Source organism: Clostridium culturomicium, from assembly GCF_000821305.1.
Lineage (GTDB): Bacteria > Bacillota > Clostridia > Clostridiales > Clostridiaceae > Clostridium_J > Clostridium_J culturomicium.
The window spans coordinates 173,015-403,700 of sequence record NZ_CCXK01000015.1 but is presented as its reverse complement, the minus strand read 5'-3'; the positions used below and the strand labels follow the sequence as shown (position 1 = coordinate 403,700).

The window sequence follows — 230,686 nt, the reverse complement described above, 5'->3', positions numbered from 1 at the left end:
AAATTAAAATTGAGCAGGTAGAAGAAGTTGCAGCAGTATATAATATGTCCTATTTATATCTTGAAATGTCTGTAACAAAAAAGATAATTGAGCTTGCAACAACAAAGTATGATAAATTATCTTTAGATATAGATTTAGAAGTAAGAAACTTTGAAAAAAATGCTGAGTTCAGGTTAGCGCAGTCACAAAGAGAAGCTGTTGAAGGAGCTTTTCTTAATGGGATAGAAGTTATAACTGGAGGACCAGGAACAGGAAAAACGACAATAATTAATTGTATTGTAAGTATATTTGAAAATTTGGGTTTAAAGGTTTTTATGGCTGCGCCTACTGGACGTGCAGCTAAAAGAATGGCTGAGGCAACTGGGCGAGAAGCAAAAACTATACACAGATTATTGGAAATAGGAAAGTATAACGAGGGTGATTTAGATGAAATTGAAAATGAAACCTCAAATATTGAGTGTGATGTATTAGTAGTTGACGAGGCATCCATGATAGATATTAGTCTTATGAATGCACTTTTAAAGGCAATGCAGTTAGGAACTAGATTAATAATAGTTGGAGATGTGGATCAGCTGCCGTCAGTAGGTCCAGGGAATGTGCTTAGAGACATCATAGATAGTGAAGCTGTTAAAGTTGTAAGATTGAATGAAATATTTAGACAAGGGCAAGAAAGTATGATTGTTCAAAATGCCCACTTAATTAATGAAGGAAAAATGCCAATTTTAAATTCTAAGAATAGTGACTTTTATTTGGAGAGAGCAGCCGATAGTAACATTATGATGGAAAAAATAATTGGATTGGTTAAAACAAGGCTACCTAAGTTTAATAAAAGCTGGGATAGTATTAAGGATATTCAAGTTTTATCTCCCATGAGGAAAGGTGATATGGGAATTGACAATTTAAATATTGAACTTCAAAAGGTGCTGAATCCTAAAGGTAAAGAAAAGGCTGAAAAAGAGCTTAGAGAAGTTGTGTTTAGAGTTGGCGATAAGGTTATGCAGATAAAAAATAATTATACCTTAGAATGGTACAAGAAAAATACCTGTGAAGAGGGTAAAGGTGTATTTAATGGTGATGTTGGATACATAACAGATATAGATGAAGAAAAAAATACTGTAACGGTTAGTTTTGAGGATGATAAAGTTGTAGAGTATGAAGAAGCTGATTTAGACGAAATAACTTTAGCTTACGCAGTAACAATTCATAAGAGTCAGGGGAGTGAATTCCCTGTTGTGGTTATGCCCATGTTTATGGGGCCGCCTCTACTAATGAATAGAAATCTTCTTTATACAGGTATAACGAGAGCAAAGAAGCTTGTTGTTTTGGTTGGAAATACTCAAGTCGTAGAGTTTATGAAAAATAATAATAGAAGTTTTGAAAGATATTCCGGATTGAAGTGGAGAATAAGAGAAATAATTCATATGTAGATTGGGAGAATTATTATGTTGTTTTTTAAGAAGTCTAATAAAACTAAAAAAATCTCTAAGAAATCCATTGAGGATAAGATATTAGGCAGTGTTATGAAGAAGGTGCGTAAAATTAATGTAGTATCACCACTTAATAATAGGGCTGCAATATTTAATAAAACATTAGATTACGCAATAGCAGAAGGCAAAAAGATTTTATATATAATAAATAAGGATAAGGATGCGATAGATTTATCTGCAGGTTTAGCAAACTATATTGATGATCCATACTGTGAAGCAGTGGTTGGGAAAATAAATATATGCAGTCATAATGTCGGCATATATCTTGAAGATAAATTTGATTTAATAATTTATGATGAAGTAAATTCAAGGCCTATGTACACCAGAGAATCTATAAGTAAGTTGATGTGTAGTATTTCTGGCAGCTATGGAACAATGATAACTTATTCAATTGAACCTGTTTTTAGAAGTGGTATTACCATTTATAACTTAAAAGAGGATCTAGAATGTCCTATAGCGGAACCAAGATTTATTTCAACTAGAGTAAAGCTTGAAGAAGGAATACCTAACTGTGTATATGATTATCTAAAATGGTCAATTAATACTAATAATAAAGTTATAATATATGTTCCACATAAAGAGCAAGTTGATAAAATATATAAAGGGTTAAAAGATATAAAGGAGAATTTGACCAGCAATATATATAGGGTTAAGAGTGATGATTCTGGAAGAAAGCGATTTATCAGATTTTTACTTGCAGAGGAAGGTATATTAATAACTGATGATTTCAATGAAGAGCATATAGGGCTTAAGCCAGTAAATATTATGGTATTCTTTGCAGATAGTGATGTTTTTACCTATAAAGATTTAGTATATATTTCAAGCCGGGTTAACAGGATTTTGAAAAATACCAAGGAAGAGGTTATGTTTATCTGTAATAATGAAACTGAAGATATGGATAAATGTAGGAGTATTCTAAGGGAGTTAAATAAAAAAGCATGGGAGCAAGGTTATTTCAGAAGATAGGGTATATTTTTCAAAGCATAGCTTCAATTGTTTATAATAAGGGTGAAGTTTGTTTGCTTTGTGAAAATCCAGAAGAAAAAGAGTTAATTTGTGATGTATGTAAAAGTCAGATAAAAATATTAAAACTTAAATATGATGTTGAACAGCAAGGTATAAAATTCCCTTGTTGTTCTTTAGGTATTTATAGTTTTAACCTAAAGAAGTTAGTTTTAATGCTCAAATATGAAAATGAATTTATGGCAGGCAAGATTTTAGCTTCGTATTTATCAAGTTATATTAAAGAAGATTTAGAGGAAAATATAGATTTGATAACATTTGTTCCAAGCAGTAAGGCGTCATATAGAAAAAGAGGTTTTAATCAATGTGAGGTTTTATGCCAATATGTAAGTGAAGAATGTGGTATACCTTACAGAAGTTTAATGAGGAAGAAAAGTGAAGGACGAGATCAAATAGGTCTTGATACCAATAAGCGATGGGAAAATGTTAAAGATTCTTTTATGATGATTAATAAAGAAGAAGTGTTTAATAGAAAGATTTTATTAATTGATGATGTGGTGACTTCAGGTGCTACATCCTTTTATGGAGCGAAATGTCTTAAAGATGGAGGCGCTAGTGAAGTTTACATATTGACAGTTGCAAAAAGTAGAGTATAATAAAATAGTCGGGTCTGTGGTTGAAAGTCGAGGCCAGTCGCAGGCGAAACGATCCACGTAAGTTAGATAAAATGTTTAATGATCATGGTGCGGCTTAGAAGTAAGTCCTACCGTTTTAAAACGAGAGGTCTAGTAGTGAGAGGTTAGTTCCGGGTAGCGAAAAATCCAGTAGGCGAGTGTGGGGGCAAAGATCAGGTCAGCCGACATATATAACATCTTGATTTCAAGGTGTTTTTTATTTTTTTGAATAAAGTTAAGGGAAGCATGTGAGTTTATTTTAAAATGTATTAAGTATAATGAGTAAATAAAAGAAGCTATAAAGCGTTGATAGCCCTATAGCTTAATGTATTAAAAACCCACGTGTAATCTAATTATAGCACAATTTAAGAAAAAAAGCATATAACATATTTGATAGCAATTCGTTGATTGAACAAGAAAGAGGAAGATATATATATGTATAAAAGATAAATGTTCAGAAAATTAAAATTATTGTATTTGCAAATAGGACAAGGGGATATTAAAATAGAATTACAAAACATATATATATATTAAAGAGGAAAAACTTCCTAGTTAATATGAGAGGGGCTGGAGTTATGAATATCAAAGTAGTAGGAAAAAATATTGAGGTTACAGAAGGGCTAAAAGCAGCAGTTGAAAAGAAACTTGCGAAGCTTAATAAGTACTTCATGGATAGTGTTAATGCCACAGCCACATTAAGCGTAGAGAGAAATATTCAAAGGATCGAAGTTTTAATTCCTTGCAATAATGCGATGCTAAGAGCGGAAGTTAAGAGCAATGACTTATATAGTGCTATTGACTTAGTTGTAGATAAATTAGAAGGGCAGGTAAGAAAACAAAAAACAAAGCTTGAAAAAAGAAATGGAAATATATCTTTAAGATTTAATAACATAAAGGAATATGAGAATTTTGATAAGGAGAATGAGCCAAGGATTGTTAAAACTAAGAGATTTGCAATCAAGCCTATGAATGAAGAGGAAGCTGTATTGCAGATGGAGCTTTTAGGACATGATTTCTTTGTATTTATGAATGGAGATACTGATGAAGTGAATGTTGTTTATAAGAGAAAAGATGGAAATTATGGTCTAATTGAACAAGAATTTTAGGATAAATTGTAATAAATAAATGATAAAACTCTATAGCGAAAGCTATAGAGTTTTTTTATAGATGTAAAGGAAAATAGTTATGGTAAAAATTTACTAATTATGGATAAAGTTTTGTTATAATATTGAAGGAATAAGGAATAACTGTTATAATCTAAATTAGTATTTAAATATAGAATTAGAATTTGTTATACTAAAAAAATATAATTTGCATAAAATATCATTTCGGTATAAAGATAAAATAGTAACCCTATGGAAGAAGAGTGAGGATAAGTTTATGAAAATATTTGATAAAATATTTGGAAGTTACAGTGAACGTGAAATTAAAAGAATTATGCCAATAGTTAAAAAGATTAATAGCTTAGAACCTTCAATAAAGGTTCTTAGTGATGATGAATTAAGGGCAAAGACTGAAGAATTTAAAGAAAGAATAAAAAAAGGCGAATCTCTAGATGCGATACTTCCGGAGGCTTTTGCTGTTGTTAGGGAAGCTTCTTCAAGAGTTCTTGGGATGAGACACTATGATGTTCAGTTAATCGGTGGTATTGTTCTTCACCAAGGAAGAATTGCTGAGATGAGAACAGGAGAAGGTAAAACTCTTGTTGCTACATTACCATCATACTTAAATGCTCTTACAGGAAATGGAGTACACATAATCACAGTAAACGACTATCTTGCAAAGAGGGATAGAGATGAAATGGGAAGAATACATGAATTCTTAGGTCTTTCTGTAGGGGTTATTATACATGGTCAAACTCAAGTAGAAAAGCAAATGATGTATAACTGTGACATCACATATGGAACAAATAATGAGTTTGGATTTGATTATTTAAGAGACAATATGGTTGTTTATAAGCAGGAAAAAGTTCAAAGAGACCTTAACTATGTTATCGTAGACGAGGTTGACTCTATCCTTATAGACGAAGCGAGAACACCACTTATAATTTCAGGTCAAGGTAGCAAATCAACTGATTTATATAAGGTTGCAGATTTCTTTGTTAAAGCACTACAAGAAAGTGATTATATGAAGGATGAAAAGAAAAACTCTGTAATTCTTACAGATGAGGGAATAGCTAAAGCAGAGAAGTTCTTCCATTTAGAGAACTATGCTGATGCAGAGAACATGGATATACAACACCATTTAGTTCAGGCATTAAAGGCTAACCATATGATGAGAAATGAAAAAGATTATATTGTAAAAGATGGAGAAGTAATAATTGTTGACGACTTCACAGGAAGACTTATGGAAGGTAGAAGATACAGCGATGGTCTTCACCAAGCTATAGAAGCTAAGGAAGGCGTTAAGGTTGCAAGAGAGTCTAAGACTTTAGCGACAATTACATTCCAAAACTACTTCAGAATGTATACTAAACTTGCTGGTATGACTGGTACTGCTGAAACAGAAGAAGCAGAGTTTAGAGAAATATATGGTCTTGATGTAATTGTTATACCAACTAACATGCCTGTTGTAAGAGTAGATTACCCAGATGTTGTTTATAAAACTGTAAAGGGAAAATACAAGGCTTTAGTTGATGAAATACAAGAAAGTCATGCAAAGGGTCAGCCTGTACTTGTTGGTACTGTAAGCATTGAGAAGTCAGAAGAAATTTCTAATATGCTTAAGAGAAGAGGTATTCCTCATCAGGTATTAAATGCTAAGTACCATGAAAAGGAAGCTGAGATAGTTGCTTTAGCAGGTCAAAAAGGTGCTGTTACAATTGCAACAAACATGGCTGGAAGAGGTACAGACATTAAGCTTGGAGAAGGTGTAGTTGAAGCAGGAGGGCTTAAGATACTTGGAACAGAAAGACACGAATCAAGACGTATAGATAATCAGTTAAGAGGACGTGCTGGACGTCAAGGAGACCCAGGAGCATCTAGATTCTACATTTCATTAGAAGATGATTTAATGAGAATATTCGGTTCTGAAAGACTTAGCGGAGTTGTTGATAAACTAGGCTTAGACGAAGAGGATGCTATTGAGAGTAAAATGGTAAGTTCTGCTATAGAAGGTGCTCAAAGAAAAGTTGAGGGTAACAACTTCGATATCAGAAAGAATGTTGTTAAATATGACGACGTAATGAATAAGCAAAGAGAAATAATTTACAAGCAAAGACAAGAAGTTCTTATGGGAGCTGACATAAGAGACCAAATTCAAGGCATGATAAGTGATGTTGTAACTTCTTCAGTTAGAAATCATATTAGTGGTGTTGAGGATACTTTTGATGACGAGTTAAATAAACTTGTTAAATTCATGGAAGAAGTATTTGTTCCAAGAGGAACTTTTACTGCTGAAGAGTTATCCAATATGTCTGTAGATGAAATATCTAAGGCGTACTTAGATAAAGCTGGTGAGCTTTATAAAGAAAAAGAAGCCGAATTTGGCGATGAGCAGATGAGAGAAATTGAAAGAGTTATACTTCTTAAAATTGTTGACTCTAAGTGGATGGATCACATCGATAATATGGATCACTTAAAGCAAGGTATTGGATTAAGAGCTTATAAGCAGCAGGATCCAGCTCAGGCTTATCAAATGGAAGGTTCAGATATGTTTGCTGAAATGATAGACAATATTAAAGAGGAAACTGTTAAGTACTTGTTCCATGTTAAGCTTGAAAAAGCGCCTGAAAGAGAGCAGGTAGCAGAAATAACTTCTACAAATGAGGACACTTCTGCAAAGAAAGAACCGATAAAAAAACAAAGTAAACCAAACAGAAATGACGCATGTCCATGTGGTTCAGGACGTAAATATAAGAATTGTTGTGGAAGAGGAGAGTAAAAGTGATACTACAATTAGAAGAATATCTAAATGAAGTTAATGCTTTAAGTAACAAATTAAGAGAATTAAAGGTGTCTCTTTGACATAGCAGCAACAACAAGTAAATTATCAGAGCTTGAGTTCAAAATGCAGGAGCAGGATTTCTGGAATGATATAAATAAAGCACAGGAAATTACTCAAACGGCTAAGGGCTTAAAGGATAAATTAGATAATTTTCATAGACTTGAACAACGTGCAGAGGATGTTCAAATATTAATTGAGATGAGCTTGGAGGAAGAAGATACTTCCTCTTCAAGTGAAATCAAGAAAGAAATTAGTGAACTTTTTGAAGCCGTTGAAACTCTTAATATTGAAACGCTTTTAAGCGGTGAATATGACAGAAATAATGCTATTCTAGAGTTGCATACTGGCGCTGGTGGAAATGATGCTCAAGATTGGACGCAGATGCTTTACAGAATGTATACTAGGTGGTGTGAAAACCATGGATTTAAGGTTGAAGTATTAGATTATGTGTCTGCTGATGAAGCAGGGATAAAAGGGGTCACCTTAAAGATAACTGGTGACTTTGCATATGGATATCTTAAATCAGAAAAAGGTGTTCACAGATTGGTTAGGATTTCACCTTATAATGCCAATGGTAAAAGACAAACCTCCTTTGCTGGATGTGAAGTGCTTCCGGAGTTAACAGAAAGTCAGGATATTGAAATAAAACCAGAGGATTTAAAAATTGATACCTATAGATCAGGTGGAGCTGGTGGTCAGCACGTAAATACAACAGATTCAGCGGTAAGAATAACCCACCTGCCTACTAATATAGTTGTTCAATGTCAAAATGAAAGAAGTCAGCATAGCAACAGAGAATATGCAATGAAAATGTTAAAAGCTAAGCTTATTGACATTAAAAATCGTGAGCATAAAGATAAGATAGAGGACATTACAGGTGAGGTTAAGGATAATGCCTGGGGAAGTCAGATAAGATCTTATGTATTCCATCCATATAATCTGGTAAAAGATCATAGAACAGGGGCAGAAACTGCAAATGTTGGAGCTGTAATGGATGGTAATATCGATTTGTTTATTAATGAATATTTAAAGCAGATAAAAGAATAAATTAAAAGGAATATAGAGCTTTCTATATTCCTTTTTTATGTTTTCTTTTTTTTATAACAATAAATGAAACAATTACTACTAAGATAGAAGTTGATAAGGCTGAGGCAAGTATTAAATAAGAGAAGTTAGTGTAAATAAAATTATCACTATAGGCATCTTTTATTATAAATACCTTCATTATTGAAAAGCATCTATCTATGGCAGTTTCACTAATATATTCGATTCTATCGTTTGGAGTGTGAATTCTAGAGGTATCGTTATCACAGAGTGTTATTGCTTCAATCCCTATATTGATGAAAGGGGCATGATCACTGGCATCTTCGAAGAGATAGTTAAAGTATATTTTACTTTCTTTCATTACTGTTGCAACTTCATCAACTAAAGGTGATTTCACTGAAGAACCTGAACCAGACATTATACAAAGAGGAACACCATCATAGCTTCCAATCATATCAAAGTTATATACCCTGCTATCTTTTAATAAATCACCGTATTCTTCTGTAAAGGCTGTGGAACCTTTTAAACCTAATTCTTCACCATTAAAAGCTACAAAAATAATATTTCTATCAGGAGTACCAAGATTCTTGATATATTTTGCAAGCTCTATAAGAAAGGCTGTTCCAGAAGCATTATCTAGTGCACCGTTATAAATAGTACCTGCTAAGTCTGCTCCGACATGATCAAAGTGTGCTCCAAAGACTAATGGTGGCAAGTCAGGGTTAGAACCTTTAATTGTTCCAACAACATTATTTAAGGTTACATCCTGCACTTCATATGGAATATATGTGTATATGGAATAACCCTCGTCCAAATAGGAATTAATATCTGATAGAGTTTCCTTTGTGATAAGAATATATAAGTCAGCATCACTATTTTCAAAGAATGAACCTCTGAAATTAAGTGTATTATCCACAGTTGTTACAAAAATAGCATTGCTATTTATTGATGGATTAGAAACAAATAAACCATTAGTATTTTTATTTTTTATATCAGCACTAGAAAATTCTAGTTCATTAATTCTGAAATTAAGAAGAGTTTCTTTGTAATTCACACCATAATCATATGTTTTTACGATATTACCCTGTTTATCTATTACTGATAAAAGTGGTGTTTTATCTACACGCTGAGGACATTTTGTTGTAAAGCTTTGATAATAATTATTATCATTAAATGGCTCAAGACCTATGGTCTTAAATTCACTCTTAATATAATTTGCAACCATAGAGTTTTCTAAAGTACCGCCCAGACGGCCTTGAAATGCATCACCACAGATGTATTCTATGGTGTTTTTTGCATCATTACTTTTAAAGTTATTTAATTTTATGTATGTGCTAAAACTTATTGAGCACAGTATAATTGAAATTAAAATTAATAAAGATATTCCTATTTTTTTCATACAACCACCTAATATATTACTTTAATATTATATATATGAAAATTTGAGTTCATATATGATAAAAGTACATTGGTTGTGATAGAATAAAATGGTACGATACTTTGTGCATTTAGGAGGAAGGCTATGTCAATCATTAATGAAAAATTATTAAAAGAGTTTCCAATGAATAAAACTCAAATTGAAGATGTTATTGAACTTTTAAATGAAGGAAATACAGTTCCTTTTATAGCTAGATATAGAAAAGAGAAAACCGGTGGACTTGATGATGTAATTTTAAGAAAGTTTTCAGATAGGCTTACATATTTAAGAAATCTGGAAGATAGAAAAGCAGATGTCATAAGACTTATTGAAGAACAGGAAAAGATGACAGAGGAAATAAGAACATCGTTAATAAAGGCAGAGACTTTAACAGAAGTAGAAGATATATATAGACCATTTAAACCAAAGAAGAGAACTAGAGCTATTATAGCTACGGAGAAAGGCCTTGTACCACTAAGCGAATATATATTAGCTGGAGGTGGAGATAAGGATTTAAATAAATTCGCAGAAGAATTTATTTCAGAAGAAAAGGGTGTTAATTCTTTAGAAGAAGCATTCCAAGGGGCAATGGATATCATAAGTGAGAAAATAAGTGATAATGCAGCCTTTAGAAAATGGATAAGAGAATATGTTATTAATACAGGACTTATTGAAACAAAGGGTGAAAGTAAAGAAAGAACCCAATATGAAATGTATTATGAGTATAATGAAAAGGTTAAATTTATACCACCTCACAGAATTTTAGCAATAAACAGAGGTGAAGATGAAAAGGTTCTATCAGTAAAAATTACTGTGGACATGGAGAGAATTCAAGCGTATATAAGAAAATCAGTTATAACTGAGGATGCTCAGTGTAATGGATATATTGAAAAAAGCATTGAGGATTCTTTAAAGAGATTAATTTATCCTTCAATTGAGAGAGAAATTAGAAATATGCTTACTGAAAAAGGAGAGGATGGAGCTATTGTAATTTTCAAGGAAAATTTAAAAGCTCTATTAATGGCACCTCCAATAAAGGGTAAAGTTGTAATGGGCTTTGACCCAGGATTTAGAACAGGATGTAAGGTTGCTGTACTTGATGATACCGGAAAGTTTTTAGAATACGTCGCAGTTTATGCAACAGCGGCTAGTGAAGCTAAGGTTAAAGAAGCTAAAGAGATACTTAAGAAAATGATTATAAAGTATAATGTTGATGTTATATCTTTAGGAAATGGAACTGCGTGTAGAGAATCAGAAGAGGTTTTAAGTGATGTAATAAATCAGGTTAAAGCTGAAACCGGTAAAGAGGTATTCTATGTGGTTGTATCAGAAGCAGGCGCATCTGTTTATTCTGCATCAGAGCTTGCAACTAAGGAATATCCTGATTTAGACGTAACTGTAAGGGGAGCAATTTCTATAGGAAGAAGACTTCAAGATCCATTAGCAGAGCTTGTAAAAATAGACCCTAAGTCTATAGGGGTAGGTCAGTATCAGCATGATGTGGCAGTGAAGAAACTGGATGAGTCTTTAAAAAATATCGTTGAAGATTGTGTTAATAATGTAGGGGTGGATCTTAATATCGCTACACCATCCTTATTATCATATATTTCAGGCATAAACCCATCAATAGCACAAAATATCGTTGCATATAGAGATGAAGTAGGTAAGTTTAAATCAAGAAAAGAATTGTTAAAGGTTAAGAGATTAGGAGCTAAGGCTTTTGAACAATGTGCTGGATTCTTAAGAGTTGATGAAAGTAAGGAACCTTTAGATGGAACTGCAGTACACCCAGAGAGTTATGATGCCTGCAAAAAGCTTATGGCAATTCTAGAATATACTGACGAGGATTTAAGAAGTAGAAATATCAATGATATTGATGAAAAGGTAAAAATAGCAGGTGTAGGTAACTTAGCAAGAGCTCTTGAGATTGGAGAGCCTACTTTAGTTGATATGATTAAAGAACTTAAAAAGCCAGGCAGAGACCCTAGAGAGGAATTACCAAAGCCAATATTTAAGACTGGAGTAATTGAATTATCCCAGCTTAAAAAAGGTATGAAGCTTATGGGAACAGTTAGAAATGTATCAGATTTTGGTGCATTTGTGGATATAGGAGTTCATCAGGATGGCTTAGTTCATAAGAGTCAGCTTAGTGACAGGTTTGTTAAACATCCATTAGATGTAGTTAAGCTTGGTGATGTTGTGGAAGTTACTGTAATTGATATTGATGAGAAGAGAAACAGAATTTCTTTATCTATGAAGAAGGATGTTCAAATAAAATAAACATAAAGAGAATAAAATAAATATTTAACAAAATATCTATTGAAGTGTAATTTTCTTCGTGATAAGATAATAATGTAATAAAAATAAATAATGCACTTCAGGGCGGGGCGTAATTCCCCACCGGCGGTAAAGCCCGCGAGCCGAAAGGCTGATTCGGTGAAATTCCGAAGCCGACAGTATAGTCTGGATGAAAGAAGGTAGTAGTTAACGTATTTTAATGTTGTACATTTTGGTGCCCTGATTTTTTAATCAGGGCATTTATTTTTGTATAAATAAAATATGTAACGGAAACCCTTTGAAGGAGCGACATGTTTTAGGGGGTAAAACAATGAACACATCAAAAAATGTAAACAGATTAGTCAAAATTTCAGTCCTAGTGGCAATGGCATTTGTATTAATGCTATTCGATTTCCCAATACCAGGCTTTCCGCCATTTTTAAAGTTCGATCTTAGTGATCTGCCAGCTTTAATAGGAGGATTCGCTTTAGGTCCAGTTGCAGGAGTAATAGTTGAAGGTGGAAAAGTACTTTTAAATCTATTATTCACAGGAAGTGCAACAGGTGGAGTTGGAGAAGTTGCTAACTTTATAATTGGAGCAAGTTTTGTATGGGTTGCAGCATTTGTTTATCATAGAAACAAAACTAAGAAAAGTGCTCTTATAGGTTTAGTATTAGGAACTATAGCTATGACTATCGTTGGAGCTGTGTTTAACTACTTTATTTTAATTCCGTTATATGCAACAATGTATGGTGGAATGGATGCTATTATAGGAATGTCTGCAGAGGGAAATTCAGCAATAGGTAGTTTTGCTGGAGTAATAATAATAGGGATAACTCCATTTAACATATTAAAGGGAGCTGTTGTATCTGTTATAACCTTTGCGTCTTATAAAAAGGTTGCACCACTGATTAATAAAGAAAATATAAATATGAAGCATCAGACAGTGAGATAATTAGTAAAGAGAATAGAAAAGGGTCAGTCACAAAGTGTGACTGACCCTTTTTAGAGTTAAGGAAACTCCTTCTGAGTGATCTACTAAGTAAATTTGTGTTAGCCAAATCGAAGATGTACTCTGTGGAAGTTCCATTACCCAAATCATAGATTTGGAGTGTAACTTCTGGACATTCACTTATAAATTGTAATTCCACATTATGTGGCCATCTTCTTTAGGATTTTCATAAAAATTCTTACGGGTACCCTCAATGGTGAAGTTATGTTTTTTGTATAAATTTATTGCTGGTGTATTAGATGCTCTAACCTCAAGGGTCATGGATGTGGCACCTAATTCTTTAGCTATTTTAATTAGATTTTCAACAATAATATCACCAAAATTATGACCACGGTAATCGGGATGAACTGCGATGTTGGTTATATCTGCTTCATCAAATAAAGTCCACATACCGCCAAAGCCAACAATTTTATCTCCTAGTTTTATTACTATATAAGCTGCTCGCTCATTGGTTAATTCCTTGTTAAGAGAATCTATGGACCATGGTGAAGAAAAGCTTAAATCACAAATTTCCTTTACACCAAGGATATTTGAAGCATTCATTTTTTCAATACTAATATCAGTCATTTTTATTTACCTTAGCATCATATTCTCTTTCAGCCTGACACTTTCTAAGATAAACTGGGGCAGCACTTAAAACATTATCGCTGTAGCCTTCAAAAAGCCTTTGGTGACCTAAGGCACCAATAGAAGATGCTTTAGCTACGTTAAGGTGGCTTGGAGCAATTGAAGCCGTAGGAAGGGCTTCAAGTAGCTTAGAACTGAATTTGTATGTTCCATCACCGATAAAGGTTACTGCTTCAGCAAAGTTTGAACATTTTTCAATGACTTCTTCAACAGAAAGCAGCTGATCCTCTTCTAATGTGACTAATTTGCCATTTTCAAATTTATAAAAGTTAGTATAAACATTTCCTCTTAAGGCATCTATTATTGGGCATATTATTCCATCAATATTAAATAGGTTATTAGCAAGACCATCTAATGAGCTTATTGCTACAAATGGTTTTTTAGTTGCTTGAACTAAGCCTTTAACCGTTGACATACCAATTCTAAGTCCTGTAAAAGAACCAGGACCGTTTGATATTGCATATCCATCTATATCTGAAATAGATAAACCGCAGTTTTTAATTAAGCTGTCTATCATTGGCATCATTATTACAGAGTGTTGCTTTTTATGGTTAATAACAACTTCTCCAAGCAGCTTATTATCATCAAGAATGGCAGCTGTTGCACATTCGGTTGCTGAATCTAAGGCTAATATTTTCATAGTGTTAACTCCTTTGTATAATTGTAACGTTTGTCTGTATAATTAATAGTAATTTTTCTATAAGTTTCTCCTATATCAGGCAACTTTTCGATGTTGATTGTTAAGCTTTCTTCAGGTATTAAATCCTCAATGTAATTTGCCCATTCAATTACGCTTACCCCATCACCGAAGATGTATTCATCAAAACCTATGGCAGCAATCTCATCAGGGTCATTTACTCTATAAACATCAAAATGGTAAAGTCTTAATCTTCCGTCATACTCATTGACGATAGTAAAGGTTGGACTAGTAATATGGTCCTTTATTTCTAAACCCGTAGCAATACCTTTAGTTAAATGTGTTTTACCTGTACCCAAATCTCCGATCAGGCATATAATATCATTGGAGTTACACAATTTACCTAATTGCACACCTAGGGAATTTAACTCTTCAACGTTCTTAACTATAAATTCCATGTGATTCACCTCATTAATATTTTAGCTTAAAAGAAAAAAAATGCAAAGCAAATAGAAAAATAACATTCATATTTGCTTCGCTTTATATGTGTATAGCTATAAAGCATATATTTTAGCATTAATAATGTAAACTCATTTTCGTATTCATTAGAAGGAGTAAGTACGAGTTACCCAATCAAAGATATACTCTATGAGAATTCTACTAGCCAAATCACAGATTTGGCGTGTCACTTTTGGAGTCTTACTTATATTATTGCCATTTTAATTTAAAATCATAACCTTTAATGACTGCAATGCTTTAGTACAAATAAATTGCTGGTCAACCATTTTATCCATTAGAACAAAGGCTTCTGTAGCAGTCATTCCTTTTCTGTAGGGCCTATCAGCAACTAAAGCTTGGTATATATCGCATACAGCCATAATTCTGCATTCCTCGCTCAAATTTTCACCATGAATACGGTTTGGATAACCAGTACCATTAAGTTTTTCATGATGGTTAGAGGCCCAATCGCAGATATCATCAATATTAGTTATCTTGCTGAGGATGAGCTTAGTGTAATATACATGAGATTTAATTATAGCGAACTCTTCATCATTTAAAGATCCTTCTTTATCTAAAATCTCACAAGGGATGGCCACTTTTCCGATATCATGGAGTAAGCCTGAAATTTTCATTTTTAAAGCTTTTTTATCATCATATTTTAAATGAATAGATACTTTATGAGCTAAATTAGATATTTCTTTTGAATGGGAAGCTGTAAAGGTACTTTTATTATCTATTATGGTTGCAAAGATATTTGATAGTTGTTCAAACTCTTTAAGAGATATAAAAATATCGTCTTTTGGGGCAAGGTCTTTTATAAAATCATCTATATTACTATTATTATATAAATTTAACCAAAAGTTTTCCTTTTGTGCTACCGTTAAAAAGTTATCAACAAGTTCTTGAGAAAATAGTATATTTGCTCTGCCTTCAATCCAAGAAGTGATATATTTCATATTTGTATAGTAGTGTCTATCATATTCCAATTGAGTTTCAATTAAATCTGCTAGTCTAATAATCTGAGCCTCAATAGGTATATCATAACCTTTTAAATTAAAGCAGCCTGATTCATTATAGTTTTCATGGTGGTACTTAATGATTTTCGCTATATAGGACAAGGATGGAATATCCTTTAGCATATTGTATCCTTCCTCACAGTGTTTTTTTATATATAAACTAGAATGATGAGCTAAGTCGAATATATTTTGGGTACCGATGTCATGAATAATGGAAGAGACATATAAGTTAAAATAAGTGTCATTAGTTAAATTTAATTGACGTCCAATTTCTAAAGCAATATAAGTTGTTCTCTTACAATGATTGGAAAATTGATGTAAACAGTAGTTTATTCCAGTAGAAGGATCAATTAAAGAATCGAGTTTATTCCAATTGTTATCTGCTAAGTCTAAAGCTAAGGAAATAGCAGATGCAATACTTTTCATACTAATAGCCATTTCTTTTACGCACACCTTTATATTATACTTCAAGTTATTTTATCATAAGTTGTATTAAAATGTAACAAATAATGGTTTAATATTAAAAAATAGTAAAAGAAAATAATATGTTATATTTGGCTACTTAACTTAAGTTTCTGCATATATTTAAATGTAGAGTGGTATTAATTGACTATAATGTTTTTTATAATATGAATATTTTATTTATAAAGTTTTAATTATTGTAAAAAAGTACTTCATCATATGGCGCTGTTATTACATATTAAGGTATAATAATATAAATCCAATTAAATGGGGAGGGGTTATGTATGTTAATTAAAAATTTAATGTTATCAAGGGATGATTTAACGATTGTAAATCCTAAGGAAAGTGTTAGAAACGCTCTGGATTTAATGGAGAAAAATGGCTTTTTATCTATTCCAGTTGTGGATGGAGATAAGTTTTTAGGTGTAATTTCTAAAGGACAAATATATGAATATTTTTATGAAAAAGCTCTGGAAAGTAAAGCAGTGTTATCAGAAATCTTAGTTGAAAATGTTATGATAACAAACGTTCCAGTAGTTTCACCTGAAGGTAAGATTGAGGATGCAGCTTACTACCTAGCTACAAAAAATACATTTTTCTTAGCAGTTATAGATGCAAAGGGAGCAATGAAGGGAATTGTAACTCATAATGCTATCTTCCAACAGTTCTCAGAGCTTTTTGGAGAAAATCATGGTTATGGAATATCTATAATTGCATATGATATACCAGGACAGATTTCTAAACTATCTAAGGTTATTTCAGAAAATAATGGTCAGATTATCAGCTTTGTAGTTGTTGATCTAAAGAGTATTACTAAGGTTAAAGAAATAATTTTAAGAATACACACAAATGATATAGATTTAATAGTTAAAAAATTAAAGGAAGCTGGCTTTAAAGTAGAATAATTTATTTGATAGCAGTTGAAAATAAAATTAAATCTTATTTAGGTATCTAAAAGATAAAAGTATTTTTCTTTTAAAGGGAGATGATTAAAATTAGCGACGTAATAGATTTTAATGAACTAAAGAATAAAGCAAGTGATAAAGATGTAGATAAGTTTGAGGATTATATATATTCAATGTATTATTCTATGGCTCAAGGAAAGATGTCAATGGCACAAATGAGCAGAGAAATAATGAAGTATATGAATGAGAATAACATATCTCAAGAAAAGTTTATGAATATACAAAAGAAAATAATGGAGAGATATGGAGTTTCTACAGATGACCTTGAAGAGCAAATGAAATCTATGGGAATAGATTCATCCTTACAATCTTTAGGAAATGAATATGAAGATGCCAGAAAGGTAATGGGCTTTCAAGAAAAGTATAAAGGTAAATTAACTGTAAAGACATCTACTAATTACTGCATAAAAAACAGTAAAAACGATGTGGAAATATATACTCAAGATGAAAATATTATTTTAAAAAGTTTTAACAAAATTGATTTAACAGATATTGAATTAAATGAGTTTTTATGTTCATATAAAAAGGTCGTAAGCAATAAAACACTTAATATTTCTATATGTGAGAATGCTTCTACCTATTTATACTAAAATTATTTTGTAGAAATTAAAAAAATAATGAAAAAAACCTCTTGCTTTTCATATATATATATTATATAATGAACAAGTAACGAAGGGGTATAGCTCAATTGGTAGAGTAGCGGTCTCCAAAACCGTTGGTTCCGGGTTCAAGTCCTCGTGCCCCTGCCAGTTAGAAAGTCAGTAAACTAAAAAGTTTGCTGACTTTTTTTATTTTTGATTAACTTGTATTTGGGGAGTAAATGAGAAGTAGAAATTTTGAATAAATAAAAATATATTTTGAAAGAAAAATGGACAAAGTGTGCAGAAGTGGTATTAAAAAAGAATAACTTGGGCAAAATTCTCAATAAGTAATAACAATGATGAGAGGTTTTGAACATGAATATTCTTATTTTATCTGCATCTACAGGTGGTGGTCATATGAAAGCTGCTGAAACATTAAAAGAGTATATTGAAAGTAATGATAAAGATGCAAAGGTTAAATTAGTGGACACTCTTGAATATATAAATCCATTAATAAATAAAATTATAAGCAACGGATATGTATTTCTTGTACGAAATATGAATTATTTATATAGGATATTTTATAATGATACTGATAGAAAAAGTTTAATATCTTTATTTGTAACTAAAACGTTGATGATATTATCTAAAAGAATTACGCCACTTATAAAAAACTTTAATACGGAGGTGATTGTAACTGTTCATCCGTTTTCAACTGAAATTATTTCAATTTTGAAGGAATCTTCAGTGATACAAATACCACATATTTGTTTAATGACAGATTACGCAGCGCATAACACCTGGATAAAGAAGAATGTAGATAGCTATTGCGTTGCTTGCGAAGACATGGTAAGTGAAATGGTCATAAGAGGTGTAAGACCAGACATAATTCATCCTTTTGGAATACCGGTAGCTAAAGAATTCTTTCAACAAGCGAAAGAGGATAAACAAGCTTTTAGAAAGGATTTGCAGTTAGATTCAGTTAAAACTATTTTAATTATGGCTGGAAGTTTTGGAGTTAATAATATTGAGGAAATATATAATTCGTTATTAACTATAAAAGAGGAGTTTCAAATTATTATTATCACAGGAAACAATAAAGGATTATACGATAGGATAAGAAGTATAAAGCAAGTCACTAAAAAAACAAAAGTAGTTAAATATACAAAGGAAGTTGCTAAATATATGAATTTGGCAGATGTACTAATTACTAAACCAGGTGGATTAACGATTTCTGAAGCATTAGCATCTAAACTTCCTATGATTATTTTTGATGCAATTCCAGGGCAAGAAGAATCAAATGCTAAGTTTTTAATAAGGCATGGTATGGCTGTATCCATAGGTAAAGGACGGGATTGTAATATTGTTGTTGAAGAACTGTTAAAAGATAAAGTTAAGCTGAATAAACTTGAGGAGAACTGTGGTAAGTTTAATAAAGAGAAGAGTTGCAAAGAAATATTTGAATTGATAAAAGAGCTGATAAATGAAAATAAAAAGCAAGATGAAACAGCGTAAATAAGAGGATAAGTCTCTTTATTTACGCTGTTTTTTCGACGTGCCATTAACAAAACCATCCAAGAACTTAAAAGAACCTTTCTTTATAAATAGATATCCCATAAATGCAACAATAAGTGCACCTATGCTTCCGCTTATCATATCAGACATTGTATCAACTAAGCTGAAAAGCTGAGAGTCAAATCCAAAGAGCTGATCTCCTGCAAATTCCCAAAACTCCCACAGTGCAGCTCCTGTTACAGAAAATAAGAAGATAAATACACTAACAAGAGCAGGGGGTAATAGGGGATAAACTTTTCTGCCGGCTAACGGTTTTAAGGCTGTTAAAGCAAAAAATCCTAAAATTACGCCTGACAGCCAGTGTAAGAAGAAGTCCCATAAAGGCCAAATGGAATAATATCTATACATTTTACCCATAAATAAGGTCATAAATATAAAGCTTTGTATAAGAAAATCAATGGCAGTTGATATATTAAATTTAAATATTAGGCAGATTATATCAGGAATAAAGGATGTAAAAAGAATTACAATTCCGTTAGAGATAAAGTTGGCATTTGCACCATCTTTATTAGTTAAGATATAATAAATTGTTAGAAAAAGTAAGATTATTCTAAATGACCATTTAAATAATAAACTAAAGGGGAGCTTAGTTTTTTTCATTGAGATGACCTCCGGCAATATCAAAGATTTGGATGGCTATTTTCATTTATTAGTAAAAGCTTTTTATCACGAGATAATTGCTTTATTTCATATTCTCTCTTTAAGGCTGTTGATTTATCTTTAAAAGTTTCGAAGTAAACCAATTCAACGGGCAATCTGCAACGAGTATATTTTGCGCCTTTTCCACTGTTGTGGCATTTTATTCTTTTTTCAATGTTAGTTGTCCATCCGGTATATAAAGTATCATCGCTGCATCGTACTATGTATATGTAACACATTTAATTCTCCCCCAATAATTACATTTTAAACTATTACTATTATAGCAAATATGGTCAAACTAAAGCATAAGGATGATTGAGTGGGTTGTAAAAAAGGTTAATTAAAAAGAAATGGAGCTGATTTGGGGAAATCAGCTCTGCAAGTTTAATAAATATAAAAGATTTAAGGATTTTATAGTAATTGATATCTCTTATCAATGAGTTAATAATACTATATTTATTTTTCGATGTCAATATAAATGAGAATTATTTTCATTTATTCTTTTTAATTAATTAATTAAAAAGAATAAAGACTTAAAAGAGAGGTGCTTTTAAGTCTTTATTTCAATAGTAGTGCATAAGAAGGTGAACAAATGAGCAAAAGAGCTTTAATTAATGGAAGCTTTCTCCTGTGATTTTGGAGAAAGCAAGTTCATATTAGCCAAGTCAAAGGTGATTTTACAAAAGCTGCAGTTTGGATGTGAACTTAACGTTGAAATTAATTTAAGCTATTTCCTCTTAATAATAGTTTGTGCAGTTATAAGGATAACTTACTAGAGAATTAAATCCATAATTAGAAATTGTAATAGTATTTTATAAAGTTAAGTTGAAATATAAGTAGAGAAAAATAGTGGTATACTTAAAAGAGTAAAAGAGTAAAAGAGTAAAAGAGATTAATATAGCTTTTGGAGAGAAAACAATGAAGAAAATTATAGAAATTGGAAGTTTGAAAATCGGAGAAGGAGTGCCCAAAATATGTGTACCTATTATTGGCACCACCAAAGAAGAAATTATAAATTCAGCAAAATTTATAAATGAATCAGATACAGATTTTGTTGAATGGAGAGCTGATTTTTTTAATAATGTTAAGCAATGGGAGAAAGTCGAAGAAGTTTTACATGAATTGAAGTTTTGGTTAAAAGATAAACCACTGTTATTTACTTTTAGGACGTTGCAGGAAGGTGGAAATTTATATATTTCTTCTAAGAAATACTTAGAATTAAATATTAATGTAGTTAGAAGTAAGATTATTGATTTTGTTGATATAGAGTATTATATAGGTAAAAATATTGTTAGGGATTTAGTTGCTGAAGCAAAAATAAATAATGTTTATACAGTTATTTCAAATCATGATTTTAATAAAACGCCAAATAAAGATGAAATAATAAATAGGCTATGTGAGATGCAGAAGCTTAATGGAGATATGCTAAAAATAGCTGTAATGGCTAAAGAAAAAAGCGATGTATTTATATTAATGGAAGCAACAGAAGAGATGGCAAGGATTCATGCTGATAGACCAATTATAGCAATGTCTATGTCAGCAGTAGGTATGATCAGCAGAGTTGCTGGAGAATTTTTTGGTTCGGATGTAACTTTCGCAACAGTTGGAGAACAGTCAGCACCAGGACAGCTTCCAATTGAAAGGGTGAAGAAGTTATTAAATTTACTACATGAATAAAGTACTTCTTCTATTTGGAGAAGAAGTACTTTAAAAAATATTTAAGTTTAAGAAACGTAATAGTTAATTAATCAGTAGATTTTGGCTATTACTTTTTTTATTGAGTCAATTGCGTAATTTATGTCATCTGTTGTATTAAATAATCCAAAGCTAAAGCGTACTGTACCGTATGGAAAAGTATTTAATGTCTTATGAGCTAAAGGAGCACAGTGAAGGCCGCAGCGTACGGATATTCCATAATCCTTATCTAAGTAATAAGCTATTTCACCATTATCGTAATTTTTAAAGTTTAGTGAGACAACTGCAGTTCTGCCTTTTGAAGAAGGTAATCCTATAACTTCAGCCTCAGGTATATCCATTGCTTTATCAATAAAAAGCTGAGTTAAATGTTCCTCATGCCTTTGTATTTCATTTATTCCAATTGAGTTTATGTACTTTATTCCAGCATTTAAACCGTATATACCGGGAACATTTGGTGTTCCACCTTCGAACTTATCAGGCATATAGGAAGGCTGATATTCATATTCAGAGAAGCTTCCAGTACCACCTTCAAGTAATGGTCTGGTAATCTTACTTAATTCCTCAGAGATTAAAAAACCACCTATGCCTTGAGGTCCTAAAAGACTTTTATGACCTGTAAAGCAAAGAATATCAATATTTAAATCTTTCATATCTATAGGAATTGCACCAGCAGTTTGAGCTGTATCAGCAATAAAGTATAGGTGATTATCTCTACAAAACTTACCGATAGATTTAAATGGAAGCAGTGTCCCACATACATTTGAACTATGAGTCATTACTAAAGCCTTAGTATTTAACTTCATATAATTTTTAAGTTGAGCTACATCTAATTCACCGTTAGAATTGCAAGGTACAGCTGTGTACTCAACTCCAAGTTTAGAAATTGAATTTAAAGGCCTAAGGACTGCATTATGTTCCATTGAGGAGACAATAATATGGTCTCCAGCATTAAATAAACCCTTTAAAATTACATTGAGGCTTTCTGTAATGCCTGAAGTAAAGATTACGTTTTCGGGTTTTGAAAAATTAAAAAACTTGCATAACAGCTCTCTTGTTTCATAAACTGTGTTTTCTGCGTCAAATGAATTTTTATAGCTGCCTCTGTTTACATTACCTCCAATTGAGGACATATAGTTAGTCATTGAAGCTATAACTTCTTTAGGTTTAGGAAAAGAAGTTGCACCATTATCGAGATAGGTTTTTTTCATTTAATCCCCCCCTTTAGGCTAATGATTTATTTGAGTGTTCAATAGATTGTGCTTAATCTATTGGTATTTTGAATTTAATCTAAAAAGAAATATATGGTAGACTTTACTTATATTTAAATACTATCAAATTTATAAAGGGGAGTAAAGTTATGAAGGAAAAAAAAGGCATAATATTTGCAGGGGGACTCGTTGGATTAATATCAGTTGCTTTAGTGTATTTCGGAAATCCTAAAAATATGGGAGCATGTATAGCATGTTTTTTAAGAGATACAGCAGGGGCACTAGGACTTCATAGAGCTGAGGTAGTTCAATACATTAGACCAGAAATTATAGGTATGATTTTAGGCGCATTTATAATAGCTTTGTTTACAAAAGAGTTTAAAGTTAAAGGGGGCTCATCTCCATTTTTAAGATTTATACTTGGAGCTATTGTAATGATTGGAGCTTTAATGTTTTTGGGATGTCCATTAAGAATGGTACTTAGAATGGCAGGAGGAGACTTAAATGCTTTAGTAGGACTACTTGGATTTGCAGCAGGAATATTTATTGGAATTCAGTTCCTTAACAGAGGTTTCTCATTAAAAAGAAATTATACAATGAATACAGTAGAAGGCTATGCAATGCCTGTTATTGCAATTATGCTTTTAGTTCTTCTAATTTCTGCACCAGCAGTTATTTTCTTTAGTGAAAGTGGTCCTGGTTCAATGCATGCACCAGTTTCAATAGCTTTAGTAGCTGGCTTAATAATTGGGGTAGTAGCTCAGCGTACAAGACTTTGTATGGTTGGTGGAATAAGAGATTTAATAATGTTTAAAGATACTTATTTGATGTGGGGATTTATTGCAATATTTGTTGTTGCATTAGTTGGTAATTTAGCTTTAGGTTATTTTAAATTAGGCTTTGTAGATCAACCTATAGCATTTAATGATGGTACTTGGAACTTCATGGGTATGTTAGTTGCTGGATGGGGCTCAGTTTTATTAGGTGGCTGCCCATTAAGGCAATTAATCCTATCTGGAGAAGGAAATGCAGATTCAGCCATAACTGTTATGGGGATGGTTGTAGGAGCTGCATTCGCACATAATTTTAAGCTGGCATCATCAGCAGAAGGAGCTACACCAAATGGTAAAATTGCAATATTTATCGCCTTAGGTGTACTTTTAGGAATATCTGTATTGTGCATGAATAAATCATTTAGTATATCAAGCAAAAAAAATGAAAAGGATGGTGTTACAATTGGTTAGAGTTGATGCAAGAGGAATGAGTTGCCCACAGCCTGTACTTATGGCTAAGAAGACGTTAGAAAGCAACAAGAATGGTTTCGAAATTCTTGTTGATAACAATGTAGCAAAGGAAAACGTGTCTAGATTTGTGAAAAATGCTGGTTTAAAAGTGAAGGTGGAAGAAATTGGTGAAGATTTCTTAGTAAAGGCTAGTAAATAATATGGAATATACAGTAGTTTTCTTTACCCATTCAGGAGCAATAAAATATCATAGATATTTAAACTCGATAGGAATTCAGAATGAAACAATGCCAGTACCAAGAAAGCTTAGTTCAAATTGTGGAATAGGGGTAAAATTTAAAACAGATCAAGATATTAATAGTATGATTACAGAAGACATTGAGAAGATTTTTAAAATGGATTGTGGAAGTCATGTAGAATTATATAGTTGTGACTAAAAAGCTGGTTGAAAATGAATTTATTCATTTTCAACCAGCTTTTATTTTAATGTATCATAAATATTTATTCTTTCGTAACCATTATCTTTAAGAATAACAGGACAGTAATTCTTAGACTTGAGGGCCTTTATGAAGTCATTCATAGTTTTAATTTCACAGTTAAATTCTGTAGCGTAGCAGCCAACCTTATTTTTAACATGGCAATCACTTGCTCCCAAAATTCCAAGACTACATTCTGTTGCAGTAGTGTAGGCCATTAAGTTGTGATGAGGAGGAGTACTTCCATTGAAGGCTTCAACGCCATCTAATATGTGTGCCACAGATTTTATATTATCGCCTAAACCTCTATTATTGGTTCTATATGGATGTGCGGCTATGGCAGCACCATTATGGTTATTTACAATAGTTAACAATTCTTCAGGTGTAAGCTTGTTAGGTTCAAAGGTTTCTCTAGGTAAATCCTCAACTCCAAAAACCACAATATCACCTTTAGTTGTAAGTACTTCGGCTCCAACTAAGACTAAGATTCCTTCTTTGTAAAAAAATGACCCGGTCTCTTTTATTAAGTCTGCATTATCATGATTAGTTATACAAATTCCATCAAGTCCAACTTTTTTTGCTTGCTCAAGTATTTCATCGAAGGATACTAGGCTATCAAATGAATATTTATTTTCATGCATATGAGTATCTATTATCATTTTTATCTCCTTAAGAATATCATTAATTAAATAATACCGTATAAAATTCAAAAACAAATAACATATTTAAAATTATAATAGATAAAATATATCTATTATAATTTTAAATAACCATAATAAGTATTTTAAATTATAAGGATAAAATGTTATGATTGAACAGGGATACACATATTCCGACACAAAGTTATATTTGGCAATGAGTTTTATTGCTTTTTATCATAGGAATTAGGAGGAAACATATGTTTAAGAGTATAAGAAAGATATTAACATTATCTTTAGCTACAGTAATGACTGTTGGATTAGTAGCTTGCGGAACAAAAGATAAGGCAAGTGATGGAAGTGAATCAAAAGTAGTAACTGAACCTTTAAAGGTAGTAACTACATCAGAAACTTACAAAGAACTATTTGATAAGTTTACTGCAGAAACAGGTATTAAGGTGGAGTTTTTATCCATGTCTTCAGGGGAAGTTATATCTAAAGTTAAAGCTGAAGGTGGAAATCCTATGGCAGACCTATGGTTTGGGGGTGGAATAGATGCTTTCATGGCTGCTAAGGAAGATGGTTTATTAGAGAAGGTTGAATTCGATGGAGCAAAAGAGTTAGCACCAGAATATAAAGATTCAGAAGGTTATTGGTATTCTAAAGGATTAACGGTGGTAGGATTTATTGTTAATAATGACATATTAGCAGAAAAGAATTTAGAAATGCCTAAAACTTGGGATGACTTAACTAAGCCTGAATATAAGAGTGAAATATTAATGTCTAATCCTGCAATATCAGGAACTAACTATGCCGTTGTGAATGCAATTCTTCAAACAAAGGGTGAAGAATTAGGATGGGAGTACTTTGAAAAACTTAATGAGAATATAGATTATTACTCTAAAAGAGGTAAAGATCCAAATGTAAAAACTATGGCAGGAGAAGTTGCAATTGGTGTAACATATATCGATAAAGGCCTAGAGAAGATGCAGGAAGAAAAAAATGTTACAATTGTTTATCCAGAAGATGGTATACCATACGTTCCTGAGGGAGTAGCTGTATTCAAAAATGCTTCTAATGTTGAAGGTGCAAAAGTATTTATAGATTGGTTATATAAAGATGAGAACTTAAAAGAAGTAATAAGACTTGATAATAAAGATACATTAAAATTAGTTAAGCCAAATTTAGAAGGGGTAGAGTTAACATTCCCTAGAGAAAAACTAATGGAGGAAGATTTATCACTATTTGGGACAAAGAGAACTGAAATTCTTGATAAATGGAATGTCTTAATGGGTGATAAAGCTGAAAATGAATAAGAAAAGCAGGGTATCTAAATTAGATACCCGTTTTTATAATGTAATTGATTATGTTTTAATTGGCTTAATTTCAATTTCTGTTTTAGTTTTCATTCTTTGGCCTATTGTATGTGTAATAAAAACAAGTTTGTTTATTGATGGTGAATTTACTTTAGAGTTATATGAGAAATTATTTACAAGCAATAAAAATTTGTTGTATAACAGTGTGTTTGTTGCCACACTAACTGCAGTGATTTCAACAGTTTTATCTGTAGCAGTTGCTGTAAAAATAAACTTTATGGAAGGAAAGAAAAAGCTTATTTTTATGGGGATTCTTATGGTTACAATGATTTCTCCACCATTTGTTTCGTCTTTAGCATATATTCAGCTTTTTGGAAGAAGAGGTCTTATAACATACAGGTTACTTGGACTATCAATTAATCCATATGGATGGCATGGAATTGTTGCTATGCAGAGTTTATCATTTGCTTCTTTAAATGCATTAATGCTTCTTGGAATTATATCTAAAATAGATAAGAGTCTTATACAATCATCATTGGATTTGGGGTCTAGCCCGTCTTATGCAGTTAGAAAAGTTGTGATTCCATTAATAAAGCCTGCTATTTTGGTATGTTTTTTATTATCATTTGTAAGATCTCTTTCTGACTTTGGAACACCAATGACAATCGGTGGACCATTCAATGTCTTGGCAACAGAAATTTATATGCAGATTATTGGATATGCAAATCTACCATTGTCATCAGCAATGAATGTAATAATTCTTATACCTGCTCTATTAGTTTTTGTTTTATATAGAAGGTTGATGAAAAAAAATGATTTATTGGTAAAGGGAACGAGTAATAAGGGTTCTGTAGAAGAGCTGAATATTAAAATAAAAGGAATATTTAACTGGGTAATAACATCTATATCAGCTGTATTCTTTGTAATGATGATAATGCAGTATGGAATAATATTTATAAGTGGAATAACAAAGTATAGCTATGGAAAAATGCAGTTTACCTTAGACCACTTCAACTATTTAAAGTTATATAGTATGTCTACTTTTATACGAAGTATAATATATGGAATTATTGTAGGGGTTACTGGAACTTGTATAGGAATACTTTTATCTTACTATGTAGAGAGAAGAAAGCTGTTTGGAGGTCAAATATTAGATTTTATAAGTACACTTCCATATATTATTCCGGGAACATTCTTTGGAATAGGATATATATTGGCTTTTAATAAGCCTCCATTACTGATTACGGGTACAGCAGCTATTGTAATTATTAACTGTGTATTTAAACAGATGCCATTAACTACTAAGACTGCAAGTGCTGCATTATCACAAATAAATGTTAATCTGGAGGAAGCAGGGAGAGACTTAGGTGCAGGAAAATTCCATGTAATTAAAGATATAGTTTTACCCAATATGAGAAATGCATTTATTGTTGGGTTTATCAACAATTTTACAACTTCCATGACTACTATAGGTTCAATAATATTTTTAATTCATCCGGGGAAGAAGCTTGCTACTTTGGCGTTGTTTGATGCCATAAACAGTGGTGAATATGGGGTTGGTTCACTTATTGCGACTATAATAATAATAATTACGATGTTTGTAAACTTATTGTTTTCAAAAATCATTTTAGGAAGGAGTGCCATGAAAGATGTTTCTTCAATTGAGTAATTTAAATAAAAGTTTTGGAGAAAAAAGGGTAGTTAAAAATCTATCTATTAGCATAAATAAGGGAGAAATATTATGTCTTTTAGGACCTTCAGGGTGTGGAAAAACAACCACATTAAAAATGATTGGTGGCTTTTTAGAGGGTGATGAAGGAAAAATACAAATAGAAGAGAAGGATATAACAAAGCTATCTCCAGAGGAAAGACCAGTAACAACTGTTTTTCAATCCTACGCATTATTTCCTCATTTGACAGTTTTACAAAATGTAATATATGGCTTAAAGTTTAAAGGGTATTCAAAAAAAGATGCCAAGGAAAAGGGAATTGAGTATTTAAAAATAGTTGGATTAGAAGGCTATGCTAACTCTAAGATCCATGAAATTAGTGGAGGACAGCAGCAGAGAGTTGCATTGGTTAGAGCCTTGATAGTTAATCCTAAGGTACTCCTTCTGGACGAACCTTTGAGTAATCTTGATGCCAAGTTAAGAATCAAAATGAGAGAAGAGATTAAGAATATCCAAAAGAAATTTAATATGACCATGGTTTTTGTAACTCATGATCAAGAGGAGGCATTGGCTCTGGCTGATAAAATAGCTATCATGAATGAGGGAGAATTGATGCAGTTTGGAACTCCAGAAGAGGTTTATAATAATCCAGCAAACATTTTCTCAATGAAATTTCTGGGTAGTGCTAATGAAATAATAGATACGGATGGAAAAACATTTTATGTACGTCAAGAAAATATAAAAATTTCAGCTGATGGAAAGATTCAGGGTAAAGTTATAAGCAGAGATTTTTTAGGATTTTATAATGAATATATTATTGCAGCTGATGAAAATATAATAAAAATAAAGGTGCCTTGCGGTGGAGTGGTTTATAATCCAGGAGAACAAGTAGGATTAGAATTTCAGCATAAGGTATATTTCTAATACATTTGCAGGGATGAAGTATCACCCTGCTTTTTTTATTAAATCAAAGTTAGATAAATAATTTAATAAGAGCAGTAAATAAAAATCCTTTATGAATGAAGTTAAAATATGATTTCTACTAACAGTGATTTATTAGTTGAATAGATAGAGTAATATTAGAAGATAATCATAGATAAAAGATTTGAGAGATTTAAACTTAAGAAAAACAATAGTATAATAGTTTTAAAGATTATTTGATGGAGGTCATCGATGAAAAAGTATGATTTAATTGTCATAGGTGCAGGTATTTCTGGATTAAGTTCAGCAATAGAAGCAAAATCCAGAGGGGTAGAAAAGATTTTATTAATAGATAGAGATACAGAGCCTGGTGGGGCTATGAATAGTTGTGTACATACAGGCTTTTACTATAAGAATATAAAAGAGAATTTATCGAGTCCAGAACTTATTTCGAAGCTTATTGAAGAGGTTCAGGAATTAGGTATTGAGATTTTATGTGAAACTACAGCTATAGAGCTAAAAAAGGATAAGAATATAGTTTTTGTTAACAAGAAACAGGGAATAAAGTCAGTTGAGGCTAAAGCTATAATTTTAGCAACGGGTTCTAGGGAAAAGCCGTATGGATATAAAAATGTACTTGGATATGGTGCTATGTCTGGAATAACAACTGCAGGAACAACCTTAAAATGTATAAATAGAAAGGGAGTTCTGCCAGGTAAACATTGTATAATTCTTGGTTCTGATGATATTGGGGTTTTAACTGCCAGAACATTAGTTCAAGAAGGCGCTAATGTAAAATGTATGATTGAAACTAGCAGTAATATTAGAGTAAACAATGAAGCATCTAGAGATTTTATTGAAGATTTTAATATTCCAATTTTATTTAATCATAGAGTAGTTAAAATTTATGGAACTGCAAGAGTAACAGGGGTTGATATTGTTAAACTGGATGAAGATTATCACGAAATAGATGGAACTTTAACATACATGGAGTGTGATACTTTAGTACTTTGTATGAAGCCAAGACCAGATATTAAGCTTTTAGAAGGAACTAATATTGAATTGAATGATGAAGATGATGGAGCCTTGGTAAATGAGAAGATGGAAACTACCATGATAGGTGTGTTTGCCTGTGGAACTGTTATTGATGGATATAATTCGGTGGAAAATGTCATGAGACAGGGAAGAAGAGCAGGAATTTCTGCAAGTGATTATATTTTCTCTATAAAATAATAATCAACATTTAAAGGAATGAAGAATGAAGATGAATAAAAAACAGGCGATTATAAACTTTGCTAGGGAACTTTCTTTAGACACTATAGGATTTACCAAGTGTAGGAGATTTGAGGAACTAAAATCATGGTTTGAATATCGTAAAGAAAATAATTTATTTAATGAGTTTGAAGAGGCTGATATTGAAAAGAAAATTAATCCAAGGCTGTTGATGGAGGATGGAAAAACTATAATATCAATAGCCTTTCCTTATTATTATGGAAGTAGTGAGGGAAATAATCAGTTTTCAATTTACACTAGGGGTGAGGATTACCATAAGGTTGTACTAAGTTATTTAAATAAAATTTGCAAGCTAATTACAGAGCTTGGAGGAAAAGCATTAGCATTAGTAGATAGTAATCCTCTTCCAGAGAGGTATATTGCGACCTTGTGCGGTATAGGGTTTATTGGAAAAAATAATACATTAATAACAGATAAGTATGGATCTTATGTGTTTTTAGGAGAAATTATTACGGATTTAGAGCTAGAGCCAGACGAACCTAACTATAATAATTGTTATGGATGTAATATATGTATGGAAAAATGTCCTACAAGTGTTATAATTAAAGATGGAAAAAATTTTAATTCAAAGAGATGTATTTCTTATTTAACTCAGAAGAAAGAGCTTGATAATGAAGAGATTACATTGATTAAAGGGAAAATTTTTGGGTGTGATGAGTGTCAAAAAGTTTGTCCTCATAATAATGATATAACGAATTCATGTATAAAAGAATTTGAGCCTAAAAGCTATATGGACAATGTGAATTTAAATGAACTTATCATATTAAATAATGCTGAATTTAAAGAAATGTACAAAAATCATTCCTGTGGCTGGCGAGGAAAAAACATTTTAATAAGGAATGGACTTATTAATTACTATTTTGAACATAAGACTGATAATGACGATATATTAAAGAAAATCACATCGCCATACATAAAAGAATATTATGAGAGATTATTTAACTCGAAATAAAAATCTTAGTTTGGAGGGAAGATTTAAATGAATAATGAAACATTAATAAAATTTTTAGGAAAACTTCCGAAAGGGGTTTCATCAAAAATATCTAGACAATATGTAAAGCAAATGATAAAAAAATATGCTAATTTAAAAGTTGAGGGAGCTGAGAAGCTTAAAGAGGTTAAAGGCCCAACAATATTTATTTGTAACCATTTAAGCAATTCCGATGGACTAATACTTAATGAAATATTAAAAGAAAATGATCCTACATTTATTGCTGGGGTTAAGCTTTCGGATAATGCATTTACTAAGAATGGAATTAGTTATGTAAAAACCATATCAATAAAACCTAATTCAGCCGATAAAGAAGCAATAAGCAAAATAGTTCAAAAGCTTAAGGCTGGAGAAAATATAATGATGTTTCCTGAGGGGACAAGGAGCAGAACAGGGTCAATGATAGAAGCTAAAAAAGGATTACTTCTAATTGCAAGGCTTGCTAAAGCAACCATAGTTCCTATAGCAATTACAGGAAGTGAAGTATTCATGCCGATAAACGATAGGGATATGGGCGGGGAAACTTTTAATCCAGCAAATGTTGTTGTTAAAATTGGAGATCCTATGAATGTTCCTGTAAAGGAAAAGGAAGAAGATAAGAATACTTATAATGATAGAGCTATGTTTGAAATAATGAAGGGAATTGCTGAACTTTTACCAGAAAATTATCGTGGAGTATATAAATAAGCAATATAGATGTATTGAAAAAAATGTTATTTTAAGGTATAAATATACTAGAGTTGATAATTATGTTATTTAATATAATTTTAAAAAGGTGATTATAACTAAAATTTTTTAGTTAATAAAACTTTAATCCTGAAGCTCTCATTCAAATGAATATGAGAATGAGTTTCTTTAGAATATTATTATTTTGGAGGGGATCATATGGGAAGTAAATCATTAGAAAAGTTTCTTAAGGAAGGTTTAAACGACCTAAAAAGCAAGGGTTTATACAATGAGATAAACACAATTACTGGACAAAATGGACCAGTTATTGAAATCGAAGGAAAGAAACTTGTAAACTTATCATCAAATAACTACTTGGGCCTTGCAACTAATAAAAGAATGATAGAAGCAGGACTTGCTGCAACAGAGAAGTATGGAGTTGGAGCAGGAGCAGTTAGAACAATAAATGGTACATTAGATATACATGTTAAACTTGAAGAAAAGCTTGCTAACTTTAAGCATACTGAAGCAGCTATAGCATTCCAATCAGGCTTTAACTGTAACATGGCCGCTATATCTGCAGTTATGGGTAAAAATGATGCTATTCTTTCTGATGCTTTAAACCATGCATCAATAATTGATGGTTGTAGATTATCAGGAGCAAAAATAATAAGATTCGAACATGCTGATATGGAAGATTTAAGAGCTAAGGCAAAAGCAGCTGTTGAATCAGGTTTATATGGAAAAATAATGGTTATTACTGATGGAGTATTCTCAATGGATGGAGATATTGCAAAACTTCCTGAAATTGTAGAAATTGCAGAAGAGTTTGATTTAATAACTTATGTAGATGATGCTCACGGTTCTGGAGTGCTTGGTAAAGGTGCAGGAACAGTTCATCACTTTGGGTTATCTCATAAGATAGACTTCCAAATAGGTACATTATCTAAGGCTATAGGTGTAGTTGGAGGTTATGTAGCAGGTTCTAAAGATTTAATCGATTGGTTAAAGGTTAGAGGAAGACCATTCCTATTCTCTACTTCATTAACACCAGCATCAGCAGGAGCTTGTATTGAAGCTATAAATATATTAACGGAAAGTACTGAATTACACGATAAATTATGGGAAAATGGAAATTACTTAAAAGCTGAATTGAAAAACTTAGGTTTTGATATTGGACATAGTGAAACTCCAATTACTCCATGTATAATCGGTGATGCTGCTAAGGCTCAAGAGTTCAGTAAGAGATTATATGAAGAGGGAGTGTATGCTAAAGCAATCGTATTCCCAACAGTACCACTTGGAACTGCAAGAGTAAGAAATATGCCTTCAGCAGCACATACAAAAGAAATGCTGGATGAAGCTATTGCTAAATATGCTAAAGTTGGAAGAGAAATGGGCTTAATTAAGTAGTAAGTAATAATTTATTATTAGATATATCATAAATTGTATGGTTATTTTATAAGACTCAGGAAATGGGTTTTCTGGGTCTTATAAAGAGGTTTCAATATATTAAAATCTACAAACATAAAAACTTGAGTGGAGGAATTTTTTTATGAAGAAAATTTTAGTTACTGGATGTTTAGGTCAAATTGGAACAGAGTTAGTTACAAAATTAAGAGCTCTATACGGAGTTGAAAACGTTGTAGCTACAGATATAAGAAAACCAGAAGGAAATCCAATCGTTGAAAATGGGATTTTTGAAATTTTAGATGTTACAAATCAAGAGAACTTCTTAGAGGTTGCTAAAAAGTATGAAGTTGATACTATCATTCACCTAGCTGCACTTTTATCAGCTGTAGCAGAAGCTAAACCTCAATTAGCATGGACAATAAATATGGGTGGATTAGTAAATGCGCTTGAAACTGCTAGAGAGTTAGGATGTAAATTCTTCACTCCAAGTTCAATTGGAGCTTTTGGACCAGATACTCCAAAGGTAAATACACCACAAGATACAATACAAAGACCAAAAACTATGTATGGTGTAACTAAGGTTTCAGGAGAATTATTATGCGATTATTACCACACTAAATTCGGTGTTGATACAAGAGGGGTAAGATTCCCAGGACTAATTTCTTACGAAGCACTTCCAGGTGGAGGAACTACAGACTATGCTGTAGATATCTACTATGAAGCATTAAAAACAGGAAAATACACTTCATTCATAGGTAAAGGTACATATATGGACATGATGTATATGCCAGATGCTATCAATGCTATCATTACATTAATGGAAGCAGATCCAAGTAAATTAAAGCATAGAAATGCTTTCAATATAACTGCTATGAGCTTTGAACCAGAAGAAATTGCAGCAGAAATTAAAAAGCATATTCCAGAATTTGAGTTAAGCTATGATGTAGATCCAGTAAGACAGGGAATCGCAAATACTTGGCCAGATTCTATAGATCCAACTGCGGCAATGGAAGAGTGGGGATTTAAGGCTGAATATGACTTAGCTAAAATGACTGCCGATATGTTAGAAAAGTTAAGAGCAAAAGGTATAAGATAATATACACAAAAATTAAGCCATGGGTTAACCATGGCTTTTTATTTATGAATTATGTTCTTTTATGATTTTATTTAGGTAGCGGTAAATTGTTGCTTCAGAACAATGGAGATGCTCAGCAACGTTAGCCACAGCACCTTTTAGATGAAATACACCGTTTTCATAAAGCTTTCCAACTATAGCGATTTTCTCATCTTGAGTGAGTCTGCTAATTGGAATTGCAGATAGATCAACATTTTCCTTAAAGATGGCGTCAATTGTATCAGAAAGATTGTTAGTGAATTTTTCATGATTCAAATTTAAGGAGTCTATAAGCTGTAATGGGGCTTCAGCGTAATTTGAACAAGCAATTTGCGAAACTGCTTTGTTAAGCTGATCATAAGGTGTAACATCTATATTTATACAAAGCATGCCTATTAACTCATTATTATCTTTAATAAAGTAGCTTGAAGAACGTAAATGATTATTATCCTTTGTTAGACCAAGGTAGTTACATTTACTATCTGTTTCCTGCCAAGCGTTAGTGCTTATCACTTGAAGTGCTAAATTGGTTATAGGAGCACCAACGGTTCTGCCACTTATGTGACCATTAACAATAGCGGTGATGCAGTTTTTATTATCTCTTAAATCAAGTAATGCTATTTCACAATTAGGGCTGAGTACATTACCTAAGAAGTGTACAAGCTTTTCGTAATGTTCCATTATATCTCTCATTAATACCTCCAGAAAGAAATATACGTTAAATTATTACAACACATCTCGAGAAAAATTAAGTATTTTTTACATATTATAACACGTAAAAATGAAATTTTCAAATGTAAACGAATCAATTTAGAAAATATTTGTACAATTGAGATAATAATTTATTGTTGCAATAAAAAATTATTGACCTTCAAAAAATGGAATGGTACAATTCTATTATATTATTTGTAATATATTTACGTTTGAAGAAAATATATTTAAAATTTTATATTTTAGGTAAAGGAAGAGGGGAAATTTATGAAAATTAAGAAATTGATGGCTGTAGTTCTATCTGCGGTAATGGTAACTAGTGTTTTAGCTGGTTGCGGTAAAAATGATCACAGTAATCAAGGTTCAGAAAATGGTGGAGACAAAGATACTGTATCAACAGAGATGGCTGGAGATCAAGTACTTAACTTACTATTTGACGAACCAACGACATTAGACGTTAATGATGTAAGAAATGCAAGTGAATTCCAAGTTTTATCTCAAGTTCAAGAAGGTTTATTTAGAACTTATACAGATGAAAATGGAAATGATGAGATTGTTTTAGCTGGAGCAGAAGACTATACTGTTTCAGAAGATAATCTAGTTTATACATTTAAGTTAAGAGACCACAATTGGTCAGATGGACAACCTGTTACAGCTCAGCATTATGTAGATTCATTCTTAAGATTGTTAAATCCAGAAAAAGCATTCTCATATTCATTTATGGGATATGACATTAAAAATGGAGAAGCTTACTTCAATGGAGAAGTAGGAGCAGAAGAAGTTGGTGTTAAAGCGCTAGATGAAAAGACCCTTGAAATTACTTTGGGGCAAGTGACCCCATATTTCTTAAAGAAATTAACTAACGTTTGTTTCTATCCAGTTCGTCTTGATGTAATCGAAGCAGGTGGCGAGACTTGGGCAACTGATGATAAGGTACAAGTTTATAATGGACCATTTACTATTAAAGAGTGGGTTAAAGAAAATAGCATGACATTAGTTAAAAATGAAAATTATTGGGATGCTGAAAATGTAAAATTAACTGAAGTAAACATGAAAACGGTAGATGAAACAGCTACAAGATCATTATTATTTGAATCTAAAGAATTAGATGTTGTTGTTGGTGAAGCTGAATATGCTGATAAGTGGGTAAAAATGGCTGAAGAAGGTAAGTGTCAATTCATATCTGGAAAATACCCAGGAATGACATTCATCGGATTTAACCAGCATACAGGTGGACAATCTGGATTAATGAACAATGCTAAGATTCGTTTAGCGTTATCTTTATCCATAGATAGACAAGAGTTTGTTGACTTAATTTACGGAAGATATACTCCTGCAAATGGCTTAATTCCACCAGGAATTCAAGTTGGTGATTTAGAGTATAGAGATGAAGTTAAAGATGAGCCATTAGCACCATTAGTTGAAAAATATAACAGTCCAGAAAAACTTCAAGAGTTATTTAAAGAAGGATTAAAAGAATTAGGAATAGATAAAGAGTTAAGCGAAATAGAATTAACTTATATTGCTACTGCTAATAATACTGTTGCTAAAAATGTACTTGAATACTATATGCAATCATGGCAAGACAAGCTAGGGATTAAAATAAACATGAATATCCTAGCTGACAGTAGCTTATTTGTAACTGAAAGAAATGAAAATAGATATGATATTCTTGCAAATGGATGGCATGGTGACTACAGTGACCCAATGACATTTATGGATTTATGGTTAACAGGTAGTGGATATGCTAAATTCTTTGGCGGATATAAAAGCGAAAAATTTGATAAGCTTTTTGAAGAATTAGCTGGTGAAATTGATGACGCTAAGCGTGTAGAAACTTATAAAGAACTTGAGAGAATATTAGTAGCTGAAGACGCTGGTGTTGCACCAATATATTATCAAGATTCACAAAGATTTGTACAAAATCATGTACAAAATTTAAGCACACCATTATTTGGACCAGCGCTTGAGTTTAGTAGATCGTATATTTCAGCTAAATAAGCACATTTAGGTGGTAGGGGGAGTAATCTTACTCCCCTAATTTTTATATAAGTACATAAGTGAATGTCTAAATATTTGATTTGAAAATACAAACTTACTTCAGTAAATAGATATGAAGTGAAGATATATATAAACCAAACTATAAAAGGAGGAAATAAAAGGGTATGGTAAAGTATACTATTAGAAGATTTATTGAAATGTTATTTTCCTTATTTATAATTGCAACTGCAACATTCTTCTTATTAGCAGCAGTTCCGGGAGATGCATTAACAGATAGAACTGATAAGCTTCCAGAACAGATTAAGGCTAATCTTTATGAAAAATATGGATTAGACAAGCCTGTTATGGAGAGATATGTAATAACAATGAAGGGGTTAGCTAAAGGTGACTTTGGTGAATCTATTATTTTCCCAGGACAAACAGTCCAACAAATTATAAAGGATAAGCTTCCAGCATCAGCAAGATTAGGTATTCAGCAGATGATTTTAGGGGTGAGCTTAGGATTACTTTTAGGAGTAGTAGCCGCTATGAAAAAAGGAAGTGCTGTGGATTATACAGTAGTAACTTTATCAATTTTACTTATATCCATACCACACTTAGTATTCGGATTATTATTACAAAAGGTATTTGCAGGACAACTAGGATGGTTCCCTGTAATAGGATGGCCTAAAGGGGCTGATTTATGGTTTGGTGGTTGGGAATATACAATATTACCAACGTTAACAGGATGTTTTGCATATGTTGCATCTTATGCAAGGCTTCTTAAGACATCTATGCTAGACGTAATGAATCAAGATTATATTTTAACAGCAGAATCTAAAGGGTTATCAAGAGGAAGAGTTATTAGAAAACATGTAATAAGAAACTCATTCATTCCAATCATTACAAATTTACCTATGACGGTAGCGATGTGTATTACAGGGTCATTTTTTATAGAGAAAATATACTCTATACCGGGAATTGGTCTATATTATGTAAATGCTGTAAATGGACGTGACCTGCCTATTATTTTGGGACAAACTGTAATAATGGCAGCAATATATATTATAGTTGTATTTTTAACAGATATTTTATATACAGTTGTTGACCCAAGAATACGTATTCGTGGTGGAAAACGCTAGAAGGAGGTAAATATGGAAGAATTAAATTTAAAAAGCTTTAAAAATATTGGCTGTGATTATAGTAAGTCAGATGCAATTGTAAGACCAACGGTAACTTATTGGCAAGATGCATGGAGAAGACTTAAAAAGAATCCAATTGCAATGGTTTCTTTAGTAGCTTTAATTATATTTACAATAATGATTATTGTAGGACCATATATTAGAGGATATGACCTTGTAACTATAGTACCAACAAAGAAAAATCTAGGACCGTGTTCAGAATTTTGGTTTGGTAGTGATAGCTTAGGAAGAGATATATTCTCAAGAGTATGGTTAGGTGCTAGAGCATCTATTTTAGTAGCAATAGCGTGTACGGGAATTCAAATTGTAATTGGATGTACTTATGGTGGAGTTATGGCCTATTTCGGTGGTTGGGTTGATGATATTATGATGAGAATCATCGAAGTTGTAACATCAATGCCATCACTTTTAATAACTATTATAATAATGATGGTATTAGGAAACAGTATGTGGGCATTGCTTGTTGCCATGTGTATAACTTCATGGTGCGGAACTGCAAGGCAGATGAGAGGACAAATAATGCAGCTTAGAGAATCAGAATATGTAATGGCTGCTGAAACCCTTGGAGCAAGTCCTTCAAGAATAATAATAAAACACCTTATACCTAATACATTAAGTATATTAATACTTAACGTTGCATCTAGTATTCCAGGATATATATTTACAGAAGCAGGTCTAAGTTTCCTTGGAATAGGTCTTCAGCCACCAGATACTAGTTTAGGTGTACTTATTTCAGCGGGACAAGCAACTATGGAATTTTATCCATATCAGTTATTCTTCCCAGCATTGATATTATGTCTAATTGTGCTGGCATTTAACTTACTAGGAGATGGCTTAAGAGACGCCTTAGATCCAAGACTACGTCAATAGGAGGAGTATAAAAAGATGGGTAAATTATTAGAAGTAAATAATCTGCGTGTTTCGTATCACACATATGCTGGAGAAGTTCAATCAGTAAGAGGTATAACTTTTGATGTTGAAGAAGGAGAAGCTTTAGCTATAGTAGGAGAGTCAGGCTGTGGAAAATCAGTTACTGCAAAATCTATTATGGGACTTATAAAGAAGCCAGCAGGAGAAATCAAAGCTGGAAGCGAAATATTATATAGAGGTCAAAATATTTTAAACTTCTCAAAGAAAGAGTGGAGCGAATATCGTGGCGGTGAGAGTGCAATCATATTCCAAGATGCTCTTGCTGCATTAAATCCAACAATGACTGTTGGTAAGCAGATTGCAGAAAACTTAATCATGCATAAAAACATGTCAAAGGCTGAGGCTTTAAAAGAAGCTGTAAATATGCTTCGCTTAGTTGGAATTCCGAATCCAGAGGAAAGAGTTAAGCAATATCCACATGAGTTTTCAGGTGGTATGCGTCAAAGGGTTATGATAGCAATAGCTTTTGCTTGTGATCCAAAGCTTTTAATTGCAGATGAGCCTACAACTGCCCTTGATGTTACAATACAATCTCAAATAATGGATTTAATTAAAAAACTTCAAAAGGAACTTAATACATCAGTAATTTTAATTACTCATGACCTTGGAGTTGTTGCTAATGTGGCTAAAAGAATAGTTGTTATGTATTCTGGAAATATCGTTGAAAAAGGTAGTTGTGAAGATATATTCTATAATCCAAAGCACCCATATACTTTAGCTTTATTAAGTGCAGTTCCAAGATTGGACCTTAAAAATAAGCAGGAATTAGCATCTATTGAAGGTACACCTCCAGACCTAATTGCACCACCAAAAGGTTGTCCTTTCAGCACAAGATGTAAATACTGCATGGAAATTTGCTGTGAAAAGGCACCTGAATATACTGAGTTTGGGTATGGTCATGTAGCTGCTTGTTGGTTACATCATCCATATGCAGCAAAGGAATTAAATCCATTTGGATATGGAGGTAATGACAATGAGTAATAGTAGAGAAGTTGTGTTAGAAGTAAAAAATCTAAAGAAATATTTTGATATCAACAAAAATGCCGTCTTAAAGGCTGTAGATGACGTGTCTTTTAAAATACATGAAGGTGAGACCTTAGGACTTGTTGGAGAATCAGGTTGTGGTAAAACCACATGTGGAAGAACAGCTATTGGTTTGTACAATAAAACTGAAGGACAAGTATTTTACAGAGGTAAAGACGTACACACTATAACAGGAAAAGATAAAAGGAACTTTAAAAAAGATGTTCAAATGATTTTCCAAGACCCATACGCGTCACTTAATCCTAGGATGACCGTTGCAGATATAATTGCAGAAGGTATTGATATCCATGGACTCGCTAAGAACAAAAAAGAAAGAACAGAGAAGATATATCACTATTTGCAATTAGTTGGATTAAATAAGGAGCACGCAAGCAGATTCGTACACGAATTCTCAGGTGGTCAAAGACAGAGGATTGGTATTGCAAGAGCCTTAGCAGTAGAGCCAAAATTTTTAGTTTTGGATGAGCCTATCTCAGCACTGGATGTTTCAATCCAAGCACAAATAGTAAATCTTCTTATAAAACTTCAAAAGGAATTTGGATTAACATATTTATTTGTAGCTCATGATTTATCAATGGTAAAACATATATCAGATAGAGTTGTAGTAATGTATCTTGGTACAATGGTAGAACTTACAACTTCAGAAGAGTTATATGATAAACCAATGCACCCATATACTCAAGCATTATTATCAGCTATTCCAATTCCAGATCCGAAGGTTGAACTTGAAAGAGAGAAAAATAAAATTAAACTTGAAGGAGATGTTCCAAGTCCAATAAATCCAGCTCCGGGTTGCAGATTTAAAGGTCGTTGCAAGTATGCCATGGAGATTTGTGGTAAGGAATGTCCAACATTAAAAGAAATTGAACCAAACCACTTTGTTGCATGTCATAAATTCAATAAATAAGATTTACATAATAGCATTTACTTAAGAGAGAAGGAAGACAAATACATGAATACATTGAAGAATTACGCGAAAGATATAATAAAAGCTTTATTAATTGCTATAGAAATTAGTAGCGCTATTACCATAGTTTTTGGTATTATAGGCTTATGTATAAAAGGTGGCGAAATTTCAGAGGCGCTAAGAGTGAGCCAACAAGGTTTATTTATAGTCGGTTCATTTGCTTTAATTGTAGTTGCCGCTCTATTTTTAAAGAGAGATGGACGACGAGCCCTATCAGATAAAGAAGGGTGGCGTAGACAATTTAAAGTTATTAATTTTTCAATGGTAATTTTAATTGTAGGTGTTTTTATATTGTTTGTTGGTGGAATGTTAGATTATGTATGATCATTGGAGGAAAATTAGATGGATGTAAATTTAAAAAATGCATATCTAAATATTTTAAAGGAAGAGTTAGTTCCAGCGATGGGGTGTACTGAACCAATTGCCATTGCTTATGCAGGTGCAAAGGCTCGTACGGTTTTAGAAGATCTTCCAGATAAGGTTATTGCAAAATGTAGTGGAAACATAATTAAAAATGCTAGATGCGTTATTATACCAAATTCTGGTGATTTAACAGGGATTGAAGCAGGAGTTATGGTTGGAATTGTTGCAGGAAATTCAGATAAAAAAATGGAAGTTCTTGCAGATGTAGATGAAGAGGGAGTAAAGAAAACAAAAGAATTCTTAAAAAAGGGAATTTGTACTGTTGAATTTTTAGATACACCGATACCTCTTCATATAATAGTTGAAGTATTTAAAGGTAAAGAGCATGCATTAGTAGAAATAAAGTATTCTCATACTAATATAACTCGAATTGAAAAGAATGGTGAACTTCTTTTATGGGAAGTAGAAGATGAAAAATGGACTCAAAACTTACAAGACAGAAGTATGCTTAATCTCATAGGAATTAAAGAGTTTGCAGATAATGTGCCTCTAGAGGATATAAAAAAACTGTTTGATAAACAAATTAAGTGCAATATGGACATTTCAAGTGTTGGAATGAATGGTAAGTATGGTTTAGGAATAGGTAAGATTATAATGGACTCCTATCCAGAAGGCATAGTTAATAAAATGAAAGCTTGCACATCTGCAGCATCTGAAGCTAGAATGGGTGGATGTGATTTACCTGTTGTTATAAATTCAGGTAGTGGAAATCAAGGAATAACATCTTCAGTACCAGTTATAGTTTATGCTAGGGAAAATGGGTTAGGTGATGAAAAGCTTTATCGTACTTTAGCATTCTCAAATTTATTAACTATTTATCAAAAAGAATTTATTGGTAAGCTTTCAGCATTTTGTGGTGCAGTTTCAGCAGCTTGTGCAAGTGGGGCAGCTATAACTTACATTGATGGTGGAAATTTAGATCAGATTAAGAAGACAATAGTTAATACTTTGGCTAATATTTCTGGTATCATCTGTGATGGAGCAAAGGTTTCTTGTGCAGCAAAAATTGCATCAAGTTTAGATGCAGCAATGATGGCTCATTATCTTGCCATGAATGGAAAGACTTATGGAGCATATGAAGGTATTCTTCAAGGAGAAGCTGAAGATACTATCAGCTGTGTTGGACATATTGGAAAAGAAGGAATGAAGGAAACCGACAAAGAAATTATTAGAATAATGCTTGGTGAATAATTTCATAAATATTAAAGGCTATTTCAATATTGAAATAGCCTTTTTATTATAAAAGTTTAGATTACTTAAGTATTATACAATCTTGTACATCATCTAAAGCTTCACCAAATCTTTGGAAGTGAACAACTTCACGTTCTCTTAAAAATTTCAAAATTTCTTTTATTTGATAATCATCGGATTGCTTAATTAGCCACTCGTAAGTTGCTCTAGCTTTTTGCTCAGCGGCCATGTCTTCAGTTAAATCTGCAACAACATCATCTTTAGCTTGAATGTATGCAGCTGTCCAAGGTACTCCATTAGGGTCAGCCCAGAATAGTGCTCTTCCATGATTAGTAAAATGTCCACCGAGACCAACGGCCTCTAACTCTTCCATAGAGGCATTGCTCATGAGCTGATAAATCATAGTACCAATCATTTCAACGTGAGCCATTTCCTCTGTACCTATATCTGTCAAAAGGGCTTTGGATTTCTTAGTTGGCATAGTATATCGTTGATTTAGATATCTTAGAGCCGCACTTAGCTCACCATCAGGTCCACCATATTGAGCAATTAAAAATTTAGCCATTCTTAAATCTTTAGAATTTTGTAGATTTATTGGATATTCTAATGTTTTTACATAATACCACATATATTATTTATCCTCCTTCATTAGTGACATTCCCATGGCCAAGGTGAGTTTACCCAAGCTTTTGGATTCTCGAAAAAAGCTGAGCCGAAGTTAGTTAGAGGACCACATTTCTCTTCAAATTCCTTAAACAATACTTTTAGTTTATAAGATACTTGCTTATAGGCTTCGATAGCTTCTTCACATTCTGGGAAATTATCAAGATATAAATTAAGATCTACGGCGTAGAATTGAAGTTTCATGATTTCTTCTAGAAGATCTTTATCATACATACAAACACCTCCCTTAATTATATCCTGAACGCTTTTCTGGGTGATAAGGTCTATAAAGATCCTTAAAGATTGTACCCATTTTAAAGGCGTCATCGATGCAGAATAAATTTTCAAATGATTGTGGTAATACAAATGCACAAGCGTACTTTATTTTTACACATGGCTGCTTTTCAGTTTTAGTCATTAGTTATTCTCCTTTTAAAATTAAGTTATATGTATTAGTATCATATGATGGAAATGTATAATTGTGATTAATTAGAAAGATAAAAATATGAAATTTACATGTAATATTTTAATTATATATATCGTTGTATAAGGTGAGGAGCAAGTTAAATAAGATTAAATAAAGTAATGCGCTTAATTTAAAAACTTGAGAGGAGGAAGGTATTCATGAATATAGATGAAAATAATTTTATAAGAGAGTTGAAATATAGAAATCCTGATGCTTTGGATTATTTTATAGATTCTTATGGAGCAATAGTTAATGGAATTGCGACAAAAATTTTATATTCCCTAGGAAATAGTGGCATAATTGAGGAATGTATGTCGGATATTTTTATGTTGGTATGGACTAATATAAATAAGTATGATGAAGATAAAGGAAATTTTAAAGGCTGGCTTGGAGCTGTAACAAAATTCAAGGCTATTGATTACTACAGAAAATATAGCAAAGGAATGCAAGTAGAAATAATTGAAGAAACCTTAACCAATGGCAGAAGTGCAGAGGACGAATTTATAAGTGAGTTTGAAAGTAGCGGGCTAATAAGAATAATAGAAGAGTTAGAAGAACCTGATAGAACTATTTTTATAAAGAAATTTTTATTAGGGGATAAGGTTAAAAGTATAAGTGAGGCTGTTAATCTCTCGGTTAGCAGTATTAACACAAGAATAAGCAGGGGAAAAGAAAAAATAAGAAGGCAATACCTTAAATCTTTTAAAGGGGGTGCTGTATAATGGCAAAGAAAAACAAGGATAATAGAGACCTTTATGAATTATTTAACGATATGAGCTTTAATGAAGGAGAATTTGAACCAATTGAAATGAATGAAATTGAGGCTGCAAGGTTGAAAAAATTAGTTAGAGAAAGAATAAGTATAGATGAACCTAAAAAAGAGATGCCTAATGAAAAAATTGCTTTAACTCAAAGTAATAAGAAAAATAGGAATTGGTTAAAGATAGCCAGTATTGCTGCAGTAATTACGATAGCTGCAGGATTTACGCCAAAGGGAAGAGAAGTTTTAGCACAAATTGCAGATAAATTATTTTTTAATCCAAGTCAAGGTATTATGAGTGAAGAGCAGTGGGGGAACACTTACGTGTTAGAAGAGCCGGCAAGGGTTAATATAAATGGAGTAAGTACTCTTATAAAAAATATTATCAACAGTGGGGATTATATTTCTATAGAAATGTGGACAGATGAAGCTATTAACGAGCACAACCCTAATTTTAAGGAAGAATATGAGTCATTAAGTGACAAAAAGTATAAGGATCTAAAAGAAAACTTTAAAATTAAAACTATGACAAATAAAATGCTGCAAGTTGAAGGGGCATCTATGGCTAGTGGAGGATATTCGGCAGTTAGTTTTAAGCAGGAAGAAGATATTATTACAGAGTTTTATTTGTATTATGGAGAAGAAGAGATAGGACATTTTCAATTGAAGCAAATTAGGTATGTAGATGGTTATGATGAGCTAGGTGGAAATGCCACTAATAAAGGAATTTTAATAGGAGCAACCAGCTATTACCTTGAAGGGGAGAGATATTTTAAACTTTGGAGCAATAAGGATGGCTTAGAGCTTCCAGAGTATAGGATGAATATAGACAGCTACAATGATATTGTAGTTAAAGATGAAAATGGAAATACATTAAAGTTTGAAAGTGCTAATGATGGAACTGGCAAGGCTTACAAACTTTTAGAGGACTATAAGGGGGATATCCATGTCAGCATTAAAGATATAGATTTAAGTTATGAGCTAAGAGAAGGCTCAGTTGTTTCATTAAAGCTTCCTAAAGAGGGAGAGACTGATGAGCTTAATAAAGAGATAAAGTTGAATGGGTTAAAAGACAGGGTTGTAATAAAAGCTATAACCAGTAATAATGGTCAGTATGAAAATGGCGACTATAGCATAACTTTAGATTTCTCTAATAATTATGATGACAGCAGATCCATTTATATGGCTACAGAAAGATTTAGAAGTGGTGGATCAATGGGAGATCCAGAAAATAAATGCAGTGAAATATATTTAGATAAGGAAGACTTAAGGGTTAGTGAGAGATTACTTGGAAGAATTAAGTTAAAGATTGATGGGATACTTGTAAAACAATATGGAAATTGGGAATTTGAAGTTAAGTAAGGGACTAAAAGTAGCGCTCATAATATATACGCTTTGGTTAGTGAAATTTTCACAGAGATGGATTTTGATTTGTCGCTCAGTTTTACTTCTTAGTAGGAAGAGTAGAGTTGGTTTTATTAAAAAAATGAGGTGTGTAATAGCACCTCATTTTTTAACGTAAAAATTATAGGAATTTAACATGAATATAAACTTTAAATAAAATAAATATGGTAAAATTAGTATAAAGGAGAAGAAAGAGGTTATTAGGAGGTTACAATATGCCTGCAAGCTATACCCATTATGATTTTGGACAAGCAGTTTATAAGAAGTTATCAAAGGAAGTTAAAGCAGTAATAAATGACAATAAAGAAGCTTATAACATAGGATTAAATGGTCCGGATATTTTATTTTATTATAAACCTTTAAGTAAAAATTTCATCAATAGATTTGGACATGAAATGCATAGAGAAGAAGCAGCAAGGTTCTTTAATAATGCTAAAAAACATATAGTAGAACATAAAGAAGGCATTCCATACATCCTAGGTTTTATATGTCACTTTATACTAGATAGTAATTGTCATCCATATATTGAAGACGCTATATCAAGAAGTGGAGTATCTCACGGAGAAATAGAAGCCGAGCTTGATGGAAGGATAATGAGAAAAAGTAATTTAAGTCCGCAGTCTGTAAATGCAGGAGCACATATAATTCCAACAAGGAAAAATGCAAGGATTATATCACTGTTTTATGAGAAGATTAGTGAGGGAGAAATTTTTAAGGCACTAAAATCAGTTAGATTTTATAATGAATTATTAATGTGCCAAAATGATTTAAAAAGAAAGATGATTAAAGGCGGGCTATCAAAGATTAAGGGTGGTGAAAGCTTTAGTCATATGATAATTAATGTTGTTCCAAATCCAAATTGTAAAAGCATAATTGATAAATTATTGGTGCTTTATGATAAATCTACAGATGAAGCAGTGCAAATGATAGAAGAGTATTATAGGAATCTGACAAGTGATGCTCCAATCAGCGAAAGATTTAATAGAAATTTTGGATAGGAGGCGTAAAATGAGTAAATTCACTAAACTAGAAAAGGACTGGATTTTATATGATGTTGGAAATTCAGCATTTACCATGCTGGTTTCAACTATAATCCCAATTTACTTCAAGAATGTAGCTACAACTGCAGGAATTTCTGCTGCAGATTCAACAGCATACTGGGGGTATGCACTATCTATTTCTACAGTGATTATAGCAATACTTGGACCAGTCTTAGGAACTTTAGCAGATACTAAAGGGTATAAAAAGCCATTATTTTCATTATTTATGATGCTTGGTGCCTTAGGGTGTGCAGCATTATCATTACCAGTGCCTTGGATAGTATTTTTAGCTATCTTTGTTATTGCTAAGGTTGGTTTCTCAGGAAGCTTAATTTTTTATGATGCAATGCTTAATGATGTAACCATTGATAGCAGAATGGATGAAATTTCTTCACAAGGTTATGCATGGGGATATATTGGAAGCTGTATTCCATTTACCTTAAGCTTGCTCTTAATCTTGTTTGCAGGAAAAATTGGCATTTCAGCTAATTTAGCAACTGGAATTGCATTTATAGTAACTTCAGGGTGGTGGATTTTAATTACATTGCCATTATTAAAAAATTATAAGCAGAAGTATTATATTGAAAAGGGCGAAAAGCCAATGGTGGACAGTTTTAAGCGTATATTTCATGCAATTGGCAGCATTAAAAAACACAAATATATCTTTTTATTTCTACTAGCATTTTTCTTCTATATTGATGGGGTTTATACTATTATTGGTATGGCAACTTCATATGGCAAGGATGTTGGAATATCAGATACAAATTTATTATTAGCTTTATTGCTAACACAGGTAGTAGCATTCCCATTCGCAATTTACTTTGGTAAGCTATCTAAAAAAGTTAGAAATGATAAGTTAATCAAGCTTTGTATTATCGGATATATTGGAATAACAATATTTGCATTGCAATTGGATAAAGCATGGGAATTCTGGCTTCTTGCAGTATGTGTGGCTGTTTTCCAAGGACCTGTTCAAGCTCTATCAAGGTCATACTTCTCCAAAATTATTCCAAAGGATAAATCCAGCGAATACTTTGGGTTCTATGACATTTTTGGAAAGAGTGCATCTTTTGCAGGCACAACAATTGTAGGTGTTACAACCCAATTGAGCGGAACTTCTAAGGTTGGAGTAGGTTGTATCGTTATAATGTTTATAATCGGTTATTTTATATTTAGAGCTGCTGTTAAAGCTAATGATTCAGTAGAGAGAGAAGCAACAGTGAGCTTATAAAGAGTGTGAAATATAAATAAGAAGAAGTGATGCATCACTTCTTCTTATTTGCTTTAGACCAATATGCAGTAGCTTCTAGTTCAAGCTTTTTTAATCGGTCATAGTAATCGGGAAATTCAAGTAGATGAGCTAAGGCAATTTTACCGGTAAGTAATGGGTCATTGTTAGTTACATTTGTTTCAGGAAATTTAGTACCATGCTCCAGCTCAACATTAATCCCCATCCAGTATTGTTTCAAATCGAATTTTTCCTTTGAAAAGTCAATGTTTAGTGAAGAAGCAATTTCCCTGGCTTCTTCCATGGAAAATTGTTTCTGTTTTGGATCACCTCTTAAAGTCTGTAATATCAATGGTCTTTGTTTCATTTTATCACCTTATTATAGTGTTTTATAAGTTATTATATTCTTTAGAGGGGGGATGGGTTCATACTATAATTTTAAATATAAAGAGTTAAAATAATTAGAGTTTACATAATAAAATAAGAAGAATATTGTTTGATAATTAAAACTTTAAAATGTTCGCAATTTAAGTATTGTTATTTATGTATAAGAGATGTTAATATATCTTATACGAATTAATTAATTTGTAAAAACAAGGGGTATGTTACCTGAAAGAGACTAAGGAGGAAAAATGATAAACAACATAACAATAAGACAAGTTCAATGGGGAACAGAAGAGTATAGTCAGGCTGTAGATCTTAGATGTAAGGTTTTTGAAAAGAATCATTTGCAGTTAAATTTGGATAGAGAATTTGATGATTATCATTTTGGCGCTTTTTTAGGATCTCAGATGGTAGGATGCTTTATATTAACTGAGCTTAGTGATGAAACAGTTCAAATGAGACAAGTTGCAGTGGACGAGACTATCAGAGGGAAAAATGTTGGCAGACAAATGCTTATTTTTGCTGAAGAATTTGTAAAAGAAGTAGGCTATAATAAAATTATCTTAAAGTCTAGAAAGTATGCAACGGCTTTTTATGAGAAGCATAACTATGTTAAAACAAGTGAAGAATTTGCTGAAGCTGCAATGACAGCTGGTATGACATATATAGAGATGACAAAGGTTGTTTGTTAGATAAATTAAAGTCACTAAGTCTAATATTAGATTTGGTGGCTATATTTTTTATATTAATCTGATATAATAAGTATATAATGGATAATCATTATTAATAGATAAGAAGGTGATTTTAATGAACAAGGATAAGAGAAAGAAGATATTAGAGATATTAGAAGAAACTTATAAGGGCGCTACTTGTGGATTGGACTTTAACAGTCCCTTTGAATTATTAATATCAACGATTTTATCTGCTCAATGTACTGATGAACGTGTTAACATGGTAACTAAAGAATTATATAAGGAGTATAATACTCCAGAAGCTATACTGTCTTTAACAGAAACTGAATTAGGTAAAAAAATTCATAGTTGTGGGTTTTACAAAAATAAAAGTAAAAATATATTAGGCGCCTGCAGGGCAATAGTAGAGAAACATAATGGTGAAGTGCCAAGAACCATGGAAGAGTTAATTGAACTTCCTGGTGTAGGAAGAAAAACAGCAAATGTTGTGCTTTCTAATGCCTTTGGAGTTCCTGCAATCGCAGTTGATACGCATGTTTTCAGAATATCAAATAGAACGGGATTTGCACCAGGTGATAATGTTGAAGTAGTAGAAGAAAAATTAATGAAATATGTTCCTAAAAAGATGTGGAGCGATGCTCATCATTATATAATCTGGCATGGAAGGAAGATATGTGATGCAAGGAAACCAAAGTGTCATGAATGTCCCATTGCTGAGTATTGTGATTACGTAAATAAAAGCAAATAAATTAAAGAGCTGAATTAAACAATTAAGTTTAATTCAGCCTTTGTATTTTATAGAATTATATTTAAAAGATTTTTTTCTATTAAGTCATTGTATTTTCCGGTACGGTATTCAGAAATAAGAGCTTTTCTTTCATCCATAGTTAAAGAAAGCATTTTAGCAGATAGTTCTTGTGGCATTTCAACGTAAGCGCCTTTTGGAGCCATTGAACTGTCAAAGGATATTACAGTTGGGATTCTGCTGTCACCAACGGCTTCATTAAGAAAATCTTCAAAGCCTGTTCTAGGGAATATATGTACCCTTAAGTTTGAATTTTCTTCCTGTAATCTTTGAAGAAATGGCAAAGTAACTATACAGTCTGGGCAGAAGCCTTCAGAAAATACAGCTAAGTGGATTGTTTCTTTTAAATTTTGAATGTTACTTTTTGTGGCATCTGAAAGAATTGTATTCTCATATGCTTTATTTTGGACATCTCCGTATTTTTCCTGCTGTTTCTCTAGATATTCTTCAAAAGTTAGTGACTTTGTAAAATCTAACATGGGATACCTCCGTTTTAACCTTTATATTTTGGTCGTTAAAGTGAATTTAACAGTTTAAAATATGCAAGGTATAAAATATAATTTATTCAAATTAATTATAACAAATATAAAAAGAAAATTATACTATTCATAAATAATTATATAAAATTGAGAAAATATAAAATAGACAGTATAATTATGTTATTACATTTAATGAAAAGGTGGGATATTTATGTCAAGAGTTGTTGAGAGATTTTTAAGTTATGTAAAGTATGATACTCAATCAAGCACAACTACAGGTACGACTCCAAGTACAGAGGGACAAAGAGTTCTAGGAAATGCATTAGTTGAAGAACTTAAAGCTATAGGACTTAGTGATGTTACAATAGATGAAAATGGTTATGTAATGGCTACATTACCTGCAAATACTGATAAAAAGATACCTACAATCGGTTTTGTTGCACATATGGATACAGCGCCAGATTATTCAGGTAAAAATGTTAATCCTCAAAGAGTAGAATATAAGGGCGGGAATATTAAACTTAATGATAATGTTGTATTATCACCAGAGCAATTCCCAGAACTATCTAAATATGTTGGGAAAACATTAATTACTACTGATGGAACAACTCTCCTTGGAGCTGATGATAAAGCTGGTATATCAGAGATTATTACAGCAATGGAGTATTTAATTTCTAATCCAGATATAGCTCATGGAACTATAAAGGTTGGCTTTACTCCTGATGAAGAAATCGGTGAAGGAGCAGATCATTTTAATGTTGAGAAATTTGCTGCTGATTTTGCGTATACAGTTGATGGTGGAGAGTTAGGTGAGCTTGAATATGAAAACTTTAATGCTGCAGGGGTAGAGGTTAAAATTAAAGGCAGAAGTGTTCATCCAGGCAGTGCAAAAAATAAAATGATAAACTCTCAAGATATTGCAATGGAACTTCAAGGGATGCTTCCTGCATCAGCAAAGCCAGAGTTTACAGAAGGTTATGAAGGTTTCTTTATGCTTTCTAATATGACAGGAACCATTGAAGATACAACAATGGTATATATAATTAGAGATTTCTTTATGGATGCCTTTGAAGCAAAGAAAAAGCTAATAAAAGATATAGCAGACTTATTAAATAAAAAGTATGGTGAAGGAACTGTAGAGATAAAAGTAAAAGACCAATATTATAATATGAAAGAAAAAATAGAGCCTGTAATGCATATAGTTGAAACTGCAGAAGCTGCAATGAAAGCTCTTGGAATTAAGCCAATAGTAGTTCCTATAAGAGGTGGTACAGATGGAGCAAGACTTTCTTTTATGGGTCTGCCAACACCTAATTTATTTACTGGAGGACTTAATTTCCATGGTAAGTTTGAGTTTATACCAGAGGAATCAATGGAGAAAGCTGTTGAAACAATCGTGAAAATAATTACTTTATATGCAGAAAGATAATTGAAGTATTAACATAAGTAATTGGTTAAAAATTTTAATTGAATAACCCTACTAAATGAACTCGAATTCAAATGAAAGTGAGAAGAGAGTTCATTTAGTTTTATAATACATAAAACTTTTCTTTTCAATGCAAACTAAGAAAAGAAAAAGAAAAGTTGAGGTGTTATTATGAATAAAGATTCCAAAGCAATTTATCCAACACAAGAAAATGGTAAATTTGAAAATTACATAGCAAAGACTCCGTTTGCTGAAGATTATTGGGAAGATATTGAGGCAGTAGAAGAAAGTAGTGTTAAAAATAAAAATCCTAAACAGGTCGCTCACGATTACAGTATGGAAGTTGGAGAAGAGATAACTTTTGAAGACTTAAATGATGATGATTTAATAAGTGAAAGTCATGTTGATATTGATTCTATAATTAGAAATATGGATATGAGTGATCATAACTATAGAGATAATCTTTGGTAGTTAAGTTGTAAATATAGAGGAAGAGAGGTTCTTCCTCTATATTTATTATCTTATGAATTTATACTTTGAAAATTGTAATTGAAACTGGATTAAAGGGAATAATTTTAATGAATATTTTAAAGCATTAATTGAGTAAAACTATTTAGGTGTTGTGAATAGGTACTTTTACATATACAAATATGGTGGGGGGAAACTAATTTGTACATATATTAAATGAGTTATTTTGAAAATTTAAAGCATAAATAAAGATTCTCACTTAAGAAATCTTTAACTTTTTAGTCACTGAACTGACACATAAGTGTTTATAATTATAAATATAGAAAGAACCGAGAACAAAAATAATTAAGTTTTTTCAAGGGGGAAAATTTATGAATAATGATATAAATAACAATGAAGAATTAAAAGGAACAGGAAATAGCAAATCAGTAAATGACGGAAATAACATAAATTCAAATATAAACACTAACCAACAAAATGAAGTTAGCGGGGAGTCTAATAATGATAAAGGTAATGTTGATTTTGTTATGGTGCCAAATGTAGCAGATAATTCAAGTGAGGATTTATCTCATACTGTTATTCAAGACGCAGACTTCACACAAAATACAGAAGAAAAAAATTCTCATTCTGAAAATGCTACAGAAAATATGCAGGCAGATGGAGATAAAAAAAGAAGAAAAAATAAAGAGAGAAAAAGAAAACCAGCTGTAGGCTATGTTGCTTTAGCACTTGTGTGTGCAATAGCAGGTGGCGGTATTGGAACAGCAGCAACATATAATGCAATGCAATCTAAGATTGAGCAGGCAATAGATGAAATAAAGGAAAGTAATTCTAATGGTAGTTCAGATACACATATATCTAACTTATCAGGAGTCAGCATTCCTCAAATAGTTGATAAAGTATCTTCATCAGTAGTTGGTGTAGCAACAACTTCAGTATCAACAAACGTATTTGGATTTAATATGGGAGAACAGCAAGGAATTGGTTCGGGTGTAATATTCTCTGAAGATGGATATGTACTAACTAATTATCACGTAATAGAAAATGCTAACCAAGTTAAGGTTATTTTTAGCACAGGACAAGAAGTTGCAGCAAAGGTTGTTAACTATGATGCAGATGCAGATTTAGCAGTTGTTAAAATAACAGAAGATGTTGAGATGCCTGGGGTAGCTGAACTTGGAAATTCTGATAACCTTAAGGTTGGAGAAGATGTTATAGCTATAGGAAATCCATTAGGTAAAGAATATTTAGGTTCTGTTACTAACGGAATTATAAGTGCTGTAAACAGAGATGTTGATTTAAGCGGCAATGGAAAGAAAACTAACTTAATACAAACTAATGCAGCAATAAACCCAGGAAATAGTGGTGGACCACTTATTAATGCATCAGGTCAGGTAATTGGTATAAATACAGCTAAGATACAAGCAACAGGAGTAGAGGGAATTGGTTTTGCAATTCCAATAAATGATGCTATTGAAAAGCTTGATATGCTTGTAAAACAGAAGATAACATTAGGAATCTCTGTAATAAATGTAGACGAAAAACTTTCAGAGCAATATAAGCTTCCTGTTGGTGTCTATGTAAAAAATGTTGAAGATTTTAGTATAGCTCAAAAGGGTGGTTTACAGCCAGGCGACGTTATTGTTAAATTTGGAGGTAAGACTGTTAAAACTGTAGATGAGTTAAATGAAATCAAGAATAGTTATAGTGATGGAGATACAATGACCGTAGAATTTGTTAGACAAGGTCAAACTATGACTGCAAATTTAGTGGCAGAATAAAGAATCCTCATAATAACTTAAGAATAAAGATTTTAATTATAAATAAGATAAGGTTAATGGCTTAATAATTATAATTATCCCCTAATTATAATATTAAATATAAAAAGAAATCTCAGAAGGCTTAGCTTTCTGAGATTTCTTATTTTATTTTCTCTCTTTTATAATACCTTTTCTATAAGCTGTAAGGAGTTTTTGAAGGTAATGAATCTGTTTAATTAGCTCTTTACCAACATCGGTGTCTCTTACCTTCATTCTTTTAGCTGTATATTCTACAACAAAGGTTGTGGAAATAATATCTTTTCCTTGAGCTATTGCAGTATGAGTTGACTCGAAAGGTTCATGCTGAATAAGCTGAAGTCCATAGGAGTTGTAAATTAAAGTATAGCCTGCTATCCCAGTTTCTGGCTGGTAGGCTTTAGAGAAGCCACCGTCAATAACAAGAAGTTTTCCATTGGCTTTAATTGGAGTTTCTCCTTTTATGGTTTTAACAGGTACATGCCCGTTAATAATATGAGATTTTTCAGGAGATAATTCAAATTCAGTAAGAATTTTATTACAGATTTCCTCGTTATCTCTATGCTCAAAATATGGGCATTTTATTTCTTTTTGGGGCTCTTTTTCATTTATAAAATATCGTTCAAAGGTTGCCATTTTGCTCTTTCCAAACAATGGAGAATCAGGTCCACACCATAGATACCACATATAATCTAAAGCATATAATTTTTCAGGCGTATTTTTTTCAGTGAAATAAGCCTCTCTGGCAAGTCTATCTACTTTATCTAAGTAGATTTTACCTTTGTAATCTTTATTTCCAACACGAACCTTTCTAAAATCACCATTGGCTTCTATTGGAATAGATGCATGGTATAAAAGGTTGTTATTACTCTTTAAATATAGGCTTCCTTTAGAATAAAGACATCTCATATGCTTTTCAAGTTTTTCACTATTTAAGAAGGAAGACTTTAATCTATCAATAAGGTAAGCTTCCTCTTCAGTAAGCTTATAAGGATCATTTGGATCAATAGTTGGGAAGTTTGTATCGTTAAGAGTATATTCCTTGCCATCAATCATTACAGTTCCCTTTTCAAAGTTGATTTTATCTAACAGGTTTCTATCATCCATCTTAAATTCAGGATGTCTTTTTACTATCTCACCTTCAAGTTTAAATTGAATAATGGAAATTGCCTTTTGCATTTGAGCCATAAGTTTTAGATCCTTTTCCTTGTAGTAATTATCATTTACTCTAGGCTTAAAGGAATTGCAAGGGTCATCACCATATACATCCATAGCAAAACGTGCTAATGGAAGAATGTTTATTCCATATCCATCCTCTAATGTTTCTAAGTTTGCATATCGAGTACATATTCTAATAACGTTACAGATACAGCTCACATTACCAGCGGCAGCACCCATCCAAAGGATATCATGGTTTCCCCATTGTATATCAAAGGAATGATAATTACATAAAGTATCCATTATTATGTGGGCACCAGGGCCTCTGTCATAGATGTCTCCAACGATATGTAATGTATCTATTGTAAGCCTTTGAATAACGTTACAGATTGCAGCAATAAAGTCTTTAGCTCTTCCTGTTGAAATTATGGTATTTAAGATACCATTAAAGTAATCTTGTTTATCAGGAATCAATTGAGATTCATGAAGAAGCTCTTGAATGATATAAGAAAAATCAGGTGGAAGAGATTTTCTAACCTTAGAACGCGTATATTTTGAAGATACATATCTGCAGACTTGGATTAATTGGTTTAAGGTAATCTTATACCAGTCATTTGGATCATCTTCTTTGGATATGGCTAGATCTATATATTCTTCAGGATAATATATTAAAGTACATAAGGCTTTCTTTTCAGATTCACGTAATGTATTACCAAATATATCATTAACTTTTCTTTTTATAACTCCAGAAGCATTTTTAAGAACATGTTGAAATGCTTCATATTCCCCGTGTAAATCAGTTAAAAAGTGTTCAGTTCCCTTTGGCAGATTAAGTATAGCTTCAAGGTTTATTATCTCGGTAGAAGCATCTGCGATAGTAGGGAAGTTATGAGAAAGTAGTTCTAGATATTTTAAGTCACTTTCAATTGTATCAATACTAACTTCACAATGTTTACTCATAATAATCTCCTTATACTAAATATAGCAAATAAAACAATAAATGTAATGCACTATATAGTAATTATAATATACTAATATTATACATTAAATCTATATAGTTTGTTAATAGGTTAGGGTGAAAACAATATGTTACAATATATGCAGTTAAAACATATATATTTTTATGATATAAAATATATATCTAAGAATTTTGGGGGATGAACGAGCCTGAAGTAATTACCTATGGATATATACTATAAATAATGATACTATTGTATATATCTGTTTGAGAGAATTATTATAACGAAAGGTAAATATAAAGGAGGAAATAAAGTGGAAATATTTTTCAACTATATAAACAGTATATTTGAATTTATTGTTCCAATAGCTGATTTTTTATGGGATTTTCCAACTAATATGGCATGGTATAAAAATATCCCCATATTAGGGAACTTTTCATTAGCTATTGTTATTTTAATGGGTGCAGGTTTATATTTTACTTATAAAACTGGCTTTGTTCAAGTAACTAAGTTTAAAAAGGGAGTTAAAATTCTAAGTGAGAAGAAAGCTTGTGAGACTGGTGTAAGTCCGTTAGCATCCTTTTTATTAAGCTCTGCAATGAGAATTGGACCAGGAAACATTGTAGGGGTTACTGGTGCCATTAGTATTGGAGGACCAGGAGCTATTTTCTGGATGTGGATTTCGGCTTTCTTTGGAATGGCAACTGCTTTTGTTGAGGCAGTTTTAGCTCAAATTTACAAAGAAAAGAAAGGCGATGAATTCGTTGGAGGATTACCTTTCTACGGAAAGAAGATTTTAGGCAACAAACATTGGGTAGGAGTTGCTTTAGCAATTCTATTTATTGTGTATGCAATGTTTTGTATTCCAGCTCAAAGCTTTAATGTTGTTACAAGCCTAGGGTCAGTGGTAGAAACTATTACAGGTACTGTGTATGATAGACAATCATTTTTATATTACGGAATTGTTATTTGTTTAATTTTAACAGTAGCGGTAACTGTATTTAAAGGAATAAAAGGAGTTATAAAAGTTACAGATAAGGTAGTTCCTGTTATGGCATTAATCTATGTTGGATTAACAATAATAATAATCTTATTTAACTTAGATAAGGTTCCATACTTCTTTACAGCTGTATTCCAAGGTGCTTTTAAGCCAGAAGCTATTTTTGGAGGAGCCTTTGGAGTTGCGTTAGCACAGGGTATCAAGAGAGGACTTATGTCTAACGAAGCTGGACAAGGTACAATTACAATGGCTGCTGCTGTAGCAGATAATGAACATCCAGTAGAGCAAGGTTTGGTACAAGCTCTAGGAGTATTTTTAGATACAATAGTTATTGCTACAATGACTGGTATAGTTGTTGTAATGGCAAGTCTTTGGACTGGAGAAACTAGTGCAGCATGGGAAGCAGCGAGAGTTTCAAAGTTAAACTTATACCTATCATCAATTCAGTACTTAGTTCCAGGTACTGCCTTTGATACAATAGTTTCAGTTATAATATCAATCTGCTATGGGATGTTTGCGTTCACAACATTACTTGGAATGATTGCATTTGCAGAGATATCAGGAAACTTTATATCAAAAGGCAAGAAATGCATAAACTTCATTAGAGGCTTAGGTGCTTTAGTATTTGTACCATTTGGGTGTTTAACAGTTTTAGCAGGATTAGAACTTGGAAACCTTTGGTATATATCAGACCTAGTTAACATTTTAGTTGTGTATGCAAACGTGCCAATCCTTTTAGTTGGATGTAAGATAGTATTTAAGGCTTTAGATAATTACAACAACAGTAAGGGTGGAAGATTCAATTCATTAGATATTGGAATTGAGACAGATTATTGGAATGATAATTTAAAAGAAAATAAACAAGTAGGTTAATTAAAGTCTTACTGAAGCAGAAAGCTGCATTGAATTTTTACAGAATTCAATGCAGTTTTTTTTATTAATTTGAATTTAAAAATGAAAGTTACTAACACTAAGAAGGTATAAGTTTAAGATTAAAAAATTATCTTAATAAGAAAGTAATTTTGAAAGGAAGAAAGAATATGAGTGATATGCTAGGGTTAAAACGATGGGCATTATTAGGAGCTACAGATGATAAGAGTAAGTATGGCTATAAAATTTTCAGAGCATTAGAAGATAAGGGATATACTGTTTATGGAATAAATCCCAAATACGATACTATTGATGGGATAAAAGTATATAAAGATATAAATGAGGTGCCAGCAGTTGTTGATGGAATTAACATAATAGTAAATCCTAAAATAGCTCTAGCTTCTCTTCCAGCAATAAAAGAAAAAGGAATCAAAAATTTATGGTTTCAGCCTGGATCATTTAATGATGAAGTAATTGCTAAGGCTAAGGAAATGGACTTTAATATTGAAATTGAAAAATGTATGTATGTTGAATTGAATAAGTAAGTATGTTGAAAGATAAAATAAAAAACTCCGTCTGGAGTTTTTTATTTTTAAACTACAACATTAACTTTTATATCTTTAAAGTCAGAATCAGCAAAGATTTCTTTAAGAAGTTGTATTGTATCCACGGTAACTTTATCAAGAAAGCCTTCTTTTATAACTTCAGCTTCAGTTTTTGTTTTTTCATCTAAAATTTCTTTAAGCATATCATCCATGGTAAGGGGATTAAAAATAGAGGTTTTTTCATCATATACATAAATTTCATCTTCATTAATGGTGTGTGATAAGATTGAACATTGAGGAATGTTTATATTTAGAACATCATTATTAATAGTAAAGGTAGCCTTTGTAAGGTCAAGGCCAGCAGTAATATATCCAGTGTATTTAATCACAAAGGATTTTTCAGTAAATGGAATTGAAATATCCTTAAAGTTTAAACTGTCTTTAATGGAGATTACGTTGGAGTAGTCATAACGAGCAGTTGCAAGCTCCGATATGTTAACAAGTTTTTCAGAAACAAAATCACTTTTTCTCTCAATCTCTTTTTTCGTAGTGAAGGAGTTAAGATATACAACTCCACTTATAATTACGACAAGGAGAAGTATCCACTTTATGTTTTTTAAGATAGTAATAAATTTAGTAGATTTGCCTTTTTTCAAAAAATCACCTCGCATAAACTTCCTCAATAATGTTTATGCAAAGCAGAGAATCAATATGTTTTATAGATGATAAATGTGTTTCTTTGTATTGTAAAGTGATATTATGAAATAGGATTATAGTGAGGGGAAAGATTATTATGAATGAAGAAATAAAGATTTTAATTGTAGAAGATGATAATGATATTAATAACTTATTAAAGGATATGCTTGAAGAAAACAGGTATAAAGTGAGTAGTGCTTATTCAGGTACAGAGGCCCTTATATATTTAAAGCACGAAGAGTTTCATATTGTATTACTAGATTTAATGCTTCCAGGTAAAAATGGAGAAGAAGTTTTGAAGGAAATTCAAAATAAGTATGAAGTGCCTGTGATTATAATTTCAGCCAAGGAAGAGTTAGGGATTAAACCAAGGTTACTTAGAGCTGGGGCAGAGGATTTTATTACTAAGCACTTTGATTTAGATGAGGTGTTAGCTCGTATTGAGGTTAATATAAGAAGAAGGAAATGCAAGAGTGTTCCTATAGATGATAATTTGTATAAGTATAAAGAGATAGCTCTTAATTCAAACACAAGAGAAGCTTTTGTAAATGATACTCTAATAACTTTGACATTAAGGGAGTTTGAAATTTTGAGTTTACTAATAAAGTATCCCAACAAGGTATTTTCTAAGGATAATATCTTTAAGAGTGTCTAGGGAGATGAGTTTATTAGTGACGATAACACTATAACTGTACATATAAGCAATATTAGAAGTGAAATAAATAAGGCAAAGGCTAAAGAAGAATATATAAAAACTATATGGGGAATTGGGTACAAGCTAGAGATTTAACTTAAGACTTTCTTAAGAGTTTCTTTGTAGTTATTTAGGAGCTATTTTTTATAATTAGCTTAGTTACAAAAAAGGGGGCTAGATTTATGGAAGATTATATTTTAAAGGCTGTAAATTTAAATAAAAGCTATAATAAGAAATGTGTATTAAAAAATTTAAACATGAACATAAAACGAGGAGATATATATGGTTTAATTGGTAAAAATGGTGCTGGAAAAACTACGCTAATCAGGCTTATTACAGGACTTGCAAATGTAACGATCGGAGATATTGAAATATTTAATGCTGATAATCATAAAGCATTAAATAGTGAAAGAAAAAGAATAGGTGCCTTAATTGAAATGTCAGCATTTTATGGAGATATGACGGCTTATGATAATATGGAATTATTGAGGCTGCAGAAGGGGATTCCGGGAAAAGCCTGCATTAAAGAAAAATTAGAACTTAGTAGGCTTGAAGGATATAGAGAAAAAGAAGGTAAAGGACTTCTCACTAGGGATGAAGCAAAAGCTAGGGTTAACTATGGCTCTTTTAGGAGATCCAGAGTTTCTGATATTAGATGAACTTACCAATGGATTAGACCCAATGGGAATAGTTTATATGAGAGAACTGTTAAAGAGGTTAAATAAAGAAAAAGGAGTTACAATCTTGATTTCTAGTCATTTATTAAGTGAGTTAAATCAGTTAGCCACATGCTATGGGATTCTTAATAATGGAGAATTAGTTGAAGAGTTAACTCAAAAGCAGCTAGATGAAAAGTGTAGAAAAGCATTAGAAGTAAAAACTAATGATTTAAAACAGACAGCTTGGGTGTTAGAAAACATATTAAAAACTACAAATTATAAGGTTTTACCTGGTGAAGTAATTAGAATTTATGATTATATTAATGACCCTGGAAAAGTATCCACAGCCTTAGTTGAAGCCGGAATTACAATTTATCAGGTTGGAGTTTCAGGAGATAACTTAGAAAGCTATTTTATGAATCTTGTTGGGGGAAATGTATAATGATAAATTTATTAAAAGCTGATTTGTTTAGATTGAGAAAAAGTAAAACCTTTAAAAATTCTATGATAGTGATGGGAATTTTAGTTATTGCATATTTCGTAGTGTGCAGTATGAGTGAAGATTTTATATCTATAAATATTACCTTTAGAAATGATAGAATGTATGGGTTTTACATAGGGAGAATTAAAGATAATATAAATTACATTAATATCTTTAGATCATCACTAGGATTTGTTATTTTTACCTGCTTATCTATGATATTTCTAGTTACTGATTCAGTAATTTCAAGATATTCCAATGGGGTGTTAAAAAACACGGTATCCTATGGTCATAATAAGTGCAAGGTGTATTTATCAAGTCTTATTTCAAATTATATTGGGGTGTGTATAATTGGTATTTCCTATATTGTATTTTCTATGATTGGAGCAACATTCTTATTTTCACCAGAGAAAATGATCTCTAAAAATGAATTAAATATTATTCTTGTAGTTACATTAGTGGTACTTATTATACTTGCTGCAATGGTTAGCTTATACACATTAATATCAGTTATTCTCAAAAGTAAGGTTGTCATTTCAACGGCGGCAGCTTTATTTATGACCTTTGGGAATGGTGCTTTATTTGATGTTATAAGCAAAGCAGTTCAAAATAAAATGCCCATATATATGTTAATTGATATTTGTGGACAACCTGAGATTTCATCCATATCTCATGATTTAAGGACACCATTAACTTTTATTCAAGGTTATCTTCAAATGCTAAGAAAGGATAACCTATCTGAAGAAAAAAGGAAAAGGTATATAGAAATAGCAGACAAGAGATCAAAGGATTTGCAGGAGCTGTTAAATCAGTTCTTTATGTTATCTGTGGTAGAAGATCCTAAATATAAAGGAAAGCTAGAAACTATAGACTTGAAGGAGGTTTTAGTTGAAACACTAACAAGCTTTTATGAAGAGTTCACTGATAAGGGGATAGAACCAGATATAGAAATATGTAGTGATGCAATAAACATTGTTGGGGATTATATTGGGAGTAAAAGGGTATTAGAAAACTTAATGATAAATATAGCACGGCATTCTAAAGGTAACGTTAAAATAACATTGGTTAAATATAAGGAAAAAGCGGAACTAAGGATAATAGATAAGATTCAAGATAAAGATGAAATAGACGCTGATAATTTATTCAATAAATTTTATAAGGCAGATAAGGCAAGAAAGGTTAATAGCACTGGATTAGGACTATCAATTGTAAAAGAATTAATGGGGAAGATGAATGGAAATGTAGAAGCTGATATAGTGCATAATAGTTTGGGTATAACACGTAGATGGGAATTGAGTTGTTGAGATAATGTGTAATTAATAAAGAAGTATAGTTAAGGGGGAATTTATGTATTTAGAACAATAAATGATGAACCGTATCACAAACAAATGAGGTTTTATTAAAACTGGATAATTAAATATACGAGATAATGTGTATAATATAAAAGTCCTCAACTGTAATTTTTAATTCGATTGAGGGATTTTTACTTATATTATTTACCGAATAATTAAAGTAAGATATAAACAGCTGTATGATAAATGGAGAGATAGAAAATAGGAGTTTTAAGATGAAGTTGTATGTTTGACAATATCACTAATTAGTGATATATTTAATTCATAAAAGATATAAAGGAATGAAAGTAATGAAAGATATAAAAGATATAATTAAAGAGAATAAATTAGCATTATCTACATTAATCACATTCACAAGAGCGGAGCATACTATCCATAAAAAAGAATTAGAAACTATAAAAGAAAGTGGATTAACTACTGCTCAGTTTGGAGTATTAGAAGTATTATATAATAAAGGTGATTTAAGAATATGTGAGATCATAGAAAAAATATTGACCACATCTGGGAATATAACTGTCGTTATAAAAAATTTAGAGAAGGATGGGTTAGTAAAAAAGAACTTAGATCCTAAGGATAAAAGATCTACTATAATATCAATAACAGATAAAGGAAAACAAATTATTGAAGGTATTTTACCAAATCATATTGAAAATATCAGTGAAATTTTTAGTGTTTTAACTAAAGAAGAGCAAATTACTTTAAAAAATATCTTGAAAAAATTTAAAAACATCTAAGAACAAAAAAATTTATACAAATATCACTAATTAGTGATAAGTTAGGATGAGATAATAATATAATTTCAAATAAAATAGATAGGAGTGATATGTATGAGTAAATTTAGAACAGTAGAGAATATATTTAAAGGACCAGAACCTCATATGGTTGGAGATGGATTTAGAGTGTCACAATATTTACCAGTAGGCATAAAAGATATAAAACGTTTATCTCCATTTATACTATTAGATTATCATGCACCATATTATTATGGCCCATCATCAATTAGGAGGGGTGTTGGAGCACATCCTCATCGTGGATTTGAGACTGTAACAATTTCTTATGAGGGGAAAATTGAACATCATGATAATAAGAGCAATCATGGAGTTATAGGGCCTGGTGATGTCCAATGGATGACTGCTGCATCGGGAATTTTGCATAAGGAATACCATGAAAAAGAATTTAGTGAAAGTGGCGGAATTTTACACATGATTCAACTTTGGGTTAATCTTCCAAAGGATAAGAAAATGTCAGAGCCAAAATATCAAACTTTATTAAAAGAGGATATGGGAGCTTTTAAGCTTGATAATAATCAGGGAGAAGTGAGCATTATTGCTGGAGAGTTTAATGAAATAAAAGGTCCAGCAAGTACTTTTACTGAGATAAATATTTACAACGTAAATTTAAAGAATTATGGTAAAACTATATTAAAAGAACCCAGTGATTTTAATACAGGAATACTAGTACTAAAAGGTGAAGTTAAAATAAATGGAGATCATATAGGTAAGGAAACTGATTTTATTATATTTGATAACATTGAGGGTGAGATTTTAGTTGAATCAATTACTGAAGAATCTTTATTTATTGTACTAAGTGGGCAACCAATCGATGAGCCAATTGTTTCACATGGTCCATTCGTAATGAATACAGAGGAAGAAATATATGGAGCCTATGAAGATTTTAGAAATAATAAATTTGGAACAGAAAACTTCTAAAATAAATATTAATAAATAATAAGGTTAAAAGGAGTGAAAGAAATGAGTAAAGTACTATATATTAAAGCAAATATTAAAAATGAAGGAGAGTCAAGGACTTTTAAAGTATCTGACAGCTTTGTAGAAGAGTATATGAGGAATAATCCACAGGATGAGTTAATTGTCTTAGATTTATATAAGGAGAAAATAGATTTTTTAAGACCGGAGGACTTGGGAGGAGTATTTGGACCTAAGAATGATGAGAGCAAGAAGCATCCAGTATTAAGATATGCATATCAATTTGCAGAGGCAGATAAATATATAATTGCAGCACCTATGTGGAATTTAAGTATACCCTCAATATTAAAGGCTTATATTGATTATGTAAGTGTTACAGGAATAACTTTTAAATATACAGCAGAAGGACCAGTAGGACTTTTAAATAATAAAAGAGCTGTGCATATAGTATCTAGAGGTGGAGAATATGGGGATGCTCCATATGAAATGGGAGATAGATATTTAAGAACTATACTTGGATTCTTTGGTATTAATGATATAGAAACTATAGCAATAGAAAATTTAGATGTTATAGGTGTAGATGTTCAAGGCAAAATTGAAGAAGGAATAGAAAAATCTAAGTTGATTGCACAGAAATTTTAAATATATATTAAGACAAAGATAAAATAGAACAAAGCTTTTACCAATATAAATAATGATAAATTTCAGATTAACTAATAGATGAATATAATGGTATATTAAGAAATATCATTTAATACTGTTATGGATAATCATACCATAAGTTAAAGCCTGTGATACACGTATATCGCAGGCTTTATATATTAAAATAATTTTTTAAAACAGCTTTTGCATATATGGCTTTTACCACCATTGCATGACATGGAATTTCCTCTATCTATAGGTTTATTACATAAATCACATATTTCTAATTGGGATTTTGAAGAAGTTTTAGTCGTCTTTTCAATGATTTCTTTTGACTTTAAAGCTTCAGAAGCTTTAGAATTCATACCTAGATTTTTCTTATTGCTAGGTGGTTCGTAATTGATAGGTTCTTGTTTTTCTTCAAGTTTTACAATTTTATAATCCATGGCATAGGAGCTTTCACCGTATAATTCTAGCTCGAAACGTGGATTATTTTTATCGTAGAATTCCTCAATTATTAATCTTCTTACCTGGGCATCATTGATGATTAAGCCGCTCTTTTCAACTCCGTCCAGGATACTTTTAGTAATGTTATTTGTATCAGGATGACGTTTTTCACTTTTATAATAAACCTTTAAAACGGCGATTAAAGCTTCTGTTAGAACAACTCCAGGATTCTGAATACTGCATTCATAAGCTATTTCTTCTTCATATACGGCATATCTGTCGTGATATTGCCCTGTGTTTGAAGGAAGTATTGCTCTTTTGGTGATTGGATTAAAAAGCTTAAAGTTAGATTTTGATATAGGAGACCCTTTAACAATCACTTTGGCGTAATTTATTTCACTCATGCTATAATTAGCAAACCTTAAATTAGGTATTGATTAAGGTTGCAGCAGCTCACTTCCTTTCTAAAAATATAATATTTATTATACCATAGGAACTTATGTTTGAATAATTGTTAAGCAAATAATTTTGAGGTAGCAAGTATGGCGGGTTTCTAATATTACTTTATATGAGATTAGAGATAAAATTGATGTGAGTTAATGAAGAGAGGGGATATTAAATAATACATTAATAGTATAAAATTAAGATAATAAATAGTGTGTTAAGGGGAATGAATGAAATGGATGAGAGAGATTTAAAATCTTTAAAGAATTTATGTGTAGGGGCATTGTTAATTGTGACAGTGATTACTTTAGTTTTAACAGCACAGCACCTAGGATATGATATAAATATACTTGACGGAATTGAGGTGGAAGGAATAATTCAATTCTTTGCATTTACTTTATTTGGGGTATCTATTGGGGGAATATTAAATACGCCACGAGGGTTATCACGGGAAGAGAAGGATATATTAAGAGAAAAGACAAGGGCACTTATGGCAGGTAACATACTATATCTTGGATATATAATATTTGCTGTAGTTGTGATAAAGAATTTCAACTTTATTGCTTTAGGAGTAATTTTGGAAGGGATTTATATAAATGTAATATTGGTATCTAGAGCCTTACATAATCATGGTTTAAATGACACTCAAAGACAATGGCGAGAAGCAATGAATGGCACTAGTGGTAGTGTTAAGGACACTAGCATATTGTGGAGATTTAAGGTATGGATAAGGCCATTTGAAAGAGTAGCATTTAAGGAGAGGCATTTAAGGTCTTTTAACATTATATATTTTATTTTTTACTTATATTTATTATATAATTCCTTACCTATTAATTTAGTTAATATCATATTTTTAATTATTTATATTAGATGTTGTTTAGCAATTTTAGAATATATTTTAGGATTATATACATCTATTATAGGTGTCTGCACTGGGGTTAAAGGGTATGAAGAAAGTCCTCATCATCATAATCATGGTGATGGTGGAGGGATTAGAATAAGTACTTCGAGGAGAAGACGCTATTGGGAGGTTTATATAACAGATTTTAGGAATAAAAGAGAAATAGTATATAAAACATACAAGCAGCCTTATATATATGAAGGTGATGAGGCAAAGGTTATTCATGGTATTTTTTCGAAGGAAGTTGTTTCACTTAATAACAATAAAGTTCACTAGTTATACTTATTTAAAGTTAGGACATACTCTATAAATAAGTAGGGGTTTGATATAAGAGAAAAGTTAAAGTATAATCTAATAAGTGAAGGAAACTCCTTCTCATATACATTTGATGGCGTAAGTATGTGCAGACCAAATCAAAGGTTTGGACATTTACTTAAAACCTAAAAAATATGAAGGTTATTTTACGAGGTGCAAAATGAAAGAGAATTTTAAGATACTTGCCATAGAATCAAGTTGTGATGAAACAGCAGCAGCGGTTGTGGTTGATGGAAGAGAAGTTTTATCTAATGTCATTGCTTCTCAAATAGATATACATAAAAAGTTTGGCGGAGTTGTTCCAGAGGTGGCATCAAGAATGCACATTGAAGCAATTGGAGCTGTAGTTGAAGAAGCTTTAGAGGAAGCAGGAATGACCTTTGAAGATATAGATGCAGTGGCAGTTACTTACGGACCAGGTCTTGTGGGAGCATTGCTTGTTGGACTTCAATATGCAAAATCCCTTGCTTATGGGTTAAATGTTCCACTTATAGGGGTTAACCACATAGAGGGACATATAAGTGCTAACTTTATTCAACATAAAGAGCTTCAGCCTCCTTTCGTAACTTTAGTTGTATCGGGAGGACATACTTTTATAGTTCATATGAAGGACTATGGGGCTTTTGAGGTTCTTGGAGAGACTAGAGATGATGCAGCGGGAGAAGCTTATGATAAGGTTGCAAGAGCCATAGGGCTTGGATATCCAGGTGGACCTAAAATTGATAAAATTGCTAAAGAGGGAAATGAAGATGCAATAAAATTCCCAAGAGCAAACTTCCATGATAAGACATTAGATTTCTCATTTAGCGGTGTAAAGTCAGCGGTGCTTAATTATCTTAATTCATTACAGATGAAGGGTGAGACCTACAATCAGGCGGATGTAGCAGCGTCATTCCAAAAGGCTGTTGTAGATGTTTTAGTTGATAATGCTATGAAGGCATGCAAGGAGAAAAAGGTTGATAAGATTGCTATTTCTGGTGGTGTGGCATCCAATTCATATCTTAGAGCAAAGCTTACTGCAAGGGGAGAAAAAGAAGGCGTTAAGGTGCTTTTCCCAGCTCCAATCCTTTGTACAGATAATGCAGCAATGATTGGAAGTGCCGCATATTATGAATATAAGGCAGGAAGAGTTGCAGATTTAACTTTAAATGCAGTACCAAACTTAAAACTTGGTCAAAGATAAATTGATAATGTAAGCTCCTTGTCATGTATATTCCAAGGAGTAAGTTCATTTAACCAAAACATAGATTTGGTTATTTACTTAAGTCCCTTAAGGAGAAATTCTTAAGGGATTTTCTGTTAAAATATTGTATTAATATTCTGAATATGGTAGGGTTTTAGTATGGATATTAGTGAAAGTGAGTGATAGTATTGATAAGTGAAGTAACAATAAACAAGATAAAAGAAATTTCTTTATGTGATGACAAAGGGAATGAACTTTTAGTATTTTTCAAGAAACAGGGAAAAAAGCTTTATAACTTATGTACATTAGAGAAAAAGTTAAATGACGAGTATTTTAAGAGTACATCTTTTGAAGAACTGTTAAAGGAAAACCATGAAATCTACGAAGATTTAATAGGTGATAACTACAAGACATGCTATGGAAATCCTGATTATGCTGTGGCAAAGCTGGGTAAAGAATTAGGACAGATTGTTACATATCTTTATGGAAGGTTAAATCAAGTGATTAACTTAGTTTTTGCTCACAAGACAGAATATATAGAGCTACTTTTAAAGCTATTTATTCAAAGCTACAATTATGTTGTAGAATATGGCAATAATGCTGATGTCCTTTTAAATTTAATTAGTGAATTTGAGACTGAAGCCATGGAGTTTGAGTGTGAAGAAAGAGTTAAAAATTTAGCTGTTTACACTGATGGCGGGTATAAAACTATAGTACAGGAAGCTGATACTGAAGATTTAAGATATTTATTTAAGTATGGAAAATATATAACAGAAAATGAGATAAAGACAGCTAAATTCCTTTCAACCTATGAGGGGGTTGAGAAAATTGCTTACACCATGGTTAAAGGATACATGGACAGTTTTGAAAGAGAAAACAAAGATTATAAAATTAAGGATAGAGTAAAGGTTGTTTACTTTGTAGGTCAGGAAGCTATCGTTAAGGAAGTAATAAAAGAGTTTGCGAAGTTTGGATTAACTGCAATGATGACAAATGTTATGACAACCGATGTTAATAAGCAGTACGATTATGATCATAGATTTGATTTTGCTCTTTGCTATGATGAAGCAATGGGTAAATTAAAGGAAGAAAAACTTATGAAGGCCTTTGAAAAGTATAAAGCAGAGTTAAAGGGGTATTCAGGAATTGCTGTATTTGAAGCCTTTGGGGAGATCCCTTTTGCACCAGAGAGTAAGGGGTCAAGCTTAAAGCTTAGTGAGAAGCAAAGTAAGGTATTCCAAGAAGTGTCTTTAAGCATTAGAATAGCTCAAGACAAGTTTATACCATCAACAGAAACTACTTTTACAATTATAGCCTTTCCAACACCTGAAATTGGAGAAAAATTTGAAGAAATTTTTGCTGATACCATGAGAATTAATACTCTTGATTCGGATAAATGGGAGAGAATTCAAAATAGCATTATTGGAGCTCTTGATAAAGGAGAGTTTATCCACGTTAAGGGCTGTAATGGAAATAGAACTGATATTAAAGTGAAAATGCATACGCTTGAAAATCCAGAAAAGGAAACTAACTTTGAAAACTGTATAGCCACTGTTAATATTCCAGTTGGAGAGGTATTTACATCACCAACTCTTGAAGGAACAAACGGAATTCTTCATGTAGAGGAAGTATTTTTAGATGGATTAAAATATGTAGATCTTGAACTTTTATTTAAGGACGGTTATGTAGCGGAATATAGTTGCAAAAACTTTGATGAAGAAGAAAAAAATAAAAAGTTCATTGAAGAGAATCTTTTATTCCCACATAAGACTCTGCCATTAGGTGAATTTGCAATAGGAACTAATACTTTAGCTTATGTAATTGCACAGAAGCATGACATAGTTTCTATTTTACCAGTTCTTATTGTGGAAAAAATGGGACCACATTTTGCGGTAGGTGATACTTGCTACTCTTATAGTGAGGATAATAGAGTTTATAATCAGTTTGATGGGAAAGAGATTGTTGCAAAAGATAATGAAAAGTCTATCTTAAGAAAGACTGATAAAAATAATGCATATACTCAATGCCACACTGATATCACTATACCTTATGATAGTATTGGGTCAATTAATGCTATAACTAAAAATGGGGAAGTTATAGAGGTTATTAAATCAGGAAGATTTGTTCTTGATGGCACAGAAGAGTTGAATGAACCTTTTACGCAGGAAGTTTAGAATAAATTTAAAATAGGGTTTTTAATTAATTAAGCATTACGGAATGTAGAATTAAGAATTATTGAATGAGAATTAAGAATTCAGGAGGTATCTACTCACTGTATTCGGAAAGCTTTAACATATTTTTGAAAAATTAAGGATTTAAATGCTTTTAGGTGTACTAGAGGTATTTAACTCACCTAACCAAATTGAAAATTTGATTAGATAAATCAAATAAAAGAAATCCTGAAGGGATTCCATCCATCATTCTACATTCTTAGTTTTAAATTCTAAATTAACATAATGATCATGGGGGGATTTGTATGATTAGTAACATTGATATTAAAAGCAAGATGACAGTTAAGTTAGATGACGCACTTCCAGAGATGCCTAAATTTCAAGAAGGAATTAGAAGAGCTCCAGACAGGGGATATGATTTAACACCAGCTCAAACAGAGCTTGCTCTTAAAAATGCACTAAGATATATTCCGGAAGAGTTCCATGAAGCTTTGGCACCAGAGTTTTTGGAAGAGCTTATGACAAGAGGACGAATCTATGGATATAGATTCAGACCTGAGGGTAAGTTAAGTGGAAAGCCTATTGATGAATATAAGGGAAATTGTATTGAAGGGAAGGCCTTCCAGGTTATGATTGATAACAATCTAGACTTTGAGGTAGCATTATATCCATATGAGTTAGTTACCTATGGAGAAACAGGTCAAGTATGCCAAAACTGGATGCAGTATAGATTAATTATGAAATACTTAGAGGTTATCACCGATGAGCAGACACTTGTTGTTGAAAGTGGACATCCACTTGGGTTATTCAGAAGTTCTAAAACTTCACCAAGGGTTATAACTACAAATGGATTAATGGTTGGAATGTTTGATAATCCTAAGGATTTTCATCTTGCAACACAATTAGGGGTTGCTAACTACGGTCAAATGACTGCTGGTGGATGGATGTATATAGGCCCACAAGGAATTGTTCATGGAACCTTTAATACCATCGTTAATGCAGGAAGGCTTAAGCTCGGAGTGGCTGATGATGGAGATTTAAGAGGAAAGATTTTCGTAACATCTGGACTTGGAGGAATGAGTGGTGCTCAGCCAAAAGCTGTTGAAATTGCAAATGGAGTTGGAATCATTGCAGAGGTTGATTATTCTAGAATAAAAACTAGACACGATCAAGGATGGGTTACAATGATTTCAGATAATCTTGAAGAAGTCGTTAAGGTGGCTTGTGAATATGCTGAGAAGGAAGAAACAATTTCTATTGCATATCATGGAAATATAGTAGACTTATTAGAATATATTTTAGAAAATGATGTGCATATAGACTTGCTTTCTGATCAGACTTCATGCCATGCTGCTTATGATGGAGGTTATGCACCAGTTGGAATTTCCTTTGAGGAAAGAACAAGATTGTTAAAAGAAGATAGGAAGAAATTCTGTGAACTTGTAGATATGACTCTTCTTAAACATTATGACTTAGTTAAGAAACTGGTTGCTAAAGGTGTTTACTTCTTTGATTATGGTAACTCTTTCATGAAGGCTATTTATGATGCAGGTGGCAAGGATATTGCTAAGAATGGTGTAGATGAAAAAGATGGATTTATTTATCCATCCTATGTAGAAGATATAATGGGACCAATGCTATTTGACTATGGATATGGGCCATTCAGATGGGTTTGCCTTAGTCATGACCATGGGGATTTAGTGAAAACTGACCATGCTGCAATGGAGTGTATTGATCCAAATAGAAGAGGTCAAGATAGAGATAACTACATTTGGATTAGAGATGCTGAAAAGAATAAGTTAGTTGTTGGAACTGAAGCTAGAATTCTTTATCAGGATACTGAAGGAAGAATGAGAATAGCCCTTAAGTTCAATGAGATGGTGAGAAATGGAGAAGTTGGACCAATAATGCTTGGCAGAGACCACCATGATGTTAGTGGAACAGATTCACCATTCAGAGAAACTTCAAACATTAAAGATGGAAGTAACATGATGGCTGAAATGGCAATTCAATGTTTTGCTGGTAATGCAGCAAGAGGTATGAGTCTTATAGCCCTTCATAATGGTGGTGGTGTTGGAACAAGCAAATCAATCAATGGAGGATTTGGATTAGTTCTTGATGGCAGTGAAAGAGTTGATAATATCATAAGGCTTTCCATGGCATGGGATGTTATGGGAGGAGTTGCTAGAAGGGCTTGGGCAAGAAATCCAAACTCCATAGAAACAAGTATGGAATATAATGATAAGAATGCTGCAACAGACCATATTACACTTCCATATATACCAAAGGAAGATTTAATTAAAAAGGTTGTAGCAGAAGCTTTAAAGAAATAAAAGATTAACGGTAACTTATAATATAACAATATAGACATGGTTTGTGATTGAGCTGAAAAGTGTAGATAATCACAGCCATGTTTTTATGTATAAATGAATAAAGTTTACAATAAGTTTATTGATTTTTTGAGGATGTTCACCGTATATAAAGTATGAAGAGATTTATAAGTATTAATACTTAATTAATAGTTCGTGAAAATCTAAAATCTATATTGAATGAGTAAATTCGCAGTAGTATAATTAACTAGGCTATTAAGGGAAATATGAAAGGAGAGTGCATATAAAGTGGATTTTAAAGAGAAAAATAGGAAATTTAACATTATTTTATCGACTGTTATTATGTTACTCTCGCTAATAGTTTTTACTGGCTGTGATAATGGTAAAAAAAGCACTGATGAGTATAGCTTTATTAAAGATGTTGACTATACCAGTGCAATTATCGAAAAAAATAACAATATATACTTATATGATAAAAACTATAGTTATTTAGAGCCAATTGGTGAATTAGCAAAACAAAAGGAATTTTCATCTTTTAATGAGGATTCGCAAAAAGTTGTATTTAAATATATAGATGATAAAAGTAAAATAAATATTTATGATGTTAAAACCATGGAAAATACAGTTTTAGAGATTGAAGATGAAGGTGAAATATCCTATTTGAAATGGTTTGGAAATTTGATAGTAGTTGGTGTATATGAAAATCCAACAACTAATAAATATTTGGTGTATGACAGTGAGACTTTAAAGTTAATTAATAGCTGCAAAGGGATTTTGATAGATGTTCTTGATGAAGGAAAAACCTTAGTATATGGAGCTAATACTCAAGGGGTTACCTCAATTTATTTAAATGATGAAAATATTTATACATTAGAAAAAACTGGTGAGGTTTTATTAAATGGTAAAGTATCATTAGATAGAAAGGAAATAAGCTTTCTAACCTTTGTATTTGATAGAAAAACCTTTGAACAGAAAGAATACTTATATACAGCTAAAATGGAAAAGAATAAATTGAAGGATTTAAAAGTTATCGATAAACCTTATGAAATATATGGAGAGCTTGCTTATGATGGAGATAAGGTAGTTATTTTAAATCAAGATGTCTATGCTGAAGTAATAGATGAGGAATTTGTTGTTAAGGACTTGAGTGAAGTTAACAAAAGCATAGGTGAGAACTCTAGTAAATTAAAAGGTATTTTAAAGGATACTTTTAAAAGTGAAATAACAGATATAGATAAATCTTGGACAGATCTTGGAATAAAAAATATTACCTGGTTTTCTAGGTAATATTTTTGTTTTTCGCTATGCAATTAATATTAAAATCTGTCATATTTTTTCGTTGACAGTGCACTAAGTATTAAATATAATAGTCCGTGGACTTTAAATTTATAGGTAACAACAATAGGAGGATATTTTATGAGTAAAATGATGCTTTCTCCTGACGAAATAACTACTTATGTAGAAGAAGTTGGGTATAAAAAAGCTAATAACAAAAGTGTACAAACTCTTTTCTTAGGTATTTGTGCAGGAATATTTATAGCATTAGGTGCATATGCATCATCAGTTGCATCACACGGAATCAGCGATCCGGGTCTTCAAAAGTTTGTAGCTGGAATAGTATTCCCAGTAGGATTAATATTTGTATTAATATGTGGATCTGAGCTATTTACTGGTAATGCCCTATTAAGTGTAGCATGGGCTGAGAAGAGAATTACAACAGGACAAATGTTTAAGAACTGGGCAATCGTTTGGATTGGAAACTTTATAGGGGCTGCCCTAGTAGCAGTATTAGTTTATGCTGCTGGACTTTTAACAACAGGTACTGTTGGTGGATATGCGGTTAAGGTAGCTGCAACAAAAGCAAGCATAGAATTTGGACCAGCTTTAGCTAGTGGAATACTTTGTAATATAATTGTTTGTTTCTGTGTTTGGGGAACATATGCTGCTAAAGATGTTACAGGAAAATTATTCATGGGATTCTTTCCAATATTAGCTTTCGTTATCGCAGGATTCGAGCACTGTGTTGCTAATATGTACTACTTTACAATTGGATTACTTGCAAAAACTAATCCAGCATTTGTTGAAGCTTCTCACGTATCAGCTGAAAAGCTTGATAATTTAAATTTAGCTGGAGTATTCAGCAACCTATTACCAGTAACAATAGGAAATATAATCGGTGGCGCTGTTATCGTTGGTTTAACATATTGGTTTATTTTTAGAAAATGTAATGCTAAAAATGATGTAAATAAAGCTGCTTAACTAATATATGAAAACACAATGAGATTTTTATAAATTTCATTGTGTTTTTTGCTTATATAAGTAATATGTTATATAAATTTTAATAAATTTCCTTGAAATTGTTAACATATAAGATATAATTAGGATATGACATTATTTTCAAGATTGAAAGTAATGTAAGCTTTAGGAGGGGGTAAAGTGAAGTCTATAAATAGAATAATTAAAGATTTGCCTTTAGGAGCCTCAGCCTTAGTGGAAGAGCGAATTAATCACAAAAATATTACCTTTATAATAATTAAAGATAGATTTAAAAATTTTATGGATGCCCCCTGGACAATGGAGTTTCACATTAAGGGAGGTATTATAAAAAAGAGAAATACCTTATCAGCCCATTTAATGGTTCAGGTAAAGGATAATTTTAATGAAAAGTTCTATCCATTTCATTTTAACTACTTTGATAGTAATTCATTGAAGCTGCTTTACAACCTAATTAAGCAGCGAGAAGTATGCATAGTAGTCAGTGATGGTAATAATGAATATATTTCTAGATCTTTTAGTAATAATCTAGGGCCATTTCTTAGGAAGTATATAAGGATTTCAATTGGATGTGGGCATAGATGGTCAGAGAATGAATATAAGAGAACTTTAATGGAAACCATAGAGACATTTCAAGATATAACAGAGTTATGGGATAGTCTTGGAGAAGAGGTTTATATGGAGATAATAAAAAAATAATGAACAAAAAAAATATTCGAAGAGAATATATCTAATTAAAATTAAAGCGAAGAATGATATCTTAAGAAAAAGCAAATGACTTTTATAGAGGCTGTTGAATAAAAGTTATAGATTTAAATCTCTTAATTATTCTTCGCTTTTAAACTATGATTAGATACAAATAAAAGGTGAGGTTTTTACAAAAGTAAATTTATAATACTTAATTGCAAGTCATTATATCATAATTAGCGATGGTTACTTGAAGAAAGATTCATTATTATAAAAAGAAAAAGGGTATATAGAACAACAAATTTATGAAACGTTTTCATAAATTTAAAATATAATTATACATAAAATAAAAACTTTAAAATAAATTTAGAAAATTACAAAAAATATTTACAAAAATCTATTGCATTTTCAGAAAAATAAAATTATAATCAGATTGTAGGAAGAGTGTTTGAAAAATTCAAACATTTAAAAATTGATATAGTACGAAATAAGTAGAGGTGCTTATAAATTGGTAACCATAAATAATAAGGAGATTACCCTCTGATGTTATGGCGAATTGTTTGTAAGCCGAAAGGATGCACGGGTATTATGCATCGCTTGGGGATAAGGCACAAGGCTTTATCACTGCCATAATTTTGGTGAGCTATTTATATAATGAAGATATTCATTACATTAATAGTTCAGCACATGTTTGTATGTTAATGGTATTGAATATTTTCAATGCCATTTTTATTTTGGCAAAAGATTAATAAATTTATTTTTAAGGGGGAAATGAAAATGAAATCATTAATCAGATTAAGAATGAGTTCACACGACGCTCATTACGGCGGGAACCTAGTTGATGGAGCAAGAATGCTACAACTATTTGGAGATGTTGCCACGGAGCTTTTAATCCTGAATGATGGAGATGAAGGATTATTTAAAGCTTACGACAGCGTTGAATTTATGGCACCTGTTTATGCAGGAGACTATATTGAAGCTGTTGGAGAAATAGTTAAAGTAGGAAATACATCAAGAAAGATGGTTTTTGAAGCTAGAAAAGTAATTGTTCCAAGACCTGACATTAATGATTCAGCATGTGATGTACTAGAAGAACCGATAGTTGTTTGTAGAGCGACAGGGACTTGTGTAGTACCAGCTGATAAAAAAAGAAAGTAAGCAATGAAAAAATTGCAGAAACATGTTAAAAAATTAACTATTTTAGGTTCGAGGAGGCAGTTAAAATGGAAAAACTTATTGTGACAGCAGCTATATGCGGTGCAGAGGTAACTAAAGCTCAAAACCCTGCAGTTCCATATACTGTTGAAGAAATAGGTATAGAAGCTGAAAAGGCTTACAAAGCAGGAGCATCTATAATACATCTCCATGTTAGAGAAGATGATGGTACTCCAACACAAAGTAGAGATAGATTTGAAGCTTGTATAGCAGAAATAAAAAGAAGATGTCCAGATGTTATAGTTCAGCCATCAACTGGTGGAGCAGTCGGAATGAGCAACGAAGAAAGACTTCAACCTGTCGATTTAGCTCCAGAAATGGCGACACTTGATTGTGGAACTTGTAACTTTGGTGGAGACGAAATTTTTGTTAATACAGAAAACACTATAAAAGAATTTGGTGAAAAGATGATTCAGCTGAATGTTAAACCTGAAATCGAAGTTTTCGATAAAGGAATGATTGACATGGCAATCAGACTTCACAAAAAAGGATATATAAAAGCACCAATGCATTTCAACTTTGTAATGGGAGTAAACGGTGGAATAAGCGCTAATCTTAGAGATTTTGTATTTATGAGAGGTAGTATTCCAGAAGGAAGTACTTATACTGTATCAGGTATAGGAAGAAATGAGTTCCCATTAGCAATGATGTCAATCATAGATGGTGGACATGTTAGAGTTGGCTTCGAAGATAACGTTTACTTATCTAAAGGTGTAATGGCAAATAGCAATGCTGAGTTAGTTGAAAAGGTTGTCAGACTAGCAAAAGAGTTAGGAAGAGAAATTGCAACACCAGCAGAGGCAAGAGAAATATTAGGATTAGATGCTGAAACAGTAGCTTATAAAATATAGAAATAGGGACCGAAGGGAGAATTTTATCATGAGAAAAGGATGTAAATACGGAACACACAGAGTAATTGAACCAAAAGGTGTATTACCACAACCAGCTTTAAAAATAGATAACGATATGGAAATATATGATAATGAAATTTTAATAGATGTACAAGCGCTTAACATCGACTCTGCAAGTTTTACTCAAATAGAAGAAGAAGCAGGACATGATGTAGAGAAAATAAAAGCTAAAATCTTAGAAATCGTTAACGAAAGAGGTAAGATGCAAAACCCTGTAACTGGTTCAGGCGGAATGCTTATCGGTAAAATAGAGAAAATAGGTTCAGCTTTAGAAGGAAATATAGATCTTAAAGTTGGGGACAAGATATCTACACTAGTTTCTTTATCATTAACTCCACTTAAAATTGAAGAAATCATCGATGTTAAACCTGACATTGACAGAGTTGAAATCAAAGGTAAAGCAATATTATTCGAAAGTGGAATATATGCTAAACTTCCAGATGATTTAGAAGAAACTCTAGCACTAGCTGCATTAGACGTTGCAGGAGCACCAGCTCAAGTTGCAAAACTAGTTAAGCCAGGTGAGTCTGTTCTTTTATTAGGAGCTGCAGGAAAATCAGGAATGCTTTGCTGCTACGAAGCTGTTAAAAGAGTAGGCCCAACAGGAAACGTAATCGGACTTGTAAGAAATGAAGAAGAAGCTGAAAGATTAAGAAGATTAAATTTAAGAATGAAAATAGTTATCGGAGATGCTACCAAAGCTATCGATGTAATGAATAAAGCTTTAGAAAACAACAACGGTAAAGAAGTTGACGTAGCTATAAACATAGTTAACGTTCAAAATACAGAAATGTCTACAATTCTTCCAGTAAGAGATAAGGGAATAGTTTATTTCTTCTCAATGGCTACAGCATTTACAAAAGCTGCATTAGGAGCTGAAGGTGTAGGTAAAGATGTAACTATGATAGTTGGAAACGGCTATACAGAGGGACATGCGGAAATAACTCTTGAAGAATTAAAAGAGAATGCAGAATTAAGACAAATATTCAAAGAATTATACGTTTAATCCATTTAGACCAAGAAAGATTAAATCTCAATTAAATTTAAAAACTGTTCAAAAAGCTTAAATTTTAAAAAGATAAAATTCAGGGGGTAAAAATAAATGAATACAACACGTAGATATGAATTATTTCCAAATGTAACTGATGAGCAATGGAATGACTGGAGATGGCAGGTTAAAAATAGAATAGAAACTTTAGATCAATTAAAAAAATATATTCCATTAACTGAAGAGGAAGAAGAAGGAGCTAAGAAGTGTCTTGAGACTTTAAGAATGGCTATAACTCCATACTACCTTTCATTAATAGATCCAACAAACCCACACGATCCAGTAAGATTACAAGCTATACCAACAGGATTAGAAGCTCACAGATCAGCTGCAGATCTTGAGGATCCACTACACGAGGATACAGATTCTCCAGTACCAGGATTAACTCACAGATATCCAGACAGAGTATTACTTCTTATCACAGACCAATGCTCAATGTACTGCAGACACTGTACAAGAAGAAGATTTGCTGGTCAAAGCGACGATTGTATGCCAATGGCTAGAATAGATAAAGCTATCGAGTATATAGCAAAAACTCCAGTAGTAAGAGACGTATTACTTTCAGGTGGAGATGCATTACTAGTTGATGACGAAGTATTAGAGTATATCATCAGCAAATTAAGAGCAATACCACACGTTGAAATAATCAGAATAGGTTCAAGAGTACCAGTTGTTATGCCACAAAGAATAACTGATGATCTTGTAAATATGCTTAAGAAGTATCACCCAATCTGGTTAAATACTCACTTCAACCATCCAAATGAAATTACTGAAGAGTCAAAAGCTGCTTGTGAGAGAATGGCTAATGCTGGTATTCCATTAGGAAACCAATCAGTTCTTTTAAGAGGAGTTAACGACTGTGTTCATGTAATGAAGGACTTAGTACAAGGATTAGTTAAGATTAGAGTAAGACCTTACTACATCTACCAATGTGACTTATCTCTTGGATTAGAGCACTTCAGAACTCCAGTTTCTAAGGGAATCGAAATAATCGAAGGTTTAAGAGGACATACTTCTGGATACTGCGTACCAACATTTGTTGTTGACGCTCCAGGTGGTGGTGGAAAAACTCCAGTTATGCCTAACTACGTAATTTCTCAAAGCCACGATAAAGTAGTATTAAGAAACTTCGAAGGAGTTATTACTACTTATTCTGAGCCACACAACTACACTGTAGGATGCCAATGTGACGTTTGCACAGGTAAGAAATCAGTTCATAAGGTTGGAGTTGCAGGATTACTTAACGGTGAGAGAATGGCTTTAGAACCAATGGGACTTGAAAGAAATGAAAGACACGTTCACGAAAAAGAAGTAGAAGAAGTGAAATAAATGAATGAAATTCTAAAAATGTTAAGGTCCTATAGAAGTGTATCAATTATAGGCATGAATAAAAATGTGGGGAAAACAACAACATTGAACCATATTTTGAATGAGGCTAGGGGCACAGTGTCCCTAGGTCTCACTTCAATTGGAAGAGATGGAGAAGAGCTAGACAGGGTAACTGCCACAGAAAAGCCTAGAATATACATTGAAAAGGGCACAACAATTGCTACAGCTAAACATTGCCTTTTAAACAGTGATTTTACTAGAGAAATAATAAGTACTACAGGTATACACACTCCTATGGGGGAGATTGTTATCTGCAGGGCTTTAAGTGATGGATATGTGGATTTGGGAGGACCCTCTGTAAATTCATATATGACCGATATAAAAAATCAACTACTAAAGCTTAACTGTGATTTAGTCATCATTGATGGCGCATTAAGCAGGAAAACCTTCGCTGCTCCCCAGGTATGTGAAGCTACAGTCCTAGCAACAGGTGCTGCTTTATCAAGAAGTATGACTGCAGTTATAAAGGAAACAAAACATACCTTAGATTTATTGAGCCTTCCAAACGAACAGGAACCACAAACTATAAAAGCTGCCACAAAAATTATAGATGAAGGAATCATAGGTACAATAAATAAGGATGGATCTTATAAGATAGTTGAAGTTTTAACGGCTCTTGAAGCTGCTAAAGAAATAGTTGAAACCTTGGATGAAGAGGTATCACATGTGGTAATTAAAGGTGCGGTGTCAGATAAGCTTTTAGAAGGAATAATGACATCTACCAATTTATATAAGAATGTAACCTTTCTAGTAGAGGATGGAACAAAGCTGTTTGTAAGCAGAGATACTCTTTATAAGTTTCAAAAGCAAGGTGGAACAATAAAGGTATTAGGAAAAATAACTGTAGTTTGTATTACTGCCAATCCTAAATCTCCTTATGGATATGAATTTCCTAAGGATAAGTTCTTAGAAGGATTAAGGGCGGCTGTAAACATACCAGTATTTGATGTATTAGGAGGAGAATAGATATGAAGTTTTTAGACAATGAGCAAAGAGTACAAATCGGATTTTCCTTCGTTATGGATGAACTGGGAATTATAACGACCTATGGTGCAGAAGAGAAAAAGAAGTTAAAGCCATATAAAGTTGGAGAAAGTAAGAAGTTGAAAGAAGAGCTTAACAACATAGAAAATATGATTAATCATATGAAGGATTACCCAGATGAATTCAATGATATAGTTAGGATTCTTCATAAAATCAAAGACATCAGAAGTACAGTAAAAAGAATTGAAAAAGTTGAAACTTTAGATGAAGTTGAACTTTATGAAATTAAAAATGTAGCAATGCTGCTAGAGGAGCTAAAGCAAGTATTGGATGGAATGACTTTAGCTATAGATAAAATTAAGCTGTATTCTCTAGAAGAAGTTGTGGACATACTTGATCCGTCAGGAAAAAGGATGTCTACCTTCTATGTTTATGAGGAATATAGTGAAAAGCTTTCTGAAATAAGAAGGTTAAAGGGTGAAAAGGAAAGAGCCATATTTTCCTGTAACGATGAATATGAAATTGAACTGTTAAAGCAAGAAAGATTAAATATTGTAATTGAAGAGGAAGAAGAAGAGTTAGCAGTAAGAAAAGAACTTACGTTAAAGCTTACTTCCTTCAGTAAGACTATATCTCATAACTTAAACTCAGTTGGAATTCTTGATTTATTAATGGCAAAGGCATACTTAGCGGTTAAATATGATTGTGTTAAGCCAACTATAGTTAAAGAAATGGATATAAAAATTGTAGACAGTATTAATCCAGAAATTGAAAGTATCCTTAAGAAAAAGGGGAAGAAGTTCTCACCAGTTAATATTGAACTTAAGGGTGGAACCACAGTAATAACTGGAGCTAATATGGGAGGAAAAAGTGTGGCACTGAAAACAATAGTGCTTAACCTATTCCTTGGACAGATGGGATTCTTTGTATTTGCAAAGGAAGCAAGCTATCCAATACTAGATTTTATACACTTCATTTCAGATGATATGCAATCCATCTCTAAGGGACTCAGCACCTTTGGAGCAGAGATAATAAAACTAAAAGAAGTTGTGGAGTGTGTAAAAAGAGGAGATGGCTTTGTTGCTTTAGATGAGTTTGCTAGAGGTACAAACCCAAAAGAAGGGTTCTTCTTAGTAAAATCCCTTGCAAACTATCTGCAGAAATTTAATACTGCCAGCATAATTTCAACCCATTATGATGGAGTAGTAGAGGAATCAATGATTCATTATCAGGTAGTTGGCCTTAAGAATATTGATTTTAACAAGTTGAAATATAAGATAGATTTAAATAAAACCCATTCTGTTGAGATTATTCAGGAGCACATGGAGTATAAACTTGAAAGGGTATCAAGGGAGAATAAGGTTCCTAAGGATGCTCTAAACATTGCTATGTTACTTGGTTTAGAGAGTGACATAGTTGAGATAGCAAAAACTTATTATCAGGAGGAATACAATGGAAAGTAAATTAAACTTAAACCTAGAAGTAGTTGCTAAAGCAAGAAAATCAGCTGAAAATATAGCAAAAGATACACAAACATTTATAGATAAGCACACTACAGTTGCTGTAGAAAGAACTATCTGTAGATTATTAGGAATAGATGGAGTAGACGAGTTTGGAGTACCACTACCAAACGTAATCGTTGAAAATATTAAAGCTGGAAACGGCCTTTCTGTTGGAGCTGCATACTATATCGGTAATGCAATGCTAAACACTGGATTATCTGCTCAAGAAGTTGCAGAAAAAGTTGGTGCTGGTGAAATCGAGTTAACTAAGCTTCCAATGAAAGATGCTTTTGAAGTTCAAATGGAAGTTAACAAGGTAGCTAAAGAAATGGTTGCAAGAGTTAAAGCTAATAGAGCTAAGAGGGAAGAGTATCTTGCAGAGTTTGGAGACAAAACAGGTCCATACCTTTACGTTATTGTTGCTACAGGAAATATCTATGAAGATATAATTCAAGCTAAAGCTGCTGCTAAGCAAGGTGCTGATATCATAGCTGTTATAAGAACAACTGGACAAAGCTTGCTTGACTATGTACCATACGGTGCTACAACTGAAGGTTTTGGAGGAACATTTGCGACTCAAGAGAACTTCAGATTAATGAGAGCTGCTTTAGACGAGGTTGGAGAAGAGTTAGGAAGATACATCAGATTATGTAACTACTGCTCAGGATTATGTATGCCAGAGATAGCTGCAATGGGAGCTATTGAAAGACTAGACGTAATGCTTAATGACGCTTTATATGGAATCTTATTCAGAGATATCAATATGCAAAGAACAATCGTTGACCAATATTTCTCAAGAATAATCAACGGTTATGCTGGAGTTATCATTAATACTGGAGAAGATAACTACCTAACTACTGCTGATGCGGTTGAGGAAGCTCACACAGTTCTTGCTTCTCAATTCATCAACGAGCAATTTGCTTTATTTGCTGGTCTTCCAGAAGAGCAAATGGGATTAGGACATGCATTCGAAATCAATCCAAACGTTGAGAATGGATTCTTATATGAGCTTGCGCAGGCACAAATGGCAAGAGAAATATTCCCTAAGGCACCACTTAAATATATGCCTCCAACTAAGTTTATGACTGGAGATATATTTAAAGGACAAGTTCAAGATGCTCTATTCAATATGGTTACTATAATGACTGGACAAAAATTACACTTACTAGGAATGATGACAGAAGCTATACACACTCCATTTATGAGTGATAGAGCTATAGCAATAGATAACGCACAATACATCTTCAACACAATGAAAGACCTTGGCGATGAGTTAACATACAAAAAAGGTGGAATAATGGAGAAGAGAGTTGATGAAGTTCTAAACAAAGCAGCTGACCTATTATCTGAAATAGAAAAAGAAGGTTTATTCAGAACTATAGAGCAAGGTAAGTTTGCTGGAATTAAGAGACCTCTAAACGGAGGAAAAGGACTTGATGGAGTTGTTGAGAAGGAAGCAAATTACTTCAACCCATTTATTGAGTTAATGTTAGGAGGTAACAGATAATGAGCGGCGGATTATATTCAACTGAAGTAAGAGATTACGATACTAACCTTGATTTAACTAAACTTAAACCATACGGAGATACAATGAATGACGGAAAGGTTCAAGTTAGTTTTACACTACCAGTAAAAGATGATGAAAGAGGAGTAGAGGCTGCTATACAATTAGCTAAATCTATGGGATTAAAAGATCCAAACTGTGCGCACCACGCAGCTTTAGATAAAGAATTCACTTTTTATGTTGTTTATGGTTCCTTAACTCACACTGTTAATTACGAAGAAATTCACGTTCAAACAGTAGAAGTTGATACTATGGATATGGCTGCAGTTCAAGATTACATTGCAGAAAACATTAAAAGAGATGTTGTAATAATTGGAGCTTCAACTGGTACAGATGCTCATACAGTTGGTATTGATGCTATTATGAACATGAAAGGTTTCGCAGGACACTATGGTCTTGAGAGATATAAGGGAATAGAAGCTTATAACCTTGGAAGCCAAGTTGAAAACGAAGAGTTCATCAAAAAAGCTATAGAGCTTAAGGCTGACGTTTTACTAGTTTCACAAACAGTTACACAAAAAGATGTACACATCCATAATTTAACTAATCTTGTTGAGCTTCTTGAAGCAGAAGGCATAAGAGATAAAGTTATCTTAATAGCTGGAGGTCCAAGAATAACTCACGAATTAGCTAAGGAATTAGGATATGATGCTGGATTTGGTCCAGGAAAATATGCAGATGATGTTGCTACATTCGCAGTAACAGAAATGGTTGCAAGAGGTTTAGTTTAATAGCTAAGCTAGGTAATGAATAGAGGATATGGGGAAACAAATTTATAATTAATAATCTTTCACTGGAAGGGCTGGCGAACAAGTCCTTCACTCTTCTAAAACTTCATGGGGAAAGCACTGTTCACGTATGGTTTACCTCCAATATTCCAAGATAGATATATGTGCTATGAAGTGAAGAAGTTTGGTGGAGATTATAAATTTATAGAGGGAGAGTTATTTACGTAATGTAGATAACTCTTTTTTAATTAAGAATTAAGAATTTAGAAGGATGGATGAAATTCCTACAGAATTTCTTTGATTTCAGTTGTTCTTACCAAATTTTCAATTTTGTAAGAACGGCAAAATACTCCTAGCTCAGCTAGGAGTATTTTGCTTTTAAACATTAGGAAATCTTCAATTTGCCAATTTTAAATTAAGAAAATTAAATTAAAGTTTCTCCGAATACAGTGAGGAGAAATCTCTATAATTCTTAATTACTACGCCATTTCTTCCCACTGTTCATAAAGCTCTGCAAGTTCATTTTCAGCATTTTGTAGCAGCTGATGCACCTCTTTGCTTTTGTCAGGGTTAGAATAAACTTCTTCTAAACATAATTGACCTTGAAGCTCTTCGATTGTTTCTTCAGTTTCAGCAATTTTGTTTTCGATGTTTTTGAGAAGTTTAGCCTGTTCTCTTTCAGCTTTTTCAGCTTCACGTTTTTTCTTTTTATCTAATTTGATTTGAGTTTTAGTAACACCAGAATACTCTTCCATCTGTTCGAATCTATGAGGGTTAGTTTTCTTTTCCACATAGTAAGAGTAGTTTCCTAGGTATTCTTTAACTCCATCTTCATTTAATTCATAGATCTTGTTGATAATTTTATTTAAGAAGTATCTGTCGTGGGATATAAGAATTATTGTTCCATCATAATTTAAGATGGCTTCCTCTAAAGCCTCACGGGACATAATATCGAGGTGGTTGGTTGGCTCGTCAAGAAGCAAGAAGTTTGACTTAGAAAGCATTAGCTTTAAAAGGTTAATTCTACACTTTTCTCCACCACTAAGTGTGGATATCTTCTTAAATACGTCATCTCCTGTGAATAAAAATGCGGCTAAAGCAGTACGAACTTCTGTGGTTGTCATGTGAGGGAAGTCATCCCATACCTCGTCGATGATAGCTTTACTTTCATTCAGGTTAGACTGCTCTTGGTCATAGTAACCTAAAAATACGTTTTTACCAAGGACCTTAACTCCACAGTCAGAAGGTTCTTTATCCATTATTATTTTGAATAAAGTTGTTTTACCACGTCCATTTTCACCTATAAGAGCAATTTTCTCTTCTCTTTTGATGTCTAAATTAAGTCCTTCAAATAGAAGCTTTTCTCCAAAGCTTTTCTTTAAATTTTCAATATAAAGAACATCATTACCACTCTTGATTTGAGTCTCAAAACGGATTCTGGAAGCTTTTGCTTCTCTAACAGGGGCATCTAATCTCTCCATTTTATCAAGAGCCTTCTGGCGGCTTTCAGCAGCCTTTATACTCTTCTCACGGTTGAAGGATTTATATCTTGCAATAATCTCTTCCTGGCGTTTGATTTCAGCTTGTTGAAGATCAAAAGCTTTTTGCTGAACTTCTCTGTTTTTTTCTTTTAAATCTATAAAGGCAGTATAGTTACCATTATAAGTTTCAACTCTTCCGCCTAGCAGCTCTACAGTTTTGTTTGTGATTGCATCAAGGAAAAATCTATCGTGGGAGATTACAACTATTGAACCTTTTACTTCTTTTAAATAGCCTTCAAGCCATTCGATAGCATCAAGGTCAAGATGGTTAGTAGGCTCATCAAGAAGCAGAATTTCAGGCTTTCTTAAAAGAAGCTTACATAGGGCTACCCTTGTCTTTTGTCCACCACTTAAAATTGCGATTGGCTTATCAAAGTCATTTTCAGTAAAGCCTAAACCTTTAAGAACTCTGCTAATTTCTCCTTTATAGGTATATCCACCACGGTTTTCATACACCTCTGTAAGCGTTGTATAATCTCTTATTATTTTATTATGGTATTCGACCTTAGAAGCATCATAAGGTTCATTCATTTTCTCTTCAAGGGTTTTAAGTCTGGCTTCCATCTCCATTAAGCTATCAAAGACTGTTAAAACCTCTGTGTAGATAGTGTTATTTGAATCAAGAGAAAGGTTCTGAGAAAGATAACCTAATTCCTTTGATTTATCAATATATAATTCCCCTTCATCGTATTCCATTTGATTAGTAAGAATCTTGAAAAGGGTAGACTTACCTGCACCGTTAGCACCTATAAGTCCAATTTTTTCACCTTCATTAACGTTAAAGGTTACATCTTTTAATATCATATCTATTCCAAAGTATTTACTTATATTTTTACAACTTAAAACTATCATTCATCTCACCGTCCTATAGGTATTTTAACACAAGTGAACATCCAAATCTATGATTTGGTTATGTGAACTTGCGCCTACGAACGAAGTGAGTAGGCGTTTCTTTTAAAAATAAAATCTACGATTTGGCTAAGTCGAACTTACTCCTATGAACGTAGAGAGTAGGAGTTTCATATTTTCACTGTATTCAGAGAAACTTTAATTTTATTGTTGGTTATGTTAAATTTGAATAATGTAATATTGAAAAATATGTATATGTAGAAAGTGTGAATCTAAAGAATAAAGATGTTAATAAATGTGAAATGGAGATGAAATATGTGTGAAGAGTGCTATGGAGAGAATAGAAGAATAACACTAGTACTAAAGCCATTGGAGTGTTTACAAAATCATATGTAATATATTTGTGGAACTTGTGGACGTTGTATATGTATAGAACATGATCCAAAGCGTGGAGTGCAAAGATGGAATTTCCCTTTTAAGTCTTTAGAAGTTGCAATACTTTATTTAAGAACTGCTGATTATACCATGAAAAAGTCATGTGGTATTTATGAAATAAAGAATGATAAAGGGCGAGTTTCCTATAAAATTTTTGCTGGAAGTGAGGAGTTAGAAGTTTACTTGAAAAAGAATAAGGATAAATTATGTGAGAAGATGACTACAGTTTTTTATGTTAATGAATATAGAGAATATCCAAATACAGAAGTGAGGAAATTAAGTTTCAATGAAATAGCTAGATATATGTCAGAGCGTTAATATTAAAGTGCTTGAAGTTATGAAATATAGAGGTTTTGGTAATAATATAAATGTGGGAAATTTTAAATTTTGAGATAAAAATATGTAACAAATTCGATTAGTGTAGTATAATAAAAAACATGAAGACGAAAGAGACTATTAAAAGATGCTTATATTAGTAAGGATTTAGTAGGAATTGCGAAGTTCGTATATATAATAAAATAAGGAGTGAGGTAATATGGAAAAGAAGAGAAGTATTTCTATGGCGGTTATAAAAAGACTTCCTAAGTATTATAGATATTTACGTGAATTAGATAAAAATGATGTTGATAGAATATCATCAAAAGAACTTAGTGAAAAGATTGGTTTTACTGCATCTCAAATTAGACAAGATTTAAACTGTTTTGGTGATTTTGGACAGCAAGGTTATGGATATAATGTAAAGGACCTATTATATCAAATTTCAGTTATCTTAGGGTTAAACAAAGCTTATAATACTGTTATTATAGGAGCAGGTAATATAGGGCAGGCTATTGCCAATTACACTACCTTTGATAAGATGTCATTTAACTTAAAAGGTATCTTTGATTTGAATGTTAAGCTGATAGGTTTAAAAATTAGAGACATTGAAATCAAGGATATGGATGAATTAGAAGGCTTTCTACAAGAGGAAGAGATCGATATAGCAATTATCTGTGTTCCAAAGAGCAGAGCTCAAGGTGTGGTTGATATGGTAACTAACAAGGGAGTTAAAGCTATTTGGAACTTTGCACCAATAGACTTAAAGGTTGCAGATGATGTAATTGTAGAGAATGTTCATTTAAGTGAAAGTTTAATGACTTTAAGTTACTTAATAAATGAAAGAAATGAAGCGAGAGAGCTTACTGAAGAAGAATAAAATTTTTAAAAAATAGTAATAAAATCAAAAAAAAAGTTATAGGATATGAGGATGAGAATTTTCATATCCTATAATTTTTTTAATTAACTTAGGAAATTTCAAATAAATTGTTAATAATCCTAAAATTCTTGAAAATGATAATTGGTAGGACTATAATAAGAATTGTAGGTACATAGCGACCAAAAACAAATTGTTAAATAAATAACTTAAATTGGGGGATGCCTATAATAAAGTTTCATGGGGGAATTTGTAATGGAATACACTAATGTAATCTTTGAAAAAGATGGTAACTTAGCTATCGTTAAAATCAATAGACCTAAAGCATTAAATGCATTAAATTCTGAAACGCTAAAAGAATTAAATTTAGTCATTGAAGAAATTTCAAATGATAAGGATGTATATGCAGTAATTTTAACAGGGGCTGGTGAAAAAGCTTTTGTTGCTGGTGCAGATATATCTGAAATGAAGGAATTAAATGCTGTACAAGGAAAGGCTTTTGGAACTTTAGGAAATAAAGTTTTCAGAAATTTAGAAAAACTAAACAAGCCTGTAATTGCTGCAGTAAATGGTTTCGCATTAGGTGGAGGCTGCGAACTTGCAATGGCATGTGATATTAGAATAGCTTCAGCTAAAGCTAAATTTGCTCAGCCAGAAGCTGGACTTGGAATAACACCTGGATTTGGTGGAACTCAAAGATTAGCTAGACTTGTTGGCGAAGGAAGAGCTAAAGAACTTATCTTCACTTGTGACATGATAAAGGCTGACGAAGCATATAGAATTGGGTTAGTTAATAAGGTTGTTGAGCCAGAAATGCTTTTAGATGAAGCTAAAGTAATGGCAGGCAAAATTATAAAAAATGCTCCAATAGCAGTAGCACAGTGCAAGGAAGCTATTAACAGAGGAATGCAGATGGATATAGATGATGCTATAGCCTTTGAAGCAGAAGCCTTTGGATTATGCTTTGCAACTGCAGATCAAAAAGAAGGAATGACAGCTTTCATAGAAAAAAGAGATAAAAATTTCCAAAATAAATAGATTCAATAAAACTTAATAGGTAGGGGGTATTACAATGAACTTTTCATTAACAAGAGAGCAAGAGCTTGTAAAACAAATGGTGAGGGAATTTGCTTTGAATGAGGTAAAACCAATAGCAGCTGAAATAGATGTTACTGAAGAATTCCCTATGGAAAACGTTAAGAAGATGGGCAAGTATGGTGTAATGGGTATTCCATTCTCAACCGAGTATGGTGGAGCAGGTGGAGATACCTTATCTTACATTATTGCAGTTGAGGAACTTTCGAAGGTATGTGGAACTACTGGTGTTATATTATCGGCACACACATCTTTAGGAGCTTCTCCAATAGCGCAATTTGGTACTCCAGAACAGAAGGCTAAATACTTACCAGATTTAGCATCAGGAAGAAAAATAGGAGCTTTTGGATTAACAGAGCCAAATGCAGGAACTGATGCAGCAGGTCAGCAAACAACAGCTGTTCTTGATGGTGACCACTACGTATTAAATGGATCTAAGATTTTTATAACAAATGGTGGAGTAGCAGACGTATTTATCGTATTTGCTATGACAGATAAATCAAAAGGAACAAGGGGAATTTCAGCATTTATAGTTGAAAAGAATTTCCCGGGTTTCTCTATAGGAAAAGTTGAGGACAAGTTAGGAATAAGAGGTTCATCTACTACAGAGCTAGTATTTACTGATTGTATAGTTCCAAAGGAAAATTTACTAGGTAAAGAAGGAAAAGGCTTTGGTATAGCAATGAAAACTCTTGATGGCGGAAGAATTGGTATTGCAGCACAAGCTCTAGGCTTAGCTGAAGGCGCTTTAGAGGAAGCTGTTGCATACATGAAGGAAAGAAAACAATTTGGAAGACAAATATCAGCATTCCAAGGACTTCAATGGATGGTTGCAGATATGGATACAAAAATCGAAGCTGCAAGATATCTTGTATATAAAGCTGCTTACAACAAGGATAAGGGGTTACCATATACAGTTGAAGCGGCGAGAGCAAAATTATTTGCATCAGAAGTAGCTATGGAAGTAACTACTAAGGCAGTTCAATTATTTGGTGGATATGGATATACAAAAGATTATCCAGTAGAAAGAATGATGAGAGATGCTAAGATAACTGAAATTTATGAAGGAACTTCTCAAGTTCAAAGAATGGTTATCTCAGGTAGTGTATTGAAGTAGGGGGGATTAAAGATGAAAATAGTTGTTTGCTTAAAGCAGGTTCCAGATACTAATGAAGTTAAAATTGATCCAAAGACAGGAACTCTTATTAGAGATGGCGTTCCTTCAATAATAAATCCAGATGATAAGAATGCTTTAGAAGGGGCTTTACAGCTTAAAGATATTCATGGAGGGCATGTAACTGTTATATCAATGGGGCCTCCTCAAGCTAAGGCTGCGTTAGAAGAAGCTTTGGCAATGGGTGCTGATGAAGCAATTCTTATTACAGACAGAGCCTTTGCAGGAGCTGATACATTAGCAACATCCTATGCATTAGCCTCAGCTATAAGGTCTTTAGATTATGACATAATATTTGCGGGTAGACAAGCGATCGATGGAGATACTGCTCAAGTAGGTCCAGAAATTGCAGAACATTTAAATATTCCTCAGGTGACTTACGTTGAAGAAGTTATAGAAGAAGATGAAGGCATATTAAAGGTTAGAAGAGCTTGGGAAGATGGTTATGAATATGTAAGAGTTCACACTCCTGCTTTATTAACTGCAATCGAAACTCTTAATAAACCAAGATATATGCACATAGCTAATATCTTCTCAATGAAGAAAGAGAAAGAAGTTAAGGTTTGGACAGTTGCTGACATGAAGGTAGATGTAGAAAGATTAGGACTTAAGGGTTCACCAACAAAGGTTAAGAAGTCAATGACTAAAGAACCAAAGGGACAAGGTGAGATTTTCGTTCTTCAGCCAAAAGAGGCTGCTGCAGTTGCACTTGCAAAATTAAAAGAGAAGCATTTGATCTAAATTTTAGGAAACTCCTTATTATTTCATTGGAAGGAGTGCTCAAAGAGTAAGTTGGTGTTTACGAATTATAGATTTAAACACTTACTTAAATTCTGCTAGCCAAATCATAGATTTGGAGCATCATTTAGGAGGGATTAACCATGAATATATCAGATTATAAAGGCGTATGGGTCTTCGCTGAACAAAGAGACGGGGAACTGCAAAAGGTTGCTTTAGAATTATTAGGTAAGGGTAGAGAAATAGCTGATAAACTGGGAGCTCCATTAACAGCTTTACTACTTGGACATAAAAATATAGATGAAATGACAGATAAATTAGGAGCATACGGGGCTGATAGAGTCTTAGTATGTGACCATGAATTATTAACTCACTATACAACTGATGGTTATACAAAGGTTATAGCTGAAGTTGCTAATATTGAAAAACCAGAAATAATATTTATTGGTGCAAGCTTCATAGGGAGAGATTTAGGACCAAGAGTTGCAGCTAGACTTGAAACTGGACTTACTGCAGACTGTACTGGTTTAGATGTTGATACAGAAAATAACAACAATCTTCTAATGACAAGACCAGCTTTTGGTGGAAACTTAATGGCAACTATCGTTTGTGGAGAACATAGACCACAAATGTCTACTGTTAGACCAGGAGTATTTGAAAAATTACCGTTAGATGAAGCAAGAGAATTTAAAGTTGAAAGATTTGAAGTTAAACTAGATTCTAAAGATATTAGAACTGAAGTAATAGAAGTTATTAAATCAATGAAGGAAACTGTTGATATAACTGAAGCTAATATCATAATATCAGGTGGACGTGGAGTTGGATGTAAGGAAAACTTCGCAATTCTTAAGGAAGCTGCTGATGCATTAGGTGGAACAGTATCAGGTTCAAGAGCAGCTGTAGACAGCGGTTGGATAGAAAAGGCAATGCAAGTAGGACAAACAGGAAAAACTGTTAGACCTACAATATATATTGCTTGTGGTATTTCAGGAGCAATCCAACACTTAGCTGGAATGCAGGACTCAGACTTTATAATAGCTATCAATAAAGATGCAGACTGTCCAATCATGAAGGTTGCAGATGTTGCTCTTGTTGGAGATTATGCTAAGATTCTTCCAGAAATAGTAGCCCAATATAACGAAATGAACAAGTAATAAATAATGTAGATTAATTTAAAAGACATAAAATAAAGCGAAAAGAGGAGATTTGGAAATGAAAAAGATTTGTATTTTAGGTGCAGGAACAATGGGATCAGGAATAGCTCAAGCCTTTGCAGTAAAAGGTTATGAGGTAATAGTAAGAGATATCAAAGATGAGTTCGTTCAAAGAGGACTTGGAATGATAACTAAAAATATTAACAAATTAGTTGCTAAGGGAAAAATGACTCAAGAGGTTGCAGAAGATGTATTATCAAGAATAAGTGGAACAACTGAATTAGCACACTTAGAAGATGTAGATTTAATAATTGAAGCTGCAGTTGAAAATATGGAAATTAAGAAATCTATTTTCAGAGAGTTAGATGAAATCTGCAAGCCAGAAACAATTTTAGCTACAAATACATCATCCTTATCTATCACTGAAATAGCAACAGCTACTAAGAGAGTTGATAAGGTTATAGGACTTCACTTCTTTAACCCAGCTCCAGTAATGAAGCTTGTTGAAATTATTAAAGGAATGGCTACATCTGAAGAAACTTACAACAAGATGGTTGAACTTTCAAATTCAATTGGTAAAGAGCCAGTTCTTGTTGAAGAAGCTCCAGGATTTGTTGTAAACAGAATTTTAGTTCCAATGATAAATGAAGCAGTTGGAATTTACGCTGAGGGTATAGCTTCTGTTGAAGGTATTGATAAAGCTATGATGCTTGGAGCTAACCACCCAATGGGACCTTTAGCTTTAGGTGATTTAATAGGCTTAGACGTTTGTCTAGCAATCATGGATGTACTATATCATGAAACAGGAGACTCTAAGTATAGAGCTCATAGCTTGTTAAGAAAATATGTTAGAGCTGGATGGCTTGGAAGAAAGTCAGGAAAAGGTTTCTACGACTACAGTAAATAATTTGAAAGGGTTGCCTTCTGCAACCCTTTTTGAATGAAAGATTAAGGTTGAAATTTACTAGGTAGATTTCTTGAATTTAATAGAATTTCGTAGAAATTTTTTCTCAAATTTTCATTTTTCACTTTTTGTTCTTCATTCATAAAAATTTTGGTCGAAATTTAGAATTTTAAAAGGGAAAAATAGTAATAATATAGAATAAGTTTACATAGTAAGCAATATATAATTAATGGGGGTACGTTTTATGTATAAGATTCTAGAGAAAAAGGTGTTAGCGCCTTCAATTTTTATGATGAAGATATTAGCGCCAAGAGTTGCTAAAGCTGCTATGCCTGGTCAATTTATTATTTTAAGAGTTGATGAAAAAGGAGAAAGAATTCCCTTAACTGTATGTGATACTGATGCTAATGAAGGCTCAGTAACAATAGTAGTTCAAACAATAGGCTGCAGTACTAGACAGATGGAAGGTTATGAAGCTGGAGATTTCTTCTATGACTTTGTAGGACCACTTGGTGTGGAATCAGAACTTATTTCAGAAGATAAAGACGAACTTAAAAAATTAAAGATTATGTTCATATCAGGGGGAGTTGGAGCTGCTCCAGTATATCCTCAAGTTAAATGGCTTCATGAAAACGGAATTAAAGCTGATGTAATTATGGGCTTTAAGAATAAAGAAATGGTTATTTTAGAAGAAGAAATGAAGTCTGTCTCTAATAATGTATATGTTGCAACAGATGATGGAAGCTATGGCTTTAAAGGAATGGTTACTAATCAATTACAAGCTTTAGTTGATGAAGGAAATCATTATGATTTAGTAGTGGCAATAGGTCCAATGATTATGATGAAGTTTGTATGTAAGCTTACAGAACAGCTTGGAATCAAAACAGTAGTAAGTATGAACCCAATTATGGTGGACGGAACTGGTATGTGTGGAGCTTGCAGAATAACTGTAGATGGCGAAACTAAATTTGCTTGTGTTGATGGTCCTGAATTTGACGGACACAAGGTTAATTTTGATGAAGCTTTAAATAGAAGCACTATGTATAAGGCTGAAGAAGCTGTTAAAAATACAGAAACCTATTGTGCAGCAGGAGGGATTAAGTAATGGATAGAATGAAGAGAACTCCAATTAAAGAGCAAGAGCCAAAGGTTCGTGCAGCAAATTTTGAAGAGGTTTGTCTTGGATACACAGTTGAAGAAGCTGTTGCAGAGGCATCAAGGTGTTTAAACTGCAAAAATAAACCTTGTACATCAAAGTGCCCAGTATCTATTGATATTCCAGAATTCATAAGCCATATTAAAGAAAGTAACTTTGAAGAAGCTGCAAAGGCTTTAGATAAGTACACTGCATTGCCAGCGGTTTGTGGAAGAGTATGTCCACAAGAACTTCAATGTGAAAGTAAATGCGTTCTTGGAATAAAGGGTGAAGCTGTTGCGATTGGCAAGCTTGAAAGATTTGTAGCTGACTGGGCTAGAGAAAACGATGTTGATTTAACTAAAGAAATAGAGAAAAAAGGGAAAACAGTTGCAGTTATAGGTTCCGGTCCTGCTGGAATCACTTGTGCAGGTGAACTTGCAAAAATGGGCTATGACGTAACAATATTTGAAGCCCTTCATGAAGCTGGTGGAGTTTTACAATATGGTATTCCAGAGTTCAGACTACCTAAGGATACTGTTGTAAAACATGAAATAAATAACTTAAAGAAGCTTGGTGTAAAAATCGAGACTAACGTAGTTGTTGGAAAAACAGTGAAAATTGATGAGTTAATGAATGATGAAAAATTTGATGCTGTGTTTATTGGTTCAGGAGCTGGACTTCCTAAATTCATGGGAATACCAGGAGAAAACTTAAATGGAGTATTCTCTGCTAATGAATTTTTAACAAGAAACAACTTAATGAAAGCTTTCAAAAGTGAATATAAGACACCTATCAGACCAGGTCAATGTGTAGCTGTTGTTGGTGGAGGAAATGTTGCTATGGATGCTGTTAGAACGGCTTTAAGACTTGGTGCAGAAGCTCATATAGTGTATAGAAGAAGTGAAGCAGAGCTTCCAGCTAGAGTTGAAGAAGTTCATCATGCAAAAGAAGAGGGAGTAATCTTTGATCTTCTTGTAAACCCAATTGAAATCCTTGGAGATGAAAAGGGCTGGGTTAAAGGTATGAAGTGTGTAAGAATGGAGCTTGGAGAGCCTGATGAATCAGGAAGAAGAAGACCACAAGCTGTAAAAGGTTCAGAATTTATAATAGACTGTGATACAGTAATAATGTCTTTAGGTACATCACCAAACCCATTAATACCAGCAACTACAGAAGGTTTAGAGACAAATAAGTACAAATGCATTGTTGCAGAAGAAGAGACAGGCTTAACTTCTAAGGAGCGTGTTTATGCCGGTGGAGATGCAGTTACAGGTGCTGCAACAGTTATCCTTGCAATGGAGGCTGGTAAGAAGGCTGCAAAAGCTATTGATGAACAGCTAAGTAAATAAGAATTAAAAGGGAATTTCATTCAATATTTATTGAAGATAATCACCCAAAAGTAAATTCTAGTAATTAAATTTAAAATTGAAAGTGTCAGTTTTGGCCACTTACTTAAGAGCCATCTTTTAAAGTTATGTAAAATCCTTTAAAAGGTGACTCTTTTATAGTATAAATATAGTAAAGGTAAACAATGGGTAATTAAATTAAAAGTTAAAATTTTTGTTTTGGAGATAACGGAATAAAATCAAAGGATAAGGAGGGAGAAAGATGTTATTAAATAAAGTAAGAAAATTTTATGACGGTGAGTATGATTTAAATTGTGCGGAAACAATATTATACGCGGCTAATGAAGAATATGAGCTGAACTTAACTAAGGAAACTTTTAAGACAATGGCAGCCTTTGGTGGCGGCATGGCGATTGAAGATACTTGTGGAGTGGCAACGGGAGCAATTTGTGTTCTTGGAATAATGTTTACAAAGGAAAGAGCTCATGAGAGTGAATATGTTAAAGGCCTTACAAGGGAATTCATGGATAAATTTAAAAATAAGTGTTCAACTTTAAACTGTGCAGCTTTAAAACAGCTTTATAGAAATGATGAGATTAGATGTATAAAGCTTGTGGAAGTAGGAGCAGAGATTTTGGATAAGATTATAACAAGGGAAATAAAAGCATTAAATTAAAGGGTAATTAAATTAAAGGATATAAGGTTTTTAAGAAGAAATTAATAAGGAAACTTAAATTTATGTTAAATTATCAGAAAACATGCTTTAAATATGCTATAGAAGTGAATAATACTTAGATGAGAAATGAAAAATTAAAGTTGAAGGACAAAGGATGAAGTAAAGAATTTCTAAGGAATTATTAACATAAAGAGACTAATTAAGGAGTTTTAATACTAATTATTAAGTTTTCATTCTTAATCTTTAATTTAATGAGCAAAAGAGGAGGTATATTCGTGGATTTTAAAGAAGCAATTGAAAAAGAAGGGAAAGTAATATTAACTGAAGTTAAAAACTTTGAACTTCCACATATTTTTGACTGTGGACAATGTTTTAGATGGAATCAACAGTCAAATGGTAATTATATTGGAGTTGCCTTTGGAAGAGTTATAGAAGTTGAAAAACATGGTGATACCGTTACTATATATAATACAAATTTAAAGGATTTTAATAAAATCTGGGTTGAGTATTTTGATTTAGAAAGAGATTATTCAGCAATTAAGGCAGAATTTGAACAGGATGAACTTTTAAGAAAGGCTGTAGAGTTTGGTTATGGAATAAGGTTATTACAGCAGGATCCTTTTGAAATGTTGATTTCATTTATAATATCTGCTAACAATAGAATTCCAATGATTAAGAGAGCTATTGAAAATATCAGCAGAACCTATGGCAAGAAGCTTGAATATAATGGAGAGACATATTATGCTTTTCCTACTATAAAAGAGTTCCAAGAGGCTACTTTAGAAGAAGTTGAAGGCTTAGGTGTAGGTTTCAGAGCAAAATATATAGTTAAAGCTTTAGAGGATTTAGCTAATGGAACCTATGATTTAACTGCAATCAGATTAAGTGATGATGATACCTGACATGAAGGGCTTAAGAATTTTAGTGGTGTTGGGCCGAAGGTTGCAGATTGTATCATGCTGTTTTCTATGGGTAAATACTCTGCATTCCCGGTGGATGTATGGGTTAAGAGAGCAATGCAGTATTTTTATGTTGCGCCAGACGTATCACTTCCAAAGATAAGGCAGTTTGCAAGAGATAAGTTTGGTAATCTATCAGGCTTTGCTCAGCAATATTTGTTCTATTATGCTAGAGAGAATAATATAAAAATAGATGAGGATTAGTTTTTAATCCTCATGCTATCTTGTAATGGGGGCTAAGAGTGAAATGAAAGAAAAAGGGAAGGTAAAAAAATATATTATAAATGGGTTTATTGCAGTTTTAGTTATAGCAGTGATAGGCTTTGTTTATTATGAATTCTCTAAGGAGTTCACTATATTTAGAGACCCGGTTAAAATTAGAGACTTAATTCTTTCCTTTGGCAGTTACAGTATTTTAGCTTTTATTGTACTTCAGATTCTTCAGGTGGTAATTTTCTTTATTCCAGGAGAAGTAGTGCAGATAGCAGGAGGATATATTTTTGGACCGATTATAGGGGGATTGGCATCCTCCGTAGGGATTATAATTGGAAGTATGATAGGCTATTTTGTTGCAAAGATTCTTGGAAAGAAATATATCAATGGACTCATTGAAAGAAATAACTTAACTAAGCTTAAAAAAATCTTAGATGCTGGAAGCAACAATATAGCTATTTTTATTATTTATTTTATCCCAGGTATCCCTAAAGATATTCTTGTGTACGTAGCTGGCATTTCAAATGTGAGAATTATTGATTTTATCATTTATTCTTCTCTTGGAAGGCTTCCTTGGATAATAGCTTCAGCTGTATTTGGTCATGGTATTAATCAAGGTAATTATGTTACAACTATAGCCATAGCCCTTATATCAGGAACGCTATTTTTAGTAGGAATTTTAAAGGGACACAGCATTGTTGAATTTTTCCATAACATTCTTAGTGAAAAAGGAAGAAAGTCTTTGAAAAACAAAGATAATAAGAGATAATCTTGCAAAATGGCATGGATTAGTTGAATTACATATAATAGAAGATTTGATAATGAAATAATAATTCTTTATTATTAATTATAGAGGTTAGCACTCAATGAGTGAGAGTGCTAACAAGATGTAAGATAAGAAAAAATATATATTACATTAAATTTAGGAGGGTTTTATATGAGCATTAGACCACTTGGTGACAGAGTTGTTATTAAAAGAGTAGAAACAGAAGAGGTAACTAGAGGTGGAATAGTTCTAGCTGGAACATCAAAAGAAAAACCACAAGAGGCTGTAGTTATTGCTGCAGGTCCAGGAACAGCAGAGGTTAAAATGGAAGTTCAAGTTGGAGACAAGATAATATTCTCTAAATTTGCAGGAACTGAAGTTAAGGTTGACGGACAAGAATATATGATTTTAAAGCAAGATGAAATACTTGCTGTTATAGAATAAGGGAGGTAGACATTTATGGCTAAGAAAATATTATTCGGTGAAGAATCAAGAAGAGCTATGCAAAGAGGTGTAGACGTTCTTGCTGATACAGTAAAAGTTACTTTAGGACCAAAAGGAAGAAATGTAGTATTAGATAAAAAATTTGGATCACCATTAATAACAAATGATGGTGTTACTATAGCAAGAGAAATAGAGCTTGAGGATGCTTATGAAAACATGGGAGCTCAGCTTGTTAAAGAAGTTGCAAACAAAACTAATGACGTAGCAGGAGATGGAACTACAACTGCAACAGTTCTTGCTCAAGCAATAATAAGAGAAGGACTTAAGAACGTTACAGCGGGTTCAAATCCAATGTTAATAAGAAATGGTATCAGAGTAGCTGTAGATAAAGCAGTAGAAGAAATAAAGAAATGCTCTAAAGAAGTTGATGGAAAAGAAGATATCGCTAGAGTTGCAGCTATTTCTGCAGCAGACGAAGAAATTGGTGCATTAATTGCAACAGCTATGGAGAAGGTTGGTAACGAAGGGGTTATCACTGTTGAAGAATCAAAAACTATGGGAACTGAACTTGAAGTTGTTGAAGGAATGCAGTTCGACAGAGGATACTTAAGTGCCTACATGGTAACTGACACAGATAAGATGGAAGCTGTTTTAGAAAACCCATACATTTTAATTACAGATAAGAAAGTAACTAACATCCAAGAGTTACTTCCAATATTAGAGCAAATCGTTCAACAAGGTAAGAAGTTATTAATAATAGCTGAAGATGTTGAAGGTGAAGCTATAGCTACACTAGTAGTTAACAAGTTAAGAGGAACCTTCACTTGTGTTGCTGTTAAAGCTCCAGGTTTTGGAGACAGAAGAAAAGAAATGTTACAAGACATCGCTGTTTTAACAGGTGGTACTGTAATATCTGAAGAATTAGGCTATGACATTAAGGATGCTACTATAGAAATGCTTGGAAGATGTGATAGCGTTAAGGTTTCCAAAGACGTTACTGTTATCGTAAACGGTAAAGGTTACAAAGAAGACATTGCTTCAAGAGTAAATCAAATTAAAAAACAAATGGAAGATACAACTTCTGATTTTGATAGAGAAAAATTAAATGAAAGACTTGCTAAGCTTGCTGGTGGAGTTGCAGTTATCAAAGTTGGAGCTGCTACAGAAACAGAACTTAAAGAGAGAAAGTTAAGAATAGAAGATGCTCTTGCTGCAACAAAAGCTGCAGTTGAAGAAGGAATCGTTGCAGGAGGTGGAACTGCATACATTAATGCTATCCCAGCAGTTGCAGAGTTAACTTCTGACGTTCCAGAGATTCAAGTTGGTATAAATATCATAAGAAGAGCTCTTGAAGAGCCACTAAGACAAATAGTTACAAATGCTGGAGAAGAAGCTTCAGTAGTAGTTGAAAAGGTAAGAACTTCTGGTGTTGAAATTGGATATGATGCTCTAAGAGATAAATATGTTGATATGATTAAAGTTGGTATCGTTGACCCAACTAAGGTTACAAGAAGTGCTCTTCAAAATGCAGCTTCTGTAGCTTCAACATTCCTTACAACAGAAGCCGCAGTAGTAGACATTCCAGAAAAGAATCCAGCGCCAATGGCAGGAGCTCCAGGAATGGGAATGGACGGAATGTACTAATAAATTAAGAATTAAAAACTTAGAATTTACGAGGAAGTTTCTTTGAAATTCCTTTGAATGAAAGAGGTTTAAAAGCTTTGCTTTTAAACCTTTTTTATTTAATGGAAGTTATGTTTTTAGCGTTTTATTATCTTCGAGGATGTATTCAAATTTATAGTATTTTTATAAAGTTAGAATTGTATTGCAAGTAAGTTGGAAAGAGTAAGATAAGTATACGTTTATATTTGTATTGTAGAAATAAACAAACATGTAGGAATAAATAAGGTTAAGAGAAACATGTGGAATAAAAAGGATGAAAAATAATAAAAAATATAGAAAAATAGTGAAAAAAATATAGAAAAATCACCCAAAACATGGTATATTTAATTATGTAATTATATAGGTTATATAAAGTTAAAAGCAAATACAAAAAAATTTTGTAAGAATTAAAGAAACTATGAAGAAACCTCCAGTATTTGGGTACCTTGGAGTTTTGGAGTTAATGGTACAACCGACTAAATTCTAGAATTTAGTCATTTTTTATATCAATATACATACATTTTTTTGAATAAATTATAAATAAAGGAATAGATATGAGTTTAATAATATTTATATACGGTATAGTAATAGGGAGTTTTTTAAACGTTTGCATATACAGAATACCTAATGAGGAGTCTATAGTTTTACCACCTTCACATTGTGGAAGTTGTAATCATAGACTTGGATGGTTAGATCTAGTGCCAGTATTAAGTTACGTATTCCTTAAGGGAAAATGCAGATACTGTGGGCAGAAGATTTCATTGAGATATCCTGGGGTTGAGGTGTTAACCGGACTGCTTTGGTTTGGAATATATCTTAGATATGGACTGACCTTTGAATTCTTTAAATATGGGGTTTTAACTTTATTTTTGATAGTTATTGCTCTTATTGATTATGATACAACGGATGTTTATTCCTGTGTTGTGTATCCAGGGATTGCTGCGGGAATAATATTCGCAATATTGGAAAGAATCATATATTCAGGAAGTTTAATTAATTATGTTGTAGCAGCGCTCATAGGGCTTTTTATAATTGGAGGAATATATATTTTAACAGGAGGCTTTGGAGCAGGAGACATTGAAATTGCGGTACTGTGTGGAGTGTTCCTTGGATGGAAGCTTGAAATATATTTTATTCTTATATCTTTTATTATAGGAGGAGCTATAGGGATTACATTGATTCTTATGAAGAAAAAGTCAAAAACTGATTATATGCCGTTAGGACCAAGCTTAGCAATAGGAGCTTATGTAGCTTTATTAATGGGAGAAACACTGATATTGAAATTAACAGGATTAGGTTAAATAAATAGAAAAATAAACGGAAATGGGGGGAAGAAAATGGCTAGAAATAACGTTAGATTAGGTGATTTGTTAGTTAAAGCTAATAAAATAACTAGGACTCAGTTAAATGAAGTTTTAGAAATGCAAAAGGTGAAAAAGAAAAAGCTTGGTCAGCTTATAGTAGATGAGGGTATATTATCTGAAATAGAAATTATAGAGGTTCTTAAAGAACAGCTTGGAATTGATATGGTTACCTTAAGTGCCATTGATATAGATACTAGAGCAGTTAGTTTGGTAAGTGAAACTCTATGCAAAAAGTATGATATATTTCCTTTCTATGTAGAGGACGGACTTATTAAAGTTGCAGTTTCAGATCCATTAAATATCTTTGCTATAGATGATGTTGAGATTAATACAGGCAGAAGAGTAAAAGCTTATATAGCTACAAGTGATGAAATAAGAAATGCAACTGACAGATATTACTCTGGAAGAAGTGTTGAAAATGCTATAAATGAGATTAATAAGACTGTAGCAGTTACAAGTATCAAGGCTGATGATATTGATAAGATGGACGATGTTAAAAACGCTCCAACTGTAAAATTAGTAGATTCACTTCTTAAAAATGCAGTTGAGCAAAGAGCTTCAGATATTCACATTGAGCCTTATGAAAAGTTTATAAGAGTTCGCTTCAGAGTTGATGGAGTATTAAATGAAATTTCAACCTTAAGTATAGATGTTTTATCGGGAATTGTTACTAGAATTAAGATTCTTGCAGACCTTAATATAGCTGAGAGAAGAGTGCCACAAGATGGAAGAATTGTTACTAACATAAACAATAAAAATGTGGACATGCGTGTATCTATACTTCCACTTATAACTGGTGAAAAGGTAGTTATAAGAATACTTGATAGAAGTAACTATAAGGTTGGCAGAGAAAGACTGGGAATGAGTAAAGAGGATTTAGGAAAGCTGGATGATATTATTTCAGCACCTCATGGAATTATTCTTGTAACAGGTCCAACGGGAAGTGGTAAATCCACAACTCTTTATACAGTTTTAAGTGAACTAAATGATAATGAAAAGAACATTGTAACTGTTGAGGATCCAGTTGAGTATTCCTTAGAAGGAATAAATCAAATTAACGTAAACAGCAAAGTAGGACTAACCTTTGCCAGTGGTCTTCGTTCAATATTAAGACAAGACCCTGACATAGTAATGATAGGAGAGATGAGAGATAGTGAAACTGCTGAAATAGGAATCAGAGCCGCTATCACTGGTCACTTAGTTTTAAGCACGCTGCACACTAATGATGCACCGTCATCAGTAATGAGACTTGTGGATATGGGTGTAGAGCCATTCATGGTTGCAACAGCTTTAAAGGGTGTTATAGCTCAAAGACTTGTGAGAAGAATTTGTCCACACTGTAAGGAAGCTATTCCAGCAGATGTTGCTGAAAGAAGGCTCCTTGGAGTAAGTGAAAATGAAGAAGCAGTTCACTATAAAGGAAAAGGCTGTGCAGCATGTAATCATACAGGTTATGCTGGAAGAATGGGTGTTTATGAAATAATGAACATCGATAGAGATTTAAAGGATTTAATTTTAAAAACCAGTAACTCTGATGAGGTAAAGGACTTAGCAATTAAAAAAGGTATGAAGACTTTAGCCATGAGTGCTAAAGAGTTAGTTTTAAGTGGACAAACTACTATAGAGGAAATGATGAAGATAATCTTCGCAGATAACTTATAAAGGGGGAGGATAGCCTATGGCAGAGTTTAGGTATAAAGCCATAAACCCTAAGGGTGAAATTATTAAAGGAATCCATAAAGCTAAAACAAGAGATGAAGTACTAGGAGTTATAACTGCTAATGGATATTCACCACTTGCAATAGAAGAAGTAACAGGAAGTAAGGATATTGTCCTTGGAAGTAAGAAAATAAACACAAAGGATATATCAATCTTTTGTAGACAGCTTGCAACCATGCTTGAAGCTGGAGTTTCGATAACTTATTCCATTGGAATTTTAGCAGATCAGATTCCAAACAAGAAATTAAAAAATATCCTAACAAAGGTTAATGAAGATATAAGAAAAGGTGAAGAGCTTTCAACAGCCATGGCAAAATATGAGGATGAATTTCCAAAGCTTTTAATCAGCATGGTTCAAGTTGGAGAAAGTAGTGGAACCTTAGATTCAATAATGAATAGAATGGCAGTTTATTATGAAAACCAAACAAAGATGAATGGAAAAATTAAAAATGCCATGATTTATCCAATAATTCTAGGAGTTGTAACGGTGGCGATAGTAAGTTTCATATTAATTTACTTAATGCCAATGTTCGTTGATATGTTTGAATCATCTGAATCAGCTTTACCAGCTGTAACACAAGCTATTCTTGTGTTATCAGAATTCCTAAAGAATAACTTCTTTGCAATCTTTGGAGTAACAGCAATAGCAGTTATAGCCTTAAGATACTACATAACTAGAGTTGACACAGGAATTTACATGTATAGCATCTTCCAGTTAAAATACTCACCCTTTAAAGACTTAAATGGAAAAACAGTAGTATCAAGATTTGCAAGAGGACTATCAACGGTCCTTGGAGCAGGATTATCCTTAACCAGCTCACTAGACATCATCTCTGGAGTAGTTGGAAACAACTTTGCGCAATCAAAGCTGAAAACTGTTAAAGAAAAAATGCTCATTGGTGAATCCTTATCAGAAACCATAAGAGAAGCTGATATATTTCCACCAATGCTTGCGTCAATGATAAAAATTGGTGAGGAATCAGGAGACATGGATGGAATCCTAGAAAAAACAGCCAACTTCTACGACGAAGAGTTGGAAAGAGCCATCGCAAACTTCACAGCAATCCTAGAACCAATCATGATTGTAATCATGGGAGTAATTGTAGGATTCTTAGTAATTGCAATACTATCACCAATGTTTGGAATGTATGAAACAATGATGTAGGAATTCAATTAACAAAGGTCTTTACGGGAAACCGTTTAGGATAAATAAAAAAATTAGAATACATAGGGGGTCTTTTAAAATGATTAAAAGAGCAAATCAAAAAAAGAAAAAAGGATTTTCATTAATCGAACTTATTATTGTACTTGCAGTAATGGCTATTATAGCGTTAATAGCTATACCTAATTTTACAGCTGTTAGAGATAATTCTAAATTAAAAGCAGATAAGCAAAGTTGTGAAACCATTAAGCGAACTGTTTTAATGTTAACAGCGGATGATACATTAAAAGGTAAAGGTACACTTGCTGTAACTTTCACAGGAACTCCAGAAAAAGCAACTGTAGCAGAGAATGCAGATATTACAGGTGAAGATAAACTTACGACTGCTTTAGCAGAAGTAAAAAAGCCACAAGCAAATAAAAAATCAGTAACAACGGCTGGCGATGAGGAAACAACAACTACTAATGCTTTAGTAGGATATACTATTGTAATTTCAGATACAGGTGATGTAACAGTATCTACTAATTAACTTCTAGCAGTAGATCTAAGTAGCATCTCTATTGATGTGAAAAAATGTAAAAGTAAAGCCCCAAGGGCACAAAATGTTAGGGACTAGCCTAAGTTTTCCCACGTTAGTGCCTTTGGGGTTCTTAATTTATTGAAATTTAGTTGGGAAATACTTTGCCACAACTTTACGAAAAAATGTGGCAAAGTAATATTTATAAATTAGAAGATGATTTTAAATTTGTGGCAAAGCATTGTTATAGAAGTTTGCCACAGAGTTTTCCACAAAGTTTGCCACAGGTGTAAAGCTAGTAAATACAATGGGTTAAGGATATTTGTGGAGGATGTTTCCTTAAAATCACATTAAGTTATACAAAAGTGGTAGGCAGTAGATAAAAGGATGTAAGCTACTATATTTTATAAATATATGTGAAATTAGTGCTTTTCCACAGAGTTTGCCACACACAAGAATTTTAGTAATTTAATATACCTATTAGGGTGTTTAAATATTATAAGGTCACTAAATATACATTTAGAAATAATAATCAATGGGAGACTTAACATGAGAAAAAATAAAAGATTAGGTAAAAATGGTTTTAGCTTAATTGAACTAATAATTGTACTGGCTGTAATGGCAATTATTACTTTGATAGCTATACCTGATTTTACAGCAGTAAGAGATAGTTCAAGAAATAAAGCTGATAAGCAGAGTATGGAAGTTATAAATAGGATATTATTAGTGGCAGAGACTGAAATTGAATTGCCTAGAAATGCTGTTATTGATATGCATTATAAAGAAGATGATAAGTTATATTTTCAATGTACTGAAGGGGTATCAGATGATGTTCAAAATTATCTATTAGATCAATTTATAGAAGTTAAAAGACCACAAGGAAAGTCTACTGCATTTATTAAAGAAGAAAATGAAAAAGCGACCTCATATCATATTTATATAGATTCTGATGGGAATATAGCAGTTGATACATTTAAGTCTGAGATAAATCAAGATTAACATCAATTATAGTAAAGTTCAAAATAAAATTTTAATAGTTATAGGCGGTTACAATTGTAAGCATAAGCATTATTTTAAGAGATATAAGAAATGTAAATATGATTAATAATGAATAACAAAACAAGAGTTAAGGTGATTTATGAAAGAAGTGAAATATAAATTTAAAAGCAAAGGTTTTTCATTAATAGAATTAGTAATAGTTTTAGCGGTAATGGCTATTCTTGCATTAATTGCTATACCAAGCTTAAATGGCGTTAGGGAAAATTCAAAGATTAAGGCTGATAAATTAAGCTGTGAAAGCATTAAGAAAAGTTTATCAATACTGGTTTTAGATGAAATAATCAAAGTTGATAAATCTAGTAATAGTATAGTTCTTAATTTTGATAATAATAAAAATCTAAAAAATATAATTATACAAGGAGTAATAGGCGGAGAAACTTTAAATGAAATTGATGCTGAAGTAATTTTGAAAAGTGCATTCTCCAATGTAAAAGCACCACAAGCGAATGTTCAAATATTAGATGATGGTAGCTTGGGGGATACTGGCGTTATAGATAAATATCATATCTGGATAGAACAAAGTGGGGACATAAAAGTATTAACATTAATAAAGAAAGAAGTATTTTAAAGATGAATATAAATCATGTCAAATAAATATTTGATGTGAGTTTTAATAAATAAAAAATAAAATTACATTTTGAAATAAAGACTGCATATTTAATTTACGAAGGGAAGTGTAAGCTTTGGGATTATTTAAAAAGGGGACTGTGGTTGAAGAACCTATAAAAAGCAAGGATATAGACACGGAAGAGTTTCAAAGAGTTACTTTAGAGCCAAAGAAGGAGTCTATTTGGACTAAGGAGATAACGTTTAAGAAGAGTTCAAAGGGAAGAAAAGAAGAGAAGGCTGAGAAGCCAACAAGTGTTAAGTTAGTTGGTATTGATATTGGGACAAGTTATATTAAGGTAGTTGAAGGTAAGGTTAAGGGTGGAAAGATACATATTTCAAGGATGGATAAGATTCCTTCACCAAAGGATATTTTAAGTGATGGAGTTATTGAACAGGTGGATGCTGTAACTTTAGCTATTAAGAGTCACTTAAAGAGTCATGGTATTAAAACAAAGGAGCTAGCTTTTGTTTCTTCATCTTCAACAGTAATCAGCAGGGAGCTTGTGGTGCCTTATGTTGATAAGGAGGAGGAGCTTAAGAGCTTGGTTGAGTATGAGATTCAACAGTTCCTTTGTATTAACTTGAATAACTATGAAGTTCAGTTTATGAAGATTGCGGATGTAGTGGTGGATGGAATTGAGAAGCAAAAGATTCTTGCTATTATTTATCCTAAAGGAATTATTGAATCTTATAAGGATTTAACAACAAGAATGCTTTTAAATCCTTATGCTTTAGATTTAACTAATAACGCAGTTAAAAAGGTTGCAAACTTAGCAAAGTTTTTTAATGCAGATTTATTGGATAAAGAGAAAACCAATATGTTTATTGACCTTGGAGCAAAAACAATAAATATATCTATCGTTAATCAAGGAAAACTTGACTTTATTAGAACTCTTCCTGTTGGTGGAGAAGCTATAGATATGTTTATCTCAAATAATAAAGATATTCCAATAGAAGCAGCAGAAAAGCTTAAAATGGAGCAGGTTGATGTAGGAAGAAAAAGACAATTCAATGAGATAAATGATGGAGTAGCAATGATTGTTGATGAGTGGGCTAGTGATATCAATAGAATTGTTCAATTCTATGCAAATAAGAGTAGTGGCAAGCAGATAGATTATGTTTATTTATATGGTGGAACTTCAAAGCTTAAGGGACTTGATGATTATGTTGAAAATAGACTTAGAATTCCAACAGCAAATATCTTAACAGTAGATAATCTTGAGTTTGATAAGGATTTAAAGATTACTACAGTTGAAGAGTATATAAATGCTATTGGCGCATTAATAAGATTGTAGGTGATAACATGAGAGATTTAAACTTTTTTGAAGTAACCCAGATTAAAGAAAATGATGTCTTAACTAAGAAAGCTATTGGTGGGGGCGCAGCTGTGATGGCAGTTTTAATTGGAGTAACTGCTGCAACTAATGTTATTGGAATAGCTAGTACTAAAAAAGGTATTGCAAATATTGAAGCGAAAATCAATGATACAGCCTTCCAAGAAAAATATGCAGAAAGTCAATCAGTTTCCTTGGAGAAGGATGCTTACAACAGATATAACACAGCTTTAAATGATATCTATACACTTATTGAAGATAGAAATAAATTAAATCCGAACTTTTTAGAAGAAATAAGTTTTACAATCCCTAAAGAAGTTGTATTTTCTTCAATTAACTTTAGTGGTGGAGTTGTGTCAATTAGTGCTAAGGCAACAACTAGAGAAGCTATTGCAGAGTTTCAGCACAATATAAATGAAATAGACTTTATTAAGAAATCACATATTGGTGGAATTGCATCAGATATGGGAGACACAGATGAAGTATTTTCATTTTCAATAACCTGTGAGCTAGAGGAGGCGTATTACAATGAAAGTAAGTAAAAGAGAAAAACTATTGTTAGTATTATTAGCCTTTGTAGCTATAGGAGTAATTTATTATCAGTTTATATATGTTAAGCAGGTTGCAAAGCTTGAGGAACTTAAAGCTCAGGAACAGGAAGTAAGCTTAAAGTATGAAACAATGCTGACAAAGGTTAATACTATTGAAAAAAATAAGACAGACATAAAAATTTACAGAGAAAGTATTGGTTCTAAATCAATGATGCTTTATCCAGAACTTTATCAGGAAAAGATAATTCTTGAGGTAAATGAACTTTTAAAGGAAGCTGGGATAAAGGGAAGTTTATCTTTTTCTGAAGTAATTGTAGCTCCAGTTGAGAAATATTTTGCGGATGAACAGGTCGAAAAAGTAGAAGAAACCTTAGAAAAGCCTGCTAATGAAATTAAAGGTTTAAATGGTGAAGAAGTAGCCAAAGAGGAAGGCTCATCTAGCAATAATGAGGATGTAAACAGTGGTGAAAGTTCTGAAAACGCTGAAGGTACAGAGGTTGAACAACCAGTGGCAGGAACAACAGAAACTATAGAAGGAAACATGGTTGAACAGATGAAGGTTTCAATTTCATTTACTGGAACCTATGCAAACACAACTAAGTTTATAAAGCTTGTGTCTGATTATGCAAGACTTGTGGCAATGCCAACATTATCTTTATCTGCTTCAGGAGAGGATGCTGTATCAGGATCTCTGGATTTAGAGTTTTACTCAATACCAAAGATTTCAGAGGAAGACAGTGAATACTTAAAGTGGACAATAGAAAATACATACGGAAAAGAAAACCCATTCTTAGAAGGTGGTACAGGGCTTAGCGCTTCTGCAAACAAAGAGGATGAAGGCTACGACGTAATAATGTCAGTAAAGGGAGCAAATTCAGATCTTCCAAGCGTTACCTTAGGGAAAGCTAATGATTCAACAAGAGATACCTATGTTTACTTTGATAAAAATGAAAAGGTTGATATTGATATAGAAATAACTGAAGAAGATGGTAAGTTCTATGCAAAGTATAAAACTCCAACTTCAAGTTATCCTTCAAATTATAGTGAAAAAGGGATAGAAATTAATCCAGAAGATGGCAAGATTCAAATAGCAGTATATTCTACTACAAGACTAAATGTGGAAGATAAAGTTACAGTAAATCTAAATGTAACAAGCAATGCTACAGAGAAAATGGCCATTGTAACCATCATGGATGATGACAAAACGAATCCTCGTATAAATATAAATGCAAAGGGGAAAGTGGAGTATGTTATCAAGTAAGAATTTAATGAAAAATAAAAAGAAAAAAGGCTTCTCACTGCTAGAAATAGTAGTGAGCTTAGGCCTTATTGCTTTATTTATAATACCTATGGGGAATATGGTGCTTGGGACTGTGAAGATAAATAAAGCTGCTGAGGACAAGCAGCAGGCGAGTGCGGTGCTACAGGAGACTATGGAGCAGATTAAAAGTTTAGAAGAGTTTCCTAAAGAGATAGGAAAACCAAAATCATTATCTAATGGAGCTATATTAAAATTACAGGGTGTTGATGCAGATGGTAAAACTAAGTATTTAGTTGAAAAACCTAATAATGAGTATGGTATTGATATTAGTGGTCATATTTTAGCTGAAGAAGTATTTAGTGAAACTGTTAATATACCAGGGGATGATGAGGAAGAAAATAATTCAAACAATAATATTAAAGAGGAATTTAAAAATATTCAAGTTGACGGTGTTGTATATTATGATGGAAATAAATCATATGACATAATTAACACAACAATAGGGAGTGCTATTAATAAAATAGGAAATTATATTACGACATCCAATAGTGAAAATAGTTTAAAAATAAAGGTAGGGAAAAAATTTTTATTTTGGGATTATTATTTTAATATCGATAATACTGGTGATAAAAAAAGTGATTATAATACATTCTTAGTTATAGTTGATAATTATAATGGGGATTTCACTGTTGATTTTGAATCATTTTTGGATTGGGCTGAGTATAATAGATTTACAGTGTACACATATAATGCAGGTAATAACGACAGTGATATTCTAGTGAAAAAGGCAAATAAGATAGAAGTTGAAAAAGAGAAAGTTCCAAGCGTACCTGATGGTGATGGAGAAGATGATATCATTAGTGAGAAGTTAGGTATAAACAAATACTCTATTCAACTCGAAAGTAAAAAGGATACTAAGTTATTAGATACGTTAAGTCTTGACTTTGTAAAGAAAAGTAGGACTAATGATTAAGAGTTAATTTAATTACCAGGAAGGAGGATTATAATGGGAAGGCGTAAAACTAAAGGATCATCGATGTTATTAACAATAGCCATATTTGGAATCCTAACTATTTTAGGATCATCAATGTTAGCAGTAACTACAGCTAATTATAAGATGAGAATTACAGAAAATAAAAGAGTGCAGAATTTATATTCTGCAGAAGCTGGTCTAGATATGGCATACATAGAGCTTGTTAAACAGGTAAATAAAGCTATTGAAACTGCACAAACAGTAGAGGGAGAAGCATTTCAGGATGCATATGATGAATACATAATTAATATTTTACCTAGTGAGGTAGCTGGCGAATATGATGTTGTAGGTACAGATGTTAAACCGGTTGTTTCATGTAAAGTAGAAACAAAATCAAAGAATTCAAAGTCAGTGAAGGAAGTATTGTTAATATCAACTTATGTAAAGGATGATGTTAATAGAATTGTAAGTGTTGCTTATGATATTGAGACACCTGATATAAGTTTCATTAATAAGGGTGAACTATCAGGAATAACCAAGTATTCATTAGCAACAGATAAGGATTTGTTTGTAAAGAATAGTAGTGATTTAAGTGTCAATGGAGATATATGGGTTCAAGGAACTATGCCAATAAGAAATACGGCAATTACATTAAATGAAAAATATGATGGTGGAGTTATCCTTGAAAATAGTAGGGTTAAAGTTAGTAATGATATAGCAACTGCTTCAAATGTAAAATTATTAAATAGTGAAATGAACTTCAATGTAGATACTGAAGAAAAAAATATATATGCTGAAAATATTTTTGTCGGCAAAGGAAATAATATCAAAAATATAAAAAACTCATTAGCAGGTGATAAACTTAGTGCATATTTAGCTAATGACTTGGTGATTGATAGTGAAGATGCCATTGTAACTATGGGAAATTTCTATGGATTTAATGATGTTAATACTATTGATAAAAATAATCTAGATATGATGAATGAGATGGCGCGTGGCTCAAGTTCAATAATAATAAATTCAATGGAATGGCCAAAAGATAATGCCAAAATTGATATTAGAACATCTGCATATATCATGGGAGCAGCTTATATTAACACTTCAACTCCATACCAAACTGGAGAGTCAGTAGCATTAAAGGGAAATTATGAAGCATACACTGCACCTGTAAATGGAAATTATAATGAGTCTCAGTATGAATATTTTGATCCATTAGTTCTAATTACAAAGAAGTTAGTTGAAAAGAAAGATGCTAATGGTAATGTAGTTAAAGATGAAAAAGGAAATACAGTATATGAGTATAAAGAAATGGATATTAGTGATAAAAAAGAGCATTTCATTGATTATGCTGAAGATGAATTTAATGCAAGTATAAGAAAAAGTAATATAAGTTTCCCAAAGGAAACTTATACAGCTGGTGCCTTTATATCAAAAGGTGAGATTAAATCCTATGATATAGGTGATAAGATTACTGAAATAGCGAAGTTTAAAAATGACTATGTTAAAGAAGTATATTATATGGGAAAAGAAAAAGAAGACGCAATCTATGGAGATGACGAATTTAATAGAAAAATTATAGAGTATAAGGATGAGGCAAAGAAAATACCTCTATATACTGTTGAAGGTCAGATAAATTGGACAAATGTAGATAAAATTATTGCTGATAATAGTAATAAGAATAAGTTTAGAATATTTACAGTCAGTCAGGGGAAAAAAGATTTGACTGTTATACTAAATAGCGATGAGAGATCCACAATTGAAATAACTAAGCAAGGTAACGGTGGAAATGTAAGTGTTAAAATAGGTGGACAAGTTGGGAATAACTCGTTGAAAAGTACTGATAATATGCTAATAGTTACTAAAGGTGAGGTTGTTTGCAGAGATTTATATGAATTAAATGCAACTATTTTTTCGCAAGGTGAAATTAATATTGAAAATTGTAGTGGAAATATTGGAGCTAAGTATAGTCTAAAAGACTGGTTAAAAGATGAAATAATAAAATTAATATTTAGCACAAGCTCAGAAGTAGACACAGAGGTAAATATGACGGTGCAAGATTTAATTACTAGAGGAAAATGGACATTAGTAAAATAAAGAATAAGGGTAGTGATGCCATGGATAAGGGTAAAAGAAAAAATGGAATTACATTAATTGAACTTATAATAACTCTAGGACTAATAGGAGTAATTACTGCTTTAGTATTTTCATTTTTCTTTTCTAATAAAAGGACTTTGGACAAGGTTGAAGTTAAAGCTGATTTGCAGTATGAGGCAAAAGAGGTTATGAATAAAATATCTAAATATGCAATGGAAGCTACAGAAGCAAAATATCAACAAGGGGATTCAACATTAAGGTTCGCTACAGTAGAGGACGGAGATATTGTATTTACAGTTAAGGGTGGAGAATCAAATTTTAATGAACAAGGTAGAGTTATTATTACAGGGAAGGAAATTTTATTTGGAGATGGAAGTGGAGATGACAAGATTTTAAGTGAGAATCTTAAGAATATAACTGTGTATGGAGATAAGAAAAAAAATATCACAGTTGAACTTGTTTTGGAGAAGAAAGACATATCATATTCTGTAAAAGATAGCTTTTTATTTAGAAATAGTAAACAGTAAGATATGTAATCTTTAATTAAGGAGGGGGATAGTGAATGAAGAAGCTTTTTAAGAATAAAAGAGTTCTTATAGGAGTTGTTGCATCTATGTTTATAATGGCTATAGGAGCTACAGCATATAGTGCTAATGCAGCTATGGCAAGTGAACCTTCATTTGATGTTAGTATGTCAGTTAACCCAAATCCGGTTGTAGTAGGTAATACAGTTACTGTTAATGGTAAAATTACACCTCATCCATTTGAACTTCAAGACTTACCTAAAGAAATTGTATTAGTGTTAGATACATCAGGAAGTATGGGAGATAAAATAGATGCAGATTGTACTAATGTGCCAGTTGGGACAAGATGTATAGAACATGATAATAAGAGAAAGCATAAGGATACTAAAATGAATGCATTAAAAAATGCAGCATATAAATTCATTGATAAAATGGAAAAAGTGCCAAATTTAAATATTGGGATTGTAAGTTTTTCAAGCGGTGCAAGCATTAAGAATATAAATGGAAGTAAGTTAATTGAAGCTAGTAATGTGGATGGGTTAAAAAGTATAGTTAGAAGCTTAGAGGCTGGTGGTGGAACCAATACTGGTGAGGGGCTAAGGAGAGCAGCCTACTTATTAACCAATAGTAGTGATACAAACCCTAAAGCTAATAAAACTGTTATATTGATGAGTGATGGTATTCCTACTTATTACACGAGGACTGATTACAATAATAATTACTATATGGATATAGGGCAGGAGAGCGGAGGTAGAAGTTACAATAGTGGAGATGGTTCCGATGATACCTATGATTTAAGAGATTTAGGGTATGCAAAGTCTGTAGCTGATATTATAAAAAATAAAGGATACAATGGATTTAGCATAGGTTATGGACTTGATTCTACAGGAGAAGGTAGAATTACTCAAATTCATAATTCATTAAGTAATGATGTTACAAATTTATTTCTAACTAGTGATGGAGCAATAGATTCTGTATTTAATAAAATTGCTGATAAAATTTTAGACTCATATCCCGTTACAAATATTCAGTTTGATACAAAAATTTCTACTGATTTTGAGATTGAATACGAGGGTAATAAAATTCCAATACCAGATATAACATATATTAAAGAGATGGACACAAATATATATAGGGCAGAACCAGTTGAGTTTACTTTCCAAATGAAGTGCAATAAAGTTGGAGAAGTTGATATATTTAATGGTTCTAAAATAGAGTATATGTTTAATAATAAACCAGGATTCATAACTGTGGAGCCTATAAAAGTTGTGGTTGGTGAAGATAAAAATATACCTATTACAATACAGGTTTCGGATTCTTCAGGAGATATAAATGATAGGTATAATACAAAGGATCAATCTCCCGCTGGAATAGAGTATAACAAAGAGATATTAAATGGTGTTACAAACCAGGAATATAGGTTATTTGGAAGCGCTAAAGCAAATATTAAGTTGGACACAACTAAGGAAACTATAGATTTGTTGCAATATCAATTTGTAAATACAACAGAAAATATTGATTCTATCAATATTGATGAAGCAGCATGGAAGAATATAGATTTAACTATGGATACCATAAATGAAGATGTTGATGTTGAGAATCAAGGTAATTTAACTCAAAGGGAATATAATGTTTCTGATTTACCAGCACTTTCAGACGATAAAGTTTGGTCAGATAGAAATAAGGTATTTGGAACACCATTGGATGGTATATATACAAAGTCAACAAGAGTTGCAACCACACCAAATGAATATGGAGAATGGATAGATTATATTAATAATGGGGTTGTAAAAAAGAGGTGGAGAACTAAAACACTTTTCATGAATCAGATGACAATTGCATCTGTAAATGGAAATGATTATAAGGAAGCATCTAAGTTCTGGGGATATTACAGTCCAGAAAAAACAGGATGGTATCAATTTGCGTTAACTTCAGATGATGGTTCAGCAGGCTGGTTAACAGTCGGAGGAAAAACAATCGAGATAGCAAATTCTTTTAAACCTCAAGGCTCAATTACTACGACAAGTGGTAAAAAAATATATCTAGAGGCAGGCAAGTATTATCCGTTACACCTAGAGTATTTTAACTGGGGTGGTGGGGCTGAATTTAGAATGCAATATAAGTTTGTGTCTGGGGAAGCAGGCAAGGAACCAACTTACGGATGGCAAAGTTATTGGACTAATATAGATGGAACCACATTATATCCATCTAAGAGTAATGAACCAGGGGAATCTGCTACAAATGTATTTAATGGAGCTAAGGGGGTAGCATTCCCAGAAGAAGCCGGAAGGTATTATATTGCATATAAATGTGGCAATAATGGAGTAATATTGAAATCAGGAATATATGGACCGTTTAATATTAATGAAAAGATAAATGTAGAACGTTCAATTTCTATCAATGAAGCTATAGTAAGTGAGGAATTTGAATTTAAATATAGTATTATACCAACAGAGATTAATGTAAATGATATATATAAATCTGGTTCTGCATCTCCACAAGAGAATATCTATATAAAAAACTTTACAATAACAGATGTAATTCCGAGTGGATTAGATATTAAAGAAGTAGCTTCTAATGAAGTTATTTTCGCTCAGAATGAAGATGTTGTTACAAAGGATAAGAATATAAAAATCGAACTTAAACAACCGATAATATATAATTTAAATAGAGAGAGAAATGTATATGAAGCTGATAGAATTGATGTAGCATTAAAGGTATCAGGTAAAATGCCGGGTACATATACTCTTCAAGATATTAATTGTTTCTATAATTATAATGATATAACTTTAAAGTTAGAAGAAGCTTCTACGATATATTTTCAAGGGAAAGGAAAAGAAAACCTTACGATAAATGTTATTGGTGGAAGTAAGATTTTAAATCATGGTATCTATTTAGGGGATAGTGAAAACTTACTTAAATCCAGTGAAGGTTCATCCTCAATAAAGATATCAAACGATATGAAGTTAAATATTGGAGTAGTTGTTGAAGTGAATCATAAGGATACAAAGGTTAGAATCATAAGTGATAGAGAAGATATAAACATGCAAAACATTAATGTTAAAATGTATAGATTGAGCGATGAAAATATCTTAAGTGAAGTATCAAATGATTTATTCGAGGTAACTGAATCCTATATTAATTTTAAGCAGGGATCAGAAGGTAAGTATATATTCATTTATGAATATGAGCCTAAAGGTAATCAATATAACACTATTGAAATGACTGCTGAAATTATAGGCTATGATAGCAGTAAAAATTTAAAATTAATTATTGGAGAAAATGGTATACCAAACCTATTCTAGTCTCAAAAACTTATTGCTTTACTTAAAGCAGTAAGCTTTCATTTATATAATGCAAGAGAAATTTGCATCTTAATGTATATTCACAATATACAATTGGAAATGTTTATAATTGTATAAATTTTTAGTTTTATTATACTTTGTTGCATGAGTATACAAAATGTATTAAGTAAACATCTAAACTTCGACAAATTTCAGAAAATTACTGTTTAATAACTCTTGACAAAACAGTAGAATTTAAATAAAATAGGTATAATAAATTAAGAATTAAATAGTGATTAACTCATATATACCTTGAATATGGCAAGGAGTCTCTACCGGAAACCGATAAATTTCTGACTATGAGTAAAAGAACGTGTTATATATTATATGGACATGTTGCTTTTGCTTTGTAGTTTTAACAATACTCCTTTATTAGGAGCTTGGGTTGAGCTGTGAAGTAGGCAGCATGTTTTTTTATCTCTAGGGTAAAGTACAATATGTATATGAAGAGTTGACACAAATTTTAAGAAGAAGGGAAGGATTTTTAATTATGGCAAGAATACTAAAACAAGCTTACACATTCGATGACGTATTATTAGTTCCAAATAAATCAGAGGTTTTACCAAAGGATGTTAACTTCAAAACAAACTTAACTAAGACAATAGAGTTAAACCTACCTCTTATGAGTGCAGGAATGGATACTGTTACAGAGAGCAAAATGGCAATTGCAATGGCTAGAGAAGGTGGAATCGGAATAATCCACAAGAACATGTCTATCGAAGCACAGGCTAACGAAGTTGAAACTGTTAAGAGACAAGAAAACGGAGTAATTGTAAATCCTTTCTCAATCGGAAAAGATAATCTTATAAGTGATGCTTTAGCGATCATGTCTAGATATAGAATATCAGGGGTTCCTGTTACAGAGGGAGGAAAGCTTGTTGGTATTATTACTAACAGAGATATAGCTTTCGAAACTGATTATTCTAAAAAAGTAAGTGAAGTTATGACAAGTGAGAACTTAGTAACTGCACACGAAGGAATCAGCATGGAAGATGCTAAGAACATCCTTGCTAAGAATAAGATAGAAAAATTACCTTTAGTTGATGAAAACTTCAACTTAAAAGGGTTAATAACAATAAAAGATATCCAAAAGGCAATAAAGTTCCCTAATGCTGCAAAGGATAAGAGCGGAAGACTTCTTTGTGGAGCAGCTGTTGGAGTTACAAAGGATATAATGGATAGAGTTGATGCTCTTTACAAGGTTGGCGTTGACGTTATAACAATTGATACAGCTCATGGACACTCTAAAGGGGTTATAGATGCAGTTAAGTCAGTTAAAGCTAAATACCCAGAGCTTCAGGTTATAGCAGGAAACATTGCAACAGCAGAAGCTACAGTTGCCCTTATCGAAGCTGGAGCAGACTGTGTTAAGGTTGGTATAGGACCTGGATCAATCTGTACTACAAGAGTAGTTGCAGGAGTTGGAGTTCCTCAATTAACAGCTGTTATGGATTGTGTTGAGGCTGCAGAGCCTTATGGGGTTCCAGTTATTGCTGACGGAGGCTTAAAATACTCTGGAGATATCGTTAAAGCACTAGCTGCAGGTGCTAAGGTTTGTATGATGGGTTCAATGCTTGCTGGATGTGAAGAAGCACCAGGCGAAATTGAAATATATCAAGGAAGAAGCTACAAGGTTTATAGAGGAATGGGTTCTCTAGGAGCTATGGCAGCAGGAAGTAAGGATAGATATTTCCAAGAAGAAGGAAAGAAACTTGTACCAGAAGGTGTTGAAGGAAGAATACCATTTAAGGGTACTGTTGTTGATACAATATACCAATTAGTTGGAGGAATACGTTCAGGAATGGGTTATTTAGGAGCACCAACTCTTAAGGAATTATACGAGACTTCAAACTTTGTAATTCAAACATCTGCTGGATTCAGAGAGTCTCACCCACACGATATTTCAATAACAAAAGAAGCACCAAACTACAGTGTAGGACAATAGGAGAGAATTTTATGAATAGAGAATTAGTATTAGTTATTGACTTTGGTGGACAATACAACCAGTTAATAGCAAGAAGAGTTAGGGAATGCAATGTATATTGTGAAGTTCATCCTTGCACAATATCTGTAGATAAAGTTAAAGAAATGAATCCAAAGGGAATAATTTTCACAGGTGGGCCAAATAGCGTTTACGGTGAGGATTCACCTCTTATCGATAAAGCTATATTTGAATTAGGAATTCCTGTACTTGGAATTTGCTATGGTTCACAACTTATGTCTCACATGCTTGGAGGAAAGGTTGCAACTGCACCTGTAAGCGAGTATGGTAAGACAGAAGTTAATGTAGATGTTACATCTAAATTATTTGATGGAGTTTCACCATCAACTATCTGTTGGATGAGCCACACTGATTATATAGAAAAAGCACCAGAAGGCTTTAAAATAATAGGTCATACACCAGTTTGTCCAGTAGCGGCAATGGAGTGTGAAGAGAAGAACCTTTATGCAGTTCAATACCACCCAGAGGTAATGCATACTCAAGAGGGTAACAAGATGTTAAGTAACTTCGTTTATAACATCTGTAACTGCGCTGGAGATTGGAAAATGGATTCTTTCGTTGAAAAAACTATCGAAGAAATCCGTGCTAAGGTTGGAAATGGTAAAGCTCTATGTGCACTATCTGGTGGAGTTGATTCATCAGTTGCTGCAGTTCTTTTATCAAAAGCTATTGGTAAGCAATTAACATGTGTATTTGTTGACCATGGTCTTTTAAGAAAGAATGAAGGTGATGAGGTTGAAGCTATATTTGGACCAGAAGGACAATATGACTTAAACTTCATAAGAGTTAACGCACAAGAGAGATTCTACACAGCTCTTGCTGGAGTAGAGGATCCTGAGACTAAAAGAAAAATCATTGGAGAAGAGTTCATCAGAGTATTTGAAGAGGAAGCAAAGAAGATTGGAACAGTTGACTTCCTAGTACAAGGAACAATTTATCCAGACATCATCGAAAGCGGACTTGGCGACTCTGCAGTAATAAAATCACACCACAACGTTGGCGGACTTCCTGAATACGTTGATTTCAAAGAAATAGTAGAGCCATTAAGACTACTATTTAAAGATGAAGTTAGAAAAGCTGGTCTAGAGCTTGGAATACCTGAAAAATTAGTATACAGACAGCCATTCCCAGGTCCTGGTCTTGGAATCAGAATCATTGGAGAAGTAACTGCTGAAAAGGTAAGAATAGTTCAGGATGCAGATTACATTTATAGAGAAGAGATTGTAAAAGCTGGAATAGATAAAGAAATAGGACAGTACTTTGCAGCTTTAACTAATATGCGTTCTGTAGGAGTTATGGGTGACGAAAGAACTTATGACTACGCAGTAGCATTAAGAGCAGTAACAACAAGTGACTTCATGACAGCAGAATCTGCTGACCTGCCATGGGAAGTACTTGGAAAGGTTACTACTAGAATAGTAAATGAAGTAAAAGGGGTTAACCGTGTATTCTACGATTGCACAGGAAAGCCACCAGCAACAATAGAATTTGAGTAAAATTTGACTTTAACAGTTATAAAAGGAAGGATAGCTTCCTATTCTAAAAAATAGTTAACATCGCTAAATAGCTTGAGAGGAGATTGCTATCCTCTTAAGTGTTTAGCCTCCATAAATGACATTTCAAATCTATTATTTGGTTAAGTGGAATTTAAGTGAGAGTCTAAATCTTTGATTTAGTATCTCGAACTTACTCTTTGAGAATTCATTCGAACGTATGTGAGAAGGAGATTCCAATAAATGGGTTTACACATAATTATTTATGTTTAAATAAAATCACACCCAAAATATCCCCAGCTAAGAGATTAGTTGGGGATATTTTTTTAACTTTTGTGAATAAGCAAGAATAGAAGTTTACTTAAGATTTTTACAATACTATAATAGACATAAGGCGTAAATTAAAATATATGGGGGAAAAAACATGAAAAAAGCTATTGTATCAATTATTTGTGTACTTATTGGAGCTCTTTTAGCTCAAGCATCAATAAATAAAAGAGAAAATAAAGAGAAAGAAGAAAGTTATAACAGACCATCAATAGAAATTGCAATTAATAAATAATATATATTAAGAAATATCCTAAGCTTCAGCTGAAGCTTAGGGTATTTTTTATTTTTGTGATTGGAAACTGGAGTTTTAGGAATAATAATGTAAAAGTCACAACTAGGAGAGGAATTAAGTGAGAAGATCATACAAAGTTATTTTATTTACTATAGTTGTAGTTTTAGTTATTAATATTTCTTCATCAGTGTTGGCGAAGGATGACATTTCAATGGAAAATGAGGAGAGGATTAAGGAGATTTGCTTAGAGGTTAAAAGAATGGATATATCAGAAGAAGTTAATGAGCTTATAGCGGAAGGTATTAAGAGAGAGGATGCAGAGTACTACATAATGCTAAATAACCTTGTGAGGAAGCTAGAGACGGAAAATATAGAGCTTTTAATAGATAAGGATGTTGAGGATATACCAGACCATGAATTTTTAATCAATAAGACCTACTATAGAGAAAAAATCTTAGAAGGTGATAAGAGAGCTTTAAAGAAGGCAATGAAGTCTTTAGATAGTTTAATTAATGGTTATGAGTATGCTGAAAAGGTTATAAGCACCTTTTCGGATAAAGCTGCCTTTGAAATTATATATCCTGATGGTTCAAAGATTTCTTATGATACAAGAGTTAAAGAAAGCAGCGAAAGAGCTGAAAGGGAGAGAGCTTTGCAAAGAAAAAATAAAGCTTCATTAGAGAATTTAAGAAATCTCTTAAAAGGATATAAAAAGAAGGATGCTTATAAGCCTGTAAAGCTTGGATATGAAGAGGCTATCATGGATGATGGCATTACCTATGCCTATGACAATATTGGCTGGAGAGAGGGCGAATGGTCCTTTGAATCAGGGTTATCTTTTTCAAAGGTTTATTTATATACTGAGTATCAGCTAGGAAGTGATGGAACATCAATCATAAAATATGCAAGAGGTGGTCAGTCCTCTTATGGAATTGTTAATATAGCAAATAGTACAGGAGGTGTTATTTCAAGGCCTTCTAGTAACGGAGAAGAGTTTCCAGCAGAAGCTAGGAATGAAGTTATATTTACGGTAAGCGGTTCCTTCGGAGCGACCTTTTTGATTTTATCCTTAGCTGTAGAACCAGGAATGAACTGGACCCAATATATAATTTTCAGACTTTATGATTCAGAAAAAATAGATGGTGAATATGCAGCAAGATATGAATGGTATGCTGCAGAATACAAATAGGGAGTTGATTCATGTGAAAAAGAAAAAGTGGAAATTAGACCTAGAAACTAAAGTAGACTTAGTGCTACTGGCAATAGGAATGTTTCTGATTGTTTGGCTTGTTGTTACCCATGAAGAGGTTAGAAAAGGTTATGTTTCTACAGGAAATTTTCAGTCTTCGTGTGTAGAAGTTGATGAAATGGGAAATAAATTGAGTGATAATGAAGCAGCAGGGCGATTTGAAGAAAAGCTTATGGCTATTATTTCCCAGGAATTAGCCTTAAACGACTTAAATATAGAAATATTATCAAAAAGCACCTTTGATGATAGCACCATTGCTATCTTTATGTATGAAGCTGGAGAAGAGGGATATGAAGGTATCTGTCAAATTTCACAGAATGATGAGGTCTTGTTTAAAGCAGTTGATAAAATTAATAAATGTGAGCCTTTTACTCTCCATGAAGTTGAATTTAGAAAGGAGAGCATTCCTAGCTGCACCATGATTTATGGGGTAATTAATACTCCAATTATAAAGAGTATTAATCTTAATTTTACTGATGCTGCCATTGTAAATATAGTGCTGGGTGAAAATACTCATTATAATTACATAAGTGAGGCAGGAGCTGCACCTATAATACGTGTAGATGGATTGGATGAAGAGCTAAATATTTTTTATAAATGGGATAAAATTTACATGAAACCGGTTTAAGTAACTAACAAATATTTGAAAGAATTTTCGTGATATTGTATACTACTATAGTGGATAGGGGGAGTATTATGGAAATAATTTTACCAATTATATTATTTATTTTAGGGGCTGTAATTATTATTAAAGGCGGAGATTTATTCGTGGATGCAGCAATTTGGATGGCAAAGGTAACAGGAATACCTGATATTATAATAGGTGCAACTGTTGTTAGTTTGGCAACTACATTACCAGAGTTTTTCGTTTCTACCATAGCAACGGTAAGTGGTTCACCAGAGATAGCCATAGGAAATGCTATAGGTTCAATTATATGCAACACAGGACTTATATTAGCAATATCAATGATGATTATGCCTGTTAAGGTTGAAAAGAAATCATTTATGTCTAAAGCATTTTTAATGATTGCATCAACAGTGTTATTATTATTGTTCTCAACTAATGGAAATATAAATAGGATTGAAGGTGCTGTGCTAGCTGGAATTCTTGTTTATTACATAATTCAAAACAAGAAGGAAGCACAGATGTCACTGGAAATTAATGATGAAGTAGCGTCTACGATGGTAGAGGAATCTGTAAAGGCAAAGCTTAATAAAAAAGAGGTTTCTAAAAATATTATTATGTTTATTGTAGGAACTTTATTTATTATAGTGGGAGCTAATCTTTTAGTTAACAATGCCCAAATTATTGCAAAGTATTTTGCAGTTCCAGAGGCAATAATCAGTTTAACAGTGGTTGCTCTTGGAACATCTCTTCCAGAGCTTGTAACTGCATTAACTTCCATTTCTAAAAAGCAAGGTGGTGTTGGTGTAGGAAATATTATCGGAGCTAATATTTTAAACATCGTGATGATAGTATCAACTTGTGGTATAATTTCCAAAGATGGATTGAGTTTAACATCAAGAAATATTGAATTCTTCGGAAGAAAATTTATTAACTTCCATCAAACTATATTATTAGATATACCAGTGGCATTAGTACTTATGCTGTTAGTTATTCTTCCAATAACAACCTATGGAAAATATACTAAAAAGAATGGTGCTATGTTACTTAGTGTATATGTGTTTTACATAGGATTCTTATTTATTACTTTATAATATATGAATTCGTATTTTTTAGGAGGGGATTAGTATGAGAAATGCTGTAAGTTTAAATATGAGAAACCTTGAAGGGTTCGTAAGTGAGGGGCAAATTAATAACTTAAAACCTATGGTTGCTGTTGCTCATAAGGTTTTACATGAAAAAAGCGGGGCAGGAAATGACTTTTTAGGATGGCTTGACCTTCCAGTGGATTATGACAAGGATGAGTTTGAAAGAGTTAAGGCAGCTGCTGAAAAGATTAAAGCTAGCTCAAAGGTACTTATAGTTATTGGAATTGGTGGTTCATACTTAGGAGCAAGAGCTGTTATAGAAGCTTTAACAGGTACTTTTTATAATAACTTATCAGAATCAGACAGAGAAACTCCAGAAATATATTTTGCAGGAAACAACATAAGCTCAACTTATTTATCACAGCTATTAAAGGTAATAGGAGATAGAGATTTTGCGGTTAACGTAATATCTAAATCAGGTACTACTACAGAGCCAGCAATAGTTTTCAGAGTGCTTAAAGAGCTTGTTGAAAATAAATATGGAAAAGAAGAAGCAAAAAATAGAATTTTTGTTACTACAGATAAAGCAAGAGGAGCACTTAAAAACCTTGCAACAGAAGAAGGTTACGAGACTTTCGTAATTCCTGATAATGTAGGGGGAAGATTCTCCGTTTTAACGCCAGTTGGGCTTTTACCAATTGCTGTAGCGGGAATTAATATAGATGAATTAATGGCAGGAGCAGCAAAAGGAAGAGAAACTTATGTTGACGAAGATGTCAACAGTAATATCTGTTACAAATATGCTGCTGCAAGACATTTATTATATGAAATGGGAAAAACTACTGAAATATTAGTAAACTATGAGCCATGCCTTCAATACATGGGCGAGTGGTTTAAACAATTATATGGTGAGAGCCATGGTAAAGATGGAAAGGGTATCTTCCCTTCATCAGTTAACTTCTCTACAGATCTTCACTCTATGGGACAATATATTCAAGATGGAATGAGAAATATCTTTGAAACAGTTGTAAATGTTGAAAAAGCACCTATAGAAATGACAATAAAAGAAGATACTATGAATGTGGATGGACTTAACTTCTTATCTGGCAGAACAATAGATTTTGTTAATAAGAATGCTATGGAGGGAACTGCTCTTGCTCACGTAGAAGGAGGAGTTCCTAACATCCAAATAAACATGAGTGAATTAACACCAGCAGCTGTTGGAGAGTTAATATACTTCTTTGAAAAAGCTTGTGCTATCGGAGGATATTTATTAGGAATCAATCCATTTGACCAAGAGGGAGTTGAAGCATACAAGAAAAACATGTTTGCACTTCTTGGAAAGCCAGGTTATGAGGAGTTACAAAAAACATTATTAAATAAATTAGGAAGGTAATAGAATGGCTATTATAGTTGATGGAGATGGCTGTGCAGGCCGAGACATAATTGAATCAGTTGCAAAGTCTTACAATGTTCCATTGAAAATTTATTGTGATATTCACCACGTTATAACTTCTGAATATGGTGAGGTCATCGTGATGGACAGCGGATTTCAAGCTGTTGATATGAAGGTGGCTAATGAAGCTAAAAAAGGAGATATTGTTGTAACTCAAGATTATGGAGTTGCTGCCATGGTACTGGGGAAAAAATCCTATGCAATCAGTCCAAGAGGATATATTTTCTCAGAGAATAATATAGATAAACTGCTCTTTGAAAGGCATATTAGTGCAAAGGTAAGAAGAAGTGGTGGAAAGACTGGAAAGCATAAAAAGCGTAGTGAAGATGACAATGCAAGCCTTAGAGAGAATCTTATCAGACTTGTAGAGAGAAGCTTGAGAGATTCTGAAACAAACGTATAAAAGAAGAAACTGAATAATTTATTGTAAAAACAAAATTTATAGGCTCACTTGTAGAAAAATAAACTACAAGTGAGTTTTTTTATATAATTTGTCTTATTTATTATTGGAAGAAAATAGAAAGCGGTGTTGTTACATAATATGGCATTGTAGTATAATATAGTTATGTAAATCATAGGAAAATACATTGATATGTAGAAAATAGGAAGAAAGAACTTAGGTTAGGGGGTATACATATGAATGAAATGATAATTAGTACAAGCCTACCAAGTCCTCAAGACAAAGGCTCTGAAATAAAAATTAATATTGAAAATAAGATTGCAGAAGGCTTATTATATAGATTTTTAGTTAAATGTGATGGTGGCAGCTGGCAGACTATAAGAGATTTTAATGAAGAGTGTGAGGCTGTATGGACTCCTAATGAAGATGGGAAATATATGATAATGGTTCAATCGAAGATGCCTGAAAGTAAAAAGTCCCATGACTTTACTTCTCGTATTGAGTACGTTATTGGATGTATAAATGAAAAGCTTATTAAAGATATTATTTTAAGCAGCAGCGAGCTTAGAATGGGAGAAAAATTAGAGGTTACTGTTGTTCCAAACAAATTGCCACTTCTATGTAAGTATTTAATTAAAAAAGATGGGGAGTGGAGTTTAATCAAGGATTATTCACTAGATACCATGCTTAGCTTTGTACCAAATGTAGAAGGAAATGTTGAGCTATTAGTTGAATGTAAGACTATTGACTCTGATAATCAGTTTGATGACTTTGAAACAATGTCATTTAAGGTATTTCCAATGAAATTTGTAAGGATTAATGCTTTAAGGTGTCTCACGGATGATTTGATTCTAGGTAAGGAATTAACCTTTGAAGCTGAAGCAAGTTATGATGAAAGCAGAGTTCTGCTGTATAAGTTTGAGAAAATTGATGAACGTGGGAATGTACATTTAATTCAAGATTTCTCAAGTAAAAGACTCATTACCTTTGTAGAAATAATTCCAGGAAAGTATAAACTTTTATGTACTATTAAGGACATGTATTCCCATAAGAAATTTGATGATAGGGCTAAGATACACTATGAAGTTGTGAAATATAAGCCTGTTAAAATTTTAAGTTTCACTTCTGATTTAAGCTCACCTCAAATAGAGAAAACACCAATAGAATTTAAAGCCATATGTTCTGGCGGAGATAATCTGTTATACAAGTTTATAATAGATGGTAATTTAAATGAGAGCTCTAGTTTTTCAGAAAATAATAGTTATAGATGGCTTCCAGAGGCAAGTGGAATATACAAGGCCATGGTCTTGGTTAAGGACAAAACTTGTATGGATGAATATGAAGAAAAGGCTACCTTGGATTTTACCATCGATAAGGACTTTACTAGAAATATATTTATAAAGGAAATTGAGCTTAGTAATAAAAAACAGGTTTTATTGAATGAGCATTTAAATATAAAGGTAAATGCAACAGGTGGTCAAAATCTTTTATATGAATTCATTATTAGAAAGGACAATAATGAAGTTTTCCACTTGGAATATGATGAGGCAGATAATATGACCTTCATTCCAACGGAGGTTGGTAAGCATATTCTTGAGGTAAGGGTTAAACATCCAAAATCTAAGAGAACCTATGATGTCCATTCCATGATTAGCATTGATTGTAAAAAATTCATTGCTGCTAAAATTGACTATGTGTTAACAGAAAAGAAGGATACCTATGTTCTGGGAGAAGATATAGAGTTAGAAGTTGTAACAGAAAATACTAAAGATACTTTAGCTAAATATTGTGTTGAGGTAAATGGAAGGTTTGTTGAGACTGAAGAGTATTCTAATAATAAAAAATTTAAGTTGGTCCCAAGGTGTGCAGGTGTTTATACAGTTAAGGTGTACTGCAAAAACATTTTAAGTACCAATGAATATGATTGCAAGAAGGAGCTTACCTTTAGAGTAATGGAAGGACCTCCAATTACAAATGCAAAAATAGTTTTAGATAATAAAGAAATAAGGATAAATGAAAATGTGACCTTTAAGGTTGAGTGTGATGGCGGAAGAGATAATCTTTATGAGTTTTATTTGATGGAACAAGGTGAGTGGAAGGTAATTCAAAAATATAGTAAAAAGGATTACTATGGCTTCATGGCTTTTTATAAAGGGTATTATAAGATATTAGCCCTTTGCAAGAGTGGATACAGTAAGGAAGCTTATGATGATTATGATATAATAGAAGTTGAGTGTAATTAGTGAAGTTTTATTGACTCTTGGACTTGTGTTCAGGGGTCAATTTTTGCTTTGGGGTTGTATTTGCTTTTAGGAATAGGGTAATATATATTTTATAAAGTTATGAGGTGAAGTTATGGAACGTTTAGATAAGATATTAGGAAATATGGGTTACGGAAGCCGTAAAGAAGTTAAGGCAAGCTGTAAAAAAGGCTTAGTTATTGTTGATGGAGAAGTTGCTAAGGACAGCTCTATGAAAATAGATCCTGAAACAGCTGTAATAGAGATAAATGGAGAAGTAGTTAACTACAGAAAGTTTATTTATCTTCTTTTAAATAAACCAGCAGGAGTTGTAAGTGCAACTTTCGACAATTATGATGAGACAGTGATAGATCTGCTTGATCCAGAATATCAAGTATTTGAACCATTCCCAGTGGGAAGATTAGACAAGGATACAGTTGGATTTTTACTATTAACTAATGATGGGGAGTTAAATCATAAGCTTATAGCTCCTAAAAATCACGTGGATAAGGTTTATTATGCAGAAATAAACAAGCCAGTAGATGAAAGTGATGTGAAAGCTTTCAAAAGTGGAATAACAATAGATGATGGCTACAAGTGTATGCCTGGAGATTTAGAAATAATAAGCGCTACAGAAGATGGTTCAGAAGTTCTTGTTACAATACAAGAAGGAAAGTTCCATCAAGTTAAGAGAATGTTTGAAGCTCTAGATAAATCTGTAGTTTACTTAAAAAGAGTTAAGTTTGGACCAATGGAGTTAGATGAGAGCCTGGAGGAAGGTGAATACAGAGAATTAACAGAAGCAGAGCTTGAGATGTTAAAGAGTCTGTAGAACACTGTAGAATAAAATGTGAGTTTTTTGGAAATTGTAATTTTCTTTTAACAATTATTAATAATTGCTTAAAAAACTTCACTGTAAATTCACTTGAAGGAGCGAAAAACTAGGAATATAATAATCTTGTAGATAGAAATAAATAACCCCTTTTTATTTATTTTAAGTGTAACCTTCCCCAAGGGTTATACTTCGGTTTATGTAAGATTTGCTATGCCACATAAGTGGTACAAAAAAACTCTTTGGAATTATCCAAAGAGTTTTTTTCTATGTAAAATTGAAATTAAGTAAATAGAATTAAAATAAATATATAGGAATTTAAAATGAAGCAGGTTTACGTAAAGACAGTAATAGGAATTATTAACTAAAAAATTGGTAATGAACTTATAAAGTTAACATATATAGTATATAATAAAAATGAACTCCTTTGTTGTTACTTAGAAGAAGGATTTTAGCGTAAGAAAAGCGGTGATTTCTACGCATTATTAATATTTGTGTAAATATGAGATGAAAGAGTAATACTAATAAAGAGAATTATTATAGAGGGTTCAGTTTTAGATGAACCTTGGAAGGTTGTGAATTATGAAAATAAGAGAAGTACTAATAAGCTTTATGAAAGAACAGGCTTATAAGCCAATGAGCTTTAAAGAGCTATCTAAAATATTTGGTATAAATAAAAAAGAGTCTAAGGATTTTCAAAAGATTTTAGATGATATGGAAAAGGAAGGCATTATTATAAAAAACAGAGCGGAGCTTTACGGAATTCCTGACAGAATGGGAATTGTTAAGGGTGTATTTCAGGCTCATGCAAAAGGATTTGGTTTTGTTATCTTAGATGATGACAGACCAGATATCTTTATTCCTGCCAGTAATGTAAATAGTGCAATGAACAATGATATTGTCCTTGTAAAAATCCTTAGAGAAGAAAATAAGGGTAAAAAATGTGAGGGTGAAATTATCCGTATTGTTGAAAGAAAAAACAAAAAATTAGTTGGAATTTATGAAGATAATAAAAGCTTTGGTTTTGTTGTTCCTGATGACAGAAAGATTGCACAAGATGTATTTATATCTAAAGGAAACAGAAATGGAGCTAAATCAGGACAGATTGTTGTTGTTGAGATTACAAGCTGGCCTGAAATGAGAAGAAACCCAGAGGGAAGAATTGTTGAAATCCTTGGTGAAAAGGGAGATAGGGGAATTGATATTTTAACTATCATCAAAAAACATAATCTTCCTGAAGAATTCCCAAGGGAGGTTGAAGATTTTGCAGCAAAAATTTCAGAAGAAATTCCTCAGAGTGAAATTGATAGAAGAATAGATTTAAGAGATATTACTGCAGTTACTATTGATGGTGAAGACGCTAAGGACCTTGATGATGCAGTTTCAGTTGAAATACTTCCAAACGGTAATTATAAGTTGGGTGTACACATTGCAGATGTATCTCATTATGTAAAAGAAGGAAATCCTTTAGATAAAGAAGCCTTTAAAAGAGGAACTTCAGTATATCTTCTAGACAGAGTTATTCCAATGCTTCCTAAGAAGCTTTCTAATGGTATGTGTAGTTTAAATCCTAGAGTCGATAGGCTTGCTTTAAGCTGCTTTATGGAGATTGACCCTTCTAATGGTAAGGTGGTTAATCATGATATCTTTGAAAGTGTTATTAGGACAAAGGAAAGAATGACGTATACTGATGTAACAAAGATTCTTCGAGATGAAGATCTAGAGACTATTGAAAAATATAAATATCTTCATGAAGATTTCAAAAACATGGGTAAGCTGTTTGAGATTTTAAATAAAAAGAGAATGAACAGAGGTGCAATAGACTTTGACTTTGCAGAATGCAAAATCATTTTAAATGAAAATGGTAAGCCTGTAGATATAAAATTAAGGGAAAGAGCTATTGCCAATACAATTATAGAAGAGTTCATGCTGATTTGTAATGAAACTGTTGCAGAGCATTTCTTCTGGATGAATTCACCATTTGTATATAGAATTCACGAAGATCCAGATATGGAGAAGCTAATACACTTTAGTGAGTTTGCATATAACCTTGGATATCCAGTAAGACTTAAGGAAGATGAAATTCATCCAAAGGACTTGCAAAAGATATTAGAGCAGGTTAGAGGTAAGAAAGAGGAAACAGTAGTAAGTACTTTATTATTAAGAAGTATGATGAAGGCTAAATATTCTCAAGTTTGTGTTGGTCACTTTGGTCTTGCAGCTAAATATTACTGTCACTTTACGTCTCCAATCAGAAGATATCCTGACTTAGTTATCCATAGGATAATTAAAGAGATACTAAGGGAAGGTGGGTTAAACCCTAAGAGAGAAAAGAAACTTCGTACCTTTGTTGTCGATGCTTCAAAACAGTCCTCTGACACAGAAAGAATGGCAGTCGAAGCTGAAAGAGAAGTTGATGATTTGAAGAAAGCTGAATATATGATGGAAAGAATCGGAGAGGAATTTGAAGGTATAATTTCATCAGTAACTAGCTTTGGAATGTTTATTGAACTTCCAAATACCATTGAGGGATTAATTCATATAAGTGAGCTTCATGATGATTATTACAACTATGATGAAAGACATCTATGCTTAATTGGCGAAAGAACTAAGAATATTTACAGACTTGGTGATGAAGTTAAGGTTAGATGTTCTAAGGTTGATATTGATGCCCATGAGATTTACTTTGAAATTGTTAAGGAAGAAGAACAAGAACAGGATGTACATGAGGAAATATCTATAGACATAAATGAATTAATATAATTCGGAACTGCCTTGTAATGAGGCAGTTTTTTTATGAGAAGTTTGTTAAGATAAAGCAAGCTATTAGTTAATAGAATTGTTAAAAAAAATACATAGATTAAGTAAATAATCTTATGGAAATATATTAAATCAATGTAATAATAATAGGAAAAAGGACAAAATCTTTGGAATAACTATTAAAGTCAACAATATACTTAAGAAAGTAATAATATTAAGATTTAAAAATAAAAAGTTAAGAACCTGTTAAATTTAATTTAAATAGATAAAAATTTAACAAAAACTCTGGTAATTTTTTATAAAGATGTTATAATAAATTTGTAGTTGTTAAACAAATAACAATAAATAAGTATATTATGGTTTTATATAGGTTTAAGTGAGGAGGAATGTTTCATGTCACGTTTTACATTACCAAGAGATATTTACCACGGAAAAGGCTCATTAGAGGTATTAAAAACTCTAAGAGGAAAGAAAGCTATGATTGTTGTTGGTGGAGGTTCAATGAAGAGATTTGGATTCCTACAACAAGCAGAGGATTACTTAAAGGAAGCTGGAATGGAAGTTCAAATTTTTGAAGGTGTTGAACCAGATCCATCTGTGGAGACGGTAATGAAGGGTGCAGAAGCAATGAGAAACTTCGAACCTGATTGGATAGTTTCAATGGGAGGTGGATCTCCAATTGATGCTGCTAAAGCAATGTGGATTTTCTATGAGTATCCTGAATTTACTTTTGAACAAGCTGTAGTTCCTTTTGGATTACCAGAGCTTAGACAAAAGGCGAAATTTGTAGCAATTCCATCAACAAGTGGAACAGCGACAGAGGTTACTGCATTTTCAGTTATAACAAACTATACAGAGAGAATTAAATATCCATTAGCAGACTTTAATATAACTCCAGATATAGCAATAGTTGATCCAGATTTAGCACAAACTATGCCTAAAACTTTAACTGCTCATACTGGAATGGATGCATTAACTCATGCTATTGAAGCATATACAGCATCTTTAAGATCAAATTTTACTGACCCATTAGCATTAAAAGCTATTGAAATGGTTCAAGATAATTTAGTTGAATCTTACAACGGAGATGTTGAAGCAAGAAACTTAATGCATGAAGCTCAATGCTTAGCAGGAATGGCATTCTCAAATGCTCTTCTTGGAATAGTTCACTCAATGGCACATAAAACAGGAGCTGTATTCCATATTCCACATGGATGTGCAAATGCTATTTTCTTACCATACGTAATTCAGTACAACAGAGTTAAGTGTGAAGATAGATATGCAGATATAGCTAGAATGTTAAAGCTTGAAGGAGCTACAGATGCAGAATTGACAGATTCATTAATAAGTATGATTAATGAATTAAATACAAAGTTAAACATTCCTCATTCAATGAAGGAATATGGAATTTCAGAGGAAGACTTCAAAGCTAACCTTGAGTTTATTTCTAAAAATGCAGTATTAGATGCATGTACAGGTTCAAATCCTAGAGAAATAGATGCAGAAACAATGGCTAAGCTATTTGAATGTACTTACTACGGAACAAAAGTTAATTTATAAGCAAGTAAATTTCATATATAGACCCAAAAATATCCATCCTTATTCCCCTATGAGAATGCTGAGCTCATAGGGGAGTTTTTTTACATGAAAACTTGATTTTCCATTCTAAATTAATATGTTATAATAAACTAAAAGTGATTATTCAGGTCAATAATAAAAGATGTATAAGAAATGATAAATTAAGTAGGTGAAATTATGGCTAAGAAACTTGGTACTAAGACTTTAGTAGAAAATAGAAAAGCAAGACATGATTATTTTATAGAAGAAGCTATGGAAGCTGGAATAGTTTTAGTTGGAACTGAAGTTAAATCTATCAGAGGCGGTAAGGCTAACCTTAGAGACAGCTATGCTGATATAGTAAATGGAGAGATATTCATCAAAAATATGCATATCAGCCCATATGAACAGGGTAATATCTTTAACAGAGATCCATTAAGAGAAAGAAAATTACTTCTTCACAAAGGAGAAATAGAGAAGCTTTTAGGCTATACGTCTCAAAAGGGATACACATTAATTCCTCTAAGCTTATACCTTAAGGATGGAAAAGTTAAGGTTAATCTTGGGGTGTGCAGAGGTAAAAAGGATTACGATAAGAGAGATGCAATGCTTGAAAAAGCAGCCAAGAGAGATATAGACAGACAAATGAAGGAAAGAATGAAATAATTCTGTGCACTGATGAGCTGTAACTGCTGTATCAGTGCTTTTTTATATTGAAATTTTATATGCATTTCAATTTGCAAATGAGGGTTATTAACCACAGATTGAGGGTTTTGCTTACGAATTTCTTAAGATTTAAAACTAAATAGCATTTTTATTTAAATATAATATATAATTAAAACATATACTATGGGATTAAAATATGAAATGTAAGGAGAATTAAAGATGATAAAGAGATATATAAAGAAAATAGCTATAGCTTTAAGTACTATGCTATGTCTTTCAACACCTATAACTGCCTTTGCAGCAAGGGGAGGAGAGTATCCTTCAGGAGAAATATTAAGTTTTGGTGTAGATTTAACTGATGCTCAGGAAGCACAGCTTAGAAAATACTTTGAAGCTCCAGATAGCGTGGAAGCAACTTATGTTGATAATGAAGTGGCTATAAAACAGCTAGGACTTGACCCTAACGACTTTAGTAACTTTACTGGAGGCTGGTATTCAAGTGCATATGTTAAGCTTGTTAGTAAGGAAAATGGAGTAAATGTTAAGTCAAATAATTTAACCTTAGTAACTGATGACATGCTTGCAAATGCTTTAATAACATCAGGAATATTAAATGCTGAGGTTATAGCATCTGCACCTTTTGCAGTAACAGGAGAATCAGCCCTTGCAGGTATTTTAGCAGGAGCAGAAAAAATCATGGGTGGAGAGCTTAAAACAGAAAACAAACAGGCTGCTGCAGAAGAGATAGAAGTTTCTTTAGATTTAGCAGATGAAGTTGGACAAACTGAAGCTACTGCCATGATAAATGAAATAAAAACAGCAGTTATTAAAGAAAAGCCAGATAATGAAGATCAAATTGCGAAAGTAGTTAGTGAAGTTACAGAAAAATATGGGGTAGAAATAAGCGAAAATATGAAGGCAAGAGTTGTTACTCTAATGTCTGATATTAATGACTTAGATATAGATTACAGCCAGGTTAAGGATACACTAAATAAAGCAGCGGATAAGTTTAAAGAAGATATGTCTGCCTTAGGAAAATACTTAGAGGACACAGGTTTCTTTGAGAAGCTTTGGAACTGGATAAAAGATTTTGTAAGCTCAATTTTTGGACAAGGTGAAAATTAGAATATTAAATTATGAGACTTAAGGGAGCAAATCCTTTAAGTCTTTTTTATTGATTATGAAGTATGTGTAGAATTTCAAATCTGTTTAAAAAAGTACTGACGGTGGTACTAAAAGTCAGTGAGTTGAATAATATATGAGTATATATAGATACGAATCAATAAAAAAGAAGAGAAGAATTTTAATTAGATAATACAGAATGTTTAAATAGAGTAGTTGATAAGTCAGGGGTCTACTCTACGGCCTTAGAAAGGCCAGAGGATGTAAAGAAGTTAAGTTTAAAATGCGCTAATGATGAAAAATAATGTAAAGTTGCTTCTAATAAATTATGGGTACAAGCTCATCCATATGAAGGCTGTTGTGTTTGTAAAGAAGTAAAGAAAGAGTAATTGTGTTTTATAAATCATTAGTTGGGCATAATAGTTAGTGCTGGATACATTACCAGTAAGAACGTAACAGGAAATCTATCCAATAACACCATAAAAAATTTACAAAACTTTACTTGATATAAACAGGTTAATTGTTTATAATAAGTTTACGTGGTGATCACTTGTGAGTACCACTACCTAATATGGGGGCGTACTGGTTTCGACGGGGGTACGTGACATATGGGAAGCGAGTAGAGGGAACTCATGGGCCCGCTTTAAAAAACTATGGGAATAAAGATAAACGCAGAAGATAATTTCGCGTTAGCAGCTTAATATAGCCGCTCGTCTTACCTTTGAGGCCCACGGCTTAGGATAAGGCGCCATTTAGTGGGGAACCGCATCATGGAAAGCTTTGACCATGAGACGGAATTTATGAAGCTACTGAAGTAGAAACCTGGTTCCTAGGGGTTCTGCGGAAGGAATGTTAAAATAGGAACTGCACTCGGAGATGCCTGTGTGGTATGGCTTTCGGACATGGGTTCGATTCCCATCGCCTCCACCATGAAACCCACGAAAATCTAAATTGATTTTCGTGGGTTTATTTTTGTTGTATTTAAAAATAGATAAAGAAGTTATATAAGAATAAGATTGATGAGAATATTAAATATTCCCTAAGACTAGGTCTTGGGGATTTTTGTATAGTAATAATTTTTCTACAAATAATAGAAAATATATTGGTGTGGGCATCAAAGAAAGAGGAGGTAATTTAAGTGCACTTAACTATAAGGGAGCAAGAAAAGCTAATGATTGTTGTTGCAGCTGAAGTTGCAAGGAAGAGAAAAAAGAAGGGATTAAAATTAAACTATCCAGAATCAGTAGCCTTAATAACTGATGAATTATTAGAAGGAGCTAGAGAAGGACGAAAAGTTGAGGATCTTATGGAATACGGAACAAAGGTATTAAGTAGGAATGATGTTATGGAGGGGGTTCCAGAGATGGTTCTTACAGTTCAGGTTGAAGCAACATTCCCAGATGGAACTAAACTTGTAACAGTACATAACCCAATACAATAAGAAAGGAGAAGTATAAATGATACCAGGTGAATTAATTATTATGGATGGAGACATAGAATATAACAAGGGTAGAGAGTCTATAAAATTGGAAGTTGTAAATACTGGTGATAGGCCAGTACAAATAGGATCTCATTATCATTTTTACGAAGTAAACGATTTTCTTAAATTTGATAGAGAAAAATCTTATGGCAAGAGGTTAGACATTCCTTCTGGAACAGCAGTAAGATTTGAACCAGGAGACAAAAAAGAAGTATTTCTTATAAATATAGGTGGTACAAGAAGAGTTTACGGACTTAGAAATCTTGTTGACGGATTTTTGGATGGAAGAAGGGGTAAAGAATGAGTTTTAAAATAGATAGGCATCGTTATACAGAGTTATTTGGACCAACAAAGGGAGACAAGATAAGACTTGGTGATACAGATTTAATAATAGAGATAGAAAAAGATTATACAGGATATGGTGATGAGTGTAAGTTCGGTGGTGGTAAGGTTTTAAGAGATGGTATGGGGCAAAATGCAATTGAAACAAGAGACAATCCAATGGTAGCGGATCTCATTATAACTGGTGCCACTATAGTTGACTATACCGGTATATATAAGGCTGATATAGGAATAAGAGATGGAAAGATATTAGCTATAGGAAAAGGTGGAAATCCATATACAATGGATGATGTTGATTTCATTGTTGGTGTTAGCACTGAAGCATTAGCAGGAGAAGGGAGAATAGTAACAGCAGGAGGAATAGATACTCATGTTCATTATATTAATCCAGGTGAAATTAATGTTGCATTAGAAGGGGGGATTACAACTCTTGTAGGGGGAGGCACAGGGCCAGTTGATGGAACTAATGCAGTAACATCTACACCAGGTGCGTGGAATATTTATAGAATGCTTCAAGCTTGTGAACAGTTTCCAATGAATATAGGTATATTAGGAAAGGGAAGTGGCTCGAACATAGATGTTAATGCTGAACAAATAGAAGCTGGAGCTTGTGGCTTAAGGTACATGAAGATTGGGGTGCGACAAGATCAGCTATAGATTATTCATTAAAGGCAGCAGATAAATATGATGTTCAAGTTGCTATTCATTCTGATACATTAAATGAAGGCGGATTTGTAGAGCATACTATTGAAGCAATTGCAGGAAGAACAATTCATACATATCATACAGAAGGTGCAGGGGGAGGGCATGCTCCGGATCTATTAAAAGTAGCATCTCACTTAAATGTATTACCGGCATCTACTAATCCAACAAAACCATTCACTGTTAATACAATAGCAGAACATTTAGATATGCTTATGGTGTGTCATCATTTAGATGCAAAAGTGCCAGAAGATATAGCTTTTGCAGATTCAAGAATACGTCATCAAACAATAGCAGCGGAAGATATTCTTCAAGATATGGGCGTTTTTAGTATTATGAGTTCTGATGCAATGGCAATGGGCAGAATTGGAGAAGTAATTACAAGGACATGGCAAACAGCTAGCAAGATGAAAAAGCAAAGAGGTATTCTTCCAGGCGATTCTGAAGAAAATGATAATAACAGAGTCAGAAGGTATATAGCGAAGTATACTATTAATCCAGCACTAGCTCAGGGAATTTCAAAATATGTTGGCTCTATAGAAGTGGGAAAAATGGCTGACTTAGTTTTTTGGGATCCTGCTTTCTTTGGTGTAAAGCCACATCTTGTTTTAAAAGGCGGTATGGCAGCAAGATCAATTATAGGAGAAGCTAATGCATCAATTCCAACTTGTCAGCCAGAGTTTTATAGAGAATGTTTTGCTGCACTTGGAAAAGCAAAATATCTAACAAGCGCAACATTTGTTTCTAAGTATGCTTATGATCATGGAATAAAAGAGAAGTTAGGACTTCAAAAGCTTATATTACCAGTTGAGGGAATAAGGAATTTAACTAAAAGGGATATGAAGTTAAATAATGAAACTCCAAAGCTTGAAGTAGATCCTCAGACTTATGATGTAACTGTAAATGGAGAGCTTATAACTTGTGAACCGGCAAAAGAATTACCGTTAGCGCAAAGATATTATTTATTCTAGAGGAGGAAATAAACAATGGTTTTTAATAAGATACTGGGCAATATAAATAGTTTAGAAAACTTAGAAAAGTATCATGTAGAAACAATTTATGTAGATAGTGAAGATTTATTAAAAAGAATATTAAGGGTTACATCTGATCATAAAAGAGAATATGGAATTTCTTTGGAGAATGGAGAACGAATTAAAGATGGAGATTTACTTTTCAATGAAGATAATAAAATTATAGTTGTAAGGACAAAGAGTGAAGATGTATTAGTGATTAAACCTAAATCCATGAATGAGATGGGAGAGATTGCACATAAGCTTGGAAATAGACATTTACAAGCACAATTTAGCAATGGAGAAATGATAATTCAATATGATAGGTTGGTAGAAGATGAGCTTAAGAGGGATAATATTAACTATTCAAGAGAAGATATCAAACTAGAAAAGGCATTTAGACATGTTGAATTCGGGCATACACATTAATGATGGAGATAAAGTCTTAAATGTTCTTAGAGTAATGCAAATATGTGATTCTAACTTTCCAATAGGTTCTTTTAATCATTCTTATGGCATGGAAACTTACCTTAGAGATAATAAGATTAAAGATAGAAGCACATTGAAAGAATGGCTAAGGGTATTTTTGAAGAATGTATTTATTTATAATGATGGATTAGCGATAAGAATAGTATATGAATCCTTAAGAAAAATGGACCTTGATAGAATATGGCAATTGGATAGAGAGATAACAGTAAGCAGTGTTGCAGTGGAAACCAGGAATGGAGGAAAGCTTGTTGCAAGTAGGATGATAGAACTTTTTTTACAGCTTTATGACGTTGAACTATTAAAGGATTATGGTGAAAAGATAAAGAATAAAGAAGTTTTTGGTCATCCTGCAATAGTGTTTGCTATAGCAATGTATTCCCTTGATTTTAGTGAAAGGGAAGGAATCGTATATCATATGTATAGTACGGTATATACACTTATACAGAATGCAGTTAGAGGAATACCACTAGGACAAAAGGATGGACAGTTACTTTTAAAAGAAATTAGTGAAGGTTTTAATGGCTTATATGATAAAACAAAAAAATTGGATTATGATCTATTTGGTGCGTGTAGTCCAGGTATAGAACTTTCACAAATAAATCATGAAGTATTAGATTTTAGACTTTTTATGTCATAAAACTATTATAGTATTATGAAAGGGTGAGATATTTGAAACCTATTATTATAGGAGTAGGTGGTCCCGTTGGAAGCGGGAAAACTTTACTTATAGAGAGAATAACTAGACAGATGAAAGATAAATATAATTGTGCTGTAATAACAAATGATATTTATACAAAGGAGGATGCTAAGTTTTTAGTGAAAAACTCTGTTCTGCCAGAAGATAAAGTTATTGGAGTTGAAACAGGAGGATGTCCTCACACAGCAATTCGTGAAGATGCCTCTATGAATTTTGCAGCAATTGAAGAGCTTAAAGAAAGATTTGATGATTTAGATATTATCTTTCTCGAAAGTGGTGGAGATAATTTAGCCGCAACATTTAGCCCTGATTTGGTAGACTTTTCAATATATATAATAGACGTTGCTCAAGGAGAAAAAATTCCAAGAAAAGCTGGTCAAGGAATGATAAAAAGTGATTTGTTTGTAATAAATAAAATTGATTTAGCGCCTTATGTTGGAGCTGACTTGGAAGTTATGAAAAGGGATACCTTGACCTTCAGGGGAGAAAAGAGCTTTATATTCACTAATTTAAAAAGTGATGAAGGATTAAATGAAGTATTGAATTGGATAAAGAGCAATTGTTTACTAGAAGGAATTTAATGTTATGAATGGGTGCAATTATGCAGGGGAATTTCATATAGAATTAGAAAAAAGAGGAAATGTAACAGTAATATCTAAGAAGTATTTTAATGGATTAGTTAAAGTATCTCCTACAATTCACCTAGATAAAGAGAAGATTTCTACATATTTTATTTTAGGACTTGGAGGAGGATATGTAGAAGGTGAAAAGTATAGGAATTCAGTTTACCTGAAGGAAGATGCAAGAGCAATTGTAACAACACAAGCAGCAACTAAAGTATATAAATGTTTAAAGGGTTATAAAACTGAACAAGAGACAGATATAAAATTAGAAAAGGGTAGTGTATTAGAGTATATTATGGATTCTGTAATTCTTTATCGAGATGCAGAATATAAGCAAAAAAATAATATTTATTTAACTTCTTCTTCTACACTTATTTATTCTGATGCAATAACTTCTGGGTGGTCTCCAGAGGGTGACAAGTTTCAATATAGTAATCTTCAATTAAGTACAAAGATCTATGTAGATAATAGGCTTGTTTTACTGGATAATCTTTTGATAAATCCAAAAGAATATGATGTTACAGGCTTAGGTTATTTTGAGGGATACGAAAATTTTGGAACTCTAATAGTAATAGATTATAGGATCTCAAAAGAAGTTATAGATTTATTGAGAATTAAATTAAAGGAATTGGAGTTGCCAATAAGTTATGGAATCTCTTTACTGGAGGAAAATGGGTTTGTTTTAAGAGTACTTAGTAATTTAACACAGAATATAGAGTGTGCTATAAGTACATGTCATAATTACATACGCAAAATGCTAGTAAATTCAGGAGACTTAGTAATACGTAAGTATTAACTATTTACATAGAAGGAAAAATGTTAGGTGTAGTTTTATTATATGTTGGAATTGTACTAATAAATAATGGAATATGTTACTGGTAGATTTGAAGGGGCACTATACGCCACCACCAGGAAAAAACACCAACAGCTTAATGTTGGTGTTTTCAATTTATAGTGATATAATTATTTGAAATATATGATAAGAGGTAAAACAAATGACATTTAAAGAACTTGGAATAAATGAAGATATAATAAAGGTTTTAAAAAGAAATGGAATAACAAATCCAACAGATATTCAAATAGGTAGCATTAAAGAGATATTAAATGGTAAGGATGTTATAGCGGAAGCACAAACAGGCACAGGTAAAACATTAGCTTTTTTACTTCCTATATTTGAAAATATCTTACCAGAATCGAAATATATTCAATGTTTAATAGTTGCTCCAACAAGAGAACTTGCTATACAAATTACTGAAGAGACTGCAAAGCTAAAGGAAGGTAAAGATGTTGGTGTTTTAGCTATGTATGGAGGAAAGGATATAGGAGCACAGCTGAATAAACTGAAAGGCAATATACAAATTATTATTGCTACACCTGGAAGACTTCTTGACCATATAGAAAGAAATACTGTTGATTTAAAGAAAATAAAAACTGTAGTTATTGATGAAGCAGACCAGATGCTGCTTATGGGATTTAAAAATGAAATTAATAAGATAATGAAAGTATGCCATAAAAGGGTTCAGACCTTATGCTTCTCTGCCACAATGGATTCTGCAGTGAAAAAGCTGGCATACAGATATATGAATGATCCTGTGGTTGTAACTATTGAAAAAGAAGAGGTAACTCTTGAAAATATAAAGCAGCAGGTTGTGGAAACAACAGATAGATTAAAAAGGGATGCTTTATGTACTGTTTTAGATGAAGATAATCCTTTTATGGCTATTATATTCTGCAGAACTAAGAGAAGAGCTGATGAGCTTGAGGTAGTGATGCATAGAAAAGGATATAACTGCAAGGTGATTCATAGTGATATTCCACAAAATAAACGTGAAAGAATTATGAAGTCTTTTAGGAATGCAGATATCCAATATTTAATTGCAACAGATGTTGCTTCAAGAGGACTAGATATAAATGGAGTAAGTCATATATATAATTATGACATCCCTGAAAAAATAGAGACATATATTCACCGTATCGGCAGAACTGGAAGAGCTGGTGAAGAAGGATATACATGTTTATTTGTTGATCCAAAGGATTCTAGACTCTTAGGTGAGATAGAGAGAGAAATTAAATTCACTATTCCAAGAAGGTTTGTATAATAAAGATAAGTAAAACAAATGGTATTACAAAATAATAATTATCTATTGCAATAAGGCATAAATAAAAGTAACATATTTATAATAGAATAAGTGTGTTTTAGATTCTAAGTATCAAAGTGTTTTACTAGTGAAGGGATGATGAATATGTTTGAGAACTTAAGAAAATTTGACCCAGCAGTATATAGTCTTATGAAGGAAGAGTTAATTAGGCAACAGAGAAATATTGAATTAATAGCATCAGAGAACATAGTTTCAGTTGAAGTTATGGAGACTATGGGAAGCCATCTTACAAATAAATATGCAGAGGGTTATCCAAGTAAGAGATATTATGGAGGATGTCAATATATTGATGAGATTGAGAGTTTAGCAATAGAAAGACTTAAGGAAGTTTTTGGTGCAGAACATGCTAATGTTCAACCACATTCAGGAGCAAATGCAAATATGGGAGTATATTTTGCAGTTTTAAAACCAGGTGATAAAGTAATGGGTATGAACCTTTCACAAGGTGGACATTTAACTCACGGCTCGCCTGTAAATATTTCTGGTCAATACTTTGATTTTCATGAATATGGAGTAACTAAGGAAGATGGATTAATTGATTATGAGAATGTAAGAAAGATTGCTCATGACATTAAGCCAAAATTAATTGTTGCAGGTGCAAGTGCTTATCCAAGAGCTATTGACTTTAAAAGATTTAGAGAGATAGCTGATGAAGTTGGAGCATTACTTATGGTTGATATGGCACATATAGCTGGTTTAGTTGCAGCTGGTCTTCATGAAAACCCTTGTGAGTATGCGCATTTTGTTACAAGTACAACTCATAAAACTCTAAGAGGACCTCGTGGAGGAATTATTCTTTGTAAAGCTGAATATGGCAAGGTTATAGATAAAGCAATATTCCCAGGAACTCAAGGTGGACCTTTAGAACATATTATTGCAGCTAAGGCAGTATGTTTTAAGGAAGCTTTAAGTGAGAAATTTAAGGAGTATCAAAAACAAGTAGTAAAGAATGCTAAGGTTTTATCAGAAGAGCTTATGAACAGAGGCTTTAAACTATTAACTGAAGGAACTGATAACCATTTAATACTAGTTGATTTAACTAATAAAAATATTACCGGTAAGGAAGCAGAAAAAGTCTTAGATGAAGCATATATAACAACTAATAAAAATACAATTCCGTTTGACCCTAATGGACCATTTGTAACTAGTGGGATAAGAATAGGAACACCAGCGGTAACAACTAGAGGTATGAAGGAAGAAGATATGAAGGTAATTGCAAAGGCGATTGATTTATGTCTTACTTATAAAGATATAGAGAAAGCTAGAGAACTAGTTGTGGGATTAACAGAGAAATATCCAATATATAATGAGCATAAGTTAATGAATTAATTTATATACTAACTGATATCTATAAAGTGTTACGATACAGTTAATTATATTCAGGTAAGAGCCTTCTAATTTTGGAAGGCTCTTTACTTTATTAAATAATCAAAGATATACAAACAGCAGGGTAGGGAAACTATACTATGATGTTGGTAGTTGTTCAGAGGAATTAATAGAAGTATAATAGGTAGTGCTAAAGTAAGGGTTTAAAGTTATGAGTTAGGACCTATAGTTTGCTTAAATGTATGCTATGCTGAAAGTAGTTTTAGTGGAATTAAATAAATTAATAAATGGAGTAAAAAGTATGAGTAATAAGGACGAGATATTAAAGATACAAGGTTATGATGAATTTAAGTGTACAGCTGAAAAATGTAGATTTACATGTTGTGCAGGTTGGGATATTGGAATAGATGATGATACCTATGAAAGATGGAATTGTGAAAAAGGTAATAAAGAGTACATATTAAAAAACATTGAAAGTAGAAAATGTGGTAAAAAACAAGCGTATTTCGTTAATAAGGAGACCAATGAGGCATGTCCGTTTCTTGATAATATGGGATTATGCCAGATAATTAAGAACCATGGTGAAGAGAATTTAGCTTTAACTTGTAGAAGTTTTCCAAGAATAGAGAATACAGTAGGTGGTAAAAAAGAGCTATCTTTATCATGCTCATGTCCGGAGGTTGTTGAGATTATTAGCAATATTCAAGGTAAGCTTACAATGAATTCGGATAGTAGTGTAGAAAATAATATTGATTTATTAGAGTATGAAATTAGATCTGGCCTTGAAAATATAACTAAGGAAGAAGATTTAGCTTTAGATAAAAAGCTTATAGTTTCATATCAAATGCTTATGGAGCTCTTAAAGTATAAAAGCTTTGGAAGAGGAGCACTTATCAATACTATTGAAAGATATAAAGATAGAGCAAAAGTAGAAGAAGTAATTGCTGATTGTGATGAATTAGAAGAAGATATAGACGGAGCTATTGAAGAAATTAATTATCTTTTTATAGATATAATTGAAAATTATAAAGAAGTAGAAGGCTTAAAGGAGATTCTAAGTGATATTTCGGACTTTGCAGAAGAAGCTGAGCTTGAGGAATTAGCTGAAAACTGGAATCAATTTAAGTCTGATTTTAAAAATTTTGATGAACTTTTAGAAAGGTGTGTTGTTTCAAAGATTTTAAGCAATTGCATAAGCAGCGATTTAAATGAAATGATTATTGCATTTGAACTTATTGTACTAGAGTATTTATTAGTTAGATATGCTATGTTTATCAAGTTTAGTATGAGTGAGAATAAAGATTTGAACCTTCAAGATGTTAAGGATTATATTGTTGCATTTTCAAGGATAATTGGAAATAATACAGAGGCAGTAGTTGAGTTTATTAAAGATGGCTTTGGAGATACTATTTTAGAGATAGGATATCTTTGCTTCATAACTTTGTTTTAATGGAGTAAATTTTAAGAAAATTGAATTTTAAATTTTATAAATAGTATACATATAGTTAAGAGAAAGCAATTATGAAGTGTTAATTGTTAAACGATTTTACACTGCAGAAAATAGTAAGTATGATAATGTAATTAATAAATTTATTTTATATAAAACTAAGGCATGGAGCATCTAAGGATTTCCATGCCTTAGTTATTTTATAAAATTTATTCGTTGTTATTTAACATATCAAGTACATAATTTGGAAGACAGAATGCACCCTTATGTAATTCTGTATTATAGTATTTAGTTTCAAGGCCTAAAGCATTCCAGTTTTCTGCATTTAAATCTTTAACAGGATCTAATTTTTTTGATGCAAAACCGAAAATCATATGACCTGAAGGGTAAGTTGGCATGTGATATTGATATGCCTTACAAATATTAAATAATTTATTTAGCTTTGAGTAAGATCTCTTCATCTCATATGCATTATGTGAGTAATATGGACTTTCACACTGATTAATTAGAATTCCATTTTCAGTTAATGCGTTGTAACAATCTGTGTAAAAAGCAGTTGAGAATAGACCTTCTCCTGGGCCAAATGGATCTGTTGAGTCAACGATAATTAAATCGTATTTGTTTTTCTTGTCTTCAACAAATTTTATGCCATCCTCAAAGAATAAATTTACTCTTGGATCAGATAATTTGTTAGAAGTAAAAGGTAGGTGTTCAATAGAAGCTTTTACTACAAGCTCATCTATTTCAACCATATCTATGTTTACTATATTTTTATATCTAGTCAGCTCTCTAATGGTACCACCATCTCCAGCACCGATAACAAGAACATTTTTTATTTCAGGATTTGTAGCTAAAGCTACGTGAGTAATCATTTCATGGTAAATAAATTCATCTTTTTCAGTTACCATTGTCCAATTGTCAATAACGAGTACTCTTCCAAATTCATAGGTGTCTATTACGTCTATCTTTTGAAACTCACTTTCTGCAGAATAAAGATGTTTTTTAACCTTCATTGAAAAATTAACATTCTCCGTTTGATTTTCTGTATACCATAATTCCATATTCATCTTTCCTATACCTCCAATTTGTGTGCTATTGCAAAATCATTATATTGGCCATTGCCAAAGGTTTTAATTTTATCGAAAAGTCCACGGGAAACTTCCGTTGATTCACTTCTGTCTGCACCTAAAACTTTCTCAAGATACTTAAATCCATTCCATGGATTAACGGTGTCACCACAGGTGAATAAATCCACTGATGCATATCCATATTCTGGCCAGGTGTGTATGGTAAGGTGGGATTCTTGTATAATTACAGCTCCACTAACACCCCATGGGTTGAATTTATGAAAACAGCTGGTAACAATGGTTGCATTTGCTTCCTTGGCAGCCTGATTCATATATTCCTCAATAGCCTCATGATTTTTTAATAACTCCTTATCGCAGTTATAATACTCTACTAAAATGTGTCGTCCTAGTTGTTCAATATTCATAATATACCTCCTAAAAATTTAATTTACATCCATCCAACTGATAAGTAGACTTTTAATAAAAATGCAGTACTCATAAGACCTCCTTATAAAAATTCAACAAAAGTTTAGTAATACTAAACTTGAAGTTAACTTTTACTAATACAGAAAATATTTTAAAGTTTTTTTGATTTATTGTCAATAGTTTGATTATTTAAACATATAAGTTTTAGATGTATGTAAATAGATTTAAACCATTTGTAAATTAAGTAAAATAGCCATTTGTATAAGCGAAGAAGTTTGTTTGAAAAATAGAAGGAAATTTAATAACATTTAGCGAAAGAGGTATAGGAAATTATAATTTAAATGAATTGTTAGGAGGAAAATGCATGAGTAATAAATTAAAAACCAATAGAGATAAAGTAGTGAAATGGTCAGTTATGGGAAAAATACATCATCCAGTTGGTGGGGGATATAGAATCACCCATGATGGAATTCCAATGGTTTTGCCAGCTACAGGAGGGATATCTTATAATGTGAGAATTGGGGATTCAGCCTTTGGATGGGCTGGTGATCATGTTGAACCAGGAGTTTCAATAAGAAATGAAAATAAGGATGAAAATGCAGCGTTAATGACCTTTGCCTGCATTGGAAATGAAGCTAAGATTGTTTCTGGGGAAGCTGCTGGAGAGAAGGGCTATGTAACTGGAATGCATGGCGGAATTGATCATGTTTTAATCTGCTTTGAACAGTCTACTTTAGAAAAATTAACTATTGATGATAAGATTATGGTTAAAGCTTATGGACAAGGATTAAAGTTGAAGGATTATCCAGAGATTCAATTAATGAGTATTGATCCAGATATGTTTGAGAAAATGAATATAACAGAAAAAGATGGCAAACTTCAGGTTCCAGTTGTGGCAGTAGTTCCACCATATTTAATGGGATCAGGTATTGGATCTCCAAGTGCATATACTGGAGATTATGATATTATGACTGGGGATGAAGCTGAAATAAAGAGATTAGGTCTAGATAAATTAAAATTTGGAGATTTAGTTTTATTACAGGACTGTGATAACTCTTATGGAAGAGGATATTTAAAGGGAGCTGTAAGTGTTGGAGTAATTGTTCATAGTGATTGTGTTAAAGCAGGACATGGACCAGGAGTTACAACAATTATGGTGAGCAAAGGTTCAAATATTGAAGCTGTAATTGATGAAAATGCAAACATAGGCAAGTATGTTAGATAAGAAATTTGAATTCAGTAGTTAGTGGGAGAAATGTTTAGAATTTAATAAACTGTGCAATTTGAAAGAAAAAATGAACTGCATCTATAGAAAAATAGGTGTAGTTCATTTTATTTTATCAAAGTATTATTTTTAATAAATCATCTTTTGAATTTATGTCTTTAGTCTGAGGAGTTACTAAATGTTTTATATCTTCACCGCATAAGGATCCATTTTCAATATAATTTTTTTCAAGTAGTTCTTGAGCCCAATAAATTACTTTATCTAGAGTTGTAACCTCAAGACATAAAATTTCAGAAAAGGATTTTAGAACGCATAGGCCGTTAAGAAGGTCATCTATGAAAAAGCTAGATTCGGAATCAAGATGATGTCCTTTATCAGTTTCATCAAGAGAATTAAAGTTTGGTGAAGTTCTAATCTTATGAGTTAATTGCTCTGGGGTCTGGATATTAAAATAAGTTTTTAAGCTATCAAAATTTTTATTGTTAGTATCATATAGCTGTTTTAATTCTAAGAATACTTTTTTGAGGTCTTCACTTAGCTGTAAAAGCATTGCAGAAGAATCATCACCCCATTCCTCATAAAAAAGAGGTATTTTTTTATATACAATGTTATCAGAATATACACTGAAGATTTCATAAATTTTAGATGGGTGAGGTGATGTAGCGTATGAAATTTCAGGTGAAGTTAGATAATCGTAAAATGGGGTACAAGGTATATCTATTAGGGTAGTCATATCACTGCAGACTTTTTCGTTATATTCTTGAGGAATAACACCTAATTTCATGTATGCATTTTTTTGCTTTAAGGAAATAGCTTTACCATAGGTTATTAGTCTTGTTAAGGATGGTACGCGTTGACTTCCAAAGAATATGCAGCCCTTTTTTATTAAATCATCTATATAGTATTCCTCTTTACTTCCAAAACTAGGGATAGCACCAATAACGGCCCCTTTTTTTGCATGGAGTGTTATTTCATTAATTGTATTCTCAACTATAAATGAAGGGTGAGTTATTAATATGTAGTCAGCATTTCTGACTGCTTCTTTTATGTCTGAGGTAACACAGTGCAACTTAACATGATGCTCAAAGTTTTTTTCTTCTTCTAGGAGAGTTAGTTCTTTATTAAAGAAATTTGATTTAGAGGTATAGACCCATACTTTGCAATCTTTCTTTAAAGATATATAAGCTGCAAGGTAGGTTCCAATATTACCAGCACCGATAATAGTTACTTTCATTAAATCACTCCTTGTTATTTGCATATGAAAATGCAACGTACAAAACAATTATTGTTGAGATTTTTCTGTAAGTTATCCTGAAGTATCTATTTATGAATGTAATAATTTTATCAGTATTATTAACAATAAAGAGAAGGAAGATACAGTTAAATATAATTTTCATTTAAAATTTTAGAAATATGTATGGCATGGTTAATGGTAACTTTATGTTTTAGGTGATAATATCAGAAGAAAAGGTTAAGTGATATAATAGCATTGATACATTTAAAGGGTTGATATGATTTTTATTTTAGAAAAAGATAAGGCTATTAATATATTTGAGAAAAATCAGGGGGATGAACATATATGATAAAGAATGAAAATAATATGTACGTAGATGCACATAATCACTTAGACTTTTATGGTGAAAATATAGGAGAAGCTATAAGTGATATAAATGATAATAAGATTATTACTTTAGCAAATAGTATGGATGTGGACAGTTATATTTTAAATAAGGAATATGAAAAGCAAAGTGAATACATAATTCCTACCTTTGGAATTCATCCTAATAGTGTGTCTGAGTTTGCTGGAGAGTTAAAAGACATAATACCATACATAGAGGAGAGTACGCTTATTGGAGAAATAGGTTTGGATTTTTTATGGGTTGAAGATAGGAGCTTAGACTCTAAGCAAAGAGAGATATTTTACTTTATTTTAGATGAATCGATTAAAAGAAGTAAATTTGTTTCAATCCATACTAAAAATGCAGAGCAGGAAATATATGAGGCATTAAAAATTAGAAATTACAACAAGGCAATTATACATTGGTACAGTGGACCTTTAGATATTTTAGATAAGCTGATAGAGTTAGGCTGTTACTTTACTATAAGTGTTGACTTAGGATATTCTGATTTAACAGAAGAAGTATTAAAGAGGATTCCATTAGATAAACTATTGGTAGAGACAGATGGGCCAACAGCTCTTGAATGGATTAATGGAGATTATGGATACCCAAGAGAAATAAAGAATGTTGTTAAAAGTGCTTCGATAATTAAAGGAATTGAAGAGCAGAAGCTTATTGAGGTAATTTATAATAACTTTCATAGGATTATAAATTAAAGCATTGACAAAATGGGGAATTGTCCATTACTATGAAATTAATAATTAATTTCATAGTAAATTTATCTGGGGAGGCGTTTTGCCTGAGAGGAAATGATGATTTCGACCCATAGTACCTGATTTGGATAATACCAGCGTAGGAAGATATTAAGTAGATATATAGATTATTTAAGAATTATCTAACGTATAGTTTTCAATGAAGGGAAGCTATACGTTTTTTTATTTATGATAAATGAGGAAAGGAGGAAAACTAATGAAGAAATCTAAATCGATTTTAGATATAAGCCTGCCAATATTATTTATGGCTGCCTTACTTGTCATATGGGAACTGGTAATAAATCTTGGAGGCATACAAAAATATATAATGCCTGCACCTAGTGATATTGCTTTAGCTTTAGTCATGGATTTTAATGCAATGGTACCTCATATAATGGCAACACTATATGAAAGTGTTGTAGGATTTAGCATAGCGGTTGCTTTAGCACTTATTTTAGCAATAGTCATGGATTTAATGCCAATGGTAAAGAAGGCTGTATATCCAGTATTTATTGTATCCCAAACGGTTCCTGTAATTGCATTGGCACCATTATTTATTATTTGGTTTGGCTTTGGGGCACTTCCAAAAATAATTGTAGTTGTTATTGTTTGTTTTTTCCCAATTGTAATCAGTATTTCTGATGGATTGGAAAATGTAGATAAAGATTTAATAAATCATTTTAAATTAATGGGGGCATCCAAATTAAAGAGGTTCTTCCATTTGAAACTTCCTTATGGAATAATAAATTTCTTTTCGGGACTTAGAATTGCAGCAACCTACAGCATTATGGGGGCGGTAATTGGAGAGTGGCTCGGAGGAGATAAAGGGCTTGGAGTATATATGACAAGAGCAAGAAGTACATATGCTTTAGATAAGATGTTTGCAGCAATTGTGGTTATTGTATTAATGAGTATGATAATTTTCTATGTTATTGGAATCAGTGAGAAATTATGTACACCTTGGAATAGGGAAAATAAAGTAAGCAATAGTTAAGGGAGAATCTAAATATATGGTTTGGATGTTCGAACTTACTTAGTAGAGCATTATTTCGAAAAATATTAGAAAGAGTTTCATTAAAAATACTAAAGAGCAAAGGGGATTAAGATAATGAAAAAGAAATTAGCAGCATTAGTTGCACTTGGATTAAGTTCAGTTTTATTTTTAAGTGGATGTGGTACAAAACAGGATAAGGCTGAAGAAAATGGACTTGAAAAAGTAAGGGTAATTTTAGATTGGACACCAAATACAAATCATACAGGGTTTTACGTTGCAAAGGAATTAGGGTATTATGAGGACTTAGGTCTTGATGTTGAAATAATTCAGCCTTCAGAAGGGTCATCATTACAGTTAATATCTGCAGGAAAAGGAGATTTTGCAGTAAGCTATCAAGAAGATTTAACCTATGCTAAAACTTCCGATGAGCCATTACCAGTGAAAGCTATAGCAGCAATTATACAACATAATACATCAGGTTTTGCATCTCCAAAGGAGAAGAATATTGAGACTGTTAAAGACTTTGAAGGTAAAGTTTACGGGGGATTCGGTGGTCCTAGTGAAAGAGCAATATTACAGGCTGTTATGGAGAAGAATGGAGCTGATTTTTCAAAGTTAACTACTGTGGATGTTGGAAGTGAAGATTTCTTTATTGCAACGAAGAATAATATTGACTTTGAGTGGACTTTTGAAGGTTGGACTAATGTATCAGCAAAACTAAGAAATTTCGATATTAACTATATTCCTTTAAGAGAATTGGATGAGAGATTAGATTATTATACTCCAATCATAGCAGCATCTGAAAAGGTACTTGCAGAGAAAGCAGATATGGTTTCAAAGTTTATGGAAGCAACAACAAAGGGTTATGAGTATGCTATCACAAACCCAGAAGAGTCAGCAAAAATATTAGTTAAAGCTGTTCCAGAAATTGATGAACAATTGGCAATAGAAAGCCAGAAATTCTTAGCTGATGAGTATAAAGCTGATGCATCAAGATGGGGAGAAATGAAAGATAGTGTTTGGAATAACTATACTCAATTTCTTTTAGAAAATAATCTTATAAAAGAAAATTTAGAAGCAAGTGAGGCTTATACAAATGAGTTCCTTCCAAAGTAAGATAAGCTTAAATCATATAAGTAAGTCCTATGATAACATGAAAATATTGAAGGATATAACCCTTCATGTAAATGAAGGAGAGCTTATTTCTATTGTAGGGCCGTCAGGTAGTGGAAAAAGTACTATATTTAACATAATTACAAAGCTAACTAATATAGATGGTGGAGAAGTTGATATTAGTGGTAAAGTGAGTTATATGTATCAAAAGGATATGATGGTTCCGTGGAAAAAGGTTATTGATAATATTGCAATTCCACTTGTACTTAAAGGGATTAAGAAAAGTGAAGCCCGCAGGGAAGTTGAGAAATATATAGAAACCTTTGGGCTTAAAGGATTTGAATACAAATATCCAACTCAGTTGTCGGGAGGAATGAAGCAGAGAGCAAATTTTCTTAAAACCTTTCTAACTTCAAATGAAATTATGCTTTTGGATGAACCTTTTGGCGCATTAGATTCAATAACAAGAAAAAATCTTCAAAAATGGCTAATTGATTTAAAGCAAAAAATGAACTCTACAATATTATTTATAACCCATGATATAGATGAGGCTATACTAATTTCTGATAGAGTTTATGTAATAACAGAAAAGCCGGCAGTAATTAAAGGGGAAATAAAGATTCAGCTTCCAGAGTGTGGGGAAAATGAAGTATCACTTTGTAAGGAATATATAGATCTAAAGAGAAGCTTAATAAAGCTTTTAGAAAACTAAAAAATACAATATAAAAATGCAAGAACACCTATAGTCAGCATTGGTATTAAAGGCTGATTATAGGTGATTTTTTATTTTATTTATTAAAAGAATTTGTTGACATAATAGTATAATGGTAGGATGATAAAGGTATAAAATGAATTATATTACATTTATGTATGTGTGTTATGAGAGAGGGGATGGGACTTAAATTTATTTAAAAGCATTATAATTATCAGTAAAAAAGTATACTCTTGAGGTAAATTATTTAATTTATCTTAAAAGGAAGGGAGATATTAAATGACTATTTCTTTCGGAGAATTTATTAATCAGATAATACATAATGTACCTCTATTAATAACCACTATTTTAACGTTAGGTGTAATTTTAGTAAATGGGTGGACTGATGCACCAAATGCTATCGCTACTTGCGTTTCAACAAGAGCAATTAAGCCGAGACCAGCAATTTTGATGGCTGCGTTTTTTAATTTCCTTGGAGTATTTGTTATGACTACAATAAATGCTAATGTAGCACAAACAATATATAAGATGGTTGATTTTGGTGGAGATCCACAGATTGCTTTAGTGGCATTATGTGCAGCATTATTTGCTATTGTTGTTTGGGCGACAGCTGCATGGTACTTTGGAATTCCGACTAGTGAAAGCCATGCATTAATAGCAGGGTTATCTGGTGCAGCAATAGCACTTCAAGGTGGATTGAGTGGAATAAATGGTTCAGAATGGATAAAAGTTGTATATGGATTAATTTTATCTACGGGACTTGGATTCACTATGGGATGGATAACTGTAAAAATAATAGAGTTTATATGTAAGGGGATTGATCGAAGAAAATCAACAGGACCATTTCAAGGTGCTCAGGTTTGTGGTGGAGCAGCAATGGCATTTATGCATGGAGCTCAAGATGGACAAAAGTTTATGGGAGTTTTCATGCTAGGAATATTTTTAGCAGAAGGACAAGCCAATGTTAGCAGCTTTGTTATTCCAATATGGTTAATGGTTTTAAGTTCTGCAGTAATGGCATTAGGAACATCAATTGGAGGATATAAAATTATTAAGGCTGTAGGCATGGATATGGTTAAATTAGAAACCTATCAGGGCTTTGCAGCGGATGTCGCAGCAGCAGGATGTCTTCTCATTTCATCAGTAACTGGCATTCCTGTAAGTACAACACATACTAAGACAACTGCAATTATGGGAGTTGGAGCAGCAAAAAGACTAAGCTCTGTAAATTGGGGCGTAGTTAAGGAAATGATTTGGACATGGGTTCTTACTTTCCCTGGCTGTGGACTTATAGGATTTCTAATGGCAAAAATCTTTATTTCAATTTTCTAGAATAGAACTGTATTTAGAGAGGGAGTATATAAAATGGGAAAGAAAAAAGGTAATGATTACTTTGAAATGATGGCAGAACTAGTGATATATTCATGTGAGGCAGCTTCTTTGCTTAATGAAATTTTGAAGGATTTTGATGCAGGTCAATTGGAAGATAGATTAGAGAAGATGCATGAAATAGAACATACTGCAGATGTGAAAAAACATGATATGATGAATAAATTAGCTAAAGAGTTCATTACTCCAATTGAAAGAGGAGATATAATAGAATTATCACACCAGATTGATAATGTTACTGATGCAGTGGAAGATGTACTAGTAAGGTTATATATGTTTAACATAACATCTCTAAGGAGTGAGGCTTTAGAGTTTTGTTCTATAATTATTGAGAGCTGTGAAAAACTTAAAAAGTTAATGGATGAATTCCATAATTATAAAAAATCTACTACAATTAGATATTTAATAATAGACATAAATGCTTTAGAAGAAGAAGCAGATAGATTGTATACGAAAAGTATGAGAAATTTATTTACAACTTCTACAGATCCTATAGAAATTATAACTTGGAAGGAGAACTTCTATTTTTTTGAAAAGTGTTGTGATGCTTGTGAGGCGGCAGCAGATGTAGTTGAATGTGTAATAATGAAAAATTCATAAGAGAAGAGGCTGATGAAAGACATCAGCCTTTTTTTTGCAACAAAATCAGGTGCTTGTTTGTTATTAACAAATAAGTTTGTTAAAACAGCATTGTAATCTCGGTTAGGGATTGGATATACATGTGTTACATCTACCGATTTACTAAAGTACAAGGTTGAGGAAGTTATATAAAGATGATGGGGTTTATTGGAAGTTTATCATTGAATATTATTAAAAAAAATTGTGGAATTCGCGTAACAAAAGTTAAAATATGTTAAAATATAATATGTATATATAAAGTACAAGAATACATATTGAGTTTTGGAATATGTGTTTGATTTTACTTTGGGGGATTTATGAAGAAAAACATTAAAGTAGGTATTATTTTTATCATTATTTTAAGTTTATTAGTTGGTGGGTTGTATTTAATCCTTATAAATAAAAATGAAAAGTTAAATGTTGAGGAAAGATTAAATGATATTATTGATTTAATTTTATCAGAAGAAATTAAGGTTTTATCAGATAGTGAAGAGAAAAAACTGGAGGAATATGTTTCTAATACTTTAAAAACATCAATTAATAATAAAGTTATTTGTAAATCATATTTTATTTTAGGGTATATAAATGCTAATAATTTGAAGTATGATGTGGCAATAGAACTATTAAATAAGGCGATTCCCTTATTAGGGAATATATATAATTCAGAAGTGAAAGCCCATACTTATTATGAGTTAAGTAAAATTTATTTAAAAGCTGAGGAGTATAATAAATCTACGGCATTTTTTCATAAAATGATTGAAGTATGTGAAATGGAAGATATAAGAGACGAGATTGTTGAGCTTAGTATAGATAGATGTAACGATTTGTACTTAACTCCAGGTGGCTTGAAAAAATCTATTGAGTTAATGGAAGAAACTTTGTCATTAGCAAGAGAACTGAAATGTACAGGTGTTGTTGATGCATATTATAAATTAGGTGTTTTATATGATTATGATAATAGAAGTGTAGAAGCCATTAATTGTAAGCTCGAGGCTCTTAGAATTTCAGAGGAGAATGGTTTAAGGAAGAAGGCTTTAGAGATAAATACAGACATAGGTGTTAATTATCTGTATGTTGGAAATTTTAATGAGGCCGTTAAGTATTTTAAGAAAGTCATTAGTAGCGAATTAGAGGATGAGGCTAAAGAGGCAGAGACTAAAAGTATTGCATTACTTTACTTAACCGAAAGTTTTTCGAGTATTGGAGACTATGAAAGTGCGAATATATGTCTTGAATTATTAGATGAGAGAATATATCAAATAACAGATAGGCTAAAAAGGGAAGATTGTATAATTTATATGTGTGCAATAAAGGCTGATTTAGAGTCAAGGAAGAGAAATCCCAAAGAGGCATTAAGGCTTCTTCACGAAGCAAAAAGCAGGTTTGATGAAAAAGGTCAAATTTTCTTCAATAATTTTGATATTAAGATTATTGAAGAATTTGGGGATGGATATTATGCATTAGCGGATTATGAAACAGCCTTGAAGTATCACAAAGAAGCACAGGAATTAGCTAAACAAAGAAAATTAGTTTATTTAGAATCAGTTCATAATGAGAAATTATATTTTGATTATAAGGAATTAGGTGACGAGAAGAATACAATTAAATATTTAGAGCAAAATAATGAATTACAAAAAAAAATAAAGAATAATCAAGATACTCAATACTCTCAATTTTTAATTACTAAGTTTGAAAAAGAAACAAGTATGAAAAAAATTTCACAGTTGGAAAGTCAAAAGGATATAATGAATTATCTTATTATCGGGCTAGTAATTATTACGGTTATAATTGTTCTTTTTAGTTGTTTTATATTTAAAAAGAATAAAGAAATAAGCAGATTAAATAAGTTGTTTAAAAACTTAAGTGTTACAGATGGGTTAACCAAGCTGCCTAATAGAAGAGCTTTAGATGAATACTTAGCTGGAAATTGGAGTTTATATCAAAAGACTTATATGCCGATATCCTTTGTAATGATGGATATCGATTATTTTAAAAATTATAATGATAATTATGGACATCCAGAGGGAGACAAGGTTCTGGAAGAAATAGCAGCAAGTATTGATGCCTCTTGTAGAAACTCTGACTTTGTTGCCAGGTATGGTGGAGAGGAATTTATTATCATAATGCTAAATACAGACCGGCATGAGGCGATAAATGTAGTACAAAGAATTCAAGAAGATATTTATAAATTAAATATCAAACATGAGTATTCTGAAGTTAGTGACAGAATTTCCTTGAGTATTGGTATCTCAACAGCATATGTTGGAAGTGCTAAGGATTATGATGAATATATAAAGAGGGCAGATATAGCTTTATATAAAGCAAAAGAAAGCGGGAAAAATACTTATTTTCATTTAGGGAATGATGAAAAGCAATAAAACTTAATTAAGGTTTTTAACAGCCACATCTAAAATAGATAGTGGTTGTTTTTTATGAAAGTTTTATAAAGAGGATAAAGCATGGTTGAAAAAGGTTTTGTTGACAAGAGGTTAAGGTGATGGTAATCTAAGTTATATAGTATTTAAAACTAGATGTTTTAGGTTTTTAGACAAATTAAGGATGGGGGACAGTAAATTATGATAAAAATTGTATCAGATTCATCAACACTTTATTCAATCGATGAAGCAAAGAAAAATAATATAGATATAACACCACTTTCAGTAACAATAAATCATGTAACATATAAAGAGTATGAAGAGATTCATACAGAAGAGTTTATCGATATAATTAACCAAGGACATGTTCCAGTTTCATCTCAGCCATCTATTGGTGAGGTAATCGATTTATATAATAGATATCCAGAGGCTGAAATAATAAACATTTCTATGGCAGATGGACTTTCAGGAACGTACAGCACTGCTTGTATGGCAAAGGGAATGGTAGATCATTCTGATAGAATAGAAGTAATTAACTCAAGAACACTATGCGGCCCACATAGATATTTAGTTGATGTAGCAGAAAAGTTAGTTGAAGCAGGAAAAACTAAGGATGAAATTGTGAAAGAGCTTAATGAGTTAATGGATACTTCGAATTCTTATCTAATACCAAATGATTTTGAGTATTTAGTTAGAGGGGGGAGATTATCACCTTTAGTTGGACGTATCGGAGGAATTATCAAACTTGTACCTGTTATGACCTTATCAGAAGATTGTACAAGATTAGAGAAGTTTACAACAAAGAGAACTTTGGGAAAAGCTCTGGAAAAGATTTGTGAAGATATGGTTGCAGCTGGAGTTGATAGTAGTTATAAGATATATATTGCCCATGCGTGCAAAGAAGAATTGGCAAAATCAGCACAAAATAATATAATAAAGAATATTGAGAATGCAGATATTGAAATAAAAAAATTAGGACCTGTATTTACAACACAAGGTGGTCCAGGATGTATTGCTATTCAGTACATCAAAAAGCATGATATATTAAGATAAATCTGCAGGTTAGGAGGAAAGATGGAAAATCAAATAAATGAAAATAGAATAGAAAATATTTTAGATTTTCATTGCCCAAGATTTAAAGAGCTGCCAAACGTTCCACTTTATAAGGATCAGGTTATTTTATACATTGAAAATGCTTTAAGACCTATAAATATTACATCAGATGAAAAATTATTAACACCAACAATGCTTAATAATTATGTTAAGCAGAAGGTTGTATCACCACCCAAAAACAAAAGATATAATGAGAAGCATTTAGCATATCTCATTGTAGTTTGCATTTTAAAGCAGGTTTATAGTTTAACAGAAGTATGTGAATTAATTAAGATACAGATAGCTACCTGCCCTATAGAAGAGGCATATGACTATTTTTGTTTAGAATTGGAAAAGATACTTAAGGCTGTTTTTACAACAAGAGATTTTACAGAGCCAAGTTCAGCTAAAAAACTGACCTTTGAAGGGGAAATAGTTAGATCAACTATAATGGCTTATGCAAATAAGTTATTTATTCAAAATTATCTTCTTGAAATGGCTGAAAACCAAGAAGAAGTAACTAAGTAGTTAATGATTATATAAATTAAAGTTTATAAGTTAATAGAAGACACCAAATTAAACATATCATTATTTTGCAACTTGATATGTTTAATTTGGTGTCTCTTTATATGTCTGATATATTAGAAGCTATTTCACTTAAATATTTTTTATCAATAATTTTATAATACTTTCCGTTTTTCTCTAGCCTTCCAGTGCTGCAAAAGCTATTTATTACCCTTAGAAGGTGTCTGTAGCTTGTGCATAACAGTTCAGCACATTCAGTAAGATTATAGTAAAAGATATCTTCTTTAGCATTTTTTAATATAAATGAAGCCAAGCGGCTCTCGAGTGAATCAAATAGTGTAATGCAGGTACTACTGGTCATAGAACTAAGTCTTTCTGCTAGGCTTAAACATGTATACCTTAAAAAGGATAAGTCGTTAAAAAGAGTTTCTCTATGATTAATCATAGAAATACCGATACAGTATACCTTGCTAATAGCTTTTACGGATGCTGTTGGAGGTTTTTCCCATAGACTGCAGGTTTCACCTAAAACCTCAAATGAATGAAAGTGAGATACGAACATTACCTTACCAGAACTGGAATGAGAAAATACTTTAACTTTACCGCTTACTAAGAAAAATAAGTAGTTAGAAGATTCACCTTCATTGATAAGATATTCACCTTTATTAAATGAAAATAACTCAATATTTGCTCTCATATCGTGAGAAAATATATTCAAAATACCAGTTTCATTTATATATTTGTTTAGTAAAGTTTTATTTTCAACCTTTTCCATAGCTGCCTCCATAAAATATATTTCTCATAATTTGCATGTTTATAATTCTAACATAGTGAACCGTGGGTATTCAATAATAGGAATGTAATAACTATGTAAAATAAAAATTACATATAAATAGTATATTTAAAGTGAATGTTTTCTATGTAAAAGTTGAATTAAATCAAAACAATCATATATTTTACGAACGTTAATGTTAAAAATACGTTAAATGTATAGGAAAATACATAAAAATATGACACAGGTCATATTTTTTTTGTTTGCGAATGATTTATAATGTAGATACAAATTGAGGATTGAGGAGATGAACTTATGAAAAAGTTTATGAAAAAAGTAGTATTTGGCTTATTATTCGTTATGTCAACTCTTGCTTTAGCTGGATGTTCTAATTCAAAAGGAAATGATTCAGCTGACAATGGAGAATCTACAGGAGACTATTCAAAATTAAGAATAGCTTTAATTTCAGACACAATAGGAACAGAGCAGTTTATTCTTCAAGCATATAATGCAGTAAAAGATGCTGCAGATGAATATGGATTTAAATGGACATCTATTGAATGTACAGATACAGCTGCATGGGAAGAAAACACTCGTGCTGCATCTAATGAAGGATATGACTTAATAATCGGTATTGGCTGGCAGGCAGCAGATCCATTTAGTGAAGCAGCAGATGCTTTCCCAGAAACAAAATATGCAGTAATTGATACAACAGCATCAAATGATAAAGTTACAAGTATTGGTTTTAACGAAGCAGAAGGATGTTATGTTCTTGGAACGATGATAGGAACAGCATTCCCGAATGAAAAAGTATATGGACATATTTCTTCATTCCAAAGTCAAGCTACATATAAATATAGATATGGGTTTGAAGAGGGGGTAAAATCTGTTAACCCAGATGCAAAATTCATGTACAACTTTACTAACTCTTACAATGATACTAACTTAGCTTATGAGTATGCATTACAACAAAAGGCGGCAGGTGCTAACTTCATATTCGGAGGAGTTAATGCAAGTTCAAACAACGGAATATACCAAGCAGCATTAGAATTAGAGAAGAAGGGTACTCCAATTTACACAAGCGGATTAAGCATTGATCAAACAACACCAGAAAACAAAAATATTGTAGGTGGAGTATTAAAGAATACAGCTGCATGTGTTAACACAATCCTTGATGAATTCTTAGCAGGAGAATTAAAAGGTGGTGCACAAATTCTTGGTTTAAAAGAGGGTGCATTTGGAGTTGTTGGTATAACAACAGAAACAATGAATTTCAGAAATGAAGAAATTATAACTGATGAAGTTATGGCTGCGGGTAAAGCTGCTGCTGATAAGATTATAGCTGGAGAGATTGTTATAGAGGTTCCAGAAGAATCTGCAAAATAATTATCATAGGTTGAATATATTATTTAAATAGGGGCTGTAGCAGTTTTGCTTCGCCCTTATTCTATGTTTAAAACTACTTAGAGAAGGAGTACTTTTACATGCTTTTAGAAATGAAAAATATTGTTAAAAAATATGGCAACGTAGTAGCTAACAATAAAGTGAATATAAGCCTGAATAAGGGAGAAATACTTGCCATTGTTGGTGAAAATGGTGCAGGTAAGTCTACCATAATGAAAATTCTTTATGGATTAGAGAAGCCGAATTCTGGTGAGATTTTTATAAATGGCAAGAAGATGAATTTCAATAGTCCTTCTGATGCCATGAAGCAAGGAATTGGAATGGTTCAACAACATTTTATGTTGTTTGAAAATATGACTGTTGCAGAAAATATTGTTTATAAGAATGAGATGAAAAAGGGTATTTTCTTTGATTATAAAAAGAATATTGAAGTTGTAGAAGAACTTTCAAATCGTTACATGCTGCAGGTAGACCCAAGGGCAATAGTGGAAGATTGTCCAGTAGGACTTCAACAGCGTGTTGAGATATTAAAGATACTTTATCAAAATGCAGATATTATTATTTTTGATGAGCCATCAGCTGTTCTTACACCAATAGAAGTTGAAGAACTTTTAAAGACAATGAAGCAACTTGCAAAGCTTGGTAAAAGTATAATTGTCATTACTCATAAGCTTCATGAAGTTATGGAAGTTGCCGACAGGGTTGTTGTAATGAGATTAGGAGAGGTTGTTGCAGAAACTTTAAAGAAGAATACGAGTGTAGAAGAGTTATCTTATTTAATGGTTGGAAGACAAATTGTAACAAGAGTAATTGAGCCTAAAGATACTAAGGAATCACTTTTAGAGGTAAAGAACTTAATTTTACACGGTGATGGTGAGAAAAATGTTTTAAATGGCGTTAATATGAATGTTAAGAAGGGCGAGATTGTTGGTATTGCCGGAGTGTCTGGAAATGGTCAATCAGAGCTTATAAGATGTATTACAGGTCTAGAGAAGATAGATGGTGGACAAGTTGTGATTCATGGTAATGAAATTACGAATAAAAGTGTTATGGATATTAGAAAAGCTGGAATAACTCACATTCCAGAGGACCGTTATATGTGGGGAAGTGCACCTGAGGCAACCTTAGCGGAAAATGCGTTAATGGGCTATGAGGATACAGAAGAGTTTTCTAAAAGAGGAATATTAAACAGTTCAAAGATTTTCTCTCACGCATCGGAATTAATTTCTAAGTTTAGAGTTAAAGCTGATTCACCAGAGCAGAAAATTAAAGAACTATCTGGTGGTAACGCTCAAAAGCTTATTGTTGCCAGAGAGATGTCCATGGAAACACCTCTTATTATTGCATGTGAACCTACAAGAGGTATAGATATAGGTGCTATAGAGTTTATTCATGATCAGCTTGTGGAAAAGAGAAATGGTGGAGATAGTGTTTTACTTGTGTCTTCTGAGTTAAGTGAGATCATGAGCTTAAGTGATAGAATCTATGTAATTTATGAAGGTGAAATCGTTGGTGAATTTGCAAGGGGAAGTATTGATGAAAAAAGACTTGGTCTCTTAATGGTAGGAGGTAAAGAAAGTGAAGAATAAAAACTCATTAGTGAAAGCTAAGTTTACTAATTTATACGGAGCATTAAAGCATCCAATGCAAGCGGTGGCTGTAGGATTACTTCTTGGTGGAGTTATCATTGGTCTTTCAGGATTTAATCCCTTTGAAGCGATTATTGGAATGTTTAAGGGAGGATTTGGGTCAGCTTATTATTTAACAACAACATTAACACGTTCAGTTCCAATTATCTTTGCTGGACTTGCAGGGGCTCTTGCATGGGGTTCAGGATATTCAAGTCTTGGAGCAGCAGGCCAAATGGTTTTAGGTGCTCTTACTTCAGCAATAGTTGCAGCGGTATGTCCAGGACCACCAGTGTTTGTGGTTATGATGGCGTTAATTTCAGGTGCTTTAGCAGGAGTATTATACTCAATAATTTCAGCTTATATAAGTGAAAATTATAAGTTGGATTTACTTATTATTACACTTATGATGAACTATGTTGCGGATTATATCGCTTCTTACTTTACTATGTATGTGTTTAAGGACCCTCTAGCTGTGGATTCTACGGCGGTGCAAACACAAAAGTTAACAGACAATATTCTTCCAAAAATTTTTGATCAGTATTCATTACATTGGGGCTTTGTTATTGCGTTAATTGCTGTTGTGGTTATTCTTTTTATAATGAAGAAAACAAGCTTTGGATATAAGGCTAAAATGGGTGGATTAAACCCTAACTTTGCTAATTATGGTGGAGTAAATAGTAGAAAGATGATGTATTATGTTTTAATGCTTAGCGGAGCTTTAGCCGGACTTGGTGGAGCTTGTGAAGTTTTAGGATCTAGATATCGTTATGTAGACGCTATGATTACGTCTCCGGGATATGCATGGACTGGTATTATTGCATCATTAATGTCAAGCAATCATCCTGTTGGTATTTTAGTAAGTGCTGTTTTCTTAGCTGGAATTACCACTGGTGGAAGTACTATAGAGCGTAGTATGGGAGTTCCATCAGAGGTTACAACAATTATTCAAGGAATAATTACTTTGTTAATTACTGCTAAATTTGCAGTAAAGTGGTACAAGAAAAATAAATCAACTAAGGAAGGAGCACAATAATGGAATTAAGTGTAGATTATTTAGCGGTAGTAGCCAATTCGACTCTTCGTATGATGACACCAATACTTTTAGTAACTCTTGCAGCAGCATTATGTACTAAGGTTAAAATTTTTAATATAGCAATGGAAGGAACAATGCTTACTGGTGCCTTCTTTAGTATTGTTGCAAATTATTATACTAATAATGTTTTCCTTGCTGTTTTGGCTGGAGCTGTAAGTGGAATGATTGTTTCTTCTATAGTAGGATTTTGTATTATTAAGTTAAAAGCTTCTCCAGTTGTTGTTGGTATGGCAACGAACACCATGATGGGTGGTGTTACAACCTATTTGCTATATATTATTTTTAAAACTAAAGGGGTTTTTACTGACCCAAGTTTAGTAAGTCTTTCTAAAATTGACTTACCAATAATAAAAGATATACCTGTAATTGGAACTATCTTTTCAGGGTTAACAATTATAGATTATTTAGCTTTTGTATTAGCTATTGGAATGTACATATTCCTATACAAGACAGTTTTAGGTTATAGATTACGTGCAATTGGAATCAATAAGGAGGCTGCAAGAAGTCTTGGAACTCCAGTTGAGAAGTATCAATTCTTAACTATAAGTTTATCAGGTATCTTATGTGGCTTAGGGGGAGTTTTATTATCGATGGGAACTGTAACTCTATTCATGCAGAACATGACATCAGGACGTGGGTATATCGCCATGGCTGCAAATAATTTAGGAAAGTCTCATCCAATTGGAGTACTTTTATCAAGTTTATTCTTTGGATTCTCTCAAGCAGCAGGAAATGTGCTTCAGAACACTTCTTTAAAGACTCAGATTACGGCTTCTATTCCTTATGTAGCTACCATTGTAGCTTTAATACTATTTAGTATTCAGCATAAGAGAAATAAGAAAAAGAAAGCTAAGAATGGTTAATGATATGGTATTTTTACATTTATCAGACATTCACTTTCTAAGAAGGTATCCTAAAGCGTCTTCAGGATATAATTCTGTTTTTAATGAAATGACTAACCCTCTTATAAAAATAGAGAAATCCTTGGAAAAGGTAACTATGGATGAGGTTGACTTTATAATTATCACGGGGGATTTGGTGGAATCAGGAACTGCTGATGATTATAAAACTTTGAAAGAGAAATTTGAGTTTTTATTTAAAGGCGTACCATATTTTATTACCTTAGGAAATCATGATAATAAGAAAGAATTTTATAAGGGCTGGTTTGATAGAGAGGATGATAATGAGCCTTATAATGTAGTTGGAGAGATTAAAGGGCTAAGAATTATTGGACTCGATATTTCAGAGTACCATAATAATGATGGTGCAATTTCTCAGAAGCAATGTGAATGGTTAAGGGAAGAGTTAAGTAAGGATAATAGAATAGATACTATTTTATTCCTTCATCATCATCTTTTAAGGGATCAATTTAACACTCCATCTGTTCATGTTCCTAATGAATTTAAAAATATAATCAAGGAAAGTTCAATAGTTAGTATTTTTACTGGACATACTCATCATGTATATAGTGGAGTCTTTGCAGGTAAACCATATTTTACAGGGGGAAGCTTATCCTTTGCAGGTTTTGATGAGAGCGATGGCTTGGTTAGATTTGAAGATGCTGGAACGATAAATAAGTGTGAGTATAAATATGGTGAAATTAAGGTAGAAACTATATTTGGAATAAACGAAAATAAGTTTCTTGGATATGTTAATTTTAGAGAACAAGATAATAAATTAAAGTGAAGTGCTAAACTCCTACAATGTAAGTTGTAGGAGTTTTTTGTATTAATAGGACATACTCATTTTTAAGGTTAAATAAAATGATAAAAAGGTTAGTATGGGATATAATTATATTGAATATATTACATATAAAGTAATTATAAAAGATTAGGGGAAAATGTGTGGAGTATATATTTATTCTATTAGCATTAGGTTGTATCCTATTGGTTTTTAACGCCATTTTAGTAAAGTACACTTCTAGAAAATTAAAATCAGAAGTAAAAGTATACACATATAATGAGTATTTACAATTTGCAAAAGAATTAGCTTTACTAATACAGTGAAAAACAGTTTCTAATGCATCCAATATTGAAGTGGAAGAGTTTAAAAAGTTTAGAGAGAAGCTCAAAGAATTGTTCCCAAATGTTTATAAAAAGGCTGAACTTAAAATATTCGGGGATGGGTGTCAGGTATATAAAATTAAAGGGGTAGATGAAACTAGAAACATTATGATTATGTCTCACCATGATGTAGTTAGTGCTAATGAGAAGTGGGAGCAAGAGCCATTTGGAGGAGAAATAATAAATGGGAAGCTATGGGGAAGAGGGACTGTTGACACTAAAACTTCCTTTTATGCTGAATTGAAAGCAATGGATGAATTATTAAAAAAGGGGTTGTGCCTGAAGTAAATGTATATATAGCGTCTTCTAATAATGAAGAGGTAGCAGGAAAGGGAATTCCTTTAGCTGTAGCGCACTTTAAAGAAAATAAAATTAAGTTTGAGCTAACTGTGGATGAATGTGGTGCAGTTATAAATGCACCAGTACCAGGAATGAAAGCTAAGGCAGCGATGATTGCTGTTCATGAAAAAGGTAGAAAAGATGTTAAGTGTGTTGCAAAATGTAAATTTGGACATGCAAGCTTTACTGCTAAAAGTGATAGTCCTGTAGTAAGGATAGCAAAATTTATTGAGGAAATTGAAAGAAGGAAATCTTTTATTAGAAAAATTCATCCAGAGACTTCGGGAATGTTTAAGGCTTTGGTACCATATATGAGTTTTCCATATAGATTGATATTCACAAATTTGTGGTTATTTTCGCCGTTATTAAAAGTTCTTTTGCCAAAGTTAAATCCACAGGGCGCAGCTCTTCTTGGAACCACCAATACCTTTAGACATATTCATGGTGAGAAAAATAAGGATGTAGAGACGTTACTGTTTTTACAGTGTGTAAATGATGAGGATTTAAGGGGGGATATGAAAGCTATAAGAAAGGTTGCAGGAAAATATGATATAGATATTGAAGAAATATCAGAAGAGTATCATCAGCCAACAGATTTGAAAGACAGAAATTTATTATATGTTAAAGAAATAATAAATAAAGTATTTCCTAATGTAGTTCCAGCACCATACATTCTACCTGCAGGTTCAGATGCAAGACATATGACTGACATATGCAGATGTACATTAAGGTTTGCACCTATCGATATTTCACCTGAGCAGTTTGTATCAGTCCATAATAAAAATGAAAATATAGACGTAGAAGCAATTGGTAAGGCTGTGGCCTTTTATAAAGAAATAATCAGTAATTATCAATAATGGGGGATATAAATGAGTAAGATTGTAAATGTATCTAAACGAAATAATTTTGTGATTAAAGCTGTAAGGGGAACTTTAGAGCATCGAGCTACGTGGCTGTATCTATTATTAAAAGAGGCTGAGAAAAAGGGGATTGCATGGGAGGATATAGGCTATGCAGCTACTAAGGAATGTGGTCACTTTCAAAGTGTCGATTTAGTTAAGGTGGGAGGAACAAATAGTTTCAAGGGCTTAAAGAATAAGCTTTTTACAAAGCCTGCACAAATGGTTTTTGATATGAAAATTTTAGAGACTACAGATGATAAGCTTTCAATAGAATTTGGATATTGTCCTTTAGTAGCTGCTTGGCAGAAACTTGGATGCACAGATGAAGAAATTGCTAGATTATGTGATATTGCAATGAACGGTGATCGTGGGATTGCAGAAAGTTATGGAGGAAGAATGGAACTTGGAGAAACCATAGCTAAGGGTAACTCAAAATGTGAAATTAGATTCAAAAAGTAGATAATAATTTAAGTGGATTAAAGCGCTAATTTAAAATTAAAATTAGTGCTTTTAATTTTAAATTAATAAGAAATTATTAGTAACACGAAATAATTGACAAAGAAAAAAATGTAATATAAACTAAAATTAGTTTGTAAAAATAAGACTTTAATGGGAGGTAGACCTATGGGAAAAATATCAAAAGCTTTTTCGCCTAAAGATATGACGGAAGGAGCACCTTGGAAGAGAATTATTGAATTTTCGATACCTATGCTAATCGGAAATATTGCTCAGCAGTTTTATAATACTGCGGATTCAATTATTGTAGGGAAATATGTTGGAGACAATGCATTGGCAGCAGTAGGAAGTGCATCACCAATACTAAATCTTTTACTTGTGTTATTTGTTGGAATATCAACAGGGGCAGGAATAATGGTTTCACAGTACTTTGGTGCAAAAGAGAGAAAACATCTTTCACATACAATAGGAGTTTGTGTTACACTTACAGCGGTTGCTTCAGTAATAATTATGGTAATTGGACCATGGGTTACTCGTCCATTACTGGATTTTCTTAATACGCCAGAATCCATAATAGATTGGTGTAATGATTATCTTGTTATTTATTATGTTGGGATTGCAGGTTTTGCTTATTATAATATATTAGCTGGAGTTTTAAGAGGACTAGGAGACTCTATATCAGCACTAGTGTTTTTATTAATTGCTACAGTTTTAAATGTAGGGCTAGATATTTGGTTTGTTGCAGGACTTGGCTTAGGAGTTGCAGGTGTAGCGCTAGCAACAGTTATTGCACAAAGTATATCAGCAGTTTTGTGTATTATAAAACTTGCAAAGATGAGGAGTATTTTTGATTTTAACTTGAAGATGCTTATTCCAGATAGAAACTTCTCAAGGAGATTAATAAAGCTTGGATTACCATCAGGAATAACTCAGGCAATATTCTCTCTGGCGATGATAGTTGTACAATCTCTTACAAATAGCTTTGGTGAAATGGTAATTGCTTGCAATGTTATAGTTATGCGTGTGGATGGTTTTGCTATGATGCCAAACTTCACCTTTGGAAGTGCCATGACCACTTATGCTGGACAAAATATTGGGGCAAAAAAGATGGACAGGGTTACAAAGGGAACTAAGCAGGGTACAATTATTGCGGTTGCAGTTTCTGCAACTATTACTTTATTAATTTTGATTTTTGGTAAGTATTTGATGGGGGTATTTACTGATACAGCTGAATTAGTAGATTTAAGCATGAGAATGATGCGTATTCTTGCAGTTGGATACATAGCTATGGCTGTTACACAAAGCTTATCAGGTGTAATGAGAGGTGCTGGAGATACGATGACGCCTATGTGGATTTCGTTAATTACAACTGTTGTGTTACGTGTTCCAGTGGCTTATGGAATTGCATATTTGACTAGAAGTGCTGCATATCCAACAGGAAGGCCAGAGTCTACATTTATTTCTTTATTAGTATCTTGGACACTTGGAGCAATTATAACTACGATCTTTTATAAAAAAGGCAAGTGGAGAGAAAAGGGCTTCACAGGAGAGGCAGAATAAGGGGCAGAGTTTAGTGTTCAATTATGTAGTAAAGTTTTAATTTGTAATAAGAAATATAAAAAGTGATGTATGATAAATAATAGTATCTTTGTAGTAGAATCTTACTATAAAGATACTATTATTTTAATTTAAAAAGTATTATAAATAATAATGAAGGATAAAATACGATAATCAAGTGGGTGAAATAATGGCTGTAAACAAAATAAAATTTAAAGTTGCACAAGAAATTGTAGATGCAGTAAAAGAGGTTGTGGATAAAAATATTAATTTTATTGATATTAATGGGACCATAATTGCAAGTACTGATGAAGATAGGATAAATACTTTTCATGAAGCCGGGTACAAATCAATTTCCACATTAAAAAATATAACTGTTAATGAAGATGAGGAGTACAAGGGAGCTAAAAAGGGAATTAATTATCCAATATTAATAAACAATGAAGCTATTGGAGCTATAGGTATAACAGGAGAGCCAGATGAGGTAAGTAAATTTGGGTTTCTTGTAACTAAAATCACTGAAATTTTTATTAAAGAACAGCAGCTTAACTATAAATATGAATCAGATAAGCAGCGCATAAACCACGTTGTAAAGTCCCTTATATATGATAGTATTGAAGATAAAAATGAAATTGAGACAATATTAAATGAGTTCGGAATAGGGTTAAAGCAAAAGTTTGCAGTGGTTATATTTAAAATCACTAAATATAATGATGTCAGGGAGCTAGAAAAGGTTGAAAATGACGTACAAGGTGTATTGAAGGATATAGGAAACATATTTAAAATTTATGTGTATCCCAACGAGTTTATAGCCTTAGTTAATGAAGAGAGGTATAACAATTTAAGAAAAATATATATGAATACTTTAAGGAAGTATGAAGGTATATTGACGGGGGGAGTAGGAAGGCTTAAGGAGTTATATGATACACATAAGTCTTACAGCGAAGCCAGAAGTGCTATTAAATACTCGGCTAAAAATCATGAAATACTTACTTACTTTGATTCATTAAGTTTAGAACTTATATTAGAGGGGATCGACGAAGATATTAAAAAGCAATATGTAGATAAGGTGTTGAGAGAATTGGAGAATAGCGAAATCGAATTACTCCAAGCTTTTTATAGAAATGATATGTCGTTAAAGAATACATCAGAAGAGCTGTTTATACATAAAAATACTTTGCAATATAGATTGGAAAAGATAGGTCAAAAAACAGGATTTAACCCAAGATGTTTTAAGGAGGCTATTATTTTTTATCTTGCACTGAGGTTAAAGAGTTAAATATTGTAAATTGGTTATCATATTCAATTTAAGATTTAAATGTTATATGTAACAAAAAAATGAGTATGAAAACGTATTATATTAGTACTTGGACTATAGAAAGGTGATTTAGGTCTTGATACAATAATATCACAAGGGAGGCTGAAATCATGAAAGTTGTAATATCAATAGATTCATTAAAAAGTAGTTTAAGTTCAATGGAAGCAGCAAATGCTATAAAAGAAGGTATATTAAAGGTTGATAGAGATACAGAAATAACAATAATGCCATTAGCTGATGGTGGAGAAGGTACTGTAGATGCATTAGTTGAAGGTATGAATGGGGAAGCAATTGTTACTTCAGTTACAGGACCTGTAGTTGATAAGGTTGATGCTAAATACGGGGTATTAAAGGAAACCAATACTGCAATTATAGAAATGGCTCAAGCGGCTGGATTTGCTTTAGTTCCAAACAACTTAAAAAATCCACTATACACTACAACATATGGTGTAGGGGAAATGATAAAAGAAGCAATTGAAAGAGGCTGTAGAAACTTTATTGTTGGTATAGGGGGAAGTGCTACTAACGATGCAGGTGTTGGTATGCTTCAAGCTTTAGGCTTTGAGTTTTATGATGAGGCTGGCGAGTTAGTTGGATTTGGAGGACAAGTCCTAAATAAGATAAAAAGTATAAAAACTGAAAATAGATTAAAACAGTTAGATGAATGTAACTTTAAAATTGCCTGTGATGTTAACAATCCATTATTTGGAGAGAATGGAGCAGCATATATATATGGACCACAAAAGGGCGCAACACAAGATATTGTTAAAGAGTTAGATGCGGGGTTAAGAGCCTTTGCAGAAGTGGTTAAAAAAGAACTAGGAAAAGATGTTGCAGAAGTTCCAGGGGCAGGAGCAGCAGGGGGGTTAGGTTTTGGATTTATAGGTTTCTTAAATGCAAGATTAGAATCAGGAATCAAAATAATTTTAGATGAAATAAACCTTGAAGAAGTAGTTAAAGGTGCAGATATAGTTATAACTGGAGAGGGAAGACTTGATAATCAGACAGCAATGGGAAAAGCTCCTATAGGCGTTGCTAAGATTGCTAAAAAGCATGGAGCTAAGGTTATAGCAATAGCTGGATGTACGACAGATGATGCAGTTAAGTGTAATGAAGAAGGTATAGATGCGTATTTCTCAATAGTAAATGCAGCTATGTCATTAGAAGAAGCTATTAAGAAGGAAAACGCATCAAAAAATATGACTGCAACAACAGAACAGATTTTCAGACTTATTAAAGCTATATAATACTGATTAATAACAAGAGAGGATAATCTTTTGTATTTAATAAACCGTAGATAAATTTGAATGAGGTGAATTTAATAATGGACGTACAAATCACAACAATTGGGGCATTGCTTGGGTTAGCGGTGGCAATAACATTAATTATTAAAAAATTACATCCAGTTTACAGCTTAATATTAGGTGCTGTAGTCGGAGGAGTAGTTGGTGGAGCCGGGCTTACCGGAACAGTTAACGTAATGATGAGCGGTGCAAAGGATATTATGCCGGCAATTTTACGTATAATTACTTCGGGAGTTCTTGCAGGGGTACTTATTAAAACTGGCGCAGCGGCTAAGATAGCAGACCAGATTGTAAAAACCTTGGGAGAGAAGAGAGCATTATTTGCATTAGCACTATCAACAATGATTTTAACATCAGTTGGTGTATTCATAGACGTAGCAGTTATAACAGTTGCGCCAATAGCACTAGCAATTTCAAAAAGATTAGGCTACTCTCCAATATTAGTACTTTTAGCTATGATTGGTGGAGGGAAAGCAGGAAACGTTATATCACCAAATCCTAACACAATAGCAGCAGCTGAGAATTTTGGTGTTGAATTATCATCTTTAATGATGGCAAATATAATACCAGCAATTGTTGGACTTGCAGTTACAGTATTATTAACATCACTTCTTGCTAAGAAGTTTAAAGTAGAGAAATCAGTGGAAGAAGTAGTAGCAGATGATTTAGAAGCTGAAGAACTACCATCTTTCTTTGCAGCAATCATTGGACCATTAGTGGCAATTGCATTACTTGCACTAAGACCAATAGCAGGAATTTCAGTGGATCCACTTATAGCTTTACCAGTTGGAGGACTAGTTGGTGTTGTTGTAATGGGAAAAGCTAAACACACAAATGAGTACATTACTTTTGGATTAACAAAAATGATGCCTGTTGCATTACTTCTTATAGGAACTGGAACAGTTGCAGGAATAATTAAAGCTTCAACTTTGCAAGCGACTACAATAAATTTCCTTAACGCAATTAACATGCCAGCCTTCCTATTAGCACCATTTTCTGGTATACTAATGTCTGCGGCTACTGCTTCTACTACATCAGGGGCAACTATAGCTTCAGCAACATTTGGACAAGCTATAATGGGTGTTGGAATTTCTCCACTTGGTGGCGCAGCTATGGTTCATACAGGTGCAACAGTACTTGATCATTTACCACATGGATCGTTCTTCCATGCTACAGCTGGAGCTACTAATATGACAATTGGTCAACGTTTAAAATTAATACCATATGAGTCATTAATAGGACTTTCAATGACAATAGTTTCTACTATTATTTACGGAATAATATTATAGATATTACGACAACCTAAGAATGAGGTGATTTTATTCTTAGGTTGTCTATGGGTTCGAGAAAGGCTATTTTAGACTAAAGATTAAGAAATGAGGAGAATACAAATGTTAAGAGATAATAAGAGAACAAAAATAGTATGTACATTAGGTCCTGCATCAGATAAAGAAGAAGTATTAACAGAATTAGTTAAAAACGGTTTAAATGTATGCAGATTTAACTTCTCGCACGGATCACACGAAGAACATAAAGGTAGAATGGATATCGTTAAAAAAGTTAGAGAAGACCTTGGCCAACCTGTAGCAATATTACTTGATACAAAGGGTCCAGAAATCAGAACAGGAAGCTTCTCTTTACCGGAAGTTTTACTTGAAGAAGGACAAGAGTTTACTATAACAATGAAAGATGTTTTAGGAACTAAAGAAATATGTACAGTAAGCTATAAAGGGTTAGCAAGCGATGTAGTAGCAGGAGATACAATCCTTATAGATGATGGTCTAGTAGGATTAAAAGTTAAAGAAGTTAATGGTGATGATATACACTGTATAGTTGAGAACTCAGGAATAGTTAAAAACCACAAAGGAGTTAACGTTCCAGGTGTTAAAATCAATCTTCCAGCTTTAACTGAAAAAGATATAAGTGATATTGAATTTGGTATATCTCAAGGAATAGACTTTATTGCAGCTTCTTTCGTAAGAAAAGCATCAGACGTTTTAGCTATAAAAGAAGTTTTAGCTAAAAACAACGCTGAGCATATAGAAATAATTTCTAAAATAGAAAACCAAGAAGGTATAGACAATATTGATGAAATCATTGAAGTATCTGATGGAATAATGGTAGCTAGAGGAGACCTTGGAGTTGAAATACCAACAGAGGAAGTGCCAATAGCTCAAAAAATGATGATAGAGAAATGTAATAAAGTAGGTAAACCAGTTATAACTGCTACTCAAATGCTTGACTCTATGATGAGAAACCCAAGACCAACTAGAGCTGAAGTTACAGACGTAGCAAACGCTATCTACGATGGTACAGATGCTATAATGCTTTCTGGAGAAACTGCTGCAGGTAAATACCCAGTAGAAGCTGTTAAAACAATGGCAGCTATCGCAAAGAGAACTGAGCAAAGCTTAGATCACAATGTAATTTTAAGAGGAAAGACTTTACATGAGTGTTCAGTAACAAATGCTATAAGTTTGGCAACTTGCACAACAGCTATGAGCCTTAATGCAGCAGCAATAGTTACATTTACAAGTTCAGGTTATACTGCAAAAATGGTTTCAAGATTTAGACCAGAAGCTCCAATTATCGCTACAACTCAAGACGAAGGTGTAATGAGAAGATTAGCTTTATGCTGGGGAGTATATCCAGTAAAAACTTCTGGAGTTGGAAACATAGATGAAATGATAGGTAAATCTATAGATTCAGCAAAAGAGCAAGATTTAGTTGAAGATGGAGACTTAGTTATAATTACAGCTGGAGCTCCAATAGGTGTTAAGGGTACAACAAACCTTATAAAAGTTCACACTATATAATTAATCAGCTAAATTTATAAAAATATCCTAGGGCTGAAAAAGCTCTAGGATATGTAAAAAAGGAGAGATACATATGTCAGTAATAGAAGCAGTATACGCAAGAGAAGTTTTAGATTCAAGAGGAAATCCAACTGTAGAAGTTGAGGTTACATTACATAGTGGAGCAAAAGGAAGAGCTATTGTTCCATCAGGTGCATCAACAGGAGCTTTTGAAGCTGTTGAGTTAAGAGATGGAGACAAAAGCAGATATTTAGGTAAAGGTGTTGAAAAGGCTGTTAATAACGTCAATGAAGTTATTGCCCCGGCTTTAAAAGGCGTTGAGGGAACTGATCAACCATTAGTAGACAAGCTTATGATTGATCTGGATGGAACATATAACAAAGGCAAATTAGGAGCTAACGCAATACTAGGAGTTTCTATGGCCGTTGCAAGAGCTGCTGCGCAGGAAACAGGTTTACCATTATACAAGTACATTGGTGGAGTAAATGCTAAGCAATTACCAGTTCCAATGATGAATATTTTAAATGGTGGAGAGCATGCTGATAACAACGTAGACGTACAAGAGTTTATGATTTTGCCAGTAGGGGCTCCTACGTTTAAGGAAGCACTAAGAATGGGTGCGGAGGTATTCCATGCCCTTAAGAAGGTATTAGGTGAAAAAGGATTAGGTTGCGGAGTTGGTGATGAGGGTGGATTTGCACCAAACTTATCTTCAAACAGAGCTGCTTTAGAGTTAATCGTTGAAGCTATTACAAAGGCTGGATATGAGCCAGGAAAAGATATAATGCTTGGAATGGACGTCGCTGCATCAGAAATGTACAACGATGAAACTAAGACATATGTATTAGCTGGAGAAGGAAAAGAGTTAACTTCTACTCAGATGATAGATTTATATGAAGAGTGGATAACTAACTTCCCAATAGTTACTATAGAAGATGGATTAAACGAAGAGGATTGGGATGGCTGGAAAGAGCTAACTGAGAGATTAGGTAAAAAGGTTCAGCTTGTTGGAGATGATCTATTTGTTACTAATACTGACAGATTAGAAAGAGGAATAGAAGCAGGAATTGCTAATTCTATCTTAATAAAGGTTAACCAAATCGGAACAATCACAGAAACTTTAGATGCTATAGAAATGGCTAAGAGGGCTGGATATACAGCGGTTATGTCTCATAGATCAGGAGAAACTGAAGATACAACAATAGCAGATTTATCAGTTGCTCTAAATGTTGGACAAATTAAAACTGGAGCTCCATCAAGAACAGACAGAGTGGCTAAATACAACCAACTGTTAAGAATTGAAGAAGCTGTGGGTAAAAACTCAAGATATTGTGGATTAAAATCTTTCTACAACTTAAAGAAATAGAATAATTTTTGTAAGCGATAGTTACTTATCATGTAGCTATTGCTTTTTTTATATGACAATAATGTAAGATAGCTGTAAGCTACATCGATAAAACTTTTCCCTTAGGTAATTTATAATAAAAGTATAGAATAACTTAAAAGAGGAAACTCATTTTCATATTCATTCGAACTTAAGGAGATGGTTTTATGAAGAAACTATTAAAAAATATAGTGCTTTGTTTTATGGTTATTGGATTTTTATTAGGAACATATTTAATTGGTAGTGGCTATTTACTATATAAAACTTCAATTTCAAAAATTAGTATAGAAGAAAAAGTTACAAGTTTAAGAGAAAGTGAAGATTATGTTGAACTTAAGGATATATCAAAGGATTTTCTGAATGGTATTGTAGCAGTGGAGGACCATAGGTTTTATAAGCATGGTGGAATAGATTATATATCATTAGGTAGAGCTGTAGTCAGCAATTTAAGAGCTGGTGAAATAGTTATGGGAGGAAGTACAATATCTCAACAGCTTGCAAAGAATTTATTTTTCACAAATGAACAAAAATTTGAAAGAAAAATAGCAGAACTATTTGTAGTTAACAGATTGGAGGCAAAATACTCCAAGGATGAAATTTTGGAGTTGTATGTTAATGAAATATATTATGGAGATGGAAACTGGGGAATAAAAAATGCTTCAGAAGTATATTTTGGAAAGGCTCCAAAAGAAATTAACTTTGATGAAGCTGTTTTATTGGCCGGATTACCACAAGCACCAGATTACTATGCATTATCTAAGAATTATGAGGGTGCAGAGGTGAGAAGTCAAATTGTAATATCAGCGATGATTAAAAATAATTATGTTTCTAGAGATTTAGTAGAGGAAGTATATGAAGAAAGTTTATATAGATTTGTTGAACAGTAAGAGCTTTGCATATAATTGCAGAGCTTTTTTATTATATAAAATTAATTTATATAATAAACAAACTTGATAAAAATTTTTACGCATAACAAGAGGAAAAGTATGGCAATTAAATACAAATATTGGTAAAATGTTATCAAGGAGGGGTTCTGCTATGGAAACTAAAACTACTGAACTTAGAAAAGGTCCCAATAAAAAAATTATATTAGGAATATTAGCAGGGGTTTGTGCTTTGTTAGCAATATATCTTGGGATAGCTTTTTTCTTTACAAATCATTTTCGTTATGGAACAACAATTAATGGAGTGAATGCTAGCTATAAAACTGTAGATGAAGTTAAAAAAGAAATTACAGCAAAAGCGAATGATTATGAATTAAAGTTGGTTGAGCGCGATGGAAAAACTGAGGTTATTAAGGGTTCAGATATTGGATATGAGTATGAATTAGGTAATGATATTGAAAATTTGAAAAAAAAGCAAAGCCCTTATGGATGGATATCCGGATTCTTTGGGAAGAAGGATATTGAGTTAAAAGAAGAGGTAAAATATGATGAGGCTGCTTTAAAGGGAGCAATTGATAAGTTAGATTGCTTAAAGACAGAAAACGTTGTTGAACCGCAGAATGCAGTGCTGGAATTAAAGGCTGGAGAATTCGTAATTACACCAGAGATTAAAGGTAATAAACTAAAATCAGAGGAAGTATCAAAAGGTATTATAAATTCAATAGTAAATAGAGAACAAGAGATAAAATTTGAAGAATTAGGTTATTATGAAAATCCAATAGTGCTATCTGATTCTAAAGAAATTATTGATGCTAAAGCTAAGCTTGATAAGTATACTGCCACTAATATAACATTTAATTTTGGAGACACAAAGGAATTGCTAAGTGGGGCAACTATTAGTACTTGGTTAGATGTAGATGAAAATTATAATGTAGCTATTAATGAGGATTACATTAATAGTTATGCTGATAGCTTAGCAGCAAGCTACAACACTTATGGAAGTACAAGGCAATTCAGTACCTCTTTAGGAACTACAGCAACAGTTGTTGGAGGAGATTATGGTTGGATTCTTGATAAAGAAAGCACAATTCAAGCTATTAGAGATGCTATAGGAAGTGGGGAATCTGTAACAATAGATCCAAGTTATGATCAAAGTGCAGCGTCAAGAACTGGAAGTGATGTTGGTAATACCTATGTTGAAATAAATTTAACTACTCAACAGGTATGGTATTATAAAGATGGTAACTTGATTACATCAGGAAGTTGTGTTACGGGTACAGCTAATACTCAATATGCAACGCCACAAGGAACTTATGTATTAAAATATACTGAAAGAAATGCTATTTTGAGGGGCCCAGGTTATGAATCACCAGTTAGCTTTTGGATGCCATTTAACTGGGATATAGGCTTACATGATGCTATATGGAGAGGATCATTTGGTGGAGGAATATATCAGTATGATGGTTCTCATGGATGTGTAAATCTTCCATATAGTGTAGCAGAAGCAATATTTAATAATATAGAGGCTGGTATACCTGTAATTTGCTACTATTAAAATAATGATAATAAAAGAACTTCGAGAGAGCTCGAAGTTCTTTTTAATGTATAGGATTGTTGTAATTTAAGTGATAAATTAAAAAACGTTGATTCGGGTCAGTTTTATATAGCGCTTTTAATTTAATTTCTTTTATTAAATTAAAAGCGGTACTGTTTTCGAGGTAATCTATAAAGTCCTCTGAAGGATAGTAAAGTATTAAATCAATTGGTCGTTCATGGTTATCAAGGGAGTCGAATATATTACCAAGAACCTTTATAAAAATAGAGAGTGAAAATGGGTTAAAAAAATAAAATTTATTATCTGAAGGTTTTATTTCATATTCTTCTGCTAGACAGCATAAAAAGTTTATCTTATTTTCTTTAGTTTTGTGATTTTGTAAATAACTTTTTTTATTAGCTATAGCTTCTTCAAAATAGTATTTATTCATTTCAATTCCAGTCACAGTTGCTCCAAAAAAATAATTCAAATAAAAGTTTAATCTTCCTTTTCCACAACCAAAATCGATAATGCTGTCTTCACTGTGGATATTATATTCCTCAGTAAGAAGAGCTAGGGCATCATATGACGTTGGTTCATAGACATTATAGTGGAATGAATAATTAAGTAATTTTTCCTTACCGCTAGTTTTTATGTTTAATAATCTTTCGTAGTCTTGTTCTTTCATCATTGTACCTTTCTAAGTTAATTAGATAAATTATATTGCTAAGATATCTCAAAATAAGAATTAATTATATAAATAATTAGTTGTTAATTCCTTATAAAGTATAGTATTATCCATAAACCCATGCAAATATTTTTAACATAAAATATAATTCAAGAATATTATATAAGAAGAAAATTTAATAAAGCGGGGTACCAATATGAATTCTTTAAAGGAGATTTCGCAAGTGTTCAATAAGGCAGATGTTATTAGCTTTGATGATACCTCTAAATTTGTTTTGATGAGTGATTGTCATAGGGGTGATGGTAATTGGAGTGATAATTTCGCGAGAAATCAGAGTATAGCCTTTCGGGCTTTAAATTATTATTACGAAAATGGATATACCTATATTGAGCTAGGTGATGGGGATGAGCTTTGGGAGAATAGATCATTAGATGATATAAAGGAAATACACAGTCATGTATTTTGGCTTTTAAGTAAGTTTTATAGTAAAAAAAGACTTCATTTAATTTATGGTAATCATGATATAGTTAAGAAAGATGAAAAGTATGTGAAGGATAATATGTACACTATGTATGACAGTGTTCAGAAGAAGGATGTGCCGTTGTTTCCTGGTATTAAAGTTCAAGAGGGAATTATATTACATTATAAACCTACTAAGGATAAAATTTTGTTATTGCATGGACATCAAGTGGATTTCTTTAATAATAAACTGTGGAAATTAAGCAGAACTTTAGTAAGATATTTATGGAAGCCACTGGAGTTATTTGGAGTAAATGATCCAACTAGAGCTGCAAAAGACTACAGGAAAAAAGATAATATTGAAAAAAATCTTGCTGAGTGGGCTAAAATAGAAAAAAAGATGATAATTGCAGGTCATACTCATAGACCAGTATATCCTAGCCCGGGGCAGACAGCATATTTTAATGATGGAAGCTGTGTACATCCAAGATGTATAACTGCGATAGAAATTTTTAGTGGAAGTATAATACTAGTTAAGTGGCAGGTTACAGCAAGGCAGGATGGGGTTTTAATAGTAGCAAGAGAAGTTCTAGAAGGACCAACTAAATTAACTGTTTACTTTGAAAAATTAAGATAAATTATTTAAAAGCTATATTAGATACATTATTCATTATGTATAATATTATTAAGACAGCGCTTTCGGGTTTGAAGGAGGCAAGTTGGAGAATTCAAATCGTTGATTTGAAAGCTCATTTATAGGAGGATGATATTATGGATTTTGAATTAGTAGAGATAAATTATGGAGAGAATACATCAACAAGCTGTTTTCCAGACTTCTTTGATGATTGTAATCCTACAGATGATGCATGTATTCCAAGTGAAATGGATGATGAAGAAATATAGTGATAAGTATGAAGTATTTCAATTTTAATGAAGATATAATTCTTGTAGAAGGTGCATGTGGTGGATTAATACAAGATTTGAAGAATAAAAAGTTGTATTCTATTGATGCAGCTTCTAAAATATGTTTAAAGCAATTGTTAGAAGGAAAAACTATTTCAGAAGTGATTAATCAGGCAGGGAACCTTGATAAGAATAAATTGTTAGGATATTTAGATCAGCTTGTGGATAAAAAACTAGGGTTTTACTCAAAGGTGTGGATTAAAAATGAAGCCTTTGAAAAATGTATTTATGATAAATTAGATACAGTATGGTTAGAACTAAGGAAGTCATGCAATTTAAAATGCTGCCACTGTTATATGGATTCTAATCCCAAAAGGGATATTGGCCTTAGGATTCTGAATTTAAAGCAGTGGGAGGAAGTTATACTTCAGCTTGAAAGGTTTAAACCTAAAAGAATTATTTTAATAGGTGGAGAACCATTATTGTTCAAAGATATAGAACTCTTAATTGAGTTTATCAGTAATAGAAATAAACAAACAGATATAATTTTATATTCTAATCTTACATTACTGACAGACGAGGTTGTAGCATGTATTATAAAAAATAATGTTAAGGTAGTTACTTCAGTATATTCTAAAAATAAAGAGATACATGATAAAATTACTAATCATATTGGAAGTTTTGATAAAACCATTGCAGGAATAAAAAAACTAAGAAGCAAGGGTGTGTATGTACAAGCCAATACTGTAATAATGAAATATAATGTTGAAGAAACACAGAGTATACAAGAATTTTTATATGGTATTACTGGAAGAAAGGCCAAAATAGATGTTATTAGAGATGTTGGAAAGGAAAAGAGTAATCTTATACCAGGTTTACAGGGTTTAAAGTGTGGAAGAGTTAAGATTAAACCAAACTTTCAAGGCATCTCAAAGGCAGAGTTTATTAAAAATTTTTCAGGTAACAGCTGTTGGCAAGGGAAAATAAATATTGGGTGCAATGGGGAAATAAGTCCATGTATAATGGGAGAAAAATTTATTAACCTAAAGTATAATGTTTTTACCCATTCTCTTGAGGAAATATTAAGTGAATATTTGAAGAAAGAAGTGTGGAATGTTTCTAGAGATTTAATTAAGGTTTGTTGTGATTGTGAATACAGATATGTATGTAAAGATTGCAGACCTGTAGCTGTAGAAAGTGAAAAAATCTATGAACGTGGAAATACATGCAAGTACAATCCTTATGAAAGACGGTGGGAAGATTAAAGTGCGAGGAAGCTATCAAGATACAAATGAGTATTATAGTCATCCTCGTATTTTTTATAGTGATGAAGTATTCATAAAATAAAAGGGAAGAATAATAAAAATATAGTAAGTATTGAGGGTTATTATTTTTCTAATGTGTGGAAAATTATATTAAAAAGGAGTAGTTAAAGTGAAAATATTTCTAATGCATGTAACTCTAAGGGCTGCATGGGTACACTCATTAAAAGAAAAAAGAATGGTAGTTAAGAGCTTAGTGCAAAGAGTGAAAAATAAATTTAATGTTTCTGTAAGTGAAATAGATGAGCAAGATATTCATCAAACAATTGTAATAGGAATAGCGGGAATAGGTGGAACATCAGCACAATTAGATTCAACCATGGAGAACATAGTTAATTTTATAGAAAGTAATACGGATGCTGAAATTATTGGTATTGAAGAAGAAGTTGAGGTATATAAGTTTTAAGAAGTCTACCTCGTAGATAATAAAAAACTTGAATATAAATGGAATGTATGGTATTAATAATATTAATTAAAGAATAATAATTATTAATTGAGGTGATTATATGATTAAAGTATATTCTGTAGACTGGTGTCCTGAATGTAAAATATTAAAAATGTATCTTGAGAAAAAGGGTGTAGCTTTTGAGGAAATTATTGTTCCTGACTATAAGCAAGATAGACATATAGTATTTGAAGTATCAGAGCAATGGACTGTACCTGTGATAACTATAGGAGATGAAGTTATTGTTGGGTACAAGAGAACTGAAATTGAGGATGCTTTAGAAAAAATAAAATAAGGTAATAAGTTGGAGTTTGGAGTAAGTTTCTAAAATCCAACTTTTTATTTTATGAATAAAATGGTAAGGAGCATATGAATGTATTTTAATTTATAACGGAGTAATACTAAAGTTATTCGTTTTTAGCTTCCAATTAAATTTAAGATGAGAGGTGAGGGTGTATGGCATATATAAACTTTAAGGAAGAAGTTAGTGCTGCAAAGGATCAGCTTAACCATAGAAGAAGCAATAATGAGGCCCTTTATAAAGAAATAATTAAGGATAAAACAATAATAGATGTCATACCAAGTGAAAAGTACAGTTTTAAAACCTTTGAAGGTAAGGTTTTTAATAATGAAAGAACACAAGATGAAGGAAAGTTTTCAGAGTTTACTGGTTTGAATATAGTGTGCTCTATTTTTAAGGGGTGTAAGTTTTATAATATTAAGTTTAAGAATTGTACTTTTATAGGCTGTAAGTTTAAAGAATGTGATTTTGGGGGAGGAGGAGTAATTTTTGAAGATTGCACCTTCCTATTAGAAAAAATAAAAAAGGAGCCGTCTTTAAATAAAAAAGATAACTTGTCTTGTGAATTTGATAATTGTAAGATATATAGTAAATTTCTCAGCTGTGACATAACTTATTTGATATTAAGAAACTGTAACTTTAAGGATACAAGCTTTGAATTATCAGATATGTCCAATACAATAATTATAGACTCATATATGAAGAGAACAAATTTTGCAGATGTAGATTTATCAGGAGCTAAAATTGTAAATACATACTTGGTTGACTTCGAGTTTAATGACAAACTGAAAACAAAAGTTAATGAAAAAACCTTCATAGATAAAATTAAACCAATAGAGAAGACAAAGAATGAGTATGAAGGCCTGTATATGGTTTATGAAACAATTGCAGACAAATTTAAAGAAGATAATTTAAGTAATAATTTTGGTGAGTATTATTATATTTGCAAAAATTTTCAGCGTAAAAGTTTAGATACGCTTAGAGCAAAGGTATTATCATTTGTATATTTTGCTACTTGTGGATATGGCGAAAGAATGTTACATCCATTAATTACATCATTAACACTAGTTTTACTTTTTGCAATACTATATATTTTGGTTGGACTTGATATTGAAGGTGAAACAATAATTTATTTGCTTGGAATAGGATTACCTAAAAGTTTTAGCCAGTTCGTTAAACAGTTCAATGAAACTTTAAATTTAAGCTGTGGAATATTTGCAGGTTTAGGGATGATTACTGCAGGTCCAACGCCGGCAGCATATATGCTATCCAATGTGGAAATGGTTTTAGGGGTCATAATGATGGGTATAGGCATAGGAACAATAACTAGAAAATTAGTAAGATGAAAAGGCTGGAGGAGTACCTCCAGCCTTAATTATTTGAGTCTATTTCAACTATTATTTGAGTAAGATAATTTTCTTTATCTTTTACAGTTGTTTCATCAAGAATAAACTCTTCATATGCAAATTCGCCCATTTTAAGTTTGGACTTTTCAAGGTATCTAACAACTCTCTGATAACTTTCATCAAGATTTTCAGGATCACCGAGATGATAAGCAATGGCATATAAACCACTAGGCTTTATAAATTTATATGAACTTTCTGAAGTACTGTTAATCCTAGAGTAAAGATAAGAGTAATTATATTGAACTCCAGCCAAGATATTTTCTTTATTTATTATAAGTCCAATGCTGTAATCAGAGTTAATGCTGTTGGTAAAATAATAATCAAGGTGGTCAGAAACGGTCTTTAAATAATCCTTATGACTAACATTTTCAATAGAACGGCTTATGACAAGAGTTTCTTCTTCCATAAATTCTATTGTGATTTTATTGGGGTCAATATTAGTACATTTTTTAATAGAAGATAATTTTTTTTCCATGAGCATTCGTGTTCTTTGGAGTTTTTTTATTTCTTCATCAATTTCAACAAGCTTATTTTCGAAGAGTTCAACGAAAGAATCTGGAGTTCTGTTGTCCAGATAAGCTTTAATTTCCTTTAGCGGCATCTTTAATTCTTTTAGCATAGAAATAACGCCAAAAACCTCAAATTGCTGATAAGAGTAATAGCGGTATCCATTTGAATCTTTTACTTCAGGTGAGAAAATACCTATATCATCATAGTGAAAAAGTGTTTGTTTTTTTACATGGCATAACTTTGAAAATTCACCAGTGTTAAAATATTTCTTGTAATCGTTATTCATGATTTTATCCCCCTATTGACTATACGGTTACCGTATACCTTATATTATTATAATGATGTGGAGACAAGTATTCAATAATATAAAATTTATAAATAGCAAAGAAAGTAAGAATATATAGTTAAGGTATGAAGGATATTATAACTAATTACAGATTAGATTATATAAATTTAAAAAGAAGGAGTATTAAAAGAGATGAGGTTAATTTTAAAGTACTTAAAAAATTATAAACTGCTTATTATGATAAACATAATATCAGTTTTCGGATTTGCTCTTGTTGAACTAGGAATACCAACAATCATGGCGGATGTTATAGATAATGGAATTGCTAATGGAGATATAGAGTATATAAAAAGAATGGGAATGGTTATTTTACTTATCTCTCTTTTAGGGACATTTGGAAATATTGTTTTGGCTTATTGTTCATCAAAGATTTCTAATGGAATGGTAAGAGATATAAGAAATGACATCTTTAAAAAATCACAGGATTTTTCTCATAGCGAATATGATAAATTTGGAATATCATCAATGATTACAAGAACAACTAATGATGCTTTTCAGTTAATGCAGTTCACAAATACAATATTAAGAATGGCATTAATAACTCCTGTTATGTTCTTTTCAAGTTTGTTTATGATAGTAAGAACAAATCTTAAATTATCAACTATATTACTTGTTACAATACCAGTAATTGTAATCGGAGTTGTTATAATAGCTAAAACTTCTCACCCGATTTCACAAAGTCAGCAAAAGAAGTTAGACAAGTTGAATCAAATATCACGTGAGAATTTAACTGGTATCAGGGTTATTAGAGCTTTTGGAAATGATAATCATGAAAGAGTTAGATTTGCTGAAAATAATGAAGATTATGCGGGATTATCTAAAAAGCTATTTAAGCTTATGGCAGTAGCGTACCCAGCATTTTTCTATCTTTTGAGTATTGCCATAATTATTGTATTTTGGATTGCAAGCAATATGATTAACATGGGAACTCTTCAGGTTGGACAATTAGTTGCATTTATAGAATATTTATTCCATGCAATGTTCTCTATGATGCTGTTCTCTACAGTATTTACAATGTACCCAAGAGCTCAGGTTTCAGCAGAGAGAATTGAAGAACTACTAAATGAGGAACCACTAATTAGAAACCCAGAAAATGGTGTAAAGGAAACAAAGATAAAAGGTGTAGTAGAATTTGAAAATGTAACCTTTACTTATCCAGATGGGGAGGAGCCTGTAATAAAAGATGTTACCTTTAAGGCAGTGAAGGGTGAAACTGTGGCCTTTATTGGAAGTACAGGAAGTGGGAAGAGTACACTAATAAACTTAATTCCAAGATTTTATGATGTAACTGAAGGGTCAGTTAAGGTTGATGGTATAGATGTCAGAGACTTTGATTTAAAGGTTCTCCGTAAAAAAATAGGATTTATTCCACAAAAGGCAAGATTATTTACTGGAAGCATTAAAAGTAATATAAAGATGGGTAAGAAAAAAGCTACAACTGAAGAAGTTGAAGATTCATCTAAAATAGCTCAAGCTTATGAGTTTATTTCTAAAAAACCTAAGAAGTTTGATGAGCATATAAGTGAAGGTGGTACCAATGTTTCTGGTGGTCAAAAACAAAGGCTGTCAATTGCAAGAGCAATAGTGAGACGTCCAGAAATATATATCTTTGATGATAGTTTTTCAGCTTTAGACTTTAAAACAGATGCAGAGCTTAGGGCACGATTAAAGAAAGAAACACAAAATTCAGTGGTTTTAATTGTTGCACAAAGAATTGGGTCTATAATGGATGCTGATAAAATCATAGTTTTAAATGAAGGTGAAGTTGTTGGAATGGGTACTCATAGAGAGCTTCTAAAAAATTGTGAAATATATTATGAGATAGCAGCATCACAACTTTCAAAGGAGGAATTAGCATAATGAAAAAGTTAAAAGACACAATAAGAAAAATTTCTCCATATATAGAACCATATAAAGGTTATTTTATAATTGCAATAACATTGATAGTGTTAGCTACAATAACAAATGCATTATCACCTTTTGTTGAGGGGTTAATTATAACACAGCTTACAAATGACTCTTTTGATTTGATAAAAGGAATTACTGGTGCTTCAGTTAACTTTGAATATATTATTAAAGTACTTATACTTTTGGGTATTGTTTACACCATAAATGCAGCTGCAACCTATGGAGCATCTTACTTATTAACAAATGGAATACAAAATGCTATAAGGGATTTAAGAAATGCAGTTCAAGATAAAATCAGAAGTTTGCCAGTGAGCTATTTTGATGGAAATAGTTATGGTGATGTGTTAAGCCGTATAACTAATGATATTGATACTATTTCGAATGCACTTCAACAAAGCTTTAGCCAGATAATTATTTCAATTTTATCTATAAGCTTTGCGCTTATTATGATGTTTACAATTAATGTGAAGATGGCATTGGTTGCAGTTCTAATAATTCCAGGAAGTTTAATAGTTTCAAAGATTATAGTAAATAAATCACAAAGGTTGTTTGAGGCGCAGCAGAATGCTTTAGGAAAGTTAAATGGTGCTGTACAGGAAATGTATACTGGCTTTAATGAAATAAAGCTATATGGGAAGCAGGAAGACTCCATAGAAGATTTTAAGAGAATAAATGAGGAATTGTGTATTAATGGATTTAAAGCTCAATTTATATCAAGTACTATGTCTCCTCTAATTTCTCTGTTGAGTTATTTAGGTATTGCTGTAATAGGAGTTATGGGTGGAATAACTGCTATTGCAGGGAAAATTACTGTTGGTAATCTTCAAGCCTTTATTCGTTACATATGGCAGATAAACCAACCACTTTCACAGGTAACTCAATTATCATCTGCAATACAATCTGCATTTGCAGCTGTAGAGCGTGTGTTTGAATTCTTAGATGAAGAGGAAGAGATTAAGGATAAAGAGGCTTCGATTAAACTTGAAAATCCAAAGGGAAATGTGAGTTTTGAACATGTTAAATTTGGATATAATGCGGATAAACCTTTAATAAAGGATTTAAATGCAGAAATAAAAAGTGGGCAGATGGTTGCTATTGTTGGACCAACTGGGGCTGGAAAAACTACACTGATAAATCTGCTTATGAGATTTTATGAAATACAAGGTGGAGCTATCAAAATAGATGGTGTTGATACAAGGGATATGAAAAGAGAGGATTTACGCTCTATGTTTGGAATGGTGCTTCAAGATACATGGCTATTTAATGGAACCATATATGAAAATATAGAATATGGACGTTTCGGAGCATCAAGGGAAGAAATAATCGAAGCTGCTAAAATAGCTAATGTACATCACTTTATAAAGACCCTTCCAGATGGATATAATATGTTCCTTAATGAGGAAGCATCTAATATTTCACAAGGAGAAAAACAGCTTTTAACTATAGCAAGGGCAATAATTTCTAATCCATCAATTTTAATTCTTGATGAAGCCACAAGTTCCGTTGATACAAGACTTGAACTTATGCTTCAAAAGGCAATGCAGAACATTATGAAGGGCAGAACCAGTTTTGTTATTGCACATAGACTTTCAACAATAAAGAGTGCTGATTTAATCTTGGTGGTTAATGATGGAAGTATAATAGAACAAGGAAATCATGAAGAGTTAATGGCTCAAGGTGGATTCTACGAAAAATTATATAATAGCCAGTTTGCAGAGCAAGCTTAAGGCAAGAAAGAAGGAAATCATAATTAATGGTTTCCTTTTTTTAGTGGAAGTATAGGGGGAATTTCAATGAGTATTATGCAATTTATAATTTGTTAAAGTTTACATGAAAAAGAAGATAAATTAAATATTGACATGGATTAGAATGTGTAATATTATGAATAATATAAAATTTAAGTAAATTCTATGACGAGAAAGAGTAAGTTTTATTTTTGTTCCACAGAGAGTTGGCAATTAGCTGAAAGCCAATGTTCAAATTAATTCTGAAAATCATCTTTGAGAAGCAACCCGAATTGAAGTAGGCGTTGACGGAGTTTTTCACCGTTAAAAGAAAAGCATATTGATAGATATGTAACTGAGTGCTATGGAGGCCTGTATTACTAGAATCTTTTATATTTGACTAGGAATAAAGCTGGTGTTAAATTAAATAAAGATTTATATATTATTATAGGAATTATCATAGAATTAGGGTGGTAACGCGGATTGGTCCGTCCCTTGTATTTTTACAAGGGGCGGTTTTTTTATTGTTTAAAGGGGGAACTTGGATGGATATTGAGAGCGACATTATTATTCAGAAATTAAGAGCAAGATTAAAAGCAACGTTAAAGGAGACGGATTATTATGAAGGAATTATCAAAAAAGGATTTATTATTAGTTAGCTTAATGCTATTTTCACTATTCTTTGGAGCTGGGAATTTAATATTTCCACCATTTTTAGGGCAAACAGCAGGTGCTGCAACATGGGTGGCCATGGCAGGATTCTTTATTACTGCAGTAGGTTTTCCAGTGCTTGGAGTAATTGTTGTTGCTAAGTCTAGAGGATTAAACTTATTAGCAGATAGAGTGAATCCTGTTTTTTCAGCAGTATTTACAGTTTTAATATATTTATCAATAGGGCCATGTCTTGGTATTCCAAGAGCAGGAAGCCTGCCATTTGAAATGGCTGTAGCACCATATTTACCAGAAGGTGTATCACTTACCTTTGCAATGTTTTTATTTACTTTAGTATTTTTCACAGTGGCATATTGGTTATCACTTTCACCTACAAAGCTTGTAGATAGGATGGGCAAGGTGTTAACTCCAACACTTTTAACTCTTATAGCTGTTATATTTGTTTCAGCGTTAGTAAAGCCATTAGGGGCTTATGGAGAGCCAACCGGAGCTTATGTTAACTCAGCTTTTGTTACAGGCTTCTTAGAAGGATATCTTACAATGGATACTATAGCTGCACTAAATTTTGGAATTGTGATAGCGATGGCAATAAGAACTAAAGGCGTTGAAGAGGAAAAGGCAGTGGTTTCAACTTCAATAAAGGCAGGAATGATAGCAGGAGGACTATTAATAGCAATATATTCTATTTTAGGACACTTAGGTGCAACTAGTGGCGGAAGATTTGGAGCAACTGAAAATGGAGCTCAAACTCTGACTCATGTAGTGACTTATATATTTGGAAAGCCAGGAGCAGTGCTTTTAGCTGTAGTATTTACTTTAGCATGTTTAACAACTTGTGTAGGATTAATAACTTCTTGCAGCCAATACTTTACAACTTTAACTAAAAAGGTTACATATAAAAGTTGGGTAGCGATTTTAGCGTTATTTAGCATGACTGTTGCAAACTTAGGCTTAACAAAAATATTATCAATATCAGTACCAGTATTAAATGCAATATATCCTATAGCTATAATGCTTATAGTTTTAGGCTGTCTAGATAAGTTCTTTAATGGAAATTCAGCTGTGTACAGCTTAACTATATTATTTACTGGAGTGGTGAGTATAGTTGACGCTTTAGGACAGGCTGGGATAAATTTAGGAAGTGTAGTAAAGTTGTTTGAAAAATTGCCACTATATGCTGATGGTTTGGGATGGATTGTTCCAGCATTGTCAGGAATGGCTGTTGGAGTTGTTGTGATGTTAGTTAAGGAAAAGTCTGGTAGTGAGCAATCAGTAAATGGTAAAGAGGTAATGGATTAACAAAAATATAATCAGTAAAAAGAGTATAATAAATATTAAAATTTTTTATAATATGAAGCCTGAGGTGACTAAAAAAATAGTTGCTTTAGGCTTTTTTATGTTAAAAAAAGAGAAGATGAAATAAAAAAGAATAATTACAATAAAAGGATTGATTTAAATATATTGGAATAATACAATTAGGGTAGGAACATATATATTAATGTTCAAAATTTTGTAATGGGGGGATATGAATGAAAAGAAACAAAAGGTTAGTTGCTTGGTTTACCAGCTTAGTTTTAACTTTATCTTTTGTTCTACCTGCAAACGTATTAAGTGCGTATGCAGATGAGACAAAAGAATCTGTAAACGTTGAAACTACTGAAAATTTAAGCACTGAACCAACGGCAGAACCAGCAGCTGACGAGAATGTAAAAATTCAGGTTTTAGCTACTACAGATTTACATGGAAAGTTTTTGAACTATGACTATGCGACTATGTCACAAGCCGCAGGTGGTCTAAACCAAATTGCAACTGTTGTAGAAAATGAAATGGCTAGCAATTTAAATACAATAGTTGTTGACAATGGGGATACAATACAAGGGAATTACAATCATTTATTTTTAACAGATGAATTTCTAAAGGATAATATTAACCCAATGGTATATGCAATGAATAAAATTGGATATACATCTTTTAGTCTAGGAAATCATGAATTTAACTATGGAATGAATACATTAAATAAAATTGCAGAGCAAGCTAAAGCGGGGGGAACTGCAGTATTATGTGCAAATCTTTATAAAGATGGCACAAGAGTATTCGAACCATACACAATCAAAACAGTAGATGGAGTAAGAGTTGCTATTATTGGTGTTGTAACTAATAATATAACTAAATGGGATGCTGATAAATTAGTAGGATATACACCAACTAATCCAGCAGAAGAAGTTCAGAAAGTTATGTCTGAAATAAAAGATAAGGCTGACGTATTCATTGTAACTTCTCATATGGGATTAACCTCTGAATATGGTAATGGTGATAGCGCAACAGATATCGCTAATTTAAATCCAGAAGTCGATGTAATAGTTGCTGGACATAGTCACACTACAATTCAACAGGAAGTAGTAAATGGTGTTTTAGTAACTCAGCCAACTAATAATGGACAAGGTCTTTCTAAGACTGTTTTAGAAATTGAAAAAACAGCAGATGGAGCTAAAGTTGTAAATAAAACTTCAAGTGTAATTAAATTAGAAAAAAACTCACCAGTAGATGAGGCTTTAACTAGTGAGCTAAAGAAATATGATGATATAGCTAAGGCAGATGCTAATGGTGTGATTGGTAAATTAGACGGTGAAAACTTAGCAGAGGAAGATGAAGTTAAAGGAATACCTCAATCCTTTGTAAATGATCAAGGGGTAACTGATTTAATAAATGAAGTACAACTTTATTATAGCGACCAACATTTAAAATCCTTAGGAATTGATACCTCAAAGATTCATCATGTATCTGGAGCAGCAATGCTTTCAGCTACATCTAATTTAGACTCTGGAGATATTACTAAAGCTGATTTAGCTAATATTTATAAATTTGATAATAAGTTATATACAATTAAAACTACAGGAAAGCAGTTGAAGAAATATTTAGAGTGGACTGCGAACCTATATAATACCTTTGAAGAAGGTGATTTAACAATTTCATTTAATCCAGGCTTTGCATCATACAAGTATGATATGTTAAGTGGAGTTTCCTATGAACTTAATATATCTAGGCCGGTTGGGGAAAGAGTTGAAAATTTAAAATTTAACGATGGAAAAGCTGTAACTGATGCTGATGAAATTTATTTAACCGTGAATGATTACAGATATAGCTCTAATTTAGCTCCAATGTTTGATGATGGAGAACATACTAAGGTTTACGAATCTACAAATGATTCATTATCAGACATAAGAGATATGATTGCTAGATATATTACTGAAGTTAAAGGTGGAACAATAACTCGTAAAGTTGATGGAAACTGGAAACTAACAGGAATAAAGTATGATAATAAACTTAGAGCAGAAGTTGTTAAGTTAATTAATGATGGAACTCTAACTCAAGAGATGAGCTATGGCATAGTAAGCAAACCACTAACTTGGGAACAAGTATCTGCACAGCTTACTGCAGCTGGTGAAACAGAAAAATTAGCTCAATTAAATGCTTTAAGAACTGCGAAGACTGTAGAGTTTCTTAGCTTCAATGATTTTCATGGTAATGTTTTAGAATCAGGAAAAAATATTGGAGCTGCAAAGCTTGCAGGGGTTATTAATAGCTATAAAGGTATGGAAGATGGCAGTTATGGTGTAATTCCAGTATCAGCTGGTGATTTATATCAAGGAACTGCAATTTCTAATATCAAATATGGAGCTCCAGTAACAGATATGTTAAAAGAAATTGGACTTGTAGCTTCAGCTATAGGAAATCACGAATATGACTGGGGTTCTAATAGAATATCTACTTGGGCAAAAGATGGTGGTTTTGATTTCATAGCAGCTAATGTTGTTAAGAAGGGAACACATGACTTAGTAGATTATGCAAAACCTTATAAAATAGTTGAAAAGAATGGAGTCAAAATTGCAATAATAGGTATTGCGACTCCGGAAACAGCAGAAAAGACCCTTGCTGAAAATGTTAAGGACGTAGAATTCTTAGATCCAGCAAAAACTGTTGCCAGCTATATAGATAAGGTTAAGGACGAAGGTGCAAATGCAATAGTAGTCTTAGCACACAGTGCTGCATATCAAGATAGTAAAACTAAAGTTATAACAGGAGAAGCAGCAGATATAGCTATGGTTGAAGGTGTTGATGCTGTGATTTCTGGTCACAATCATGCTTTTGTATCTGGAACAGTAGACAGAAATGGAAAAGCAATTCCTATAGTACAAGGTGGATATAATGGAAGAGGACTTGCATCAGTAAGCTTTGAATTTAATGAAGATAATAATTTACTAGTTACTGAACCATCAGTGAAATTATTATATGAAAATGTTAAGAATCTTCCAGTAGATGAGGTTGTTGCAGCTAAAATTAAGGATCATAACGATGAGTTAGCTCCAATGATGGCTGAAGTAATTACAACAACAGAAACTGAACTTAGTCATGAAGGAAGAAATGAAGGTGTAACACCTCTAGGAGTTATTGTAGCTGAAACTATGAGACAAATTGCAGGAACTCAAATTGGGTTAACAAATGGGGGTGGAATCAGAAGAACTCTTGCTGCTGGAAAGATAACAGTAGGAGATATGTATGAAATCTTACCATTTGATAATACTCTAGTAACTGTTAAAGTTACAGGTGAAGAGTTAGTTAAGATAATTGAACATGGTATTAATACTAAGACTTTTGGATGGGGACAATTTGCTGGAATCAAAGTTTGGTATGATGCTGAAACAGGTAAGGTTTCATCTATCAGATTAAATGATGGTACTAAGATTGATCCAAAGACAGAGTATTCAGTAGTAATTAATGACTTTATGTTAACCGGCGGAGATGGTTATGATTTCTCTAAAGCAACAGAAGCCAAAGATACATTTGTTGTTATGAGAGATGCAATGGCTAAGAACTGGAAAGAAAACGGTATTCCAAAGGTTGATTATAATGTTCTTGTTGCTGGTGTAGATGATACAGTTGATCCAGAGAAACCAGTAAAACCAGAACCTCCAAAACCAGAAGAAAAACCAGAAAAGCCAAATAAACCAGGAAAGCTTCCTCAAACAGGAGCTCCTATAGGTGCTGATATGGTAGCTATGATGGGTATCACAGCGGTAGCAGTTGGTGGATTTGTATATAAGAGAAGAAAAAAGAACGCATAAAATAATTTAAAACAAAAAATACCTCTGGAGGTTATTCTCCAGAGGTATTTTATTTTTAAAAGTGAGAGCTTGCTTCTTCGCGTTCTATTCTTTTTATATCTTTTAACCTAAGGTGAGTTTCTGCTCTAATTTCATCATAAGATTGACCGTCAATCAGCATTTGTTTAGCTTTTTCACATAGTTTTTTATCGTCTTCTAGGTTCATAATTAAGCCTCCTTATTTTATATCAATAATATTTTGTGAATATAAATGGATTATATTCATGAAGTGAAAATGTAAATATAATAAAGGAAATTTACATAGTTCTATAATTTTTATTGGAATGAATATTGAAGAAGTATATAATAAAATTAAACGTAAGCGTAATACTAAACTTAAAAGAAGTGAAAGTGGTAAGAAAACATGTTTTCTTTATGAATATGAAGAAGTAAGTTTAAGTAACCAAATCAAGGACTTTGTCTTTCACTTAAAAGGAACGGAGTGATAAAATGAAAGCAATAATAGATCTACATACTCATACTATTTCTAGTGGACATGCATTTAGCACATTAAAAGAAAATGTTGAAGGTGCAAAGGAGAATGGCTTAAAAATAATGGGATTATCTGACCACGCTGTTACAATGCCAGGAACAGCGCATCCATTTTATTTCCATAACATGAAGGTTATAAAAGAGGAGATTAACGGCATCAGAGTTTTAAAAGGAATTGAAGCAAACATAATTGATTATGATGGTAATCTAGATGTGGAAGATGAAGTTGTAGAGATATTAGATTACATGATTGCCAGTGTTCACGGACCATGTATTAAAGCAGGCAATATTGAAGAAAACACTAGAGCTATGATTAAGGCAATGGATAATCCAAAGGTAAAGGTTATAGGACATCCTGATGACAGCAGATTTCCTGTTGATTATGAAAAGTTAGTTTTAGCAGCAAAAGAAAAAAAAGTTGCATTAGAGATGAATAACAGTTCACTGTCACCTAAAAGCTTTAGAATGAATGGATTAGAGAACTATAAAATAATTTTAAAGCTATGCAAGGAGCATGAAGTAAAAATTATGCTAGGAAGTGACGCACATATATATTATGATGTAGGTAGATTTGATAATTGCTATAAGCTGCTAAAGGAAATGGACTTCCCAGAGGAACTTGTATGGAATTTTAGAGAAGATGTTTTAGATTATATTTTTAGTTAATAAAAGGTATTAATAAATTGATGGTATACGGATAAGGGAACCCCTTATCCGTATATTTTTTTTGTTAATTAACAAATTTTAATTTGGATAGTCGAATTTAATGAAAGGTGTTTACGTATTGGGAGTTTATAAAATCATTAAAATGGAATACTAATCATGAGGTTATTGAACTAATCCATAGCGTCTTATGTTAAGTTTAATAAAAATTATTATGAAAGGAAAAGTATAATGAATTTTTAATATGAGTTCATTATACAAGGTGATTTTATGAAGTCAGTATGGCAGTATGAATGTAGTTTAAGTAATGGGGTTAGTTTAGATAAAAATATTGATACAGATGTATTAATAATAGGAGCTGGGATAACAGGAATATTAACAGGTTACATGCTTAAAAGTGAAGGTGTTAACTGCACTATCATTGATGCTGGAAGGATTTGTGAGGGTAATACAGGCAGGACAACTGCAAAAATTACACTTCAACATGAACTTATATATAATAAATTGATAAGAGAATATGGAGAAAATAAAGCAAGGCAATATGCTGAGGCTAATAAAAAGGCTATAGATAAATACAAGGAAATAATTAAGAAAAAAAATATACAATGTGAGTTTAAGGAATTACCAAATTATCTTTATACAGTTGATAATGTTGAGGCTTTGGTACAAGAATATGAAGCTGAATTAAAGCTTGGCATTGAAGCAGAGCTTTTAGACAATATAGAGCTCCCAGTTAGCGTGAAAAAGGCCTTGAAGATTAATAATCAGGCCCAGTTTAATCCATTAATGTTTTTAAAGGAAATAGCAAAGGAATTAACTATATATGAAAATACAAGGGCTGTTGAGATAAAGAACAATATTGTTACAACTGATAAATATATTATAGCTGCAAAAGCTATTGTTATAGCAACTCATTACCCAATTATAAATTTTCCAGGATATTATTTTATGAGAATGCATCAAGAACGCTCCTACGTAATTGCATTAGAAAATGCGCAGAATATCAATGGAATGTATATTGGAATTGATGAAGAGGGTTATTCTTTTAGAGAATATAAAAATCTTCTGCTTTTAGGTGGTGGTTCTCATCGTTGTGGTGATAATGAAGTTGGTGGAAGGTATGAGGAACTAAGGAAGGTGGCAAAAAGGATTTATCCAGAGGCTAAAGAGGTATATAACTGGTCTGCTCAAGATTGTATGCCAGCAGATGATATACCTTTTATTGGACAGTATTCTAAGGAGACTCCAAACCTTTATGTAGCCACTGGATTTAAAAAGTGGGGAATGACCACTGCAATGGTTTCTGCAATGATAATTACAGACATGATTAAGGGCAGGAAGAGTGAGTATGCAGAGATTTTTTCGCCTAAAAGATTTGATATATCAGATTCAATGGCAAACATTATAAAAGATGGAGTAGAAGCTATTAAAGGATTAACTTCACAGTTTTTTCATATACCCGATGCGGAACTTAAGGATATTAAGGCGGGGCATGGAGGAATCATTGAATATAAGGGGGAAAAGGTTGGCATATATAAAGATGAACATGGAAAAAACCACATAGTGTCAACTAAATGTCCTCATTTAGGTTGTGAAGTAAAGTGGAATCCTGATGAATTATCCTGGGATTGTCCATGTCATGGCTCAAGGTTTGATTACAAGGGAAATTGGATAGAAAGCCCAGCACAAAGGGGGCTTAATGGTGAGTAACAAAGAGCTAATTAACGAACTCAAGCTAAAAAGGGCTAAGTCAAAATATTTTTATGGCCAAAATAAAAAGAATAATTATTTTGAAGGCTGGTATTTTAAACATCAGAAAGCTGATGAGTGTATTGCCTTTATTCCAGGTATGAATGTTGATAGTAAGGGGAACCGGTTGGTTTTTATTCAGGTTGTAACCAATGATAATTCGTATTTTGTGCATTATCTATATCCGGAGTTTAATGTAAGTGGAGAAAGATTATCAATAGGAATAGGAAATAGTAATTTCTCAGAGGATGGAATAACCATTGATATTAAGGAGAAAGACTTAAGTATAAAGGGAAGTATTAAATATGCCGATATGGTGAAGTTAGATAGTAACATTATGGGTCCGTTTGCTCCGTTCTCATCTAAAATGCAGTGTAATCATGAAATTATAAGTTTACGACACAGATTAAGTGGAAAAGTTACAATTAATGATAAAGTATATAACTTTGATGGAGGAGTAGGATACATTGAAAAAGACTGGGGTACGTCATTCCCTAAAAACTATTCATGGATTCAATGCAATGACTTTAAAAATAGAGTATGCTCAATAGTTGCAGCGATAGCAGATATTCCTTTTATGGGAAGAAGTTTTAAGGGGTGTATTTGTGTAGTTTATTATGAGGGCATGGAATATAAATTATGTACTTATAATGGGGTAAAGATTTTGAAAAATGATAGTACTGGAATGATATTAAAAAGAGGAAAATATAGATTAGAAATAGAACTAAATGAGGAAAATCCTCAGAGAATTTTAGCACCTATTAATGGACATTTAGCAAGATCAATTCATGAACATTGCGGGTGTATAGCTAATTTTAAATTCTTCATAGAGGAGAAATTAGAATTTAATTTAAAGAGCAGCAATTGTAATTTTGAATACGTTACTGATTAATCCTAAGGTGGTAATATTCTAAAAAAATAAGAGTATTGCCACCTTTAAAACGTCCAATGAAATTTGGTTGATAAAGTTAAAAAATGGTTTATAATAGAAATTAATGGAAAAGATAAAAGGTTAATTGAATGGGGGGAATGAATATGAAAATACTAAAAAGATATTTAAGCATTATACTAATACTTGTTATAGGAGTTGGAGTGACAGCTTGTGGAAATGGTACACCAACTTCGGAGGTTGAAAAGGTGCTTGAAGGGTTAAGAGCAGGCAAGAGAGAGGAAGTAAAGGTATTAGTTACTGATGCAATAAATAAATCAATTTTGGGGAATTCAGAGGAACTTAGTAAAGAAGTTCCCAGCGGAATGACTGAGGAAACACAAGATTTATTGAATAAAGTTCTAGGTAAAATGTCGTATAAAATTAATTCAGAGAACATTGAAAATGAAAAAGCGACCATAAATGTTACATTAAAAGGTGGAAATATATCTAAAGCATTTAAGGGGTATTTAGGGGATCTGCTAACCTTAGCATATACTAGTGATGTGTTATCTACAATACCAAAAGATGAATACTTTTTATTGGGTAACAGTATTTTTTACGAGAAATTGAAAGCTATAGAGTATGAGGATAGAAGTGGGGATATTAACTTAACAAAGAATGGAGAAAAGTGGGTAGTTGAGAATGATGCAGCTTTCTTTGAACTTTTATTAGGAGTCACAGGAGATAATGTGGCTGGTAATGGAAATTAAAAACTGGAGGGGAAACTATGGGGATTGATATAATTTTTATTCTTAAGGCAATTATTATTGCAATTGTTGAAGGTTTTACGGAATTTATACCAGTATCATCTACGGGGCATATGATTCTAGTTGGAAGTGCTATAAACTTTCATGGTGAATTTGCAAAGATGTTTGAGGTCGTAATTCAACTAGGAGCTATTTTAGCAGTTGTAGTTCTTTATTGGAAAAAGATTAAGGACAGTGTTATTGAATTTTTTAAGTATATTATTACTGGTGGGAAAAAGGGGCTTACGGGGTTTAGATTTGGAATTAATGTTATTATAGGGTCTATTCCAGCAGGCATTATTGGAATGTTGTTTTATGACAATATTAAGTCTTTATTTGAGCCAAGTGCTGTAATAGTTGGATTTATTGTAGGGGGGATTTTACTATTAATCATTGAGTATATGTTTAGTAAGGTTAATCATCCAACCGTAGATATCGATAAGATTACACCAATGCAGGCTTTAAAGGTGGGAGTATTTCAGGTATTATCTATGTGGCCTGGAATGTCGAGGAGTGCATCTACTATAATGGGAGGATGGGTTGCTGGATTATCAACACCTATAGCAGCAGAGTTTTCATTTTTTCTTGCAATTCCAGCAATGATAGTTTCTTCAGGTAAAGATTTATTTGAATTTAATTATTCAATTATGAATTTAAGCTTGTGGATAGCTCTAATACTCGGTTTTATCGTTGCTTTTATTGTAGCGTTAATTGTAATGGAAAAGTTTATAGCGTTTTTAAAGAAAAAACCAATGAGAGTTTTTGCGATTTACAGATTAATCGCAGGAATGATTTTAGCTGTATTGGTGCTTAAAGGCATGATAATTTTATAACATCTAAAATGGTATTAAAATAAATACAAGACAACAGAAGAATCGAATTTTGTACTTTTTATGGTTTAATTAGATTTATATGTAAAAAAATACGTATAAACTAAATATGGCGAAAAGCACGAATAAAAAGCAAAATCATCTTAAAAAACAGTAAATTTAAAAAAATTGTGAAAACAGTTGCATTTTTTTCGATACCCGTTATAATTATATTAAACGATAAATTATTAACAAGGGGTTGTTTTTTAATGAATAAGAAAAAAATTGCTTTATTATTAGCAGGAATCATGACTATTGCATCTTTAACTTTAGTAGGATGTGGAAAAGATGATTCAGCAGACAAAGGAAATGGACAAACTCAAGAGCAAGGACAAAAAGAAGGTCCAAAAACTTACACTTACAAAAAAGCAGATAAAAAAGGCATAACTATAGTTGAATTAACATACGAAAACGGTGAAGTTTCAGATTTATTCATCGACTATGATTACATGCACGCTGGAAACTCTAAGAGAGATTTATGCGAAAAAGGCGAGTATGTTATGAAAGAAGGAGAAGAATTTAACTGGGCACAACAAGTGGACAAGTTAACAGCTTTCATAAAAGAAAATAACTATGATTTAACTAAAGTAGGATCTACTGCTGAGAAGCAAACTACAGATGCTGTATCTGGAGTATCTATAAAAGTTAATGGTTATGTTGAAACTATAAAAGAAGCTATGGACGCAGTTGAAGCTGGAAAATTAGTAGCTAACGAAGATTTAAAAACTTACAAATACGAGCAAGAAGGCGAAAAAGGAACTACTATAGTTGAAATCACTTATGATGGAGAAAAACCAGTAGATCTATTTATCGATTACTTACAAGATGGAAAATCTAAGAGAGAATTATGCGCTAAAGGTGAGTACGTTATGAAAGAAGGAGAAGAGTTTACTTGGGCTCAACAAGCTGACTTATTAACTGCTTTCATCATCGAAAATAATTTTGATTTATCAAAAGTTGGATCTTCAGAAGAAACTCAAACTACTGATGCTGTAACAGGAGTATCTATAAAAGTTAATGGATATGTTACTGCAGTTCAAGAAGCTATGGATAAAGTAGCTGACGGAAGCTTAAAATAGTATAGAATGAATTATAAAGGCTATTTCAAAGTTTACTTTGAAATAGCCTTCTTTTTATGTTGTTAAAAATAAGATTAAGTATTTTGAATTATTTAACTGTTATCAATAACAAATTAATGATAATATGTACATAAATTAATATTACGAAAGATGAACAGGGGGATAAAATGATTAAATTAGACCTAAATATTATTAATGCAGATGCAGAAAGATGCCTAATGTGTAAAGTGCCTAGATGTAAGAAGAATTGCCCTATAAATACTGATATACCAAAGGTTATAGAACTTTATAAAGAAAATAAAATTAGTGAGGCAGGAGAGCTGTTGTTTAAAAATAACCCTTTATCTGTAGTATGCTCAATAGTTTGTCCACACGAGAATCAGTGTAGTGGAAATTGTATAAGAGGTATTAAGGGAGAACCGATTAAGTTTGGTGATATAGAGCATTATATCTCAATGGAATACTTGAAAAATATGGATTCGAAGGATATAAAAAAGAATGGTATTAAAATTGCTATAATTGGTTCAGGGCCAGCAGGAATAGCAATAGCGTTTATATTAGCAGAGAGAGGCTATGATATAACTATCTTTGAAAGTAAGCATAAACTTGGTGGAGTAATGAGATACGGAATTCCTGAATATAGGCTTCCAAATAGTATTTTAGATTTAATTGAAGATAAGCTAATAGACTTAGGTGTGAAAATAAAATATAATACATTAGTTGGACCGGTAGTTACTTTAGATCGATTATTAGAAGATGGATACAAGTCAGTATTTATAGGAACTGGAGTATGGAACCCAAAAACTTTAAATATAAAAGGTGAAATGAGTGGACATGTAAACTACGCTATTAATTATTTAATGTCTCCAGAATCTTTTAGATTGGGTAAGAAGGTCATTGTTATTGGTGCAGGTAATGTAGCAATGGATGCAGCAAGAGTTGCAAAGCGAAGTGGCTGTGAGGTTACAGTCGTGTATAGAAAAGGCTTTGAGGAAATGACTGCAACGAAACTTGAAATTAGAGAAGCACAAGAGGATGAAGTAGAATTTACATTATTTAAATCACCAGTTGAGATATTAGACAATGGAGTTAAGTTTATTTCGGTTGAAAAAAGTATAGGTGAAGATGGCAGGGCCGTATTTAAAATAGTTGAAGGCTCAGAAGAGATTATTGAATGTGATTCAGTAATAATAGCTGTAAGCCAAAGTCCCAAAAATAATATTGTAGCCAATACAGACAATTTAGCTACAAGCAGAGGTGGGTTATTAGCTGTTGATGAGTATGGACATACTACTAAAAAAGGAGTGTTTGCTTCAGGTGATGTTGTAACAGGAGCTAAAACTGTTGTAGAGGCAGCCGCAAATGCAAAGAAAGTTGCAGATGCCATGGATGAATATTGTAAAGAGTAAATGAATATACATTTTATGTAATATGAAAAGGTATTTCATACAAATGGTAGAATTATATAAATAACATCAAATAGGAATGACCGTATACTAAGGTAACTCCTTCTTCTTTTTCTTTGAGGGAGTATGTCTGGGTAACTAAATTACAGATTTGGTTACTTACTTAAGTATGCGGTTTATTTGTATATATGGGGGGAGATATTTTGAAGGGAATAACTATTGAAAAGGCTGGACAGACAGATATTAATAAAGTTTTAAAAATCCTAAATGATGTAACTGATGATTTAATATCACAAGAAATATATCAATGGGAATATCCATGGGAAGAAAAGGTGCTTAGAAAAGATATACAGGCTGGAAAAGTATTTTTAGTTTTAGTTGAAGGTCACCCAGTTGGAACCTTTTCTTTAGAAGAATTAACTAATGAAGAGAATGAATTTTATAGACAAGTAGAAGGGAAATATCTTTTTAGAATTGCTGTTTTACCAAGAATTCAGGGGTTGGGGTATGGACATCAAGTTCTTGAGGAGATTAAAGCTCAATGTAGTGCAAATAAATATACTTTATATTTGGACTGTTGGGCTGGTAATGAAAAACTTAAGAAGTTTTATGTAAAAGCTGGATTAAAATATATTGGAGATTATCCAGAAAAAGATTATTTCATTAGTATCTTTGAAATATCATAGAAAATATTATTCTGTAGTAAGAGATATAAAGTAAATAAAATTATGGGAGATACTAAATTATTAAACAAACGTATGGAAAGCTTTTTACTCCGTCAGAGTTAATCTTAGAAGTTACAGGAGAAGAGTTAAATCCTAAATATTTCTCAGAATATTTAAATGAAAAATATAGTGAAATTTATGAATTAGATAAATAATAGAAAATGCCTCCTTGGGATAAAGTCAGAGATATTCTGCTGAATTAAAAGGAGGATTTTGTTTTATAGTAAATAAAAAAATGCGATGTAAAAATAAATTTTAAAATAGGTTGAAAAAACTAATTAAGAAGAATATAATTTAATTAAGTCATTACTTAATTAAATTTATTATTAAGGAGTATATATGATAGAGAATGTTAAAGTTTTTAAAGCAATGGGTGATGAAACTAGATTAAAAATATTAATTTTACTTTCTAAAAAAAACATATGTGCAAAAGGAATTGCACGTCACTTAGATATATCAGAGGCTGCAGTATCACAACACGTAAAAATTTTAAAGGAAGCTGGATTGATTATAGGATATAAAAGAGGGTATCATGTTATTTATGATTTAAATAAACAGATACTTTTGGAAGCGCAGAGTTTTATAAAACTTTTAATTGAAGATGATGTATATTCAATTAATGATAAATTCAATTTAAATGTAAAGGACTTAAATAATCTGCAATGCAAAGCTGAATGTAAGGCAGTAAAAAATTGTTGTAAGAGATTTAAGGAGGAATTGTAATGAGAGTTTGTTTTCCAGTATATTGTGACGAAGGGTTAAATAGTGTTCCTTATGGACATTTTGGGACTGCACCAATGTTTATAATATGTGACTCAGAAAATGGTCAGGTTAAAGTTGTGGGTAATGGAGATTTAGGACATCAACATGGAATGTGCCAGCCACTTAAAGCATTATCAGGAGAAGTGGTTGATGCTGTTGTAGTTGGAGGAATAGGCCAAGGTGCAATTGTTAAATTGAATGATATGGGAATTAAGGTGTTTAAAGCAGCTAATGGAGATGTTAAAGAAAATTTAGCAAAATTTAATGCAGGTGAGCTTGAGGCTTTTTCTATGAATCATACTTGTAGCCATGATGGCTGTGATCATCATTAATATTATAATGAAAATAAGGTAGCAGAGTATTTCTGCTACCTTATTTTTTATTACTAAATTACATTAAGTTAAGTTGTTTTAGTGTAAATATCCAAAGGAATACTGAAAGAACACTAAAGGCAGAAGTAAATACAACTATCTGAGCTGCAAGGTCGCTGTCCCCATCCATTTTCTGAGCCATGGTAAAGGAGGATACTGCAGTTGGTGATGCAAAGATTAATAAAAGCCCTAATAAATCTATGCTTCTAAAACCTGCCCATACACTTATAGGAATTACTATACCTGGAACTACAACTAACCTTCCAATTACAGTTATAATTATTGGTTTTAGATATTTTTTAACATCTTTAAAGGCAAATGAGCCACCAAGAAGAATAAGAGATAACGGTGTTGCAATTTTGGCTATATCATTAACGGAGTTTTCAATAGCGGTAGGAAACTTAATTCCAAAGTATAAGAAGAAAATTCCTATGACAGAAGCTATTATAAGTGGATTTGTAATAACTCCTTTAATGAGCTGTTTAAAGTTTAATTTTCCACCTCTAAACATTTCAAGACAAACTACGGCTAAAACGTTAAAGGTTGGAATTATAATTCCAACTAAAATGGCAATAATCCCAACTGTACTTTCATCATACATTGAGGAGGCAACGGTTAATCCAAAGATAACAAAGTTACTTCTAAACATACCCTGAATCATTACACCACGTTTACGATTATCTTTTTCAATTAGTGGTACTAAGAATGTTACAACAAGGAAGATACCTATAACTGCAAGAAATGCAAATGAAAGAAGTTTAACATTTAGTGCACCATCAAGATTTGTTTTATATATGTTATTAAATAATAGAATAGGTAAAAAAGCTTTAAAAACTAAATTGTTCATAGAATCTAATAGTTTCTTATCGAACATTCCAATTAGTTTTAAAAAATATCCTAGAGCCATTGTTAGAAACAGAGGCAATACAACGTTTAAAGATAATATTAAATTTTCCATAATGCCAACTTTCTCAAGCTAAGTGAATTTTCTTGTATGGATAGCTTGTACTATATTATTCTACATAATTATTATAATTTTCTCAACATATTGTTGATATGTGAGGAGTTTTAAAGAGCTACTGTGGATAAATTAAAAAGAAAGGATATATTCCTTTCTTTGTTTTATATACTTATTAAACCTTTTAATTCTAATACTGCGAGTTCCTTAAGTTTGGCTTCAACCATTAAATCTACTTTAATATCTTCAGTTAGTTCACAAAAAGAAAAAAGATCTGCAGGAGATATGTAATCAGCATGACGTTTATCTTTATAATCATTAATACCGGTACTTATATGGCATTTAGGAATTATACCAGTTTGCTTCCAGCTATCATTAATGGAATTCATCAATGGCTTTATATTATAAATTCCGCCGTTATTGCAGTTGTGATGATGTATATCTAGTAAAACAGGAACTCCACAGGTCTTAGATATTGCGATAACATCACTTAGGGTATAAGATACATCATCATTTTCTAAACGTAGATATTTTTTTATATTTACATCTAAGTTGTTATATGTAGCTATAAATCTTTTCATTGCTTTAGTTTTATCTCCATAGACTCCGCCAGTATGAATTATTAAATCAGTTCCGCACATATTCTCTAAGAGTTTTCCATGATATTCAAGATTAAGAATAGATTTTTCAACAACAGCATCTTTAAAGCTATTTAAAACGGTGAAGTGGTCTGGGTGCATAGAAAGTCTGATGTCATTTTCTAAAACAATTTTTTTGATTTCTGTAAGCACTTTAAGGATATCAGTGTCTTCATACCACCTAAATTTAAAGTCGCGAAGTATATCACTATGAGTAGAAAATGGAATAAGCTTTGAGGAAGCTCGATACATTTGAATATTTTTATCTATATTCCAAAGAAGAATTTCCTTTGTTAGATTTAAATTATGAAGAATTATTTCTTTTAAAAATGGGATGCCGTGTTTATAGATAGATGCTAGTCTGCAGTCCTTAAAGTTATCTTTTATAGAAGTGTTTATACAAGCATATCCAATTCGATTAATCATATACACTCTCCTCTAATATAATTCATAAAATGATTTTACATAATAAAAATAGGATATACTAAAGTGAAAATTAAATTCATAAAATAATAGTTAATAATAAGTGAGTAAAAAGCTGGCTTATTTTTTTTATAAAATATCAGGTTGAAATTAATTGTGAAATTTTCATAAAACAAAACATAATTAGAATTAATATTAAATTCAAGGAGTATATATAGTATGTAATGTTATGATGGAAGCTTTGATTTGTAGTTTATATAAAAGCCATTAGACGAAAGAAGATGTCATGAATAGAACATCTTCCTTTTAATATTATAATATTCAGTATAACAATGTAATATTAAGAATTTTTGAAGTTATTTTCATGTATAAGGTGAGAAATAGCTATTTGAACATATATATAAGGATATAGGGATTTACTATTTAATTTAAAGGAGTATAATTAAAGGTTGGGAAGGTGATAAATTATGGAACTTTTAATATTTATATTAAATGACTCAGACACATTAGAAAAAATTATGGTTGAATTTGCCAATATGGGGATAAAGGGATCGACAATTATAGATTCTGTTGGTATGGCAAATGTATTAAGCGGTTGTGAAGAATTTAGCTTGTTTTCTTCATTAAGTATGTTGATGAATAATGGAAGAACATCAAACTATACTGTTCTTACAGTATTAAAAAAGGAAAGAGTTAGTAAGGCTTTAGAGATAATTAATGATGTTACTGGTGGGTTGGACAAGGCTGGAACAGGTATTGCATTTACAGTTCCACTAGGACAAGTTATTGGAGGGAGTTTTAACTAAAAAGAAAGGACTTAGATAAAATGAATTGGTTATATATTTTAGGAATAGTTATTTTGGCAGGTATGTTTTGTGGAGTTTTAGTAGGATATTTAAAGCTTCCCAAGGTAACGGGATATTTACTTGCAGGAATAGTTATAGGACCATTTGTATTAAGGTTTGTACCTAAAGAAGCTGTAGAGGGGTTAGAGCTTATCTCACAAGCAGCTCTTGGATTTATTGCATATAGTATTGGAAGTTCATTGAACTTTAAAAACTTAAAGAAGATTGGTTCGGGAATAATTATTATTGCTTTGTTTGAAGCATTAATGGCTGTAGTAGTTGTAACATTGGTAATGGTATTTGTATTTGGACAGCCATTAGCATTTAGTTTAGCTATTGGTGCAATAGCATCAGCAACAGCTCCTGCAGCAACATTAATGGTGTTAAAACAATATAATGCCAAAGGACCATTAGTTAATACACTTATACCAGTGGTTGCAATAGATGATGCAATTGCAGTAATTGCATTTGGAATTTGTTTAGCAGCGGCACAAGTATTAATTCAAGGTTCAGAAGCATTAACAATAATGTCTATCGCAAAACCTTTTATTGAAATAGGAGGATCTATTCTTTTAGGGGGAGTATTAGGTTGTGCGTTAACCTTAGCTAATAAAAAATCTACTAGTAAAGATCAAACTATGAGCTTAGCAATAGGAGTTATATTATTGGCAGTTGGAATTTCAGAAAGTATTGAGTTGTCTAGTATATTAACATGTATGGCAATAGGAAGTGTAATAAGTAACGTAACTAATGGTAAAAGTAGATTATTAACTGTATTAGATAGTTTTACAAATCCTATATTTATAGCATTTTTTACAATATCAGGTTTAGCCTTAGATCTTTCTGTGCTAAAATCAGTTGGATTGATAGGTTTAGGATATGTGTTTGCTAGAGTGATTGGTAAGGTTCTTGGTGCATATTTAGGATGCAGGTTAACCAAGGCAGAACCAGTTGTTCAAAAATACTTAGGTTTTACATTAGTTCCACAAGCTGGAGTAGCTATAGGTTTATCCTTATTAGTTGGAGAGGCATTACCAGCATATGGTCCAGAAATAAGAACAATAATTTTGTCTGCAACAGTAATTTATGAATTAGTTGGACCTTTATGCACTAAATTTGCAATATTTAAATCTGGAGAAGCGCAGGTAGATCAATAGCAAAGTAGATTTTATAAGATAATATTATAATTTAGGTATCAAAAAAGAGTTAGATGATTATGTCTAACTCTTTTTTAGTGAGAATTCGCTTATTTATGGTGGGAACGAAATTCCTCTGGTATATTTATTTCTATTTTACTTAAAATATTTTTTAAAGTTGATAATTCATCTTCTGACAGACTGCCAATTAGTTTATTTTCCCAAAGAATTGAAATTGCAAATATCTCATCACGTTTAGCTATAGCTTCATCTGTAAGATAGATATGATATTTTCTTTTATCGTGTTCATTAAGAACTGTTTTAACATACCCTGCACTTTCAAGTTTTTTTATGGCCCTTGTGGTAGTAGCCTTATCAAATGCAACTAGTTCTGTTAGTTCATCATGGCTAATTCCATCTTTAAGATATAGCTGAAGCAGAAACTGGTATTGCCCAAAGCCAATATCGTATTTCTCATATTCTTTTGAGAGAAATCTGGAACCAATTCTATAAAAGTGACTTATATAACTTCCAACAGACTTAGTTTCATATTGTTTCATCATAACACTACCTTTTCTAAGTTTATACTTACTAGTATACTAAATTATTAAGTATCTAGGCAATTATTAAGCAGAAATTTCTTCTGCGTAGCATTCTTCTTCTTCATTCATTTCAGCATCTAATTTTTTTAAGCTTATCATCTCTTTGAAAATTATAAAACCAGATACCATTACTGCAAGGGTGTCTGCGATAGGACCTGCAAGCCATACACCAATAAGACCAAACATTCTAGGTAGGAATAAGAAGGCTGGAATTAAGAAGATAACTTGTCTTGATAAACTTATTATCATTGCTTTCTTTGGTTTTCCTACTGCTTGATAGAAGGTCGAAGCTGTCATTTGAATACCAATTAAAGGCATTGAAAGCAAAAATAGCTTCATTCCAGCTACTGTTTTGTCTGTAAGCTGTGGGTCTTTGTTGAACATTGATACTGCAAACTCTGGGAAGGCTTGAACAATTACAGAGCTTATAGTTAATATTACGGTACAAGCTATTAAGCTATATACATAAGTTTGTCTCACACGTGCATAGTTTTTTGCACCGTAGTTATATCCGATAATAGGCTGTGAGCCTTGATTTAATCCATAGATAGGCATCACAAAAATTGAACATACTGATGTTATGATTGCCATAGCACCAATTGCTAAGTCTCCACCATGAGTCATTAAGGCATTGTTTGCTATTACTGAAACAACACTTGATGCCATTTGCATTAAGAAAGGTGAAAGGCCAATCATTAAGATGCCCTTAACTACTGGTAAACTAAGTTTCATTGTTGAAGTCTTAAGTTTGATAGAGGATTTTTTACTTTTAGTGAAGTAGTATAATACCCAGCAGCCAGCTATAAATTGAGATATAACTGTAGCATAGGCAGCACCTTGAATACCTAAGTTAAGTCCAAATATAAATATTGGATCTAAAACTATGTTTATTCCGGCACCAATCATCATAGTATACATACTGATTTTAGGATTCCCATCTGAACGAACAGAATTGTTTAATCCAAAGGCAAATAAATTGCAGATTGTACCCCAGAATAAAGGTCTTATATATGCAAGAGCATATGGAAGCGTGTTTTCGCTAGCACCAAATAAAGTTAGGATTTGCTCTGCAAAAATATTCCCGAAAACAGCAATAATGGCACTGATGATTAAGATTAAAGTTAATCCGTTACCTAAATAACCTTCTGCTTCATCCTTTCTTCTCTTTCCAAAGGCTATGGAAATGCTTGCACATGTACCAATACCAACTAACATCCCGAAGGCCGTAATAATTTGAGTTACTGGCATTGTGATACCAACTCCTGTTATAGCAAGACCTCCTACATTGGGAATATTTCCGATATACATTCTGTCTATAACGTTATAAAGCATATTTACAACCATTCCTACAATGGCAGGAATAGAAAATTTAATTAAGAGCTTAGTAATACTTTCCGTTCCAAGATTATCTTGTGTATTTTCTAAAGACATATAATTCATCCTCTCTTGTTATATTGTTGCGATTGCAACGAAATATAGCTTATCATAAAAACGTTGCATATGCAACAAACTTATATAAAAAAATGAAGAAATAACTTTAATTATCTCTTCATCATTATCAATATTTAAGTTAAGAGGCTACGAATCTCATCAATTCGATTAATTGCCATATTATATCCATGTTCATAAGCATGGGTAATTTTATTTAGGTCCTTTTCAAAACTATCAATACCATCTACAGAAGTAGGTCGAAGAATTATTGCTTTACCTTCAGCTTCGAGCTGTTCACAAAATTTGACTGTTTCATTGTATTGAAGATGTCTAGTAAGAAAAGTATCTTTAAGTTTTGGATATTTTTTATTTAATATTTTTGCAGCTGCAACATTACCTTTACTTAAGGTTTTTACATAACCTTTAGGTCTGGTTAAAATTATTAGGTGTTTTTTGTTACCGTCATTAATTGCTTTTTGTATAGGGATAGGGTCACATAAACCACCATCGAAGTAATCCGTATTATTTATTTTTATTGGAGGAAAGAATAATGGAATTGCACAGGTTGCACGAATCATTGTACATTTTTCATCTAATTCTTTACCATCCATATATTCTGATTTTCCAGTCTCGGCATTAGTAACACCAACCAGGATTTTTCCATCATATTTATTGAAGGTTTCAAAATCAAAAGGATCTAATTTATTTGGAACTTCATCAAAAGCAAAATCTAAACCGAAGATACTTCTACATTTTAAGAAGTTTACTGCTCCAATATATCGCTTATCATGTCTATAATTTTTAAGAATTCTATAGCTTCGTTCCTTTTGCTTTGAAATATAAGAAAATCCATTGGTAATTCCAGCAGAAACACCAATGCAATATGGAAACATAATATCATTATCTAAAAGAGCATCCATTACACCAGCACTAAACACAGGTCTAAAGGTGCCTCCTTCAAGGATTATACTGCTCATTATCTCATCTCCTTAAGTGAGTAGCCCAATCTATGAATTGGCAATTGAAACTTCAACTTAAATTATACCCACATATTTTTGAAAATTCAAACTAGCATACAAAAAAGACATGGTTTACATGATAAAATAAGAGTATTGAGTCAAAGATTTAGAAGAAAACAATAGTGGAGGTAACACTTTAAATGATTAATATAAGTATTTCAGATGAATTAAAGGAAAAATGTCCAAGGATAGCTCTTGGATGTATGGAGGTAGAAGTAAGGGTTAGAGCTTCAGATGAAGAGCTGTGGAGAAAGATAAATTTAAAGTGCATAGAAATACAAGGTGCGTTAAATCCGGAGGATATTCTAAAGGTTCCTAACATTGAGAGCTCAAGAAGAGCATATAAAATTATAGGAAAAGACCCTAGCAGATATAGGCTTTCTTCAGAGTCGCTTTTAAAGAGAGTTGTTAAAGGCTTGGGGCTATATAAGGTGAATAATGTAGTAGATATAAATAATTTAGTTTCATTAAGCAGTGGTTACTCAGTAGGAACCTATGATTTATGTAAAATTAAAGGTGAGATAACCTTTGTTATAGGGAAGACTGGTGAAAGCTATGAAGGGATAGGTAGAGGCCCAATCAACCTTGAAAAACTTCCTGTATTTCAAGATGATTTTGGAAAATTTGGGAGTAGCACTTCAGACTCTGAAAGAGCCATGATTACTGAAGGAACCAGACATATATTAATGAATATAATTTCCTTTGATGGAGATGAGGAATTAGAAGAATATATGAGTTATGCCATTGAATTATTAAAGGAATATGCAAATGGAAAGGTTATTGATAAGAAAATAGTAAAATAAAATTTGGAGTTAAAGAATGAAATTAGATAGATTAGTAGCGATTATAATGATTTTAAATAATAGAGAAAGAGTTACAGCTAGAGAACTTTCAGAGAAATTTCAAGTTTCTATAAAGACTATTCAAAGGGATATGGAAATCATAGAAAGGGCTGGAGTTCCAATTGTGTCTTTCAAAGGCAATGGTGGAGGATATGGGATAATTGAAGAGTTTAAAGTAAATAATTCATCAATGACCAAGGAAGAAGCAGCTTTGGTGAATAAGCTTTTGAAGGGAATAAACAATTCATATGAAAATACTAAAACTATAGCTTTAATTAATAAACTTGAAGGCCTCAAGAAAAATGAAAATGGTAGAGAAGATAGACTGATAATAGATTTTTCTAAATGGGGAAGGGGCGAAGGTCTAAATAAAATTATAAATATAATAGATAAAGCAATTTTAAATAGAAATCCTATAAAGTTTCAATATGTTAATGGTAATGGGGAAAGCACTGAAAGGATAATAGAGCCTTATAAAATAATCTTTAAATCCTTAAGCTGGTATGTTTACGGCTTTTGCACTTTAAAAAATGAAATGAGAATTTTTAAGGTAATAAGAATAAAAAATATAAAGGTTTGTGATGAACAGTTTGAATTAAAAGAAATTATTGGTGAAGATGTTTTTAAAGAAAAAGATTATGAAAGAACAGAAATTGAGTTGAGATTTAAAGATAACTTTAAGGGAATAATTTTGGAGAGCTTTGAGGAGTATGAAGAACTTAAAGAGGAAAAGGGATATACTACAGCTGTAATAAAAATACCTTATAGTAATTGGGTAGAAGGTATGATTTTAAGTTTTGGAGACAACGTAGAAGTCATTAAACCAACATTTTTAAGAGACAATATAAAAGAAAAATTAGAAAAAATGATTAACCTGTATAAGTAATACTTTACAGGTTAATTTTGCTAGTATATAATAATGCATAGATATACTATGTATAGTAATCCGAGGTAAGAGGTGAAAAGATGAAAATTAACAAAGAACTTTTAAAGGGAAGTACCACAATACTAATTTTAAGTATCCTTAATCGTAAGGATATGTATGGTTACGAAATGATAAAAGAGATAGAAGATAGGTCACAGGGAGTTTTTTCATTTAAGGAGGGAACTCTTTATCCGATACTTCATGGACTTGAGCATGAGAACTTTATCGAATCATATTGGGATTTAGGTGAAGGGAAACGCAAGAGAAAGTATTATAGAATAACGGAATCAGGCAAAAGAATTCTTGAAGAAAAAGAAAAGGAATGGAAGCTATTTAGTAATACTGTCAATGAAGTGTTGGGGGGAAGTTTTTTATGTCTTCAATAATAAATAGGAAAGTTAATAGCTACGTGGAGGAGATTTGTGGCCTTATTAAAAATAAGAGAGTTCATGAGGATGTTAAGGATGAAATAATAAGTCATATAGAAGAGATAATGAAGGATTACATAGATGTTGGATTGTCAGAGGATGAAGCTGTAGATAAGGCTATAAAGCAAATGGGATCTGCGGAGGTAGTTGGTAAGGATTTAAATAAAATTCATAAGGCTGCACCAGATTGGCTTTTAATTGGAATGACAGGTACATTTATTTTAATTGGATTTCTACTTTTAAACTTTATGCAGAAGAACAATATGGTTTCGAATAATTATATTAATATGATTTCAAATATGGCCATATATGGAGCAGGTGGAGTTTTAATTTCACTTATACTTTTAAGAGTAGATTACAGAGCTCTAAAAGAGTATTCAAAGATAATATATATTATGGCCATAGTATTATTTATAGCTGGCTTTTTTATGTCTGGTGCTATTAATGGACAAATAGGATGGATTAGAATGGGGAATATTACCGTTAACGCATTTACCATGGCACCATTTTTCTTAATAATAGCTTTAGCAGGGCTATTTGATGGTTGGAATTGGGAAGATAAAAAATTTTTATTCCTAGGATTTCTGTTAGTATTCGCACCATGCATTTTCTTTATTTTAAGACCAGACATAGTGAATTTTGTTATATATGTAATTGCAGCATTAACGATAATGCTTACTTCTGGTTTAAAGCTAAGGTATGTATTAATTACCATAGGAATAGGAACAGGGGTCTTTTGGGCGTTTTTAGCCTCTAATGCATACAGAATAGAGCGATTTACAATGTTTCTGCACCCAGATCAGGATGCTAATGGAGCTGGATGGATTTATAATCAGTTGGCAATGCTAAGGAGCAATGCGGGTTTGTTTGGACAGGGAAAAAACTTTAATTATTTAATGTTGCCTGAAGCACATACAGATTTTATTTTTACCTTTTTAATAAGCTGTTTTGGCTGGGCGGCAGGGATAATTTTGATAGCTCTTATTTTAGCATTTATAGTAAGAATTTTTTACGTTGGAACCACTGTAAAGGATGGGTATGGGAAGCTTTTAGTTAATGGTTTTTGCGCTTTATTTGCAGTACAGTTTTTAATCAGTGTTGGAATGAATCTTAACCTAATGCCTACCCTTGCAGTAAGTATGCCATTTTTAAGTTATGGTGGTAGCAGTCTTGTGATTAACATACTTTCAGTAACCATAATTTCAAATGTATTTAAGTGGAGGAATACACCCTATAAAGCTGTGGGATAAAAAGAAAAGGAGAAATTAACAACATGGGGGATTTTGCAGTTCCATATATAATAATGATTTTACCATTTATATTGATATGGACTTTTTACAGACTAATGGTAAGAAAAAAACATAAGGTAGGTATATTTAGAGAAGCTGTAATAAATCTATTTTTCATATATTTCTTAGCAGTAATTTATTTTACGTTTTTTAAGTATGGGATGCTAGGGATATCTTTTAATAAGTCTAGATATTTAAATCTAGTTCCTTTAATTGAAACAATAAAGATGTTTACAGGTAACTTTATGGGATTAGGCAACTCTTTATATAATGTAGTTGGAAATATACTTTTATTTGTACCTTTGGGTTTCTTTATTCCACTTCTGTTTAAGAAGGGCGAGAACTTAAGGAAAGTTTTGATGTATGGTTTTATTGGTTCGTTATCAGTTGAAGTAATTCAATATTTTACTGCTATTAATATAACAGACATAGATGATATAATTTTTAATACTTTAGGAGCTGGATTAGGGTTTGTATGTTATAAGATTTTTAAGAGGCTCAAAACTAATAAGATTATAGATAAGGTTCAAGATAAAGAGACTAATAAAGTAATTTTATTAGCAATAAAGCCTTTAGGGATTATGCTTTTAGTATCTATTATAATTACTTATGGCATGGCATATAAAAGTACGTACTCTCCAAAGCTATCTGATGAAGAAATGGCAGTTGCTGCTTTTTCAAAATATAGTGATGGTAAGTTTGTAGGCTTTGAAAATTTTGATAAATATAAGCTTTCATTAAGGGATGAAGGAGATTACTTAGAATTAGGGGTTCTTAGGGAAGTATTTAATGGAAGATATTCGTTGGCTTGGAATAGTCAAATGCATTTTGAGGGGAAAGCCGTTGGATATAAAATTGAGTTAATTCAAAATCATGAAGGTAATGAAGCCTTTGTAGTAGTATTGGGGAAGAATGATAATGCAGAAGAAATTGATATAAGTTTTAATGGAGAAAGTTATTCAGAAAAAATAAAACCTAATGAATTCTTTCTTGTGGTATATCCGGAGTACAAGAAGTTAAAGGAAGATACAGACGTATTTAATATATTTCAGCAACAGGAGTCTAAGGATTTAAAGGTTGAGTTTTTAAATTCTAATGGTGAAGTTAATAATGAAATAAAATATTTAAGATAACTTAAATAAATAGGACACTATGATGTCCTATTTGTTTTTTTATAATAGAGATAAGAGGAAACTCATTCTTATATTCATTTGAATGAGTAAGTTCATGTTAGCCAAATCATAGATTTGGACATTCACTTAAAGGAGAATTGATTATGATTCAAGAAAAATTAGATTTAAAGAAAGTACAAAAGGAATTATTTAAGGTTAAAGAAAAAGAATATAAAAAGGTTTTATGCCCAAGGGCAAAGTATATTGCTATTGATGGAGCAGGTAATCCTAATAATAATCCAGAATACCAAAGTATAGTAGGCGCTCTTTATAAGATGGCTTACAGCATAAAGATGGAGTATAAGAAAAGAGGCTTAGATTTTGTAGTTATGCCTTTAGCTGGTCAGTGGTGGGCAGATGATATGAATGCATTTAAAGAAAAAACAAAGGATAAGTGGAAATGGACGATGATGATTCAAGTTCCCGATTATGTTGAGGAAAACGACATTGAATTTTTCAGAAGAAAGTTTCAGGATGAAGAGGTTGGACAATATCTTAATAGGCTATATTCTATAGATATGGATGAGAGATTAGTTTTTGCAACTCTTTATATAGGGGCCTATAGAGATGAAGCAGAGACTATAAAGAATCTTCATGATACAATAATTAATAATGGGTATAGACTTTATGAAAATCACATGGAGATTTATATAAGTGACCCAAGAAGAGTGGAAGAAAGCAGATTAAAGACCATAATTCTTCAGCCTGCAATTGAAGTAGAGAAATAAATAATTGAATGGGGTTATTTGGCATCTTGTAGAGTGTTAAGTTGGAAAGTAGGTGAGTTGATAGTGACAGAGTATGAAAATCGAGAAGAATTAATTGCATCAATTACAAAGTATGCAAAACTATTTATTGATGAGTTTGAAAGTGTGATTAAATATATAAAGATGAATTAATTAATGGAGTGGATAGGACTCCTGCTCAAATGATTGCTTATCAGTTAGGGTGGATGAAGTTTATCTTAAACTGGGAAAAGCAAGAACTTAAAGGTATTAGCGTTATAACTCCATGTTCAGAATATAAATGGAATAATCTTGGTGGATTATATCAACGTTTTTATAAAGAATATGAAGAATATACATTAAAAGAGTTGTGTAGTGAATTTATAAAGATAGAACAGGAAGTAATTGAATTAGTAAAAAGTTATTCAGAAGAAGAATTATTTCAACAAGGATGCAGAAAATGGGCAGCTTCAACTCCTTCCAATTGGCCTATATGGAAATGGATTCATATAAACACTGTAGCTCCATTTAAGTCATTCAGGGGGAAAATACGTAAATGGAAGAAGGGGTTATAAGGTAAATTAATTTAATTCATATGAGTTTGAATTTGATTTATTTTACGAGGAGGTTAAATCATGGAGTTTATTAAAGCAAAAACTATAGTATCAAACTATGTACCAAACAGTTCGTGGTTTGACCTAAATTATAATATGAATATCTACAAGGGGTGTAATCACGGTTGTATTTACTGCGATTCGAGAAGTGATTGTTATCAAATAGAAAACTTTGATACAGTTAGAGCTAAGGAAAATTCTACAGAAATTATAGAAAGAGATTTAAGAAGTAAGCGTAAAAAAGGTGTAATAGGAACAGGGGCAATGAGTGACCCATATAATCCTCTTGAGAAGAAGTATGAGCTTACAAGGAAGGCTCTAGAGGTGGTTGACAGATATAACTTTGGAATATCAATAGCAACAAAGAGTACGTTAATTACAAGGGATATAGATATCTTAAAGAGGATAAGCATCCATTCACCAGTGCTGATTAAAATTACTGTGACGACCTTTGATGATGATTTGTGCAGAAAAATAGAACCACATGTTCAGCCTTCCAGTGAAAGATTTAAGGCAATAAAGAAATTAAGTGATAATGGGATTTTCACAGGAATACTTTTAATGCCAATATTACCTTTTATAAATGATACAGAGGAAAATATAAAATCCATAGTAAGGGGTGCCCATAAGGCAGGAGCTAAGTTTATTTTTGCATATGGTATGGGAATGACATTAAGAGGAAATCAAAGGGAATATTATTATGAAAAAATAAGAGAGATATTTCCGGAAAGAAACTTAGTTGGGTCATATACAAGAAGCTATGGTGAGAGGTATGAAAACTCTTCCCCGAAGGAGGGAGCTCTTTGGAGTATATTTAAAAGTGAATGTGAGAAGTATGGAATCTTATATAGAATGGAAGATATCATTGAAGCTTACAGAAGGAAGTATCAGCAAGAGCAGATAAGCTTATTCTAGGGAAAAATATATTAGAAAAGCTGCCCAGTGTGAATTTCACGGGGCAGTTTTTTTAATATAAGTAATATTATTTTAATGTATCTAGGAACCATTTAGTCGTTTGATCACATAGTTCGTTATATTTGGTTAAATCTCCAGTAAAGATATTAAATGTATGATCAGCCCCATCTATTATTGACTCTTTAGATGTTTCATTATTTGAAGCTTCTATAATTAAGTCTGTAGTTTTAGGAGGAACTACATCATCATCACTTCCATTTAGTGCAAGAATAGGGGCCTTTGATTTTTTTAAAGCTTCTAAAATGTCAATATTTCTTACGTCTTCATGCCATTGTAAACCAAAGTTTAGACTGTCTCTCCAATCAAACTCAACTACAGCATATCCATTGGCCTTTGCTTCTTCATAGTTTCCAAGGTCTAATAAACAGTCGTTTTCAGCACCAGCCCAGGTTACTATAGATTTGATATCTGAATTCTCACCAGCAGCCAGCATTGCAATACTTCCACCTTGGCTCCAACCCATTATTCCAATGTTTTTATTATCTATGGATTTAAGATTATGTGCATATTCAATTACTCTAGTTACATCATTAACGGCGGTTGTAAAGTTGTATTCCGAATAGTCAACTTTACTGTCACCAGTTCCAATAAAATCAAATCTGATCGAAGCTATTCCAGATTCAGCAAGCTTTGGAGCATACATCTTATATCCATCACCGGCTTCATCTTTATTTGATGCTGTTCCATGGCACATTATAACTAAAGGTATATTTTTATCTTCAATATCCGTAGGTAGTGTAACTATTGCAGGTATGTCATAGTCCCCATTTTTTATTGTTATTGATTCTTCAGTATAAGCAGGTTCAGAATTGTTACCTTTTTTTGTTTGATTTTCTTCAACTTTTGGTGAAGTATTAGAATCATTTTCTTCATTTGAAGGTTTTGTCCCACATCCAGTTAATACAGCAGAAACAAGAGCTACTGATAATAAAACTTTAATACTTTTTCTCATAAATATGCCCCCTATTTTTAAAATTTATAAGAATATAGTAACATATAACAGAAATGCAAACAATAATGTTATTAAATGGTGTGATTGTTCGGAAAAGTAACTTTTGATTATGCATAACCACCAAGAGTAGGTTGATTATAAGTTGTATTTATATTTAAATCAGGAGATAAAAATAGAATTTTTAAAAAGTATTACCGTAATAGTTAAATATATTAATTTTAGAGATAATAATACAACAGTGAGAATGGTATAATATAGTAGAAAAGAATATTTATATAATATGGTTTTAAGATTTGCTTAAATTAAAAGGGAAGCTGGTGAAAGTCCAGCACGAACCCGTCACTGTAACATGGAGTGTATTTATAGGTATGCCACTGTTGTTTTCAATGGGAAGGTATGAATATATTATGAAATGAAGTCAGGAGACCTGCCATATTATATGGACCAAATTAAACCCACGGGAAATTGGGAGGTGTCTTGAAATATGAAGTTGATTAGTTTAAAGAAGACTATTAATCATTCTCCATAATCTTTTATGACATCGTTTATGATGTCTTTTTTTATGCTATAAAGAAATATGAAAATGGAGTGGTAAAGAACGATGGTAAATGGAAGTTTGTCAGATCAAAAAATGCAGAGGAATTCTGGAATTAATACTAAGATAAATAAATTAGTTATGATACTTTTAGGGAGTCTAATATATTCACTAAGCGTAAATATTTTTATTGTTCCTAATAAGCTGTTAAGTGGAGGGATTGCTGGGGTATCACTCATTATTCAGTATATTACAGGAATTCCATCAGGAGTTTTTACATTATTAATTAACATTCCTATTTTTATCTTAGGATTTAAGGTAATAGATAAAGAGTTTGGAATATTAAGCTTTATAGGAATGATTTCAATGTCCTTTTTTTTAATAATAACAGAAAATATATCCACTTATATTATGATTCATGATATTTTAGTTTCATCCATTTGTGCAGGTGTACTATGTGGATTAGGGATGTCTATTATATTTCTTAATAGAGCATCAGAGGGAGGCACGGATATAATAGCGATTATTCTAAAAAAGAAGTATGGAATAAAATTATCATTTATGTGTTTTATTTTAAATGGAGCTATAGTAATAACAGGTCTTATTATTAATGATTTAACTTTAACAATTTACACACTTATATCATTATTTATAAGATCAGCGATTTTAGATAAGGTAATAGGAAGTATTAATGAAAAGAGTCTTATTATAGTCATAAGTGATAACTATGATATGATTAAAAATACTTTATTAACTACAATTGGAAGAGGTGTAACAATACTTCATGGTGAAGGTGCCTATACTGGTGAAGAAAAGAAGATTATTTATTCTATGATGAATCCATCACAAGTAGCGTCAGCTAAAGAGCTAATACTATCTATAGACCCACAAGCTGTTGTAACTGTAATGAATGTATGCGAAGCTCATGGAAAAGGATTTAAACAACTTTCTTTTTAAATCGTTAATTTCAATAATTAATACTGTGAATAAAATAAGTTTATAGAAATTTTCAATGATAATTTCAAAAGGCTAAAATAAATAAGGGTGTCGTAAAATAACTGATTAAGGTTAGTGAGCGAGGCTTTTATTTTATTCAAAGTAAAATAACTCAAGGCTGAGGGATTTGTAAATATAAATAGCTGTAGTAATTTCAATAAGTATATTGAAAAAAATGTAACTAATGTATAATTATATTATAGAGTAAGTTTATTGGAGGTAGAATAATGAAAAAGTCTAAAGCAGTACTGCTTATATTATCACCAATAGTTATTGGTATACTTTTTAATTGTCTAATAATAGTTCCATGGCTTTCAACTATACTTATGTATGTTGGACCAATATTTTTTATGATTTATTGGGGCATGGTTGGTGGAATATTTAGTGAGTATATGAAAAACTCATTTAAAGCAACTTTATTAGCAAATTTAAGTGGGATTATTTCTTTAGCAATTTATATTTGGCAATTTGTTGTTGTGTCAGATGATAAAAGAAGCATGATTTTAGCAGTCTTATGTCAAGGATTTTCAGCACCGTTAAGTATTCTTACAGCTAGAATAGGGGTATTAGTTGAGAATAATCCTAATGAAATAACTATGACTACAGTATTAATTGCTGAAATTGCAGGATTTTTAATAATGATGACTATTTTCCTTATAGGATTTAGTATGAAGAAAAAACAAAAAGAGGTCTTTGATATTTAAAGTTTGGAGTGAAGAGTTATGTCTAAGAAGAAAAAAATTCTTTTGACATCAGGTGTAATGTTGATAATTTTTACTCTAGTTTTTTTTATTTTTACTAAACCAGGTAAAGTGATAAGAGAAGCTGTCATACTTGTAGTATCAGGACAGAGTTTGGATTTGAATGGAGATTATAATGAGATTAATATTATAGATTCCGTTTATGAAGATTATGATTTATTTTTATCAGGTGAGGCTCATGGAGTTGCTATGAGTTATGATATGGAGAAGTACTTAGCAACCTATTTTATTAAAGAATATGGAGTTCGGAACATCGTGGTAGAAATGTCTATAGCTTCTGGGGAATTATTAAATCAATATCTAGAAACCGGAGATGAAGAGTTATTGCTCAATATTTTAAATAAGTTTAAGTCAACCTATGCAAATAATCAAGATACTTATGAGCTGTTTAAATATTATTATGAGCTAAATAAGGAATTACCGGGGGATAAAAAGCTTACATTAGTGCCAATAGATATTGAACATGAAACATCTACAACAGGTATATATATAAATAATCTTATGCAGGGATTGGGCGAGCCACCAGAGGCAATTAAGGAAATGGTAATTAAAATTAAAAATATAGGGAGTTTTTATGATAGATTCTTTTTAAAGGATTTAATAAAATCACTTGAAGAAGATAGAACCGCATATGAGGAGTATTTTAAGGAGAAATTTTTTTATTTTGATTTAGTTGTGAATAACATTAAGCTTGCCTATACTAATGAGGAAAGAGAAGCTGCTATGGTTCATAATTTTATATCTTATTATGAAAAGCTAGGTGGTGGGAAGTTTTATGGCCAATGTGGACGTGCTCATGTACAAAAGTTGAATAGCAGTGAGTGGATCGATGGAAATAGTACCTTTGCCCATAGAGTAAATGAAAATTATTAACCTTTAAAAGGAAAAGTATTTTCAATGATATATATTTACGATAATTGTTATGGAAATAAGGGGGGAGTGATATCAAATTATTCAGATATTAATATTGGGTTTAAAAGAGAAAAAGTTCAAGTAAGAGCTTATGACAAGATAAGAGATAAAAAAATTTATGATACCTTTTATAAATATGGATGGAGTGAAGAGGAATTCGGTGAGCTAATGTTCATAATAAGAGGTTCTAAGGCATCAGAGAATTTAAAGAGCCAATAAATTAGGAATAAAGAAGGTAAGATGTAAAATATGGGTAAAGTAGCTATCTACTTTACCCATAAACTTTTATTGATACTTTTTAGTGTGTTAGTGAATTTGTCAGCAGTTACTGCTATTTTAATTTTCTCTTCTGAAGAGAGCTTTCCAGGAGTAAATAGTCTTTTTACTCCATAGAAAAAACCAACTTTATTAATTCCAAAGATCATTTCACTATATTTATTTGTACAATTTGGAATTTCAATATCTTGTTGAGATTTTAATAACTCTCGTTTGGTTTTTTCAGGATGTTTATCCCAGAATTTTTTGTATTCATGGTTTAGCTTATAAGCTGCTTCGTGCAAATCTTTAATAAGGGTAAAATTCATATAAACATCATTTAAAAGAGTTTCTAATTTATTCTTTAATTTTTGCTTAGTTTTTTCTGTGCTTTTTTCATTTGGCATCTAACATTTCCCCCTAAAGTTAAAGCATATATATTAAATAATTTTAAATATTATAATTATTCTAACATGTAAAGGCTGAGATAACAAATTTGAAGTTATTATTCATTGTAATAAATATCCCAGCTTATTTTACTAGGTTAGTATTTTTATTAAATCCAATTACTATGTATCCCTATCTTTGTGGTAAAATAAACCTAATGAGTACAATAGAGAGGAGGAGTGACATGAATAAGTCTATTGGGATTTTTGCCCATGTAGATGCTGGCAAGACTACTTTTTCTGAACAGGTGCTTTTCCATAGTAAGAGTATAAGAACTCGAGGTAGAGTAGATCATAAAGGAACATTTTTAGATAGTCATAAAATTGAAAAGGAAAGAGGAATAACAGTATTTTCGGATATTGGTGTTTTTGATTATAAAGATTCAAAGTATTTCTTAATTGACACTCCAGGACACATAGATTTTTCACCAGAGATGGAAAGAGCAATAAGTGTATTGGATTATGCAATAGTTATTGTAAGTGCTGTTGAGGGAGTGCAGGGACATACAGAAACTGTGTGGAAACTCCTTAGAAAACATCATATACCAACCTTTATATTTATAAATAAAATTGATAGAGTGGGTGCAAGAGTTTTAGAGGTGATTCAAGAGTTAAGGCGAAGCCTTAGCAAAGATATTACACTATTTCAATCATCCAATTTAAATGAGTTAAGAGATGAAGAAGCTGAATTTATCGCTGAAAGAGATGAAGAGCTCATGGAGCTTTATTTTGAAGAAGGATATGATTCTAAGACTTGGAAAGAAACATTGAGAACTCTTATAAGGGAAGAAAAAATATTCATTTGCAATAAGGGGTCAGCTCTTGAGGATGAGGGAGTTGTAGAGTTTATGGAAACATTCCATGAGCTTACCAGGACTGATTATGATAGTGCTGATAAACTTACTGCGAGGGTATTTAAGGTTAAGTATGATGATAAAGGAAATCGAGTTACTTTTTTAAAACTTTTGAGTGGTAGTTTAAAGGTAAAAGACGAAATTTACTATGATGTTGGGGAAGAAAAGGTTCAAGAAAAAGTAAATGAAATAAGAAGGTATAATGGAACTAAATATAAGGTTTGTGATGAGGCTTTAGCGGGAGAAATTATAGGAGTGGTAGGTTTAACGGGGTTAAAAGCAGGTATGGGAATTGGAGTTAAGGGGGGAATTTACGACATGATTCCAACCCTTAGAGCTAAGGTAATGTTTGAGGAAGGGTTAAACCCAAGAGAGGTATTAAAGTGTTTTAAAATTCTTGAAAGTGAAGAAGCTAGCCTTAATGTCACCTGGAGTGAGGAATTCCAAGAAATATACATAAGTATCATGGGGAAAATTCAGATAGAGGTATTAAAGGAAATTTTATTGGATAGATTTAATATTAAGGTTGAATTCGGTATACCAGAGATATTATACAAGGAAACCATGAAAGGCCAGGTTGAAGGCTTTGGACATTTTGAACCCTTGCGCCATTATGCAGAGGTTCACTTAAAGCTGGAGGAAGGTCCAAGAGGTTCAGGGATAACCTTTGAAAATAAGTGCCATAATGATTTTTTAACTCCAGGAAATCAAAATTTAATCAGAACACATGTGTTTGAGAGAGAACATAAGGGAATATTAACAGGCTCAACCATAACAGACCTAAAGATAACTTTAATTACAGGTAGAGCTCATAATAAGCACACTGAAGGCGGGGATTTTAGAGAAGCTACAAAAAGAGCCATCAGGCAGGGGTTTGAAAAGGCTGAGAAGGTACTTTTAGAACCGTTTTATAAATTTAGAATGGATGTTGATTTAAGTCTTTTAGGAAGAGTTATGAGTGATATTCAAAAAATGAGTGGCACTTTTGAGGAGCCTGAAACATTTGGAAACCGAGTTGTGATTCATGGAAAAGGTCCAGTGGCTGAGTTTATGAATTATCCACTTGAGTTTCAAGCCTTTACTAAGGGTAAGGGCACTTTAAGTATGGTATTCAGCGGTTATGAGGAGTGTCATAATGTTGCAGAAGTTATTGAAAAAATAGGATATAAAAAAGATGCAGACCCTGAGTATACTTCATCCTCAATATTTTGTGCCAAAGGTGTGGGATTTTCTGTACCTTGGGATGAAGCCGAAGGATATATGCATTGCTTAAAATAAATCATTTTGGAGGGGACTAGAATATGTATGATGAAATTAATGTAGTTGTTTTAATGCCAATGGATGCTGACCAAAAGTGTGAACTTATGAAGGTAATGCCATGTGGAAACTTTATTTTTGCTTCGGCACAGGAGATAAGTAATGCTACTCTTGCAGATGCTCATGTAATAATAGGAAATATAGAGCCGTTTAGACTTCATGCAGCTAAAAACTTGCAGTGGCTCCAACTAAATAGTGCTGGAGCAGATATTTATGTAAAAGAAGGGGTTCTAAAGCCAGGGACAATACTAACTAATGCTACTGGGGCTTATGGTTTAGCTATATCTGAGCATATGATAGGTATGCTTTTATCAATATTAAAGAAGCTTTACTTTTATAGAGATAACCAAAGCAGCAGCCAGTGGAAGGATGAAGGGGAAGTTAAATCTATATATGGTTCAACTGCCTTAATTATTGGTTTAGGAGATATAGGAGGAGAGTTTGCTAAAAGATTTAAGGCTTTAGGTGGTTATACTATTGGGGTAAGAAGAACAGATGCCAATAAACCTGATTACTTAGATGAATTATATTTAATGGATAAAATAGATGAACTTCTTCCAAAGGCTGATGTGGTAGCATTAAGTCTGCCTAACACAAAAGAGACTTATAAAATGTTTGATGCAAAGAGAATTGCAAAGATGAAGGATGGAGCAGCTTTACTTAATGTTGGAAGAGGTACCTGCATTGACACTGAAGCTCTTTGTGATGCTTTAGAAAGTGGAAAGCTTATGGGAGCTGGGCTTGATGTAACAGATCCAGAGCCACTTCCAAGTAACCATAGATTATGGACAATTAAAAATGCAATAATAACTCCTCATGTTTCTGGGGATTACCATCTTAAAGAAACACATAACCGTATAGTTAGAATTGCAATAGATAATTTAAAGGCCTATGTAAATGGAGAAGAAATGAGAAACTTAGTAGATTTCTCTACAGGATATAAAAGTAAATCAAGTAAATAAACAAGAGAAATTAAGGAGATAATATGGAAAAGTTATTTTATGAAAGTCAATATATTAAGGATTTTACTGCAGAGCTTGAAAGAGTTGAAGAAAAGGATGGAAAGTTCCATGTGGTTCTTGATAAAACTGCCTTCTTCCCAGGGGGAGGCGGTCAGTTCTGTGACCTTGGAGTTATAGAGAATGAACCGGTAATTGAAGTTTATGAAGATGAGGGAGTTATATATCATGTTTTAAATAAAAAGCCAATAAAGCTTCATAAATTAAAATGTTCCATTGATTGGGAAAGAAGAAAAGATGGAATGGACCAGCATTTAGGACAGCACGTTTTATCAGGGTGCTTTTATAAACTCTTTAATGCAAACACCGTAGCCTTCCATATGGGAAGAGAAATCTGTACAGTGGATATTGAAGGGTATTTAGAAGAGAGCGTTATAAGAGAAGCTGAAAGGGCTGCCAATGAAGTTATTGGAGAAAATATACCGGTTGAATTTTTATTACCAGATAAAAAAGATCTTAAGAAGCTTGGACTGAGAAGAGCACTTCCAAATACAAATGAGCAAATCAGAGTTGTAAAAATAGGTGATTTGGATATCAATGCCTGCTGTGGAGTTCATCCAAGTTCAACCATTGAGCTTAGAATGATTAAAGTGAATCGATGGGAAAAACATAAGGGTGCAACAAGAATAGAATATGTTGCTGGAAAAAGAGCTATAGAGGATGCCTTCAGAAAAGATAGATTTACAACTTCTATCTGCAGGTTTTTAAATGGAAATGAAGATGAAGCTCTTAATGGTATCAAGAATTTAAATGATAAATTGAAGGAAGCCTTAGCACAAAATAAAAAATTAAGTGAAGAAGTGGCTGAATATCAAGTTAAAGAGATGGTTGAATTAGGAGAAAGAATCGGAACTGCAACTGTAGTTAAAAAGATTTTTGAAAACCAAGATGTTAAGCAGGTCAACAAGGTAGTATCAAAAATTGTTGATAATCCTAATACCTTAGCTTTAGTAGCAGTTACATCAGGAGAGAGAGCTAATCTAATTTTTGCGGCATCTAAGGATTTTAAAGGAATTTCAATGAATGAACTTTTAAAAGATGCTATAACTTTAATTGATGGAAAGGGTGGCGGTAGTCCACTTCAAGCTCAAGGCGGAGGAAAAAATAACAATAACTTAGAATCTGCTCTAAATTATGCAATAAGCAAAATAAAATAAGGATGAAACAGTACTAAATTATAATTTAGTGCTGTTTTTTTATAATTAAATGTAAATGATAATATAAAACTATTGAAAATGGTTATCATTTAATATATTATAAGGTAGATAATAACAATTATCAATTGACTTGTAAAATCGATTATACATAAATAAAAAGTTTGGAGGGCTATATTATGATGATTAATAAAAGGTTGATAAACCTTTGTGGAGATTCAAAAAAATATATTGGATTAACTGTTTTAGTTAATTGGATAGCGGTATTATGCAACATTATAATAGTGTTTTTTATTGGAAATTTTATAAACAAGATATATTTAGGTGAAACCCTAAAGATTGCAGAGAAAGGTTTAATTTCGGCAGCATTGGAATTTAAGGTTATGGGAAATGTATCTTTAGCAGTGGCGTTAGGTATTATTATAGCCTTATTGATTACAAGAGTTGTATGTAATATCTTATATGCTAAGTTTTCAAATCTAGCATCATCAACAGCAAGGGTTCAACTAAGAGAGTTGATTTATAAAAAGTTATTAACTCTTGGTACAGGCTACAGTTCTGTTGAAAGTACTTCAGCAGTTGTACAAGTAATGGTTGAAGGAATAGAGCAATTAGAAATATACTTTGGAAAGTATTTATCACAATTTATATATGCACTTTTAGTACCAATTACTTTATTTATTTTCATGAGCTTTATATCAATTAAAGCTGCATTGGTATTTATACTATGTGTACCTTTAATTCCATTATCAATAGTAGCTATCATGAAAATTGCTAAGAGAATATTAAAGAATTATTGGAAGAGCTATTCAAATCTTGGAGGAACCTTCCTTGAGAATTTACAAGGCTTAACTACCTTAAAGGTATTTAATATAGATGAAGAGAAGCATATAAGGATGAATGAAGAAGCTGAAGGCTTTAGAAAAATTACCATGAAGGTGTTAAGTATGCAACTTAATTCTATAACTATAATGGATTTAGTTGCCTTTGGTGGTTCAGCAGCAGGTACAATTGTAGCTTTAATACAATTTAGTAGAGGAGAAATATTAATTGGAAGTCTGCTAATCATAATTCTGCTTTCTTCTGAATTCTTTATCCCATTAAGGTTATTAGGATCCTACTTCCACATAGCTATGAATGGTATGGCTGCTTCAGATAGAATGTTTGGAATTCTAGATGCAGAAGAAAAAAATAAGGAAATAAAAATACCAGAAGATACAAGGTTTGATGAACTTGCTGTAGCAGTAAAGAATGTATCCTTTAGCTATGATGGGGAGAGAAAGGTATTAAATAATATTAATATGGAAATTTCACCAAAGGGCTTGGTAGCTATAGTAGGGGAAAGTGGTTCAGGAAAAAGTACTATAGCATCTTTAATCCTAAATAGTCATACTGTGACAGATGGAGAAATATCAATTAATGATACCAATGTTGAGAATATAGCGTCAGGATGTATTTATGAAAACATAGCATTAGTAAGTACAAACAGCTATATATTTAATGGAACAATTTTAGACAACCTGCTTATGGGAAATAAGGATGCATCTAAAAAACAAATAGAAGAAGCTTTAAAAACTGCTAGATTATATGACTTTGTTAAGTCTTTAAAGGACGGACTTTCAACAAATGTTGGTGAAGGTGGAAATGCTTTATCTGGGGGACAAAAACAGAGATTAGCTTTGGCTAGAGCCGTACTTGCAGATAGAAGAATGATTATCTTTGATGAAGCTACTTCAAACATTGATGTAGAAAGTGAAGAAAGCATTTGGGAGGCTATATATGAGCTTTCAAAGGAAAAGACCATATTAGTTATATCTCATAGATTGGCTAACGTTAAGGAAGCAAAAGAGATATATGTTATGAATAAAGGAAATTTAGTTGAAAAAGGAAATCATGAAGAGTTAAATAAATTAAATGGATATTACTCATCAATGATAAAAAATCAAAATAAA

Annotated in this window: 203 protein-coding genes, 1 tRNA gene, 1 other RNA gene, 7 pseudogenes, 6 riboswitches and 1 other annotated feature (2 of these 219 cut by a window edge); of the genes and pseudogenes, 179 read left to right on the top strand and 33 right to left on the bottom strand. The window is 32.2% G+C overall.

From position 1 onward, the window contains the following. The 6 genes from recD2 to prfB form a co-directional block, all read left to right on the top strand. Window positions 1-1,427, top strand: partial view of an SF1B family DNA helicase RecD2 gene (gene recD2, locus BN1075_RS08780; RefSeq protein ID WP_040192743.1) — the 3' portion only. It extends 781 nt beyond the left edge of the window; the window shows 1,427 of its 2,208 coding nt (coding positions 782-2,208); its start codon lies off the left edge, out of view; it ends in the stop codon at window positions 1,425-1,427. Between the two features lie 15 nt (window positions 1,428-1,442). Further along, on the top strand, window positions 1,443-2,453 hold the full coding sequence (locus BN1075_RS08775; RefSeq protein WP_052406482.1) for a hypothetical protein: 1,011 nt from the start codon (window positions 1,443-1,445) through the stop codon (window positions 2,451-2,453). Continuing rightward, complete coding sequence (locus BN1075_RS08770; protein ID WP_040192741.1) at window positions 2,426-3,106, top strand: ComF family protein; 681 nt, start codon at window positions 2,426-2,428, stop codon at window positions 3,104-3,106. Before BN1075_RS08775 ends, BN1075_RS08770 begins: the two co-directional genes overlap by 28 nt. A 593-nt stretch (window positions 3,107-3,699) precedes the next feature. Further along, window positions 3,700-4,230: a ribosome hibernation-promoting factor, HPF/YfiA family gene (gene hpf, locus BN1075_RS08765; protein ID WP_040192909.1), complete on the top strand. Its 531-nt coding sequence runs from the start codon at window positions 3,700-3,702 to the stop codon at window positions 4,228-4,230. 274 nt (window positions 4,231-4,504) lie between these two features. Then, entirely contained in the window at window positions 4,505-7,006 is a 2,502-nt protein-coding gene (gene secA / locus BN1075_RS08760; RefSeq protein WP_040192740.1) for a preprotein translocase subunit SecA, read from the top strand. 2 nt (window positions 7,007-7,008) lie between these two features. Next, window positions 7,009-8,116 (top strand): peptide chain release factor 2 gene (gene prfB, locus BN1075_RS08755; protein ID WP_148315482.1). Its coding sequence is split into 2 segments (ribosomal slippage): window positions 7,009-7,086 and window positions 7,088-8,116, totalling 1,107 coding nucleotides; the frame shifts between segments, so codons are not numbered across the junction. A 22-nt stretch (window positions 8,117-8,138) separates the two neighbouring features. Here prfB and BN1075_RS08750 read toward each other — a convergent pair. Further along, the gene (locus tag BN1075_RS08750) at window positions 8,139-9,512 is read right to left on the bottom strand and encodes a M28 family metallopeptidase (protein ID WP_052406481.1); all 1,374 of its coding nucleotides are present in this window, start codon (window positions 9,510-9,512) and stop codon (window positions 8,139-8,141) included. Window positions 9,513-9,635: 123 nt separating this feature from the next. On the opposite strand from BN1075_RS08750, the gene BN1075_RS08745 reads away from it, so the two are divergent. Together BN1075_RS08745 and BN1075_RS08740 are read left to right on the top strand one after the other, a co-directional pair. After that, window positions 9,636-11,810 carry a Tex family protein gene (locus BN1075_RS08745; RefSeq protein ID WP_040192738.1) on the top strand — a complete coding sequence of 725 codons (2,175 nt, stop codon included), beginning with the start codon at window positions 9,636-9,638 and terminating at the stop codon, window positions 11,808-11,810. An 89-nt stretch (window positions 11,811-11,899) separates the two neighbouring features. Further along, window positions 11,900-12,012, top strand: a riboswitch (FMN riboswitch). Window positions 12,013-12,138: 126 nt separating this feature from the next. After that, complete coding sequence (locus BN1075_RS08740; protein ID WP_040192737.1) at window positions 12,139-12,762, top strand: ECF transporter S component; 624 nt, start codon at window positions 12,139-12,141, stop codon at window positions 12,760-12,762. A 177-nt stretch (window positions 12,763-12,939) separates the two neighbouring features. On the opposite strand, the gene rimI is transcribed toward BN1075_RS08740, so the two are convergent. The 4 genes from rimI to BN1075_RS08720 form a co-directional block, all read right to left on the bottom strand. Continuing rightward, entirely contained in the window at window positions 12,940-13,386 is a 447-nt protein-coding gene (gene rimI / locus BN1075_RS08735) for a ribosomal protein S18-alanine N-acetyltransferase (protein ID WP_040192736.1), read from the bottom strand. Beyond that, on the bottom strand, window positions 13,379-14,086 hold the full coding sequence (tsaB, locus tag BN1075_RS08730; protein ID WP_040192735.1) for a tRNA (adenosine(37)-N6)-threonylcarbamoyltransferase complex dimerization subunit type 1 TsaB: 708 nt from the start codon (window positions 14,084-14,086) through the stop codon (window positions 13,379-13,381). Before tsaB ends, rimI begins: the two co-directional genes overlap by 8 nt. After that, the gene (tsaE, locus tag BN1075_RS08725) at window positions 14,083-14,541 is read right to left on the bottom strand and encodes a tRNA (adenosine(37)-N6)-threonylcarbamoyltransferase complex ATPase subunit type 1 TsaE (protein WP_040192734.1); all 459 of its coding nucleotides are present in this window, start codon (window positions 14,539-14,541) and stop codon (window positions 14,083-14,085) included. The genes tsaB and tsaE overlap by 4 nt, the downstream gene beginning before the upstream one ends. A 261-nt stretch (window positions 14,542-14,802) precedes the next feature. Continuing rightward, the gene (locus BN1075_RS08720) at window positions 14,803-16,026 is read right to left on the bottom strand and encodes an HD-GYP domain-containing protein (protein WP_235777771.1); all 1,224 of its coding nucleotides are present in this window, start codon (window positions 16,024-16,026) and stop codon (window positions 14,803-14,805) included. 320 nt (window positions 16,027-16,346) lie between these two features. Between BN1075_RS08720 and BN1075_RS08715 the strand changes: the two genes are divergently transcribed. The 4 genes from BN1075_RS08715 to BN1075_RS08700 all read left to right on the top strand — a co-directional run bounded on the left by BN1075_RS08715 (window position 16,347) and on the right by BN1075_RS08700 (window position 19,123). Further along, window positions 16,347-16,967: a CBS domain-containing protein gene (locus BN1075_RS08715; protein WP_040192731.1), complete on the top strand. Its 621-nt coding sequence runs from the start codon at window positions 16,347-16,349 to the stop codon at window positions 16,965-16,967. A gap of 89 nt (window positions 16,968-17,056) precedes the next feature. Then, complete coding sequence (locus BN1075_RS08710) at window positions 17,057-17,617, top strand: DUF3867 domain-containing protein (protein WP_040192907.1); 561 nt, start codon at window positions 17,057-17,059, stop codon at window positions 17,615-17,617. An 83-nt stretch (window positions 17,618-17,700) separates the two neighbouring features. Further along, a tRNA-Trp gene (locus BN1075_RS08705) sits at window positions 17,701-17,776 on the top strand. Window positions 17,777-17,983: 207 nt separating this feature from the next. After that, complete coding sequence (locus tag BN1075_RS08700; protein ID WP_040192730.1) at window positions 17,984-19,123, top strand: MGDG synthase family glycosyltransferase; 1,140 nt, start codon at window positions 17,984-17,986, stop codon at window positions 19,121-19,123. Window positions 19,124-19,141: 18 nt separating this feature from the next. On the opposite strand, the gene BN1075_RS08695 is transcribed toward BN1075_RS08700, so the two are convergent. Together BN1075_RS08695 and BN1075_RS08690 are read right to left on the bottom strand one after the other, a co-directional pair. Next, window positions 19,142-19,783 (bottom strand): DUF2238 domain-containing protein, encoded by a 642-nt coding sequence (locus tag BN1075_RS08695; RefSeq protein ID WP_040192728.1) that lies wholly within the window; start codon window positions 19,781-19,783, stop codon window positions 19,142-19,144. Window positions 19,784-19,803: 20 nt separating this feature from the next. After that, a complete protein-coding gene (locus tag BN1075_RS08690) occupies window positions 19,804-20,061 on the bottom strand; it encodes a GIY-YIG nuclease family protein (protein ID WP_040192727.1) in 258 nt (85 codons plus the stop codon). Window positions 20,062-20,740: 679 nt separating this feature from the next. Between BN1075_RS08690 and aroD the strand changes: the two genes are divergently transcribed. Then, window positions 20,741-21,499, top strand: a complete 759-nt coding sequence (gene aroD / locus BN1075_RS08685) for a type I 3-dehydroquinate dehydratase (RefSeq protein WP_040192726.1) — start codon at window positions 20,741-20,743, stop codon at window positions 21,497-21,499. 71 nt (window positions 21,500-21,570) lie between these two features. Here aroD and BN1075_RS08680 read toward each other — a convergent pair whose 3' ends face one another. Next, on the bottom strand, window positions 21,571-22,728 hold the full coding sequence (locus tag BN1075_RS08680) for an aminotransferase class V-fold PLP-dependent enzyme (protein WP_040192725.1): 1,158 nt from the start codon (window positions 22,726-22,728) through the stop codon (window positions 21,571-21,573). Window positions 22,729-22,877: 149 nt separating this feature from the next. On the opposite strand from BN1075_RS08680, the gene yedE reads away from it, so the two are divergent. Genes yedE through BN1075_RS08665 form a run of 3 tightly spaced genes read left to right on the top strand, consistent with a single transcriptional unit; the run spans window position 22,878 to window position 24,409 of the window. Further along, window positions 22,878-23,972: a YedE family putative selenium transporter gene (gene yedE, locus BN1075_RS08675; RefSeq protein ID WP_040192724.1), complete on the top strand. Its 1,095-nt coding sequence runs from the start codon at window positions 22,878-22,880 to the stop codon at window positions 23,970-23,972. Beyond that, on the top strand, window positions 23,956-24,171 hold the full coding sequence (locus tag BN1075_RS08670; RefSeq protein WP_328286188.1) for a sulfurtransferase TusA family protein: 216 nt from the start codon (window positions 23,956-23,958) through the stop codon (window positions 24,169-24,171). Before yedE ends, BN1075_RS08670 begins: the two co-directional genes overlap by 17 nt. Before the next feature lies 1 nt (window position 24,172). Continuing rightward, complete coding sequence (locus BN1075_RS08665) at window positions 24,173-24,409, top strand: putative Se/S carrier protein (protein WP_040192722.1); 237 nt, start codon at window positions 24,173-24,175, stop codon at window positions 24,407-24,409. A gap of 41 nt (window positions 24,410-24,450) precedes the next feature. Here the strand turns inward: BN1075_RS08665 and BN1075_RS08660 are convergent, their stop codons facing one another. Then, on the bottom strand, window positions 24,451-25,107 hold the full coding sequence (locus BN1075_RS08660; RefSeq protein WP_040192721.1) for a PHP domain-containing protein: 657 nt from the start codon (window positions 25,105-25,107) through the stop codon (window positions 24,451-24,453). A 239-nt stretch (window positions 25,108-25,346) separates the two neighbouring features. Here BN1075_RS08660 and BN1075_RS08655 point away from each other — a divergent pair, with 239 nt between their 5' ends. The 8 genes from BN1075_RS08655 to BN1075_RS08620 all read left to right on the top strand — a co-directional run bounded on the left by BN1075_RS08655 (window position 25,347) and on the right by BN1075_RS08620 (window position 34,452). Further along, window positions 25,347-26,402 (top strand): ABC transporter substrate-binding protein, encoded by a 1,056-nt coding sequence (locus tag BN1075_RS08655; protein ID WP_081911533.1) that lies wholly within the window; start codon window positions 25,347-25,349, stop codon window positions 26,400-26,402. Next, window positions 26,395-28,071 carry an ABC transporter permease gene (locus tag BN1075_RS08650; RefSeq protein WP_040192720.1) on the top strand — a complete coding sequence of 559 codons (1,677 nt, stop codon included), beginning with the start codon at window positions 26,395-26,397 and terminating at the stop codon, window positions 28,069-28,071. Before BN1075_RS08655 ends, BN1075_RS08650 begins: the two co-directional genes overlap by 8 nt. Beyond that, window positions 28,052-28,996, top strand: coding sequence for an ABC transporter ATP-binding protein (locus tag BN1075_RS08645; RefSeq protein WP_040192719.1), 945 nt, complete (start codon window positions 28,052-28,054; stop codon window positions 28,994-28,996). The genes BN1075_RS08650 and BN1075_RS08645 overlap by 20 nt, the downstream gene beginning before the upstream one ends. Window positions 28,997-29,245: 249 nt before the next feature. Continuing rightward, window positions 29,246-30,226 (top strand): NAD(P)/FAD-dependent oxidoreductase, encoded by a 981-nt coding sequence (locus BN1075_RS08640; protein WP_052406479.1) that lies wholly within the window; start codon window positions 29,246-29,248, stop codon window positions 30,224-30,226. Between the two features lie 31 nt (window positions 30,227-30,257). Next, window positions 30,258-31,238 (top strand): tRNA epoxyqueuosine(34) reductase QueG, encoded by a 981-nt coding sequence (gene queG / locus BN1075_RS08635; protein ID WP_040192904.1) that lies wholly within the window; start codon window positions 30,258-30,260, stop codon window positions 31,236-31,238. 27 nt (window positions 31,239-31,265) lie between these two features. After that, on the top strand, window positions 31,266-31,964 hold the full coding sequence (locus tag BN1075_RS08630) for a lysophospholipid acyltransferase family protein (protein WP_040192718.1): 699 nt from the start codon (window positions 31,266-31,268) through the stop codon (window positions 31,962-31,964). A gap of 198 nt (window positions 31,965-32,162) precedes the next feature. Continuing rightward, the gene (locus BN1075_RS08625) at window positions 32,163-33,356 is read left to right on the top strand and encodes a glycine C-acetyltransferase (RefSeq protein WP_040192717.1); all 1,194 of its coding nucleotides are present in this window, start codon (window positions 32,163-32,165) and stop codon (window positions 33,354-33,356) included. Window positions 33,357-33,498: 142 nt separating this feature from the next. Beyond that, window positions 33,499-34,452, top strand: a complete 954-nt coding sequence (locus BN1075_RS08620) for an L-threonine 3-dehydrogenase (RefSeq protein WP_040192715.1) — start codon at window positions 33,499-33,501, stop codon at window positions 34,450-34,452. Window positions 34,453-34,494: 42 nt separating this feature from the next. Here the strand turns inward: BN1075_RS08620 and BN1075_RS08615 are convergent, their stop codons facing one another. Then, complete coding sequence (locus BN1075_RS08615) at window positions 34,495-35,163, bottom strand: helix-turn-helix transcriptional regulator (RefSeq protein WP_040192714.1); 669 nt, start codon at window positions 35,161-35,163, stop codon at window positions 34,495-34,497. Window positions 35,164-35,448: 285 nt separating this feature from the next. Between BN1075_RS08615 and BN1075_RS08610 the strand changes: the two genes are divergently transcribed. From BN1075_RS08610 to BN1075_RS08580, 7 genes are all read left to right on the top strand, one after another. Next, window positions 35,449-37,182 carry a peptide ABC transporter substrate-binding protein gene (locus tag BN1075_RS08610; protein ID WP_040192713.1) on the top strand — a complete coding sequence of 578 codons (1,734 nt, stop codon included), beginning with the start codon at window positions 35,449-35,451 and terminating at the stop codon, window positions 37,180-37,182. 164 nt (window positions 37,183-37,346) lie between these two features. Further along, complete coding sequence (locus tag BN1075_RS08605; RefSeq protein ID WP_040192711.1) at window positions 37,347-38,303, top strand: ABC transporter permease; 957 nt, start codon at window positions 37,347-37,349, stop codon at window positions 38,301-38,303. A 12-nt stretch (window positions 38,304-38,315) separates the two neighbouring features. Then, window positions 38,316-39,233: an ABC transporter permease gene (locus BN1075_RS08600; RefSeq protein ID WP_040192710.1), complete on the top strand. Its 918-nt coding sequence runs from the start codon at window positions 38,316-38,318 to the stop codon at window positions 39,231-39,233. Window positions 39,234-39,248: 15 nt separating this feature from the next. Further along, window positions 39,249-40,274, top strand: coding sequence for an ABC transporter ATP-binding protein (locus tag BN1075_RS08595; protein ID WP_040192709.1), 1,026 nt, complete (start codon window positions 39,249-39,251; stop codon window positions 40,272-40,274). Then, a complete protein-coding gene (locus tag BN1075_RS08590; protein ID WP_220396208.1) occupies window positions 40,267-41,244 on the top strand; it encodes an ABC transporter ATP-binding protein in 978 nt (325 codons plus the stop codon). Before BN1075_RS08595 ends, BN1075_RS08590 begins: the two co-directional genes overlap by 8 nt. Window positions 41,245-41,289: 45 nt before the next feature. Continuing rightward, entirely contained in the window at window positions 41,290-41,628 is a 339-nt protein-coding gene (locus BN1075_RS08585) for a hypothetical protein (protein WP_040192707.1), read from the top strand. Between the two features lie 18 nt (window positions 41,629-41,646). Beyond that, window positions 41,647-42,918, top strand: a complete 1,272-nt coding sequence (locus tag BN1075_RS08580; RefSeq protein WP_040192706.1) for an L-cysteine desulfidase family protein — start codon at window positions 41,647-41,649, stop codon at window positions 42,916-42,918. Window positions 42,919-42,979: 61 nt separating this feature from the next. Here the strand turns inward: BN1075_RS08580 and BN1075_RS08575 are convergent, their stop codons facing one another. Genes BN1075_RS08575 through BN1075_RS21120 form a run of 3 tightly spaced genes read right to left on the bottom strand, consistent with a single transcriptional unit; the run spans window position 42,980 to window position 43,999 of the window. Continuing rightward, window positions 42,980-43,546, bottom strand: a complete 567-nt coding sequence (locus BN1075_RS08575) for a manganese catalase family protein (protein WP_040192705.1) — start codon at window positions 43,544-43,546, stop codon at window positions 42,980-42,982. A 20-nt stretch (window positions 43,547-43,566) separates the two neighbouring features. Further along, window positions 43,567-43,815 (bottom strand): spore coat protein CotJB, encoded by a 249-nt coding sequence (locus BN1075_RS08570; protein WP_040192704.1) that lies wholly within the window; start codon window positions 43,813-43,815, stop codon window positions 43,567-43,569. A gap of 13 nt (window positions 43,816-43,828) precedes the next feature. Further along, window positions 43,829-43,999, bottom strand: a complete 171-nt coding sequence (locus BN1075_RS21120) for a spore coat associated protein CotJA (RefSeq protein WP_081911532.1) — start codon at window positions 43,997-43,999, stop codon at window positions 43,829-43,831. Between the two features lie 206 nt (window positions 44,000-44,205). On the opposite strand from BN1075_RS21120, the gene BN1075_RS08565 reads away from it, so the two are divergent. The 4 genes from BN1075_RS08565 to BN1075_RS08550 all read left to right on the top strand — a co-directional run bounded on the left by BN1075_RS08565 (window position 44,206) and on the right by BN1075_RS08550 (window position 48,482). After that, window positions 44,206-44,769: a sigma-70 family RNA polymerase sigma factor gene (locus BN1075_RS08565; RefSeq protein ID WP_040192703.1), complete on the top strand. Its 564-nt coding sequence runs from the start codon at window positions 44,206-44,208 to the stop codon at window positions 44,767-44,769. After that, on the top strand, window positions 44,769-46,169 hold the full coding sequence (locus tag BN1075_RS08560) for a hypothetical protein (RefSeq protein WP_040192702.1): 1,401 nt from the start codon (window positions 44,769-44,771) through the stop codon (window positions 46,167-46,169). The genes BN1075_RS08565 and BN1075_RS08560 overlap by 1 nt, the downstream gene beginning before the upstream one ends. A 257-nt stretch (window positions 46,170-46,426) precedes the next feature. Continuing rightward, window positions 46,427-47,209, top strand: a complete 783-nt coding sequence (locus BN1075_RS08555; protein ID WP_040192701.1) for a zinc dependent phospholipase C family protein — start codon at window positions 46,427-46,429, stop codon at window positions 47,207-47,209. A 10-nt stretch (window positions 47,210-47,219) separates the two neighbouring features. After that, a complete protein-coding gene (locus BN1075_RS08550; protein ID WP_040192700.1) occupies window positions 47,220-48,482 on the top strand; it encodes an MFS transporter in 1,263 nt (420 codons plus the stop codon). Window positions 48,483-48,516: 34 nt separating this feature from the next. Here the strand turns inward: BN1075_RS08550 and BN1075_RS08545 are convergent, their stop codons facing one another. Further along, window positions 48,517-48,846, bottom strand: a complete 330-nt coding sequence (locus tag BN1075_RS08545; protein WP_040192699.1) for a DUF5661 family protein — start codon at window positions 48,844-48,846, stop codon at window positions 48,517-48,519. A 265-nt stretch (window positions 48,847-49,111) separates the two neighbouring features. On the opposite strand from BN1075_RS08545, the gene BN1075_RS20740 reads away from it, so the two are divergent. Both BN1075_RS20740 and nth read left to right on the top strand, forming a co-directional pair. Further along, window positions 49,112-49,555, top strand: a complete 444-nt coding sequence (locus BN1075_RS20740; RefSeq protein ID WP_052406478.1) for a GNAT family N-acetyltransferase — start codon at window positions 49,112-49,114, stop codon at window positions 49,553-49,555. Between the two features lie 115 nt (window positions 49,556-49,670). Further along, window positions 49,671-50,303, top strand: a complete 633-nt coding sequence (gene nth, locus BN1075_RS08535) for an endonuclease III (protein WP_040192698.1) — start codon at window positions 49,671-49,673, stop codon at window positions 50,301-50,303. Window positions 50,304-50,350: 47 nt separating this feature from the next. Here the strand turns inward: nth and BN1075_RS08530 are convergent, their stop codons facing one another. Continuing rightward, window positions 50,351-50,839, bottom strand: a complete 489-nt coding sequence (locus BN1075_RS08530; RefSeq protein WP_040192697.1) for a thioredoxin family protein — start codon at window positions 50,837-50,839, stop codon at window positions 50,351-50,353. A gap of 211 nt (window positions 50,840-51,050) precedes the next feature. On the opposite strand from BN1075_RS08530, the gene pepT reads away from it, so the two are divergent. From pepT to BN1075_RS08515, 3 genes are all read left to right on the top strand, one after another. After that, window positions 51,051-52,268, top strand: coding sequence for a peptidase T (gene pepT / locus BN1075_RS08525; RefSeq protein WP_040192696.1), 1,218 nt, complete (start codon window positions 51,051-51,053; stop codon window positions 52,266-52,268). 168 nt (window positions 52,269-52,436) lie between these two features. After that, window positions 52,437-52,736 carry a hypothetical protein gene (locus tag BN1075_RS08520; RefSeq protein ID WP_040192695.1) on the top strand — a complete coding sequence of 100 codons (300 nt, stop codon included), beginning with the start codon at window positions 52,437-52,439 and terminating at the stop codon, window positions 52,734-52,736. A gap of 368 nt (window positions 52,737-53,104) precedes the next feature. Then, the gene (locus tag BN1075_RS08515; protein ID WP_052406477.1) at window positions 53,105-54,514 is read left to right on the top strand and encodes a S1C family serine protease; all 1,410 of its coding nucleotides are present in this window, start codon (window positions 53,105-53,107) and stop codon (window positions 54,512-54,514) included. Window positions 54,515-54,658: 144 nt separating this feature from the next. Here BN1075_RS08515 and BN1075_RS08510 read toward each other — a convergent pair whose 3' ends face one another. Next, window positions 54,659-56,647 carry a fructose-bisphosphatase class III gene (locus BN1075_RS08510; RefSeq protein WP_040192694.1) on the bottom strand — a complete coding sequence of 663 codons (1,989 nt, stop codon included), beginning with the start codon at window positions 56,645-56,647 and terminating at the stop codon, window positions 54,659-54,661. 312 nt (window positions 56,648-56,959) lie between these two features. Here BN1075_RS08510 and BN1075_RS08505 point away from each other — a divergent pair, with 312 nt between their 5' ends. Further along, on the top strand, window positions 56,960-58,519 hold the full coding sequence (locus BN1075_RS08505) for an alanine/glycine:cation symporter family protein (RefSeq protein ID WP_040192693.1): 1,560 nt from the start codon (window positions 56,960-56,962) through the stop codon (window positions 58,517-58,519). 167 nt (window positions 58,520-58,686) lie between these two features. Then, a complete protein-coding gene (locus tag BN1075_RS08500) occupies window positions 58,687-59,061 on the top strand; it encodes a CoA-binding protein (RefSeq protein ID WP_040192692.1) in 375 nt (124 codons plus the stop codon). Window positions 59,062-59,108: 47 nt separating this feature from the next. Here the strand turns inward: BN1075_RS08500 and BN1075_RS08495 are convergent, their stop codons facing one another. Then, on the bottom strand, window positions 59,109-59,717 hold the full coding sequence (locus tag BN1075_RS08495; RefSeq protein ID WP_197072292.1) for a DUF4230 domain-containing protein: 609 nt from the start codon (window positions 59,715-59,717) through the stop codon (window positions 59,109-59,111). Between the two features lie 137 nt (window positions 59,718-59,854). Between BN1075_RS08495 and BN1075_RS08490 the strand changes: the two are divergent. The 7 genes and pseudogenes from BN1075_RS08490 to BN1075_RS08465 all read left to right on the top strand — a co-directional run bounded on the left by BN1075_RS08490 (window position 59,855) and on the right by BN1075_RS08465 (window position 65,291). After that, window positions 59,855-60,547, top strand: a pseudogene (locus BN1075_RS08490) (response regulator transcription factor). An 86-nt stretch (window positions 60,548-60,633) separates the two neighbouring features. After that, window positions 60,634-61,060, top strand: a pseudogene (locus BN1075_RS22505) (ATP-binding cassette domain-containing protein); the annotation flags it as partial. After that, window positions 61,046-61,552: an AAA family ATPase gene (locus BN1075_RS22500; protein ID WP_407637970.1), complete on the top strand. Its 507-nt coding sequence runs from the start codon at window positions 61,046-61,048 to the stop codon at window positions 61,550-61,552. The pseudogene BN1075_RS22505 and the gene BN1075_RS22500, both read left to right, overlap by 15 nt. Continuing rightward, a complete protein-coding gene (locus BN1075_RS20735; RefSeq protein WP_052406475.1) occupies window positions 61,552-62,895 on the top strand; it encodes a sensor histidine kinase in 1,344 nt (447 codons plus the stop codon). The genes BN1075_RS22500 and BN1075_RS20735 overlap by 1 nt, the downstream gene beginning before the upstream one ends. 338 nt (window positions 62,896-63,233) lie before the next feature. Beyond that, window positions 63,234-63,677 carry a MarR family winged helix-turn-helix transcriptional regulator gene (locus tag BN1075_RS08475; protein WP_040192691.1) on the top strand — a complete coding sequence of 148 codons (444 nt, stop codon included), beginning with the start codon at window positions 63,234-63,236 and terminating at the stop codon, window positions 63,675-63,677. A gap of 93 nt (window positions 63,678-63,770) precedes the next feature. After that, on the top strand, window positions 63,771-64,652 hold the full coding sequence (locus BN1075_RS08470; RefSeq protein WP_040192690.1) for a pirin family protein: 882 nt from the start codon (window positions 63,771-63,773) through the stop codon (window positions 64,650-64,652). A gap of 42 nt (window positions 64,653-64,694) precedes the next feature. Next, window positions 64,695-65,291, top strand: a complete 597-nt coding sequence (locus BN1075_RS08465) for an NAD(P)H-dependent oxidoreductase (RefSeq protein ID WP_040192689.1) — start codon at window positions 64,695-64,697, stop codon at window positions 65,289-65,291. Window positions 65,292-65,470: 179 nt separating this feature from the next. On the opposite strand, the gene BN1075_RS08460 is transcribed toward BN1075_RS08465, so the two are convergent. Then, on the bottom strand, window positions 65,471-66,142 hold the full coding sequence (locus BN1075_RS08460) for a RusA family crossover junction endodeoxyribonuclease (RefSeq protein WP_040192688.1): 672 nt from the start codon (window positions 66,140-66,142) through the stop codon (window positions 65,471-65,473). A 275-nt stretch (window positions 66,143-66,417) separates the two neighbouring features. Here BN1075_RS08460 and BN1075_RS08455 point away from each other — a divergent pair, with 275 nt between their 5' ends. The 15 genes from BN1075_RS08455 (at window position 66,418) to kamE (ending at window position 85,387) form a co-directional block, all read left to right on the top strand. Then, the gene (locus BN1075_RS08455) at window positions 66,418-67,359 is read left to right on the top strand and encodes a hypothetical protein (RefSeq protein WP_040192687.1); all 942 of its coding nucleotides are present in this window, start codon (window positions 66,418-66,420) and stop codon (window positions 67,357-67,359) included. A gap of 199 nt (window positions 67,360-67,558) precedes the next feature. Continuing rightward, a complete protein-coding gene (gene tsaD, locus BN1075_RS08450) occupies window positions 67,559-68,581 on the top strand; it encodes a tRNA (adenosine(37)-N6)-threonylcarbamoyltransferase complex transferase subunit TsaD (protein WP_040192686.1) in 1,023 nt (340 codons plus the stop codon). A gap of 179 nt (window positions 68,582-68,760) precedes the next feature. After that, window positions 68,761-70,755, top strand: coding sequence for an aminopeptidase (locus BN1075_RS08445; protein ID WP_052406474.1), 1,995 nt, complete (start codon window positions 68,761-68,763; stop codon window positions 70,753-70,755). A gap of 302 nt (window positions 70,756-71,057) precedes the next feature. Further along, complete coding sequence (locus BN1075_RS08440; RefSeq protein ID WP_040192685.1) at window positions 71,058-73,085, top strand: urocanate hydratase; 2,028 nt, start codon at window positions 71,058-71,060, stop codon at window positions 73,083-73,085. 285 nt (window positions 73,086-73,370) lie between these two features. Continuing rightward, window positions 73,371-74,369, top strand: coding sequence for a hypothetical protein (locus tag BN1075_RS08435; protein ID WP_040192684.1), 999 nt, complete (start codon window positions 73,371-73,373; stop codon window positions 74,367-74,369). A gap of 129 nt (window positions 74,370-74,498) precedes the next feature. Continuing rightward, window positions 74,499-75,341 carry a formate/nitrite transporter family protein gene (locus tag BN1075_RS08430; protein WP_040192683.1) on the top strand — a complete coding sequence of 281 codons (843 nt, stop codon included), beginning with the start codon at window positions 74,499-74,501 and terminating at the stop codon, window positions 75,339-75,341. Window positions 75,342-75,518: 177 nt separating this feature from the next. Continuing rightward, window positions 75,519-76,055 carry a hypothetical protein gene (locus BN1075_RS08425; RefSeq protein ID WP_040192682.1) on the top strand — a complete coding sequence of 179 codons (537 nt, stop codon included), beginning with the start codon at window positions 75,519-75,521 and terminating at the stop codon, window positions 76,053-76,055. Window positions 76,056-76,527: 472 nt separating this feature from the next. Continuing rightward, window positions 76,528-76,697, top strand: a riboswitch (Lysine riboswitch). Between the two features lie 123 nt (window positions 76,698-76,820). Next, window positions 76,821-77,201: a 3-aminobutyryl-CoA ammonia lyase gene (gene kal / locus BN1075_RS08420; protein WP_040192680.1), complete on the top strand. Its 381-nt coding sequence runs from the start codon at window positions 76,821-76,823 to the stop codon at window positions 77,199-77,201. Between the two features lie 65 nt (window positions 77,202-77,266). Further along, window positions 77,267-78,109: a 3-keto-5-aminohexanoate cleavage enzyme gene (kce, locus tag BN1075_RS08415; protein ID WP_040192679.1), complete on the top strand. Its 843-nt coding sequence runs from the start codon at window positions 77,267-77,269 to the stop codon at window positions 78,107-78,109. Between the two features lie 28 nt (window positions 78,110-78,137). Then, a complete protein-coding gene (gene kdd / locus BN1075_RS08410; protein WP_040192678.1) occupies window positions 78,138-79,175 on the top strand; it encodes an L-erythro-3,5-diaminohexanoate dehydrogenase in 1,038 nt (345 codons plus the stop codon). 96 nt (window positions 79,176-79,271) lie between these two features. Then, complete coding sequence (gene kamA, locus BN1075_RS08405; RefSeq protein WP_040192677.1) at window positions 79,272-80,546, top strand: lysine 2,3-aminomutase; 1,275 nt, start codon at window positions 79,272-79,274, stop codon at window positions 80,544-80,546. Continuing rightward, window positions 80,547-81,572 (top strand): lysine 5,6-aminomutase reactivase subunit KamB, encoded by a 1,026-nt coding sequence (kamB, locus tag BN1075_RS08400; RefSeq protein ID WP_040192676.1) that lies wholly within the window; start codon window positions 80,547-80,549, stop codon window positions 81,570-81,572. It abuts the gene before it with no gap. A 2-nt stretch (window positions 81,573-81,574) separates the two neighbouring features. Continuing rightward, entirely contained in the window at window positions 81,575-83,053 is a 1,479-nt protein-coding gene (gene kamC / locus BN1075_RS08395) for a lysine 5,6-aminomutase reactivase ATPase KamC (RefSeq protein ID WP_040192675.1), read from the top strand. Further along, on the top strand, window positions 83,043-84,599 hold the full coding sequence (gene kamD / locus BN1075_RS08390) for a lysine 5,6-aminomutase subunit alpha (protein WP_040192674.1): 1,557 nt from the start codon (window positions 83,043-83,045) through the stop codon (window positions 84,597-84,599). The genes kamC and kamD overlap by 11 nt, the downstream gene beginning before the upstream one ends. Then, window positions 84,599-85,387: a lysine 5,6-aminomutase subunit beta gene (kamE, locus tag BN1075_RS08385; protein ID WP_040192673.1), complete on the top strand. Its 789-nt coding sequence runs from the start codon at window positions 84,599-84,601 to the stop codon at window positions 85,385-85,387. Before kamD ends, kamE begins: the two co-directional genes overlap by 1 nt. Window positions 85,388-85,863: 476 nt before the next feature. Here the strand turns inward: kamE and abc-f are convergent, their stop codons facing one another. Next, a complete protein-coding gene (gene abc-f / locus BN1075_RS08380) occupies window positions 85,864-87,777 on the bottom strand; it encodes a ribosomal protection-like ABC-F family protein (protein WP_040192672.1) in 1,914 nt (637 codons plus the stop codon). 450 nt (window positions 87,778-88,227) lie between these two features. On the opposite strand from abc-f, the gene BN1075_RS08375 reads away from it, so the two are divergent. From BN1075_RS08375 to fliB, 52 genes and pseudogenes are all read left to right on the top strand, one after another. Next, window positions 88,228-88,527 (top strand): hypothetical protein, encoded by a 300-nt coding sequence (locus tag BN1075_RS08375; RefSeq protein ID WP_407637968.1) that lies wholly within the window; start codon window positions 88,228-88,230, stop codon window positions 88,525-88,527. A gap of 217 nt (window positions 88,528-88,744) precedes the next feature. Further along, window positions 88,745-89,404: a redox-sensing transcriptional repressor Rex gene (locus BN1075_RS08370; protein WP_040192671.1), complete on the top strand. Its 660-nt coding sequence runs from the start codon at window positions 88,745-88,747 to the stop codon at window positions 89,402-89,404. 252 nt (window positions 89,405-89,656) lie between these two features. After that, window positions 89,657-90,439, top strand: a complete 783-nt coding sequence (locus tag BN1075_RS08365; protein ID WP_040192670.1) for a short-chain-enoyl-CoA hydratase — start codon at window positions 89,657-89,659, stop codon at window positions 90,437-90,439. Between the two features lie 34 nt (window positions 90,440-90,473). Continuing rightward, on the top strand, window positions 90,474-91,613 hold the full coding sequence (locus BN1075_RS08360) for an acyl-CoA dehydrogenase (RefSeq protein WP_040192669.1): 1,140 nt from the start codon (window positions 90,474-90,476) through the stop codon (window positions 91,611-91,613). Between the two features lie 12 nt (window positions 91,614-91,625). Next, complete coding sequence (locus tag BN1075_RS08355) at window positions 91,626-92,411, top strand: electron transfer flavoprotein subunit beta/FixA family protein (protein WP_040192668.1); 786 nt, start codon at window positions 91,626-91,628, stop codon at window positions 92,409-92,411. A 140-nt stretch (window positions 92,412-92,551) separates the two neighbouring features. Next, entirely contained in the window at window positions 92,552-93,562 is a 1,011-nt protein-coding gene (locus BN1075_RS08350; RefSeq protein WP_040192667.1) for an electron transfer flavoprotein subunit alpha/FixB family protein, read from the top strand. A gap of 58 nt (window positions 93,563-93,620) precedes the next feature. Continuing rightward, complete coding sequence (locus BN1075_RS08345) at window positions 93,621-94,469, top strand: 3-hydroxybutyryl-CoA dehydrogenase (protein ID WP_040192666.1); 849 nt, start codon at window positions 93,621-93,623, stop codon at window positions 94,467-94,469. A gap of 241 nt (window positions 94,470-94,710) precedes the next feature. Next, window positions 94,711-95,571, top strand: a complete 861-nt coding sequence (locus BN1075_RS08340; RefSeq protein WP_040192665.1) for a sulfide/dihydroorotate dehydrogenase-like FAD/NAD-binding protein — start codon at window positions 94,711-94,713, stop codon at window positions 95,569-95,571. Next, window positions 95,571-96,953: an NADPH-dependent glutamate synthase gene (gene gltA, locus BN1075_RS08335; protein ID WP_040192663.1), complete on the top strand. Its 1,383-nt coding sequence runs from the start codon at window positions 95,571-95,573 to the stop codon at window positions 96,951-96,953. Before BN1075_RS08340 ends, gltA begins: the two co-directional genes overlap by 1 nt. Before the next feature lie 259 nt (window positions 96,954-97,212). Continuing rightward, entirely contained in the window at window positions 97,213-97,626 is a 414-nt protein-coding gene (locus BN1075_RS08330; RefSeq protein ID WP_040192662.1) for a C-GCAxxG-C-C family (seleno)protein, read from the top strand. A gap of 275 nt (window positions 97,627-97,901) precedes the next feature. Beyond that, window positions 97,902-98,789 (top strand): annotated as a pseudogene (locus BN1075_RS08325) (DNA-3-methyladenine glycosylase family protein). 43 nt (window positions 98,790-98,832) lie between these two features. Further along, on the top strand, window positions 98,833-99,567 hold the full coding sequence (locus BN1075_RS08320; RefSeq protein WP_042387104.1) for a TVP38/TMEM64 family protein: 735 nt from the start codon (window positions 98,833-98,835) through the stop codon (window positions 99,565-99,567). Window positions 99,568-99,735: 168 nt separating this feature from the next. Then, window positions 99,736-100,008 carry a co-chaperone GroES gene (locus tag BN1075_RS08315; protein WP_040192661.1) on the top strand — a complete coding sequence of 91 codons (273 nt, stop codon included), beginning with the start codon at window positions 99,736-99,738 and terminating at the stop codon, window positions 100,006-100,008. A gap of 15 nt (window positions 100,009-100,023) precedes the next feature. After that, entirely contained in the window at window positions 100,024-101,652 is a 1,629-nt protein-coding gene (gene groL, locus BN1075_RS08310; protein ID WP_040192660.1) for a chaperonin GroEL, read from the top strand. A 420-nt stretch (window positions 101,653-102,072) separates the two neighbouring features. Beyond that, window positions 102,073-102,156: riboswitch (cyclic di-GMP riboswitch) on the top strand. A gap of 68 nt (window positions 102,157-102,224) precedes the next feature. Then, window positions 102,225-102,971 carry a prepilin peptidase gene (locus BN1075_RS08305; protein WP_040192659.1) on the top strand — a complete coding sequence of 249 codons (747 nt, stop codon included), beginning with the start codon at window positions 102,225-102,227 and terminating at the stop codon, window positions 102,969-102,971. 36 nt (window positions 102,972-103,007) lie between these two features. Further along, window positions 103,008-104,696: a GspE/PulE family protein gene (locus BN1075_RS08300; RefSeq protein ID WP_040192658.1), complete on the top strand. Its 1,689-nt coding sequence runs from the start codon at window positions 103,008-103,010 to the stop codon at window positions 104,694-104,696. A 16-nt stretch (window positions 104,697-104,712) separates the two neighbouring features. After that, complete coding sequence (locus BN1075_RS08295) at window positions 104,713-105,918, top strand: type II secretion system F family protein (RefSeq protein WP_040192657.1); 1,206 nt, start codon at window positions 104,713-104,715, stop codon at window positions 105,916-105,918. 79 nt (window positions 105,919-105,997) lie between these two features. Continuing rightward, complete coding sequence (locus BN1075_RS08290; RefSeq protein ID WP_040192656.1) at window positions 105,998-106,444, top strand: type II secretion system protein; 447 nt, start codon at window positions 105,998-106,000, stop codon at window positions 106,442-106,444. A gap of 537 nt (window positions 106,445-106,981) precedes the next feature. Then, window positions 106,982-107,431, top strand: coding sequence for a type II secretion system protein (locus BN1075_RS20730; protein ID WP_052406472.1), 450 nt, complete (start codon window positions 106,982-106,984; stop codon window positions 107,429-107,431). A 139-nt stretch (window positions 107,432-107,570) separates the two neighbouring features. Further along, window positions 107,571-108,059, top strand: coding sequence for a type II secretion system protein (locus BN1075_RS20725; protein WP_052406471.1), 489 nt, complete (start codon window positions 107,571-107,573; stop codon window positions 108,057-108,059). 115 nt (window positions 108,060-108,174) lie between these two features. Beyond that, window positions 108,175-109,395 (top strand): type IV pilus assembly protein PilM, encoded by a 1,221-nt coding sequence (pilM, locus tag BN1075_RS08275; protein WP_040192655.1) that lies wholly within the window; start codon window positions 108,175-108,177, stop codon window positions 109,393-109,395. Between the two features lie 8 nt (window positions 109,396-109,403). Next, window positions 109,404-109,976 (top strand): PilN domain-containing protein, encoded by a 573-nt coding sequence (locus tag BN1075_RS08270; RefSeq protein ID WP_040192654.1) that lies wholly within the window; start codon window positions 109,404-109,406, stop codon window positions 109,974-109,976. Then, entirely contained in the window at window positions 109,963-111,246 is a 1,284-nt protein-coding gene (locus BN1075_RS08265; protein WP_040192653.1) for a hypothetical protein, read from the top strand. The genes BN1075_RS08270 and BN1075_RS08265 overlap by 14 nt, the downstream gene beginning before the upstream one ends. After that, window positions 111,233-112,219, top strand: a complete 987-nt coding sequence (locus BN1075_RS08260; protein ID WP_040192652.1) for a type IV pilus modification PilV family protein — start codon at window positions 111,233-111,235, stop codon at window positions 112,217-112,219. Before BN1075_RS08265 ends, BN1075_RS08260 begins: the two co-directional genes overlap by 14 nt. A gap of 33 nt (window positions 112,220-112,252) precedes the next feature. Continuing rightward, on the top strand, window positions 112,253-114,313 hold the full coding sequence (locus BN1075_RS08255; RefSeq protein WP_040192650.1) for a hypothetical protein: 2,061 nt from the start codon (window positions 112,253-112,255) through the stop codon (window positions 114,311-114,313). After that, complete coding sequence (locus tag BN1075_RS20720; protein ID WP_052406470.1) at window positions 114,295-114,840, top strand: type II secretion system protein; 546 nt, start codon at window positions 114,295-114,297, stop codon at window positions 114,838-114,840. The genes BN1075_RS08255 and BN1075_RS20720 overlap by 19 nt, the downstream gene beginning before the upstream one ends. 35 nt (window positions 114,841-114,875) lie before the next feature. Then, entirely contained in the window at window positions 114,876-118,142 is a 3,267-nt protein-coding gene (locus BN1075_RS08245) for a VWA domain-containing protein (protein ID WP_040192649.1), read from the top strand. A gap of 260 nt (window positions 118,143-118,402) precedes the next feature. Next, window positions 118,403-118,501, top strand: a riboswitch (purine riboswitch). A 170-nt stretch (window positions 118,502-118,671) separates the two neighbouring features. Continuing rightward, window positions 118,672-120,126 (top strand): IMP dehydrogenase, encoded by a 1,455-nt coding sequence (gene guaB, locus BN1075_RS08240; RefSeq protein ID WP_040192648.1) that lies wholly within the window; start codon window positions 118,672-118,674, stop codon window positions 120,124-120,126. An 11-nt stretch (window positions 120,127-120,137) separates the two neighbouring features. Then, window positions 120,138-121,679, top strand: coding sequence for a glutamine-hydrolyzing GMP synthase (guaA, locus tag BN1075_RS08235; protein WP_040192647.1), 1,542 nt, complete (start codon window positions 120,138-120,140; stop codon window positions 121,677-121,679). A gap of 421 nt (window positions 121,680-122,100) precedes the next feature. After that, a complete protein-coding gene (locus BN1075_RS21545) occupies window positions 122,101-122,238 on the top strand; it encodes a hypothetical protein (protein WP_156132776.1) in 138 nt (45 codons plus the stop codon). 118 nt (window positions 122,239-122,356) lie between these two features. Then, window positions 122,357-123,427: a hypothetical protein gene (locus BN1075_RS08230; RefSeq protein ID WP_040192645.1), complete on the top strand. Its 1,071-nt coding sequence runs from the start codon at window positions 122,357-122,359 to the stop codon at window positions 123,425-123,427. Window positions 123,428-123,440: 13 nt separating this feature from the next. Next, entirely contained in the window at window positions 123,441-124,115 is a 675-nt protein-coding gene (locus BN1075_RS08225) for a hypothetical protein (protein WP_040192644.1), read from the top strand. A gap of 68 nt (window positions 124,116-124,183) precedes the next feature. Continuing rightward, window positions 124,184-125,206, top strand: coding sequence for a calcium/sodium antiporter (locus BN1075_RS08220; protein ID WP_040192643.1), 1,023 nt, complete (start codon window positions 124,184-124,186; stop codon window positions 125,204-125,206). A gap of 34 nt (window positions 125,207-125,240) precedes the next feature. Continuing rightward, window positions 125,241-126,596 (top strand): glucose-6-phosphate isomerase, encoded by a 1,356-nt coding sequence (locus BN1075_RS08215; RefSeq protein WP_040192642.1) that lies wholly within the window; start codon window positions 125,241-125,243, stop codon window positions 126,594-126,596. A gap of 4 nt (window positions 126,597-126,600) precedes the next feature. Continuing rightward, window positions 126,601-127,059, top strand: a complete 459-nt coding sequence (locus BN1075_RS08210; RefSeq protein WP_040192641.1) for a YaiI/YqxD family protein — start codon at window positions 126,601-126,603, stop codon at window positions 127,057-127,059. Between the two features lie 233 nt (window positions 127,060-127,292). Beyond that, a complete protein-coding gene (locus BN1075_RS08205; protein WP_040192640.1) occupies window positions 127,293-129,299 on the top strand; it encodes a triple tyrosine motif-containing protein in 2,007 nt (668 codons plus the stop codon). A gap of 112 nt (window positions 129,300-129,411) precedes the next feature. Next, the gene (locus BN1075_RS08200) at window positions 129,412-130,128 is read left to right on the top strand and encodes a pseudouridine synthase (protein ID WP_040192639.1); all 717 of its coding nucleotides are present in this window, start codon (window positions 129,412-129,414) and stop codon (window positions 130,126-130,128) included. A gap of 582 nt (window positions 130,129-130,710) precedes the next feature. Then, the gene (gene rnr / locus BN1075_RS08195; RefSeq protein WP_040192638.1) at window positions 130,711-132,891 is read left to right on the top strand and encodes a ribonuclease R; all 2,181 of its coding nucleotides are present in this window, start codon (window positions 130,711-130,713) and stop codon (window positions 132,889-132,891) included. 390 nt (window positions 132,892-133,281) lie between these two features. Further along, window positions 133,282-134,448: an iron-containing alcohol dehydrogenase gene (locus BN1075_RS08190; RefSeq protein WP_040192637.1), complete on the top strand. Its 1,167-nt coding sequence runs from the start codon at window positions 133,282-133,284 to the stop codon at window positions 134,446-134,448. A 195-nt stretch (window positions 134,449-134,643) separates the two neighbouring features. Continuing rightward, window positions 134,644-135,111 (top strand): SsrA-binding protein SmpB, encoded by a 468-nt coding sequence (smpB, locus tag BN1075_RS08185; RefSeq protein WP_040192636.1) that lies wholly within the window; start codon window positions 134,644-134,646, stop codon window positions 135,109-135,111. A 219-nt stretch (window positions 135,112-135,330) separates the two neighbouring features. Next, complete coding sequence (locus BN1075_RS08180) at window positions 135,331-136,236, top strand: DUF1002 domain-containing protein (protein WP_040192635.1); 906 nt, start codon at window positions 135,331-135,333, stop codon at window positions 136,234-136,236. 570 nt (window positions 136,237-136,806) lie between these two features. Further along, window positions 136,807-137,163, top strand: a transfer-messenger RNA (tmRNA) gene (gene ssrA, locus BN1075_RS21115). 208 nt (window positions 137,164-137,371) lie between these two features. After that, window positions 137,372-137,674, top strand: coding sequence for an urease subunit gamma (locus BN1075_RS08175; RefSeq protein ID WP_040192634.1), 303 nt, complete (start codon window positions 137,372-137,374; stop codon window positions 137,672-137,674). Window positions 137,675-137,690: 16 nt separating this feature from the next. After that, window positions 137,691-138,017 (top strand): urease subunit beta, encoded by a 327-nt coding sequence (locus tag BN1075_RS08170; protein WP_040192633.1) that lies wholly within the window; start codon window positions 137,691-137,693, stop codon window positions 138,015-138,017. Further along, window positions 138,014-139,728, top strand: a pseudogene (gene ureC / locus BN1075_RS08165) (urease subunit alpha). The gene BN1075_RS08170 and the pseudogene ureC overlap by 4 nt, the downstream one beginning before the upstream one ends. A 15-nt stretch (window positions 139,729-139,743) precedes the next feature. Then, window positions 139,744-140,196: an urease accessory protein UreE gene (locus BN1075_RS08160; protein ID WP_040192632.1), complete on the top strand. Its 453-nt coding sequence runs from the start codon at window positions 139,744-139,746 to the stop codon at window positions 140,194-140,196. After that, window positions 140,171-140,893, top strand: coding sequence for an urease accessory protein UreF (locus tag BN1075_RS08155; RefSeq protein ID WP_040192631.1), 723 nt, complete (start codon window positions 140,171-140,173; stop codon window positions 140,891-140,893). The genes BN1075_RS08160 and BN1075_RS08155 overlap by 26 nt, the downstream gene beginning before the upstream one ends. A gap of 32 nt (window positions 140,894-140,925) precedes the next feature. Then, complete coding sequence (ureG, locus tag BN1075_RS08150; RefSeq protein ID WP_040192630.1) at window positions 140,926-141,534, top strand: urease accessory protein UreG; 609 nt, start codon at window positions 140,926-140,928, stop codon at window positions 141,532-141,534. A gap of 4 nt (window positions 141,535-141,538) precedes the next feature. Beyond that, a complete protein-coding gene (locus BN1075_RS08145) occupies window positions 141,539-142,372 on the top strand; it encodes an urease accessory protein UreD (RefSeq protein ID WP_040192629.1) in 834 nt (277 codons plus the stop codon). Window positions 142,373-142,571: 199 nt separating this feature from the next. Further along, complete coding sequence (locus BN1075_RS08140) at window positions 142,572-143,675, top strand: DEAD/DEAH box helicase (protein ID WP_040192628.1); 1,104 nt, start codon at window positions 142,572-142,574, stop codon at window positions 143,673-143,675. A 135-nt stretch (window positions 143,676-143,810) separates the two neighbouring features. Further along, window positions 143,811-145,064, top strand: a complete 1,254-nt coding sequence (locus BN1075_RS08135) for a serine hydroxymethyltransferase (protein ID WP_197072290.1) — start codon at window positions 143,811-143,813, stop codon at window positions 145,062-145,064. Between the two features lie 298 nt (window positions 145,065-145,362). Continuing rightward, window positions 145,363-146,511 (top strand): flagellin lysine-N-methylase, encoded by a 1,149-nt coding sequence (gene fliB, locus BN1075_RS08130; protein WP_040192894.1) that lies wholly within the window; start codon window positions 145,363-145,365, stop codon window positions 146,509-146,511. A gap of 206 nt (window positions 146,512-146,717) precedes the next feature. Here the strand turns inward: fliB and speE are convergent, their stop codons facing one another. Both speE and speD read right to left on the bottom strand, forming a co-directional pair. Further along, complete coding sequence (gene speE, locus BN1075_RS08125) at window positions 146,718-147,569, bottom strand: polyamine aminopropyltransferase (RefSeq protein ID WP_040192893.1); 852 nt, start codon at window positions 147,567-147,569, stop codon at window positions 146,718-146,720. Window positions 147,570-147,580: 11 nt separating this feature from the next. Then, a complete protein-coding gene (speD, locus tag BN1075_RS08120) occupies window positions 147,581-147,994 on the bottom strand; it encodes an adenosylmethionine decarboxylase (protein ID WP_197072293.1) in 414 nt (137 codons plus the stop codon). A 371-nt stretch (window positions 147,995-148,365) separates the two neighbouring features. Between speD and BN1075_RS08115 the strand changes: the two genes are divergently transcribed. Next, window positions 148,366-149,226 (top strand): DUF4438 domain-containing protein, encoded by an 861-nt coding sequence (locus BN1075_RS08115; protein ID WP_040192625.1) that lies wholly within the window; start codon window positions 148,366-148,368, stop codon window positions 149,224-149,226. A gap of 115 nt (window positions 149,227-149,341) precedes the next feature. Here BN1075_RS08115 and BN1075_RS08110 read toward each other — a convergent pair whose 3' ends face one another. Then, window positions 149,342-150,460, bottom strand: a complete 1,119-nt coding sequence (locus tag BN1075_RS08110) for an NAD/NADP octopine/nopaline dehydrogenase family protein (protein WP_040192624.1) — start codon at window positions 150,458-150,460, stop codon at window positions 149,342-149,344. A gap of 345 nt (window positions 150,461-150,805) precedes the next feature. Between BN1075_RS08110 and BN1075_RS08105 the strand changes: the two genes are divergently transcribed. The 9 genes from BN1075_RS08105 to BN1075_RS08065 all read left to right on the top strand — a co-directional run bounded on the left by BN1075_RS08105 (window position 150,806) and on the right by BN1075_RS08065 (window position 160,418). Further along, a complete protein-coding gene (locus BN1075_RS08105; RefSeq protein ID WP_235777770.1) occupies window positions 150,806-151,561 on the top strand; it encodes a TatD family hydrolase in 756 nt (251 codons plus the stop codon). 57 nt (window positions 151,562-151,618) lie between these two features. Continuing rightward, window positions 151,619-151,721: riboswitch (TPP riboswitch) on the top strand. Window positions 151,722-151,814: 93 nt separating this feature from the next. After that, the gene (locus BN1075_RS08100; protein ID WP_040192623.1) at window positions 151,815-152,591 is read left to right on the top strand and encodes an ABC transporter permease; all 777 of its coding nucleotides are present in this window, start codon (window positions 151,815-151,817) and stop codon (window positions 152,589-152,591) included. 114 nt (window positions 152,592-152,705) lie between these two features. Continuing rightward, window positions 152,706-153,707 carry an ABC transporter substrate-binding protein gene (locus tag BN1075_RS08095; RefSeq protein ID WP_148315480.1) on the top strand — a complete coding sequence of 334 codons (1,002 nt, stop codon included), beginning with the start codon at window positions 152,706-152,708 and terminating at the stop codon, window positions 153,705-153,707. Continuing rightward, window positions 153,688-154,416 carry an ABC transporter ATP-binding protein gene (locus BN1075_RS08090; RefSeq protein WP_040192621.1) on the top strand — a complete coding sequence of 243 codons (729 nt, stop codon included), beginning with the start codon at window positions 153,688-153,690 and terminating at the stop codon, window positions 154,414-154,416. Before BN1075_RS08095 ends, BN1075_RS08090 begins: the two co-directional genes overlap by 20 nt. A gap of 279 nt (window positions 154,417-154,695) precedes the next feature. After that, a complete protein-coding gene (locus BN1075_RS08085; RefSeq protein WP_040192619.1) occupies window positions 154,696-155,748 on the top strand; it encodes an inorganic phosphate transporter in 1,053 nt (350 codons plus the stop codon). A gap of 33 nt (window positions 155,749-155,781) precedes the next feature. Beyond that, the gene (locus BN1075_RS08080) at window positions 155,782-156,405 is read left to right on the top strand and encodes a DUF47 domain-containing protein (protein WP_040192618.1); all 624 of its coding nucleotides are present in this window, start codon (window positions 155,782-155,784) and stop codon (window positions 156,403-156,405) included. 335 nt (window positions 156,406-156,740) lie between these two features. Beyond that, window positions 156,741-158,801 carry a tetratricopeptide repeat-containing diguanylate cyclase gene (locus tag BN1075_RS20715; RefSeq protein WP_052406469.1) on the top strand — a complete coding sequence of 687 codons (2,061 nt, stop codon included), beginning with the start codon at window positions 156,741-156,743 and terminating at the stop codon, window positions 158,799-158,801. A 198-nt stretch (window positions 158,802-158,999) separates the two neighbouring features. Next, the gene (locus BN1075_RS08070; RefSeq protein WP_040192617.1) at window positions 159,000-159,851 is read left to right on the top strand and encodes a DegV family protein; all 852 of its coding nucleotides are present in this window, start codon (window positions 159,000-159,002) and stop codon (window positions 159,849-159,851) included. Window positions 159,852-159,872: 21 nt separating this feature from the next. Further along, window positions 159,873-160,418 carry a DUF1836 domain-containing protein gene (locus BN1075_RS08065; RefSeq protein ID WP_040192616.1) on the top strand — a complete coding sequence of 182 codons (546 nt, stop codon included), beginning with the start codon at window positions 159,873-159,875 and terminating at the stop codon, window positions 160,416-160,418. A gap of 97 nt (window positions 160,419-160,515) precedes the next feature. On the opposite strand, the gene BN1075_RS08060 is transcribed toward BN1075_RS08065, so the two are convergent. After that, window positions 160,516-161,190, bottom strand: a complete 675-nt coding sequence (locus BN1075_RS08060; protein ID WP_040192615.1) for a cyclic nucleotide-binding domain-containing protein — start codon at window positions 161,188-161,190, stop codon at window positions 160,516-160,518. 312 nt (window positions 161,191-161,502) lie between these two features. Here BN1075_RS08060 and BN1075_RS08055 point away from each other — a divergent pair, with 312 nt between their 5' ends. The 15 genes and pseudogenes from BN1075_RS08055 to BN1075_RS07980 all read left to right on the top strand — a co-directional run bounded on the left by BN1075_RS08055 (window position 161,503) and on the right by BN1075_RS07980 (window position 179,893). After that, window positions 161,503-162,573 carry a BMP family lipoprotein gene (locus tag BN1075_RS08055; RefSeq protein ID WP_040192614.1) on the top strand — a complete coding sequence of 357 codons (1,071 nt, stop codon included), beginning with the start codon at window positions 161,503-161,505 and terminating at the stop codon, window positions 162,571-162,573. Window positions 162,574-162,671: 98 nt separating this feature from the next. After that, window positions 162,672-164,180, top strand: a complete 1,509-nt coding sequence (locus tag BN1075_RS08050) for an ABC transporter ATP-binding protein (RefSeq protein ID WP_040192613.1) — start codon at window positions 162,672-162,674, stop codon at window positions 164,178-164,180. After that, window positions 164,170-165,255: an ABC transporter permease gene (locus BN1075_RS08045; RefSeq protein WP_052406468.1), complete on the top strand. Its 1,086-nt coding sequence runs from the start codon at window positions 164,170-164,172 to the stop codon at window positions 165,253-165,255. The genes BN1075_RS08050 and BN1075_RS08045 overlap by 11 nt, the downstream gene beginning before the upstream one ends. Further along, window positions 165,255-166,178: an ABC transporter permease gene (locus tag BN1075_RS08040; RefSeq protein WP_040192612.1), complete on the top strand. Its 924-nt coding sequence runs from the start codon at window positions 165,255-165,257 to the stop codon at window positions 166,176-166,178. Before BN1075_RS08045 ends, BN1075_RS08040 begins: the two co-directional genes overlap by 1 nt. After that, on the top strand, window positions 166,171-167,001 hold the full coding sequence (locus tag BN1075_RS08035; protein ID WP_052406467.1) for a metallophosphoesterase family protein: 831 nt from the start codon (window positions 166,171-166,173) through the stop codon (window positions 166,999-167,001). Before BN1075_RS08040 ends, BN1075_RS08035 begins: the two co-directional genes overlap by 8 nt. Before the next feature lie 485 nt (window positions 167,002-167,486). Further along, a pseudogene (locus tag BN1075_RS08025) lies at window positions 167,487-168,574 on the top strand (M20/M25/M40 family metallo-hydrolase). A 12-nt stretch (window positions 168,575-168,586) separates the two neighbouring features. Then, window positions 168,587-169,078 (top strand): L-2-amino-thiazoline-4-carboxylic acid hydrolase, encoded by a 492-nt coding sequence (locus tag BN1075_RS08020; protein WP_040192608.1) that lies wholly within the window; start codon window positions 168,587-168,589, stop codon window positions 169,076-169,078. Between the two features lie 165 nt (window positions 169,079-169,243). Then, window positions 169,244-170,635 (top strand): MATE family efflux transporter, encoded by a 1,392-nt coding sequence (locus BN1075_RS08015; RefSeq protein WP_040192607.1) that lies wholly within the window; start codon window positions 169,244-169,246, stop codon window positions 170,633-170,635. Window positions 170,636-170,822: 187 nt separating this feature from the next. Then, window positions 170,823-171,911: a CdaR family transcriptional regulator gene (locus tag BN1075_RS08010; protein WP_040192606.1), complete on the top strand. Its 1,089-nt coding sequence runs from the start codon at window positions 170,823-170,825 to the stop codon at window positions 171,909-171,911. A gap of 149 nt (window positions 171,912-172,060) precedes the next feature. Next, on the top strand, window positions 172,061-173,197 hold the full coding sequence (locus BN1075_RS08005; RefSeq protein ID WP_040192605.1) for a glycerate kinase family protein: 1,137 nt from the start codon (window positions 172,061-172,063) through the stop codon (window positions 173,195-173,197). Window positions 173,198-173,274: 77 nt separating this feature from the next. After that, window positions 173,275-174,543 carry a GntP family permease gene (locus BN1075_RS08000; protein WP_040192604.1) on the top strand — a complete coding sequence of 423 codons (1,269 nt, stop codon included), beginning with the start codon at window positions 173,275-173,277 and terminating at the stop codon, window positions 174,541-174,543. 102 nt (window positions 174,544-174,645) lie between these two features. Then, window positions 174,646-176,067: pseudogene (pyk, locus tag BN1075_RS07995) on the top strand (pyruvate kinase); the annotation flags it as partial. A 76-nt stretch (window positions 176,068-176,143) separates the two neighbouring features. Beyond that, window positions 176,144-177,436, top strand: a complete 1,293-nt coding sequence (eno, locus tag BN1075_RS07990; RefSeq protein WP_040192602.1) for a phosphopyruvate hydratase — start codon at window positions 176,144-176,146, stop codon at window positions 177,434-177,436. A 185-nt stretch (window positions 177,437-177,621) separates the two neighbouring features. Next, window positions 177,622-178,341, top strand: a complete 720-nt coding sequence (locus BN1075_RS07985; RefSeq protein ID WP_040192601.1) for a transglycosylase domain-containing protein — start codon at window positions 177,622-177,624, stop codon at window positions 178,339-178,341. A 151-nt stretch (window positions 178,342-178,492) separates the two neighbouring features. Continuing rightward, on the top strand, window positions 178,493-179,893 hold the full coding sequence (locus BN1075_RS07980; protein WP_040192600.1) for a L,D-transpeptidase family protein: 1,401 nt from the start codon (window positions 178,493-178,495) through the stop codon (window positions 179,891-179,893). A gap of 43 nt (window positions 179,894-179,936) precedes the next feature. Here BN1075_RS07980 and BN1075_RS07975 read toward each other — a convergent pair whose 3' ends face one another. Next, the gene (locus BN1075_RS07975) at window positions 179,937-180,560 is read right to left on the bottom strand and encodes a methyltransferase (protein WP_040192599.1); all 624 of its coding nucleotides are present in this window, start codon (window positions 180,558-180,560) and stop codon (window positions 179,937-179,939) included. Window positions 180,561-180,756: 196 nt separating this feature from the next. Between BN1075_RS07975 and BN1075_RS07970 the strand changes: the two genes are divergently transcribed. The 6 genes from BN1075_RS07970 to BN1075_RS07950 all read left to right on the top strand — a co-directional run bounded on the left by BN1075_RS07970 (window position 180,757) and on the right by BN1075_RS07950 (window position 185,336). Further along, window positions 180,757-181,656, top strand: a complete 900-nt coding sequence (locus tag BN1075_RS07970; protein WP_040192598.1) for a metallophosphoesterase — start codon at window positions 180,757-180,759, stop codon at window positions 181,654-181,656. A 134-nt stretch (window positions 181,657-181,790) separates the two neighbouring features. Then, window positions 181,791-181,922: a hypothetical protein gene (locus BN1075_RS22340; protein WP_268871537.1), complete on the top strand. Its 132-nt coding sequence runs from the start codon at window positions 181,791-181,793 to the stop codon at window positions 181,920-181,922. An 8-nt stretch (window positions 181,923-181,930) separates the two neighbouring features. Beyond that, window positions 181,931-183,187 (top strand): radical SAM protein, encoded by a 1,257-nt coding sequence (locus BN1075_RS07965; RefSeq protein WP_040192888.1) that lies wholly within the window; start codon window positions 181,931-181,933, stop codon window positions 183,185-183,187. A 169-nt stretch (window positions 183,188-183,356) separates the two neighbouring features. Next, window positions 183,357-183,650: a DUF503 domain-containing protein gene (locus BN1075_RS07960; protein ID WP_040192597.1), complete on the top strand. Its 294-nt coding sequence runs from the start codon at window positions 183,357-183,359 to the stop codon at window positions 183,648-183,650. A gap of 100 nt (window positions 183,651-183,750) precedes the next feature. Continuing rightward, on the top strand, window positions 183,751-183,984 hold the full coding sequence (locus BN1075_RS07955) for a glutaredoxin domain-containing protein (RefSeq protein WP_040192596.1): 234 nt from the start codon (window positions 183,751-183,753) through the stop codon (window positions 183,982-183,984). Window positions 183,985-184,145: 161 nt separating this feature from the next. Beyond that, entirely contained in the window at window positions 184,146-185,336 is a 1,191-nt protein-coding gene (locus tag BN1075_RS07950; RefSeq protein ID WP_040192595.1) for a pentapeptide repeat-containing protein, read from the top strand. A 25-nt stretch (window positions 185,337-185,361) separates the two neighbouring features. Here BN1075_RS07950 and BN1075_RS07945 read toward each other — a convergent pair whose 3' ends face one another. Then, window positions 185,362-186,192: a MerR family transcriptional regulator gene (locus BN1075_RS07945; RefSeq protein WP_040192594.1), complete on the bottom strand. Its 831-nt coding sequence runs from the start codon at window positions 186,190-186,192 to the stop codon at window positions 185,362-185,364. Window positions 186,193-186,384: 192 nt separating this feature from the next. Between BN1075_RS07945 and BN1075_RS07940 the strand changes: the two genes are divergently transcribed. The 4 genes from BN1075_RS07940 to BN1075_RS07925 all read left to right on the top strand — a co-directional run bounded on the left by BN1075_RS07940 (window position 186,385) and on the right by BN1075_RS07925 (window position 195,679). Continuing rightward, a complete protein-coding gene (locus BN1075_RS07940; protein WP_040192593.1) occupies window positions 186,385-188,112 on the top strand; it encodes an ABC transporter ATP-binding protein in 1,728 nt (575 codons plus the stop codon). After that, on the top strand, window positions 188,112-189,887 hold the full coding sequence (locus BN1075_RS07935; RefSeq protein WP_040192592.1) for an ABC transporter ATP-binding protein: 1,776 nt from the start codon (window positions 188,112-188,114) through the stop codon (window positions 189,885-189,887). The genes BN1075_RS07940 and BN1075_RS07935 overlap by 1 nt, the downstream gene beginning before the upstream one ends. 174 nt (window positions 189,888-190,061) lie before the next feature. Beyond that, window positions 190,062-190,383: a binding site (T-box leader), on the top strand. Window positions 190,384-190,505: 122 nt separating this feature from the next. After that, entirely contained in the window at window positions 190,506-191,855 is a 1,350-nt protein-coding gene (gene brnQ, locus BN1075_RS07930) for a branched-chain amino acid transport system II carrier protein (protein ID WP_040192591.1), read from the top strand. Between the two features lie 230 nt (window positions 191,856-192,085). Further along, window positions 192,086-195,679 (top strand): 5'-nucleotidase C-terminal domain-containing protein, encoded by a 3,594-nt coding sequence (locus BN1075_RS07925; RefSeq protein ID WP_040192590.1) that lies wholly within the window; start codon window positions 192,086-192,088, stop codon window positions 195,677-195,679. A 55-nt stretch (window positions 195,680-195,734) separates the two neighbouring features. Here the strand turns inward: BN1075_RS07925 and BN1075_RS21905 are convergent, their stop codons facing one another. After that, the gene (locus tag BN1075_RS21905; RefSeq protein WP_197072289.1) at window positions 195,735-195,884 is read right to left on the bottom strand and encodes a hypothetical protein; all 150 of its coding nucleotides are present in this window, start codon (window positions 195,882-195,884) and stop codon (window positions 195,735-195,737) included. A 284-nt stretch (window positions 195,885-196,168) separates the two neighbouring features. Between BN1075_RS21905 and BN1075_RS07920 the strand changes: the two genes are divergently transcribed. The 10 genes from BN1075_RS07920 (at window position 196,169) to BN1075_RS07875 (ending at window position 205,472) form a co-directional block, all read left to right on the top strand. Continuing rightward, entirely contained in the window at window positions 196,169-196,876 is a 708-nt protein-coding gene (locus BN1075_RS07920) for a phosphatase (RefSeq protein WP_040192589.1), read from the top strand. Between the two features lie 267 nt (window positions 196,877-197,143). Further along, window positions 197,144-198,583, top strand: coding sequence for an FAD-dependent oxidoreductase (locus BN1075_RS07915; protein ID WP_040192588.1), 1,440 nt, complete (start codon window positions 197,144-197,146; stop codon window positions 198,581-198,583). Further along, window positions 198,576-199,514: a tocopherol cyclase family protein gene (locus BN1075_RS07910; protein ID WP_235777769.1), complete on the top strand. Its 939-nt coding sequence runs from the start codon at window positions 198,576-198,578 to the stop codon at window positions 199,512-199,514. Before BN1075_RS07915 ends, BN1075_RS07910 begins: the two co-directional genes overlap by 8 nt. 143 nt (window positions 199,515-199,657) lie before the next feature. After that, on the top strand, window positions 199,658-200,263 hold the full coding sequence (locus BN1075_RS07905; protein ID WP_040192587.1) for a hypothetical protein: 606 nt from the start codon (window positions 199,658-199,660) through the stop codon (window positions 200,261-200,263). Between the two features lie 17 nt (window positions 200,264-200,280). After that, entirely contained in the window at window positions 200,281-201,132 is an 852-nt protein-coding gene (locus tag BN1075_RS07900) for an undecaprenyl-diphosphate phosphatase (RefSeq protein ID WP_040192586.1), read from the top strand. Between the two features lie 245 nt (window positions 201,133-201,377). Next, on the top strand, window positions 201,378-202,247 hold the full coding sequence (locus BN1075_RS07895) for a hypothetical protein (RefSeq protein ID WP_040192585.1): 870 nt from the start codon (window positions 201,378-201,380) through the stop codon (window positions 202,245-202,247). Between the two features lie 167 nt (window positions 202,248-202,414). After that, window positions 202,415-203,656, top strand: a complete 1,242-nt coding sequence (locus BN1075_RS07890) for an NAD(P)-dependent oxidoreductase (protein ID WP_040192584.1) — start codon at window positions 202,415-202,417, stop codon at window positions 203,654-203,656. A 200-nt stretch (window positions 203,657-203,856) separates the two neighbouring features. Further along, entirely contained in the window at window positions 203,857-204,339 is a 483-nt protein-coding gene (locus BN1075_RS07885) for a GNAT family N-acetyltransferase (RefSeq protein ID WP_040192581.1), read from the top strand. A 378-nt stretch (window positions 204,340-204,717) separates the two neighbouring features. Then, window positions 204,718-205,101, top strand: a complete 384-nt coding sequence (locus tag BN1075_RS07880; RefSeq protein WP_040192580.1) for an ArsR/SmtB family transcription factor — start codon at window positions 204,718-204,720, stop codon at window positions 205,099-205,101. Continuing rightward, window positions 205,101-205,472: a NifB/NifX family molybdenum-iron cluster-binding protein gene (locus tag BN1075_RS07875; protein ID WP_040192579.1), complete on the top strand. Its 372-nt coding sequence runs from the start codon at window positions 205,101-205,103 to the stop codon at window positions 205,470-205,472. Before BN1075_RS07880 ends, BN1075_RS07875 begins: the two co-directional genes overlap by 1 nt. Before the next feature lie 58 nt (window positions 205,473-205,530). Here the strand turns inward: BN1075_RS07875 and BN1075_RS07870 are convergent, their stop codons facing one another. Together BN1075_RS07870 and uvsE are read right to left on the bottom strand one after the other, a co-directional pair. Beyond that, window positions 205,531-206,469 carry an AEC family transporter gene (locus BN1075_RS07870; protein WP_040192578.1) on the bottom strand — a complete coding sequence of 313 codons (939 nt, stop codon included), beginning with the start codon at window positions 206,467-206,469 and terminating at the stop codon, window positions 205,531-205,533. A gap of 164 nt (window positions 206,470-206,633) precedes the next feature. Further along, window positions 206,634-207,533 (bottom strand): UV DNA damage repair endonuclease UvsE, encoded by a 900-nt coding sequence (uvsE, locus tag BN1075_RS07865; RefSeq protein ID WP_040192577.1) that lies wholly within the window; start codon window positions 207,531-207,533, stop codon window positions 206,634-206,636. Window positions 207,534-207,997: 464 nt separating this feature from the next. Here uvsE and BN1075_RS07860 point away from each other — a divergent pair, with 464 nt between their 5' ends. Both BN1075_RS07860 and BN1075_RS07855 read left to right on the top strand, forming a co-directional pair. Further along, window positions 207,998-208,336 carry a hypothetical protein gene (locus tag BN1075_RS07860; RefSeq protein WP_040192576.1) on the top strand — a complete coding sequence of 113 codons (339 nt, stop codon included), beginning with the start codon at window positions 207,998-208,000 and terminating at the stop codon, window positions 208,334-208,336. Between the two features lie 20 nt (window positions 208,337-208,356). Further along, entirely contained in the window at window positions 208,357-209,532 is a 1,176-nt protein-coding gene (locus tag BN1075_RS07855) for a cation:proton antiporter (RefSeq protein WP_040192575.1), read from the top strand. Between the two features lie 89 nt (window positions 209,533-209,621). On the opposite strand, the gene BN1075_RS07850 is transcribed toward BN1075_RS07855, so the two are convergent. The 3 genes from BN1075_RS07850 to BN1075_RS07840 all read right to left on the bottom strand — a co-directional run bounded on the left by BN1075_RS07850 (window position 209,622) and on the right by BN1075_RS07840 (window position 212,521). Then, window positions 209,622-210,074: a MarR family winged helix-turn-helix transcriptional regulator gene (locus BN1075_RS07850; RefSeq protein WP_235777768.1), complete on the bottom strand. Its 453-nt coding sequence runs from the start codon at window positions 210,072-210,074 to the stop codon at window positions 209,622-209,624. Between the two features lie 63 nt (window positions 210,075-210,137). Further along, on the bottom strand, window positions 210,138-211,544 hold the full coding sequence (locus BN1075_RS07845; protein ID WP_040192573.1) for an MATE family efflux transporter: 1,407 nt from the start codon (window positions 211,542-211,544) through the stop codon (window positions 210,138-210,140). Between the two features lie 134 nt (window positions 211,545-211,678). Then, window positions 211,679-212,521, bottom strand: coding sequence for a patatin-like phospholipase family protein (locus BN1075_RS07840; protein WP_040192572.1), 843 nt, complete (start codon window positions 212,519-212,521; stop codon window positions 211,679-211,681). Window positions 212,522-212,703: 182 nt separating this feature from the next. Between BN1075_RS07840 and BN1075_RS07835 the strand changes: the two genes are divergently transcribed. From BN1075_RS07835 to BN1075_RS07800, 8 genes and pseudogenes are all read left to right on the top strand, one after another. Further along, the gene (locus BN1075_RS07835; protein ID WP_040192571.1) at window positions 212,704-213,366 is read left to right on the top strand and encodes a B3/B4 domain-containing protein; all 663 of its coding nucleotides are present in this window, start codon (window positions 212,704-212,706) and stop codon (window positions 213,364-213,366) included. 16 nt (window positions 213,367-213,382) lie between these two features. Continuing rightward, window positions 213,383-214,291 carry a helix-turn-helix transcriptional regulator gene (locus BN1075_RS07830; protein WP_040192569.1) on the top strand — a complete coding sequence of 303 codons (909 nt, stop codon included), beginning with the start codon at window positions 213,383-213,385 and terminating at the stop codon, window positions 214,289-214,291. A gap of 80 nt (window positions 214,292-214,371) precedes the next feature. Then, the gene (locus BN1075_RS07825; RefSeq protein ID WP_040192568.1) at window positions 214,372-214,716 is read left to right on the top strand and encodes a PadR family transcriptional regulator; all 345 of its coding nucleotides are present in this window, start codon (window positions 214,372-214,374) and stop codon (window positions 214,714-214,716) included. Continuing rightward, complete coding sequence (locus BN1075_RS07820; RefSeq protein WP_040192567.1) at window positions 214,704-216,008, top strand: FtsW/RodA/SpoVE family cell cycle protein; 1,305 nt, start codon at window positions 214,704-214,706, stop codon at window positions 216,006-216,008. Before BN1075_RS07825 ends, BN1075_RS07820 begins: the two co-directional genes overlap by 13 nt. 23 nt (window positions 216,009-216,031) lie before the next feature. Continuing rightward, window positions 216,032-217,180 (top strand): VanZ family protein, encoded by a 1,149-nt coding sequence (locus tag BN1075_RS20710; RefSeq protein ID WP_052406466.1) that lies wholly within the window; start codon window positions 216,032-216,034, stop codon window positions 217,178-217,180. Window positions 217,181-217,323: 143 nt separating this feature from the next. Further along, window positions 217,324-217,947 (top strand): GyrI-like domain-containing protein, encoded by a 624-nt coding sequence (locus BN1075_RS07810; protein ID WP_040192566.1) that lies wholly within the window; start codon window positions 217,324-217,326, stop codon window positions 217,945-217,947. Window positions 217,948-218,010: 63 nt separating this feature from the next. Then, window positions 218,011-218,519: pseudogene (locus BN1075_RS07805) on the top strand (ClbS/DfsB family four-helix bundle protein). A gap of 60 nt (window positions 218,520-218,579) precedes the next feature. Further along, on the top strand, window positions 218,580-219,473 hold the full coding sequence (locus BN1075_RS07800) for an SPL family radical SAM protein (RefSeq protein ID WP_040192565.1): 894 nt from the start codon (window positions 218,580-218,582) through the stop codon (window positions 219,471-219,473). 67 nt (window positions 219,474-219,540) lie between these two features. On the opposite strand, the gene BN1075_RS07795 is transcribed toward BN1075_RS07800, so the two are convergent. Continuing rightward, the gene (locus BN1075_RS07795; RefSeq protein WP_052406465.1) at window positions 219,541-220,485 is read right to left on the bottom strand and encodes an alpha/beta fold hydrolase; all 945 of its coding nucleotides are present in this window, start codon (window positions 220,483-220,485) and stop codon (window positions 219,541-219,543) included. Between the two features lie 264 nt (window positions 220,486-220,749). Then, window positions 220,750-220,934, top strand: a riboswitch (cobalamin riboswitch). Between the two features lie 152 nt (window positions 220,935-221,086). Between BN1075_RS07795 and BN1075_RS07790 the strand changes: the two genes are divergently transcribed. The 4 genes from BN1075_RS07790 (at window position 221,087) to BN1075_RS07775 (ending at window position 223,908) form a co-directional block, all read left to right on the top strand. Continuing rightward, on the top strand, window positions 221,087-221,977 hold the full coding sequence (locus BN1075_RS07790) for a YitT family protein (RefSeq protein ID WP_235777767.1): 891 nt from the start codon (window positions 221,087-221,089) through the stop codon (window positions 221,975-221,977). A 266-nt stretch (window positions 221,978-222,243) separates the two neighbouring features. Further along, entirely contained in the window at window positions 222,244-222,720 is a 477-nt protein-coding gene (locus BN1075_RS07785) for a hypothetical protein (RefSeq protein ID WP_040192564.1), read from the top strand. Window positions 222,721-222,738: 18 nt separating this feature from the next. Then, window positions 222,739-223,650, top strand: a complete 912-nt coding sequence (locus BN1075_RS07780) for a hypothetical protein (RefSeq protein WP_040192563.1) — start codon at window positions 222,739-222,741, stop codon at window positions 223,648-223,650. Window positions 223,651-223,716: 66 nt separating this feature from the next. Continuing rightward, window positions 223,717-223,908: a hypothetical protein gene (locus tag BN1075_RS07775; RefSeq protein ID WP_148315478.1), complete on the top strand. Its 192-nt coding sequence runs from the start codon at window positions 223,717-223,719 to the stop codon at window positions 223,906-223,908. Window positions 223,909-223,955: 47 nt separating this feature from the next. On the opposite strand, the gene BN1075_RS07770 is transcribed toward BN1075_RS07775, so the two are convergent. Continuing rightward, window positions 223,956-224,351: a hypothetical protein gene (locus BN1075_RS07770; RefSeq protein WP_040192561.1), complete on the bottom strand. Its 396-nt coding sequence runs from the start codon at window positions 224,349-224,351 to the stop codon at window positions 223,956-223,958. A 224-nt stretch (window positions 224,352-224,575) separates the two neighbouring features. On the opposite strand from BN1075_RS07770, the gene BN1075_RS07765 reads away from it, so the two are divergent. From BN1075_RS07765 to BN1075_RS07750, 4 genes are all read left to right on the top strand, one after another. Then, window positions 224,576-226,522 (top strand): GTP-binding protein, encoded by a 1,947-nt coding sequence (locus tag BN1075_RS07765; protein ID WP_040192560.1) that lies wholly within the window; start codon window positions 224,576-224,578, stop codon window positions 226,520-226,522. A gap of 23 nt (window positions 226,523-226,545) precedes the next feature. Continuing rightward, a complete protein-coding gene (locus BN1075_RS07760; protein ID WP_040192559.1) occupies window positions 226,546-227,523 on the top strand; it encodes a D-2-hydroxyacid dehydrogenase in 978 nt (325 codons plus the stop codon). Between the two features lie 23 nt (window positions 227,524-227,546). Next, entirely contained in the window at window positions 227,547-228,737 is a 1,191-nt protein-coding gene (locus tag BN1075_RS07755; protein ID WP_040192558.1) for an alanyl-tRNA editing protein, read from the top strand. Window positions 228,738-228,913: 176 nt separating this feature from the next. Next, window positions 228,914-230,686, top strand: the 5' portion of a protein-coding gene (locus BN1075_RS07750) for an ABC transporter ATP-binding protein/permease (RefSeq protein ID WP_040192557.1). Its footprint extends 27 nt past the window's final position; only the first 1,773 of its 1,800 coding nucleotides appear in the window; it begins with the start codon at window positions 228,914-228,916; its stop codon lies beyond the right edge, outside the window.

What these genes read in the sequence shown, in the direction of transcription:
- BN1075_RS08775 (WP_052406482.1), top strand. Translation starts at nt 1,443, where the DNA reads ATGTTGTTTTTTAAGAAGTCTAATAAAACTAAAAAAATCTCTAAGAAA.
- BN1075_RS08770 (WP_040192741.1), top strand. Translation starts at nt 2,426, where the DNA reads ATGGGAGCAAGGTTATTTCAGAAGATAGGGTATATTTTTCAAAGCATA.
- hpf (WP_040192909.1), top strand. Translation starts at nt 3,700, where the DNA reads ATGAATATCAAAGTAGTAGGAAAAAATATTGAGGTTACAGAAGGGCTA.
- secA (WP_040192740.1), top strand. Translation starts at nt 4,505, where the DNA reads ATGAAAATATTTGATAAAATATTTGGAAGTTACAGTGAACGTGAAATT.
- BN1075_RS08750 (WP_052406481.1), bottom strand. Translation starts at nt 9,512, where the DNA reads ATGAAAAAAATAGGAATATCTTTATTAATTTTAATTTCAATTATACTG.
- BN1075_RS08745 (WP_040192738.1), top strand. Translation starts at nt 9,636, where the DNA reads ATGTCAATCATTAATGAAAAATTATTAAAAGAGTTTCCAATGAATAAA.
- BN1075_RS08740 (WP_040192737.1), top strand. Translation starts at nt 12,139, where the DNA reads ATGAACACATCAAAAAATGTAAACAGATTAGTCAAAATTTCAGTCCTA.
- rimI (WP_040192736.1), bottom strand. Translation starts at nt 13,386, where the DNA reads ATGACTGATATTAGTATTGAAAAAATGAATGCTTCAAATATCCTTGGT.
- tsaB (WP_040192735.1), bottom strand. Translation starts at nt 14,086, where the DNA reads ATGAAAATATTAGCCTTAGATTCAGCAACCGAATGTGCAACAGCTGCC.
- tsaE (WP_040192734.1), bottom strand. Translation starts at nt 14,541, where the DNA reads ATGGAATTTATAGTTAAGAACGTTGAAGAGTTAAATTCCCTAGGTGTG.
- BN1075_RS08720 (WP_235777771.1), bottom strand. Translation starts at nt 16,026, where the DNA reads ATGAAAAGTATTGCATCTGCTATTTCCTTAGCTTTAGACTTAGCAGAT.
- BN1075_RS08715 (WP_040192731.1), top strand. Translation starts at nt 16,347, where the DNA reads ATGTTAATTAAAAATTTAATGTTATCAAGGGATGATTTAACGATTGTA.
- BN1075_RS08700 (WP_040192730.1), top strand. Translation starts at nt 17,984, where the DNA reads ATGAATATTCTTATTTTATCTGCATCTACAGGTGGTGGTCATATGAAA.
- BN1075_RS08695 (WP_040192728.1), bottom strand. Translation starts at nt 19,783, where the DNA reads ATGAAAAAAACTAAGCTCCCCTTTAGTTTATTATTTAAATGGTCATTT.
- BN1075_RS08690 (WP_040192727.1), bottom strand. Translation starts at nt 20,061, where the DNA reads ATGTGTTACATATACATAGTACGATGCAGCGATGATACTTTATATACC.
- aroD (WP_040192726.1), top strand. Translation starts at nt 20,741, where the DNA reads ATGAAGAAAATTATAGAAATTGGAAGTTTGAAAATCGGAGAAGGAGTG.
- BN1075_RS08680 (WP_040192725.1), bottom strand. Translation starts at nt 22,728, where the DNA reads ATGAAAAAAACCTATCTCGATAATGGTGCAACTTCTTTTCCTAAACCT.
- yedE (WP_040192724.1), top strand. Translation starts at nt 22,878, where the DNA reads ATGAAGGAAAAAAAAGGCATAATATTTGCAGGGGGACTCGTTGGATTA.
- BN1075_RS08665 (WP_040192722.1), top strand. Translation starts at nt 24,173, where the DNA reads ATGGAATATACAGTAGTTTTCTTTACCCATTCAGGAGCAATAAAATAT.
- BN1075_RS08660 (WP_040192721.1), bottom strand. Translation starts at nt 25,107, where the DNA reads ATGATAATAGATACTCATATGCATGAAAATAAATATTCATTTGATAGC.
- BN1075_RS08655 (WP_081911533.1), top strand. Translation starts at nt 25,347, where the DNA reads ATGTTTAAGAGTATAAGAAAGATATTAACATTATCTTTAGCTACAGTA.
- BN1075_RS08650 (WP_040192720.1), top strand. Translation starts at nt 26,395, where the DNA reads ATGAATAAGAAAAGCAGGGTATCTAAATTAGATACCCGTTTTTATAAT.
- BN1075_RS08645 (WP_040192719.1), top strand. Translation starts at nt 28,052, where the DNA reads ATGTTTCTTCAATTGAGTAATTTAAATAAAAGTTTTGGAGAAAAAAGG.
- BN1075_RS08640 (WP_052406479.1), top strand. Translation starts at nt 29,246, where the DNA reads ATGAAAAAGTATGATTTAATTGTCATAGGTGCAGGTATTTCTGGATTA.
- queG (WP_040192904.1), top strand. Translation starts at nt 30,258, where the DNA reads ATGAATAAAAAACAGGCGATTATAAACTTTGCTAGGGAACTTTCTTTA.
- BN1075_RS08630 (WP_040192718.1), top strand. Translation starts at nt 31,266, where the DNA reads ATGAATAATGAAACATTAATAAAATTTTTAGGAAAACTTCCGAAAGGG.
- BN1075_RS08625 (WP_040192717.1), top strand. Translation starts at nt 32,163, where the DNA reads ATGGGAAGTAAATCATTAGAAAAGTTTCTTAAGGAAGGTTTAAACGAC.
- BN1075_RS08620 (WP_040192715.1), top strand. Translation starts at nt 33,499, where the DNA reads ATGAAGAAAATTTTAGTTACTGGATGTTTAGGTCAAATTGGAACAGAG.
- BN1075_RS08615 (WP_040192714.1), bottom strand. Translation starts at nt 35,163, where the DNA reads ATGAGAGATATAATGGAACATTACGAAAAGCTTGTACACTTCTTAGGT.
- BN1075_RS08610 (WP_040192713.1), top strand. Translation starts at nt 35,449, where the DNA reads ATGAAAATTAAGAAATTGATGGCTGTAGTTCTATCTGCGGTAATGGTA.
- BN1075_RS08605 (WP_040192711.1), top strand. Translation starts at nt 37,347, where the DNA reads ATGGTAAAGTATACTATTAGAAGATTTATTGAAATGTTATTTTCCTTA.
- BN1075_RS08600 (WP_040192710.1), top strand. Translation starts at nt 38,316, where the DNA reads ATGGAAGAATTAAATTTAAAAAGCTTTAAAAATATTGGCTGTGATTAT.
- BN1075_RS08595 (WP_040192709.1), top strand. Translation starts at nt 39,249, where the DNA reads ATGGGTAAATTATTAGAAGTAAATAATCTGCGTGTTTCGTATCACACA.
- BN1075_RS08590 (WP_220396208.1), top strand. Translation starts at nt 40,267, where the DNA reads ATGAGTAATAGTAGAGAAGTTGTGTTAGAAGTAAAAAATCTAAAGAAA.
- BN1075_RS08585 (WP_040192707.1), top strand. Translation starts at nt 41,290, where the DNA reads ATGAATACATTGAAGAATTACGCGAAAGATATAATAAAAGCTTTATTA.
- BN1075_RS08580 (WP_040192706.1), top strand. Translation starts at nt 41,647, where the DNA reads ATGGATGTAAATTTAAAAAATGCATATCTAAATATTTTAAAGGAAGAG.
- BN1075_RS08575 (WP_040192705.1), bottom strand. Translation starts at nt 43,546, where the DNA reads ATGTGGTATTATGTAAAAACATTAGAATATCCAATAAATCTACAAAAT.
- BN1075_RS08570 (WP_040192704.1), bottom strand. Translation starts at nt 43,815, where the DNA reads ATGTATGATAAAGATCTTCTAGAAGAAATCATGAAACTTCAATTCTAC.
- BN1075_RS21120 (WP_081911532.1), bottom strand. Translation starts at nt 43,999, where the DNA reads ATGACTAAAACTGAAAAGCAGCCATGTGTAAAAATAAAGTACGCTTGT.
- BN1075_RS08565 (WP_040192703.1), top strand. Translation starts at nt 44,206, where the DNA reads ATGAATATAGATGAAAATAATTTTATAAGAGAGTTGAAATATAGAAAT.
- BN1075_RS08560 (WP_040192702.1), top strand. Translation starts at nt 44,769, where the DNA reads ATGGCAAAGAAAAACAAGGATAATAGAGACCTTTATGAATTATTTAAC.
- BN1075_RS08555 (WP_040192701.1), top strand. Translation starts at nt 46,427, where the DNA reads ATGCCTGCAAGCTATACCCATTATGATTTTGGACAAGCAGTTTATAAG.
- BN1075_RS08550 (WP_040192700.1), top strand. Translation starts at nt 47,220, where the DNA reads ATGAGTAAATTCACTAAACTAGAAAAGGACTGGATTTTATATGATGTT.
- BN1075_RS08545 (WP_040192699.1), bottom strand. Translation starts at nt 48,846, where the DNA reads ATGAAACAAAGACCATTGATATTACAGACTTTAAGAGGTGATCCAAAA.
- BN1075_RS20740 (WP_052406478.1), top strand. Translation starts at nt 49,112, where the DNA reads ATGATAAACAACATAACAATAAGACAAGTTCAATGGGGAACAGAAGAG.
- nth (WP_040192698.1), top strand. Translation starts at nt 49,671, where the DNA reads ATGAACAAGGATAAGAGAAAGAAGATATTAGAGATATTAGAAGAAACT.
- BN1075_RS08530 (WP_040192697.1), bottom strand. Translation starts at nt 50,839, where the DNA reads ATGTTAGATTTTACAAAGTCACTAACTTTTGAAGAATATCTAGAGAAA.
- pepT (WP_040192696.1), top strand. Translation starts at nt 51,051, where the DNA reads ATGTCAAGAGTTGTTGAGAGATTTTTAAGTTATGTAAAGTATGATACT.
- BN1075_RS08520 (WP_040192695.1), top strand. Translation starts at nt 52,437, where the DNA reads ATGAATAAAGATTCCAAAGCAATTTATCCAACACAAGAAAATGGTAAA.
- BN1075_RS08515 (WP_052406477.1), top strand. Translation starts at nt 53,105, where the DNA reads ATGAATAATGATATAAATAACAATGAAGAATTAAAAGGAACAGGAAAT.
- BN1075_RS08510 (WP_040192694.1), bottom strand. Translation starts at nt 56,647, where the DNA reads ATGAGTAAACATTGTGAAGTTAGTATTGATACAATTGAAAGTGACTTA.
- BN1075_RS08500 (WP_040192692.1), top strand. Translation starts at nt 58,687, where the DNA reads ATGAGTGATATGCTAGGGTTAAAACGATGGGCATTATTAGGAGCTACA.
- BN1075_RS22500 (WP_407637970.1), top strand. Translation starts at nt 61,046, where the DNA reads ATGAAGCAAAAGCTAGGGTTAACTATGGCTCTTTTAGGAGATCCAGAG.
- BN1075_RS20735 (WP_052406475.1), top strand. Translation starts at nt 61,552, where the DNA reads ATGATAAATTTATTAAAAGCTGATTTGTTTAGATTGAGAAAAAGTAAA.
- BN1075_RS08475 (WP_040192691.1), top strand. Translation starts at nt 63,234, where the DNA reads ATGAAAGATATAAAAGATATAATTAAAGAGAATAAATTAGCATTATCT.
- BN1075_RS08470 (WP_040192690.1), top strand. Translation starts at nt 63,771, where the DNA reads ATGAGTAAATTTAGAACAGTAGAGAATATATTTAAAGGACCAGAACCT.
- BN1075_RS08465 (WP_040192689.1), top strand. Translation starts at nt 64,695, where the DNA reads ATGAGTAAAGTACTATATATTAAAGCAAATATTAAAAATGAAGGAGAG.
- BN1075_RS08460 (WP_040192688.1), bottom strand. Translation starts at nt 66,142, where the DNA reads ATGAGTGAAATAAATTACGCCAAAGTGATTGTTAAAGGGTCTCCTATA.
- BN1075_RS08455 (WP_040192687.1), top strand. Translation starts at nt 66,418, where the DNA reads ATGGATGAGAGAGATTTAAAATCTTTAAAGAATTTATGTGTAGGGGCA.
- tsaD (WP_040192686.1), top strand. Translation starts at nt 67,559, where the DNA reads ATGAAAGAGAATTTTAAGATACTTGCCATAGAATCAAGTTGTGATGAA.
- BN1075_RS08440 (WP_040192685.1), top strand. Translation starts at nt 71,058, where the DNA reads ATGATTAGTAACATTGATATTAAAAGCAAGATGACAGTTAAGTTAGAT.
- BN1075_RS08430 (WP_040192683.1), top strand. Translation starts at nt 74,499, where the DNA reads ATGAGTAAAATGATGCTTTCTCCTGACGAAATAACTACTTATGTAGAA.
- kal (WP_040192680.1), top strand. Translation starts at nt 76,821, where the DNA reads ATGAAATCATTAATCAGATTAAGAATGAGTTCACACGACGCTCATTAC.
- kce (WP_040192679.1), top strand. Translation starts at nt 77,267, where the DNA reads ATGGAAAAACTTATTGTGACAGCAGCTATATGCGGTGCAGAGGTAACT.
- kdd (WP_040192678.1), top strand. Translation starts at nt 78,138, where the DNA reads ATGAGAAAAGGATGTAAATACGGAACACACAGAGTAATTGAACCAAAA.
- kamA (WP_040192677.1), top strand. Translation starts at nt 79,272, where the DNA reads ATGAATACAACACGTAGATATGAATTATTTCCAAATGTAACTGATGAG.
- kamB (WP_040192676.1), top strand. Translation starts at nt 80,547, where the DNA reads ATGAATGAAATTCTAAAAATGTTAAGGTCCTATAGAAGTGTATCAATT.
- kamC (WP_040192675.1), top strand. Translation starts at nt 81,575, where the DNA reads ATGAAGTTTTTAGACAATGAGCAAAGAGTACAAATCGGATTTTCCTTC.
- kamD (WP_040192674.1), top strand. Translation starts at nt 83,043, where the DNA reads ATGGAAAGTAAATTAAACTTAAACCTAGAAGTAGTTGCTAAAGCAAGA.
- kamE (WP_040192673.1), top strand. Translation starts at nt 84,599, where the DNA reads ATGAGCGGCGGATTATATTCAACTGAAGTAAGAGATTACGATACTAAC.
- abc-f (WP_040192672.1), bottom strand. Translation starts at nt 87,777, where the DNA reads ATGATAGTTTTAAGTTGTAAAAATATAAGTAAATACTTTGGAATAGAT.
- BN1075_RS08370 (WP_040192671.1), top strand. Translation starts at nt 88,745, where the DNA reads ATGGAAAAGAAGAGAAGTATTTCTATGGCGGTTATAAAAAGACTTCCT.
- BN1075_RS08365 (WP_040192670.1), top strand. Translation starts at nt 89,657, where the DNA reads ATGGAATACACTAATGTAATCTTTGAAAAAGATGGTAACTTAGCTATC.
- BN1075_RS08360 (WP_040192669.1), top strand. Translation starts at nt 90,474, where the DNA reads ATGAACTTTTCATTAACAAGAGAGCAAGAGCTTGTAAAACAAATGGTG.
- BN1075_RS08355 (WP_040192668.1), top strand. Translation starts at nt 91,626, where the DNA reads ATGAAAATAGTTGTTTGCTTAAAGCAGGTTCCAGATACTAATGAAGTT.
- BN1075_RS08350 (WP_040192667.1), top strand. Translation starts at nt 92,552, where the DNA reads ATGAATATATCAGATTATAAAGGCGTATGGGTCTTCGCTGAACAAAGA.
- BN1075_RS08345 (WP_040192666.1), top strand. Translation starts at nt 93,621, where the DNA reads ATGAAAAAGATTTGTATTTTAGGTGCAGGAACAATGGGATCAGGAATA.
- BN1075_RS08340 (WP_040192665.1), top strand. Translation starts at nt 94,711, where the DNA reads ATGTATAAGATTCTAGAGAAAAAGGTGTTAGCGCCTTCAATTTTTATG.
- gltA (WP_040192663.1), top strand. Translation starts at nt 95,571, where the DNA reads ATGGATAGAATGAAGAGAACTCCAATTAAAGAGCAAGAGCCAAAGGTT.
- BN1075_RS08330 (WP_040192662.1), top strand. Translation starts at nt 97,213, where the DNA reads ATGTTATTAAATAAAGTAAGAAAATTTTATGACGGTGAGTATGATTTA.
- BN1075_RS08320 (WP_042387104.1), top strand. Translation starts at nt 98,833, where the DNA reads ATGAAAGAAAAAGGGAAGGTAAAAAAATATATTATAAATGGGTTTATT.
- BN1075_RS08315 (WP_040192661.1), top strand. Translation starts at nt 99,736, where the DNA reads ATGAGCATTAGACCACTTGGTGACAGAGTTGTTATTAAAAGAGTAGAA.
- groL (WP_040192660.1), top strand. Translation starts at nt 100,024, where the DNA reads ATGGCTAAGAAAATATTATTCGGTGAAGAATCAAGAAGAGCTATGCAA.
- BN1075_RS08305 (WP_040192659.1), top strand. Translation starts at nt 102,225, where the DNA reads ATGAGTTTAATAATATTTATATACGGTATAGTAATAGGGAGTTTTTTA.
- BN1075_RS08300 (WP_040192658.1), top strand. Translation starts at nt 103,008, where the DNA reads ATGGCTAGAAATAACGTTAGATTAGGTGATTTGTTAGTTAAAGCTAAT.
- BN1075_RS08295 (WP_040192657.1), top strand. Translation starts at nt 104,713, where the DNA reads ATGGCAGAGTTTAGGTATAAAGCCATAAACCCTAAGGGTGAAATTATT.
- BN1075_RS08290 (WP_040192656.1), top strand. Translation starts at nt 105,998, where the DNA reads ATGATTAAAAGAGCAAATCAAAAAAAGAAAAAAGGATTTTCATTAATC.
- BN1075_RS20730 (WP_052406472.1), top strand. Translation starts at nt 106,982, where the DNA reads ATGAGAAAAAATAAAAGATTAGGTAAAAATGGTTTTAGCTTAATTGAA.
- BN1075_RS20725 (WP_052406471.1), top strand. Translation starts at nt 107,571, where the DNA reads ATGAAAGAAGTGAAATATAAATTTAAAAGCAAAGGTTTTTCATTAATA.
- BN1075_RS08270 (WP_040192654.1), top strand. Translation starts at nt 109,404, where the DNA reads ATGAGAGATTTAAACTTTTTTGAAGTAACCCAGATTAAAGAAAATGAT.
- BN1075_RS08265 (WP_040192653.1), top strand. Translation starts at nt 109,963, where the DNA reads ATGAAAGTAAGTAAAAGAGAAAAACTATTGTTAGTATTATTAGCCTTT.
- BN1075_RS08260 (WP_040192652.1), top strand. Translation starts at nt 111,233, where the DNA reads ATGTTATCAAGTAAGAATTTAATGAAAAATAAAAAGAAAAAAGGCTTC.
- BN1075_RS08255 (WP_040192650.1), top strand. Translation starts at nt 112,253, where the DNA reads ATGGGAAGGCGTAAAACTAAAGGATCATCGATGTTATTAACAATAGCC.
- BN1075_RS20720 (WP_052406470.1), top strand. Translation starts at nt 114,295, where the DNA reads ATGGACATTAGTAAAATAAAGAATAAGGGTAGTGATGCCATGGATAAG.
- BN1075_RS08245 (WP_040192649.1), top strand. Translation starts at nt 114,876, where the DNA reads ATGAAGAAGCTTTTTAAGAATAAAAGAGTTCTTATAGGAGTTGTTGCA.
- guaB (WP_040192648.1), top strand. Translation starts at nt 118,672, where the DNA reads ATGGCAAGAATACTAAAACAAGCTTACACATTCGATGACGTATTATTA.
- guaA (WP_040192647.1), top strand. Translation starts at nt 120,138, where the DNA reads ATGAATAGAGAATTAGTATTAGTTATTGACTTTGGTGGACAATACAAC.
- BN1075_RS21545 (WP_156132776.1), top strand. Translation starts at nt 122,101, where the DNA reads ATGAAAAAAGCTATTGTATCAATTATTTGTGTACTTATTGGAGCTCTT.
- BN1075_RS08220 (WP_040192643.1), top strand. Translation starts at nt 124,184, where the DNA reads ATGGAAATAATTTTACCAATTATATTATTTATTTTAGGGGCTGTAATT.
- BN1075_RS08215 (WP_040192642.1), top strand. Translation starts at nt 125,241, where the DNA reads ATGAGAAATGCTGTAAGTTTAAATATGAGAAACCTTGAAGGGTTCGTA.
- BN1075_RS08210 (WP_040192641.1), top strand. Translation starts at nt 126,601, where the DNA reads ATGGCTATTATAGTTGATGGAGATGGCTGTGCAGGCCGAGACATAATT.
- BN1075_RS08205 (WP_040192640.1), top strand. Translation starts at nt 127,293, where the DNA reads ATGAATGAAATGATAATTAGTACAAGCCTACCAAGTCCTCAAGACAAA.
- BN1075_RS08200 (WP_040192639.1), top strand. Translation starts at nt 129,412, where the DNA reads ATGGAACGTTTAGATAAGATATTAGGAAATATGGGTTACGGAAGCCGT.
- rnr (WP_040192638.1), top strand. Translation starts at nt 130,711, where the DNA reads ATGAAAATAAGAGAAGTACTAATAAGCTTTATGAAAGAACAGGCTTAT.
- BN1075_RS08190 (WP_040192637.1), top strand. Translation starts at nt 133,282, where the DNA reads ATGTCACGTTTTACATTACCAAGAGATATTTACCACGGAAAAGGCTCA.
- smpB (WP_040192636.1), top strand. Translation starts at nt 134,644, where the DNA reads ATGGCTAAGAAACTTGGTACTAAGACTTTAGTAGAAAATAGAAAAGCA.
- BN1075_RS08180 (WP_040192635.1), top strand. Translation starts at nt 135,331, where the DNA reads ATGATAAAGAGATATATAAAGAAAATAGCTATAGCTTTAAGTACTATG.
- BN1075_RS08170 (WP_040192633.1), top strand. Translation starts at nt 137,691, where the DNA reads ATGATACCAGGTGAATTAATTATTATGGATGGAGACATAGAATATAAC.
- BN1075_RS08160 (WP_040192632.1), top strand. Translation starts at nt 139,744, where the DNA reads ATGGTTTTTAATAAGATACTGGGCAATATAAATAGTTTAGAAAACTTA.
- BN1075_RS08155 (WP_040192631.1), top strand. Translation starts at nt 140,171, where the DNA reads ATGTTGAATTCGGGCATACACATTAATGATGGAGATAAAGTCTTAAAT.
- BN1075_RS08145 (WP_040192629.1), top strand. Translation starts at nt 141,539, where the DNA reads ATGAATGGGTGCAATTATGCAGGGGAATTTCATATAGAATTAGAAAAA.
- BN1075_RS08140 (WP_040192628.1), top strand. Translation starts at nt 142,572, where the DNA reads ATGACATTTAAAGAACTTGGAATAAATGAAGATATAATAAAGGTTTTA.
- BN1075_RS08135 (WP_197072290.1), top strand. Translation starts at nt 143,811, where the DNA reads ATGATGAATATGTTTGAGAACTTAAGAAAATTTGACCCAGCAGTATAT.
- fliB (WP_040192894.1), top strand. Translation starts at nt 145,363, where the DNA reads ATGAGTAATAAGGACGAGATATTAAAGATACAAGGTTATGATGAATTT.
- speE (WP_040192893.1), bottom strand. Translation starts at nt 147,569, where the DNA reads ATGGAATTATGGTATACAGAAAATCAAACGGAGAATGTTAATTTTTCA.
- BN1075_RS08115 (WP_040192625.1), top strand. Translation starts at nt 148,366, where the DNA reads ATGAGTAATAAATTAAAAACCAATAGAGATAAAGTAGTGAAATGGTCA.
- BN1075_RS08110 (WP_040192624.1), bottom strand. Translation starts at nt 150,460, where the DNA reads ATGAAAGTAACTATTATCGGTGCTGGTAATATTGGAACCTACCTTGCA.
- BN1075_RS08105 (WP_235777770.1), top strand. Translation starts at nt 150,806, where the DNA reads ATGATAAAGAATGAAAATAATATGTACGTAGATGCACATAATCACTTA.
- BN1075_RS08100 (WP_040192623.1), top strand. Translation starts at nt 151,815, where the DNA reads ATGAAGAAATCTAAATCGATTTTAGATATAAGCCTGCCAATATTATTT.
- BN1075_RS08095 (WP_148315480.1), top strand. Translation starts at nt 152,706, where the DNA reads ATGAAAAAGAAATTAGCAGCATTAGTTGCACTTGGATTAAGTTCAGTT.
- BN1075_RS08090 (WP_040192621.1), top strand. Translation starts at nt 153,688, where the DNA reads ATGAGTTCCTTCCAAAGTAAGATAAGCTTAAATCATATAAGTAAGTCC.
- BN1075_RS08085 (WP_040192619.1), top strand. Translation starts at nt 154,696, where the DNA reads ATGACTATTTCTTTCGGAGAATTTATTAATCAGATAATACATAATGTA.
- BN1075_RS08080 (WP_040192618.1), top strand. Translation starts at nt 155,782, where the DNA reads ATGGGAAAGAAAAAAGGTAATGATTACTTTGAAATGATGGCAGAACTA.
- BN1075_RS20715 (WP_052406469.1), top strand. Translation starts at nt 156,741, where the DNA reads ATGAAGAAAAACATTAAAGTAGGTATTATTTTTATCATTATTTTAAGT.
- BN1075_RS08070 (WP_040192617.1), top strand. Translation starts at nt 159,000, where the DNA reads ATGATAAAAATTGTATCAGATTCATCAACACTTTATTCAATCGATGAA.
- BN1075_RS08065 (WP_040192616.1), top strand. Translation starts at nt 159,873, where the DNA reads ATGGAAAATCAAATAAATGAAAATAGAATAGAAAATATTTTAGATTTT.
- BN1075_RS08060 (WP_040192615.1), bottom strand. Translation starts at nt 161,190, where the DNA reads ATGGAAAAGGTTGAAAATAAAACTTTACTAAACAAATATATAAATGAA.
- BN1075_RS08055 (WP_040192614.1), top strand. Translation starts at nt 161,503, where the DNA reads ATGAAAAAGTTTATGAAAAAAGTAGTATTTGGCTTATTATTCGTTATG.
- BN1075_RS08050 (WP_040192613.1), top strand. Translation starts at nt 162,672, where the DNA reads ATGCTTTTAGAAATGAAAAATATTGTTAAAAAATATGGCAACGTAGTA.
- BN1075_RS08040 (WP_040192612.1), top strand. Translation starts at nt 165,255, where the DNA reads ATGGAATTAAGTGTAGATTATTTAGCGGTAGTAGCCAATTCGACTCTT.
- BN1075_RS08035 (WP_052406467.1), top strand. Translation starts at nt 166,171, where the DNA reads ATGGTTAATGATATGGTATTTTTACATTTATCAGACATTCACTTTCTA.
- BN1075_RS08020 (WP_040192608.1), top strand. Translation starts at nt 168,587, where the DNA reads ATGAGTAAGATTGTAAATGTATCTAAACGAAATAATTTTGTGATTAAA.
- BN1075_RS08015 (WP_040192607.1), top strand. Translation starts at nt 169,244, where the DNA reads ATGGGAAAAATATCAAAAGCTTTTTCGCCTAAAGATATGACGGAAGGA.
- BN1075_RS08010 (WP_040192606.1), top strand. Translation starts at nt 170,823, where the DNA reads ATGGCTGTAAACAAAATAAAATTTAAAGTTGCACAAGAAATTGTAGAT.
- BN1075_RS08005 (WP_040192605.1), top strand. Translation starts at nt 172,061, where the DNA reads ATGAAAGTTGTAATATCAATAGATTCATTAAAAAGTAGTTTAAGTTCA.
- BN1075_RS08000 (WP_040192604.1), top strand. Translation starts at nt 173,275, where the DNA reads ATGGACGTACAAATCACAACAATTGGGGCATTGCTTGGGTTAGCGGTG.
- eno (WP_040192602.1), top strand. Translation starts at nt 176,144, where the DNA reads ATGTCAGTAATAGAAGCAGTATACGCAAGAGAAGTTTTAGATTCAAGA.
- BN1075_RS07985 (WP_040192601.1), top strand. Translation starts at nt 177,622, where the DNA reads ATGAAGAAACTATTAAAAAATATAGTGCTTTGTTTTATGGTTATTGGA.
- BN1075_RS07980 (WP_040192600.1), top strand. Translation starts at nt 178,493, where the DNA reads ATGGAAACTAAAACTACTGAACTTAGAAAAGGTCCCAATAAAAAAATT.
- BN1075_RS07975 (WP_040192599.1), bottom strand. Translation starts at nt 180,560, where the DNA reads ATGAAAGAACAAGACTACGAAAGATTATTAAACATAAAAACTAGCGGT.
- BN1075_RS07970 (WP_040192598.1), top strand. Translation starts at nt 180,757, where the DNA reads ATGAATTCTTTAAAGGAGATTTCGCAAGTGTTCAATAAGGCAGATGTT.
- BN1075_RS22340 (WP_268871537.1), top strand. Translation starts at nt 181,791, where the DNA reads ATGGATTTTGAATTAGTAGAGATAAATTATGGAGAGAATACATCAACA.
- BN1075_RS07965 (WP_040192888.1), top strand. Translation starts at nt 181,931, where the DNA reads ATGAAGTATTTCAATTTTAATGAAGATATAATTCTTGTAGAAGGTGCA.
- BN1075_RS07955 (WP_040192596.1), top strand. Translation starts at nt 183,751, where the DNA reads ATGATTAAAGTATATTCTGTAGACTGGTGTCCTGAATGTAAAATATTA.
- BN1075_RS07950 (WP_040192595.1), top strand. Translation starts at nt 184,146, where the DNA reads ATGGCATATATAAACTTTAAGGAAGAAGTTAGTGCTGCAAAGGATCAG.
- BN1075_RS07945 (WP_040192594.1), bottom strand. Translation starts at nt 186,192, where the DNA reads ATGAATAACGATTACAAGAAATATTTTAACACTGGTGAATTTTCAAAG.
- BN1075_RS07940 (WP_040192593.1), top strand. Translation starts at nt 186,385, where the DNA reads ATGAGGTTAATTTTAAAGTACTTAAAAAATTATAAACTGCTTATTATG.
- BN1075_RS07935 (WP_040192592.1), top strand. Translation starts at nt 188,112, where the DNA reads ATGAAAAAGTTAAAAGACACAATAAGAAAAATTTCTCCATATATAGAA.
- brnQ (WP_040192591.1), top strand. Translation starts at nt 190,506, where the DNA reads ATGAAGGAATTATCAAAAAAGGATTTATTATTAGTTAGCTTAATGCTA.
- BN1075_RS07925 (WP_040192590.1), top strand. Translation starts at nt 192,086, where the DNA reads ATGAAAAGAAACAAAAGGTTAGTTGCTTGGTTTACCAGCTTAGTTTTA.
- BN1075_RS21905 (WP_197072289.1), bottom strand. Translation starts at nt 195,884, where the DNA reads ATGAACCTAGAAGACGATAAAAAACTATGTGAAAAAGCTAAACAAATG.
- BN1075_RS07920 (WP_040192589.1), top strand. Translation starts at nt 196,169, where the DNA reads ATGAAAGCAATAATAGATCTACATACTCATACTATTTCTAGTGGACAT.
- BN1075_RS07915 (WP_040192588.1), top strand. Translation starts at nt 197,144, where the DNA reads ATGAAGTCAGTATGGCAGTATGAATGTAGTTTAAGTAATGGGGTTAGT.
- BN1075_RS07905 (WP_040192587.1), top strand. Translation starts at nt 199,658, where the DNA reads ATGAAAATACTAAAAAGATATTTAAGCATTATACTAATACTTGTTATA.
- BN1075_RS07900 (WP_040192586.1), top strand. Translation starts at nt 200,281, where the DNA reads ATGGGGATTGATATAATTTTTATTCTTAAGGCAATTATTATTGCAATT.
- BN1075_RS07895 (WP_040192585.1), top strand. Translation starts at nt 201,378, where the DNA reads ATGAATAAGAAAAAAATTGCTTTATTATTAGCAGGAATCATGACTATT.
- BN1075_RS07890 (WP_040192584.1), top strand. Translation starts at nt 202,415, where the DNA reads ATGATTAAATTAGACCTAAATATTATTAATGCAGATGCAGAAAGATGC.
- BN1075_RS07880 (WP_040192580.1), top strand. Translation starts at nt 204,718, where the DNA reads ATGATAGAGAATGTTAAAGTTTTTAAAGCAATGGGTGATGAAACTAGA.
- BN1075_RS07875 (WP_040192579.1), top strand. Translation starts at nt 205,101, where the DNA reads ATGAGAGTTTGTTTTCCAGTATATTGTGACGAAGGGTTAAATAGTGTT.
- BN1075_RS07870 (WP_040192578.1), bottom strand. Translation starts at nt 206,469, where the DNA reads ATGGAAAATTTAATATTATCTTTAAACGTTGTATTGCCTCTGTTTCTA.
- uvsE (WP_040192577.1), bottom strand. Translation starts at nt 207,533, where the DNA reads ATGATTAATCGAATTGGATATGCTTGTATAAACACTTCTATAAAAGAT.
- BN1075_RS07860 (WP_040192576.1), top strand. Translation starts at nt 207,998, where the DNA reads ATGGAACTTTTAATATTTATATTAAATGACTCAGACACATTAGAAAAA.
- BN1075_RS07855 (WP_040192575.1), top strand. Translation starts at nt 208,357, where the DNA reads ATGAATTGGTTATATATTTTAGGAATAGTTATTTTGGCAGGTATGTTT.
- BN1075_RS07850 (WP_235777768.1), bottom strand. Translation starts at nt 210,074, where the DNA reads ATGATGAAACAATATGAAACTAAGTCTGTTGGAAGTTATATAAGTCAC.
- BN1075_RS07845 (WP_040192573.1), bottom strand. Translation starts at nt 211,544, where the DNA reads ATGTCTTTAGAAAATACACAAGATAATCTTGGAACGGAAAGTATTACT.
- BN1075_RS07840 (WP_040192572.1), bottom strand. Translation starts at nt 212,521, where the DNA reads ATGAGCAGTATAATCCTTGAAGGAGGCACCTTTAGACCTGTGTTTAGT.
- BN1075_RS07835 (WP_040192571.1), top strand. Translation starts at nt 212,704, where the DNA reads ATGATTAATATAAGTATTTCAGATGAATTAAAGGAAAAATGTCCAAGG.
- BN1075_RS07830 (WP_040192569.1), top strand. Translation starts at nt 213,383, where the DNA reads ATGAAATTAGATAGATTAGTAGCGATTATAATGATTTTAAATAATAGA.
- BN1075_RS07825 (WP_040192568.1), top strand. Translation starts at nt 214,372, where the DNA reads ATGAAAATTAACAAAGAACTTTTAAAGGGAAGTACCACAATACTAATT.
- BN1075_RS07820 (WP_040192567.1), top strand. Translation starts at nt 214,704, where the DNA reads ATGTCTTCAATAATAAATAGGAAAGTTAATAGCTACGTGGAGGAGATT.
- BN1075_RS20710 (WP_052406466.1), top strand. Translation starts at nt 216,032, where the DNA reads ATGGGGGATTTTGCAGTTCCATATATAATAATGATTTTACCATTTATA.
- BN1075_RS07810 (WP_040192566.1), top strand. Translation starts at nt 217,324, where the DNA reads ATGATTCAAGAAAAATTAGATTTAAAGAAAGTACAAAAGGAATTATTT.
- BN1075_RS07800 (WP_040192565.1), top strand. Translation starts at nt 218,580, where the DNA reads ATGGAGTTTATTAAAGCAAAAACTATAGTATCAAACTATGTACCAAAC.
- BN1075_RS07795 (WP_052406465.1), bottom strand. Translation starts at nt 220,485, where the DNA reads ATGAGAAAAAGTATTAAAGTTTTATTATCAGTAGCTCTTGTTTCTGCT.
- BN1075_RS07790 (WP_235777767.1), top strand. Translation starts at nt 221,087, where the DNA reads ATGGTAAATGGAAGTTTGTCAGATCAAAAAATGCAGAGGAATTCTGGA.
- BN1075_RS07785 (WP_040192564.1), top strand. Translation starts at nt 222,244, where the DNA reads ATGAAAAAGTCTAAAGCAGTACTGCTTATATTATCACCAATAGTTATT.
- BN1075_RS07780 (WP_040192563.1), top strand. Translation starts at nt 222,739, where the DNA reads ATGTCTAAGAAGAAAAAAATTCTTTTGACATCAGGTGTAATGTTGATA.
- BN1075_RS07770 (WP_040192561.1), bottom strand. Translation starts at nt 224,351, where the DNA reads ATGCCAAATGAAAAAAGCACAGAAAAAACTAAGCAAAAATTAAAGAAT.
- BN1075_RS07765 (WP_040192560.1), top strand. Translation starts at nt 224,576, where the DNA reads ATGAATAAGTCTATTGGGATTTTTGCCCATGTAGATGCTGGCAAGACT.
- BN1075_RS07760 (WP_040192559.1), top strand. Translation starts at nt 226,546, where the DNA reads ATGTATGATGAAATTAATGTAGTTGTTTTAATGCCAATGGATGCTGAC.
- BN1075_RS07755 (WP_040192558.1), top strand. Translation starts at nt 227,547, where the DNA reads ATGGAAAAGTTATTTTATGAAAGTCAATATATTAAGGATTTTACTGCA.